Genomic DNA, 230,686 nt, shown 5'->3' with positions numbered 1-230,686 from the left:
TAAAACTACGCTAGTCGACAAAATCATTCATGCATCTAAGATTTTTAGAGAAAATCAAGAATTTGGAGATCTTATCCTAGATAACAACGACTTAGAAAGAGAGCGTGGAATTACCATTGTTTCCAAAAACGTATCTGTACGCTACAATGGCGTAAAAATCAACATCATTGACACTCCTGGTCACGCCGACTTTGGAGGAGAAGTGGAACGTGTATTACGTATGGCTGATGGTGTATTGTTATTGGTAGATGCTTTTGAAGGCCCAATGCCTCAAACACGTTTCGTTTTATCTAAAGCCATTGCTTTAGGTTTAAAACCTATTGTAGTTGTTAACAAAGTTGATAAAGAGAACTGTCGCCCAGACGAAGTACATGAGTCGGTATTTGACTTAATGTTTAACTTGAACGCTTCAGAAGAGCAATTGGATTTCCCTTGCTTATACGGTTCTTCTAAACAAGGCTGGATGAATACGGATTGGAAAACTCCAACAGACAACATCATCCCTTTGTTAGATGCCATCATCGAGCACATTCCTGCTTCTAAAGTACAGGAAGGTACTCCTCAAATGCAAATCACTTCTTTAGACTATTCTTCATTTGTAGGTCGTATTGCGATCGGACGTTTGGAGCGTGGAACATTGAAAGAAAATATGCCGATCGCGCTTTGTAAGTCAGATGGCTCAATTAAAAAAATGCGTATCAAAGAACTTCAGGTTTTTGAAGGCTTAGGTAAAGTACGTGTTGATACAGTAGAATGTGGAGAAATTTGTGCCGTAACAGGAATTGAAGATTTTGAAATCGGAGATACCTTAGCAGATCCAGAAAATCCAGAAGCATTAGAGCGTATCGCTATTGATGAACCTACGATGAACATGTTGTTTACTATCAACAACTCTCCATTCTTTGGTAGAGAAGGTAAAATGGTAACTTCTCGTCATATTCGTGAGCGTCTATTCAAAGAGACTGAGAAAAACTTGGCTTTGAGAGTTATGACTACTGAAAGCGAAGATAAATTCTTAGTATTTGGTCGTGGTATCCTTCACTTGTCTGTTTTAATTGAAACCATGCGTCGCGAAGGTTATGAATTACAAGTTGGTCAACCACAAGTAATTTATAAAGAAGGTGATAATGGGGAGAAGTTAGAACCCATTGAATCTTTAGTCGTTGACGTTCCTGAAGAAGTAGCTGGTAAAGTAATTGAATTAGCTACTCAAGGTAAAGGTGAGTTATTGATTATGGAACCTAAAGGTGACTTACAACACTTAGAATTCAACATTCCTTCAAGAGGTTTGATTGGATTACGTTCTAAAGTGTTAACAGCTACTTTTGGAGAGGCGATCATGGCACACCGTTTTATTGGATATGAGTCCTTTAAAGGATCAATTCCAGGTAGAATTAACGGTTCATTGATTTCCATGAACACAGGTGTTGCAACACCATATGCCATTGATAAATTACAAGACAGAGGGGTGTTCTTCATCGATCCAGGTGAAGAAATTTACTCAGGTATGGTTGTTGGTGAACACAATCGCCAAAACGATATCGAGGTTAACTTGCAAAATGCAAAACAATTAACCAACATGCGTGCTTCAGGTACTGATACCAATACCAAGATTGCACCTAAATTAAACTTCTCGCTGGAAGAGTGTATGGAATTTATCCAAAAAGATGAATATTTAGAAATCACTCCAAAATCTTTACGTATGCGTAAAATCTTCTTAGATCCAAACGAACGTAAACGTCAAGAGCAAAAAAATAAATAATTTAGAAAGGCTGTCCGAAACGACAGCCTTTTTTAATATACTAAAGCAGAAACAGTATCTAATGCGACTTGATGGCTTGATGATGGACTTAACCTTTCTAATTTTTTGAGATAATAAGCCGATATTGATTGTGTCCAAAGCCTATCTCCCACCTTACTAGAAATCAACCAATCGAAATTCTGCTTTTTTAATTTACTATCGATTATCAATACATCGATCGTTCCTGGAGAAACTACCTGAGATTGATGGGCTAGGTAAAATTTCTTTCCTTTCCACAGCCAAGAAACATTCTTTTCTGACTTCCATTCCAATTGTATGGTATCCTGAATAAAATGATGTGCCAATACGGGTGAAATATTCGATTGTATCCAAGCTGGATCCTGGTAAATCCTGCTGGATGCCAACAACTTAGCTTTCAAGCCTTGTAGTTCCAACCACACTGGCTCACCTCGATATTGGCCTAAATAGGCAATTTTCTGATTTCTCAGAGCTTGCCATTGCTCCAATTGAATATACGATATACTGACTACAAATAGTAAACCCAAAAATCCTAATGTGGCTCCCTGCCTGTTATCCCACCAAAATTTGACTAGTAGTAAAATCAAATAATACGGAATAAATAACCCATATTCCCAATGTAAAAAAGGAATCGTTGGTTGGAATGCATGATCTATCCAAAACATTACTTCATGCAGAAAAGTGAAACTTGCATCCAAAATTTCTCCCAGTATTACGTACAAATGACTAAAGCTCAATGCGTGTAAAAAGGGTGCTAACAGTAAAAATGCCAATCCTAAAATCAAAGAGACGGATGAGAGTAAAACTAAAAGGGGATTTGCCAATAACATGATCCCCACATGGGGGAACTGATGAAAATAATACAAGATCCAAGGGAAAGTCAAAACTTGCGCTGCAACAGCTACAGTAGTTAAAGCCCATGCTTGTTTAACGATATACTGTACTATTGGGTGCTTTATATTGGGCTCACAAATTGCACTCAAAGCAGACTGGTACATTAATATACCTAATACTGCTAAAAACGACAATTGAAAGCCTGCGTCGTACAATTGCATGGGATCCCAAACCAACATAACAAATCCAGTAAATGCTAATAGATTGATTGAATTCAAGGAAAATCGAAATGTTTGAGCAAAAAGCACAACGGAAAACATACAACTAGCGCGTAAAACAGGCGCAGAAAATCCAGTAATTCCGGCATAGGTCCAAATGATTATTAGCGTTAAAATAAAAACACCTATGGTAACTATTCGATTCCGCTGAGGAATGAATTTTAGAAAAAATTGAATACATAAAAATAGGATGCCCACATGCATCCCCGAAACGGATAAAATATGAATGGCTCCTAAAGCCGCATAGCTCTTTCTCGTTTCAAAGTCGATAGTTTCATGTCCTCCCAATAACATGGCGCCTCCTACCGCCCTATTCCTTTCCCCTGTAAGCGCCCGATGAATATGTTGAAGCAAATAATGTTGCACTCGTTCAAAAAATGACTTAAAAGCAAAGTTTCCACTATTGCACTGAAGTTTTTTTGTCCATTTTCCTGGCAAAAATGATGTCGCATAAATCCCCTTTCTACCATAATAGACTGGCCAGTTTTGACTAAATGGAAATGCCGCTGGTCGAATGGATTGTGGATGCGCCTTAGAAAGATAAGAATCTCCTAAATGAGGAGCATCTGCGGATTGCTCTAAATAAAATTGGCAACGAGTACGTATGGGGTTCCATGCTCCTTTTGAATTTAAATAAGCGGAAATTTCTCCCACAAATGCATAGGTTTTTGGCTTTTTAATAGGTGTACTTACCAGCTGAAATCGGAAAGCAATAACATCAGAAGGCAACTTTTGATATTGATTTTTCAAGTCCAAAGTACGCAAGTAGCCTGCAAAAAAAAAGATGATGGACACTAAATAAGCCTGAAAAAGGTATCTATTTTTTATCCAAATGATGAGGCAAAACAGCGCTCCCAAAAAGAGGCAAAAAAGAACTTGATTAAGCCATTCTGAGGAATTTTCAGGAACTAAAATAATTCCTATTGCCCACCAAAGGCAAAGACGTAAAAAAGGAAATGGACTGAAAAATGAAAACAATTTTTAAGCGCTAAGGCCTAAATGTAGAATTTTTTTAGAGCGATTAACTGCTCAACAGTATCAGGAACTAGATATTTGATCGACTGGTTTTTTTGAATGCACGCTCTGATGTAAGTAGCTGAAATATGTAAAACGGGGGCATTCACGATTTTAACCTTAGGGTGATTCCATAGGTCGCTTGTCGGCTCTTCCCCACGTGGGTATACGTAAAGGCCAAAATAATCAAGAATCTTATCGTAGTTTTTCCAGCTTTTAAATTGCTCCAAATTATCTCCCCCCAGAATCAATTCAAATTCATGCTGAGGAAATTTTTCAGACAAATGGATGAGGGTATCAATCGTATAGGAGCGTTTCTTCAAGCTAAACTCAATATCACAGCTTTTGAATTGAAAATTATCTGCGATGGCTCTTTCCACTAAATCTAACCGATCAAACTCATGCAACAGACTTTTACTTTTTTTATGGGGATTTTGAGGAGAAACCACAAACCAAATCTGTTGAACATCGGTTTGGTTCAATACCGCTTGAGCAATCATCAGGTGACCATGATGAATGGGGTTAAATGAACCAAAAAACAAAGCGATTTTCATGGTTTATTGGGTAAAGTCATCAAAAAGGCTTTGCGCCTCTTCGATTGCTTCCTCTAATTGATCATTCACCAAAATGACGTCGAATTGACCTTGAAAAGACCATTCAAATTTCATCTTAAAGATACGCTTGGATAAGGCCTCCTCACTTTCAGTACCTCTAGAACGCAATCTTTCTTCCAAAATTTCTAAGGTTGGTACCTTGACAAATATAGCTAAAGCGCGATCTCCATAATATTTCTTTAGCGCGAGCCCACCTTTCACATCTACATCAAAAATGACATGTTTGCCAGATGCCCAAATTCGCTCAATTTCGGACTTTAAAGTTCCATAATAGGCTCCAGGATATACCTCTTCCCATTCAACAAAGGCCTCTTCATTGATTTTTTGACGAAAATCTTCTGGAGTTAAAAAATAATAATCTTTACCATTCTCCTCTGATCTGCCCCGCTTATCTCTGGTACATGCTGAAATAGAAAATCCCAAATTGGAATTATTTTTGATGAGTTCTTTAACGATGGTCGTTTTACCTGAACCCGAAGGTGCTGAAAAAATAATTAATTTCCCTTCCAAAAAACTGTTGTTTGTTTAAGCTAACAAAATAAGGGAATTAAGATGGAAATAAGGATAATTAATAGAAAAAGTTTCTCTTTGATCCGGGCAAACAGTTCTTCTGGACATTTAGCCGTACATTTTTCCTTGATCGCCTTTTTTAAAGTTGTTTCCAATTCATATCCTTCTTGACAAGGAATACATTGTTCTTTATTGGCCAAAAAGGCAGCCTCCTCTTCTGGACTTGCTTCTTTATCCAAAATTCGTTGGATTAGCTTCATGCAATCTTTCTGATGTTCACAGCTCTTCTTCATGCTCATTAATTAATTCATTCTGTTTGGGCTAACGCAAGCCTTGGTGTAAAAGTTCAATCTAACTCTGACAAAGTGTCAGCTCCATATCCTTTTGATTTAGCATAAGTCGCTAAAGAGTCTTTCAACAAAGCTCTGGCACGGTGTAAACGTGAACGAACTGTTCCTATGGGAATATTTAAAATCTTAGCCATTTCCTCATAGCTAAACTCTTCCAAATCACATAAAATAATAATCATACGGAAGTCTACCGGCAAAGCTTGTATGGCTTTGGTGATTTCATCCCCCAGCATTTCATTCACCGTCTCTGCATGTAAATCTGCTTGATGTGAAGGTTCTGGATCATCATCTCCTGTAAAAGATTGCTCTACCCATTCAAATTCCACTTTGGAAGGACCACGAGATTTTTTACGGTAATCATTGATGAAATTATTCTTTAAAATGCGGAATAACCATGCTTTGGCATAAGTACCAGGTTCAAAGGAATTGATGAAGCGATATGCTTTTAGACAGGTATCTTGCACTAAATCTTGTGCATCGTCCTCATCATTCGTCAATCTCAAAGCAAAATTATACATCGCATCTAAATGCGGCATAAATTCTTTTTCAAAAATCTGTCTCGCATGTGGCGAGGGATCGATTTCATTTTCTACTTGGACGTCCATAGTCAATATATTAAGGCATTATCATTTTCTGATAACGTACATTCCCTTCCTACAATTTTATGCCCAAGAAAAAAGAAAGGAAAAATATGACAAAAAGGCTTATTTATTCAAATTAAAAAGCTCTAAAATACCAAATACCAAGAGTCCTAACAAGCAGCTGGATAAACCTCTTAAGAGACTGATTCCCAACAAGCTCAGGTCACTTGCTTCCAAGAGAAATAGTACACTGTGATGACAAAAAAGCATCAAAAATAGGTAAGAAAAAAACCACAAGGGTCTCATCTCTTGCAAACTAACACTCGAGCGCTCGTCGTAGCCATTGGCTGGGGTTAACAGTCGGAAAATAGGAGAACGTAAAGAGACCATTAAAACAGAAGCAAAGGCATGCATGCCATGGGTATTGTAAAATACATCCACCAACCAACCTAGCACAAAAGCACCCAGCATCAGATAGGCAGGAGGAGTGTCAATGGGGGCCTTAACTAATGGCCAAACATAAATAAAACAAAAGGCAAAATAAGCAATGGTCAAATCCCTTAAAAAAAGAACCTGTATTAATAGGGTAAAAAGAATCGTTAAAATCCAACGTATGGTGCTGCTTGTTCCCATCTTAGTCCAACTTAGGTTTAGATTGCTCCAATTTGGCTTGTTGCCATGCCAATCGATTTTTAATCACATAAACATATTGTAGGGCAGAAAAATGAGTCAATAACATGATTTTAATATCGTGAAAATTACCATCCTTCTTCAAACCTAGTTTGGCAACGATACCAATGGGGACATTGGGTGGAAAAACCGCATTGTAATCAGAAGTGACAACAGTATCACCTTTGACTACTTTTTTGTACTTCGAAACGTCCATCATTTCCGCAACCTCAGGCTGCCAGCCAGCCCACTTGACATAACCTAATTCTCCACTAGATTTCAATTTAGCAGAAACCGTATTATTAATGTGCAGAATGGAAATAACCATCGATAAATTTTCGGTACATGAAAGAATCTTCCCTACCACACCTGTGGAGGAAATAACAGCCATACCAGGGTGAAGTCCATCCTTGGTTCCTTTATCAATCGTTAAATAATTTTGAGATTGCTGTGTTGTCAGATCAATGACCTTACAAGCTACTGGCTGATATCGATTCAGTACAGCTTCACTAATATAATAGGGCAATGTTAAATCGGGAGCTTGCATAGCTTTTAATTGAAAGACTTCTTGCCGCAATTGCGCATTTTCAAAGGCCAATTCACGATTAATCTCCCTAAGTTGATAATAATTTTGAACTTCTTGTTTTTGCGCTAACAAGGATGCCACCCACTGGTTCGTCGTGTTAAAATAAAGCGTTCTTTGGTAATCGTTGTATTTAAATACTGACCATAAACTGATCAATTCCAATACGAAAAACAAAAGGAAGTTCCTTTGTCGTAAGAGGAATTGAAACAATTGATTCATACCAAAAATTTTTGGACTAGGTGATTAAAACAGGTCTGTATTTCTCTAGATTTTTCAAGATTTCTCCTGTTCCTCGTACCACAGCCTTCAATGGATCATCAGCAACATGGACTTTCAATTGCGTCTTCTTTTCAATACGCTTATCTAGACCATGCAACATTGCACCACCACCCGCTAGGTGAATACCGTTGTGGAAAATATCACCTGATAACTCTGCTGGAGCCCTTTGTAAAGTCTCCATGATGGCCACTTCTATTTTGGTAATAGAAGAATCCAGCGCATAAGCTATTTCAGAATAGTTGATTAAAATTTCTTTCGGAATTCCCGTCATTTGATCGCGACCACGAATTTCAAAATCAGCAGGAGGGTTTTCTAGTTCGGGTAAAGCAGCCCCAACTTGAATTTTAATTTGTTCTGCTGAACGTTCACCGATAATTAACTTATGTTCTCGTAACAAATAATCTTTGATATCACGAGTAAATTCATCACCTGCTACACGGATGGAATTCTCCACCACAATACCACTTAAAGAAATAATAGCTACTTCGGTGGTACCTCCTCCAATATCTACTACTAAAGAACCGTTTGGTTGTTCGATATCTATTCCAATTCCAATCGCCGCTGCAATCGGCTCATGAACCATGTATACTTCACGTGCACCGGCATGCTCTGCCGAATCTTTTACCGCTCTTTTTTCTACCTCCGTTATTCCGGAAGGAATGCAAATAACCATACGTAAAGCAGGCGAGAAAAATGAATTTCCTTTATCCATCATTTTGATCAAGCCCCGCATCATTAATTCGGCTGCAGTAAAGTCTGCAATAACCCCATCTTTCAATGGACGAATGGTTTTGATGTTATCGTTGGTCTTTTCATGCATCATCATGGCTTGTCTACCAACAGCTAACACTTTGTTGGTTGTTCGATCCAACGCAATGATGGATGGCTCATCTACCACCACTTGATTTTTGTGAATAATCAGGGTATTGGCCGTTCCTAAATCGATGGCAATATCCTTGGTTAGAAAATTAAAAATTCCCATAATTGATTGCTGAAAAATATTCCAGTCACGTGGCTGAACTAAAGCTAAAAAACAAATTTACCAATAAAAAACGAGCTAATTATTTAAATTAAACCAAAAAATGGAATATCCTCGAAATAATTATAAAAGTCAATATAAACTACGCATTAAATACATTCCTTCCCAAAAGCTACCAATTATAGGTTTATTACAATAATTTATTTGCCAATTTAAGGAAAAAATTGGATTAAATAATTTGGAATTATTATCTGTTTTATTAGTTTTGTCCAAGTTTAATCCTACAAATGTTCTGAATGTTTGTAAACGAGCAAAAAAATGGAAGATTATAACAAAATTATCGAATCCCTTGGTGTTAAATTCATTAAGGCTAGAAACATTAGAATATTACAACCAATCCGCATCAAAAATTATTATGATGTAGAAAACTCGCTCTTGATTTTGTACAAAGGGGAGGTTTCATTTGGGGAAGAAGACACTCCAGTAGAAGAGGGAGACATGCTCTTTATCCCAGGTGGGAAAATGGTGAGCGTGACTTACGGTAATTCAGAAAAACCGAAAGCGGTTAATAATGAAGAATTCATGACGCACCGCGAATTGTATTTTGATCAGAACATGGATCCTAATACCATCGGTAAATCAGACAATTCTTTTGGTATGGTGGCTTTCGAAGCTAAGGTATTTGACTCGGTCAACTTCTTTACTTCCTTAGATATTCCTCCATTTTTAATAAAGAAAGATGATAACTTGGCTCAATCCATCAAGGAAATCTTGTTGGAAGATATGTCAGAAGAGATTGGCAAAGGGCGCATCATCAAAATTAAGACGGAAGAAATCGTTATTGAAGTCATTCGTTACATCATCCGTAACCGTTTATTTGTCGAGCAATTAGCTACCAACAGTACCTATTTCAAGGACCCACGCTTAATAGACATTTTTGCTTATATCAAGGATAATTTGGGTGGCGATCTTTCGAATAAAGTATTAGCCAATGTGGCAAACGTTTCTGAGGACTATGTCGGTCAGTATTTCAAAATGCTGACAGGAATCAATCCTCAGGATTATATTGAATACCAACGCATGGAAGCTGCTGTAGGCTTGTTGAGAACTACGAAGAAGTCGATTCGTGCCATTGGTTCCGAAGTGGGCTACAAAGACACGGCTTATTTCTGCCGTCGTTTCAAAATGATGTTCGGAATACCAGCAGGAAAAATGAGAAGAAGAGAATCATTGATGAATATATAATGCATCACTAGTTTGGTTGAAATAATCACCAAGTAGTTTAGTAAAACAAAAGGCCCATTTTCGTGGGCCTTTTGTTTGTACCTACATTAAGTATTTCAACTTAACCAATTCCCTTTCGGACAAATATCTCCAATTTCCTCTAGGCAAATCTTTCTTATTCAATCCAGCGAATGTAGTTCGATCCAATTTGGTTACTTCATAACCTACGTGTTCGAAAATACGACGAACGATGCGGTTTTTACCTGAGTGGATTTTTACTCCTACAACGTATCCATCTGGTGTAACCTTAGCGATATCATCTACCTTGATTTCTCCATCCTCTAAAGTCAAACCTGCTTTGATCTTCTCCAAATCTTCATCTGTCAAAGGTTTATCCAATTCTGCTTGATAGATTTTCTCAATTTCATTGGATGGATGCGTTAATTTATCAGCTAACTCGCCATCATTGGTCAATAAAATCAAACCTGTTGTATTACGATCCAAACGACCTACTGGGTAAATGCGGGCATCACCTGCATTTTTCACCAATTCCATCACCGTTTTGCGATCATTGGGATCTTCCGTAGTTGTAAGGAAATCTTTGGGTTTATTTAAAAGCACATAAACGGGTTTTTCTCTGTTCAGTTTACGGTTACCATATTTGACAATATCCGTAGGCTGAACTTGATAGCCCATTTCTGTAATTACTTTATTGTTTACTTTGATCTCTCCTGCTTCAATCAACTTATCTGCATCACGACGAGAACAAATACCGGCGTTGGCAATGTAACGATTCAAACGAATGGAATCATTCTTGCGCTCTTCCTGAATGAATTTCTTTTGTATACGAGCTGGAGCTTTTTCTCTAAAACGATCTAACTTATATTGAGGTGTAAAAGCAGGTTTCTCTTCATAGCGATTTCTACTTTTAAACGTATCGCGCTTGGAGAACTTAGCATTTCTACCTTCAGAAAAGTCTCTGCTTTCTGGAGCATCTTCTCTTCTTGTGTCAGGACGAGTACGATCACTACTATAAGCTCTTGGCTTTACTTCATCATTTCCTTGTTCGCTACTTGGCTCAGAACGAAAATCTTCTTTGGGCACAAATGGCTTATCCTCCGAAAATTCACGGTTTGCATCATAGGGTCTTCTCTCTCTATCACCAAATGGGCGACGAGTATCTCCTGAATCTCTACGTGGGCCAGAGAATGAACGGCGTTCGCCACCTTCACGATTTCCTTCGTATGGTTTGCGGTCTGTATCACTTCTTGGTCCTGAATAAGGTCTTCTTTCTCCGTCACCAGATGGACGACGAGTCTCTCCTGAGTCTCTTCTTGGGCCAGAGAATGAACGACGTTCGCCACCTTCACGATTTCCTTCGTAGGGTTTGCGGTCTGAATCACTTCTTGGTCCTGAATAAGGTCTTCTTTCTCCGTCACCAGATGGGCGACGAGTATCTCCTGAGTCTCTTCTTGGGCCAGAGAATGAACGGCGTTCGCCACCTTCACGATTTCCTTCGTAGGGTTTGCGGTCTGAATCACTTCTTGGTCCTGAATAAGGTCTTCTTTCTCCGTCACCAGATGGGCGACGAGTATCTCCTGAGTCTCTTCTTGGGCCAGAGAATGAACGGCGTTCGCCACCTTCACGATTTCCTTCGTAGGGTTTGCGGTCTGAATCACTTCTTGGTCCTGAATAAGGTCTTCTTTCTCCGTCACCAAATGGGCGACGAGTATCTCCTGAGTCTCTTCTTGGGCCAGAGAATGAACGACGTTCGCCACCTTCACGATTTCCTTCGTAGGGTTTGCGGTCTGAATCACTTCTTGGTCCTGAATAAGGTCTTCTTTCTCCGTCACCAGATGGGCGACGAGAATCTCCTGAATCTCTTCTTGGGCCAGAAAAACTTCTTGGGCTATCTGAACGTGGTCCTGAATAGGGACGTCCTTCTGAATTGGAACGAGAACCTGCATAAGGTGCTCTTTCTCCGCCTCTACTTGAACGGCGGTCGTCCGAAGACTTGGGGGTTGAATCTGAACGACGGCCGTCGTTCTTATCAATTCTTTTTCTCATAATACTAAATTTGCAACATCACTGCTGTAAGAAGCAAGACGCTTTTGTCTTGTAATTATTTCGATTTTCGAAATTTATACAAAGGTACGTGAAATAAATGAGCTTAGCTTGTTACATTTGAATTTCTTTTACACTCCATGAAATACGCCAAACAGAAGTCAACATTACGCTTGATCATCAATTCCTTCTTAGGAATCAGTTTTGCGCTATGCCTTTTAGCATGCCAAGGAGATGAATTTAAGCTTAAAAAAGCACTTAATTCTTTCGATAAAGGGGAATATGAATTGGTCATTCAACAATTAAAGCCTTTAGCTGAGAAAGGATATCAATTAGACCAAACCAGTTATTTTATTGCGGAATCTTATCGCTTATCCAATCGGATTTCCTCCGCTTTACCCTATTATCAAACGGCTTTATCCAAAGGAAATACGGATAATACGATTCGATTCAATATGGCTTTTGCGGCAAAAGCGACAGGGAATTATACGCTTGCACAATCTGCGTTAAAGGATTTCCTTCAAAACAAACCGAGTAAATCCTTAAAACTTAAGGCAGAAATTGAATTAGAAAATCTTCCTCAAGTAAGTGAATTACAGAAAAAAACGAGTCCTGTTGGAGTTCAGGCTGTTCAAGGGAATACGCCCATGGCTGAATTCTCTGCCAGAAAACTGGGGGATGAATTAATTATCACAAGCTCAAGAAAACAAAGTATCTATAAGAACAATGGACTACCCTATCTGGGACTATATAAAGCATCATTGAAGAGTCCTGTAGAATTAGGGGCTTTGAACTTATTTAGCCCGATGATTGATAAGGAAAATGCCAATGAGGGTACGCCAGCCTTTTCCAAAGATGGTAATACGGTGGTCTTTGCTCGAGGAAATACAGGTAAAAACAAAGATTTATCCCCAGATGTAGACCTCTACATTAGTCGTAGAAATGGCAATGATTGGTCAGTACCAGAAAGACTAGCCATTTCCGATTCTATTGCTTGGGATGGCAGCCCAGCTTTTTCATCAGATGGCAAAACCTTATATTTTAGTTCCAATAGACGTGGTGGCAAAGGGGGACTGGATATTTACCGTTCACCTATGGATAACTCAGGTAGATTTGGTAGACCCATCAATTTAGGCTCTGCGATTAACACCCCAGGTGATGAAATTTTCCCTTTTGTGAGTGAAGATGGTAAATTATATTTTTCATCGGATGGACATCCTAGTTTAGGTGGACTAGATTTATTCGTTGCTTCACGGAATGAAAATGAGATTATCATTGAGCATTTAGGGGTACCGATGAATTCCATTTCTGATGATTTTGGCATTAGCTTGGTGGACTCCTTATCTGGATATTTTAGTTCCAATCGTGCTGGCGGGAAAGGAGATGATGACATTTATTATTTTAAATCCCCTGTTAGCAATCCTGAAAGATGGTGGACCAATGAGGCTCCGCCAGTAGTAGCTGCTACTGAAAATAAAATCGTTCAATACTTTTTGCAAACAGAAATCATAGATCCAAGCGGTAAGCCTATTGATTCCGTCAAAGTCAGTATACGCAGAAATGGACAAAGTATAGATCCAGGGTATAGCAACAAAAAAGGACGTTTGGAAATTATGGATTTGGGAGAAAATGACCAAATCGACTTTGTGTGTGAAAAAGAAGATTACCTTATTAAGCGATCGACATTCTCGATGGAAGGAAGAGAAATTCCAGCAAGGTTATTAAAAAAGGAAATTACTGATACGACATTTGTTTGGCAAATCGTCATGGACAAAGCAGAAGTGGGTAAAGAAATTACCCAATTGTATCAAATCAACCCCATTTACTATAATTTAGATCGGGCAGAAATCAGAAATGATGCTTCAGAAGAATTAGAAAAAATTGTTCAATTCTTACGTGATAATACCAACGTTTCAATTGAATTAGGCTCGCATACGGACTCACGAGGTAGTGTTCCTTATAACCAAAAGCTATCTCAACGAAGGGCTGAATCAGCTGTCCGATACATTGTTCTGCGAGGTATCGACCAAAAGAGGATCAAAGCGAAAGGTTATGGAGAAAGTCAGCTAGTTAATGAATGTGCTGATGGGGTAGAATGTAGTGAAGAAATGCACCAACAAAATAGAAGAACTGAATTTAAAATTACAGAAATTAAAGCGGAGTAATATGTCGAATTACCTATTAAAAAATGCTAAAATAGTCAATGAAGGTCAGATTATAGAAGGGGATATACGCATTTCTAATGGCCGAATTGACAAAATTGCTAGTACGATTAGTCCTCAAGGAAATGAACAAATCATGGATTTAACTGGGAAACATGTTTTTCCAGGAATGATTGATGATCAAGTGCATTTTAGAGAGCCTGGCCTAACCCACAAGGCACATATTGCTAGTGAAGCTAGAGCAGCAGTAGCAGGTGGCGTTACCAGTTTCATGGAAATGCCGAATACAGTCCCCAGTGCCCTTTCTCAAGAGATATTAGCCGATAAATATACCATTGCCCAACGTTCATCCTTGGCCAATTACTCCTTTTTTATGGGGGCGGGAAATGACAATTTGGAAGAAGTCTTGAAAACCAATAAACAGGATGTCTGCGGTATAAAAATTTTTATGGGTTCATCCACAGGCAATATGTTGGTGGATAATAGCCAAACGTTGGAAAATATTTTTTCCAAGAGTGAATTATTGATTGCCACACATTGTGAAGATGAAGCAACTGTAAAAGCGCGTACGAAGTTGTTTCGTGACAAGTACCCTGAAGACGCTCCAGCCTTGATACATCCTTTAATTAGAAACGAGGAAGCATGTTATTTATCTTCAACTATGGCCGTCGATTTAGCCAAAAAATGGAATACTCGCCTGCATATTCTCCATATAAGTACAGAGGAAGAATTGGCTTTATTTGAAACAGGGAAACCTTCCAAAAACAAGCGGATCACTTCCGAAGTTTGTGTACATCATCTTTGGTTTGATGCTTCAGATTATGAAAAGCTCGATAACCAAATTAAATGCAATCCTGCTATTAAAGACTCAAGGCATAAAAATGCACTTAGAAAAGCCCTACAAACGGGCAGTTTGGATATTATAGCTACGGATCATGCTCCACATACGTGGGAGGAAAAACAACAAGGTTATTGGAAGTCGCCTTCAGGTTTACCTTTGGTGCAGCATCCTTTATTGATGCTTTTTGACTTGGAAAAAGAAGGAGTGCTTTCACTGGTACAAATTGCAGAAAAAACAGCTCATACGGTGGCTGAAATTTTCCAAATACAAGATAGAGGATTTATCCGTGAAGGATATTGGGCTGATTTAGCTGTTGTTGATTTCAACACCCCACAAAAAGTAGAAAAATCAAACCTTCATTACCAATGCCAATGGTCCCCGATGGAAGGCCACACCTTTCATTCAAGCATTGCTCATACATTCGTGTCGGGGCATTTAGCTTATACGCAAGGAAAATTCAATGAAAGTCAATTAGGGAAACGTTTACTTTTTGACAGAGATTAAAACATATCGTCGAAAAAGACTCTAAAATAAAAGCCTAAGGACTGGTTATAGGTTTTAACGGATGAAGCCGTGATGTTGATAAAACCCGTTTGATAAGTAAAACCTGCGGCAACAAAACGTTTTGCAACGATTCCTATACCAAATTTTAATCCAGCGTCTATACGGCGAAAATCACTAGAAAAACTCTCACTAGAATTAGTGATTGTAATGAAACTATTGGGTTTATTGGGATTGATAATCTTATTTTCAACTAAGGTATTATCCCAAAGCCCTACTCCTAAATAAGGTCCACCCCATATAGAAATATTGTTCGAAAATTCAGAAACTTTCCCTAGGGTTAATTCAAAATTGGGATTTAAATCTAAGTAATTTAAGGTTATCGTTCTTTCTGAATATGTGGAATCGGAATACGTGATTTTCCCATGATGGCCACGTTGGGCTAAATTAATTTCAGGGTTAAAACTCCAATGTTTATTTATGGGAAATTGAAGCCCAAATCCAACTTCAATTGACGGTTTAAATAAATAAACCTCCCCGTTGGAAACATCTCCATTAAATCGGACAGATTTCATGGACAAATGAAATATTTTTTTTGGCTTGTCTCCTTGTGCCACAAGCATGTGGGTTAAAGTTAAAAACAAGATTGAAAAAAGATAAATTTTAGAGCGCATGAGATAGCTTAGAGAATTATTCATCAATTTTGCAGACATTAAGGCAATTGAAACGAACAAGATTTTAATTTAATACACAAATGTCGACACTTCTTCCCTATTTTTCAAATATAGGTTTAGAAGCCGGTCTCGATGAGGCCGGTAGAGGTTGTTTAGCGGGCCCAGTAGTTGCAGCTGCCGTTATTTTACCCTTAGATTTTCATCACCCTTATTTGAATGATTCCAAGCAACTGAGTGCAAGACAAAGGAATCAATTAAAAAAAGAGATAGAAGAAACAGCAATTGACTTTGCCATAGCAGAAGTAGATGCGCCAACCATTGATAAAATCAATATTTATAAGGCAAGCGTTTTGGCCATGCATCAAGCTGTAGATCAATTAAAACATCGTCCTGACCATCTTTTGGTCGACGGAAATCGGTTCATTAGCTACCCATTAATCCCTCATACTTGTATCGTTAAGGGGGATGCTAAGTTTTTTTCCATAGCAGCAGCATCCATATTAGCCAAAACCTATCGAGATGAATTAATGGAAAAAATGGCTTTAGAATATCCTGAATATGGTTGGGAGCGAAATGCTGGTTATCCTACCATGCAACATAGAAAAGCCATACTTACACATGGCCCTTGTTACTTACATCGGAAAACCTTTCGAGTGCAAATCAAATAATTTATAGTATTTTCGATATTCAAATCCGCTAACAATTTGAGGACGAAACTTTTATTGAAATTTTTTTCGGCGATTATTCTATTTTTTGTAACATCTCATTCAAATCTTGGGCAAGGTGAATTATACCCGATAGAAAGAAGAAAAGCCATTTTGAATTTTGCCAATCAATTTAGTTCTCAAAAGGACAGCTTATATCTCAAGGTTCAAAAACTAGCCGCAGAAAAGGGTATTGCCACTTCTGCAAAAATGGGAAAGAGATCCATCTACCTTCAGAGTATCAATCCCAATGGAAGACCTATTTACAAAGGGGTATATTCCAATAAAGTGGCTTCCATCGCAACAAAAACGAATCAATTTTATACTGGAGGATCATTAGGTCTACAATTAACAGGAAAATCCGACAGTTTATATGGCAAATTAGCCATATGGGATGAGCAAACTGTACGACTAAGCCATCAAGAATTAACGGGCAGAGTTTTAGCTCAAGAAAAGACCATCACGTATGGCGAACATTCGACCCACGTGGGTGGAACGATGATAGCCTCTGGTATTTTTAATCCAGAAGCTAGAGGTATGGCTTTTGAAGCGACGTTAAAGTCATGGGATTTTCAGAATGATGATGCCAAAATCAGTGCTGCATCCCCCAGCCTACTAATCAGTAATCATTCCTATGGTGCTGTAGCTGGATGGAGTTTTGATTCCGATGTCAATAAATACCGCTGGTTTGGTGATGACAAAATGAGTGTATCTGAGGATTATGTCTTTGGGTTTTATGACGATGATGCACAAGCGAAAGATAAAATTGCCTTTAATTCGCCCTATTATTTGATGGTAGGGGCCACAGGAAATAGCGCTGATGAAAATGGCCCTCCTGCGGGTCAATATTACCTGATTGGAAACACCAAAGACTCTTCTAATGTGGTCAGAGCCACAAATACGGGGTTTAATACGGTAGGAAGTCCAGCAACCGCTAAAAATATGCTATCCGTGGGTGCTGCCGAGCCTCTAGCCTCTCCACCTGTTAAACCTAGTGATGTTACCGTCGCCAGCTTTTCTAGTCGGGGTCCAACAGACGACGGGCGTATAAAACCTGAAATTATTGGAATTGGAAAAGATCTATTCTCCACAGGTTTTCTTAGCAATACTGATTATGAACGAATGAGTGGTACCTCCATGGCTACTCCCCAAGTTTCTGGATCTTTGTTTCTATTGCAGCAACTCTACCAACAGTTGAATAAAAAATTCATGTGGGCTTCTACCTTACGAGGTTTAGTCACTCATACGGCATTTGATGTAGGTCAAGCAGGTCCAGATTATACCAGTGGATGGGGATTATTGGATTTGGAAAAAGCTGGAAAAATGCTTCAAAACAAAGATAACTCCTATCTACTCTCAGAGGAAACCCTTATCAATGGAGCTACTAAAAAAATGAATTTGATAGCTTCTGGGAAAGGCCAGCTTCATGTAAGCATTGCTTGGACAGATCCTGCTTATGAAGGGAGTAATGGAAAAGTATTACCTATTATTCCTTCCAGCTTAAACTCCCGAATCCCCATGTTGGTGAATGATTTGGATATTCGTTTGCAGTCAGCAGATGGTCAATTATTGCCTTTTATATTAGATCCTGATAACCCGACCAAAGCAGCCACAGCAGGGGATAATATACGGGATAATATTGAGCAGATATTGGTTAATCAAGTCGTACCTGGTAAGTCCTACAGTTTGACAGTATCCCATAAAGGCATATTAAAAAATTCCAAGCAAGATTATGCATTATTAATTTCTGGAATGGGTGGCAAAGCTTATTGTGACATCACTGTTCAAAACAAAAGTAACGCTTTAGAAAAATTCACGTTGGGAACCTACAGCAATAGCGTTTCTACTAGCCAAGATTTTACACAAAATGCCATCCCCGTTGAAATAGGTTCAAAAATTCCCATAGAATTAACATATAGTACATCTCAATCCAAGCAAACTAAGGTTTTTGTGGATTGGAACCAAGATGGCGACTTTGAAGATACAGGAGAAATGATCTTGGATAGTGGCTTACTTTCAACAACATCCTTTTCAGGAAATGCCACAAATTTCCCGGCCACTGAAACGGGTCAATATTACCGCATGAGAGTGGTTACTGAATTAGGCAACAGCGCTACATTGGCTGCTTCTTGTGGAAACATCAGTAGTGGAGAAAGTGAAGAATATGTCATACTCACAGCCAATGCCTCCAATGACATTAGTGCCTTATCGATTTCTTCTCCAACAGGGAGTTTTTGTGCTTCTAGCACTAGCAGTAGCCTACAAATCATCGTAAAAAACCAAGGTTTAAAAGATCAAGTGAACGTTCCTTATGAATTAAAAATTTTACAAAATGGCATTCAAATTGGTAAATTTACAGGAACCCTAGTCGAAGTCAATTCTGGTAAAGAAGTAGAAGAAACCATTACAGGAAACTTCAATTTACAAGCAGGTCAAACGTATTCTTTTGAATTAAGTACCTTATTGCCTGCTGACCAAAATACCTCAAATAATACGTATACCTTAAACAAAACTGTTGAAAACCCAAGCGCTCCCATAGTCAGTGGAATTCAATGTGCTGGATTAAGCGAATTGACCTTATCTGCCACTTCTGGCACTCCTTTTTGGTATACAAGTGACAATACCTTGGTTGGTTCAGGATTAAACATCAAGGTGCCAGGAAATAAACAATATGTAGCTTCATATAATGATTTCAGTGGAGGCCTTGGACCAAAAACAAAATCAGAATTTGGAGGAGGAACCTATTACACCACATTTGGACCAACCGTTATCGTAGAAGCTAAGGTGCCCATTGTATTTGAAAGTGCCCGAATTTATGTAGGAACCCCAGGTAAAATTACTTTTGATGTCATTGATAAAGAAACAGGGAATGTGGTGTCTACAGTAACTAAAACGGTTAAAGCAACTAGAACATTACGTAGTGATGGAATTCCAGGACAGCTAGTGGACGATAAAAATGACCCAGGAATGGTCGTCGCTCTTAATCTTCAAATTCCAAGTGCTGGTACTTATTATTTAAGTCAAACCTGCCTCGATGGAGCTTCTATTTATCGCAGTAATCGAAGTAAAACCGATACGATAAATGCTCCTGAGAATATTGGATTCCCGTATACCATACCTAATATCCTTAATATACCTGGAGCTTTATTCAATAATGGTATCATTACTTCGGGATATTACTATTTCTATGACATGACATTTAAATCTTTGGGATGTCCTAGTCCTAGAGCGAACGTGCTGGTAAGTGTCAAAGATACTCCCTCAGCCTCCATCAGTCCATTTGGAGACTTGACCGTTTGTCAAGGAGCGAGTGTCACCATCCAAGGAAAAGCATCCGACAATACCCTCATACAATGGTTTTTAAACGGTAAGGCAATTGATGGAGCTACCAATCTACAATACAAAGCTTTGACCAAAGGAAAATATGAAATGGTGGCAAGTTATAATGGTTCATGCCCAGCCACAGCACCAGGTTTGACCATCAATATAGGAACAATCCCTACTCCAACCGTTTCTTATGCTACTGGTATTTTACAAGCTCCAGCCAATGCCAGCGTCTATCAATGGTATTATGGCATCACAGCCATCGCAGGAGCCAATCAAGCCAGTTATATTCCCATTCAATCAGGGGCTTACCAAGTAAAACTAACGGATGTAAATGGTTGTTTAGCCGTATCTGATTATATCAACGTCGTCATATTAGCCACAAAAAAAGAAAATCCTTACCCGCAATTAACTCTATTTCCTAATCCTACTAAAGAGTTTATTCAAATAGGGATGCCTGATCAATCCATGCGGGATGAATACCATATTGAAATTTGGGATTTACAAGGCAAAATGGTGCTTGAAAAAGTGGTGGTTTCTTCTGCTATTTCTGGCAATAGTCTAAGCCTTGATGTAAGAAGTTTGCCTTCGGGCACCTATGTTATGAGAATGGCTGATTTCCCTAGTCAAGCGCCCGTAAAATTCATTAAATACTAAGGTTTGATTTGAACGACCGTTCGACCAACGTGATTACCTGCTCGAATCTTGGCCAAATAAGCTGGGGCTTCTACTAATGTGATGGTACGAGAAATCGCATCCAAGGGAATATTCCATGCATTGGCTAATTTATCCCAAATTTCTTGTTTCTTCTCTAACGGAGAATCCGCCGAATAGATGCCCAGCAAATTGGCTCCCCGCAAAATAAATGGATAAATCTGCATGGGTAGCTCAACACTGGAAGCCATTCCACAGGCAGCTACTGCAGCCCCCAAATGTAAACTCTTGATAATCTTAGCCAACACATCTCCGCCAACCACATCAATGGCCCCTGCAAATTGCATGGGATATAGTGCTCGAGGTTTTTCGGATAAAAATTCTTCTCTATCCATGATTCGATCAACCCCCATTTGCTTCAAAAATTCATATTGGTCCATTTTTCCCGTTATTGCCACTACTTGAAATCCAAGATGTTTAAGTAACAATACAGAAATTAGCCCAACTCCGCCAGTAGCACCAGTAACCACTATTTCACCCTGGTTAGGCCGAACTCCATGATGCCAGAGAGCAGACAGAGCCATCCCGGCCGTTAAACCAGCCGTACCCCATTGCATGGCTTTGAGGGCCGACATTCCATGAGGTAAAGGGGTTATCCAATTGGCGGGTACTGCTATAAATTCCGCTAAGCCCCCATGAGTATTCATACCTAAATCAAAACCCGTAACGATGACTTTTTGTCCAATGGCAAATGACTGACTTGGATCAAGAACGATCTTCCCTACCGCGTCAATCCCGGGAATATGAGGAAAATCTCTCGTGATGCCTTTATGGCCATTGGAAGATAAGGCATCTTTGTAATTGAGGGACGAATAGCTGACTTGAACAAGTACTCTATCGGTAGCTAAAGTAGAAAAAGGAACAGACTGAAGCTTCGTTTCAAAATGCCCATCGGGCTTTTCAGTAGTCCATAATGCGTTAAAAAAATCCATGAAACCTATTTTTAACCCAGACAAAAATCATGCGGGTCGAGTTCTTTTCATCAAAAGAACCTAATTTATAATCTCCAAGCAAATCCACCAAATGAAAGCCGGATTGGGCAGCATAGGCAATAAAATCATTTTTTGAGATTAACTCCACTCGCTCTTCAAAATGAAAGACTTCTCCTTGATCTTCAAAATCGATGGATTTATATAAGTATCCTTCGGATTCCCAACGTCTAATCTGAAAATGTATGCCTTTTCTAACCAAGCTTTCTTCTTCAATCAAATGAGCCATCACATAGCTTGGATTGAAAAAATCCAAGACAAATACTCCTCCAGTTTTCAAGACATCACCAAGCACCTTGAATGCTTGTTGATTCTCTTCCCGAGAATCAAAATATCCAAAGCTGGTAAAGAAGTTAAATATGGCATCATACTGCCATTCCTCGGGTAAAGCATTTCTGACATCATGAACAAAAAATGAAAGTCTGTCAGTAGAAAATGCTTGTGCTAGTTCAATATTAGAAGGAGATAAATCAAATGCTTTAACATCCAATCCTAAATCATGAAGGGTAATGGCATGTCGGCCTTTTCCACAAGCGACATCTAAGACTTGCGCTCCTGCAGGAAGTTTTAGCTTTGTTTGTAAGGAACTAATAAATGCCGCTGCCTCCACCTCATCACGTTGTGCGTACAGAATATGATAATATGGGGAATCAAACCAGGTACTAAACCACTCCTTCACTTGCATCCTTCCTATTTCCTCGATTTAGGGTTTTGTAAAAAATCTTGATAAGCTAATTGAATACCATCAAGCAACTCGACTTCATGTTTCCATCCTAATTGATGCAATTTAGAAACATCCATCAGTTTTCTTGGAGTTCCATCAGGTCTGGACGTATCCCAGTGAATTGCTCCTTCAAAACCTATAATTTTTTTAACCATTTCAGCTAATTCCAAAATACTGACATCTTCACCTGTTCCTATATTGACAAATTCAGACTCATTGTAATTTTCCATGAGGTACAAACAGGCCTTGGCTAAATCGTCTGCATATAAAAATTCTCGTTTGGGTGAACCCGTACCCCAAAGGGTAATTGATTCATCTCCACGTAATTTTGCTTCGTGAAATTTTCGAATCATGGCGGGTAAAACATGTGAATTCTCTAAATCGTAATTGTCATTCATGCCATATAAATTGGTAGGCATGACGGAAATAAATTGACAGCCGTATTGAGCACGGTAGGCCTCACACATCTTAATGCCAGCTATTTTAGCTATGGCGTATGGTTCGTTGGTCGGCTCTAAAAAACCACTCAATAAATACGATTCTTTCAATGGTTGAGGGGCCATTTTGGGATAAATACAAGAAGAACCTAAAAACATGAGTTTCTTAACTTGATGAACAAAAGAAGCGTGAATAACGTGGTTTTGAATTGCTAGATTTTCATATAGAAAATCAGCCCGATAGGTGTTATTAGCCACAATCCCCCCAACTTTAGCGGCAGCTAAAAAAACATAATCAGGCTTTTCTTGAGCAAAAAAGGTATCTACGGCCGCTTGATTCCTCAAATCTAATTCGGCAGAAGTACGCAGAATTAAATTGGAATAACCTTGTGCGAGTAAGTGCCTAAGGATGGATGATCCCACCATTCCTCGATGCCCCGCAACGTATATTTTAGCTTCTTTTTCCAATGAATTCACTTTTTGTTTATTAAATGCAGCTTAAGAGTGTAAAAATACATAAAAGCAGGTTCTAATTATTTAAATTCTTAATTTGCGAAATAATTTTGCTGTGCTTTCGTTCCTCCTCACATGACTAAATCGTTCTTAACATTGGGCTTGAGTTTATTAGTGCTTGGATATTTTCCAAGTCAAGGGCAAAATAATGCCTTGCAGACTAGTAAAAAACCTACTATGGATAGCAGTCAAAAAAATAAAAGTTCCCTTCAGCGTATTTCCGAACTAGGAGGCAAAACCAAGGATGAAAGTGCTAATTGGAAAAAAGAAAGTAAGGCGATTTTATCTGAATTAGGAATAGAGAACATCGGTTCTAAACTAAAAAATAGCTCAAAAAAGAAGAAAGTTGAGATTAAAGATGAATACTTGGGCATCAAAACGGAACGACGAATAGGTACCTACGGAAGTGGTAATAGAACGACAGTAGAAGAACTCAATGTTGTAAAATACGTAGAAGACGAAGCGGTAAGCCCCTATAGCCAAGAAATTTGGTGGTATGATCCTGCACAATCGAGGGTGGTAAATTCCCCCATCAAAGACAGTAAAAATGCTCAAATTTGCCATGGTCCTTACCGCAAATTTGTACATGAAAATTTAGTTGAGGAAGGGCATTTTTTTATGGGAGTGAAAGATGGTCGTTGGGAAAATTATGGTCAAGAGTTTGAATTAGAGAATAAGCAATATTATAAAAAAGGCTTTCCTGCTGAATCCATCATTTCTTATTATGATAAAGAGCAAAAAAAGATAAAAGAAGTTATCCCCAAAACATATGGTAAAATTGCGGGACAGTTTTTATCTTTTTATCCCAATGGACTTCTCAAGGAAGAAGGAAAACTAGATGACAGTGTCAAGGTGGGTCGATGGAGAGAATATCATGAAAAGGGAAGTGGAGGAAGATTAAAAAAAGAATGGCGTTATGGAAAGGATAAATTTGATAACTTTACGCCAGTACTCGTGCAAGAGAGAGATAATCAAGCAAAAATTATCTTTCAGAGTACCCAGAAATTTGATTAATGAAACAGCTCGGTTTTACTTTATTGGCCTTTGCCTTCTTGATGGTAGCTACGGTGTACTCGCAGCTTAATTCCATCACGGCTGTGTCAACCATACCTGTTTCAAAAACCAGCCTTAAAACAGATAATTTAGAATCCAAAATGTTCATGGCCATGTGGGTTGAACTTTGTGAAGAGGAGGAAGAAGAGGAAGAAGAAGTTAGCAAAGCACAGCATGTTTTATCTCTTTTCCACACACAGGAAAATTCAAAATTCATATTTTTTTCGGAATCCATTCAAGATCCTCATGCTTTTCAGCCTTTTAGGCTAAGAAATCCGCATGTACAAAGCTTTTCCCCTCCTCCTGATATACGTGGATAATCTCTATTTGAATTTATTGTAGATTTCAATCAAACCACACGTATATGTCTTTCAAAAATTATCTCCAATCCTTTGCACAAGGGGATTGGAAGTCTGGAATTGCGGTATTTTTAGTCGCATTACCATTATGCCTAGGAATTGCTTTAGCGTCCGGCGCACCATTATTAGCCGGATTAATTGCTGGTATTATTGGGGGAATCATTGTTTCTTGGATTTCCGGATCCCAATTATCTGTCAGTGGACCTGCGGCAGGTTTAACGATTATCGTGGCAAATGCCATACTTGATTTAGGTTCTTTTGCTGGCTTTTTACTCGTTGTTATTTTAGCTGGTATTATCCAAGTTATTTTAGGATTAGCTAAAATGGGCAAACTGGGCAGCTTTTTCCCTTCATCTGTCATCCGAGGGATGCTCGTGGCCATCGGAATTGTCATCATTTTAAAACAAATCCCACATGCTATAGGAGATGATTTAGATTTTATTGGCGAATTTGAGTTTAACCAAAGTGCAGATGGCCAAAATACTTTTAGTGAACTCATTAGTTCCCTCTTATCCATCAACCCAGGTGCATTGATTATTGCACTTAGTGGCTTAGTTTTACTATTTTCTTGGACCCCTTTAAGTAAAAAATTACCCCTTCTTTCCCAACTTCCCGCTTCCTTATTTGTGGTGATTTTAGGTGTGCTTATCAATAACGCTTATGAAATTTGGATGCCTGAGTGGTTTTTAGGTAATTCCAAAGAGCATATGGTGGGATTACCCCTTTTTTCTAATTTCGCAGAAATCGGACAAGCTATGGTTTTCCCAGATTGGGAATTTCTAAGTAATCCCAAGATTTATACGCTGGCTGTTACCCTAGCGTTAGTTGCCAGCTTGGAATCCTTGTTATCTTTAGAAGCGACAGATTCCTTAGACCCAGCTAAAAGAATATCTTCCGCAGACCGTGAATTGGTAGCTCAAGGTGTTGGAAACATTTTTTCTGGATTCTTAGGAGGGCTACCCATTACTTCGGTAATTGTTCGATCCTCCACCAATGTTTATGCCGGAGGAAAGAGTAAAATGTCTGGATTCTTTCATGGAATTCTCTTATTGTTGGCCGTTTTATTATTGCCCCAATATTTAAATAAAATACCCTTGGCATGTTTGGCTAGTATTTTGCTTTACACAGGATATAAACTAGCTCATCCAAGCCAATTCCAAAAAGTCATTTCTGAAGGCTGGAAACAGTGGATACCATTTTTAATCACCATCATTGTCGTGGTTATGGTTGATTTATTATGGGGTATTTTTGTGGGGACTATCGTTGGCATTGGTTTTGTGATTGTAACCAACTATTCTTCCGTGTTTTCGGTATTTAGCAGTCAAAATGAAATTTTGATAAAATTCCAAAAAGACGTCACATTTTTACACAAAATGGCTTTGAAAGAAACTTTCCGTAAAATCCCTCCTGGCTCAGAAGTGTATATTGACACCACGAAAGTTCATTTTATGGACCATGATATTCAATTATTAATTCAAGAATTTATTAACACTGCTCACGAAAGAGGTATAGAAGCCGAAATCAAAAAGAAATAAACATGAAAGAATATAAAAAACTCTTATTAAGTAATAAAGCCTGGGCCTCTGAAAAATTAGCGATAGATGAACATTATTTTGATGATCTATCCAAAGACCAAAAACCTCTTTTTCTTTGGATAGGTTGTGCGGATAGCCGGGTGCCAGCTGAGGAAATCACTCATGCCAACCCTGGAGATATCTTTGTTCATAGGAATGTGGCCAATATGGTAGTTCATACCGACATGAATCTACTTTCTGTGCTACAATATGCCGTGGAGGTTTTACAAGTTAAACATGTGATTGTTTGTGGTCACTATAATTGTGGAGGTGTACGCGCCGCTATGACCAACAAAGATTATGGTCTAATCAATAAATGGCTTAGAAATATCAAGGAAGTTTATGAAAAGAATTTCAAAGAAATCCACGCACTTCCTAGTGAAAAAGAACAGTTTGATCGATTGGTAGAATTGAACGTAAAAGAACAAGTGCTAAACTTGGCCAAAACGACCATCATTCAGAAAGCTTGGAAGCAATTCGAATACCCATACCTACATGGCTGGGTATTCGATATGCATCACGGAGAGATTAAAGAGATCTTGAACATTGATCCAAATGAATGGCAAAGTTCGGTGTTCTCCTTCAATTTCGACGAAGAATTATAAATCCGTCTTAATTTTCAATTCCTTTAACTGTGCAGGGGCAAGGGGTGATGGTGAGTCAATCATCACATCCCTACCTGCATTGTTTTTAGGGAATGCGATGTAATCGCGGATTGATTCCGAACCTCCAAACAGAGAACAAAGTCGGTCAAAACCAAAGGCTAAACCACCATGTGGAGGTGCACCATACTCAAACGCATCCAATAAAAAGCCAAATTGCGCTTTTGCTTCATCTTCTGTAAAGCCTAAAACCTTGAACATGGTCGATTGAAGCTCTTTTTGGAAGATACGAATGGAGCCTCCACCAACTTCCACGCCATTCACCACTAAATCGTAGGCATTGGCTCTTACTTGACCCAAATCTCCCGCCATCATTAAAGGAATATCCTCTGGTTTAGGACTTGTAAATGGATGGTGCATGGCAAACCAGCGATTTTCTTCCTCGCTGTATTCCAACAATGGAAAATCAACTACCCAATGTACTTTATAATTGTTTGGATCACGCAATCCCATGCGAGTACCCATTTCTAATCTCAATTCATTCAATTGCTTACGCACCTTATCCCCTTCTCCGCTTAAAATCAACATCAAATCACCTGGCTCAGAATTAAATGCCGAAGACCATTTTTTCAAATCCTCTTCTCCGTAAAATTTATCTACAGAAGACTTCAATCCATCTGCTTGATGACGAACATAAATTAATCCTTTAGCTCCAATTTGTGGCCGACGAACAAAATCCGTTAACTCATCTACCTGCTTGCGCGTATATTCTGCAGCCCCTTTCACACAAATACCAATCACGTGCGAAGCCGAATCAAACACTTGGAAATCCTTACCTGTGGTCAAGTCTTGTTCTTCCCCTTTCAATTCCACAAAATGCATATCAAAACGAATATCTGGTTTATCAGAACCATAATATTTCATCGCATCAGCATAGGTCATTCGAGAAACTTCTCCAATATCCAATCCCTTCACTTGTAAAAACAAATGACGGATCAAACCTTCAAACATATTCAAAATATCTTCCTGTTCAACGAACGACATCTCACAGTCGATTTGTGTAAATTCAGGTTGTCTATCCGCTCTCAAATCCTCATCTCGGAAACATTTCACCAATTGATAATAACGATCAAATCCAGAAACCATCAGTAGTTGCTTGAAGGTTTGTGGAGATTGAGGTAAAGCATAAAATTCTCCTGGATTCATGCGAGAAGGCACCACGAAATCACGTGCTCCTTCTGGTGTAGATTTAATCAAAACGGGTGTTTCCACTTCAATAAAATCGGCATCATCTAAATAGCGTCTTACTTCTTTGGCTACGGTATGACGTAAACGTAAGCTTTCTCGAATAGGTGTACGACGTAAATCCAAGTAACGGTATTTCATACGTACATCCTCACCACCATCGGTCTCATCTTCAATCAAAAATGGAGGCAATTTGGCAGGATTTAATACGTTAATTTCACTTACTTTAATCTCGATATCTCCTGTAGCTAATTTATCGTTTTTAGCTAATCTTTCCACCACGACTCCTTTGGCTTCTACCACGAACTCTCTCCCTAAATTACGGGCCATAGTTAAGGCTTCTACACTGGATTTTCCCTCCTCTAACATCAACTGTGTGATACCATAGCGATCTCGTAAATCAACCCAAATCATCCCTCCTTTATCTCTTGTTCGCTGTATCCAACCACACAAGGTAACTTCTTGCCCTACATGATTCAATCGTAATTCGCCATTCGTATGAGTGCGTAGCATAGTTTATTCTCAGATTAAAAAAATTTGTGCAAAATTACGGAAAATATCCGTTTTAAACATTTTGTCCTTTTAATAAGTTAATCCCATTTGAGAAATATCATGACTATGAAACAAGTAGGGGTTGTTGGATCGGGAGTGGGTGGATTAGCTTTTGCTATACGTATGGCTTGTTTAGGACATCAGGTTCAGGTATTTGAAGCTAATTCATTTCCAGGTGGTAAATTATCGGAATTTCTAATACATGGATATCGGTTTGACGCTGGACCTTCCCTGTTTACCCTACCTCATTTGGTAGATGAACTATTCACGCTTGCCAATAAAAATCCGAGAGACTATTTTAATTATTCGCGATTACCTGAAGTTTGTCGATATTTTTGGGAAGACCATACCCGACTTTGTACCTTAGAAAACGCTGAGGATACAGCCCGTGAAATATCCAAAAACTTGGGAGAAAATGAGAAAAATGTCCATGAATTCATTCTCGGTTTACAAGAAAAATACCAAATCATTTCTGAACTTTTTCTAGAGAATTCCTTGCATCAACCAAGTACCTGGCTCAGTAAAAAAGCTTGGATTGGCTATCTAAATATCCCACGATTAGGCATGTTTTCCACCATGCATCAATTGCATAAAATCCGATTTAAAAACCCCAAAACGGTGCAATTATTTGACCGTTATGCCACTTATAATGGCTCAGATCCTTACCAAACACCTGCTACCCTATCCATTATTCCTCATTTGGAATACAATATTGGAGCCTTTTTCCCTAAGGGAGGCATGATTGCCATCACTCAATCTTTGTACCAACTCGCTACAGATTTAGGTGTGCAATTTCATTTTAATGAAAAGGTCGAGCGAATACTTTGTGAAAATAACCAAGCAATAGGTCTAGAAACCGCCCAAGGGAAATACCCATTCGACATATTGGCGAGCAATATGGATATTCGACCAACTTATCAAAAATTACTCCCTGATCAAATTCAACCTAAAAGGCTCCTGCAACAAGAAAAGTCGAGTTCTGGCATCATATTTTATTGGGGAATGAATAAACAGTGGGATGAATTGGGGGTACATAATATTTTCTTTTCCGAAAAATATCAAGAAGAATTCAAAGCCATATTCATGGACAAAAACTTGTCGGATGACCCCACTGTATACCTCCATATTTCTAGTAAAGTAGCCACAGAAGATGCCCCTGAAGGAGGAGAAAATTGGTTTATTTTAATCAATGCACCCGCCAACCAAGGTCAAAACTGGGATGAATTATTACAATTAACTCGGGAAAGAGTCATTCAAAAAATAAGTAGGGCATTGAGCGAAGATATCAGTTCCTACATTGTCGCAGAGGATTATTTAGATCCAAGAAGGATAGAAGAGCGTACTTCTTCTTCGGGTGGGGCCTTGTATGGAAATGCTTCCAATAATCGATTTGCGGCATTTTTACGTCATCCTAATTACCGCAGTGCCATAAAAAACCTATATTGGATAGGCGGAAGCGTGCATCCTGGAGGGGGAATTCCACTTTGCTTATCTTCTGCCAAAATTGCTTCCAAGCTTTTTCAAGAAAATGCGTAATTTCGCAGAAAATTGAAATATTATGATTCAAAGACCCCAATCTATTTTTTTACTCATCGTTGTTATTGCAGAGATCCTCGTGATAGCAGGCTGGCCATTATGGACCAAAACAGGCATGTCAGGTGAAACAGCCCAAGTATTTATATCGGAATGGACCTCTCAGATCCAAGGAAAAGCGCAGGTTGAAGCCAATTATATTCCACTCATTTTGACATTGATTTCAGTAGCCTTAACAGCCTACATTTTATTCCAATTCAAGAACAGAATGCGCCAAATGGCACTTGGATTAGTCAATTCCATGTTAATTGCAGCCACCATGGGCTATAGTTTTTATACCATCTACAAAAAAACAATCCCATTATTCAATCCAGAAATGCAAGGAGCCTATGACCTAGGTTTCTATGCCCTGATTGTAGCTCTTTTAGCCAATATGATTGCTAATCGTTTGATTCGTAAAGATGAAATGCTGGTCCAATCATCGAATCGAATGCGTTAATATTAAACGATTCCCTCACGTAAAAGGTCGTGGAGATGTATGAATCCCACGGCCTTTTCTTTTTCTAGAACGACCAATTGTGTGATATTTTTTTCTTGCATGATGGACAATGCCTCCGTAGCAAATGCATCAGATGAAATGGTTTTAGGATTGGGGTTCATCATGTGAACAATCTGAATATTCGCCCAGTCATGTTGTTTTTCCAACATTCGACGAACATCCCCGTCGGTAATAATTCCTAATAATTCCTCTTTCTCGTTCATCACGGTAGTGGCTCCTAAGCGCTTAGAGCTAATTTCATGAATAGCCTCTTGTATACTGGCTTGAGGTAAGATGTGAGGAAACTCATGCTGCGGGTAAATATCCGCCACTTTTAAATACAAACGTTTTCCCAAAGCCCCCCCTGGGTGATATTTGGCAAAATCTAAGGAAGTAAAACCTTTACATTCCAACAAGCATACGGCCAAGGCATCACCCAAAGCCAAGGCAACGGTGGTCGATGTAGTAGGAGCTAAATTCAATAAATCTGCCTCTGAATCCGCTTGAGCATGAAGAATAAAGTCGGACTGTTGCGCTAAATACGATTGTTTATTGGAAACCATCGCAATCAACGAAACCCCCAATCGCTTAATTAATGGCACTAAAACTTTGATTTCGGGTGTATCTCCTGACTTGGATATACAAATAACCGAATCTCCGCGTTGTATCATTCCCAAATCCCCGTGGATGGCATCTGCTGCATGCATAAACAAGGCAGGGCTTCCTGTGGAGTTCAGTGTAGCTACAATTTTTTGAGCAATTAAAGCGGATTTACCAATTCCGGTGAAGACAATCCTTCCTGGCTTAGCCAATAAATGTTCCACACAAGCTTCAAATTCAGAATTTATGGCAGCGCTAACTTGTAAAATAGCTTCTGCTTCTTGGGTTAAAACTTTTTTTGCTGTGGATTGAATATTTTTGTTTAATTTCAATTTTAGTAGAATTTGAGTACACAAAGTTAATTAACTAGTTACGAATAATTCTGCTACATTGTGAAACATACCAGTAGTTCCTAAAATTATGCCCATTCAAATTTCCAACGATACGTTAAAGGAGCATCTCAAGAAGACCTTTGGATTTAGCCAATTTCGTGGAGAACAGGAAGCTATCATCCAAAATACGCTTCAAGGGAATAATAGCTTTGTGCTCATGCCTACTGGAGCAGGTAAGTCACTTTGCTACCAACTTCCAGCTATCGTTATGCCTGGAACGGCCATTGTTATTTCTCCACTAATTGCATTAATGAAAAACCAAGTAGATCAAATGATCGCTTTTGGTATCAATGCTCAATTTTTAAACTCTTCTTTGACCCGCGCCGAAATGAATCGGGTTAAGAACGAAGTATTAAGTGGCGATGTGAAGTTATTGTATATTGCTCCTGAATCTTTGAATAAGCAGGAAAATCTCAACTTTTTACAACAAGCCAACATTTCATTTGTGGCCATTGATGAAGCACATTGTATTTCAGAATGGGGACATGATTTCAGGCCAGAATATAGAAAAATACGTGCCATCATTGAGTCAGTTGATGAAAAATTACCCATCATTGCATTGACAGCTACCGCTACTCCCAAAGTGCAATTGGATATTCAAAAGACATTGAACTTAGAAGATGCTCAGGTTTTTAAAACTTCATTTAATCGAAAAAACCTCTATTACGAAATACGATCCAAAAAGGACATTGACAAACAACTGATTCGCTACATCAAAAGTCATTCTGGCAAAGCAGGGATTATTTACTGTTTAAGTAGGAAACGAGTAGAAGAAATTGCGGATTTATTACATGTTAATGGCATCAAGGCGCTTCCCTACCATGCTGGCTTAGATCCTGCCATCCGCATGGCCAATCAAGAATCATTCTTGAATGAAGAAGTGGAAGTCATGGTAGCAACCATCGCCTTTGGTATGGGAATAGATAAACCCGATGTACGTTTTGTCATCCATTATGATGCTCCTAAATCTCTCGAAGGCTATTATCAAGAAACAGGCAGAGCGGGTAGAGATGGCTTGGACGGAACTTGTATCTTATTCTACACCTATGACGATATCTTAAAACTAGATAAGTTCAATAAGGATAAAGCGGTATCTGAAAAAGAGAACGCCAAATTATTATTGGCTGAAATGGTTTATTATGCCAATTTAGGTGTTTGCCGAAGAAAACAATTACTCAACTATTTTGGGGAATACATGGCAGAAAATTGTGGCTTTTGCGACAACTGCCTACATCCTACGCCAACCTTCAAGGCTGAACGAGAAGTGGTTTTAGTTTTACAGGCTGTCCAAGAAACAGAAGAGAAATTTGACGCCGAACACATTGCAGATGTGTTAGAAGGCAAAGTAAATCAATACGTTCAAAGTTACGATCAAGACAAACTACCAGTATTTGGTGCAGGAAAAACTGTTTCTTGGAATACTCCAGCTGTGGAGGACGATGACGATGATGATAATGAAGATGAGGATGAAGACAATCCAACTCCTAAGAAACCGAAACTAAAAAAGAAATCTCAAAAGGAACATCAGAAAGACGATGAGAAGTCGCCTTGGATTTCATTTATCAAACAAATCACCATACATGGTTATTTAGTTAAGGATATTGAAAATTATGGCGTTTTAAAATTAAGCGAAAAAGGGCTCAATTTCATTCAAGATTCATATCCGGTTACTTTCTCCAGAGATCATGATTATGAGAAAGAGGCTGAACCAGATGAAAATGATGAGTTGAATGCAGGAGTAGGAGCAAAAGCCTATGATGATGCTTTATTTGAATTATTAAAAAACCTTCGCAAGAAATTAGCCAAGGAAAAAAACCTTCCTCCTTACGTCATTTTCCAAGATCCTTCTTTGGAGGAAATGGCCACCACCTATCCAAGTACTCAAGAGGAAATGGCCCAAATTAATGGGGTAGGTATGGGGAAAGTGATCAAGTTTGGTAAGCCATTCTTGGATGTCATTAACCGCTATGTGGATGAAAATGAGATTGAAACGGCTCGAGAGGTGGTGGTTAAATCTACTGTCAATAAGTCAAAAATCAAGATTTACATCATCCAGCAAGTGGATCGTAAAATTGATTTAGATGACATTGCTTATCAAAAAGAGTTAAGCATGGCGGAATTAATTGAAGAAATAGAAGCCATTTGTTATTCAGGAACAAAATTGAATTTGGATTATTACATCAACCAAGTCATTGAACCAGATAAACAAGAAGAAATCTATGATTACTTCTTAAGTTCTGATACCGATAATATTACCGAAGCATTAGATAATTGCAACATAGACGATGTCAGTGAAGAAGAGTTGCGATTGATGCGCATTAAATTTTTAAGTGAACTAGCCAATTAACGAATATTATGAATGTATTACTTTTGGGATCCGGAGGAAGAGAACATGCATTTGCCTGGAAAATATCCCAAAGTCCATTATTAAGTCAATTATACATAGCCCCAGGAAACCCTGGTACGGCCCAATTGGGCATTAATTTACCCTTTGGTTTTTCTGATTTCACAGCGATAGTTGAGGCCATCAGAACCCATCAAATAGAATTGGTGATTGTTGGCCCAGAGGAGCCTTTAGTGAAAGGCGTTCGTGATTTTATTGAATCACAAGAAGATCTTCAACATGTGGGTATCGTGGGCCCAGGTGCCTTAGGAGCACAATTAGAAGGAAGTAAAGATTTTTCTAAAAACTTCATGCATGCACATGGTGTTCCCACTGCAGCCTCCAAAACTTTTACTAAGGATAATGGAGAAGAAGGCCTTGCCTATTTGGCGAACCAGTCGTTACCCATTGTTTTAAAAGCAGATGGATTGGCCGCAGGTAAAGGTGTGATCATTGCACAAAGCCATGCTGAAGCTGAAAAAGCATTCAAAGAAATGATTTATGATGCCAAATTTGGCGAAGCCAGTTCTAAGGTTGTTGTTGAACAGTTTCTACGAGGCATTGAGCTTTCCGTTTTTGTGTTGACAGATGGTGAAAACTATGTGGTTTTACCAGAGGCTAAAGATTATAAACGGATTGGCGAAAATGATGAAGGCTTGAATACAGGGGGTATGGGAGCTGTTTCTCCAGTTCCATTTGCTACTGAGCGATTCATGGAATTGGTTAAACAAAAAGTGATTGAACCAACCATCCAGGGTCTGAAAACCGACAACATTCCTTACCAAGGTTTTATCTTCATTGGCTTAATGAACCATGAGGGAGAACCTTATGTGATTGAATACAATGCCCGCATGGGAGATCCTGAAACAGAGGTAGTATTGCCAAGAATCGAATCAGATTTCTTATCTTTGCTTCTTGCGGCTGCTCAAGGGAAGTTGAATAACGAAAGTTTACAAATTTCTAATCAATATGCCGTTACGACCATGGTCGTAGCAGGTGGTTATCCTGAAGATTACCGAAAAGGGGATATCATGACGGGCATGGAGAAAATAGAAGAAGCCCTAGTATTTCATGCTGGGACCCGTGAGCAAGACGGACAAATTGTTACCTCGGGAGGCCGAGTAATGGCCCTAACAGGCACTTCAAATACCTTGGAAAGAGCCATTCAAAAGTCTCAAAAGGCGGCTCAAACCATACAATTTGAAGGAAAAAACTTTAGACGAGATATTGGTCTCGATGTATTACGATATAAGTCGTAATGAGGCCGATTGACACATATACTTATGGCATGTAAATCGTGTTCAACTGGATCATGTGGATCCAAGGCATCAACAGAAGGTGCAGTTTCAGGCTGCCAAAGCAATGGAAGTTGTGGTACAGGTGCTTGTAATAAAATGAACGTTTTTGATTGGTTATCCGACTTGGATGTACCACAATTTCAACGTTTCCATGTAGTTGAAGTAAAATTCAAAGCCGGGCGAAAAGAGTATTTTCGTAATCCAAATCAGCTAGCCTTACATACAGGAGATTCCGTTATGGTAGATTCTTCATCTGGCATACAGCTGGGCGTAGTTTCTCTTCAAGGGGAGCTGGTGCGTTTACAATTGTTAAAAAAAGGCATCAAAGACGACGATAATCTTAAAGATATCTTGCGCATAGCTACGGAAAAAGATGAAGAAAAACATCGTAATTCCTTAGAAAGAGATTTACCTACGCTTTATCGTACTCGCCAGATTATTGGGGATTTAAAGTTGAACATGAAGCTTTCCGATGTCGAGTTTCTTTCGGATGGGACAAAAGCCGTATTTTATTATTCTTCAGACGACCGTGTTGATTTTCGTGAGTTAATCAAATTGTTAGCTACCGAATTTAAAATCCGAGTGGAAATGAAGCAGATTTCGCTGCGTCAGGAAGCAGGTAGATTAGGTGGAATTGGGGTTTGTGGAAGAGAGTTGTGTTGTTCTACTTGGCTTACCGACTTCAAAAATGTGACAACCTCGGCAGCTAGGTATCAAAATCTTTCCTTGAATCCCGTTAAATTAAGTGGACAGTGTGGCCGTTTAAAATGTTGTCTCAATTACGAATTGGAGACCTACATGGATGCCTTGAAAGATATTCCGACTATTGAGGGCCGTATAAAAACCAAGCGAGGAGATGCTATTTTACAAAAAACGGACATCTTCAAACGTATGATGTGGTTTGGTTATGTTGGCGAAGAATCCATATGGATTCCTGTTACCTGTGACCGAGTGAAAGAAATTATTGATTTAAATAAAAAAGGTATCATTCCTGATTCCTTCGAAAATCTAAATCCAGATGTACCCGTACTTGAAAAACCGACTTTATCTGAGTTGAATTCAGATTTAGACAGGATGGACAAAAAATACGGTAAGGGAAAACCTAGTGGTCAACGCTCCGATAATCCAAGGAGAAATAATGGAGATCAAAAAGCACGTGGCAATTTTCAAAAAGGAAATAAGAGCCCAGGAAATAACCCAAATAGGCCCCAAAACAAGCCTGAAGGTAGCACGGATCGTCCTGAAAACAGAGTGAAGCTCCCTGTCAATACTACTCCAGAAGGGGCAGAGAATGCAGGAGATGCAACACCAAAACCATTTAAAAAGAAGTTCAAAAAGAAATTTAAACCCAGACCACCTAGAAATGGCCCTGAGACGCCCACTGCTTAAAAGCTTACTGTTATTTTTTTCCTTGGGCTTTTTAATCGCTTGTCAAGGGGATCAGGTATTTGACCAAACAAGCAAAATGGGAGAGCAAGGCTGGACACAAAAAAATCAGATTAGCTATCCTTTTGAAATTAATGATTTGGATAAATCGTATAGGTTGTTTGTAGCTTTACGACAGTCCAATGATTACCCATTCAATAATTTTTATTTTATTCCCAAAGTAATGGGAGCAGATGGGAAAATTATCAAACAGGCCTTAGCAGAAGCCATTTTGTATGACCCAAAATCAGGAAAAGCTAAAGGAGAAGGATTGGGAGATATTTATAGTCACAAGTTCTTGATTTTTAAAAATTTAAAATTTCCTAAAAAAGGAAAGTATAGTTTACAACTTTCGCATGACATGCGAACGGATACCTTAGCTGGAATTATTTCTATTGGAGCCTCTTTAGTCCCTAACCCCTGATTCCATGTCCAAGATTGATGATATTGATAAGCAAATCCTCGCATTTTTACATGAAGATGCCTACATGTCCAACAAGGACATGGCTCAACGCTTAGGCATGAGTCCAACTCCTATCCATGAACGGATCAAACGCATGGAAAAGGATGGGGTAATTACGGGATATAAGGCCACGATCAATCCCAATAAATTAGGAAAATCCCTAACGGTATTTTGCGATATCTCCTTGAAAGAACATGCGGCCGAATACCTCAAACAGTTTGAAGAAGATGTCATGAATTTATTGGAAGTGCAGGAATGTTATTGCGTTTCTGGCCACAGTGATTTCTTGCTTAAAATCGTGGTGGCTGATATGGATGAATATCGAGATTTTATCCTACATAAACTGGCGAGTATCAAGAATATTGGCAATGCACAAAGTCACTTTGTGATGAATCAAATAAGAAATGAAAGCATTTTACCTTGGTTAAATCAAGAAAAAACTAGATAAACCTATAAATTGGGTTAGATGCACGAATAAAATTACCTAACTTGAACTATTAACATCGTTTGAATTGACCTTATGAACAAGATTACAAAAACAATCGTCAGCCTATTAGTAATCACTTTAATATTAGGCATCGCCTTTTACCCTAAGGTAAAAAAGACTTTTTTTGCTCAAAAGAAAGAAGAAGGTAAAGAAAAAGGCAAAGGTGGGCCTGGAGGAGGAAAAGGCGGCAAAACTACTGTGGTAGTCACGGTGATTAAAACAACACGTCTAGATGACATGATCAATTCAACGGGAAGTATTTTACCTAATGAAGAGGTAGAAATTCGCTCTGAGATTGCTGGAAGAATTAATCAGTTAAATATCAAAGAGGGTGATGTAGTTCAAAAAGGAACTGTTTTATTACATATCAACGATGATGATTTGCAGGCTCGTTTGAAAAAATTAGGCTATAACAAAAAATTAGCGGAAGATAATGAAGCCCGTCAAAAGGTCTTACTTCAAAAAGAAGCCATCTCTCAAAGAGAATATGATATTGCGGTGAATTCAGTCAATACCATCTCTGCTGATATTGAAGACCTAAAAGCACAAATTTTAAAAACAACCATCCGTGCTCCATTCTCAGGTACCATTGGTTTCCGCTATGTCAGCATGGGTAGTTATATCTCGCCGACGACTAAAATTGCGACATTAACGAATACCAATCCAGCTAAAATAGAATTTTCTATACCAGCTAAATACGCTTCTCAAATTCGCAAAGGTAATACCATTGAATTTGAGACAGAAAATGAGACTAAAACCTATACCGGTAAGGTTTACGCCATTGATCCAAAGATTGACCCTTTAACTCGTACACTCCAAATAAGAGCATTATCCCCTAATCCGGGTGGTGTTTTAGTTCCTGGAGCATTCGCTAAGGTCAATTTGATTCTAAAAACAAAAGGATCCGCCATTTTGGTACCTACAGAAGCCGTTATTCCTGAATCCAAAGGAAGTAAAGTATTTATCGTAAAGAATGGAAAAGCTGTTTCTACCAAGGTAGAATTAGGAACTCGTGGAGAGAAAACCGTGGAGATTTTATCAGGGCTATCCATTGGTGACACCTTGATTACCAATGGAATCATCCAGGTTAAACCCGATGGAGAAGTGGACATAAAAGAGGTTGTTCAATAACAAATAAGATGCCTAGCATTTACCTAAGTTCAGCTCTTTGGCAATTTAAATTCCGCAAATTAGGTTATTTATTTGCAGGTTTAAATGCCTATATACAGCTATGTGCTTGGGCAATATTCCAACGAATCTTCCAGCCCTCTCGACCACTTGTAGGAGTATTATTGGCACAACATCTTGGCGATATTGTGGCCTCTGAGCCTATTATACCTGCCTTACATGTTAAATATCCTCAAGCTAAAATTGTGTGGATTATTAAAGGCCATTTTAGACCTCTTTTGGAACACCATGCTGGAATCTACCGCTTAGTAAGCGAAGAAAATATGCTATTTAGTTATTTCTTAACGAAGTGGAATCCCTTTCAGTATTTTTTCAACCTTCACCTAAATGAATTAAGAAAAGATCCTTATTTCCATATTCCTTTAGAAAACGAGAAAGCAAAAGAACTGAATATCAACATTCATAATTACTATGACCAGCACAATTTATTGGAGAATTTTTCTCAATTAGCTGGGTTAGGATTAATCGCGGGACAACCCACGCTTTATTTACCTACTAAAAATTTCCCACTTCCTTTTGAAGGTAATTATTGGCTTATTCATCGGATCTCCAACGACCCTTGCCGAGAATGGACTGACGAAAATTGGATCAAATTAATCCAAGCAGCTATCCAAGAATGGGATGTTAATGTGGTGGAAATTGGCACAAGTCAAGGACTCGAATTTGAACATCCAAATTTCCTTTCTTTGGTAGGAAAAACCAGCGTAGAAGACAGTTTATTCCTCATCAAATCCGCCAGTTTTTTTATTGGAATCGACTCAGGACCAACACATTGTGCTAACGCCTTTCAAATTCCAGCACTGATTATGTTGGGAGAGTTTGCGGACTTTAAAAAATACATGTCCTATTCTGGAGCATATCAATTGAATCAAATTGCTAGCTTGGTGCATCATGAAAATGGTCCAGCAAAAGAATTAAGCTTTGACATCGTTTGGACTAAACTCCAGACTGCAGTGGAAGTCAATCATATTATATCAGAAATACCAAATCATAAATAATACATATTATGGCCTCTCTATCAGAAACCAGCATTAAACGACCCGTATTATCCATCGTAATGTCCATCACCATCATCGTGTTCGGTATCATTGGATATACCTATCTGGGCGTTCGTGAGTTCCCTTCTGTGGATCCTCCTGTAGTAACTGTTCAAACTTCCTACACGGGAGCCAATGCCGACATTATTGAATCTCAAATCACTGAACCATTGGAAGAATCCATCAATGGTATCGCTGGGGTTAGAACCTTAGCCAGTTCCAGTAGAGATGGTCGCTCTAGCATCACCGTGGAATTTGATTTAGCTGTCAATATCGAAGATGCTGCCAATGACGTACGTGACCGTGTCTCTAGAGCCATGGCGTTATTGCCAAAAGATGTGGACCCACCAGTGGTCGCCAAAGCAGATGCGGACGCTAGTCCAATCTACAATATCAATATCTTCTCAAAAACGCGGGGTCTTTTGGAGTTAAATGAATTAGCTACCAGAAATGTCAAGGAAAAATTCCAAACTATTCCGGGAGTTAGTTCCGTACAAATGTGGGGAGAGAAGAAATATGCCATGCGTATGCACATTGACCCAGAGCGTTTAGCCTCTTTTCGCTTAACCGCACCAGATATTGTTTCGGCATTAAGTAAGCAAAATATTGAATTACCCTCAGGTAGTATTGAAGGTGCAAATACCGAATTAACGGTTCGTACCCAAGGTAGAATGACTACTGTGGAAGATTTTAACAACCTGATTATCAAAGAACAAGATGGTCGCTCGGTAAAGTTTTCTGATGTAGGTTATGCTGAATTATCTCCTGAAAATGATAAGACCTTCTTTAAGCGTGATTTGACTCCCATGATTTCGATTGCGGTAATTCCTCAACCAGGATCCAATCAAATTGAAATTGTGGATGCAATCAACAGAAAACTACCACAAATTCGTCAAACCTTACCGCCAGACGTGGAGTTAAAAGAAGGTTTTGATAATACAAAATACGTACGTAAATCCTTGGTAGAAGTAGAAGAAACCATCCTGACGGCTATCTTATTGGTAACTATCATCATCTTCTTATTCTTGCGTGATTGGAGATCAACCTTGATTCCGCTAACCGCTATTCCAGTCAGCTTAATTGGCGTATTTTTCTTTATGTACTTAGTGGGTTTCTCGGTCAATGTACTAACCTTATTGGGTATTGTACTTTCCATAGGACTTGTAGTGGATGATGCTATTGTGGTATTGGAAAATATTTATTCCAAAATTGAAGATGGAATGACTCCATGGAAAGCCGCCTTAGAAGGTTCTAAAGAAATTTATTTTGCTGTAATTTCAACAACAATCACCCTAGCTGCGGTATTCCTTCCTGTTATTTTCTTACAAGGGATTACAGGTCGTTTATTCCGCGAATTTGGTATCGTAGTAGCGGGATCCGTGATCATTTCGGCCTTTGTTTCCTTGACCTTAACTCCTATGTTAAGTTCCAAATTATTAAAAGGCGGACATCATAAACCTTGGTTTTACCGAGTTACTGAACCTTTCTTTGTTTGGTTAACTGCCGCATACCAAGGGTCTTTGGAATCATTCTTAAAAATCCGCTGGATGGCTTGGGTTATTATGGTTTCTTTGATTGGTATCATTTATACCTTATTTAAATATGATGCTATTCCATCTGAATTAGCACCATTAGAAGATCGTGGTGCCCTTCGTATTAGTTCTACTGCACCAGAAGGTGCCACATTTGATTATATGTTGAACTATACCGATAAAATGGCCAAGTTTTTGATGGAAACGATTCCCGCAAAAGAACGCTATGCCATTTATGCCATTACGTCCCCTCCTTTTGGAAACGGTGCTGCCAACACAGGTAGTTTCCGTATTTTACTTGGCGATCCAGAAAAGAGAAGAACCCAACAAGAAATTTCAGATGAACTATCTCCAAAAATCAAAAAATTTACTGGAGCTAGATCGAACTTGATTCAAGAACCTACACTTTCCACAGGTCAGCGTGGTGGTGGAGGTATGCCCATTGCCTTTGTGGTGCAAGCACCTAACTTTGAGAGTTTGAAAAAAATCATGCCTCAGTTCCTAGCCAAGGTACGAGATAATCCAAAATTCGAAACATCCGACGTCAATTTGAAGTTTACCAAACCTGAATTGCGCATTGAGATTGATCGAGCCAAAGCTCAAAACTTAGGAATTGCCATTCAAGATATTGCTCAAACCCTACAACTTGGACTATCAGGACGGCGATTTGGATATTTCATCATGGATGGAAAACAATATCAAGTCATTGGACAAATCGATCGACCGATGCGTAATGATGTAAGTGATTTGAAATCGTTGTATGTAAAAAATAACCGGGGTGATTTAATTCAGTTAGACAACTTGGTGAAGATTACGGAACAAAGTACGCCTCCACAGCTTTACCGATATAACCGTTATGTAGCCGCCACAGTTCAAGCTCAAATGGCCAAAGGGGTAACCTTAGGTGAAGCTCTAACTGAGATGGACAAAATTGCTAAAGAAACACTAGATGTTTCCTTCTCTACGGCTTATGATGGACAAAGTAAGGAATTTAAAGAATCAAGTTCTTCTTTATTATTTGCCTTTGCTTTAGCTATCTTATTGATTTATTTAATTCTTTCTGCCCAGTTTGAAAGCTTCATTGATCCATTAATTATCTTATTTACCGTGCCTCTAGCCGTGGCAGGTGCCTTATTAACGTTGTGGGATTTCAGTCAAACACTGAATATCTTCTCACAAATTGGAATCATTGTGCTCATCGGCTTAGTAACCAAAAATGGTATTTTGATTGTGGAATTTGCTAACCAGCGAAAAGAGGCCGGATCTAATAAAATGTTAGCGGTACAAGAGGCTGCTATAGCGCGTTTCCGCCCCATTTTAATGACTTCACTTTGTACCATTTTAGGTATTTTACCGATTGCCCTTGCCTTAGGTTCTGGTTCTCAAAGTAGAGTGTCGATGGGTATTGCGGTCGTTGGAGGTATGTTATTTTCTACTACCTTAACCTTGTACATCATCCCAGCTATTTATAGTTACATGTCCAGTAACCTGAAGCACCAAGGAGAAAAAGAAGAAAGTCCTTCTTTGGTTGGTCATGAATAAACAAGAGATTTGGATGCAGCGCGCCTTGGATTTATCCCTATTGGGATCGGGGCTCGTTGCACCTAATCCCTTAGTAGGTTGTGTCATTGTTAAAAATGATCAAATTCTTGGAGAGGGATGGCACCAAGCCTATGGCCAAGCGCATGCGGAAGTCATGGCCATCAGGTCTTTAGCTAATCCCGAAGACAGCATCGGTTCCTCCGTTTATGCCAGCTTAGAGCCATGTTCTCATACAGGAAAAACCCCACCCTGTGCCGATTTATTGATTAAATCTCAAGTCAAAGAAGTCTTCATTTGCAACCTAGACCCAAATCCACTGGTTGCTGGTCAGGGAATAGAGAAATTAAAAGCTGCAGGAATTCAGGTTTTCCAGGGAATTTTGGAAAATAAAGGTGCCGAAATCAATCGACAATTTTTCACTTTTCACACCAAGAAACGACCCTACATTACCTTAAAATGGGCCGCTTCTCAAGATGGTTTTATTGCTCAAGAGGACGGAAATCCTGTAATATTTTCTAATCCACAAAGCCAGGCTTTGGTACACCAAATGCGAACTCAACACCAAGGAATATTGGTCGGTGCCGAAACCATTATCCAGGATAATCCACGTTTAAATGCTCGATTATGGCCTGGGAATAGCCCCATACGGATTGTATTGGACCCTCATGATCGTATCCCTAAAAACAGTCAAGTAGTACAAGATGGTCAAACCACATGGATCATTACTAAAAATACCAAAGCTGAAAATGGCCCCTGTCAATGGTATGCCATAGGAGAAAATTACCTTTTAGAAGATATTCTACAATTAGCCTATGAAAAAGGTTTGATTTCCATCTTAGTGGAAGGTGGCGCAAAAACCTTGACGGCATTCCTTCAGAGCGGGCTGTTTGACGAAGTTTGGAAACAAGAGAAAGACATGATCTTAGGAAAAGGCATTGCTGAGCCTCGAAACTCAATTAATTGGAAAAAAGGAATACAAATAGGTGAAGATAATAGTTGGTATCAGGCTGATTTAGGCTAGACCAAATATCTGCAATAATAAATAGACATTCAGACTTAAAATCACTGCACTAATTATCCAGGAAAGGGTAGTTAACCAAACAGGATTTACGAATTTTCCCATCTTAGCCTTATCACTAGTAAACCAAACCAAAGGGATGACAGCAAAGCTTAATTGCATGGAAAGAATCACTTGTGAAAAAACCAATAATTCACCTATCTTACCATCTCCCCAAATCCAAGTTATAAAAAAGGCGGGTAATATGGCCAACATTCGGGTGATTAATCGGCGCAACCATGGAGCTAATTTTAAATCAATAAAACCTTCCATGACGATTTGTCCAGCCAATGTACCCGTTAATGTGGCATTTTGACCTGAAGCTAATAAGGCAATAGCAAACAAGGCGGAGGCCCACTTACTACCCAAAACAGGGTCCAACAATTGATAAGCATCACGAATATCTGCCACGTGCGGCATTCCATTGATATGAAATGCAGATGCCGCTAAAATCAAAATTCCTGCATTGATAAAAAAGGCTAATCCCAAGGAAAGCGTTGAATCTATCGTAGCAAACTTAATGGCTTTGGTTTTATCTGATTCTGTATGGGCAAATGCTCTTGTTTGAACAATACTCGAATGTAAATACAGGTTGTGAGGCATCACCGTAGCACCCAAAATACCAATGGCCACGTATAACTGACTCGAATCTTGAAAAATAGATGCTTGCGGAACAAGTCCCTTCATCACACTTCCAATATCAGGTTGAGAAAGCAATAATTCATAGCCGAAGCATAGTGAAATCACTGCCAATAATGACATGACAATAGATTCCAGCACCCTGAAACCACGGTGCTGGAAGTATAAAATTAAGAACACATCCAATATGGTAATCAAAATACCATACAGAATTGGAATGTCAAAAAGTAAATTCAAGGCAAGAGCAGATCCTATAACTTCAGCTAAATCACATGCCACAATCGCTAATTCACATAGTATCCATAAAAAAATGGCTACTGGTTTTGAAAAAGCCTCCCCACATGCCTGTGCTAAATCTCGACCAGTTGAAACTCCCAATTTTAATGCTAAATGCTGCAATACAATGGCAAAAAGACTAGAAATAAATATGACTGACAATAAGGTATATCCAAATTGGGAACCTCCTGCTAAATCTGTAGCCCAGTTTCCTGGATCCATATATCCCACAGCCACCATAAATCCAGGGCCAATAAATGCGCGTAGGTTTTTCCAGAAACCAGGTCCTGAGTGAATGGGGATACTTCCGTACACCTCACTTAAAGAACGAGTCTTACCTTCTGATCGCCAAGCATTTGACATGGAAAAAATGATTTTATTACAAACAAATATAACAAGAATTGCGATTAAACAAAAATATTTTTTAGTCGAGGCTAAAAATTTATTTTGTGTCTCATTTTGCTTACTTTTATACGAGCTTAATTTTAGAAAATGGCAACATCATTTGCGGAGGAAAATTATTTGAAGATTATATATCGTTTATCAGAATCGACTTTAGAGGATATTTCTACCAATGCAGTTGCCGAATTAACCCAAACTAAAGCCGCCTCTGTCACGGACATGCTACGAAAATTAGCAGAGAAAGGCTGGGTTAATTATCAAAAGTACCAAGGAGTACGACTAACCGAGGAAGGAGAAAAAATAGCTCTGTCGGTCGTTAGAAAACACCGTTTATGGGAAGTTTTTTTGGTAGAAAAAATGGGGTTCAACTGGGATGAAGTTCATGAAATTGCCGAACAATTAGAGCACATTGAATCCGAAGCGCTAATCAATAAATTAGATGAGTTCTTAGATTTCCCTAAAACAGATCCTCACGGGGATCCTATCCCCAATAAAGAAGGCATTCTTCCTGAGCTAAGCTATGTGCTTCTGTCCGATTTAAAAGAAAATAAAGCGTGTGTTTTGATGGGGGTTGCCAAGGACTCGGCTATTTTTCTTCAATTGCTCACACGACTAAATTTGAGCCTTGGAGCAAAACTCATGGTAAAAGAAATCAATCCATTTGACCGCTCTGTTTCCGTGTCCATTAATGACTCTGAACCTGTATTCATTAGCCATGAAGTTGCTAAAAATATTTTGATAAAATTAGGCTAGATTGATCTGGTTATCAGCTTAACTCAACAAATCCAAAACCTCATCTTCACTCAGGTTTCTTAAAATGCTTTCATCTGACGTGACCAAATCATTGGCAAGATCCAATTTCCTTTGTTGCAATGCTAAAATCTTCTCCTCCACCGTTTGTTTAGAAATAAACTTGTAGGTAAACACCGTCTTAACCTGTCCAATTCGATGCGCTCGGTCAATCGCCTGTGCCTCTGCTGCGGGATTCCACCAAGGATCTAATAAAAAGACATAATCTGCCGCAGTTAAATTCAATCCTACTCCTCCGGCTTTTAGGGAAATCAAAAATACCGACTGACCATCTGCTTTCTGGAAACTTTCCACCTGCCCTTTTCGGTCAGAGGTGCTTCCATCCAAATAAGCATAGGCGATGTTTCTTTCATCCAGCGCTTTTCTAATCAATGCCAAATGTTGGACAAACTGACTAAAAATCAACACTTTATGATGTTGCTCTAAAACGGTCTCTAACTTTTCTAATACCGCTTCCATCTTACCTGATTCCCCTACATATCCTTCTTCACACAAGGAAGGGTGATTGGCCAATTGACGTAACTTGGTTAAACCTTGTAAAACAGAGAATCGTGATTTCTGTAAACCTTCATCTTTGATTTGCTTTAACAATACATCACGGTAAAAGGATTTCGTTTTATCGTACAATCTCTCCTGCTCCTCCGACATCACGCAATACGTAACCGATTCCATTTTTGCTGGTAAGTCAGCCGCTACTTGTCGTTTTTCTCTGCGTAATAAATAAGGCTTAATCAAGAAATACAAACGCTTCTTTTTATCCGAATCGGCTTTCTTTTCGATAGGTACTTGAAATAAATCTTTGAAATACCGCTGTGAACCCAATAAACCTGGATTGACAAAATTCATTTGTGACCATAAATCCATGGTTGAATTTTCCAGTGGCGTACCTGTCATCACCAATCGGTATTTAGCCGTAAGCTTTTGAACTGCCTTGGTAATATTAGCCATTGGATTTTTAATGGCTTGGGATTCATCCAAAATCACATAACTGAAAGCCTGCTTTTCAAACCAATCAATGTCGGAACGTACCATTCCAAAAGAACAAAGTATTAAATCAACTTTGCCTAATTGGGCTTGTAATTTTTCCCTTTGAGGGCCACTATATACTAATACCCTTAACTGAGGAGTGAATTTTTTGGCTTCCATTTCCCAGTTATACAACAAGGAAGTGGGCATCACCAATAAACTAGGCAAGGTCTCTCCTTGCTCTTTTAAGCTTTGCAATAAACACAAAGTTTGAACGGTCTTTCCCAATCCCATATCATCTGCTAGGCAGGCTCCTAGGCCTGCTGCTTGCCTTGTCCGCATCCATCGGTAGCCTTCCATTTGATAAGGCCTCAAGGTTCCCTTGAATTGCTTGGGAACGGGGAATTCTTTGGTCTCTAAAGCCAAATCTTGCATGGTTTTACTACGCAAAGCGGTTTTGACCAAATCCTGATTTTCCCATTCTTGAACCAACTGAAAATGTTGACGCTTTAAATATACCCCATCTTCTCCTGGTCTAGTCTCTGAAAAATAGAATAGATCTTGGTAATCATGAAACCAATTTTCTGGAATGATGGCGATGGAACCATCTGGCAAATGAAACTCTTTCTTTTTCTGTAAAATCAATTGGCGGATTTTCAAAAAAGGTATTTGGAATTCCCCAAATGAAATAATCGCCTGAATATCAAACCAATCTAATTTTTCTCCGATTCGAATTTTAATTTCTGGCTTCCCGAGGAAATACCGAGGTGCTTGACCATCGCCTTTAAACTGCACACTGAATCCCGCTTGATCTAAAGCAGCCTTATGCACCGTCAACCATTGAACAGCTTCCCCTCTTGACAAGACGGCTTTCCCGTCAACTTCAATTTGTAATCCTAATGATTTTAATTGCTGATAGGCTCTTTTTTCTTTGGTCAAAGAGCGCATGATTTTTTGGAAAGCATAACTATCGCCTTTTTTCTCAAACAAGACATTGGCCTCAGAGCCTAATCCGTCCCAAGGAAAACGATTATTACCGTATTGAAACGATAACACAAAATTCCATCGGTCAGCCGCTTCTAATGCCGCTGATTTTTTACTTGGAACCTTTTCCTCTTCTAATTTATTGACGACAGGACCGTAAGAAAGTAAATATTGACAATTCTTTTCCGTATTAAATATCTCAAAGCCTTTGGCATGTACGGGGTACCTAGCCACCATCGCTTTCACAAACTTCCGGAAGTAATCCTCTTCCATGTTTTTAGGAATGACAACAAACTTCTTATTTAAGAATGGTCGCAATTTTTTACCTTCCAGCGCTGGCTTAAAATGATACAGCTTTTGGTTCAATAACATCCAAGCTGGTTCATCACACAAGACCATGGCATCTTTGTATTGAAACTCCAATTTATTTCCAGCGTATTTCAGCGTGGGGAAATAGTGAGTATTCTCCTCATTTCGCATAAAATGGAATAACACCTCCACTGGTTCGGGTTGTATCTGCACTTGCTGGCGCATTGGATTCCCGTCATTACCCATGATGAATAAGGTCTTATCGGGACAAATCAACTCAAAGACTTGACCACGCTTTTTTTCGACCACACTTAGAACCGCTTCTTGAATTTCTTTCTCTCCCTTTTCTGCATCAAAAGTTTTTAGATAAAACTCTTCCATCGTTTTACGCTTGGAAGTATTAAACTTTTCAAAAATGGCAGCAGGCTTCATGCCTTCGATAAACTTCACAGCTTGCTCATCACGCTCATCTAAGCCATGAGCAAACTCATGAAAATTTCGTGTCGTTAAAGTCTGATATTCCCAGGTTAATTGAGATTTTTCATTTAACTGTACCACAAAGACCTCGAACAAATAGCCGAGACATTCATGGGATAACAAAGAATACATTACCTGAAAAGGCTTACTGGGTGAGATCTTCATGTACTAGTAAAGCACTCGAATGCACGAGTTCTTAGAGTAAAACCTTCAAAAATAAGGTTTTTAAACGAAATACCGAAAAAATATAGGCTAATATTAGAAAACTACAAAATTAAAGCTTTCTCAAGTGTAAGCAGGTCCATCGATTCTTTTCCTTTTCTGAGATAAAAGAAAGACCAGCTTCTGAGGCTTCTTGTAACAATAGTGGAACATCTTCCTGATAGAAACCACTCAATAATAAATGCCCACCAACTTTAATCCGACGCGCATATTCCGACATTTCATCCAATAAAATATTACGGTTGATATTGGCTAATAACACATCATATTCCTCCATTGATTGATCGCGAATCGTCCCTAAATCAAATCGAATCGAACTTAAGTCGTTCAATCCTGCATTTTCTATAGAATTTTCGACAGACCATTCGTCCACATCAAAGCCATTCACTGGATTAGCTCCTAATTTTTTAGCCACAAAAGCCAAAATCCCCGTTCCCGTTCCTGCATCTAACACAGATTTTCCTTCTAAGTCCAAGGTAAATAATGTTTCGACCATTAAACTGGTCGTTTCATGATGACCCGTTCCAAAAGACATTTTGGGATTAATGACTAGCTCCATCTGATAGCCTGGCTCCGATTCATGAAAGCTGGCTCGAATAAATAATAAATTAGAAATTCGAATGGGATCATAATTACTTTCCCAAACTTGATTCCAATTCTGCTTTTCGATTCGTCCCATTTCTACTTCGATGGGTCCTATAGCTTGATAACGTATGATAATTTCTTGAAATGCCTCCTCATCAAATAAAGCTTCAGGACAATAGGCAAAAAAACCTTCCTCTGTATCTTCGAAGATATCAAAGCCTATTTCGCCAAGTTCCGCCAATAAAATATCCGACAATTCAGTAGAAGCTGAAATCCGTGCTTGAATCGTTGCCATGTTTAATTAATTACTAGGAGGTGTATCCTTCTTACCAAATACGGAAATATTCACGTATCGCTTAGGTTGCAAACGGAAGTCGATCAATAATTTATCTAAATCCATCAAAGTCTTATTCAATCCCACATACAAACTATCATTCTTCAAGAATTTACCTGCTGTACCTTGACCTTTTTCCAAACCAGAAACAATGCGCTGAATGGATGCCACAGCTAAATTAGCCTCATGCAATGTTCTACCCACTTGTAAAGCTTGTAGTGAATCAGCGACCGTATTAAATTTGACTAAAATGGGTTTCAATTGCTTTTCGGTTTCAATCAAACTTTGTGACAAAATTTTCATGTTGGCAGAAATCTGAGCAATGTTATTCCGATTTTCTTCCACCATACCATTCACAGAACCATTAATTCCATTGACCGTACTATTCGAACTTTTGATTAGTTCATTCAAATAGGTACCTGTATGTTCAAACTTTTTACTGATTTGACGAAAAGAAATTAAGAGAGAGTCCGCATTTTCAATAACAGGAATAGCTCTTTCTTTCAATAAGGAAGTAACCCCTTTTTCTAATGAACCAGGGATAAATGATTCTTCGGGCAGTATCCCTTTGCCGCCAAATTCTAAACGGATAATTTTACCTCCTAAGAGGGCGCCATCCATCAAAATAGCCTCGGTCTTATCTGGAATAACTAAGTCTTTCGCTAACCGAAGCGTTACTAAAATTTTATTTCCTTTTTCTGGTTGTAAGGTGACCGACTTCACTTTGCCAACTTCAATCCCGTTGACCATGACTTGATTGGAAACCATTAAACCATCCACATTGTCATATTCAACATAATAGATTCTAGAAGAAGAAAACACATCGTTTCCTTTTAGAAAATTAAAGCCAAAATAGAGGATTAAAAAGGCGATTAAGGCCAAAAACCCAACTTTTAATTCATTACTTTGAAACATGTCAGAATCTATTTTTCGATTTCTTCCTTATACTTTTTAAACGCTCCTACGATAGCATCAGCTACTTCCGATTGGCCTTTATCTGAATTTAAATAACCCTCTTCTTCAGGGTTAGTTAAAAAGCCCGTTTCAATTAAGACACTGGGCATGGCTGTCCGCCAAATAACTAAAAAACCCGCTTGCTTAACACCAAAACTTTTTCTGTTGTATACTTTAGCAAACTGCTCTTCTATTTTAGAAGCAAATTTCACCGAACTAGCCATAAAAGCACTTTGGTAATTTGCCATCATAATGTGGGCTAAAGGAGAACTAGGATCAAAGCCATTGTAAGTCGTTTGATAATCTTTCTCTTGTAAAATAACCGAGTTTTCTCGCTTGGCTACGTTTAAATTGCCATCCGTTTTATGCAAACCCATCGTGTAAGTTTCTGTTCCATAAGCCGCCTTATTGGGGGCTGCATTACAGTGTACAGAGATAAATAAGTCAGAACGATTGCGATTGGCAATGTTGGCCCGCTCATTTAATTCTACAAAATCATCCGTATCTCGTGTATAAATCACTTTCAAATCCGGAAATTCACTTTTCAATCGTTTACCCACTTCTAGGATAATTTTCAAAGTCACTTTCCCTTCTTGGGCACCCTTGGGGCCTAAACATCCTGGGTCCTTCCCCCCATGACCAGCATCCAAACAAATCGTTTTAACCAAGTTACGCTTAGCAGGACGAGTAGGCTCAGGAAGACTTGGTATGGCTGCGATTAACAAACATGTTAAGGCAAATCCAACAAAAGCTCTAAGAACTGTAAACATTATTTTAATGAATTAGACGTAGGTTAGTCGCAATGATGTAATTTTGTACGCTTATACAAAGACAAATATAATTTTTAAATTCCATCCTTCGTTCATTAACATGCGAATTTATCACCAATCCATTGATGATGTCCACATGATGAACGTTGAACCAGCGCTGATTTGATAAAGAATTGCATCTATTTTCTTTTCGTTGTTTTATTTGTAACCTGCATAGGCCTACCTAATGTCCATGCTCAACGAATTGTTCGCGCCGATACCATACAAAAAAGCATTCCTAAAGATACTGCCAGCAAAAGTCAAGATTTACAAACGACCGTTTTTTATTCTGCCGTAGACTCCACCGTATTAGATGCTGATCAACAAATCGTCAATTTATATGGTGGCGCTAAAGTAAAATATGGCAATATCAGTTTAGAGGCAGAATACATCCGCTTAGATTGGGCAAAAAACGAAGTCTATGCCAAAGGGACATTTGATACCACCAGCAAAAAGATGGTCGGCCTTCCTGTATTTACCCAAGGGAGCGACAAATATGATTCTGATGAAATCCGATATAATTTCAAATCGAAAAGAGCTATTATTAAAGGTATAGTAACTCAACAAGGCGAAGGTTTTGTCCAAGGAAAAAATGTCAAAAAAGATGAAGAGGAAAATCTCTACATCCGAAATGCTATTTATACCACCTGTAATTTAAGCCATCCCCATTTTAATATTCGGGCGAGTAAAATTAAAGTAGTAGGTAAGAAAGAAATCATCTCGGGACCTTTCCATTTTGAGCTAAATGATATTCCGCTCCCCATAGGTTTGCCATTCGGGTTTTTTCCTTATTCTCAACCTAAAGAAGCTGGGAAGTCCGGTATTCTAATCCCTACCTATGGAGAAGAACCTTCGGGCAGAGGGTTTTATTTACGTGATGGTGGCTACTATTGGGCGGCGAGTGAAAACATTGGCGTTCGATTCACCGGACAAATTTATTCCAAAGGTGGCTGGGGCTTAGGAGCTAATTCCCAATACAACAAGCGTTATCGATATACAGGCTCATTCAACTTGGCCCTAAATCGCAATAATTCAGGTTCAGAATTTAGCCCATCAACACGTACGGATTTTGCCTTACAATGGTCGCATAGCCCGAGAAGTTTGGGTAATTCCAGTTTCTCTGCTTCAGTTAATATTGCATCCAATTCTTACAATCAATTCAACACCTTCAATACACAACAATACCTTTCTAATACCATTGGTTCATCTGTTCAATATACCAAAGCCATCGGTCAAAATTTCAGAAGTGGTATCAGTTTGCGAATCAACCAAAATACGACTACCCGTGTTTTTGATGCAGGGACTGATTTCAATTTGGGGCTCAACCAGTTTCAGCCTTTTAAGAAAAAGAATGCCATTGCCGATCGCTTCATTGATCAATTTAGAATCGGAATGGACTTTTCTGGTACGGTCAGTTTGACGAACCAAATTTCTGATTTATATACACGATACGAATTTGATGTGTACCCTCGTGAATCCAATAGTCAACGAGGAATCATTCAAAAGCCATTTATTCCAAAAAATGCGGATGATTTACCTCCTGGTGTGATTCCATTGAATGGAAGCACACTCCCGATGTTATTGGAAAAAGCTCAAACTAAATTCAATTATAGCATTCCATTATCCTTACCCAATATTAAAATCAATCCATACATTAACTTGACTCCAGGAATTTCTTGGTCAGGAAATATGTATACTCGTTCCTACAAATACACCTACATGCCTACGGATTCTACTGTCAGAATAGATACGGTTGGAGGGCTACCTAAATTCAGTTCCCAGATTTCCTTTTCTGCCAGCATGAATACCCGTGTATATGGAACAATGCGTTTTAGCAAAGGAAGGCTACAAGCGATTCGACATACCATGGCTCCCAGTGTCAGCTTAAGCTATACTCCTGATTATTCAGACCCCACCTATGGGTATTACCAAGATGTCCGTATCAACAATAGAAAATTCATCAATACCAATGGCGAAGCACAAGTTGGTGATATACGTAGAATCAGCACCTTTGACCCCCGTCAATTAAGTTATGGAGGAGCTTCGGGAAGTATTAGCTTTGGTATACAAAACACCCTAGAAGCGAAATTGAAAACCAAGTCTGATACAGCGACAAAAGAATCAGAAAAGATTAACATCCTGGACAACTTTGGAATTAATGGGAGCTATAATTTATTAGCCAAAGAATTCAATTTGTCCAATTTATCCTTTAATGCCAATTCCAGAATCAAACAATTTGATATTAACATAGGAGGTAACTTAGATCCCTATTTATACGTTCCAGACCAGTCTTTTGCTGTGGTGGGTAGAAGAACTCCTGATTTAATGGTCACTAAAGGAGAAGGGTTGGCCCGTTTACAATCCTTTAATTTATCCATTGGTAAAAGATTTGCACCAGCCAAAGGCCAGGGAGAAAAGGTAAGTAAAAATGCCTCTGAGGCACAATTAAAGCAAATTAACAGGAATCGTGATGACTATGTGGACTGGAATATCCCTTGGTCTTTTTCATTCAGTTATCAATTTAGCATGAACCGAGCAGGTTTAGCTCCATCTCAAAATATTAGTGGTTTAACTTTTCAAGGAGATTTGAGCCTAAGTGAGAAATGGAAATTTTCTTTTAGCTCTGGATATGATTTCAAATATAGTGGACTGACCTATACCAATATTTCAGTACATCGAGATTTACACTGCTGGGAACTAAATTTCAATTGGACGCCAATAGCTAGCCCATTTTATGGAAGGGCCAGCAACTATTCTTTCGATTTACGCGTTAAATCAAGTTTATTACAAGAACTGAAAATTTCAAGAAGAAGAAGTTTTTATGATAAAGGAGGCTTCTAATTTAATTTGTCCTTGAAAGCTTTAAGGAATTTATCCATCTTAGGCTTAATCACAATTTTGCAATAAGGCTCTTCTCCGTTTTGATTGAAGTAATCTTGATGATAGTCTTCCGCAGGATAAAAAGTGCTTTCCGCTACAATTTCGGTGACAATGGGATTTGGAAAAACTCTTTTAGCATTCAAGTTTTGCTTCCACTGATCTGCCGCAGCTTTTTGCGCTGCTGTATGATAAAAAATTGCCGAACGATATTGTGTTCCTACATCAGCCCCTTGACGGTTCAAGGTAGTAGGGTCATGGGTCTGCCAAAATACTTCTAGTAAAGTTTCAAATGAGACCACCTTAGGGTCGTAGGTCAATTGGCAAACTTCAGCATGGCCTGTTAGCCCTGTACAAACATCACGGTAACTTGGGTTTTTCATTTTACCCCCCATGTATCCAGATACTACTTTTTGTACACCTTTAACCCGTTGATATACTGCCTCCACACACCAAAAGCATCCGGCACCAAAGGTTATCGTTTCCAGTTGTGCATGACTAGATTCTGTATTTGTCATTTTTGTATTTATTTTATCTTTTGTAGCGTTTCCACATGAAAAATGAGAAAAGCTTATTACTATTCCGAGAATTACCCAGGCATTTTTCATCAATTTCTCCATTATTTTAATTTTTAACGTAGTTTTGCGGACTTAAATTATAGATAGAACCAAAGATAAGCATGAAAAGTTATATTCAATCTGTTCGAACAAACTGGTCAAAGGCTTGGGAGGAAAGTGCTTTTCGATGGAAATTCGTGAGTGCCCTACTAGTTTTCATGCTTTTCCCATGGAAAGCCGACGATTATTTTCAGTGGATTCAAATGCGCGAAGGTATGTTAATCCAAGACATCATCTTAGCACATATTCCTGCTTTCAATGTCTCTTACCCCATATTTAGCATCATCTACTGTAGCGTCATTTACTTACTCATTCGACTAATTCCCCATCCAAATACCTTTTTATGGTTCGCTTGGGCATTCAATCTTGAAACCCTAATTCGACTTAGCTGCATTTATCTTATTCCATTGAATCCACCCCTCAATTTAGTGGATTTACATGATCCTCTGGCTGAAATTTTTATTTATGGGGAGAATTTAGCCATTACGAAAGATCTTTTCTTTTCGGGTCATACAGCTACTATGGTTTTTGTATGTTTCTTTCTTCCTAAAACTCAGGAGAAAAAATGGGCTTTTGCATTAACCTTGTTACTAATGGCACTATTACTTGTCCAACATGTGCATTATACAATGGACGTGATAGCGGCTCCGATAGTGACTATTGGAGCTATTTACCTAGTAAAAAGGTGGTTGAAAATCTAGCCTTTGGAACGGATTGAAACTTTATCTAACTGTTCGAAAACAGAATTATTGGATTTATATTCTGGAATAATATCCTTGATTTTTGAAACTAGTTGATTACTTGTTCCATGTTCCAATATATGTTCTAATTCATTGGATTGAATCTCCATATAAGAATAACTTGGTGTATTTACTTTGGCAATTAAAATCTTAGGATGATGTGTTGGCAAGGTGTTTTCATTGTTATTCAACAACTCTTCATATAATTTCTCTCCTGGGCGTAAACCTGAAAACTTAATTTCAATGTCTCGGTCTACTCGTAATCCACTCAGGGTTATCATCTTTTTAGCCAAGTCGATGATTTTTACCGAATCACCCATATCAAATACAAACACTTCACCCCCATTTCCCATGGTAGCTGCCTCCAAAACTAATTCACAAGCTTCTGGAATAGTCATGAAATATCGGGTGATATCTGGGTGAGTAACAGTGACTGGCCCTCCACGTTCGATTTGTTTTTTAAATAAAGGAATCACAGACCCACTAGATCCTAATACATTGCCAAATCGGGTGGCAATGTATTTGGTGGAGATACCCTCCAAATGATTCATGGATTGGGTGTACATTTCGGCTAATCGCTTTGTAGCACCCATAACGTTGGTTGGATTCACTGCTTTGTCAGTAGAAACCATCACGAAACGCTCGACATGATATTCGGCTGCTAACTCCGAAAGTATTTTAGTTCCCAAGACATTAATCCGAACAGCCTCGTAAGGATTACTTTCCATCAATGGAACATGCTTATAGGCAGCTGCATGAAAAATAAAGTTAGGCTTATGGGCTGAAATTATCCGAGACATACGTTTTTGGTCCGTTACATCGGCTACATATACGGACAGCTTCGTATTAATGGGAATACTTGATGAGATTTCAAATTCGAGGTCAAATAAGCCAGATTCAGCCTGATCAACTAAAATGAGGGATGCCGGCAAGTATGCAACTAATTGTCGCACTATTTCACTTCCAATAGACCCAGCCGCACCAGTAACTAAAATGGTTTTGCTGTATAATTGCTCTCCGACTTGCTTGTTATTCATTTGAATAACATCACGGCCTAGTAAATCTTCAATTTTTACATTATGAATTTGATTGACGGCAAACTCGCCTCCTACCCATTTTTCTACAGGAGGAAGGATTTTAACCACTACTCCCCGATCCAAAAAAGTATCAGTAATTCGCTTTTTCACCTTAAGCGAAATATTATTGATGGCCATAATAACTTCAAGCCCATCCGTTTTTTCCACAAACTTATCCATGGCTTCCGTCAAACTGTAAACCCGAATACCTTCAATGGTCTTTCCTATCTTGGATTCATTATCATCAATAAAACCTAATATGGTATAATTAATGCTTCGATCATTGTTTATCACATTTTTGGTTAACATTCCTGAGTACCCAGCCCCATAAATCAATATCCCGACAGATGGCCTAAATTCCCTAATAAAGGATTCATAGAATGATTTAACCCAAAATCTTAATGAAACCATTAAGAATAAACAGATAAAGAAATCAATAACTAAAATGGACAAAGGAACATAAAACAAGGTGTCCAGATTGAAGTAATAACGCACGACCAAAGAGAGAATGGTAGCGAAGAAAGTCCCAGTAAAAACAGCTTTTAAAATAATAACGGCATCCTCTATACTGGTATGACGAATTATTCCGGTGTAGGATTGGAAATACAAAAAAGACAGCGCCCTAAAAGTAAAAAGGAATAAGAAATGGTACTTAAAAACATCGAAATTAATGTCTGTTAAGCGAAAATTCATGCGAAGTAAGGTCGCCACAGAAAAGGAAAAAACCACAATCCCCAAATCAAAAGTAAACACTAACCACCTGGATAGGAAGGTATTGGAGTATTTTCTAAGGAATAAAGATTGTGACATAGAGCCCATTTACTTTCAAAGTTCCCTATTGAAGGGAATTATAACAAAGTTAATAATTCTACAATCAAATAATACCGAAATTTATCAAACGGATTTCCTTTACCTAAATTAAAGAATACGCAGAAAGCATTGTCACTATATCTTGTTTCGAATTCCACATCAATACATCTATCATGGATAATCCAGCGACAAAATCATGTTTATTCCCCTGAGAATAAGGAGGCAAGGATTGATTTAAAAAATTTAATTGAAATCCTTTGTCTGCGAAATACTCTTTTTGATATAATTCTTGACCATTCTTAGCATTGATATAGTGTTTATTACCTAATGTTTCTGTTATCGCCATCAGTCTTTCCGCTCGTTCTAGATCTGTAGAAACACCTAATTCTGAGCTAAAATGAAACCTTTTCTCTAAGTTCAAATACTGCCAAGTTGCCATGACGCTAGAAGCAGCTAAATCAGCTATGCTGGAGGGCTTTTTATTTAAAACAGACTCAATTAACTCCATCACCGGAACAAACTGTGGGGCTTTTTTATAGGCCGACTGCAATTGCTGTAACCATTTCGTAGGAAATTCGGGGCCCCAAGAAATGTTGGATTCTCGAATACTCTTGTTTTGACTTTGCTTTTCTAATGGTATGGTAAATAAAAATGGATTTTGCTGCATTAAAATTTGATTCCTATTAATCCAGCCTTTTTTGATGAACATGACATCATCATAAAAGACAAAATCATCCACAGATTGAACTAATTGAAAATAGCCCAAATAAGGAAAAAAATACGGCTGCATGATAGCTACTGACATATTATTGTGGGCCAAATCCAGGGGCTGTCAAAGCGACTACTTGTTCGGATTTCATCACCAAAACACGTTCATTTGGAATATCCGTCATGTAGCCTATGGCCGTAACATCGGTTATTTTACTTACTTTATCAAAATCAGTTTGTGCAATGGTGAACACCAATTCATAATCTTCGCCTCCATTCAAAGCGGCGGTCAATGGACTAATACTAAATTCCGTAGCCACTAAATAAGTCTCATCATCGATCGGTATATTTTTTTCGAAAATCCTCGCTCCAGTACCAGAGGCATTACATAAATGCAAAATCTCAGAAGCTAATCCATCCGAACAATCTATCATGGAGGTAGGCACCACCCCTAATTCCTTTAAATCATGAATGATATCAAAACGAGCCATGGGCTTAAGTTGTCGCATCACTACATAGTTCTTTTCATTCAATTCCGGCTGCATAGCAGGATTGGCTAGGTATACTTGTTTCTCTCTTTCCAATGATTGCAAACCCATCAAGGCTCCCCCTAAATCACCTGTTACGCAAATAACATCGTTGGGTTTTGCTCCACTTCGCTTCACGAGCTGATCTTCTGCGACCAAGCCCAAGGCACTCACTGAAATGATCAAACCTTGGGGAGATGACGTGGTGTCGCCACCGACTAAATCAATTTTGTATTCTTCACAGGCTAATTTTATTCCTTCATATAACTCCTCTACAGCTTCCACTGAAAAGCGATTACTGAGGCCTAGGCCCACAGAAAGCTGAGCAGGGATGGCATTCATCGCCGCAATATCTGAAAGAGCCATACTGGTTACCTTAAAACCCAAATGCTTCAAAGGCGTATATGACAAATCAAAATGTACTCCCTCTATGATTAATTCAGTCGTAGATACGACTTTAAAACCATTGGTTTCTAAACCCGCTGCATCATCCCCTATCCCAATGGATGTCCATGGTTGATGTGCTGTAAATCCTCCTGCCAAACGCTGAATGAGACCAAATTCTCCTAAAGACCCAATTTCTGTTCTTTTCTCCATAAACTAGAAAAGCCGCCCAATGAGGCGGCCTCATGATTAATTTGTGATTAAGGATTGACTAAGCTCAACCTAATCTTTTTATTACTTGCTTTTACGTATGCGGTGGTAGATTCAATCACCAAGCTACTGGCTGTAGGTACTCCTGAAATGGTAAAGGCTAATGTACCACCGGTACCCGTAGGCTCTGTACCATCGCTTGTTTTTAAGCTCGACAAAGTCAATGTTTTATTATCTGATGATAAGCTATATGTGCCTGTAAACTTATTTCCATCATATTCTGTCAAGGAAACAGATGAAGAACTCGTTAGATCCAATTTAAACTGGGCGTAGCCTGCTACTAAATTCGACGTGGCTGTTTTATCATATTGCACATTTCCATCCCATTGTATATTGGAGGCTGACCAAACCTTTTTAATTAGATCAGATACCAAAGGGGTTGGGGTTGGAGGAGTTGGGGTTGGATCATCCTTACTACAGGCGGCAAATAAGCTTACACATAAGATGGAAACAAATACGCGAAATGTATTTTTCATAAATCCGATAACATTAAATATCAAGTAAAATTAAAAATCTTTGCTTACAAAACGGCTTTTCGTGCTTTTTATTTAGTTTCGTACTAATTATCTACGCATTGGACTCAACACTTCCACATTATTCTAAGGCTCAGTTGGCCTTAAGGAATGGACAAGATCGCCCAGAAATCTGGGTGGCTTTCCAAGGTAAAATATATGATATGAGCCATTCCCGACTTTGGAAAAATGGTAAACATTATGAACATTGGGCTGGGCAAGATTTAAGCGACGAATTGAAAGATGCTCCCCACACTGATCAAGTTTTTGACAAATATCAAGCCATTGGCATACTAATTTAATCCCATGATTTTACTCATTGAAAGCGGTTCAAGTAAAACAGAATGGAGGTATATTTCATCTCCACAGGAAGCATATCAACGTTTTCATTCCTTGGGAATCAACCCCTATTATCAAACAGCAGAAGAAATACAAGCTTCTCAGAAGGATGTTCTATCTCAACTAAGTACACTTACGGTTGAGGAGATTTACTATTATGGCACTGGCATTACCGATGATTCCAAAAGAGAGATCATACGGAATTGGCTCAGCCCATATTTTTCAGGAGTAAAGACTATTCAAGTAGACAATGATTTAATAGCTGCTGCCAGATCGCTGTGCGGAGATGATTCGGGAATTGCTTGCATCTTGGGAACTGGGTCTAATTCAGGTTTTTTTGATGGGGAGAGTATTAAGGAGCAAATCCCCCCTTTGGGCTTTTGGTTGGGTGATGAAGGTAGTGGTGGGCACTTAGGAAAGCTGCTAATATTAGCCTATTTGCACCATGACCTGCCACAAGACCTTCGTGATTTATTTGTCAAACGATATGGAGAGTTGAATCGATTAGAGATTTTATCCAAAGCGTATCAAGGTGAATATCCTAATCGATGGTTTGCTGGATTTTCTAAATTTTTGTTTGATCACCGCAAGCACCCATTCTGTTATCAATTGATTGAACACGCATTTCAAGAGTTCATCCGTTTATATGTTTGCAAATATGCTGAAGTTGAAACTCAAAAAATTCACTTCACTGGCTCCATAGCCTTTTATTATTCGGATATTTTGAAACAAGTACTTAGAAAAAATCGTTATCTCTTGGGAAATATCAGCGAGACCCCGATGGCAGGCTTAACCTTATACCATAAATCAAAAAGATGGACTGAATAGGTTAGGATGTTTTCAAGAAAATCATGTAAATAGCAGGATAATTATATAACTTTGCTAAGTAGTAGCCTTCGTAATCAACAAACTCATTCGTCTATGACTGCCAAATTAAAATCCATAGGGACGAAACAAAAAGCCCTTCAGATCAATTTAGATCGCAGTATATATGGTTCATTTGCAGAAATTGGGGCAGGACAGGATGTCGCTGCTAACTTTTTTAAGGCAGGTGGAGCATCAGGTACCATAGCTAAAACCATTTCAGCTTATGACATGGCTTTTTCTGACGCCATTTATGGGGAAGAAGAATCCGGAAAATATGTTTGTGAGCCTCGTTTGATGAAAATGCTCAATCGTGAATTCAAATTATTGAAAGTTCGATTGACTGAATCAGCCGATGAGAAACGTTTCTTCTCCTTTGCGGATACCGTTTCTGCCTTAAACTACCAAAAAGATAATGATGCCCATGGTTGGGTGGGATTACGTTTTCAGTTAAGTCCAAATGGCCCAGTGAATGATGTCGTAATTCACATTAATATGTTGGATAATGATAATATTCTTCAACAGCAGGCATTGGGAATCATTGGGGTAAATTTAATTTATGGTTGCTACCATTATCATGCTGACCCAGAAAAAATACTAGTTTCTTTATTGGACGACCTTTCGCCTGACCGAATTGAGATTGACATGATTCGTTTTGAGGGTCCAGATTTTAAGGATGTTGACAACCGGCTGATGTCCTTGTACTTGGTGAAGCATGGATTCACGCAAGCGGCCTTATTTGGTCCTGATGGGAATGTCATGCAACCTTATGATGCCCTTTCGAAGAAACACATTGTAGCCATCCGTGGTCGTTTTAGGCCAGTGACAAACATCTTTTCTGACATGGTCAAAAAAGGGATTAAACAGTTTGAAAACGAAGCCGATATTGATGATGATAAAATTTGTGTCGTATCAGAATTAACGCTGAGGAATCTAGAAAATGAAGGTAATCACATCAATGAAAAGGACTTTTTAGACCGTGTGGATATTTTATGTTCGTTGGGTCAAACGGTATTGATTTCCAACTTCCACGAATACTTTAAACTAGTAGCATATTTAAGCAAGTTTAGTCGCTTAAAAATGGCTTTAATCATGGGTATGCCAAACTTGGATTACATCTTTGAAGAGAAGCATTACACGCAATATCCAGGAGGAATACTAACCGCTTTTGCTAGTTTATTTGGTTTGAAAATCAAGCTTTATTTATACCCTACCTTGGATGAAAATGGGCAATTAATTAACCTAAAAAGTTTCCAACCCGAGGCACATTTGACTGGTTTATTCCAATACTTATTGGACAATGAAAAATTAGCCGACATACATTCATATGATGAGAATTTGATGAAAATCCGTACAGATCGAGTGTTGGATTTAATTCAACAAGGTTCAGGAGAATGGGAAAATTTAGTTCCAAGCTCGGTGGTTAAGCTCATTAAGGAAAAAGCCTTATTTGGTTATCCAGAAAAAAGCCTGGCTTAAATTTCAAGCAATATAGAGTTAATAAAAAAGGCAACGTCACGGTTGCCTTTTTTATTTCTATCGCATAAGATCGATAAACTGATCAAACAAATATCGGGAATCATGTGGCCCTGGGCTAGCCTCTGGATGATGTTGCACCGAGAATGCTTTTTTACCTTTGACACGTAAACCTTCTACGGTCTGGTCATTTAAATTAATGTGCGTAAGGCTTGCTTGTGAACTTGTACTAAGCTCCTCCATACGGACAGCAAATCCATGATTTTGGGAAGTAATCTCCGATAATCCCGTTTCTAAATTCTTAACAGGATGGTTTAATCCACGATGTCCATTGTGCATTTTATAGGTGGATAAACCGCAAACTTGAGCTAAAATTTGGTGACCTAAACAAATCCCAAATACGGGTTTATCGCTAGCCAAAAATTGACTTACTGTTTCTACAGCATAGGGCATTACAGCAGGATCACCTGGGCCATTGGAAACAAAATAGCCGTCCGGCTGCCATGCAGTAATTTCCTCAAAAGAAGTCTTAGCTGGAAATACTTTCAAATAGCACCCACGATCAGTCAGATTACTCAATATACTTTTCTTAACCCCAAGATCAAGTACTGCTACCTTAAAATCTGCATTTTCACTTCCTAAGAAATAGGTTTCTTGAGTACACACTTGAGATGAAAGCTCTAGTCCTTCCATGTCAGGCACTTTAGCTAATTCTTTTTGTAGAGAATCGATATCAAAAATTTCAGACGAAATCAAGCAGTTCATCACTCCTTTGGTACGAATATGACGAACCAAAGCACGCGTATCGATCCCAGATATACCTACTATTCCTGCTTTTTCTAAATAATCTTGTAAAGATCCAGTAGCAGTAAATCGGGAGTTAACACTTGAAAACTCATTACAAACCATTCCAGCTATTTGCACTTGATTGGATTCCGCTTCCTGAGCATCCATCACACCATAATTACCAATATGAGCGGTAGTATTAATAATTACTTGTCCAGCATAAGATGGATCCGTATATATTTCCTGATAACCCGTCATACCCGTATTAAAACAAATCTCACCACCGTGTGTGCCTATTTTGCCTAATGCTTTCCCATGGAAGAGCGTACCATCTTGCAACAATAAAACCGCCGGAGTCGATTCTGTAATTTTCATAATGTATCTATGTTTGAATAATTTTTTATCTAAAAAAAGGGCTTCAACTAATTAAAGTTAAAGCCCTTCCAAATTATAAGAGAAATGAATTATGCATCTTCTCCTTTTTCTTCTTTAGGCTCTTCTGTTGATTCCTCAGCAGCAGGCTCTTCAGCCGCAGCTACTTCTTCAACTACTTCAGCTGCTGGAGCTTCTGCTACTTCTTCAGCTGCAGCTACTTCCTCAACAACCTCAGCCGATGGAGTTTCTGCTACTGGTGCAGTAGCTTCAAGACCTTCTTTCTTTGCTCCTGAACGACGACTTCTACGAGTTTTACCAGCCTTTTCAGCAGAAGCAGCTAGCATTGTTTCGTTGAAATCAACTAATTCGATGAAACAAATCTCAGCGTTGTCACCAAGACGATTTCCTAATTTGATAATACGAGTGTAACCACCTGGACGTGCAGCAACTTTTTCAGAAACGATTCCAAATAATTCTTTAACTGAATCTTTATTCTGAAGGTAAGAGAAAACAACACGACGATTGTTTGTGCTATCTGTCTTAGACTTTGTAATTAAAGGCTCAACATATTTACGCAATTCTTTTGCTTTCGCAACAGTAGTTTCGATACGTTTGTGTAAAATTAAAGAGGATGCCATATTCGATAATAAGGCTGCTCTGTGGGAAGCTGTTCTTCCTAAGTGATTGAATTTTTTTCCGTGTCTCATTGTGTTAATTCGTAAGTTAAAAGTCCTTTCGGACTGCGGTTAGTGGGTTTTACATGACCACCACCTATTACTTATTTAAAAATTGATTAATTAATCTTCGTCTAAACGATATTTCGCAACATCCATTCCGAAGGTTAAGCCTTTCTCTTCTACTAGTTGTTCTAGCTCAGTTAATGACTTTTTACCAAAGTTACGGAACTTCATCATATCTGAAATCTCTAATTTCACTAATTCACCTAAAGTACGAACATCTGCTGATTTAAGGCAGTTGTAAGCACGTACAGATAAATCTAGATCGGCTAAAGAAGTCTTCAATAATTTACGCATGTGTAACATCTCTTCGTCTACTACATTGTCTTCCTCCGCTTTTGGCGTTTCGAAAGTCATGGTTTGGTCAGAGAATAACATGAAGTGTTGGATTAAGATATAAGCTGCACCTTTCAATGCATCTTCAGGATGGATAGAACCATCTGTTTCGATATCTAACACTAATTTTTCGTAGTCAGTTTTTTGCTCTACACGTGTATTTTCAATGCTAAATTTAACATTTTTGATCGGTGTGTAGATGGCATCAATGGCGATGTGACCAAAAGCTAATTCATTCGCACGAGGCTCATCAGCTGGTACATATCCACGACCTTTTTCGATGATTAACTCAACCTCTAATTCTTTAGAAGAATCTAAGTTACAAATCACCAAATCAGGATTTAAAACGGTAAAATAAGGCGTAAATTTAGCAATATCACCAGCAGTAAAGGAAGTTTGACCTTTCACTTTGATATTTACTTTATTTTCCAAAATCTCTTGCGCCTTCTTAAGACGGATCTTCTTCAAGTTAAGGATCATTTCAGAAACATCTTCATGAACACCTTCTATTGCTGAAAACTCGTGTAAAACACCAGAAATCTTAACGCTTGTAATCGCATAACCTTCCAAAGAGGAAAGTAAAATTCTACGAAGTGCGTTACCAATGGTAACACCGTAGCCTTTTTCGAGTGGCTTGAACTCAAATGTCCCGTGGAAGTCATCGGCTTTCTCCATCACAACTTTCTCGGGCATTTGGAATGCTAATATTGACATATTTCGTAGCTTAAAATGATCTTGAAAAAACGTTATTGATACTCTTTAAAATTGTATTATTAACCAGATTATTACTTCGAATACAATTCGACAATAGCCTGCTCATTAAAGTTTTCAGGGATCTGATCTCTTTCAGGGAAAGCGGTAAATTTACCAACTAACTCCACTCCATCCCACTCTAACCAATTGAAACGCTTTGGTGAACGGCTCGCAAGCGAATCAGAAACAACCTCAAGAGATTTAGATTTTTCACGTACACCGATCAATTGGCCTGGGCGTAATGAGTAAGAGGGCACATTTACTACATCTCCATCCACAATGATATGTTTGTGGATAACCAATTGACGAGCAGCACGACGCGTAGGAGCAATTCCTAAACGATATACTGTGTTGTCCAATCTTGCCTCACACATTTTCAACAAGTTCTCACCTGTGATACCTTCTTTAACGGCGGCTTTGTGAAACAAATTTTCGAACTGACGTTCTAAAATACCATAGGTATATTTTACCTTTTGTTTTTCCTTTAATTGGATGGCATATTCGGAAACTTTTGAACGTTTCCCTTTACCATGCATACCAGGAGCATAATTTTTACGAGCTAATGCTTTACTCGGACCTAAGATTGCTTCGCCGAAACGACGTGCAATTTTGGATTTTGGACCAGTGTATCTTGCCATTTTTTTTAAAAGTCAATGCCCCTCTTGTGGACAATGAAGTAATTAATTAAGTGAATAAATGATGTTGGAGAAAATAATTACTAATTACCCAACATGAATAAAATTAAACGCGACGACGTTTTGGAGGACGACATCCATTGTGAGGCATTGGAGTGATATCCTTAATTAAGGAAACTTCGATACCTGAGTTTTGGATAGTACGGATAGCTGACTCACGTCCAGCTCCTGGTCCTTTTACAAAAACCTCTGCTTTTTTCATTCCCGCTTCAACAGCTACTGCTGCGCAGTTTGATGCTGCCATCTGAGCTGCGTAAGGAGTGTTTTTCTTAGACCCACGGAAACCCATCTTTCCTGCAGATGCCCAAGAAATTACCTGTCCTGCTGAATTGGTAATTGAAATAATGATGTTGTTAAAGGAAGCTTTGATGTGTACTTGGCCTACTGACTCAACTACCACCACTCTTTTCTTCGCTTTATCTTTTCTTTTTGCTTGTGCCATTGGATAAAATCAATAAAAATTGTGTAGGGGAATTATCCCCTGTTATTATTTAGTTACTTTCTTCTTGTTAGCAACTGTCTTTCTACGACCTTTTCTCGTACGAGAATTGTTCTTAGTTCTTTGGCCACGTACAGGAAGTCCTTTACGGTGACGCAAACCACGGTAGCATCCAATGTCCATCAAACGCTTGATGTTCAATTGAACCTCAGACTTAAGCTGTCCCTCCGTTTTGAATTCGGCTGCAATAATAGCACGAATGGCGCTAGCCTCCGTATCATTCCACTCACCAGCTTTCTTATCAAACGAAATTTCTGCTTTCGTCAAAATCTTTTGAGCAGTGCTACGACCAATACCGAAGATATAAGTCAACGCAATTTCTCCTCTTTTTTTGTCGGGAATATCAACCCCTGCAATACGAGCCATATAGGTAATTAATTGTTGTTATTAATCATTTAATACTTTCGAATTATCCTTGACGTTGCTTGAACTTAGGATTCTTCTTGTTGATGACATAAAGCTTTCCGTGACGACGAATGACTTTGCATTCTGCACTACGCTTTTTGATCGATGCTTTAACTTTCATATTTGTTTAATTTATGGGTCAAACCTTACTATTTATAACGATAAACTATTCTTGCCTTACTCAAATCATAAGGAGACATTTCTAACTTCACTTTATCACCAGGCAAAATCTTGATGTAATTCATTCGCATTTTACCTGAAATATGCGCAATCACTTGATGCGTATTTTCTAATTCCACCCGAAACATCGCGTTCGAAAGGGCTTCCAATATGATGCCATCTACTTCGATCGAGGATTGTTTGGCCATAATTTATATGTTAAATATTCAACAATACTGTTGATGTTTTTAATACTTCTTCAATGTAACTAAAGGTTGTCAGCTGCAAAGCTTCATTTTTACCTATTGCTACGGTATGTTCAAAATGAGCAGATGCTTTACGATCTACCGTCCGAATGGTCCAGCCATCCTTATCCACGGTGATTTGACGCTTTCCTAAATTAACCATCGGTTCAATGGCTATCACCATTCCCTCTTTTAATTTAGGACCATCTCCTCGGCGACCATAATTAGGAACTTCTGGACTTTCATGTAAATTTTTACCTACTCCATGTCCTACTAATTCCCGAACTACTCCGTAACCAAATCCCTCGGTATAAGTCTGCACTGCTGAACCTATATCACCGATACGTTTTCCTGCTACTGCTTGCTTAATTCCTTGGTACAAAGACTCTTTCGTCCTTGTTAATAAATTCTCAACATCCTCTCCCACTTGACCTATTGCATAGGTATAAGCGCTATCAGCGTGAAAACCATGTTTATAAACACCGGCATCGATGGAAATTATATCTCCTTCTTTCAGCTCCAAACTCCCTGGTAATCCATGAACTACCACGTCATTCACTGAGATGCAAAGCGAATAAGCATATTTCTTATCCCCTACTTGGTAATTTAAAAAGGAAGGATGTGCATCATGATCCTTAATAAACTGGTAGGCAATTTTATCTAAAGCTAAGGTACTTACACCAGGTTGAATGGCTTTAGCAACTTCAGCATGACACTTTCCTAAAATTTCACCATTCGCTTGAATGATCGCTAATTCTTGGGGCGTCTTTAAATAAATCATCTTATCGGCTAATCATTTCGGAACGTCCTTTCACACGTCCTGACTGCATCAGACCCTCATATTTACGCATCAACAAATAACTTTCTATTTGTTGTAATGTATCTAAAACCACACCAACCAAAATAAGCAAGGATGTACCTCCAAAGAAAGAAGCAAAACCTCTTGTCACTCCAAATAAATTGGCAACAGCTGGTAGAATAGCAATGATAGACAACATCAAAGCACCTGGCAATGTAATGCGGTCTAAAATACTAGCAATGAAATTAGATGTTTCTTCTCCTGGCTTAACACCTGGAACAAATCCTCCACCACGCTTCATATCATCCGAAATTTGTGTTGGATTAATGGAAATCGCAGTGTAGAAAAAGGTAAACACAACAATCAATAAAGCAAATAAAGCATTGTATTGCCAAGTAGTAAAATCTCCAAAAGATTGAGCTACCGATTGAGCAAATTCACTTTTCTCTGCAAAAGATTGAGCTACTAAACCTGGAATAAACATCAAAGCCTGAGCAAAAATGATGGGCATAACTCCAGAAGCATTTAGCTTTAAAGGAATATATTGACGCTCACCACCTACGGACAACTTACTTCCTACGACTTGCTTAGCATACTGAACAGGAATACGACGAACCGCTTGGGTTACCATGACAGCTCCCATCACGACAAAGAATAAAGCTATTATTTCAATGATGAATAATAAGGCTCCTGCCATACCACGTGATCCAGCCTCTTGTAATATAGAAGCAGGAAAACGAGAGACAATACCAATCATAATCAACATAGAAATACCATTTCCAATACCCTTGTCAGTAATCTTCTCCCCTAACCACATACATAACATGGTTCCACCAATCAAGATAGCTACTCCATAAAGACGGAAGAACCATGGATCAACCAAGATAGCTTCTGCGGGAATAGTAACTTGTAAATAGGTAAATCCTTGCGCTGCTGTGACGAAAATCGTTAAGATACGTGTGATTTGGTTTAATTTTTTACGACCTGATTCCCCATCCTTCTGCATCTTTTGGAAGTAAGGAAGAGCAATGGTCAACAACTGAATAGCGATAGATGCTGAAATATAAGGCATGATACCAAGAGCAAATACCGAAGCATTACTCAAAGCTCCACCGGAGAACATATTCAACAAACCAAAGAGTCCACCATCACCAGCCTGTGTTAATTTAGTCGCATCTACACCTGGTAGAACGATATAAGAACCAAGACGGAAGAAGGTGATAAAAAGTAACGTATTAAAAATACGACCTCTTAATTCCTCAATCGCGAAGATATGCTTAAACGTTGTTATTAGCTTGTTCATTCGTTTAGAATAGAGGATTAACCAACAATTGCTTGACCACCTGCTGCTTCGATAGCAGCTTTAGCAGCACCAGAGAAACCTTTAACGGTAACTTCTAAAGCGGAAGTAACACTTCCACGGCTTAAGATTTTCACTAAGTCAGACTTAGATACTAATCCGTGGCTGTAAAGTGTCTCAAAATTGATTTGCTTCAAACCAGTAGCATCAGCTAAAGCTTGTAAGGTATCTAAATTGATTGCTTTGTATTCTACACGATTGATGTTTTTGAAACCAAACTTAGGTACACGACGTTGGATTGGCATTTGACCTCCTTCAAATCCACGCTTACGTGAATAACCTGAACGAGACTGCGCTCCTTTGTGACCACGAGCGGAAGTTCCACCAAGACCTGAACCTTGACCACGACCTACTCTTTTTCTTGTTTTTACCGAGCCTTCTGCCGGCTTTAATGAAGATAATTTCATGTGTATTGGGCTTAACGCTACCCTAATGGGCAACTCGCAATTAAATTATATATTCTCTACTACAATTAAGTGATTGACTGCACGAATCATACCGGCAATAGCTGGGTTTAATTCAACTTCAACACTCTTACGGATCTTACCTAATCCTAGTGCTTGAATCGTACGTTTCTGAACTTCAGGACGCTTGATGGCACTTTTTACTTGGGTAATTTTAACTTTAGACATCGTATGTTCTATTTTAGAGGCACTAAGGCACTCGATTATCCATTAAATACTTTAGCTACAGAAATTCCTCTTTGGAAAGCTACTGTGTGTGGAGCTCTCATCTTTACTAAAGCATCAATTGTTGCTTTAACTACGTTGTGAGGATTAGAAGAACCTTTAGATTTCGCTAATACGTCGTGAACACCTGCTGATTCTAAGACAGCACGCATCGCACCACCGGCGATCAATCCTGTACCTGGAGCAGCTGGCTTGATTAATACGAAACCACCAGAGAACTTACCTAATTGCTCGTGAGGAACGGTGTTCTTCAACAAAGGAATTTGGAATAAATTTTTCTTAGCGTCTTCGATACCTTTTGTGATAGCATCTGTTACCTCGTTAGCTTTTCCTAATCCGAAACCTACGATTCCGTGACCATCACCTACTACAACGATAGCAGAAAAACTGAAACGACGACCTCCTTTTACCACTTTGGCAACACGGTTGATGGCTACTACTTTCTCCTTCAACTCACCCTCATTAACCTTAATTGGTTTTGCTTGTAAATGCGACATATCTTTTATTAAAATTGTAAGCCACCCTCGCGAGCGCCTTCAGCTAATGATTTAATTCTTCCGTGATACAAATAACCGTTACGATCAAAAACCACTTTAGTGATTCCAGCAGCTTTGGCCTTATCTGCGATAGCTGTTCCTACTAATTTGGCAGCCTCTACATTGTTGTTCACTTTACCTTTCTTATATGAGGTAGCAGACATCATCGTCTTTCCACTCAAATCATCCACCAACTGAGCGTACATCGCTGTGTTGGAACGGAAAACAGTTAAACGAGGACGTTCAGCTGTACCTTTTATTTTCGCACGTATCGCACGTTTGATGCGAAGTCTACGTAAATCTTTTGTTGTTGCCATATTGATTTAACTTGTTTGTGTGGATTTCCGGCCCACGCTTTCTATTTATTTCTTACCACCTGCTTTACCTGCCTTGCGACGAACTTGCTCACCCACAAAACGAACACCTTTACCTTTGTAAGGCTCCACTGGACGAAGTGATTTGATTTTAGCCGCCACTTGACCGATCAATTGCTTGTCGATTCCTTCTAAGTTAACCATTGGGTTTTTACCTTTCTCCATCGCCGTAGTGATTTTGATTTCCTCTGGTATAGCCATGAAAATAGCGTGAGAGTAACCTAAGCTTAACTCCAAGATATTACCCTGGTTTGCTGCTTTGTAACCCACACCAATGATTTCCAAATTCTTCACAAAACCCTCACTTACACCAACAACCATGTTGTTGATTAATGAACGGTAAAGACCGTGCATGGCTTTGTGACGTTTTTGCTCTGTAGGACGTTTTACCGTCAACACATTTTCTTCGATTTCGATAATGATATCTTGATCAATTTGTTGAGATAAAGTTCCTTTAGGGCCTTTTACTGTTACCAAATTACCTGCGTTAACATCGATGGTTACACCAGCAGGAATGTTGATAATTTTATTTCCTATTCTTGACATGAAAATGTAGTTTTTGCTTAGATTTCGAGCTTAGCTCCTTTCAGCGTTAAACAATTAATTATTAATATACGTAGCAAAGAACTTCACCGCCAACGTGTAGTGTACGTGCCTCTTTGTCTGTAATTACTCCTTTCGAAGTAGACAAAATTGCGATACCCAAACCGTTTAATACGCGTGGCAACTCTTCAGCTCCGTTGTACTTACGTAAACCTGGCTTAGAAATACGAGTCAAATTAATGATTGCAGGTTGCTTAGTTACTGCATTGTATTTCAAAGCAATCTTGATGGTTCCTTGAACTGTAGTATCATCAAATTTATAATTTGAAATATACCCCTTATCAAAAAGCACCTTCGTGATTTCCTTTTTAATGTTGGAAGCAGGAATTTCAACTACCCTATGGCGTGCCTTCAAGGCATTTCTCAATCGGGTTAAATAGTCTGCTATAGGATCTGTCATTGTTTTTAAATTTGCCGCAAGCCATTAAAAAGGCCTGCAAAATTACAAAAATGAATTTAATTAATCAAATTTTATATTACCAGCTTGATTTGGTCACTCCTGGAATCAAACCATTGGATGCCATTTCGCGGAAAGTAACACGGCTAATGCCGAATTTACGCATATAACCACGTGGACGACCGGTCAACTTACAACGGTTATGAAGACGTACTGGAGAAGCATTTTTAGGTAACTTATCCAATCCTAGGTAATCACCTGCTGCTTTCAATGCCGCTCTTTTCACTGCATATTTAGCAACAGCTGCTTCGCGTTTTCTTTCTCTAGCTTTTACTGACTCTTTAGCCATGATGTAAAAATTTTAAATGTGTTAGTAGCCCGTGGCTAATTATTTTTTAATATTGGAAAAAGGCATTCCTACGGCAGCCAATAAAGCGTAAGCTTCTTCATCCGTATTAGCTGTAGTCACAAACGTGATGTCCATACCGGAAATTTTAGCTACTTTATCGATGGAAATCTCAGGGAAGATGATTTGCTCTTTCACCCCTAATGTATAATTTCCACGACCATCAAATCCCTTTTCTGAGATTCCTTTAAAGTCACGTACACGAGCTAAAGAAACCGTAGTTAAACGATCTAAAAACTCATACATACGATCTCCACGCAAGGTTACTTTCACACCAATTGGCATGTTTTCACGCAATTTGAAGTTAGAGATTGCCTTTTTAGAAATTGTTGCCACTGCCTTTTGACCAGCAATTTGAGTGATTTCTTCTACAGCTACATCTACTAGCTTTTTGTCCGCTACAGCGGCTCCTACACCTTTATTGATTACGATTTTAGTAATCTTAGGTACTTGCATCACAGATTTGTACTGAAACTTTTCTTTTAAGCTTGGTACAACCTCTTCTACAAAACGTTTTTTTAATCTAGGTACTGCCATTTTTGTATATGTTGTGGATTTCCGACCCACGCGTTAAATTCTATTTATGCAATAAATTTTCCTGTTACTTTAGAATAGCGCTGTAACTTACCTTGCTCGTTTACTTTACGACCAGTACGTACAGGCTTTCCGTTTTCAACCACCATCAAATTAGAGATGTGGATTGAACCCTCACGCTTTTCAATACCTCCTTGAGGATTGCTTGCTGAAGGCTTAACGTGCTTCGTTTGCAAATTAGCTCCTTCTACAATTGCACGAGATTTCTCAATGATCACTTGCTTGATAACACCAGTTTTACCTTTGGCATTACCTGCAATCACCATCACAGTATCTCCTTTTTTTACGTGCAATTTTGTTTGCTTGCTTGTATTATTTTCCATGGTATGATTTTTTCTATTGGATAACCAATATATCTATCTATTTATAAAACTTCTGGGGCTAAAGAAACAATCTTCATAAAACCAGCCTCACGTAATTCACGTGCTACAGGTCCAAAAATACGTGTTCCTCTTGGCTCATCGTTGGCATTTAATAAAACGGCCGCATTATCTTCAAAACGAATATACGTACCATCTTTGCGACGAAATTCTTTTTTCGTACGAACAACTACTGCTCTTGAAACTGTTCCTTTCTTCATGCTTGAAGAGGAAAGAGCCGACTTAACTGAAACTACAATTTTATCGCCTACAGAAGCATATCTTTTTCCAGTACCTCCCAAAACGCGAATCACTAAAACTTCTTTCGCTCCAGAATTATCCGCTACACCCAATCTTGATTCTTGCTGTAACATTATCTTTGATCTTTAAATTTTAAATTTTGAATAACAAGAGATAGAATTATTTCGCTTTTGCGATTACTTCTACTAATCTCCAACGCTTATTTTTAGAAAGAGGACGGGTTTCCATCACTTTCACTGTATCACCAATTCCGCACTCATTATTCTCATCATGAGCCATCAATTTAGTGGTCTTCTGTACGAACTTTCCGTACAAGGGGTGCTTGACCTTACGGTCTACTGTAATAGTGATTGATTTATCCATCTTATCACTAACCACTTTCCCAATCCTTACTTTTCTTAGGTTTCTTTCTTCCATGGTTGTTGGACTTGTTAAACAATTGACCATTAGCAATGTCGAAATGGTCTATTAAAAATTAATAATTAATTAAGCTTTTGCTTGCGCCGATAAAGCTGTCTCTAAGCGGGCAATCAATTTACGAGTTTCACGAATACGCATTGGGTTCTCAATCGGTGAAATGGCATGAGCCAATTTCAAACGAGATAAGTTCTCCTGCTCCACAACGATTTGCTGTGTCAATTCCGCTACTCCTAATTTGTTTATTTCTGCGTTTTTCATAACGATGCTATTTAAATTTTAAACCTAGGGTTTAAAACTCTATTCTGAATAATCTCTACGTACTACAAATTTTGTACGCATCGGTAATTTCTGAGCGGCTAAACGCAAAGCTTCTTGCGCTAGGGCTAAAGGAACACCTGCTGATTCGAACAAAATAGTACCTGGACGAACGTTGGCTACCCAATACTCAGGAGCTCCCTTTCCTTTACCCATACGAACCTCTGCAGGCTTCTTAGTAATAGGTTTGTCAGGGAAAATACGAATCCAAACTTGACCTTCACGTTTCATGGCACGAGTAACCGAAATACGAGCTGCCTCAATTTGACGAGCTGTAATACGACCTGGCTCCAAAGATTTAATAGCGAATGATCCAAAATCAATTTCGTGGCCACGGGTAGCAACCCCTCTTACGCGACCTTTTTGCTGCTTACGAAATTTCGTTCTTTTTGGTTGTAACATCTTCTTATAAGTCTAATATCTAATACAAAATTATTATGGATGCTTAGCGCTTTCCTCCACGGCCACGGTTTGCACCACCAGCACCTGGTTTGTTGCGATCACCACCTTGATCTGCTCCTTCTGGACGACGAGAACGTCCTCCTCCGCGACGGTCATCGTCACGACCACGCGGGCCACGATCACCAGGACGAGAATCTGCCGAAGTAGATTGCAAGCCCATGTTTGCATTGGGAGATAAATCACGCTTTCCAAAAACCTCTCCACGGAATACCCATACTTTGATACCGATTTTTCCGTAAACAGTTAATGCTTCAGAAATGGCATAATCCACATCTGCACGCAATGTGTGCAATGGGATACGACCTTCCTTGTATCCTTCAGAACGTGCCATTTCAGCACCTCCCAAACGACCTGATAATTTCAATTTAATACCCTGAGCTCCTACACGCATGGCTGAAGCAATCGCTTGTTTCATCGCACGACGGAAAGAGATACGAGCTTGTAATTGTTGAGCAATTGCTTCTCCAATTAATTTAGCATCGATTTCTGGGCGTTTAATTTCAAAAATGTTGATTTGAACGTCTTTTCCAGTGATCTTTTTCAACTCCTCTTTTACCTTATCTACCTCGGCACCTTGCTTACCAATCACGACACCAGCACGAGCTGTATTGATCGTCAATGTGATCCGCTTTAAAGTACGTTCAATAATAACTTTAGAGATAGATCCCTTTGGAATACGAGCAGCCACATACTTTCTGATCTTCTCGTCCTCAACCAATTTATCCGCGAAAGTCTTACCACCGTACCAGTTAGAATCCCAACCTCTTACGATACCTAATCTTAATCCAACGGGGTTAATTTTTTGTCCCATTTCTTGTTATATCTAATAGTTAATTATTCAGCTGAATTTGTTTCCTCTAAAGCAGGTGCCGCCGAAGAAGCCACTACTAAAGTGATGTGATTGGATCTTTTCAAAATCCGGTGACCTCTTCCCTGAGGAGCAGGACGTAAACGCTTGATAGATGAACCTCCATCTACGAAGATAGTCTTGATGTATAAATCAGCTTCTTCGATTTTAGCGTCCTCATGTTTGTTCTGCCAGTTAGAGACTGCTGATAACAACAATTTTTCAATTGCTTTAGCACCCACTTTAGGCTCAAACTTTAAAATACCTAAAGCCTTAGATACTTTTTGTCCGCGTACCATATCCGCTACCAAACGCATCTTTTGAGGCGAGGTAGGAACATTTCTTAATTTAGCAATAGCTTCCATTTTTCAATTTCTGATTATAAGACCCGTAGGTCAATATCTTTACTTTTTACCCTTGTCTTTTTTCGCTATGTGACCACGGAAGTTACGGGTCGGCGAGAACTCACCTAATTTGTGACCTACCATGTTTTCAGTGACATAAACTGGGATAAACTTATTCCCGTTGTGTACCGCAAACGTGTGGCCTACGAAATCTGGAGAAATCATTGAACGTCTTGACCATGTTTTGATCACCGACTTTTTGCCGGATTCGTTCATCACCTGTACCTTGTTGTCAAGGCGGTAATCAATGTAAGGACCTTTTTTTAGTGAACGTGCCATCTACTATTTTTTTCTTCTACTGATGATAAGACGATTAGTGTGTTTCTTTGGATTACGAGTTTTCTTACCCTTAGCCAATAAACCGGTACGAGAACGTGGGTGACCTCCTGAAGCGCGGCCCTCACCACCACCCATCGGGTGATCTACTGGGTTCATCACCACACCACGAACACGTGGACGGCGACCTAACCAACGATGACGACCTGCTTTACCCAAGTTCACGTTCATGTGATCTGCATTCGATACAGTACCGATAGTTGCTAAGCAACGAGCCAATACCATACGCATTTCACCTGAAGGCAACTTAAGCGTGGCGTATTTACCATCACGTGCTAACAATTGAGCGTAAGTTCCTGCCGAACGAGCCATTTCAGCTCCACGACCTGGCTGCAATTCAATTGCGTGTACCAAAGTACCCAATGGGATGTTTGCCAAAGGCAATGTATTTCCAATCTCGGGAGCCACTGACTCACCAGAGATCACTGTTTGACCTACTTGAATTCCTTGCGGAGCTAAGATATAAGCCTTTTCTCCATCTGTATACTCTACTAGAGCAATACGTGAAGTACGGTTTGGATCGTATTCTACTGTCAAAACAGTAGCCGATACATCAAACTTAGAGCGAGTAAAATCAATCACACGGTAACGACGCTTGTGACCTCCTCCGATGTAACGCATCGAACGACGACCATCTGCATTTCTACCACCTGTACGCTTGATAGGCTCCAAAAGGGGCTTATACGGCTTGTCCGTAGTAATCTCCTCAAACGTTGGCGCAATGCGCTGACGTTGGCCTGGAGTTGTTGGTTTTAATTTTTTAATAGCTGCCATTTATTTTAGTTCAAATTATCGGGATGAACCCCCTTAATACATTCTAATTAAATTCCTTGGTAGAAGTCAATCACTTCTCCAGTTCCTACTGTAACGATTGCCTTCTTAATCGTAGAAGTACGTCCAGAAGTAATTTTAGTACGAGTACTTTTGGATTTTTTCTTTCCAATTTGACGCATGGTTTTTACATCCAATACCTCAACTCCGTACATTTTCTTAACCTCCTTGGCAATCTCAATCTTGTTTGCAGTTAATTCAACCACAAATACATACTTGCCTTTTTCTTGCATGGCTTGCGACTTTTCAGTCAAGGCCGGACGTTTAATAATGCCCATGGTATATTTCGTTTATAACAGAACTAGGTTCTGAAAATTATTTACTAAAAGATGATTCAATTTTTTGGATCGCTGCTTCTGTGATCAACAACTTAGTAGCATTTACTAAATCATATGTATTCACATCCGATGCTGTCGAAACTTTTGCCTTGGGAACGTTACGTCCTGACAATACGACATTCTTGTCTACTTCTGGAGTAATCAATAATGTTTTCGTATTATCTAAAGAGAAAGCTTTCAACATAGTCAAATACGCTTTTGTTTTTGGAGTGTCAAATGCCACTGAATCCAAAATTGCGATATCTCCACTCTGTGCTTTCGCAGCTAGAGCTGACTGGCGAGCCAATGACTTCACCTTTTTGTTTAATTTGAAATGGTAATCACGTGGACGTGGACCGAAGATACGACCACCACCTTTCATCAATGGAGATTTCATCGAACCGGCACGTGCACCACCTGTACCTTTTTGTTTTTTAATCTTACGCGTTGAACGTGAAACTTCTGCACGCTCTTTCGCCTTGTGTGTTCCTTGACGTTGATTCGCCAAATATTGCTTCACATCCAAGTAAACCACATGCTCGTTTGGAACAATGCCAAAGATCTCGTCAGAAAGGGTTACTTTCTTTCCGGTATCTTTACCTGCTATGTTATATACTGCTAATTCCATAATCAGAATGTCTATTGTTAAAGGCTCACGCCTTTATGGGTTTTAATTTTCAATAATTACGTATGAGTTCTTCGCTCCAGGAATTGATCCTGATACCACCAAAAGGTTTTTGTCTGGATAAATTCTCAAAACCTCTAAGTTTTGAACCTTAACACGATTTCCTCCTGTGCGTCCAGCCATACGTAAGCCTTTGAATACACGTGATGGGAATGAACAAGCTCCAATAGAACCTGGGTGACGACCGCGGTTATGCTGACCGTGAGTTTGACCACCCACACCACCAAATCCGTGACGCTTAACAACACCTTGAAAACCTTTACCCTTAGAAGTTCCTACCGCATCAATGAAGGTTCCAACTTCTAACATTTCTACTGTTAATACATCTCCTAAGTTCAATGGTTGCTCGAACGTGCGAAACTCTACCAATTTTTTCTTTGGAGTTGTGTTAGCTTTCTTAAAGTGACCCAACAAAGATTTTGTTGTGTGCTTCTCTTTCTTTTCACCGAAACCGATTTGAACAGCGTTGTAGCCTTCGTTCTCAACAGTTTTCACTTGCGTAACAACACAAGGGCCGGCCTCAATCAGCGTACATGCAACGGATCTACCGTCTTCCATGTATAGGCTGGTCATTCCGATTTTTTTACCAATAATTCCAGACATATAATATTTTGTTTAAAAAATTATGCTCACAAGGCTATCTAAGGCTTGTTGTGAGACTTTTATTCAAAAATCACTGCGAACAATGACGAAGAATCAATAAAAATGCAGATTGGCGTAAAGCGACAAGATGGCGGCGCTGTGGATAACAGCGAAAAACACCTTGTGTAGCTTAATATTCAATCAATGGGTTGGGCATTCAACATTCATTAATCAATACCAGTTCTAACACAAAAATCGAGCTTACCTCAATTTAAACCATTTCGACCCGCATTTTTGGTGTTTTAAATAAATTCGAGAAGTTCTGCCAACCTCTTTCTGAATAAAAAACTGCGTTTGTCGAACGGGAGTGCAAAGGTAGGAAAAATATTAACACATCCAATAGCTCTATTAAAAATATTTTTTAGCTAATCCACTGAGTCTGTGTATTATTCGGAATTAAGCCTTAGAATTTGTGCATTTTTACTAAATTTGTGCCCTACTCACCTGTTAATCAGGTAGTTTTTATTTATTTCCCAAGAAAAAAAATCATTATGTCAAGTTTAACCAACCAAAAAGGTGTTTTGTACGGAGATGCCGTACAGGAATTATTTGAAATTGCTAAAAAACACCAATTTGCATTACCTGCGGTAAATGTTACTGGTACTGACACTGTTAACGGCGTATTAGAAGCTGCAAAAGCAGTAAATTCCCCAGTTATCATTCAATTCTCGAATGGCGGTGCTCAATTTTATGCTGGAAAATCTCTTCCTAATGGAAACCAAGAAGCATCCATCGCTGGGGCTATCTCTGGAGCTTATCATGTACACCAATTAGCTAAAGTGTATGGCGTGCAAGTAATTCTTCATACCGACCACTGCGCGAAAAAATTACTTCCTTGGTTAGACGGACTTTTGGATGCAGGTGAAAAATTCTATGCTGAAACAGGACAACCTTTGTTCTCTTCTCATATGATAGATTTGTCGGAAGAGCCTTTAGAAGAAAACTTAGAAATCTGCGCTAAATACTTAACCCGTATGGCTAAGATTGGCATGACACTTGAAATTGAATTAGGTGTAACAGGCGGTGAAGAAGATGGTGTGGATAATTCAGATGTAGATTCTTCTAAATTATACACTCAACCGGAAGAAGTGGCTTATGCCTATGAGGTATTAAATGCTATTTCTCATCGTTTCACCATTGCTGCTGCTTTTGGTAACGTTCACGGTGTATACAAACCAGGAAATGTAAAATTACAACCTGTCATCTTGAAAAACTCTCAAGATTTCATCCGTCACAAATATGCATTAGCCGCTGAGAAACCGATCAACTTCGTGTTCCATGGTGGTTCAGGTTCTTCTCGTGAAGAAATTCGCGAAGCTATCTCCTATGGAGCTATCAAAATGAACATCGATACGGATTTGCAATGGGCTTTCTGGGAAGGTATTCTTAATTTTTACAAAGAGAAAGAAGCTTATCTACAAGGTCAAATTGGTAACCCTAGTGGTGACGATGCTCCAAACAAGAAATTTTATGACCCGCGTGTTTGGTTACGTAAAGGAGAAGACACATTTGTTGCCCGTTTAAAATCAGCTTTTGAAGATTTAAATGCCAACAATGCCAATCAGTACTTATAATTTGTACAGGATTAATCATAAAAAATAGGGCTCAGTCGAGCCCTATTTTTTTGACTAAAATTGATGTACTACTATAGAAACTAAGGTGAAATAAGTCTTGCTGGAATGAAGGTAAGGGTAAGAAGGTATGGGCAAGGGGTGTATGGGCAAGGGGTGTATGGGCAAGGGTAGATTTGACAACTTTTAAAAAGTTGTCAAATCTAAGTTGTCAAACCTTGTCAAATCATTGTCAAATGTCAACATAAATCCCTCCATTACTCGTCCGTCAATGAAAGAATATCAGTTTCTTTGATTTCCCTTGAGTGAAAATCAATAAACTGTTTTTTTCCGCCAAACCATTCCAACACAAATTCTTTTTCGACAAAACTCTTTTTGAATTGTATTACCTGGGAATAAGAACTCCATTCCCATTGCCTAAAATCTGATATTAATCCATGCTTCTGTGGATTAATATGGATATAACTTATCAAAGTAGTCAAATCCTCCGATTTCTCAACCAATACCCGCTTAAATGGTGTTTGAAACAGTGTCCCTACACGCCCATGTTGCTTATTAAAAGCCATGGTATAAGATTGGAAAAACTTTTTAAGTCTACTCGCAATTAGTTCGTGAACCGTCTTCCCTCCTAAATCACTGTCACTAAAATGTTTGACCTGTACTAAAAAATGAAAATGGTTGTCGTTTAGACTATAGGCTAATACATCTAAGTAGCCCTCAAGGTATTTTACCCACTGACGCAAAAAATAAAAATAATTTGATCGAGATTTGAATATTGATTTCCTATCTACCCCTCTGTTGTAAAGGTGATAAAATTCTCCAGATGTAAATTGAGTATAATAGTGTTCGACAAAGGCCATAAGCTAGATTAAAAACGAATCTAGAAATTATGAACTGCATTAACATTCGTCCGAGAAGAATATCAGTTTATTGATAAAATTTGGTGAAGATGAAGACTTATCAATTAGGATACTAACTTTGAAAAACGATTCCTTGTCAATAGATTTGTCTACTTGAGTTTAGATTTGACAACTTTTTAAAAGTTGTCAAATCTTTTAAAAATCAATAAAATCCATAAAATCAGCAATAAATCCCTTTTTCTCCTAAGAAATCCTCCCCTGATTATTTCTTGAAAATCAAACCCTTCGTTAACTCATTCAGCGCCTTTATCTTGGATTCAAAATCGCCCTTAAGGTCTTTACGCAAGGCCTCCAAGGAATCTAAAGAGGTTTGAATGTCATCAGGTATAACCTCTTCTAAAAAGGCCCGAATGCGTTTAGCTAAAGTAGGCGACTTGCCATTGGTAGAAATCGCAATTTTCAAATCCCCCTTTTGAACGATTGACCCTAAATAAAAATCACATAATGCCGGGGTATCAGCCACATTGCACAATAAATGTCTTTGCTGAGCTAATTCACGAATCTGGACATGCAATTCATATTGATCTGTTGTGCAAATCACCAAATCCCTTCCATCCAAATCCGCTGCTTCAAATGGTCTGTGCATCAATTGAACTTGTGGAAAATCCTTCAAATAATCCAATGTATCTTCTCTGAAAAATGGAGCCACCAAACTTATTCTAGAGTTAGGTGCATTCCTTAACATAGCTGATACCTTTTCTAAAGCAACATTTCCCCCTCCTACAACCAAAACATCTAATTGTTCCAATTTCAAAAAAACAGGAAATAGCCTATTCTGCGCTTCCATCCAATAAAATTATGCTGTTTTCTTTCCTGCTAATTGTCCACAAGCCGCATCAATATCCTTGCCTCTAGACCGTCGCACATTGACAATCATCTTCTTACTTTCTAAAAATGCGGTAAACTTCGCTAAAGCATCAGCTTCTGCGTTTACAAATGAGGCCTGTGCAATCGGGTTATATTCTATGATATTAATCTTACAAGGCAACTTTCTTGCAAATTCCCACAACTCTTTAGCATCTTCTACGGAGTCATTGAACTTATTGAACATGATATACTCTAACGTAATCTCATTTTCTGTTTTATCGTAAAAATACCTCAAAGCCTCTGCTAATGCCACCAAGGTGTTGGTTTCATTAATCGGCATAATCTGATTCCTTTTTGTATCATTGGCCGCATGAAGTGAAAGCGCCAAATTAAATTTAACTTGATCATCCCCCAACTTCTTAATCATTTTAGCAATGCCTGCCGTAGAAACCGTAATCCGCTTTGGCGACATCCCTAAGCCATCTGGTGAGGTAATTTCCTCAATCGATTTCAACACATTGGCATAATTCAATAAAGGTTCCCCCATCCCCATATAAACAATATTGGTCAGTGGTATGCCATATTTTTCTTGAGCTTGATCACGAATCAATACCACTTGGTCATAAATCTCATAAGACTCCAGATTTCGTTTCCGATCCATATAACCCGTAGCACAAAAACTACAAGTCAAAGAACAACCCACTTGCGATGATACACAAGCAGTCATTCTTTCTCTAGTAGGAATTAATACCCCCTCTACCAAATGCCCGTCATGCAACTTAAAACTCGACTTAATCGTCCGATCCGTGCTAATTTGCATATCGTCCGTCTGTACACATTGCAAAGAAAAATGTTGATTTAACCACTCACGTGTCGTTTTCGGAATATTACCCATCGCATCAAAACTGCGGGCTGATTTCTTCCAAATCCACTCATGAACTTGTTTAGCACGAAACGCAGGATCACCATGCTGAATCATAAGTTGCTTCAACTCGTCTAAACTGAGCTTTCTGATGGCTCCCAATTCCTCTTTCTTAGCTATTTCTGACACTTTATTTCTTTAAAAGTTCTCCTACTTTGGTTGAAATAGCTTTACCATCCGCCAATCCAGCTAATTGCTTACTTGCTACTCCCATTACTTTACCCATATCTGCCGGGCTCATAGCTCCTACTTGAACAATGATAGCCTGAATCTTTTCTGTCAATTCTGCCTCACTCAACTGCTTTGGTAAAAACTCTTCAATAATACTCAATTCTGCCTGTTCTTTTTCGGCTAAGTCTGGGCGGTTTTGAGCTACATACACTTCCAATGAATCTTTACGTTGCTTGGCAGCTTTCATCAAAATCTTCATTTCTGTATCAGCTGACAATTCACCCGCATGGGATCCAGAAGTTTCTTCTAATAAAATTTGTGACTTAATTGCACGTAATGCACGTAGTCTATCGGCATCTTTTGCACGCATCGCGTCTTTGATCCCGTTCTCAATGGTAAGTTTTAATGACATGTTTTTTATTCTTTAAAATGAGCTTTGACTCCCTCCAAAAACTCCCGATTATTACTCAATCGAGGAACTTTATGCTGGCCTCCTAACTTTCCTCTTTCCCGCATCCATGCGTAAAAAGTTCCCAATGGAGCCTGATGAACAATGGGTGGGCCTAATACTAAATCATAAGACCGCTTAGCGTCATAATCTGAATTAATCTCGCGGAGGGTTTGATCCAATACCTCCACAAAGGTACGCATTTCTTTTGGTGCTTTTGAAAATTCTATAATCCATTCGTGGCTACCACGTTGGCCACCATTCATATAATTCGGCGCTGCTGTATATTCTTTGATGACGGCATTCGTGGTTAAACAGGCTTTAGATATGGCTATTTCTGCATTTTCCATAATTACCTCTTCTCCGAAAGCATTGATAAAATGCTTCGTTCTCCCAGAAATTTTTATTCTAAAAGGGTCCAAAGAAGTAAAACGAACCGTATCTCCAATTTTATAGCGCCACAAACCCGCATTGGTGCTAATCACCAAAGCATAATTGACCCCCAATTCCACTTGACTTAAATCAACTATTGTATCTTGTTCCTCCCCTTCATCATTGATGGGAATAAACTCATAAAAGATCCCATAATCCAACATCAGTAATAATTCGTCGTTTAAAGTCAAATCATCCTGAATACCAAAGAACCCCTCGGAGGCATTATATATTTCCAGAAAACCCACTCCTTGATCCCGAAAAACTTGTTTTTGGAATAACTCCCGATAAGGTCCGAAAGCTACTGCTCCATGAATCATAAATTCAAAGTTTTCCCAAACTTCCAAAATGGACTTCTTTCCCGTAATTTCCAATATCTTTTCAATCAATACCAATGTCCATGTTGGAACCCCCAAAATACTCGTTACGTTCTCTTTGGATGTTTCCAATGCCATACGCTCAATCTTCTGATCCCAATCATCCATCAAGGCTACTTCCAAAGAAGGGGTACGAATCATTTGAGCCCAAACAGGCAAATTCTTCATAATAACGGCTGACACATCTCCTACAAGCACATTGGGATTGGTAGCACAATAAGACAAACTACCCCCAATAGACAAGCCCTTCCCCTCAAAAACCCTTGTTTCGGGTCGGTTATGTATCAATAAAGTAATCATGTCCTTTCCTCCCATCATGTGACAAGATTCTAATGATTCTTTAGAAACAGGAATAAACTTACTCCGTGCATTCGTAGTACCAGAAGATTTAGAGAACCATGTCACTGGACTATTCCAAAGGATTTGCTGCTCACCTTGCATCACTCGATCGATGTAAGGAAAAATTTCCTCATAGGTAGAAATGGGCACTTGTGCCTTAAATGCAGCATAATTATTGATTTGACCATAGCCAAATTGCTTGCCCCATTCGGTTTGCCTTCCTGATTGTACCAAATCTTTCAAACAAATTTCCTGCAAATCCAATGGACGAGTATAGATGGATTCAATCCGCGACATACGTCGTTTCATGAACCATAAAAGCGTTTCATTGAATAAAGAAATTCCGTTTGCCATCAATGCACAGGTTTTAAATATTGAGGTACACGGTTGGGATAATCGGTAATGACGGCATCAACACCCATCTCCGCCAAACGAAATATGGCATCTGCTTCATTAGCTGTCCATGGCACTACTTTCATTCCATTTTTATGGCAATAAACCACCAATTCTGGACTTAGAGATTGATAATTAGGGCTGTAAATAGCTGGGACGAATCCTAAATCTTTGATCGTATTTTCTGGACTTTTTCTCGAAACTAAAGCAGAGAGCATAATTTGTGCTGGAAATTTTCCTTCCTTCATGGCCTTATTCCAATATTTTAACACTTGGAAGTCAAAACTTTGTAACATGATGTACTCAGGTTTTACCTGCTTGGAAATAACAGTCCAAACTTTCTCTGAAAACTCTTCTACCGTTTTGGGTTGAGAAATACCATATTCTGCCTCCACAGATTTGATTTCAATATTGTAAAAAATATCCTGTTTGTGTTTTTTTCTAAAAGCTTCGCCCAGTGCTAAAACCTCGGACAACAATGGTTTGTGCGCTGCCATAGCTTTTTGCTCTGGGAAAGAGGCATTCCCCCTTTTTCCTGTGTCAAACTGTTTAATATCTTCATAAGTCATCAGAAACAGATTGAATTTCCTTTCTTCTTCCTTGGTTACAGCTTGTCCATCTGGCTTGGAACTATAGATTGAATTCATATAAGGTTCATGAGAAACAAGAACTTGCCCATCTGCAGAAATACATACATCCATCTCGAGTACTCGAACACCTGCTTTTAGTGCCTGTTCAAATGCCGGAATGGTGTTTTCTGGGTAAAGTCCTCTAAACCCTCGATGTCCTTGAATGAAAGGCAGCTGCGCCATAGCCATAAAGTTTAATAGCCATAAAATACATAATCCTACTAGTCTCATCGATGTGAAGTTTCAGGCTTTTTAAATCGTTTTTCCATGATTCGATTTACCTTATCATACAAGCGCAAAAAATCCTTTGGCTCTTGTACATAGCGATCAAAATTGCTCGCAAACTGCAAAGAATCCACTCCATACTTTTTAAAAATACGCTTTTCTTGATAATTGTACGCCAAGATCGATGAATCAATACTTCCAAAATGCAAATTGGAAACCTTGGATTCTTCGATGTGTATATCGACCAATATCTCAGCTAATTTATCCTCTTCAATGAGTTTGGATTCCGACGATTCCCCGCATGCTAAGAATCCCAAACATAGTAGGAAATAAATTTTTCTCATGGTTCAAATTTCCCCTTAATTTAGAAAGCTTTTGTGGCTTTTCATTCGACTTGCTCAAAAAATAGGTAATTTAGCACGATTCTAAGCCCTCATTCATTCCATGGATTCGGACATTCATTCCTTTCTTTCCCATGTTGTTCAATTGGAAATTCGCATCAGAAAAGCGATAAATACCCAAATGCACGGGAATTTTTCGTCCATTTTCAAAGGCTCGGGATTGGAATTTAGTGACCTGCGTCAATACCATTATGGAGACGATGTACGTCATATCGACTGGAATACCACCGCCAAAGGCCACGGTACTTTTGTCAAATTATTCAAAGAAGAAAAAGAACAAACCGTATTTTTTTTATTGGATGTAAGCGCCTCCCAACAGGTGGGCAGAAACTCCCAATCCAAACTTAAAACATTGAAAGAAGTAGCTGGCGTACTTTCCTTTTCAGCCATGCAAGAAGCTAGTCATTTAGGATTTTGTGGATTTTCCGACAAAAACGAGAAATTCATGCCTCCTGCCATGGGTAAAAAACATGCCTACCGCGTCATCACTGAGCTTTTTAAAATGGAACCAGAGAATACTGGAACCGACCTCAAAGCGGCTTTAGGATTTACCTTGCAGGTGTTAAAAAGGCGCAGCCTAATTTTTGTCATATCTGATTTTATCGATGAGAATTACCAAGATCTATTAAGGGCTATGTCTCAAATGCATGATTTAGTAGTCATCCAAATCGTAGATAAGCAAGAAATAAAACTTCCATCTTTGGGTATTATCCCCATTTTTGACCCAGAAAGAAAAAGAACGACCTGGGTAAATACCAGTTCAGCTTTTTTCAAAAACTTACAAAAGGAACAAGGTTCCCATAGAGCCGAAGAACTCAAAAAATTATGTAAACAATGGCAAGCTGATTACATCAGTATACGTGCAGGAGAAGATTTTGTCCCAACTCTTGTGAAAATGTTTACCGCTAGAAAATAATGCAACAAAAGCCCATTCAAATCAAAGGTCAATTTTTAGAAGATTCTGTCAAAATTGGACAGCAGATTCACTATAGCCTTTCGGTACGACATGGAAAAAATCAAGAAATATTTTTCCCCTCAGTAAACCAAACTTTTGGGGCGTTTCAAGCTGTAGAAAGAACATATTTTCCTACTAGGACAGATGAAAGTGGAAGTATTGATTCTGCCGTTTATACTTTTCAACTATTTCGGATTGAGAATCAACAAAGTTTAGCCATTCCTGTTTACCTCTTGCAAGAGGCAGATTGTACTAAAATCTACCCCATTAAAGATCATGTCTATTTAAAACGCCTCGTGCCTCATCCTGAGAAAATCAATTTGGATTCCCTCTACCAGCATGTAACAATTGCTCCATTGCAACCAAAAACAGACTTGAAAAATGTAGTCATTTGGGGATTAGGTCTATTAATTTTTACTGGACTAATCTACTGGTTTCTAGGAAATAGCTTGAAAAAATGGTTCAAGCTTTATGTATTGTGGCGAAAAAATGCTGAATTCCGCCGTTTCTATCAAAGGTATATTCGCAATATTGAGAATAACCAAATGGGATTACAAAATTTGGAACGTGCATTTTCTCTTTGGAAAAAATATTTAGAAAGCTTAACCTTAAAACCATTTACCACATTTACCACCAAAGAAATGGTAGATACCTTGGAAAATAAACAATTAGCGAAGGCATTACATGAATTAGATTCAACCATTTATGGAGGAAATTTTTCTGGTAAAACGACAGATTCGGTCAATATGCTTTTAGAAATTGCCAATTCCATATATCAGGAAGAAAGAACATTCATTTCTCAGGAAAATAAAAAGCCATGAAATTCCAGCTATTCTTTTCTTGGCAGCAATTTATTTCCCTATTTTCCTACCAGTGGGAACATGAGGTTTTTCTATTTCTCCTCCCCCTTCCCTTGCTTATATTTTTGATTCGATATTTATTAAATAGAAAAAATCAAGCTCGAATTACCCTTTCATTTACAAAACCATTAATCCAAAACCGATTAATCCGATTCATCAGCTTTATCCCAGATATCGTTCAAATGATGCTCCTTACCAGCATCATTTTAGCTTTAGCTGGCCCCTATAAAGTCAACCCAAAAAGAAAGATTCAACCGGATGGAATTGACATGGCTCTAGCTATCGACATATCGTCCTCTATGTTGAATCGAGACGTTAATCCTTCTAGATTAGTCATTGCCAAACAAGTAGCTACCTCTTTTGTCAAACAAAGAAAGAATGATTTCATCGCTGTAATCGCCTTTGCAGGTGCTCCCTATTTAGCCAGCCCCATCACCAACGATTCTAGTTATTTGCAACAAACCTTATTAGGGCTTGATTCGAAATTAATTAAAGAAGAAGGTACTGCTTTAGGCGATGCACTAGGCATGTGCATCAATCAGGTAAGAGATTCTCCTAATCCTAAGAAAATCAGCATTTTAATCAGTGATGGAAATAATACTGCAGGTAATTTGGACCCTCTGACTTCCACTGAATTAGCGAAAACCTTTGGCATCAAAGTATATACCATTGCTGTAGGTAGTGTAAAACCATCCATGGACCCCGTGGATGAAAGTACGCTTCGTATCATTGCCGAAAAAAGCAATGGAAAGTTTTACCGTGCTACCGATCAAAAGAGTTTAAATGCCATTTTTGATGAAATCAATCAATTGGAATCTACCAAAGTGAAAGAAATATATTGGGAAGAACATGTAGATCAGAGTAAATTTTTCTTTGATTTTGCGTTCATTCTTTTCTTTTTGGGACTATTCCTCAAACTCAGTCCGATCAGCAATATTTTAGAAGATTAATATGGTCCTTTTCCCCAATGCCAAAATCAATATCGGCCTACACATTCTTGCCAAAAGACCTGATGGTTTTCATGAATTGGAAACATGCTTCTTTCATGTTCCTTGGACAGATATTCTAGAAATTAGTCCAAGTCCACACCTAGAATTTTCTTCCTCAGGCCTGCCTATTTCAGGTGAAGTTCAAAATAATTTATGTCTTAGAGCCTACAACGCATTAGCTAAGGATTTTAATTTACCACCTGTACATCTACATGTACATAAAATCATACCCATGGGAGCAGGATTAGGTGGAGGATCTGCTGATGCCGCATTTACTTTAATGGGTTTACGAGATTTCTTTCAATTACCTCTAACGAACGAACAATTAGTCCCCTACGCCCAACAATTAGGCAGCGATTGTGCCTTTTTCCTTTTCCAACAGGCCCAATTAGGCAAAGGTAAAGGCGACGAATTAAGTCCTATTGCCTGTTCTTTACAAGGTCATCATGTCGTCCTGATATATCCTAATTTTGGCATTTCTACGCAGGAAGCATACTCTCAAGTCAAACCGCAGCCAGCAAAAATTGATTTGGCCCAAGCCATTCAAAAGCCTTTAGAAAGCTGGAAAGACCTTATTTCCAATGATTTTGAACAAAGCTTATTCCCGAAATACCCTATACTAGCTCAAATTAAGCAAGATTTATATGATCAAGGTGCCCTTTATGCCGCGATGAGTGGTTCGGGGTCTACCATCTTTGGGATATTCAACAAAGAAGTCGACCTAGCTGAGCGCTGGACCGACTTCACTTGTTTCCAAGGTATAATTTCTTAGTCCTTAGCAAAGATCGCCTCTAAGGCAGAGGCTCCTTTAATGACAACCTTTCCTGCTGGCATGGTCTTCGTAGGTTGCACCCCAACAAATTCCTCATTGGAACTAAGTACTTTTACAGGAACCTGTTCCATGATCCCTTGTGGGTTTTCTACATAAATAAATCCTCCCTTACCTACTCGAGCTAAACCAGCCTGAGGAATGGTTTTCATTTTTTGATTACCTACCAAAATCTTTGCATTGATAAATTGGCCAACAGTAAATCGTTGTTCATCAGATTCATTATTAAAATGACCATGAACCGAGGTGGTTCGAGTACTTAAATCGACCTGCTTGCCAATCAAAAACACTTTCCCTTTCCCTTGCATTCCTTCTGCTTCAAATTGGATTGTTTGACCTATCTTTAAACTACTTAAATCTCTCTCAAACACTTTCAACTCCACATGTTTGTGAGCTATACCAACCAGCTTCACCAATTCATCAGTGGGCTGAACATACTTTCCAATGGACATAAATACATCCACGATATAGCCATCTATGGGAGCTTTCAATTGCAAATAGGAAGAGATATTTCCCTTAGAGAGCGATTTCAAATCACACCCTAATATTTCCAATTTCAAGCCCAGCGATTTGACCTGCGCCTGTACATTTGAAAAATCAGCCTCCGCCAATTGGAGTTTCTTCTTAGACCCTACTTCTTCTGTATTCAAAACTTGTTGACGAGATTTCTCTGAAGTCAAATAGGTTTGCTGACTCAATGCCTGAATATATTCTTGTTGCATTTGAATATAATCCAAACTGGTAATCGTGGCTAAAACCTGTCCTTTGTGTACTAGCTTTCCTGGTAATATTTCAAAAGTCGATTTGACATAGCCCGCTATTGGCAGTGAAACAGAAGCCATTGAAATCGGCGGCACATCCACCAAACCCGTGCAAGACACTTCGGAGGACATTTCTTTTTCCTCTAGTTCTCCTAATTCAATTCCAGCATTTTGTTTCTGCTCGGCACTTAGCTTGATACTTGACACAGCTGTTTCAGCTTCTGCCGATTCTGTTTCTTTACTTCCACAGGCCAACAATCCGCCGATGAAAATTAGGGTAATCCATTGATATATGATGTGCTTATTCATTTCCTAAAATGGTTTCAATTTGAATGATGTTTTGATTATATGCCAAAACTTCCTGTAAATATTGTTCTCTAATCTGCCAAGCTTGTTGCGTATTTTGTAGCATTTCAACATACTCGATTTCCCCTTGTTGGTAGCTTTTCAAAGCCGTTTGAACCAACCATTCTGCTTGAGGCAAGGCTGTTTGTTGATAGTACTTCAATGAATTGCCAAATTTGCCCAAGGATATTTGAGCATTTTGTAAATCTGTACTTATTTGACTGAGTACCTGATCTTTTTGGCTTGCAATTACTTGTTCTTGCTTTTGAGCGGCAGAAATACGCGCCTTCTGTCCTTTGGCAAAGATGGGTAAGGCTAAACCCGCCTGAACAAAGTTCTGACCTCCATAATTTTCAATACTCTGCGTTGTGGCTCCTATCCGAATATCTGGTTTCATTTTATTCTTCTCCACCTCTGTTTGAAGTTTGGCATGAACAACCTGTTCTTCCAACAATTGAAGCGTAGGATTTTTAGCTAAATCAGCTGGAATTAGAGGCGCTTGCATCGTTAAAGCATTTGAATTTTGTATCACAAACGCTTCCTTACGATTCATCCAGTAAGCCAAAATCTGATAATTAGCCTGAATATCTGCTTGCAAGGAAAGCTGCTTCTGTTGAAATTCCCTCAAACGCGCTTCAGCAGCAACCACCTCTAATCGGTTCGTTTCTCCTTGTTTAAAACGGACACTAGCTGCCTTCAACATTTGGGAATAGATACTATCTTGTTGATGTAAATATTCTAGATGTTTTTGCTGAATTAACAGTTGATAGTAATACCATTTAACGCTTGACAGTACTAAGATTTGCGTAATCTTTTGCCTTTTCTCTACCAACATTTTTTGGGAAGTCAGTGCTTTTACTTGAGCTCTTAACAAGGTTGGCCACGGAATACTTTGGGAAGCAATAATGGTATAATCCTGACTAAAATATGTTTGCGTTTTACCATATTGAAAATCAATACTTCCTTTTGGCAAATCCTTTCCAGACTGAATCAATGCTTCTGCACTTTGAATTTCTAGGTTTCCAGTATTCAATAAAGCATTATGTTGTAATGCATCCTGCATGCAGTTAGACAAGGTCAAAACCGGTTTAGATCCCTGACCTAAGCTTGAAAAACTAAGCATTAAGCCGGCTAAAATCACCAAAACAATCATAGGCTGCGACTTCAACTTTTTTTCTCTTCTTGTCATCACCAAAGAATAAACCACAGGAATAACTACCAGCGTTAGAAAGGTAGCTGTGATTAAGCCTCCAATAACCACCGTGGCCAAGGGTCGCTGAACCTCCGCACCTGGTGATTGACTCAAAGCCATGGGTAAGAAGCCTAAAGAAGCCACAGAAGCAGTCATGATAACTGGACGGAAACGCAATTCGAGCCCTTTCTTTAGTCGCTCTGCTACCGAATACCCTTCCGTAGCTAATTGTTTGAAAAAAGAAAGTAGAACAATTCCATTCAATACCGCCACACCAAATAAAGCGATAAAACCAATTCCTGCGGAAACTGAAAAAGGCATCCCCCTTAAATATAAAGCCCAAATCCCCCCAATGGCGGAAAGTGGGATAGCCAAATAAATGATGGCCGCTTCTAACATGGAATTGAATGTAAAAAACAAAAGCGCAAAAATTAAGGCTAATGCCAATGGAACCACAATGGACAATCTGGATTTTGCCGCTTGAAGGTTTTCAAATGTACCACCGTACTTGACATAGTAACCAGCTGGCAAAGTGATTTTATTCTTCATCACCTTTTCAATGTCTGTTACAACACTTTGTACGTCTCTATTTCTCACATTAATACCAATGGTAATCCGTCGATTGGTATTATCACGAGATATTTCGACAGGTGCATTTTGATAATCTACCGTGGCCACTTCTTCCAGTGGAATTTGAGATCCATTCGGTAAATCTAAATAAAGCTCCTTCAAATTTTGAATATCGGCACGATGCGCTGAATCCAAACGAACAACTAAGTCAAAGCGCTTTTCTCCTTCCATCACCAAACCAGCCGTTTCTCCTGCAAATGTCATTTTCACTCGTCTGTTCACATCTTGAATACGTAAACCATACTGGGCCATTTTAGCGCGATTATAATGAACAACTAATTGCGGCACCCCGTCGATTTGCTGAACCTTGATATCACCCACTCCCTCGATATTTCGAATATAACGAGCTGCTTCAGTCGCTTTATCAAACAAGATTTCTAGATCTTCGCCAAATATTTTAATAGCCACATCGGATTTAACACCCGCAATCAACTCATTAAAACGCATTTGAATAGGCTGGGTGAATTCAAAGTTTACTTCAGGAAAAGCATCTAACTCTCGATCCATTTTTTCTTCCAATTCCTCCATGCTTTTGGCTTTCTTCCAAACACTAGGTTCATTCAATATAATGATTAAATCACAGGCATTGATTCCCATAGGATCCGTTGGGATCTCCGATGCTCCAATTCGTGACACGACTTGCTTAATTTCATCTGGGAATTTTTTAAGCAACAAGGCCTGCGCATTATTGTTGACCGCTATACTTTGAGATAGGGAGGCATTGGTTGGCAAGATTGTTTCTACTGCAAAATCGCCTTCATTCAGCTCGGGAATAAATTCCCCTCCCAAGGTGGTAAATAAACCTATACTTCCTGTTAATAGTACAAAGGACGCGATGACCACTTTCTTGCGATTGCTGAGTGCCCAGTTGACGATAGGACTGTATTTGCCATACATAAAGTTCATGATTCTATCAGCCCAGGTAATCTTATGACTCACCTTTTTACTTAGAAATAAGGAAGACATCATCGGTACATAGGTTAATGAAAGCAACAGAGCTCCAAAAATGGCAAACGAAACTGTTTGGGCCATAGGTCGGAACATTTTACCCTCAATCCCTCCTAATGCCATGATCGGTAAATACACAATTAGAATAATGATGACACCAAAGGCTGCCGATTTAAAAATGGCTTGAGCTGAGATATTTACTTCTTCATCCATTTCATGTTGACTTAGGACTTCTCCTTTCCTCCTAGAATGGAGTCGATGTATGATGGATTCCACAATGATCACCGCTCCATCTACAATCAAACCAAAATCGATGGCCCCTAATGACATTAAATTGGCCGAAACGCCAAAGATATGCATCATGGCAAAAGCAAATAGCAAACAAAGAGGAATCATGGATGCCACAATAAGCCCTGCTCGCCAATTCCCTAATAAGAGTACCAGGATAAACACGACGATTAATCCCCCTTCAATTAAGTTTTTCTCAACGGTATTAATTGCTTTACCAATTAAGATACTTCGATCTAAATAGGCATTGATGTGAATTCCTTGCGGTAGCGTTTTTTGAATCAATTCCATACGTTCTTTCACATCCTTCACTACGGTATTGGCATTCGCTCCCTTTAACAAAAGCATGACCGCACCCACTGCCTCTCCATTCCCATTTTTTGTCATGGCACCATAACGTACCGCTTTCCCAAATTGAACTTGGGCAACATCTCTGACGAAAACGGGCAATCCACCTGAACCACGCTGTTTAATTACCGTATTTTCGATATCGGCTAAGGACTGTATCATCCCTTCTGAACGAATGAAATAGGCATCGGTTCCCTTCTCTAAATAACTACCACCTGAATTGGAATTATTATTTTCTAGGGCAGTAAATAGCTCGTCGATACTGATGTCCATCGCACGAATTCGCTCAGGATTAATGGCTACTTCATATTGTTTGACATAGCCCCCAAAAGAACTGACTTCAACTACTCCTTTGATTCCCAGCAATTGACGTTTGACAATCCAATCTTGGTAGGTACGTAAATCCGCTAATGAATATTGATCCCTAAATTCAGGGTCCACGTCCAAGGTATATTGATAGAATTCCCCTAAACCCGTGGTGATCGGAGCCATTTCAGGAATACCTGCTCCACGTAGTAAATAAGGTTCCGCGGCTTTTAATTTTTCCGAAACCTGCTGTCGCGCTACCTCCATGGCTACCTCATCTTCAAAGACGACGGTAATAATGGATAATCCCATACGAGAAATGGAACGAATATCCTTCACATTGGGGATGGTTCTCAACGAAATCTCTAATGGATAAGTGACAAATTTTTCCACTTCAGACGCAGCTAAAGCGGGAGATTGTGTGATGACTTGTACCTGATTCGAAGTGATATCAGGCAATGCATCAATGGGCAAACGAGTGAGCGAATAGCCACCCCATGCCACAAGACCTAAGACGAATAAACCTACAATGAGTTTATTTCGAATACTAAAATATATTATCGAATGAATCATTTTTCAATGGAATTGGTGAACGTAAGGAAATGAATGTCAATTCCCTAGTACCGTGGAGGTGCAATTAGCACTCTCGCTAATGAAAAACGATATAGATTTTGCCAATTGATTAACTGGCGACGAGGCAACACAAAAAGTAGTGGTAAGATAAAGACTAAATAAATGGAAGGTAGGACATATCCACTTACGCCACTAAAATCAAAACTAGGTAAACTAGGATGACTGGTTGTTTTAGCGTGTTTGGAATCGGCAGCATAATGCATCCAAAGAAAATCCATGAAACTAAATCCTGCTGGTGCCTGACGCTTATGATCTTGAAAGTGTTTTAGCAATTCATTCGCCTTGAAACTTTGTTCCATACCCACCTTCGGAATCCAGGATCCCGCAAAGATAATCACAAAAAGGATGGAGGCTAGCCAAGTTTTCATAGCTCAAATGTAGGAAAAAATGGAAATTTTAATGGATATTTATAGTCTCAATGTACATTTTTTTGAGACAAAAGCCTAAAAACCAACGATTAATAAGCTTGTATAGCCCCTATTATGGATGAAATAAATATTTTGTGGCATCAGTTAACTGATTCTGAAACCATCATTCGCTCTGGCTTGCTTGTTATTACATTGATTGTTTTTGCTGAGAATGGTCTATTTTTTGCCTTTTTCCTCCCTGGCGATTATTTACTTTTTTTAACGGGCGTTTTTGGCGGCACAGGTGTCTTAAAAGAACCACTTTCGGGTTTATTAGCCAGCATATTTTTGGCGGCAGTAATCGGATCTCTCGTAGGTTATCTATCTGGGCGTTTCTTTGGCAAATCCCTAGAAAATAGACCTGACAGCCTCTTTTTTAAGAAAAAACATTTGGATTCAACCCGTGAATTTTTCGATAAATACGGCTTTATGGCCTTGGTTATCAGTCGATTTTTACCTGTAGTTAGAACCTTCACTCCCATCTTGGCAGGTATTAGTAGAATGCCTTGGTACAGTTATTTATTATTAAATGTCATTGGCGGAGGCCTTTGGGTAGGGATTTTGGTTACTTCCGGTTATTACCTTGGCCAGCATTTCCCATGGATTATTAATTATGTACACTACATTATATTGTTTTTCTTAGGGATAACTACCTTTACCGTCATTAAAGGTTATTTAAAAATGAGGCAGTAATGGAAGCTTTCGCATATGTTGCGGCCTTTTTGATCGCAGGAATTCTATTCTTAGCCATTATTTTAACCCTCGCCAAATGGATTAGGCCGAATCGCCCTAATGTTGAAAAACTGAGCACTTATGAGTCTGGAGAAGCACCTATGGGGAATGCCAACATTCGCTTCAACCCTCGTTTTTATTTGATTGCCTTGATGTTTGTCCTGTTTGAAATCGAACTTATATTCCTTTTTCCTTGGGCCTCCGTTTTCCATCATCCCGAATTAGAAGAGGCTAGCCCCATATGGTCTACTTATGCCTTAGTCGAGATGTTTATTTTTATTGGAATTTTAGCGCTTGGGCTTGCATTAGCCTGGGTTAAGGGATATTTAAATTGGGAAAAGCCAGTAGCACCGCAGCTTCCTAATGACAGCCCAATTCCCGATCAGGCTTACCAAAAAATTCGAGATAAATACGTTTCAGAATAATATCAATGCGGAGTTGGAACTCCTATCCTATTATTTATTGTGATTCCAAATACTATTTCATGTGAACCCATGGACTGATAGGCTAGTCCGTTGGCATTCAAGTCATACGAATAAGACATGTGCATATTATGCCGGAGTTGAACTCCAAACATGGCCGAATAGGATTCCTTATGTCGGTATCCAAAACCCATCCAAAACTGTTGATTGAAATCGGCTTTTACATTTGCTTCAATGGACATGGTTCCTGCTTTATAAAATTTCACTAAGGCAGCTGGTGAAACGGTGAAATACTTAGACGTTCTAAAATGATAGCCTATCATGGCAAATAAGTTGGGCTTCATGGTACCCGAATATAAGGCCCTTGTCATGACCTTATCATTATCAAAATCGGAATTGTTAGGCCAATAATACCTTCTACTAAGCGTATCTAAAGCTGAAGGGTCGGAGCGTTCATAGGTAAAGTTCTCGAAAATCAATTGATTCGCAGAAAGGCCTAAGAAAAATTCTCGATTGTAATAAAGTACCCCGACATTGGCCATTAATTGGCCTGCTGTGAGGGATCCATAAGGAGTAGGTGCCGATGTGATCGCCGTTCCGGCTGGTGGATCTAAATATAAAATCAAAGGGTCTCCCCCATCTTTTACATCAAAATTATTCATGTTTAAACCCCTGGAATAATATCCGCCTGTTGCTCCAACAGACAACTTATCTTCCCCACCCAAGGATACATGGTAAGCATACGAGCCTGCTACCGAAAAAGTCGACATAGGGCCAAATTGATCTGCTTGAACCTGTAATCCCAAACCTTGGTGAAATTCCCAGCGATAGTCTTTTTTTCTACGTTTAGTAGGATTAAAAGACCTACGAATGGTTTTAGACATGTAAGGCGTAGGCCCCGTGGAGGTCCTGTCCGACTTATCAATGGACCAATTGGCTGTAGCATTAAAGGTCTTCATTCCTTCTGATAAACCTACCCACTGCTGGCGATACCCCACTTTAATATCCGTATAATCCTCAAAACCTGCAAAAGCCGGGTTATACAGATAACGATTCATCATGAATTGAGTAACTTGAGGTGTTTGTTGTGCAAAGCCCACATGCGCAACTAGAAGTAAGAAAAGAACGGCGAAAAATCTCATTTGAAAAATTAGAACCTCAAAATTCTGTTAAATATATTTAATTTCGCTCGAACTTTCTGGAAAACAGTTGGGTTTTTATATATTAACGGCCCTTTCTAATCAACCATATGCCTATCCAAAGCTACCCGCTATCTCAACTTACTGCCTTCAGCTCATTATTGTTGGACTATTTAGACGAGAAACCTAATTTAAAAAACTTATATCAAAATAGCCCGAACATTGCTGGCTTTAAAAATCAATTAGCTGATAAAAGGTCATTCCCTATCAGCAATCGACAAACTTTAGTAGAAGTACTTCAAGATCAATATCAAGGTATCGAAAACAAACCTGCTATTGAAAAACTACTTGATTCAAATACGTTTACAGTAACCACGGGTCATCAGCTCAATCTCATGACCGGCCCCTTGTACGTCATCTACAAAATAGTATCTACCATCAATTTGGCTAAAAAATTAAAAGCGGAATATCCGACATTTAATTTTATTCCTGTTTATTGGATGGCAACCGAGGACCATGATTGGGATGAAATAAATCATGTGCACTTAAACCAAAAGACCTACTCTTGGAATACACAACAGCAAGGAGCGGTGGGGAGATTTAACCTAGAAGGGATACAAGATTTTCTACAATCATTGCCTTATTCATTGCCTATTTTTCAAAAAGCTTATACTCAAAATAATACCTTATCAGAAGCCGTTCGATGTTACATGCATGAACTTTTTGGTGCTGAAGGATTAGTTTGTTTAGACGCCGATGATTCCCGTTTAAAATCTCTATTTCTTCCTGTGATGGAAGCCGATTTGTTGGATCATGTCCATGAGACATTGGTAGAAAAACAAAATCAGCAATTGAATGATTTGGGGTATAAAACCCAAATCAATGCCCGAGGAATTAATTTGTTCTATTTAATAGATGGCGTCAGAGAACGCATTGAAAAGCAAGGTGAATGGTATAAGGTTTTGAACCAATCCATTCAGTTCAATACGGAAGAATTAAAACAAGAGCTTCAACTACACCCTGAAAGATTTAGCCCCAACGTCGTTTTAAGGCCAGTCTTTCAAGAATGTATTTTACCCAATCTTGCCTATTTAGGCGGTCCAGCGGAAGTGGCTTATTGGCTACAGCTGAAAGGAATATTTGATCATCACCAGATTCCTTATCCCATTGTTTTGCCAAGAAATTTTGCTTTACTCCTACCTCAAGTGGAACAAAAGAGAATAGAAAAACTAGGGATAAAAATCAGTGATTTGTTTCTACCTGAATCATCCTTAGTCCGAAAATATGTCCTTGAAAATTCAGTTTACAGCCTAGATTTCAATCAAGAAATAGAGTCTGTAAATCCGATTTTAGAACAAATGGTCCATAAAGCCAAACAAGTAGATCCGACCTTGGAAGGTAGTATTTTGGCGGAAAGACAACGTTGGGTAAATGGCTTGGAAAGGATGGCGAAAAAGTTAAAACGCGCAGAAGAAAGAAATCATGAAACGGCAATTCGTCAAATACAACAAGTGAAAGCCCATTTGTTTCCACATGGCAATTGGCAAGAGAGATACGATAACCTCCTAGATTTTTACTTGGATAAGCCTAGTCTAATTCAGGACTTATTAGATAGCTTTGATCCATTAAATTTTGAACTTTACGTGATTCCTTTACAGTCGCCCAATGCCTGATAAACTTAGCCCTTTGGATTTTCTTTCCGCTTCTTCTGAAGGGGTAATATTAGATGTTCGTTCTCCTGGTGAATATGAAAGAGCCCACATTCCGGGTGCCATTTCTTTTCCTATGTTCAACAATGAGGAAAGGGCTGCCGTCGGCACATGCTATAAAAAAGAGGGTAAGGATAAAGCCGTGGAATTGGGGCTATCCATCGTAGGACCCAAATTAGCCTCCTGGGTAAAATCTGCCAAAAAATTATCCAGAGGAAAACCTTTGTTAATCCATTGTTGGCGAGGAGGAATGCGTAGTGGAAGTATGGCCTGGCTTTTGGAAACTGCTGGTTTGTCCGTCAAATTGTTGATTGGAGGTTACAAAGCATACCGACATTTGGTATTAAAAAACCTAGCAAATCCCCTTCCTTTACATGTATTAGGAGGGAAGACAGGCAGTGGGAAAACGGAAATATTATTGGAAATGAAAAAGCGAGGATTTCAAGTCATCGATTTGGAAGGAATTGCTCATCACCGAGGTTCTGCTTTTGGTCATTTGGGATTAGCCCCGCAGCCAAGTAGTGAACATTTTGAAAATTTGTTATTTCAAGAATTAAGCCAATTGAATCATCAACAAACTATTTGGGTGGAAGATGAAAGTAGGCATATTGGCAAAGTATTCATGAATTTGGAATTTTATAACCAACTTCGGGATGCGCCAGTACTATTTTTGGACATTGATGCCCAATACCGATTGCCTTATTTAGTGGACGTATATGCTCAATATCCCAAAGAATTGTTGGCTGAAGCCATCGAAAAAATAAAAAAACGGTTGGGTGGGCAACACTATCAAAAAGCAATGGCTTGCTTGGAAATAGACGAGTTTGAAGAGGTGGCAGCGATTACCTTGCAATATTACGACAAAGCATATTTACATGGATTGGAGCAAAGAGATCCTGAAAAAATCAAACGATTAGAGGTCCATTCCTTAGATACGCAAAAGCAGGTGGATGCTATTCTTCCACATATTATGAATGCCTAAAAACGATAACCGAAGATGATGTTACCTTCAGAATTTTTAGATACTATACTGGCAAAACATGAGCAAACTCGTGATTTTCCAGCTACATCAGATATAAAAAAACTATTTACGAAGATTATTCTGACACTTTTTCCAGAGCAAACTCGTAAACATTTTTCTCAAAAAGAGGAATTGGTAGCTGTCTGGGAAAGCATCGAAAATGGATTAGAATCCATGCTACACTCGATGAAAAACGAATTGCCTACGGACCCACATAGCTTAACGCAGGCCTACATGGCACGTATTCCTAAGGTATATGAAACCTTACTGACTGATGTAGAAGCTATGGTCAATGGGGATCCGGCGGCCAATACTGATTTTGAAGTAATAAGAACATATCCTGGCTTTTATGCCTTGGCATTTTATCGTTTGGCCCATGAACTTTGTGCGTTGGGGGTTCCATTAATTCCTCGTATTCTAACGGAATTTGCTCATTCTAAAACAGGTATTGATATTCATCCTGGAGCTAAAATTGGGAAATACTTTTTCATGGATCATGGTACAGGAATCGTCATTGGGGAAACTTGTATTATAGGCGAACGTGTTAAAATTTACCAAGGTGTGACTTTAGGGGCGCTGTCGGTCGACAAAAGTATGGCTTCCACCAAAAGACATCCTAGCATAGAAGATGATGTAGTTATTTATTCAGGAGCTACTATTTTGGGTGGAGATACAACGGTGGGTAAAAATTCGGTTATTGGGGGTAATGTTTGGCTTACAAGAAGTGTAGCGCCCAATACCAAAATTTACCATCAAGAAAATACAAAAGTTATTTTAGAATAATATGAGCACATTATTAGACTTAGTAGGGAATACGCCTTTGGTCGAATTAAACAAATTGCACAACAATAAGAATGTGCGTATTTATGGAAAACTGGAAGGTAATAACCCTGGGGGATCGGTAAAGGATCGAGCTGCTAAAAACATGATTGAGTCGGCTTTAATGCGCGGAGATATTCAACCCGGTATGAAGCTCATTGAAGCCACTTCTGGCAACACAGGAATAGCCCTAGCCATGATTGCTTGTTTATATAATTTGGAAATCGAATTAGCTATGCCTGCAAATTCTACTCGTGAGCGAGTGTTGACCATGGAAGCATTTGGTGCCAAAGTTACCTTAAGCAAGAGTATCGAAGAAGCGAGAGATTATGCCGTGGACAAAGCCGCTACAGGGGAATATATCTTGTTGAATCAATTCGAAAATCCAGATAATTACCTCGCACATTATAAAAGTACGGGGCCGGAAATTTACCGAGATACTCAAGGGAAAATTACGCACTTTGTAAGTTCTATGGGTACTACGGGAACCATCATGGGAACCTCCATGTATTTGAAAGAACAAAATCCTAACATTCAAATTGTTGGCTGTCAACCTACTGAGGGCTCTTCTATACCAGGGATTCGTCGTTGGCCAGAAGCCTATCGCCCAAAAATTTACCAACCCGAGCGTGTGGACCGTATCATGGACATCTCTGAAGAGGAGGCAGTGGTTATGACAAGAAAACTCGCTAAAATAGAAGGAGTTTTTGGAGGAATGAGCAGTGGAGGAGCTGTAGCCGCTAGTATTCGTTTAGCTGAAGAACTTCAAGAAGGCGTGATTGTGTGTATTATTTGTGACCGCGGCGACCGCTATCTTTCCAGTAATCTATTTGGATAGTAAAACCCCTAAGAGCTTGTAATGCGTAGGTTTACCCCAGCGTAATTTTTGACTTCCCTCAATATAATACGTTTGTACATGGCCATCTGAAAATGTCATTTGCAAATTTTTGCTGGTTTCAAAAAGGAAGTTCTGTTGAGAAACTTCGATCTCAACGCGCGTAGGTCTATTAAGGCCATCAAGATGCACCATAAACTTCTTTACAGGTAAGGTTTCTCCCAATTTCAAAGAATACCAAATCAAATCTGGTTCGGATAGATTGTCATAGCTTTTTTCAAATGCTGGTTTATTCAAATCCGCTTCCAAAAACAAGGCCCACTCCTTGGCCCAATCAATATCAGAGACCACTTTTACTTCCTTAACTCCATCCAAAAATACTGTTTTATGCACTTTGGGTTTAGTTTCCTCAAACGATTTAATGTAAGAATGAAGTAAATCAGCCCAAGCAAAATACGTGTTTTTAGGACTCGTATTGACCGATTCACTACATGAAAAAAATAGTAATCCTGCCAATAAACAGAAAAAAGGCACAAATTGAGGGATATGTAGATTTGAATTTCTCAAAACAAGATCATTGTTTGATGCGGGCATAAAGGTACGGATAATCCCTAAATAAGAAATAGAAAAGCCGGCTTTTGAGAAACCGGCTTGATCTAGGTAGTATTCAACTGGCCATAACTTCTTCCAATGGAATTTTAAGCACTTTGGTCAACTGAAAAATCTTCGTCGCGTTAGGATAATGTTTACCAGATTCCCAATAATTATAAGCACTTTGGCTTACTCCTACAGCACTGGCTACTTGTTGTTGGGTGAGTTGCAAAGATTGCCTCGATTTAATCAAAGCAACGGAGAATAAATGTTTGGTTTTCATACTATTAATTGGTTAGGTGATATTAATTAATTCAAATGTTTCGAATTGAAGTATAAATTACAAATGCCACTAAAAAAAATATCTTATTTTATGATTATTTTGATATTGACCCTATATAATATGCAAAAAAATAGCCTGAAATGAGAATTTCAGGCTTGGTAGTAAAATCAAAAAAATGGCCTATGCCAAAAGAGCACAGGCCGATCACTATTTAATTTGATATTTATATTTATATCGTTCAAACAGCTGAGTATGTTTGTTTTGTAAATCGATAGCCCGACCTTGGATGAAGGCGTGCGTCAAGACACTAGACTTCATGTCCAATAAATCACCCTGACAAATCAAGATGTTGGCATCTTTTCCATTTTCAATCGTTCCCGTTCTCTTTTCTATGCCTAAAATCTTAGCGGGATTGGAAGTAATAACCTGCAATGCCTCCTCTTTACTCAAACCATAAGCTGCTAAAGTACCAGCCATGAAAGGCAAATTTCTTTGCTGTGTATAGCCATCCCCTGAATCTTGGCTAATACTTACCAAAACACCAGCTTTGTATAACATCGCTCCTGTTTTATACGGTTGATCCACTGCATCATCCTCAGTAGCAGGTAAACTATGTGGCTCTGAAAGGATCACGCTTACTTGATTTTCCTTCAAAATATCCGCAATCATCCAACTATCTGCTCCACCTGCAATGACCATTTTGAAGTTAAACTCTTTGTTCAATTCAATGGCCGCCAGCATTTCCTTCACTAAATCACAATGAATATACAGGGATTGACTACGATTAAACAATCCTTTCACTGCTTCAAATTTCAAATTGACTTCCGCATGTGACTTTTCATTTAAATAGGCTTTCGCTTCTCTGAAAAACCCCTTGGCTTGTTCTATTCTAGCTAAACCAGCCCTTACAGGATCTCCTGATGCCGTATTTCCTCGACGCATATTATTGGGACGATTGATCAAAGCTGGCATGGTCATATGTATTCCTTCGTCAACCAAATAAGCTGCATCTTCCCAGTTCCAAGCATCCAATTGGACAACACTCGAACTTCCTGAAATCAATCCTCCTTGTGGTACAATCTGTGCCAATAAAACACCATTGGTACGTAAGGTATTAATGACTTTACTGTCGGTATTGTATGCTACCAAGGAACGAACATTTGGATGTATATCACCCAATTCTAGGTAGTCTACCGTAGCTCGTGTTGAACTAACCTCCACCAATCCTAAATTGGTATTAGGCGCAATAATTCCCGGATAAATATGTTTGCCTGTAGCATCAATATGTTCTACATCTGACCCTAAACTAGGATTTGATGTTTCTATTTTCAATTTCCCCTTCTCTATGATCAAATTACCTTTATCAATCACTTGCCCATTTCCTACGTGAATGGTTGCTCCTGTAATGACAATTTTCTTTGTTTGTGCAGGTGAGGGATGCATGGTCTCCTGAGCTTGTAGCCCTATGGAAATCATACTTAGTATAGCTATGAATATTTTTTTCATGTGGATGTCGATTAATTTTCTGTCAATACCATGCGTGATTGGATACGCTCCCAAAGACTTTTGTCGTGTTGGTGATCTTCTTCGCAATTATTCATTTCTTTAAAAGTAGGTGCAGCTGGCCTTGTGCTAGCTCCTCCCTTTTTAGCATTGGCCATTTTCTGAACCAATCGTTGTTTCTCCGCTTTTAAATTAGCTTGTAAGGTCGCATCTAAATCACGATCAAATACAATCATGCCATCTACAATGGTCTTTTCGGATTTGGCATAAATACTTAATGGATGCGCAGACCAAAGTACTAAGTCGGCATCTTTGCCTGCTTTGATACTTCCCACACGATCCGCTACGTGCAACATGTTGGCTGGATTCAAGGTGACCATTTTCAAGGCATCTTCCTCGCTCATTCCTGCATATTTCACTGATTTAGCAGCTTCTTGATTCAATCGACGAGCCATTTCCGCATCATCTGAATTTATGGCTACATTAATTCCATTTTTTTGCATGATATAGGCGTTTTGAGGAATGGCATCCAAAACCTCCATTTTATAATTCCACCAATCACTGAAGGTCGAGGCATTGGCTCCATGCTGTTTCATTTTGTCGGCCACTTTATAACCTTCTAAAATGTGCGTAAATGTATTTACAGTAAAATTGAAACTTTCTGCCACCTTCATCATGGAATTAATTTCACTCTGAACATAGGAGTGGCAAGTTATAAATCGCTTCTTATTGAGAATTTCCAATAAAGTTTCTAATTCTAAATCAATGCGTTTGCCGGGTCCTAATTTTTCATATTCTCTGGCGCGTGTAAAGGCATCCATTAGGACTTGCTCCACGCCCATACGCGTATCGGGAAAACGATTATTAGCTGTATTATAAGACCGCTTCACATTTTCTCCTAAAGCAAATTTGATGAAGGGATCCCAATTAGCAAATTTCATTTGTTCGGCATTTTGCCCCCAACGGAACTTGATTAATTGAGTCTGACCGCCTATCGTATTACAGCTTCCATGCAAAATATGACTGCTTGTTACGCCTCCGCTTAATTGTCTGTAAATGTCCACATCTTCTGGATCAATTACATCCGCCACTCGCACCTCAGCCGTAACGGACTGGGAGCACTCGTTAATTCCACCGGTAGCTGCCACGTGTGAATGCTCATCAATAATTCCTGCTGTAACGTGCTTGTTGCTTCCATCAATCACTTTCGCAGAAGCATCTTTAAGGTTTTTACCCACCGAAACGATTTTCCCATTCTTCACCAAAACGTCTGTTTCTTTCAAAACACCTTGTTTTTCATTGGTCCAAACCGTCGCATTTTTAATCAAAATAGTCTCTTGTTTTGGTATACTTTTTTGACCAAAACCATTGAATGGATATACTAAAGACCCTAGGGCCTCCTCTTCTGATTTCTTTTCTTTTTTATCAGATTTACTTTCTTCCAAAGCACCTTCACGAGTTGCTTTCCAACTAACCCAGTCTCCAGAGGCTAATTGTCCTGTTCCTAACCAATTGGCTCCTTGTTGAGTACCCGTCAAACGAATACGTTTTCCTGAATCTCCTTTTTTAGTAAATACCAAATTGACCAATTGATCTTTTTGGATCAAATCAACCTGTATCGTATCAGCACCTTGTAAAGTAGCTTTTAAGTCGGTCTTTACTAGTAAAGTATATTTCTCAGCACCTAATTGGAAGGCATATTTTCCTGTTAAGTTGGACCAAGCATCTACTTGTACACCATAACCATTTCCTTGTACCCAGTTTTCTACAATTTGAGTTTTATCTTGAAAAACAAGTCCAGTTGTAATCAGGAAATTAGCCAATTTCCCTACATCCAAAGTTCCTACTTGATCTGCAATTCCTAAAAGCTGCGCTGGACTCGTGGTTAAAGCATCCATTGCTTTTTGCTCGGAAAGGCCCATCTGAATGGCCTTTTTCAAGTTTGTCAAAAAAGAAGAAGTTTCTCTCAATCCATGAGCTGTTAAGGCAAATGGGATACCTGCCTTTTCAAATGCCGCTGGATTCGTTGGAGCTAATTCCCAATGTTTTAATTCAGCTACATTGACAAAACGAGCATCAGTAGGATCCTCCAAATCCATGGCTTGTGGAAAAGCTAAGGGCAATATGAAGCTCGCTTTCGTGGCTTTAATATCTTCCATACGCTGGTATTCATCCCCAGCAGCTTTGATGATGTATTGAACACCAAATTCATCACCAATTTTATCTGCACGTAATGCCGACCATTTATCGCTCACTTCAAAAATCTGAGGTAAAGATAAATGCTCATTATATGAAGATAAACTCAGGTTTAGCCCTTCCTTACCTGGCTTCGATTTATACCATTGGGCATCTAAAAAATTCTGTCTTAATAAGGCTACGCTGCCCATTAGAGAGCTTGGATAATCTTGGGTAGATGATCCTTTGCTAAAAGAATAATGAGCAGATGCTTTCTCTTTTAAAATGACTAAATTCTCCTTCTGATTAGACAAACTTACAATGGTCCCTGCTCCTCTGGAAATTCCATCCATTTGGTGGGTCAAAACAAGGCCAAATCCTGATTGTCTTAATTCCTTGGCTTTAGCTTCATTTACTTGGAATATTTTCACGTGAGCCAACTCCGACTTCAAGGCTTGATTCCAAGAATAAGGGCCTTTGGTATTGGACAGCATTTGAGCTGGACTACGGAAGTTAGAAGTCCCACCTCCGATGGCCGGAGTTCCATAGTCGCTATACATATCAATGAAAGAAGGATAAATATACTTGCCTTGGCAATCCAATATGACAGCTTCTTTGGGAATGGGAATATTGCTTCCTATTTGTTCAATCTTTCCTTGACGGATAATCAATGTTGCATCCGAAAGAGTCGTTTTTGAATCTTTCACAATGGTCGCATGCGTAAAAGCATAATATCCTTGACGTGGATTTGCGACATCATTTACTGGGTAAGTTATTTGGGCCACCAAAGGAATACTGATAACCCATAAGAAGGCCGCTGCCCCCAAGGTAAAAAGGTGTTTCATAGTAAGTTTGTTAATGAGTTTTAAAGGTAATCATTGATTGGTTTTTCTTAACCTGATTTGCCATTTAATTGTTTTTTAGGCGAACTTGTTTCTTGCCATAATACTTGGCGATGCATTTACACCATAAATGACTGGAATCGGTAGATATTTCCTCGTTAAATAGAAAGGCAGATTTTGTTTGAATGGCTGGAATTTCCACCGAGTCAAGATTATTTTCTTGTAGTGAAGTAAATCTAGCTTTTTGTTCCTTCGCAAATTGAACTGCTGTACCCGAACTGATTTCTGTGGCCATTAAATGAGCACTTTTACTAAAATGCATATTGGGTAAGATCAATATCATGATGAGCAATTGAACAGGGAATTGGGCCTTAGCGGGTATAGACCTTTGTAACTTTTGATGTAAAATAAAACTCAAAAAAGCAGAGCCCATTAACAAATACATAAATAAGAGACTCAAGGTGCGGTTCGGGATTCCCGTTTCGTCTAAAGCTAAGGAAATGGGTAAAAAACTCAAGTAGTACCCTAAGGTCAGGATACCAAAAATACCAAAGAAAAGTGACCAAGATATAGGAGAATCTTGTTTTCTCCCTGTTCCAAATAAAAGAATCCAAAGATTCATAAGCCAGAATAGGGGCTCTTTCAAAAATAAATAAAACTGAAGTAAAGCATTTTTAGCGGCATCGAATAAACCATCCACCAAGGCGATGTGTTTAGTGGCACGAATCGCGTTTCCTGGTGCCAACATGACCATGGCCAAACCAATCAGCCAAACCAATCCTAAAATCCAAAGTTCTGGTTCAATTCTTCTATTTTTAATGACTCGATAAAGTTGTAAACAACCAAAAACGGCTGAAAAGAATATCATGGTAATTTCACTACTTCCAATGAGTAGAAATAAAACCAGAGGCAAAACGAAAAAGCGTATCCATCTTGCTTTTTCGAAATAATAGAGGTTAAAAAATAAGATGACTAGTTGAAAAGATAAAGGATAGAAAAGACCTGAAAACCAAAAATACCATTCGTATAATCCAGGTAGGGTATACCAACCAATCGCTTGAAAAACGAGAGCACTCCATAAGACGGTAGGGGTCCACCAGGGTTTTTGAAAAATATTTTTAGCTAGATACAGCGTATTGGCTAAACTTAAACCCATGATCATGAAAGTGGCCCAAGTAAAATACCCAAAATCAGGACTAAAGATTAGGGGATTTAGGTGCAATATGACATTACCAAAATAGCGACCACTCCAACCCAAGTAATATTGATATGCTCCTCCCAAGATTCCATATTCTTTACCTACCCAAGCAAAACAAAAATCATCCGTAATATTGGGTCCATTGGCAATTGCCATACTTCCCATCAGGTATGCCATCATAGCCCAAAAAACGAAACCTAACAATAGGAGAACAACAGAATTTACATCCGTTTTAGAAGACAAGGAATTTGGTGTCATTTTCAAGGTAAAACCCAAACAGGGCAAAGAAAGGTTAAAAATACATATAAAAACAATAATATTAAGCCGCCAGCACCTTGATTTGCGTTTTGACATTCCTCCTTACCAAGCAAATAGGTTAATAATATATTCGTTTATTGAAAGCTAGGGAATGAATTAATTTAAAAATATTGATACCTTGTACACTGATTCTTAAATATATTTGTCAGTAATTTTTAGCTAGGGAAAGAAAATACAACTCCATGATTCATCGAATTTTAATTTTATGTTGCCTAATTAGTTTATGTTTCCAAACAGAATTGAGTGCACAGAAAATTGGTGATTTTGTATTCAATAAATTACCCCAGAATTATCACTTTTATCCCAGAGATGATAAAAACAAAGCGGATATCGTCATTGCTGCTGATATTACGAATAAATCCATTAGCGCCGTTTCAGTTAAGGTATTACGTAATGGAAACCTATTTAAATATGCCAAAAATGCCATAAGCGCTTCTAGTACATTTAAAAGCAACTTGAGTATAAATTCAGAGCTTGCCGAATATGACCTAGAAATTTACCAGTTTATTGGGCTTGATTCTAGTCTTGTAGTCAAAAGGAAAAACATTGTAGCAGGTGATGCCTTTTTAGTTAGTGGTCAATCAAATGCATGGATTGGGCCTATTGATGACAAAGTGTTTCAAGGAGAGTACCTCCGATCCTTTGGGGCTGTTCAAGGTTCTGATAATTATGGTCCTTATAATTTAGCAGATACACTTTGGTCTTTGGCCACAGATAGAGCTCGTGTGGGACCCTGGGTTTCAGAAATAGCCAAATACTTAATCGAATCAGAAAAAATCCCCTTTTGCTTTATTAATTCTGCAGCGGGTGGTTCGGATATTGACTTCCATTTACAATTGGATGGAGATTTAAAAGCACCGAATGGTGGCAATATTATGCTATATAAGGCCATGAAAGCTGGCGTTTTAGATAAGGTTCAAGCCATAATATACCGCCAAGGTGAAGCGGAATCCACCTTACCTGTGGGAAGTCCATTTGATTGGTGGTGGAAATTTGATCAATTAAAAACCAAATACAAGAAGTACTTTCCAAGTGCCAAATATGTTTTTTGCCCACAAACCAACGTCTACGAGTTTCAATATTCTCCGGCGGCTTTAGTCCGTGAAAATCAACGTGCTCAATACACGAACGACCTTTATGTCAAGTCTTTTGCTACGGTAGGCACTAAACAGTTTGATGGTCTTCATTATGGCAATGATGGCTATCGTCAAAATGGATTTGAATTATTCCGAATCATTTCGTCGGAAATTTATAAACGTCCTTGGGATAAACAGGTTTACAGTCCCAACGTGGTTAAAGCTTATTTCAAATCGAAAACAGAAACTAGAAAGTTGTACTTAGAGTTTGAGCAAGGCCAAATCATGGTCGCTCCTACCGATACCACCTTTCTTGACCCCACAGGAAAAACTCAGAAACGTAACATGAAGGATAATTTCTTTTACGATGGGATTAATGCGGTGAGTGCTTCAAAATTCATCGATAATATCGAGGTAGAAGGAAATAAAGTTATACTTAATTTGAATCAAGAGTATCCGAGCGAAATCATTAGTTATTTACCCGACTACTTTAGGGAGTTTTTAGCCTTCAATAAAACGCCTTTCCCTGGGCCATTTATTAGAAATAAAGCTGGAATGCGGGCATTTGCCTTTTCGTCTATCCCCATTGTACGCTTAGACCAAAACTTTGAATTCAGTATTGGCCCCAACCCGGCAGTGGATAAAATCACCATTCGTTGGCAAAATATGTCGACAGGCACATTAAAAATTTATGACATGAAAGGAAATGTGGTCTTTGAGGACACCTACCTTGCCGTATTTTTTAAAGATGTCGACTTGTCCAAATTACCTGCCGCCAATTACTTCCTAAGTACAACAGGACTAGACGGTTCTGCCATCACCAAGCGTTTAGCGGTAGTTAAATAATGTTTATTGGATTTCTTGGACGTCATTAATGAAAAAGCAATAATCATGTTTTTGCATCCCAATTTTAGGATAATATTCTTGGGCTGCTGGAGCTGCTAAAAGAATTAATTTGGCTCGAGGATGCATGTTTTTAACTTTTTTCAACAATTGCTTCCCAATTCCGTGATGTTGGTATGCCTCATCTACCGCTAAATCGGCTAAGTAAGTAGTAAAGACAAAATCGGTCATACCTCTGGCTAAACCTACTAATTTCTCGCCATCATAAGCGCCCACATATACATTAGCGTTGTCTAACATGAGTTGCATCGCGGCCACATCTTGCATAGGTCTCCTTTGGCCCAAAGTAGATTTCTCTAAAATTTCCATAAAATCCTCCACGGATAAAGAAGGATTTTCTTTATAGCTAATTACCATTTTATCAACATTTAATTTCTCCAAATCTACTTTTCATTGCTCAATCCTAATTTACCAAATTATTAAAAAATGAATACTCGGTTCATTTATATAAAAATGCTTGTAAATTGAGCTATCAAAACCTTTCACTATGAAAATCCATTTCTCCAAAAGCCTGTGCTTAGGCTTAGCTTGCGTATTCTTATCGAGTCTCGACTCATTCGCTCAAAGCACGAGCAAATTACAACAAGATTTACAGAAAAAGAGAGTCCGACTTCCCAATGGTTGGAAATTATCTCCTCACGGAAAATCAGTAGCATTAGGTGATTTACCTTTAAACTTGGCTGTTTCCGCGAACAAACAATGGATGGTAGCCACGAACAATGGACAAAGCATTCAAAGTTTACAATTAATTGATCTTCAATCCAATGAGGTTGTTCATAGCATAGAAGTGGCAAAATCTTGGTATGGATTAGCCATAGGATCGGATAATAAAACAGTTTATGCTTCTGGGGGTAATGACAATAAGGTTCTGAAGTTTGAGATAAACAATAAACAACTCATCGCCAAAGGGTCTATTTCTCTAACTGAAAAGGCCAAGGACATCATCTCACCTACTGGAATGGCTTTGGACGATGAACGTGGTATTTTATATGTGGTATCTAAAGATAATAACAAGCTTTATTTAGTGGATGTTCGCCAGAATAAAGTGACAGATACTTTCCCCTTACCTGCCGAAGGATTTACTTGCTTACTAAGTCCAAAACGTGATAAATTATACATTTCGATTTGGGGTGGTGCACAAATTTTACCCTTCAATTGCCAAACAAAGAGCTTTGACAAAGGCATAGCTGTTGGAGATCATCCGAATGAAATCCTATTAACTAAAGATGGTAACACCTTATTTGTTGCCAATGCGAATGATAATTCTGTCTCCATTATCAACACTCGCTCAAACCAGGTAATCGAAGTATTGAATGCGGCACTTTTTCCTAATGCCTTAGAAGGTTCCTCCACAAACGGATTGGCACTTTCAGAAGATGAGGAGCGATTGTATATATCCAATGCTGACAATAACTGTTTAGCGGTTTTTGAAGTAGAAAACCCAGGAAAATCGAAGTCGCTGGGCTTTATTCCAGTAGGTTGGTACCCAACGGCCGTGAAAGTGATTGGTAAAACAGTCTATGTGGCCAATGGGAAAGGATTTTCTTCATTTGCCAATCCTAAAGGGCCAAATCCACTCGCTAAAATCCAAAAAGTAACTTATCAGCAAGCAGATAACGAGAAAAAAGCCAAAGTAGAATACATTGGTGGTTTAATGAAAGGAAACATGTCTTTATTTCAAGAGCCATCAAGTGCTGAATTAGCTATTTTATCCAAAGCGGTTTATACCAATACTCCCTATAATAAGCAGATTGAACTTCAAGCCAAAGGAGAAAAAGGAAATCCAATCCCGACCAAAGTGGGAGGAAAATCACCCATCAAGTATGTCTTTTATATACTGAAAGAGAACCGTACCTATGACCAAGTATTAGCGGATGTGAAGGGAGGAAATGGCGATGTATCATTGCTTTTATTTGGCGAAAAAGTGACGCCAAATCAGCATAAGCTAGTGAAGGACTTTGTGTTGTTAGATAATTTTTATGTAGATGGCGAAGTGAGTTCTGATGGCCATAATTGGTCTACTTCTGCCCATGCTACTGATTATTTGGAGAAGACTTGGCCTACTGGATATGGCGGAAGAGGGGGTAAATATGATGGAGAAGGGAATCGGACAATAGCTAATCCAAAAAATGGTTTCATTTGGGATTTTTGTAAAAGAGCAGGAGTCTCTTACCGTACATATGGGGAGTTTGCAGATGATTTCAAACCCAATATCCCTTCCATAGAAGGTCACTTCTGCACAGATTTCCCATCCTTTGATCAAAAAATCATGGATACCTTACGTTTCAATCGCTGGAAAAAAGATTTTGATGCTTTACTAGCGAAAAACCAAGTTCCTCAATTCAATTCTTTACGCTTTCCAAACGATCATACCGAGGGTCAAAAATTAGGATCATATACCCCTACAGCCTTTGTTGCGGAAAATGATTATGCCATCGGTTTGTTTGTTGAACACCTTTCCAAATCAAAAATTTGGAAGGAAACAGCCATTTTTATTGTGGAAGATGATGCTCAAAATGGTTCTGACCACGTAGATGCGCACCGTACTACTGCTTATGTGGCAGGTGGTTTTGTGAAACGTGGTTATGTCGACCATACGCCATATTCAACTTCCTCGATGCTTAGAACCATGGAATTGATTTTAGGAATCCCACCGATGAGTCAATATGACGCTGCGGCCACTCCTATGTACAAATGCTTTACTTCCAAAGCCGATGTAAGACCTTTCCAACACATTGCTCCACAAGTGAATATTTTTGAAAAGAATGTAGCCGATAATGCCAGTGCTCGTCTCAGTGAAAAACTTGATTTCTCGAAAGAAGATGCCATCCCTGATCTAGTATTGAACCAGATTATATGGAAGTCGGTAAGAGGAGAGCATTCTGAGATGCCTGCACCTCGCAGAGCCGCTATTCTAAATACGAAAGAAGAAGAGGAAGATGAGGATTAAGGTTTTATTATACATTGCATTTGTTTTAATCTGTCAAAACGTGTCGCTATTCGCCCAAAAAACGGCTAGCGACACGTTACAAAATATCGTAGTTAGTGCTAGCAGAAAAGCTCAAACTATGCTACAAAGTCCTTATTCTACTCAAGTTTGGACAGATTCTAGTATCCGTCAAAAAAGCGCAAGAACGAGTCCTGAGCTATTGATGAATATGCCAGGAATCTTTCTTCAAAAAACCAATCAGGGTGGTGGATCCTTGTTTGTAAGAGGACTAACAGGTAACCAAACCCTATTGATGCTGGATGGAATCCGATTCAATAATTCTACCTTTAGATATGGGCCAAATCAATATTTAAATACCATTGACCCTTTTATTTTAGAGCGTGTAGAAAGTGTCATGGGCTCAGGGGCTGTACAATATGGATCTGACGCTTTAACGGGCGTGGTGCATTTGTATAGTCAAAAACCTCAGTTTAGTACTAAGCCTTTATTACAGGTAGGGCTTCAAAAAAGATGGGCGAGTAGCGACATGGAAAATAGCTACCAAGGGAAAATCATGTATGGCCAAAAAAACTGGAGTTTATTGGTGTCAGGATCGAGCAAAAAGTTCGGCGATTTAATTCGAGGCAACCAATTAGGAGCTCAAATACCAAGTGGCTATCAAGAGGGCTCATCCATGTTTAAATTTAGGCATCAAGCTACTAAGTCGTTTGAATGGGAGATCGGTTACCAGCACATGGTTCAAAACAATGTCCCCGTTTACCATAAAATCGTATTAGAAAACTTTGCCATCAATGAGATGGAGAAACAAAAATATGAACGAGTTTATTGGAAAGGGACGGCCATTACAAAACATGCATGGGCGCAAAAAATAACGGGAATAGTGGCCTATCAATCTAGTCTTGAAAAAAGAAGAGCCCAGAAAAATGCAAGTCCCATGTTACGAGTAGAATCTGATCAAGTCGATACTCGAAGTCTCAGTATCGATGTTGAAAGTCAATGGACAAAGCATTGGTCCTCAAATTCTGGCTTTGAAATGTATCACGATGGAGTAGGCAGTTCACGTTTGGATATAAACCAATCCTCTCAAAAGACGATTCCGATGAGAGGACTCTATCCTGACCAATCCAAGTATGAACAAAGTTCTGTTTTTACGCTACACCATATCCGATTAAACCAATTTCAGGTTGAATTAGGCTTACGTTGGCATCAGGTAAAAGCTACTTTGCCAGATACCACATTAGGTTTAAGTATCGTTCAAAACCAAGCCTTGGTATATACTGCTGGGATAAGCCGATTGATAGGTACCAACTCATCGGTCTATCTTTCTAGCAGTTCTGGCTTTCGATCTCCCAATTTGGATGATTTAGGTAGCTTAGGGATCGTTGATTTTAGGTATGAAAAACCAGCGTATCAATTAAAGCCAGAATATTCTTTGAACCTGGAATTGGGTTATAAATTTGAAAACTATCGATTCCGTCAACAAGTTTCCGTATTTAGAACTAGCCTGAGTAATTTGATCACCCGTGTTAAAACGACTACGGTCATTCAAGGTTATCCTGTCTATGAAAAAAGGAATGTAGAAGAAAGTTATTTGGCTGGAGGAGAATGGTCAGGAATGTATAAAATCAATACAAGAAGTGCTTTGCAAGGGCAATTATCCTATGTTTTTGGTCAAAATCTGACTCAGAATGAACCCATGCGTCGTATTCCCCCATTACATGGTTCTATTCAATACCTGATTCAAACAGGACGATTTACTTCACAAATTGAGCATGTTTTTGCTTTTAGTCAAGAACGCTTGAGTGCAGGAGATAAATCCGATAATCGGATGAATCCTTTGGGAACAGCTGGCTGGGGCGTTGTAAATTTACAAACGACTTATGCACGCAAACATTGGCAGCTAAGCCTTCAACTTCAAAACCTAGGTGATGTAGATTACCGCATGCATGGTTCAGGCATTAATGGCGTAGGGAGAAGCATTTGGGGGCAATTTCTTATTTCAATGTAGAATGAAGAATGTCTTGTCCTGATATAGGTTGAATTGAGGTTCGTTGTAAATAAAATTTAGTAGTTTCAAAAACTCCAAAGGCTTTCATTTTATAAAAATTAAAGGCCATAGTAAATGGTGTGATTATTGTAATTTGAATCAGCCCATAAAAAACTTCACTTAAAATTCAATTTTACGGTATTTCTTTTTTTTGAAAAAAAAGAAACAAAAAAACTTCTTTTCTTGTCGGTCATCAAAGGCGAATTTCGCTTCGCGAAACCGTGATTCACTACGCTATCGCCTATATTTTTGACGCCGACACACATCGCCTTTGCTTAGGTCAAAAACTCGTCTACCGCTTCGTTCATCATCTTTCGCTCGTGCTGACCGAAGGGAATTATAAATGATGAATGCCTGAATGACGTTGACCGTTGTATCTATTTTTGGATTCTACGTTTTAACAGTCGAATGTGTAATGTACATCGGTTCCGCTTAGCGGAATTCGTCTTAGGATTAACCGTATTTCTTCCGTTTTTTTTGTTTCTTTTTTTATCAAAAAAAAGAAATACCAAAGAAAGTTAAGCTTAAGGTCATGTCGAACGACAGATAATAAGGATTTCTTATGTTAAAGTTGGCTTCGAGAACCTCAGCCAACATCGAGAGACTCAGCCTACATTATTCGCAAACAATTACATTGTACATTCTAAAAACGAATAACTAAACCCTAATATCTAAACGGTTAATCCCAACGAAAGATGGGAACGCAGCATGAGCGAAGCGGCAGGCGCATCTTTGACCTCGTGCGTAGGCTAAAGCTAAGCGTCAAAGATTAAAGCCGTATGCGGAGTGACAATCGGTTCCGCGCAGCGGAATTCGTCTTAGGATTAACCGTATTTCTTCCGTTTTTTTTGTTTCTTTTTTTATCAAAAAAAAGAAATACCAAAGAAAGTTAAGCTCAAGCTCATGTCGAACGACAGATAGTAAGGATTTGTATTCTCATATTAAAGTTGGCTTCGAGAACCTCAGCCAACATCGAGAGACTCAGCCAGGGTCAATAAACTCAGCCTACATTATTCGCAAACAATAGTATTCTACATTTCTTACAGGATTCTCACTTTCTTCCCCTTAGCAATTTGTATTTCTTTGGAGGTGCCATTGACAAATAACTTGGTTTTCCCGCCAGGAACGCCTTTGATGTATAGTCGAACGACTTTACCATTTTTCCAAGCCATATCAATCTCAAATCCACCTCTCGCTTTGAGCCCTTTTACTTCTCCTTCTACTTTCCAGTCATCTGAGATAGCAGGAAGCAAATAAATTTTACTCATATCAGATTGTACTAACATCTCAGCTACGGCAGCTGCACCACCAAAATTTCCATCAATTTGAAATGGCGGATGTGCATCAAATAAATTAGGATATGTCCCTCCTCCACGACGGTATTCAATCTTTACGCCATCGGGTTCGACATATTTCAATAATTCACGATACATTTTATAGGCATGATTTCCATCTTTTAATCTAGCCCATAAATTGATTCTCCAGCCTTTAGACCATCCCGTAGTTTCATCCCCTTTGATTTCCAAAGTTCTTTTGGCAGCATTCGTCAAGGCGGGTGTATTTTCCACAGTCAAATGAGTGCCAGGAAACAAACCAAATAAATGACTTTGATGGCGGTGTGTTGGTTCTACATCTTCCCAGTCAAAATACCATTCTTGTAAATTCCCCTTTTTACCCACTTGATACGGATACAGCTTTTTTAGGGCCTCTTGTAGCTGTTGGCTAAAGGAAGGATCCTGTTTTAGTATTTTATCGGCTTCAATGAGATCTTGAAATAGCTCCCGAATCATGGCCAAATCAGCTGCTCCACCATAAGCTGTTTCTCCTTGGTAGCCAGTAGGTGTGATGAATCTATTTTCGGGAGAGGTTGAAGGAGATGTGATCAAATTTCCATTTTTGTCGGGGATTAACATCGCCAAACAAAACTCCGCTGCGCCTTTCATTAATGGATAAGCCTTTTCCCTCAAGAATTTATCATCCTTAGTGAAACTATAATGTTCCCATAAATGGCTTGCAGCCCAAGCACCACCCATGTACCAGTTGGCCCAGCTTGGTGAACCATTTCCAAAGTCGCCCACAGGGTTCGTCATAGCCCAAATGTCCGAATTATGATGTACAGTCCAGCCTGGAGCATTATAAAAGGTCTTTGCTGTAATTTTTCCCGTTTTCTCTAAATTTTCAATGAAGCTTAAGAAAGGAGTATGCATTTCCGACAAGTTGGTATTCTCGGCTAGCCAATAGTTTTCTTCCGCATTGATGTTCATGGTGTAATTACTACTCCATGGTGGTCGAATATGTGGATTCCAAAGACCTTGTAAATTGGCAGGTACACCCAAAGTTCTCGAACTTGAAATCAACAAGTATCGACCAAATTGAAAATATAAAGTTTCTAAATAAGGGTCTTTTTCCCCTTTGGCATACCTTCTTAAACGATCATCCGTAGGTAATTCAGGAGCTTGCTCCCCTCCTAAACGAAGATTCACCCTGTTGAAATACTTCTGATAATCCTGTATATGTCTAGCCCGCATTTCAACGACTGTTTTGCGACTTGCTACTTGCAATTGTTCTTGGGCAATGGCATCATCATTTAGACCTTGGCTTTGAGGATTTTTATCAAATCCATTAAAACTTGTGGCCAATGAAACTAAAATAGTTGCCTCGGTGGCGTTGGAAAGACTTACCGTACTATCTGTTCTACCTACTTGACCATCCGTAGATTGTAATAATACATCTGCCGAGAAGCGAGTACCTTGATTATCTCTGAAAATAATCGGATTACCTTCTTTCCTAACGTAATTTGGATCTGCCCGTACGGGAGCTACGCCTTGAAAGTGTAGGTGATTGATGGTAGATTTTGATTTATACCTTAATTTAGAACCAAATCTGACACTAAAATTGAGGCCTTTAGCTTGAGAACTTTTCAGGTGAATGACTAAGATTTTGTCCGGATAAGAAACAAAATATTCTTTTGAAATGGTCTGATCACCCGCATCATATTTGACAGAGGCTATGGCCTTCTCCAAATCCAACTCTCGGTAATAATTTTTTACCTGACTGGCTTTAAAATCAATGTATAAGTCGCCCAGTGGCGCATAAGATTCAGAAAATTTACCTTGAAGTTTTTTGACCAAAGAATCTGCCAATTTATAATTTTCTTGTTTGAGGGCCTCACGAACTGCAGGTAAGTGCTTATAGGCTTGAGGATTCATGTATGGATCCATGGGCTCCCCTGACCAAAGCGTGATATCGTTCAAATGAATTTTATCCGTATCTGTACCGCCATAAACAGTGGCACCAATCCGACCATTTCCTAACACCAGTGCTTCTTCAAAGTATTGAGCAGGCTTATTATACCAAAGTTTTAACTTCCTGACTGAAGATTTAGTTGTTGGTTCTGCTGCTAAATGAACAAATGATATTCCACTAAATAGCGCTAACAGTAAACTGAATTTTTTCATGAATTAATTTATACTTTATATTGAGCATTTACTCGTTTAACCACAGCTTTCATCTTTTCTAAACCTGTTTTAGCTACGACCAAGGGGTCTTGAGCATACAATTGTTTATTGAATAATTCTAAGGAAAGTACGACAGGTTGGGCACTTGGTTTTAATGCATGTACGATTTTATCTATGGGAGCTTCTCCATCGCCAGCGTATATTCGATCCGCGTCTTTTATTTGTTCTGGTTTGAGGCTCGTCACATAATCGTTGATATGAAAAATTTCGATGGAATTCTCTCCTACCAAATGAAGACTTTCATGACTAGAACCACCTTTATAAATATGGAATACATCCAATAATAATCGAGCTTTGGCATGTCCACTTTCTGCTGCAACAAAAAGCACATCAGCTACTCGGTGCAAATTTTTTGAATGTCCCCACATCTCCAATTGAGGAATAACATTCATTTGTTCCCCTAATTCCAAAATCGTCCTATAACGCTCTGCAGCGGCTTTTAAATTCAATCCTGCCTCAGTTGTGGCACCCATAGGAGGAGCAGCAGTTCGCTTGCAGCCAAGTTCTGCCAATATACCCATTTCACGTTTTAGTTGCTCTAAGCCCTTGGTCCGCGTGGTATTGTCATCTACTATCCATTGTGCAAATCCGATGCAATTTTCAATGCTTAAACCTAAATCTGAAATGCGTTTTTTTGCATCTGAAATGCTCCCTCCAGAGGCTAAATATTTCTCCAAAGTGGGCATCCAAATTTCAACTGATCTAAAACCAGCCTGAGAAGCCACTTCCAATTCTTTACTAAAGCCTAAGTTTTGGCCCATGATGGTACTTAGGTTCAAACTTAATCGAAATGTGTTTTTAGATGGGGTATTTTGGACTGTTGAAAGCTGAGGAACAAGCGCCATTCCTGCAGTAGTGCCTGATGCTTTCAATAAATCCCGACGACTCATTTTCATAGGTTATATAAGCTAGGTTAAAATCAGTTTACTTATCATAATTGCTGTCAAATTTGGCAAACGACTCGTAGATTTGTCAACTTAGATTTGTCAACTTTTTAAAAGTTGACAAATCTAAATCCAAACCTGAACAGATTCATATGATTAACAAATCTAGCCTAATATTGGATAAAAAAAAAGACCCTAACTTTCGTCAGGGTCTTTCTAAAATTGAAGTGGTAGAGCCCGGACTCGAACCGGGGACACACGGATTTTCAGTCCGATGCTCTACCAACTGAGCTACTCCACCTCAATTGCCCGATTGCTTTCGGGATTGCAAAAGTAGGAATATTTTTTAAAAATGGCAATTCCCCAAATAAAAAAAATGGAAAAAGCTTGGAATAAGCTTTCTACTTGCTGACCCCAACTCTTTTCCCTATTTTTGAAATATGATCCTAAGAACAGAAAATCTGGTAAAAAAATATGGCCAACGATTGGTCAATGACCACATTAGCTATCAGGTTGCCCAAGGAGAAATTGTTGGACTTCTAGGACCTAATGGTGCAGGAAAAACAACCTCTTTTTACATCGCCACAGGCTTAGTCAAGCCTAATGAAGGAAAAGTTTGGTTAGATGATTTAGATGTGACCCACCTACCCATGTACAAGCGGGCTAGGTTAGGAATTGGATATTTGGCACAAGAAGCATCCGTATTCAGAACATTGACCGTCGAGGAAAATATTTTGGCTGTGCTGGAAATGACTACCTTGACCAAAGCAGAACAAAAAGAGAAAACAGAATTACTCTTGGAAGAGTTTTCATTAACACATGTTCGAAAAAGCCTAGGGCAAGTGCTTTCTGGCGGAGAACGTAGGCGAACAGAAATAGCAAGGGCCTTGGCTGTAGACCCTAAATTTATCCTTTTGGATGAACCCTTTGCCGGTGTAGACCCCATCGCCGTAGAAGAGATTCAAAGTATTGTAGCCAAATTAAAATACCGCAACATTGGTATCTTAATTACCGACCATAATGTAGATGAAACTCTTTCCATTACAGACCGTGCCTATTTATTATTTGAAGGGAGAATTCTAAAAGCGGGTACTCCTCAAGAATTAGCCGATGATGAACAAGTTCGTCGATTGTATCTAGGTAAGAATTTCGAACTTAGAAAGAAAAACTAATAAGTGATATTGAATGTAGAATGAAGAATGTAGAATGTAGAAGGAAAAATGTAGAATTTCAATATAAATGAAAAAAGAAACACTAGCCATACACAGTACGAATCTGATCGATGAAACAGCGGCATCCATTGCAGCTCCTATCTTTCTAAGTACCACTTTTGAGCGTTCAGAAGACGGGACATACCCCAAAGGGCACATGTATGCTAGAAATTCAAGTCCCAATAGAGATGTCCTAGAAAAAGCGCTAGCCGAATTGGAAGGTGGAGCCAAGGCATTTGCCTTTGGATCAGGTTTAGCGGCTGTCAATGCCGTATTCCAATGCCTACAATCGGGAGATCATGTACTTATGCCTTCTGTGGGTTATTATGCGAGCTATAAATTAGCCGAAGAAATCTTGGGTCCTTGGGGTTTGCAAGTCACCCAAGTGGACATGACAGATCTAGAAGCCGTTCAAATGGCTATCCAATCCAACACAAAACTGATTTGGGTGGAGTCGCCAGCCAATCCCATGCTAAGTATAAGTGATATAACAGGAATCTGCCAAATCGCCAGTAAATTAGGGATTAAAGTAGGAGTTGACAATACCTTAGCTAGCCCCATTTTACAGAACCCCATTGCCCTTGGAGCCGATATTGTGATGCATGCAAGCACCAAGTACATTGGCGGACATTCTGACATATTAGGTGGTGCCCTTATTCTCAAAAATGATGATGCATGGGCACATAGAATCCAGCGAGTTCAGATATTAATGGGCGCTACGCCCAATCCGATGGATTGTTACTTACTAGCACGTGGCTTAAAAACATTGCCTTTAAGGATGAAAGAACACAGTAAAAATGCCGCCATTTTGGCAGAAAAACTAGAAGGCCATCCTGCTATCGAAAAAGTTCACTACCCTGGACTTCCTAGTCATCCTCAGTACCACTTAGCCTTAACGCAAATGCCACTCGGACAAAGTGGCATGATAGCTATTCAACTAAAAGCTTCGGAAAATGCCACCCAAAAGTTCGCTTCGACCTTAACTTTGTTCCAACAGGCTACTAGTTTGGGGGGGGTGGAAAGTTTAATCGAGCATCGTAAGTCCATCGAGGGTCCACAAAGTAATACACCCGGGAATTTGTTGCGTCTTTCCATTGGTTTAGAGCATGTGGACGATTTATGGGATGATTTAAATGCTGCGCTAAATAAATTATAAAAAGAAGATGTTCATTTGTTCGGGCATATTAGTAAATTAACCGTATAGATTACTCATTCTCTATCTATATCAATCCGTTATATACATGCTTCTTTCTCTACTACTTAGTTCTTTTATTGGTCTTTCAAGTCCTACAATTGCCAAAGATACCCTACGACACACCTCGATGGATATTCTAGCCATTGGCTCCTCCAGTGGCACGAATCCTTTTTGGACAAGAAGCTTACAATATGGTACGGTTCCTGTGGAAAATTCAACGGGTATTATTCGCGTAAAAACAGGCAAATGGTACAATCCCAAAAAAGACCTTGATTGGACTTATCAGGTTGAAGGAACAGGATGGTTAGGTAAAGATTCCAAGTTTTTATTATCAGAAGCATACCTGGGACTTAAAAAAGGGGCTTTTGAATTATGGGGAGGTGCCAGAAGGGAATTAATTGGCTTAGGAGACACCACCATGACGGCAGGTTTTTTTATTGGGTCAGGCAATGCCCTTCCTTTACCTAAAGTTCATGTAGGCACGCGAAATTATGTCAATGTGCTCCATGATTGGGTGGGTATTAATTTCCAGTTAGCCCATGGTTGGTTCGATAATCAAGGTGCCATGGAGAATTCCTATTTACATCAAAAATCGCTTTATTTTCGCTTCGGCCAACCTAGTTCTACGTTCAATATATTCCTAGGCTATAACCATCAGGCACAATGGGGCGGAAGAAGACGCGATCCTAAAGGGGGCTTTTACGATACTTACCCATCCGATTTCAATGCCTTTACCCAAGTACTTTTAGGGACTGGAGAAGGCATCTTACCTGATGATGACGAGAACAATAAATACGGAAATCACTTGGGGAGTTTAGACATGGGTTTTCGTTTCCAAAACGACCAAGTAGCGCTACTGCTTTACCGACAAAACCCTTATGAATCAGACCGTATTTGGTCATTAAACACCATTAATGATGGATTGACTGGCCTTTCCTTGACAATAAAAGAGCCCAACATTATTGAAGGTATCAGTTTGGAATACCTATATACTGGCAACCAAGGCACTTATCAGAGTATTTTGGGGAGCTTATTGAATAAACAAGACCACGATTATCCCAATATCGTAAATTATTTGAATGTACGCGGGCGTGACGGATGGATTTACCAGGGAAGAGGAATAGGGACTCCATTGATTATCATGGACAAGGAAAGTCAACAAGGGGGAGGTCTATCCTTTGCTTATAATGCGCTGAGATCCATCTATGTAGGTGTTCGTGGAACACTGCCTCAGCAAATTCATTGGATGGTCAGGCTCTCATCTACATCCTATGATTATCCCGTAATCCCAGCTAACAATCCTGAAAGTTACTTAAAGCAATTTTCGGCCTCCCTGAATCTACAAAAACAACTGAATAAGAAACTAGGACTTTCTTTACAAATAGCGGTAGATCAAGGAGATCGTACCAAAAATACCGTAGGAGGAATGTTGGGAATGAAGTATCGTTTACAATAAATCCTACTGCCAGTTCTTTTCGTTGGCTTTGATGTAGTTGACTAGTCCTTGGGTATATACAACCGATCCTTGGTAGTTCAAGTGATTTTTATCCGCTAGGTATTTTGGGTGAGAAATCGCTTGAATAAATGATGAATCGTAATTCCATTTGTTGTTGATTGGAATAGCTTCAAAGATAGGAATTGAAAACTTCAATTCACTTTTTTCCAAGCTGGTCATTGGAAGCAAAAATATTACTTTACATTTACTATTAACCAGAACCGTCAATAATTCATGTATTTTCCCCATGGCTTCGGAGTCAATTGACCCATTTGCAAAATTTAACTTATCCTTTTGGGTGATAAAGGAATCTGTTTTTCTATAATTAGAAGCATTATTGGGATTAAAACCGATCACTTCGTACTTCACTTTCTTTTCTGGAAAGATAAGCTGTTTGATAGCATTTTGTTTTTTATTAAGCCATTCCCAAAAACTGAATTCCCAATTTTTTACTACACTAGCAACACTTGGATTAACATGAATATATTCATTGTAAGAATCTAGGTAATTACTAAACCCAAGAGCTTTGGTAGCAGTGGCATTCAGACGATTTTTCTTATACCTTGAAAGTTCAATAAATAGAACTTTATTTCCTGGTTTATTTTTTAAAAAATTAGCCAAATATAAATTTTGTGCTAGACTACTTCCCGGAACCCCAATATTTATTGATTTCCATTCAGTTAATGAATCATTCAATAAGTCTGTATTAATCCCCATCATTACGCGACTAGAACCTATATAAAATATTGTTTTCGATTTAAAATTTAATTTTTCAAATATGGATTTTTCTTTAAACTTTATTACTTCCCTTTCAGTTTTTAATCCTTTAAATGCAATTGCTCCAAGAGTACTAAAAAATAAAATCCAAAATACTAACTTGTGAACAATATTCATTTTAAAACCTTAAATAATAATTTTCTAAATGACCAGAAAAAACTCCAAATATTATAATAAAAAAACAAATACATATATATATTGACCTACGTTTCCAAGAAGGAAGTAATTCAAAATACATATCCATCCTAAGGTCTTTGGACCAGCGGTGATACTGATCCACGACTAAACCCATTACCAAAATAATGAGCAGATTACGTTTTTGATAGATTAATACTTCCGTAGATATGTAATTTGACTGGCTTATTCTTACAATTAACTCATCAAGTGACGGGGAAATGAAAACGAGGGCAAGAATTGAACAAAGCGACAAATGATATAAAATGCCTAAAAACTTAAAATAAGACATTCGACTGAATCTTTCCGGAATTTTCCACCATTTTTCCAATAAAATCCAACATGCATTCAAGAAGCCCCAAATAAAAAACTTCACTGTGATTCCATGCCATAGACCAATCAACAAATATGTCAACAACAAGAGTAAATAGGGCTTATCTCTCCAGAACTTGAACTTCATTTGCCAATAAAAAAAATAATCTCGAAACCATTCATTTAAGGTAATATGCCAACCCCTCCAGAACTCATGTCGATTCCTAGATAGATATACTCTCTTATGAAAATTGTCTTTTAAGCGAACATTGAAAATTTCAGAAACCCCTTGAAAAAAATCAACAAATGAGCTAAAGCTAAAATAGATATAAAAGAAAAACACAAATCCAATGATTAATGTCCACAATCCACCTGAATTACTTTTCCAAAGTTCTACATATAGATAATTTAATCGCTGAGCTATTACAAAATTCTTAAAGACTCCCCATAAAATCAACCTCATTCCATTACTGAATGACTTTTGTGTCACGTTAGCTTGATTCAACTGACTATCCACATATTTAAAACGATGTAAGGGTCCTGTGAATAAGGTTGGGAAGTAAAGTAAGTAAGTAGTTAGTTTCACAAATGATTCAGCTGGTTGTATAAACCCTCTTTTGATATCCATTAAATAACTAATCGCATTGAAAACAAAAAAACTCAGGCCCATTATTTGCCATACGCTCTCCTGCTCCCCAACAAACAGGTAAGGGTAATCATTCAAGACAAGCCATGATTCACGGAGTTTGTATAAAATCAAGGAAAGTAATAAAATACTGACTCCTCCACCTATCCAAGGTACAGAAGAATGACTTTTATTTCCCAAATAATACGTAATTCCACTCGCCAGCAAGAAGACCAATAATGTCAACGGCATGAATAAACCTAACGTCAGAACGGACCCTATTAAAAGAGCTTTCCACATTTGTCTTTGAAAAATAAGGCTAAAGCTGAGGGCTAAAACAAGGAAAACAACAGTAGAAAGCAGTCCAATTTGAGCCATCCTAATGAATTTTAACCATGGCCTTATCTAAGGTCCTCATAAATATTTGATTCCCCCATAGTAACGAATGAGAATTATCTATCTCAAATTTTTGAAGAAATTCAATCATCGGCTTTAGACCAAATTCCAATTCTTTCCGAGCAATCAAAGCTCCAAGGCAAGTATGTATCCCCGATCCAAAAGCTAAATGGGGATTGATTTGCCTATTTGAAACGATTTCATCAGCATCTTCAAAAATATCTTCATCCCGATTGGCACTAGCTATTCCCAAAACAAAACGAGTCCCAATAGGGTATACTTGCCCCATTAGAGTCACTTCTTTTTTATTAATCCTGACTGTGAATTGAAGAGGAGAATTGAAACGCATTAGCTCCTCCGTTATGATTTTAATTTCTTTAACTTCCGCCTTTAACACAAAGTCCCTTAATCTAGGTATTGATAAGATATTAAACAAAGAATAAGATAAATTGTCTTTGGAGGTTTCAAAAAAAGCCATTAAAGTAACTGCTAAAATAGAATAATAATCTTCCTCCTCAAATTCGAATCCTTCTAGTTCTTTAACCAATTTGGCTTTAAAACCATCTTCTGCAAATAGCCCTTGACCCCATAAAAGACAATCATTGATTTTCAGGTACATTTGTTTGGAAACAAATATATCTTGACTTCTTGCTGCCATATTGGAATATTCAACGACCTTTTCCAAGCTTGCAAAATCCTTTAATCCAATGAATTTTTTCAGAATATGGTAGATGTAGTATTTAGAAAAATCGACTAAATCTAATTCTTTATGAAACTGAAAATGGATGATAGTCTCTTGGGCAGCCTCTTGAATTAAACGATCAAAATCATAGCTGAATAATACTTTACCCAAGGCAATTCTCAACTTTCGATGAATATCACTATTTAAATACATCAGCCATTTACTGGTAGTCTTGGCTAAAAAGGGGCAAGCTGAACTATTCTTAAAAATGTAACTTTCTTTACTTTCGAAAAAGGTGGACAAACTACTCACCTCAAAGTCTGGAGAATCCAATATTGGAGCTACATCTCGGTATTTAAATAAAATTATATTTCCGAATTGATCCTTTTGGATAGGATTTGATTGCCTACTTAAAGTATAAATAGGATAAGGATCATTAAAGTAATCAGGTGCAAATGGATTCCATTTTATTGTTGATTCTCCAACCATACACAGAGCTTATTGATAGTATTATACTCCGAAAATAAGGAAGGATCGACATTTTCCAACTGAAATTGGCTTTCCATTTCAAAAGAAATGGATACAATCGCTAAGGAATCCAAATTAAATTGATCAAATGTCACATCACAATCAACCTCCTCCACTGCTATAGACGCCTCTGAGGCTATTTGAGTTATCAACCAATTTTTATATTCCATAAAGACTATTTATTCGTACAAAACTAGGCATAAATCTTTAAAATATGCTTTATCGGAGCATATATGAGATGAATTATGGTATGACTAGCTCCATTTCCTTCCCCACTATCACCCATCTTTGGTGGGCAACAGCATATCCACTTATTTCTATTTTAAGAAATAAATAACCTTAGTCAGGAAGTCTTTACTATTTTACATAAACCTTACATTAGAAAGTAATGAAGGCTTTTGAGTGAAGAATTCACTCGATGAAAGCAAAGCGCTAACAGGTAGTCTAAGCTATTTTGATGATTGTAAAAAAGAGGAGAGCGTTTTTAAAATACCCTCGCGAGAGCTTAATGGTAATTTTTTTCCCATAGCTTGTGTTATTTTTTCATTACTGACAACGTAGCTCTCGGTTAATTTGGTTAATCTTTCTGAATTTAATGGTAAATGTATCCAATCGCCCAATCGAGCTATTCCTTTAATCCATAATTGGGGTAAATTCCAAATAGCGGCCTTCTTCCCAACTGATTGGGCCATTAACTGAATTAACTCATTGGTTGAAAGCGCCTCATCATCAGCTAATTGATATATACCCGATGGAATTTCCTGCCTTGAAATTAATTCTCGGATGACAAATACCAAATTATCTATACTACAAAAAGAACGATGGTTACTAAATGCTCCCAAAGGCCAAGGTATTCCTCTTCGAACTACCTCATAAAGCAAATTTAAATTGCCTTTGTTACCCGGACCATGAATCATGCAGGGTCGAAGTATATACACCCTTTTACCCTCAGGGATGGATTGGCTAAGTATATATTCTTCTGCTAAAAGCTTACTTTTACCATAATGCGTTTGTGGATTTGGATCTACGTGTTCCGTTAAAGTCCCTTCTACTGCATCTGTAGAGGCCTTAACAGAGCTCATGAAAATAAAAGAAGACGCTGTTGATTTCAAAAATGCATCAAAAACCTGCTTGGTCAATTCCGTATTGACAGCATAATATTCGTTTGGTTCGCTAACGCGTTTAAGATCATGTGCTTTACCCGCCAAATGAATCAGTACATCCGATTCTACAGGTAGATTGATAGAATGCAAATCCTTTCTAGATAGATTTTGTACTAGATAGCCACTTGCTAACAGACTTACTGACAAATTTTTCCCCACAAATCCACTAATACCAGAAATCAATATTGACTTATGCATTTTGTAAAATTTGTTCAAGCTTGGTTAATAGAAGTTCTCTTTCAAATTCAGACTCAAAATAGCGTCGTCCATTTCTCCCCAATTCATCCTTTTCTTCGGCAGATAAATGATAAAGTTTTAATATAGCATCTGCTAAGCCTTCAGGGTCTTCCGCTCCTGCAGAAAATCCTGAATTTGATGCTTGAATGATCTCATGACCAATTCCATCCAATGAACCTATCAAAGGCCTGCCACAAGCTAAATAGGATTGAATTTTACTTGGAATTGTCATAGAAAAAATATCACTTTTTTTCAAACTCACGACCAATGCATCTGCTTTAGAAAAGTAAAATGGCATTTTATTTGCGCTAAAGGAACCCAACAGTAAAAATGAATCTTCCAAGGACAACTCGGCAATTTTTGACTTCACATATTCCTTTTGTCTTCCATCTCCTAAGATCAACCAGGTAATGGGTATCCCTTTATTTTTCAATATATGCGCAGCTTGAATTAGCGTATCAAAACTCTGTGCTTCTCCAATATTACCCGCAAAAACCAATTTAAACCCTTCTGGAATATCTATAGAATGATCTATTTCAATATTCGTCTGAGAATAAAATCCTTCCGCATAAAATGGATAATAGGTGATTTTATGTTCCGGCACCTGCTGCCCCAACAAATAATCCTTGAACCTGGGTGATTGAATTAACAGTTTGGACGTATGTTGGTAAATCCACTTGGTCATGAATTCCATCACTCCCAAAATAAATTTGTTTTCAATTCCTCCTGCAATTCGAATGCTTTCTGGCCACAAATCTTGAACCCATAAAAAATTAGGCGCTTTAAATCTATATTTAGCCACTATACCTGGGATACCGACAGTAATAGGAGAAGGGGCAAATATAAATATTTGATCAAATGGACCTCTCAAGGACAATACTTTGAAAGAGGCGAAGAAGGCAAAAGAAAAGTAGTTTAGGAATAATCTAAGACCACCCCCATGGCTCCTTAAAAACAAATTAGATCGATGAATGGGAATACCTTCCCACATTTCTTCTGATTTTGTATTCCAAGAATATCCCTCAAAATAATTTCCGTGGGGGTAATTAGGCTTTCCAGTCAGGACGGTAACGTCATGCCCCCGCTCTTTTAAGCCAATACATACATCATTGATGCGGAAATTCTCTGGCCAAAAATACTGGGAGATAACTAAGACTTTCACCTTATAACATTATACAATTGATGCATAAGTTTTAACCATTAGACAAAGCATATTAATAGCTACTTTAAAGACTTAAAAACTATTAATATCTATATAAACTTGAATGTTGATTAATCCAAATCTTCAAATCTGAAATCATTTTATCGTATGAATTAATTTCAATTTTAAAATCCTTACGTGTATTCAATAATGATTTGTCAACAGCGTGTTTTCTATCCTCAAGAATAATAAAATCCTTGTTTTTAAAATATTGCTTAAACAAAGTTATCAGATCATACTTATTAATTTTTTTTGCGCTTGTCACATGCACAATACCACTTAATTCACCAATATCCATTAAGTCAACAAGAATTCTAGCTAGTTCAAGAGTGGTAACTCCACTCCAAAAAGCTTTAGTAAAACCATATATAGAAGAGCCAGATTGCTTCATAAACCAATTAAATAGTCCAATTCCGCTTTCATGCAATTCAGGCCCAATTATTGAAGTTCTAATAGTAAGATCTTTATTATTTTCTATCTCCCCCAATGACTTTGACAAGGCATATACACCTATCCCATCTTTAAAATCTCCCTCTTTATAATCTCCTGATTTACCTGAAAAGACACAATCAGTACTCAAATGAATCACTTTAGTACTTGTATTTTGAGTTATTTTTTCTAAAAAATGTGGAAGATATGAATTAATTAAAATAGCCTGATCAAAGTCTGAGTCTGCTTTTTTATTTAATATTCCCGTACAATTAATTATAAAATCAAATTTAGAAATATGAATTAATTCTGAAAGTTTCATGAAGTTTGTCACATCCAGTAAAGTATCGATTGGCACTTTACTGTGTTTTTTAGCAATTGATGTAACAATAAATTTATCTGGCATATCTCTCAATACTAAATTGATTACATGGCCAGCCATACCATTTGCTCCTAATATTAAAATTTTCTTCACCTTATTTATCCCAAATTACTTTATTAACCACATTTGTATAACCTTGAATTATTCGAACAATTTTAGTTGATACATTCTTAATTTTATATTCATTTGGAATCTCCATTTGAACTTGATTAGTTTGAATAATCACATTAATAGCATTTTCAATTTCATTCCTTGTAATTCCTCCTAATACAATTGATCCAGCTTCAATTGCTTCGGGCCTTTCAGTACTTGTACGAATACTTACCGCAGGAAAACCAACCATAGCAGATTCCTCACTAATTGTTCCACTATCGGAAAGAACGCAAAATGAATTCTTCTGAAGGTTCACATAATCAAAAAATCCAAATGGATTATGCAATTTGATGTTAGGATGAAATTGTAATCCTCGCTTTTCTATAATATTTTTTGTTCTTGGATGAGTTGAAAAAATAATTGGTTTTTCAAACGTCTTAGCAACATGATTAATTGCATCTACTAGATTAATAAAATTTGATTCAATATCGATATTTTCTTCTCGATGAGCGCTAACAACAAAATAACTTCCTTTTTTCAAGTTTAAATCCTGTATTAAACTACTTTGATTTATTTCTTTGTCAAATTTAAGTAATACTTCATATAAAGGGGAGCCTGTTACAAATACATGATCTTTTCTAAATCCTTCACTTAATAAATATCTCCTCGAATTTTCTGTATAAGTTAAGTTGATGTCACTAATATGATCTGATATTTTTCGATTTGTCTCTTCCGGAACATTTTGGTCAAAACACCTATTTCCTGATTCCATATGAAATATTGGAATTTTAAGTCTTTTAGCCGAAATGGTACATAATACACTATTTGTGTCCCCTAAAACCAACAAAGCATCAGGCTTTAATAACTTAAATAATTTATATGTTTTAGATATAATATTCCCAATAGTTTCACCTAAATCATCCCCTACTACACCCAAAAAATGATCTGGTTCACGTAACCCTAAATCATTAAAAAACACTTCATTTAAATTATAATCATAATTCTGACCTGTATGAACTAAAGTATGCTCAAACACTTGATCTGCTAATTTTATAATTTCAGCCAATCGAATTATTTCTGGCCTGGTTCCCAAAACTGTTACTAATTTTAACTTCGACATTTTTTAATAATTTACTTTATATAGCCTATTTTATTTAATAAAGCAATTAACTGTACCTCTGTCAACCTATTTGTATTATGAGAATTATAATCTTCTACTTCGGCAATACTCTTGGACCCTTCAGTAAAGTATTTATTGTAATTTAAATCCCTGTTATCTGCGGCAACTCTAAAATATTCCCCTAAATCTTCAGCACATAATACCTCCTCTCTTGCTAGCAAAGTTTCATACAATTTTTCAGAATGTCTTGTACCAATTACTTTAATTTCTATGCTAGAATTATATATTTTCTTCATGGCAAATGCTAATTCACCAATTGTTGATGCGGGTGATTTTTGAACAAAAATATCTCCAGAATTTCCATGTTCAAAAGCATACAAAACTAGTTCTACGGCATCATCCAATGTCATCATAAAACGAGTCATTTCAGGATCAGTCACTGTGATTGGATTCCCATTTTGAATTTGTTCCAAAAATAAGGGAATAACGGATCCTCTTGATGCCATAACATTTCCATATCTAGTTCCAATTAATTTCGTATTATTAGAGGTCCTTGATTTAGCTACCATTACCTTTTCCATCATAGCCTTAGAAATTCCCATTGCATTAATAGGATAAACAGCCTTGTCCGTACTTAAACAAATAACCTTTTTAACTTGTTGAAAAATTGCAGCATTTAGAACATTTTCAGTCCCTAAAACATTGGTTTTATATGCTTCAATTGGATAAAATTCACATGAAGGAACCTGCTTTAATGCTGCTGCATGAAAAATGTAATCAACTCCCTCTATGGCTGATTGAAGACTATGGTAGTCCCTAACATCACCTATATAAAATTTAATTTTGGGATTATTTAATTCCATTCTCATATCATGCTGCTTTTTCTCATCACGACTAAATATTCGAATCTCTTTAATATTAGTATTTAAAAATCGGTTTAATACCGCATTGCCAAATGAACCCGTTCCACCTGTAATTAAGAGTACTTTATCTTTAAACATACCTATTTACTTTATAAATAATTTTTGATTTTCAATTTTAATACCCTCAAAATCACTATTTTGACGAATATATTCTATACAAATATTTCTGCGAATTTTCCGTTCATCTAGATTTAATCCATGAAAGTACTCTATTTTTTCGAGCCATTTAAAAGGTTGGAGTATTTCCAAATTATATCCCAATAAATTTTCCTCTAAATTTTCCCATGGCGTACTTCCTTTACTAAGCAGAATTGGGCATCCACAAGCTAAACTTTCATAAATTACATGACCATAATTCTCCCCAAGTGTCGGAAAAATAAATAAATCATAATTTGAAAAAATAAATTTTGATTCTTTAAATAAAAGTTCTCCTTTATATTCCCAATTGATATTTTCAGGTAAGGTATTTAGTAAATTTTGAATTTTTTCAAAATATTTCTTATCCACTATCTGCCCCCAAATATCAAAATCTACTTTTAGATTTGTTTGAGACAATAGATTTATAACAAATTCTAAATTTTTCTTTGGCACTAAAGAGGAACAAAAAATAACTTTAAAGCATTTATCAGAAGTGGAAGAACCTAATCGGTCTGAAATCGACATAACCTGTGATGGGATATCTCTAGCCAATTTAATTTTAGCTTCTGGAAAAAGCTTAGCAATAGTAGTAATTTCCTGAGTTGAAGTTGCATGAAATACCTGCATAAAGTTAATTCGTCTAAAGACTATTAAAAAAAATCTTTTCTTTAACGATTTAGACTTTAATGCTCCTTCATAAAACTCTCCTTTAGGAGACAAAATTTTTACTTTTGACTTAAAGAAAAAAAATTGAAAGAAAATACAAATTGGAGAAAAAAAACTATTGAAATAAATAAAATCAAATCTTTTCTCTTTAATAATTTTAATGATTTTGAAAAAGTTGCTAAAGTTTAAATAATATATTTTTAAACTTTTATAGATTTGAAAATCTACATTTGAAATATTTTTTTTTAGTTTAACATCATATAAATTACACAACACTTCAACCTCATGATTTTCCACAAGTGAAAATGCCAAATTTTCAATAGAAACTTGTCCCCCTCCACCTGAATTAGAAGGATAAAAATATGGAGTAATAATCAGTATTTTATTCACTAATTAACTTAACTATTTTTGCCGGATTTCCCGCTACCAAATTTCCTTTCTCTACATCTTTAGTAACAACAGACCCCGCAGCGATAACGGCATTTGAACCAATCGTAACTCCTGATGCAATAAAAACATTGCCTCCTATCCAAACGTTATTTTCGATTATTATTGGCTTAGAAATATAACCTTGTTTATTAAATGATTTTCCAGAGTCATCAAATTTATGATTATGATCATATGCCAGAAAGTTAGGCCCAATCATCACATCATTTCCAATCTTAATTAGTAATCTACTTACAATACAAAATCCTTTGTTAATTGAAATATTATTTCCTAATTCTATTTTACCTCCATCATAGACTTCTAGATTACCAAAACGATAGAAATAATTAATTTCTCCCAAAATAATTTGGGAATTTTTGTGCGAATCTATAATTAATTGAGTATTTGATTCAATTCCTACTTTCAAAGAATTCAATTTGAATTTTCTTTTATAATGGAGCTTGTAATAAAGCAACCTAATTAACATGAAGAGATATTTAAATCTTAGATATTTCAATTATTGACGGTATTTTTATTCCAGTAGTTAAACAAAGCGTGGCCAAAGGTGAATTGAAAAAAGAATGTTCTTATATATTCCCTTAAATATGAATTAATTAAAAACAACATTGCGTCTAATTTTGTAAATGAAGTACATATTAAAATTGCTCGATATGTTTCATTAATTACTCGATTAACATGTTTCCTACTTGATCCTCCATTAAACATCCTTACAATTGTTTTATTAAGAAATCTAGCTTTTATGTTAGGTCCAATTCTAAGCAAAAATTCAAAATCCCCGGCTATTTTATAATTAATATCAAATTTTTCATTTTGAAACAATGATGCATGATGCAAGGCTCCACAATGAACTATTCCTAATCCTCTTTTTAAACTTAAATAATCCCAAGATTTGCCAATTTCAGCAACATCTTCACCTAAGTCATTAACAAGCATAACTCTGGCAGATATTAGATTAATTCCATCTTCATCTATCAGTTTTAACATCTCAATAATTCCGTTACAAATAATCACATCGTCCGCTCCAATAAAACAAATCCAATCTCCAGTAACCTGATTTAATGCTTTATTCCAAGCATCGTAAATTCCAAAATCAGGCTCAGATAAAAAATAATCGATTTTCTGTGCAAATCTTTCTAAAATATGAAGTGTTGAATCTGTAGAACCTCCGTCAATGACAATGATTTCAATATTTTTATGATCTTGCTTAATTATTGATTCTAGACAACTTTCAATTGTCTTTTCTGCATTTAAAACAGAAATTATAATTGATACTTTTATATCTTCAAGGTTCATATTTAAATTTTAGTCAAACTAAATTTTGTTTTCAAAAAACCACTTGCGAAAAAGGCTACTATGAAGATAAAAACTGCCGCATTGAAATAACTGCTATTCCTAATAAACAAAGGAATTAAAAAACTCAAATAAGTTGTACTTATAAAGATCCGTATTATATCTCTACCTTTTCTGTACTTTGAAATTCGCTTTGCAGAAATAAGTATTTGCTTCAATATAATAATAACTAAAATTAACGCAATCCATCCTACTTCCACAAAAAATTTTGAAAACAAAAATGATCCATCATTTTGATTTAAAGGATAACCCATATATTCCAAAATATCTTGGGACGCTGACTCAATCCGAATTTCCCCCAATTGTTGAAAACCAATTCCAAGGCCATTAAAACTTTTTATTGAAGCAAAAACATAATCCCACCCTTGCAAATATACTAAAGATGAAATATTGGAGCCATCTCCTCCTTCTAATACTCCTAGATATCTTTGAGAGATATATTCAATAAAACTTGGTCCAAATATGGGTAATAGGATTATTGCAAATACTACAAGCGCAGTAAAGATTTTTCTATCTAATATAAATATAGCTATCGCAATTGGAAGAATTAAAGTGAAATTTTCAATTAATGAAGCACATATCAAAAGTGAAACTGCAAATAAAATTGATTTAAATTTATGTGAAGAAATAATATAATAAATAAAAAAGGGAGAAGCAACTACCGAATAATGAGATGGTTCTGTAAAAAACAACATTTCCTTACCAAGTGGAGGCCTAAATTTCCAAATAATTAATACTAAAGGAGCAAGCAACAATAGACATAGTCCGATATTCTTTAAAAAATTATTTAAAACTTTAGGTGTCATTTGTAAAAACCTAACAGCAAATAAAAATGCAGTAAATACCTCAACATTTACTAATAATACTGATAAAAAAAACCGAGTAAAATTAAAATTCGAATTTATAAAAATGGCTACCACAAAATTCAAAAATGAAATACAAAAAAGTCCTAAATAAAATTTTACAAAATTTTTACTTAATGAGATTTTTGAGCCTTTTCCTGGATAAATTAATATTATTGAACATATACATGCTATAAAAAAACCTGTACTTGTTGACGTGGTCCCCAAATTAACTACTAAACCTTCTGGAAGAAATAAAATTAATAATAAAGCTAAATACATTCTAAAATTAGCTTTATATGGATTTTCAAACATTCTCTAAATTTCTATTATTTACATAAGAGTTTAACTACTTCCTTCAACCTATTTTTTGCTTCCCATCCTAAAATTCTTTTCGCTTTTTCAGGATTTGATTTACTAACTAAATGCTCAATTGGCCTAAAATATTTTGGATCCTGAATAACATGATCTTCCCAATCTAAGCCAAAATTTTGAAAAACTAATGAAACAAAGTCTTCTAGCGTAGAAGAATGGCCTGTTGCAATAACAAAATCATCTGGTTCTGCATGTTGAAGCATTAACCACATGGCTTCTACATATTCCGGTGCCCACCCCCAATCTCTAGTAATATTTAAATTCCCTAATACTAATTTTTCATTTGATCCTTGGGCAATATCCCTAGCTGCTTGAACTATTTTTTTTGTTACAAATCTAGTCGGCCTAAAGGGCGACTCGTGATTAAATAATATTCCGGTACATGCAAAAATTCCATACGCTTTTCTATAATTAGAAACCAACCAAAATGAGGCCGATTTTCCAATTGCATAAGGGCTCTGAGGATTGAAGTTTGTTGTCTCATCAGCCCTGCCTTCATTAGTATCTCCAAAGCACTCACTTGAGCCTGCATTATATAATTTAACACCAGGAAATAAGCGACAAGCTTCCAACATATTTAATGTCCCTAGAACTATGCTCTGCATTGTATCAACAGGTTGATCAAAAGATAATGCTACAGAAGATTGCCCTGCTAAAAAATAAACCTCATCAGGCTTACTTTTATAGAAAGCATCTAAAACACTTTTAAAATCTATTGGACTTAATGACAATAGTTCCACTTTTTCATAGATCCCCAATTCTTTTAAAGCTGACCAATTGCCCAACTCTACATCACGAGAGGTGCCATATACTCGATACCCTTTTAATAATAGTAATTGCGCTAAATAAGCACCATCTTGACCCGATATTCCACATATTAGTGCTGATTTCATAATATTGATTGATAAGCATCTAAAGTTTCAGAAGCACACTTTTTCCAAGTAAAATATTTAATTCTATGCATTCCCTTGGCTATTAATTCTTGCCTTTTAACAATTGAATTTAATATTTCAAGCATGGCCAATTTTATTTCCTCAGTATACAATGGATTAAATAAAATAGCGGCATCACCAACTACTTCAGGCAAACTACTCGTATTGCTACAACACACTGGAGTCCCGCACGACATCGCTTCCAATGGAGGAATTCCAAAGCCTTCATATAAACTTGGGTAAACAAAAACAAAGGCTTTTTCGTAACAAATTTTTAATAAATTATCATCCCCATCAATTTGAATTACCTTGCCTTCTATTTCAAATTTTCGAATCATGACATTTTCTTCTTCAGTAAATTGACCTCCCCCAAAACAAACTAATTGAAATTTTTGATTAAGTTCAGATGAATAAGCATACGCTTTGGCAAGGCCTTCAAAATTCTTATATCCTTGACGCTGTCCGACAAATAGAATGTAACTATTAGGTAAAATGGAAGGAATTGAAGGGTCGATATTGTTAGAATGGTCAAACTCTTTAAAACCCAAATAAATAACTCTAATTTTGTTCTCCTCTATTCCAAAAATTTGAATCAAATCTTTCTTTGTATTCTCAGAAATACAAATCACTAAATCTGCCGCTTTGACACATTCTTTTTTGATTTGACTAGCCTTTTCCGAAAATTGTTCTGGATACAATTCATGAATCATATCATAAACTGAAATTACAATTTTTGTTCTTCGATTATGGAATGGTATTCTATCGTAATATGTAATATGATAAATATCTGGGGGAAATAACGTTAAATAAACTATTTCCCAAATCTGATTAAATAATTTAGCGAGATTAAATACGATAAAATCACCTTGCTTTAATTTACTTAAATATACGTTATTCAAAAAATCACGACTGTTCTCCTCTAAATATTTATTCAAATGGAATAAACAAATTACATTTGAAAGTATATTTTTTTCATTTTTAAAAGAGTAAAAAAGTGAAACATAATAACGACTTATTCCTCCAAATTTTTGGTGAAGAAATATGCGAAAATCAAAACTAATCTTCATACACCGATTCAATTACTTCTTGAAAAAATATCATCAATTGTTTTAAATAAACAGTTGAATTATGTCTTAACAAAATTTCCCTGTGAGCATTTTGACCAATTTTTTGACCTAATTTGGGATATTCATTTATAAATTCAATTAACCTATTTTTAAGGTGATCAAAATCACTAAATTCAATTGAATTATTATTATTTAAAACTTCTTTACTCCCGCCTCTACCACTTGAAAAAACCGGTACCCCAATTGCCATTAATTCTATCTGAGCTATTCCAAATGGCTCTTCCCAGACTGAAGGGAAAAACCCTACATCATAATTTTTCAGTTTACTAAAAATCTCTTCCTGTGGTAATCCTTTGAAAATAGTAACAAAATCAAAATTACTTTTAATGAAATTATCTAAACCTGATAAAGATGCACCATAAATATCAAGTTGAATTTTATTCTGCCCATATAATGAATTTATCTCCTTCAAAGTTGTACAAAGTTCTTTTATTCCTTTGTGATTTTCAATTTGCCCTAAATATACTCCGTACAAGGAGTCATTCAAGCTATATTCCTTTTTAATATAAATAGAGGGCAGCTCTTTCAAAAAGGGATAAATTACAGTCTGATTTCTAATTTGGTATTTTGAAAATTTATTCGAGACAAAATTGGAAATAAAAATCGCATTTTTTAAATGTCTAGCCAACTTCGTTGTTTTATTTCTATTTGATAAAATGGAAGACTTTAACCACTTTACAAATGAGAATTCATATATGAATAGAGATAAATCCATGATATGAAAAATCGTCCTATTTATGTTGATTTTTGATAGAAAGCGAGTGCCTACTCCATATATATTCCAACAATATATTATATCAGGTTTGTATAATTTTACAAAATCAGATATTTTTTTTTCATTATACCGATCAACGAAATCGTAATCTAAAATATTTTTAGGGCTCTTAAAATCTGAATGAAGTTTAAGTATCCTTAAAACATCTTTTTCTGATTCAATTAATTTATTAATAAATGAATCTTTATTGTAATAGTCAGATGTTAAAACTTTAGATTCAATATTATTGTCTAATAAAAGTTGGTGCGTATCTCTACAAGCTATTTCATATCCACCGATAAAGTGAGGAGGGAAAAAATTTGAAATTATTAAAACTTTCATTATTGTTTTTTTGCAACAAAAAAGAACGCAAATGGTGCCACCTGTGAAATCTCACTCCGCTTTCTAATTGCTTTTAACAAGACTAATATGATTTTTAGAATTAGTTTTCTAAAAAATGGTAAAATTTCAACTTGATGTTCCAATAATATCGTTTCAGCCGAAAATATAACAGAGCCAATATTTTTTAATGTAATTAGTTGAAATTTTGATTCTTCAAGAACGTATTTCAAACCACTTGGCGTATACCGCCTAAAGTCATAAGGTATCTCATGATACCTATACATAAATGGAATACTTGCAACAAGTATTCCATCATTTGTCAATATTCTATTACATTCTGATAAAAAGAATAAGTCATTTTTAATGTGTTCTAAAACATCAAAAACTAAAATCACATCAAAACTGCTATTCTCAAATGGCAGAATAGAGTCAGGAATAATTATATGGTCAATAGTATTTGTTGAATTGTTTTGAATATCACAAGTGGTAACATCTAAGTCCTTATAATAATCTTGAAATGGAATTTCTCCAGCACCAATATCTATGATTTTTTTCCCTTCTAATAATGGTTTTATTTCTAATAGATACTCTGATAATGTAGTATTTAAATCAAAATAATTAGTTCCTTTTAAAGGGAAAAACCTTGTTTTTTGCCTTTCTATTTCCATTTTCTATAAAAATTAATTGCCCAATCTGGAATATTTTTTTTAACTATATTCCTTAAAGAATTTTTATTTTCTGATTTATACAAGTATTCTGAAAATCTATAATCAGAATCGAAATCTGGAACTATTAATTCTGGATAATCAATAATTGAAATAGAACTATTTGGCACTTTTGAAAAAATACTGTTTTCATCTGTTGCATGTGTTGCCCCAATGCCAAAACCTATATTTGAAACCAAATTGACTTTAGGGGTAATACAATAGGCCTTATGACTTAGTAATGTAAATAGCCAAATAAATCCCCAAGTTGATGTATTTCTCCCTTGATATACATCCTTTATTTTGCCTAACCAGTATTCTTGGTTTCGTTTACCTTTTATAAGTTCCCTAATTTTACCTTCAGACTCAAATTCAGGAAATTTGGTAAGACTAATATCAAATTTATTCCATGCCCTTCTCCAGGTCGCCCATCCCCAAATTTTTGATAAAAAAGAGTACGAATAAGAATCTCTTAAACCGATTTGATTTAATTCATTTAATGACAAAAAATCAAAGTTATTACCTGATATTGAAAATACATTTTCAATATCTCGATAACGCTCTAATAGTACTTCACAAAAATTAAAAAATGTTATATCAGGCAAACAATCATATTCCAGAATTATTCCTTGTTCTACATTTTCGAAAAACCAAGTAATAGCAGTAGAAACACCGATCTTACATCCTAAATTGGTATTTGAATACCTTCTATACACCTTACAATCCCAGTCAATAAACTCCGTCACTTTTCTCGTCTCTTCAATCTCTAATAAATCCTCTTGGTTGGATGACTTAGAACCATCAGCGCTGATATATAAAAAAGCGGGTTTTATTTCTCTTATTCGTTCAAAAACAACTTTTGTTACTTCTGGATTCTTATATATGATAAATAAAATGGGTGTCTGAAACATCTTATTCTGCCTTTTTCAAATACAAGATTAAATCTTTCTTTAACTCCATAATAGTTTGTGCCTCCATAAGCGACAAATTATATTCAAAAAAGGCCATTCGATCGACCATCTTGGAAAGCTTACAATATTTCTCAAAGTAAATATACTCTTCTCTTCCTAGGTAATCATCTATCATGACTGTTACTTTGAATTTATTAGCTGCCCTTAACAAAATATTCATAGCACAAGCTACTCTGTATCTGCCATCTATTAAAACAACATCTGGTTGATATTCTTCCCCTAAGATACGCCAGGGAGTATTAACATATTTCCAACCTTTATTTCCATTATTTGCGAATAAAATCGGGTATCCCCAATAACCTGTAATCCCTGTCTCTGAATCAATTACTTTAGCTTTTGAATTACTTGAAACAGATTCTCTTACTGCTTTTGCATAAAATGAATCACTCTCAATTGAAACAATATTTAAATTATTGTAAGTTGAAAAATATAGTGTTGAGGAACCAGATCCATACTCTAAATAACTTTTATATTTCTTAATTTCACGCATCAAATATTCATTTACTGGCTTTGAAAATGTTAATTGATTAGAAATTTCGGGTGATCTAAAAAATTTAGCAATAATAAAATTTAACTCTCTTAGAGATCTCATAAAATTTAAATTAATATTTTTCAAATAAAATTACATGTAGTTTTGGAAGGAAAAATTAACATTTGAAACTATAAATCTGTCAATTTCATGTTCCAAATCACAAGAAAGCCTGTCTGCACAACTTAGATATTTATTAAATATGTCGTACTCTTTGGTCTCTTCATTACAATAATAATCTAGTTCAAAATTAAATGGGAATAATATTTTTTTATACCCATAATAAAATTCAAAAATTTCACTTCTATTAAAGTGAATTTTCAAATCTTTTAAATTTGATAACACATTATCATACTCAAAAAATGACTTTGGATTTAAATTAAATCTATAACCAATATGAGGATTTACACCAGCATTAATCACTTTAAACCCTAATAAAGGCAACTCATGCCCTACTGTTCCAAAACAAGTTAAAACTATATTAACCCCTTCGTCTTTTAATTGATGAAATGAATAGTCCTGATTTAAAAGTATAATATTAGCAAAGTAACTAGTGAATTTTTTCAATTCATTTATCTCTTCAATAGGAGAGTCCCTATGAGCCTTTAAGTATAGATTCCATCCACATTCATTTGACTTCTTCCCTAAATACATTAGCCAATCGTAAAAATCATTAAACAACAAATTACCATAACCATGAGGATTATCATAGAATTCATGAGTAGCAACTACAACATCTAAATTGCCATTATTAAGTATTTGTGATTCACATATGTTTAATTCAAATGCACTTTTTAATTGATAAGACATATCAACTCCTACTACTCCACCAAGTCTTAGATTGAGTTGAGATTCAGCCCAGGAAATACCTTCTTTCCTTGTTTCTTTCGGAAGTGAATTAAATAATTCGGGTAAAAGTGCCCATCTAATATTCAAATGATTAAACCTTTCAAGTTTGTAAAATCCAAAAGCATTAAATAGATAGACAGGAATTCCATATTTATAGCCAATTTTTGCAGGCAAACCCATATAAATATAATTATCATGACTAAGAACAAAAGCCTTTATTAAATCTCTTTTACACAAATCTTCAAAATAAATCATATAAAGAAGTCCCAAATAAATATATTCCCATGTCAATTTACTATTGATATCAACAGTCGGCAAACCCGTTCGAAGAATAGACTCATAGATATCAACACCGATTTTTATTCCGTTAATTTCTAATTCTAACAAATCCTTTTTAGATTTAAGTGTTTCTCTTAAGCTTAAGTATAGTTTTTTATGCTCATTAGTCAGAATGGAGGTACATAGTGAAACTTTAAAGTGTTTATCAACATTAAAAGAATTAAACAACTTACTTTCAATATGATTTCTTGATTTATGAGAAAATGTAGTAGCAGAACAATTAAAATAAGTTGTCAATTTGTTAACAGCAAATGAATTTATAAATAGCCAGGATGGTACAGAAAATAAATCAACAAAAACATAACTATCAATATTAATTTCTTTCTTTTTAAAATAATTTTCATTCCACTTTATGTAATTCCTTAAACTATCTTGATTTTCAATATCATGTCCTTTGATAAAATAAAAAATATCTCTTAGAATATTTCTTATTACTAATTTAACTTTAAAATAATTGTATAAAAAATCCATATAGTACTATATTCTAACTTGAAAGTAACTTTTTAAAATTGTATTGTAGTATGATTTAGTCAATGATCTATTTGGTGAATTCATTCCACACAAATCAACATATTTTATTCCCTTAGCTATACATATTTTTATCATTTCTAAAATGATAAAATTACTACTAAACAAATGACGACATTCTGGCATATTCCCACCAATTAAAAAATAGGCAGTATCATTAAAAAAAATGGTGAGTTGAGATGAAATTATAACTCCATCAGCATTTTTGACACAATAAATCACACCATAATTATTTAAAATTGCCGAGTGGGCTATAGATTCAATTTGTGCAAGTAACTTTTCTGAAATTGTAATCCCTTGTCTTTTATGAGTATTTAAATAAAGAATTTGCAAATCTTTTATTGAAGAACTTGATTCAAATGTTAATCCAAGTTTTGTACTTTTATAATATTCTCTATATTTAGACTTAGAAATTTGTCGCAAATAACTCTCAAAATCTAAGTCAGCAATTTCCACAATACCACTATAATAAGGCATAAATTTAAACACTTGACTGCCTCCATAATTAAACCAAGATATTGGTCTAATGTCAATAAAATTATGATGTAAATCAAAAACTAAATGTCTATGTCTAAATGTTAATTGACTTAAAAAGTATCCAAAATATTCAAAATATTTTTCTGAAAATATCCCCTTTTTATTGTTTTTCTCTCTATAAATGATACCTGCGTACATTGAAAAAGATGGCAAAATACTATTCCTTTGATTATCAAAGAATATAACTATACCTAATTCAATTATACCATTTATTTTAAGTACCAAAATTTCAAAGTCAACTATTAAAGACTTCAAAAAACTACTGGTACAAAATATACTGGCAACTGGACTATTATTAATAAATGAATCCCATTCTTCGAAATTTGTACATTCAACAAATTTCATTTGATTTTCAGAAATTTGTTCCATAATGTTGATTATAATTTTCTAATCCTGTAATCGAAGCTTTTGGAGCAAATTTATGAACTACAATTTCATGAAAAGTTACATCTAGAGAAAATCGCCTTTTATCAGATGTATTCTTTGCCCCACTATGAATTAATCCCGAATAGAAAATTAACATACCTATTTATTCCAAAATACCCTCCAATTGGCCCCATTTCAAATCCTGATTATTGAAAAAGGATTTAACTATGAAATATCCTTATAATCTTAAAAGTTCTAAATCTCGATTAGTTAAATCAATCAAAATTTTATTTTATTAAATTCAAATTTTGCCAAACCTTATGAAATGCTTCAATCATTAAATCAACATCATTATCCGATAATTCATGTGTGCACAATCCATATGAAACGAAAGAATGATCGTGAAGTTCTTCTGCTACAGGGCAAATTCCTTTGGAGTAATCGACATTACCATGATAAATATCTGATGACCATGGAAACCCTTTAGAACCGAAGGCAATTTTTTGTTGGTACATAGGTAATAAATGTACATTTTGATATCCCTCGGCAAAAGAAAGCCCTTCTGCATTTAAAGCTTCTACAATTCTAGCTCTTGAAACGGGTAATTTCTGCAAATCCAGTACCAATGGATATACATAATAAGCATGGGTATTACCTGAAGCTATATATGGAGTTTTAATTCCATTTAAATCTTTCAACCCATTGGTCAATCTTTCTGCAATTTCTTGTCGTCTTTTTACTAGGTAGTCGAGTTTTTTTAATTGCTCAATACCAATTGCACATTCCATTTCCCCAAGCCTAAAGTTATGTCCCACAATATTAACAATATTTTGAACACCTTTATCTCCAACCACAGCTTCTCCATGATTCCTAATAAGTTGAAGTCGCTCAAAGATCTCATCATCATTAGTCACTAAAATACCACCTTCACCCGTATGAATATGCTTATGATAATTTAAACTAAAGCCCCCAACATGGGCTAATGTTCCGGTCTGTTTCCCATTTATTTCTGCACCTGGTGATTGAGCCGTATCTGTAATGACTTTTAAATGATGTTTTTCAGCAATTTTCATCAATGAATCAATATCACAAGATTGCCCAAAAATATCGACAGCCATAATAGCCTTGGTATAAGGAGTTATTCTTGCTTCCACAGATTTAGGATCAATATTAAATGTATCAGGATCAATATCTGCAAAAACTGGAATAGCGTTCCAATGTAATATGGCCGTAGCGCTGGCACACATAGTCCAAGGAGACACAATTACTTCATCACCAGGCTCAATCCCTATTGCTCCTACGGCAGCTACTAAACCTGAAGTCCAAGAATTAACAGTTACAGCATGCTTTACTCCAAAATATTTTTCACAATTTCTTTCAAATTCTTGAACTTTAGGCCCTCCAAAAAAATCTGCTCCCCAGCCTCCAATAAATTGAGATAATACACCCGATTCAATAACTTCTTTTACTGCATCAACCTCTTCTTTTCCAATTGGATTATATTTTTCAAAAGGTGTTTTTATTACTTTTTCACCACCCAAAAGTGCTAATTTCTCGCTTTCCATATTATAAATTTAACATTTTCTTACAATCACTCAAAGTCTCATACGCTTCTCCAGCACTGCATAATGCATAGAAAGCATTCCCATTTAACAAATGAGCTATATTATCAAATACTTGCCATTGATATCGATGCATCGAATTTTCAATGATGTATACATTATCAGAATTTCTTCTATCTCTCCATTCAATCAATTCTCCTCCGTTCAAGTAAGACAATTTACTAGATTTAGAAACTAATTCAATGGCATGATAGGGATTCAATTGATCCCAAGTTGACATAAATACCACATCTCCTTTTTCAAAAGAAACATACAGGTCTGGTTCTGCATCAAACTGATTTAATTGTTTTCCATTGCTAAGCTCTTTAAACTGTTTTACATCACCTAACCAATATTTTAATACATTCAAGAAATGTGAGCCATTGTGCAAAAAGCCTTTTGAATAATAACAAATCCCTTTGATTGGACTTTGTATTTCTTCTACATCTATTTTTCTCTTGATCTCAATAGCCCCAAGGTCTGATCTTCTGATGTAATTTACTAGTAATTGAACTCCCTTTGATTCACACATTTGAATCATTTCTTTGGCCTCATCCAATTGGTAAGACAGCGGTTTTTCACATAGGATTACTTGTGGCTTATCCTTTTCAAGGATACTTTTCAAGACTGAAAAGTGTAAGTTAGTTGGGCAAGCTAACACATATATATCAGCACTTAGTTGATCTAAGGCCGTGTTCACTTGGCCAAATACCGGTTTTTTATATTTCTTACTAAACAATTTTTGTAAACTTATATCTGGCTCAACTGCCCCCATTAATTCAAACATAGGGTGCAATTCAATTGCTCGGCAATGGGTTTGAATAATGTCAAGGTTCCCTTCATCTATATCATATCCCATGCCTATGTTTCCAAGACCGATTACAATACATGATAATTTATTGATTTTTTTCAAATTAAAGTTGTTTTAACGTTTTGAAAAAATCTAGACATTGATTATTTAGAAATTGAGGATTTTGTCCATTTATATCATTTATCCTTTCCTCATTTATTGAATTATTTAATCCTTCACTTATTAATTCACGAGTGTACAACGACGGAATTATGTCAGACAAGTCTCCTAAATAAAGTTTTTCGTTTGGATTTGGGATAATACTCAAAACAGGTTTACCTAAATAATAAGCCTCCACTAATAGCGAGCTCGTAATACCAACGACAACATCAGAAGAATTAACAATTTCTAATGGATTTTCTTCCTGGCTTATTAAATCAAAAAATGAAATATATTCTTCCAAATCCGATTTAAATTGTTTAGGATGTAATCTTAAAACTAAATAAGGACGAGGAGAAAGTTGATTTATCCCTAGTAAAAATTCATCTAATACTATTTCGGTCCTTCCTTCATGTTCAGATTTACCTAATAGCGAATAATCCTCTGATCGTTTGTATAAACTTGAATTTAACCCATCTGAAATTTCTGAAAGAAATAAGATTACTTTCCTATTTCCCGCTTTAGGCATCAGTGAATCTCTTTGTTGTTGACGATTATTTATTGTCCAATTCTTTGCAATAGACTTAATCCACTCATAGTGTGGATGAACTAAGATTTTAATTTTTTCAACAGGGAAACCAAGTTGGACATAAAGCTTTTGGGTGGTTAAATCTGGGACAATTAGCCAATCAGGTGCCCAAAATAAAGGAGAATCTGTTTGGCCTTTAAATCTTTCATTATGACTTCCTGCTCCATCTACCAAACCAATAGTAGAAATTTTTAAATCTCTCGCAGTTTGCATTAAAGAAAATGCTGGACTAGATTTATTTTCAGATGTTCCAGTTAAAAATACCTTTATTTCATTCAATTTAAAGAAATCAAATCTTAAATGGTATTCCTGGAATGGGAGGTATGAAATTTTTTTAGCATCCAATATTTTCTTAGCAAGTCCATCGGCAATTAAAATGATGTTAATGCCAATTGTTGAAAACTTTTCTAACAGAAGATAAGAGAAGGTAACAGCACCTGGATCTTCCAAAAAAAATAGCCAATTTTCTATTCTATTATTTTGCTCAATTTGCATTCTTAGTAAAATTGTTAATCTACCTTACAGGTTTTTCTTCGCAATGTCTATTTATTTCTTCCAATGTAGGATCTGTATTTAATTCTTCTATTATTGCCTCAATTCCAAACGAATAACCTAATCTAGGTTCTATTCTTTGAAATAAAGCTTTAATCAAATCAAGATCTTCTTTATAATCTAATTGTAACCTTAGATTAGGTCTTTCCCATTGTGGGGGAGCCATTAAATTACACACACTATATATTAATGGGTTTTCATAAAAGTATAATGATACATGTTCACGAACTGCTGGGTCAAAAATAGTCTTTTCAACTTGTTCTAAAATTTCTAAACTATATACCTGGACGTCAAGTCCTTGAGCATAAGATGGAATCCGTGCATTGGTTACTACATCAAACTTATTAGCTAAATAAGTATTAATTCCCAAATCAATTATATTGGGATCTAACAATATACAATCTCCTGTAATTTCTACAACAATATCAGAATTCATCGACCTCTGCGCTTCAACAACTCTGTTTAACACATCATCCTCGCTTCCTCTGTAGATAGCTATATTATTATTAATTGCCCATTCCGCCAATGGGTCGTCGCCTGGCTTATCTGTAGTTGCTAGAATAATTGAATCAATATTTTTACAAAGTTGTAATCTACTTATAAGCCTTTCTATTGAGGGCTTCCCATAAATATCATATAATACCTTCCCTGGTAATCTTGATGATCCCATTCTTGCTTCAATACTTGCTACTACTCTTGGCTTTGACATAAATTATAGTTCAACATCATTTAAATTTAATCGATCTCCTTTGTAAAGATTAGTTTTAACCTGTTTACCTAATAGCTCAGAATAATACTTGGGGTGTAAACCAAATCCTGGCCGAATAGACTTTATATTCTTCTCTGATATTTCTTCACCTGCTTTTACATCTTCAACCACATACAAGGAACGACTAAAATCTTTGCCCTTGGCTTGCTTTTCAGTTAACTGATAATCTACTTGACCAATGGCTTTCTCGGCTTCCCGCACAGCTTTCACCATCTGCGTAAATTCTGCTTCGTTCATGGAAAATGAAGCATCGGGCCCTCCAATGGAACGATCCAAGATAAAGTGTTTTTCAATGATCTTAGCTCCAAAAACCGTAGCAACCACTGGTGCAGTACTTCCTAAGGTATGATCAGATAATCCTCCAATGACGTTAAATCTCTTAGCTAAATCTTGTACCATAATTAAATTAGCTTCTTCAATGGGGGCTGGATAACTTGAAGTACATTTAAGTAAGGCAATATCTCTATTTCCCATTCGATAACAAGCATCCAGAGCCAATGTAATATCCTCTTCAGTGGCAATTCCCGTAGAAATAATGACTGGTTTTTGTTTGGATGCAACATATTCAATCAAAGGGATATCTGTAATTTCAAAGGAGGCTATTTTGTAGGCAGGTGTCTGTAAATTTTCTAAAAAATCTACGGCCGTTTTATCAAATGGGGATGAAAAACAAATTAAACCTTCCTGTTCAGCTGCTTTAAATAATGCTTCATGCCACTCCCATGGAGTAAAGGCTTCTTGATACAAATCATATAATTTTCTTCCCTCCCAAATTGTATCATTTATAACAAAATCATCTTTATCCGAATCAATGGTAATAGTATCTGCTGTATAAGTCTGAAGTTTAATACAATCAGCACCAGCTCTTTTCGCTGCCCGAATTGTTTCAATAGCTACATCTAAACTTCCATTATGATTAGCCGATAATTCAGCAATAATAAAAACTCTATTGTTCTCGTCAATATTAAATTTATCTATCTGCATATTTGATATAATGATAACTTTTAAAGTTTTGATATACCACTAATTCTTTGAAATCAAATCCCGCTTTTTCAAACATAGTTTTAGACGCCAAATTCTCTTGCTTGATATATGCATTGATCAATATATTAGGATAACTATTTAAAAAATCAAACGTGGCTAGCTGTAAAATGTTTAATCCGCATCCCATTCCTCTGTAAAATGCATCTACAGAGACTCCAATAACTGCATTAGACAGGTCAATTGTTTGAATCCTAACCTGTCCCACATATTCGTTTTCTAAATTTTCAAATAAATAAAAATGCCAATCAGCATGATTAATTTTCTCAAAAAACCAAGCTTGATGTTCGTCCCAACTGACTGTGTTAGAATTATAAGATTGTTCCCTTACTAATGGATCATTCACCCATTTAAAATATAGCTCTGAATCAGATTTTAATGCTTTTCTAAATCTTAAATGATTCATTGAATTTTGAATGAATGATTACATCTACAAATTGATTTTCAAATTTGGCATGTTGTTTTAATCTTGCCTCTTTAACTAACATGTTCTTCTCTAATGCCTCAAATAAATGTGGCCTTATATCAAAAGCATATGTATATATTTTATGCAATTGTAATTCTTTAAATGCCACTTCTTCAATCAAACTCAAATAGATAGACCAATGCTTTTGAAAATTATCCTTTTCTAATTTTGTATCCATGATGAAGGAAATCTCTGCGTTTCTATCCACCCAATTAATATGTACTAGCCCGCCGTACCCAATACATGTTCCATTTTCTAAATATGAAAATAAAATTTGATTCGGCTTTTCTTGATTAAATAGATTGGAGATTGTGCTTGCAAAATAATGACTCTGATCCTGTTCCGTGAGGGGTTTATTTTGTCTCAAATGATAAATTTGCTCATTCCTCCACTTCATAATATCCAATTGATCTATTTTTCGAATAGGTACTATTTGAAATTGATCTTTGGTAAAGATTTGTTTATTCAGCACTTTATACTCTCGGTCCATCATCAATCAATATTTTTCAATTTTGCATTCGAATCACAACTCCAGCATTGGATATTTGAGAGCGTGTTTGAATGAGATTCTGATCACGATGAGCAAAAAATGACCCCGCACTTACCGCTTCTACATTGGCTTGTAGGAATGCATCAGAAAAATGCTTGGCTAAGCCACATCCACCTCCGCATATTAAAGGGATATTCACTTGTTGAACAATGCTAGTAGGAACTTCAAGTTCAAGGCCATTTCTCATTCCATCATGGTCAATGCAGGTCAAAAGTAATTCTCCAGCACCCAACATTTCTGCTTTAATGGCCCATTGAATTGGATCTAATCCTGTAGCGAGAGCCCCTCCTTGTGAGTATACTTGAAAACATCCATCAGCCTCTTTTTTGTAATCTATACTGACTACCACACATTGAGCACCATATTTATTCGACATTTCTGTAATAAATTCTGGGCTTTCAACTGCTTTGGTATTAATAGAAATTTTATCTGCACCATGAGACAATAACAAACGAAAATCATCGTCACTGGCTACACCTCCACCTACGGTCATCGGCATAAAAATCTCTTCTGAAACCTTAGCAATTACTTCACTAAGTGTTTTGATATTATTGGTATTACTCTCGATATTCAAAAAAATTAATTCATCAGCTGATTGATCTTGAAATATTTTTGATTGAGATACGGGATCACCTATTTCTATTTTATCGCCAAATTGCTTAGTTATGACTACCACTAATTTATTGGGATTATTTCTGCTGGTTGCTAATTGCAATTTGGGTATCAATCTTTTCTTAGACATCAGGGTTTCCAGTTTATAAAATTTTCTAACACTGTTAATCCCAAATCTTGACTCTTTTCTGGATGAAACTGAGTAGCGAAAATATTATCCTTCATAATGGCAGCAGTAACAGTTTCCCCATGTTGATAGGTGGCAACTCTTTCCGCTTCATGACGAACCTTCACTTGGTAGGAGTGAACTAAATAGAAATCCGAATTTTCAGGTAATCCTTTAAACAAAGGTATTTGCTTGTCAAACTGAATGGTATTCCAGCCTATATTAGGCACTTTTAGGATCGAATTTCCGGGATTTAAACGAACAACATCTGCATCAAACCAGCCTAAGCATGTATGTGTACCACCTTCAAAACTCTGCTTTGCCATCACTTGCATTCCCAAACAAATACCAAGAGTTGGTTTCGCTAGTTTGATAACTTGCTCATGTAGAGCTTCCGAAAAACCATTCTCATTTAATCGGAAAATACACTGACTGATCGCTCCAACTCCAGGCAACACAATTCGATCTACCTGACTTAAATCTTCTGGTTTACTACAAATTTTGACACTTACCCCCAGATATTCAAAAGCATTGAATACTGATAATAAGTTCCCCATTCCATAATCAACAATTCCAATCATCTATTGAGACTTTCTCCAATTTTCAATTTGCACATCCGCTTCTGATCTATCCATTTTACCACTTCTTGTCCATTGATTAAAGTCTGGCAGCTTAGCTCCTGCTTCTTGTTCAAAAACATTTAGCTTCCAAGGCGAAACTGTATGACTCTGGGCAATTTCAAAAAATTCTGCTTCTGTAAGCCCCACCATTTCTAAAAATATTTCCAAGCTAGCCGGTTTCTTGCCTTCAAATTCATCTATCATTTTCTCTCCATCTTCCCTATCTAATCTTCCATGACGAATATCGATGGATGCCAAGGCTGTTGGTCGAGTATATCCTCGCTTAATGTATTTAATATAATCCCTTACCCCCTGCATGTGGCATTCAATCTTCTCGTAATTGTATTGAGGAGGTACATTTTCAACCAAATCTCCTTTCCAACCCAATTCATCCATGATGATTTCAGATTGGGTCTTTACATCCCAAGGAATGTATGACCCTAAACAAACACTTTTATAATTGAGGGCTCTCAGTTCTTTCAGCGGAGGATAAGTATAAGGTTTGAAATCTCTCTCATCTAAATCGCCACCTAATCTTACAGCCATATCCAATGCCGTAATCCCCAAATTCACAAAACGATTAAATCGCTTTTCATCCACTTCCTCTGGTTGATCATAGCTGTAATAGGAAGTATATTCAGCAGATGGCTCGCCCCAAAAAATAAGTGGAACTTTATATTTAATGGCAATGTGCATAGGGTATGAAAAAATCCCTGTATGGCAATGCCAACAAAAATCTCCCTTTTCTAAAAAGCTTTGCAACATTAATTTTTGTACCACTTTCCAATTGGGAGTAAATGAAATAAAATCAGCTCCCAGACCTCTTAGGACATTGATGGTATTTTCATTTAAGTTCGGTCTTAGAAAACCATGATCAAAACGAACTACCAGTGGCTTAACTTTAAACTCTTTCATTAAATAATATAATGTCCAAACACTATCTTTTCCACCACTAAATGGAACGATACAATCGTAATCGTATTTGCCTCTGTGCATTTCAATAAGTTCAGACAAGTCTTTTTTCCTTGATTCCCAATCGATTTTTCCCTCTTTAAATTCGACTTGTCTGCAAATACTACAAACTCCCATTTCATCAAAAGAAATTGATTCATGAGTTTCTGGGAGTAAACATTTGGTGCACCTTTTCATTAGAATATTTTTTAAATATGAAATTTAATTTAGTCGTTTAAATCCTGCATGACAAACAGCGCCCTCTAATAATTCATCGATGTTTTTTTGGCCCTTTTCACATTCAGAAATTACACAATATACTTGATCCAGAGCATTAAAATAAGAAGTAAAATGTTCTTCTTCATGTGCCACTGAAGCATAAAAATTGGTACTTGCTAGAAAACCCATTTTCAGCATTTCCTGTGTTAGATAGGTTTTATATTTTAATGTATTTTCTCCAGCAAATGAGTAAGTAGATAGTGAAGGAATACCTGAGATTGAAATATTCAGTTGATAACTATCTGCTAATTTTTTCCATCCTCTCTGCATCGTCAAACCATTTTCGGTAATGATTTCCCAAGACTTTATTCGCCTCATTACTTCCAAGGTTTTCAAGGCAGCTGTTGGACCAATTCTCTCTGTCCAAAATGTACTACTTATAAACGTTTTTTGAGCTGCTTCCATGACCTCTCTCTTGCCTACTACAGCCGTCAAGGCATAGCCGTTCCCAATTGTTTTGCCAAACATAGCTACATCTGGTTCGACGCCATATTTTTTATATATCCCTCCATAAGTCTCTCTAAATCCGGATGTACATTCATCAAAAATCAAAACTATTTGATGTTTTGTGGCCAAATCTCGGACTTTTTGAAGAAAATTATCCTCAGGGCCGAAATTTCTGACAACTTCCATTTTAATCACTCCGATATCTTGATTCTTAATCAAGTTTTCCAACTCTTCTATGTTATTATAGTGAAAAGGGAAAACGGTGTCCTTCAGTTTTTTGGGAACGCCAGAAGGATCTAACCCTGGCAAAAGGTGGCATGATAATCCATCGCCTTGGTTATGATTGGTAGATAAATACCAATCATGCCAACCATGATATCCGCATATTGCCACCTTATCTTTTCCAGAAGCAGCACGAGCAATACGAATGGCTATTGCGTTAGCTTCGCCTCCACTTCTAGCAAATCGAACCATATGAGCCCAAGGGTTCATTTGAATTAACTCTTCAGCTAGCCAAACCTCTTCAGGGCAATTGAGCGTACTCATGTTGCCATTTTGTACGGTTTGAATGACAGCTGCATCTACTTCGTCATTGCCATATCCCAAGGTATTAGTACCAATACCCATAATACACATGTCGAGGTATTCCTTGCCATCTAAATCCCATACCTTACAACCTTTTGCCTTACTGTAATAAGATGGCCAGTTGTCCGGTAAGAACATCTCTGGTCTTTTAGACAACAACATGGTACCACCTGGAATGAGCGTTTTTGCTTTTTTATATAATTCTTGACCCTTACCCATCATTTATCATCTTTTTCTAAGGATTTCATATATCCTTCGTTTCGAACAATTTTTTGGTTTTCAAATAATTCAGGATTCTCAACAATATAATCGGTATATGTCTTCCAACTTTCATCCATTCCTAATTTAGAAATCAACATAGTGATGGTCTCCAAATCGGAAGGTAAATCCACTGTCATTCTAACTTGATTATAATTGGCATTTGCTGAATAATTCATCGCCTTAAATAAGATTCCGCCATTGAAATCTGCATTTTTTCTAATGTATGGGGTAACATGCTCTCGTTCAGATGGCAGTTTCGCCTCAAGCCAAGCTTTTTCAAGGGCGGACCATTTGATTACTTCAATGTCTTGTCCATCTGGAAATTCTTCTACCAAAATATTGGAGCCATAATCAAGGTCATTTTGAATGGTCATTTCTATAACCTGATCAATCAATTGATGATCAATTAATGGGCAGTCTGATGTTACTCGAACAACAAAGTCTGGCTTCTCATTTTTGGCGGCTTGATAAAAGCGATCAAGAACATTATCTGTAGAGCCTTTAATTGATTCTACATTTTCATGCAATGCAATATCTACGATTTTGTCTGAATCTTCTTCAAACGTAGTTGCTACTATTATTTTTGAGGCTTTTATTGACTTTTTCAGTCTCTTCAGATGAATTGAAAGCAAACTCTCGTCCCCAATTTTTTTTAGTACTTTATGTGGAAATCTCGTACTTCCTATTCTCGCTTGTGTTAAAATGATGACTTTTTCATTTACCATAAGGAAGGATTTAATAAATCAACATTCAATATTTTGATTGCATCTATTTGTTGAATTGTTTCCGAGGAAAGAACCTTTGATGAACTATAAATATTTTGTTTCATTTGCTCTAAACTATCAACCCCAAACAATACTCCGTCGATGTATTTTTTCGAAAGGACATAGGCTATGGCCAAATCATTTAACGAAATATGATTCCTCTTTGCAAGGGCATGAAGTAATTGAATAGATGGAATTAAAGGTTTTAGCTTTTCAGGAAACATGTTTATTTCCTTAAAAAAAAGACCTTGAAGAAAAACCGATCTTGTATGTAGTTCTTTACTTGCTTCTTTAATTTTCAAAAATAAGTCCCCGCGTAAATTTTCATTATCTAGTAAATTAAAAGGTGCTTGAATTAAATCAATTTCTGAATCTTCAATGACAGCTTTCAATTGATCATTGGTATAGATTGAAACTCCTAGTTTTTTAAATAATCTACCTTTAAAGTTTCTATTTAATGGCTGAATTTGACTTTTACTATTTTGGTAATCTGAATAAGAATGAAACATCAAGGAATTGATAGAATCGACTTGAAGTTTATCAATACTTGATTTCAACGATTCTTCACAAGTTCTATTTGCCAAATTTAATTTGGTAATGATTTCAAATTTATTGGTCGGGTACTTCTTGAAATATTTACCTAATAAATATTCTGCATTTCCGTAGTTCGCCGCTGTATCTAATCGATTAATTCCATGTTGATAGGCAAAATCCAAAATTTGGAAAGCTTCATCTTCCGTAGTTTGTCCATTAACGTTATTTATACCATAATTTAGGCCAAACTGAACAGTCCCCAAGACTAATTTCATTTTATTCTTTTGGGATTAAAAATTGCCATTCTTATACAACTACAGTAATCGCCTTTATAAAGAAAATGCTCCTTATAAATTCCTTCAATAATAAACCCAAGTTTCTTATAAAGGTTAACCGCAGCTATATTTTCACTAATTACCCCCAAACAAATTTTTCTTAGTTTTAATTCCTCAAAACAATATTTGATTACCAAATTAGAGGCTTCAAATGCATAGCCCTTGCCCCATTCATTAATATCTCCCATCATAATACCATACTCCGCAAACCCATGCTTATAGTTAATCGGATCAATCTTAATATTACCGATATGTTTATTGTTAGCCTTTAAAATTATAGCATAAAAAAAAATACTTTTCTCTTCTACAGTCTTTAAATACAATTCTAACAATTCCAATGTATAATTTCCCCCACTTTCTAAGTATTCATTTACAATTGAGTTATTCATCCAACAGACATATTCCTCTGATAATTGCTTTAAAGAAAGTGGAATTAGCTTTAATCTTTCTGATTCAATTTTCGTTGGAAATACCATTCGGGGATATTTTGATTTCTCGAATTAAAATATAGTCTGAAAATTAATAGGTGTCTTTAATTTTTCGACTATATATTCTATTTCTTCATCCTTCAATCCAAAATAAATTGGCAAACTGATGGCCTGAGAATAATACATTTCAGATTCTGGAAAGTCTTTCGGATTATAACCTTTTACTTGATAATAAGGATGATGATATATAGGAATATAATGAAGATTAACCATTATTCCATTTGAACGTAGTCTTTCAACTAATTCCTTATGACTGTTTCTTTTATCTTGATTTGTTCGAACCACATATAAATGAAAGCTTGAATAAGTCTCTTTGTTTTGAAATGGTATCACTAAATCTAAATCGAACAAAAGTTCATTGTATTTTTTTGCAATTTCTTGCCTTCTTTTAACAAATTCATCCAAACGTTTCAATTGACTTAAACCTAAGGCCGCTTGAATATCTGTCATTCGATAATTAAAGCCCAATTCAATTTGTTGATAATACCATGGACCGTCAGGACTATGACTCATTTCACGTGGATCACGAGTGATTCCATGACTTCTTAACCTTTGCATATGAGCACAATATTCAACATTATTTGTCAATGCAATTCCACCTTCCCCCGAAGTGATAATCTTTACAGGATGGAAGCTAAATATGGTAATATCGCTATATTGACAATTTCCAATAGGTAAATTTTTGTATTTACCTCCAATAGCATGAGAGGCATCTTCAATAACTTTAAACCCATATTCATGACTTAATCTAGCAATGCCTTCCATATCACAAGATTGTCCACATAAATGAACAGGTATAACAACTTTAGGTAATTTACCTGTGGTTTTTGCCAATAAAAGCTTTTCTTCAAGCTTTTCCACACTTATGGTGTAAGTTAACGGATCTATGTCAACAAAATCTACTGAAGCCCCACAATAAATCGCACAATTTGCGGAAGCGACAAAAGTAATAGGTGTCGTCCATACCCAATCCCCTTCTTTTACTCCTAGTGCTAAACAAGCAATATGTAGGGCGCTGGTAGCACTGTTCACTGCAACAGAATATTTAGCTCCACAGTATTGTGCTACTGCATCCTCAAATTGACCCACTAATGGTCCTTGAGTTAAAAAATCAGATTTTAAAACTTTAACGACTGCTTCGATATCTTCTTCTGAAATATCTTGTCGTCCATAAGGTAATGGCTTGAACATATAAATCCCCAAATGGGTAGTTAATTCTTTAATCTTTCGAATTAATTTAACATCGTTGAAGGAGTACCTTCCTCTACTATTTTACCATTTTCCAATTTGTAAATTTTATCACAATTGGTTAATGTAGAAATTCGATGTGCAACTATCAAAATCGTCTTCTCTTTTTTCAATGCAGTTATTGACTTCATTACTTCAATTTCAGTCAAAGAATCAAGAGCACTTGTAGCTTCATCCAGTAATAAAATTTGCGGGTTATAATACAATGCTCTAGCAATTCCAATTCTTTGTCTTTGGCCTCCAGAAAGCCTAACACCTCTTTCTCCAACTTGAGATAAAACACCTTCAGGCAAGGAATCAATATAATCTTTTAATTGTGCTGCATCAATAGATTTTTGTAAAGCTATTTCATCAATTTCATCTTCAGGTATTCCAAAGGCAATATTATTCTTAATCGAATCATCTGTTAAATATATCGTCTGCGGTACATATCCAATCTGGTTTTGCCAATATCGGACATTTTTAAAAATATCTTGTTTATCAAAACTAATTGTACCATTATCTGGAACAATTAGACCCAAAATAACATCAACTAAAGTACTTTTACCTGATCCACTTGGACCAATAAATCCAATAGTTTCTCCTCTTTTAATAGTAAGATTAATTTCATGCAACGCATTTCTATTACTTTTAAAATACTTAAAATTAACATGATTCAATTTCAATTCATTTTCAAAGGCTAGCTCCTCCAAATTATCATTTAGAGAATCCCATTTTTCTACCGCATTAATTTCTTTAAACTCATTATACAACAACTCTACAACAGGTTGTGCATATCGAATACCTTGCATCGATGTCATGATCCTATTTGCGGAGGGAATCATCCTAAATGCAGCTGCAGCAAAAACCCCGATAGTTGGTATAAGCAACTCCACTGGTCTATTTTGGAATACCATAATAATAATCAAGCCTGCTAAACCAACAACAGATAACAACTCCAAATAAGACCGAGGTACCAATCCTAAAGTAGCCACCTTTGCTAATGTCTTGGCATTTTGCTCATTATGATAATCAAACTGATTTAGGAAAAATATTTCTTTCCCCAAAAATTTAACATCTTTAATTCCTCCAATACCTTGCAAAACATGTTTATTAGATAAGCCAGAATGAAGCTGCCTTAAGTTTCCCCAATTTAAAAGTTTATTTTTCGTAATTCGATGAAAAACTATAATTGAAATCCCCAAAAATACCATAATGATAAAGGCCCCCAAAGGCTCTAACAATACTATGGTAAACACGACTCCAGCGATTACAGAAATTTCAACCGACAAACTAATAACTGATTGTGAGATAAATGTAAATTGACCAACTTCACCTTGAATATTCCTTAATAATTCAGCAGAATTTCTTTGAAGGTGAAAAGTATATGGCATTTTCATATAACCATCAAACAACTTTCTACCAATATCAGCAGATAGGTCGGCAGAAAACTTACTTTGCTTCCAACTTATATAAATTAGAAATATTGCCTTTATAAAATAGATAAAAATCAAAATCGACATTCCAAAAAATAATAATTGGAATTGAGTTGGATTCCCCAATAGATCAATTAACGGTTTTATTACTGGAAACTCATTCCCAACTTTTGGATTTAAAATAATCGCAAAAGCTGGAATTAAAATACCTAAACCTAGCATTTCAAAAAAAACACCAATCAACAATAATATACCTAAAATTATTAATTGTTTTTTCTGTTTGCCTGAAAGCAAATAGCTAATTTTTTTAAATAATGAGAATTTAAATGTTTTGATACGAATAATAATTTAATAAAATTAATTCTTGATAGATCAGATAAAAATAAGATACTATCTCAGGCCACTATTTATTATAAATAATTCTTTCTTAAATAATTTAAGATCACTTGAAACCATCTCTTTAACTAAAGCTGGCAAATCATATTTAGGCTTCCATCCTAATTTTGTCATAGCTTTAGTAGGGTCTCCAATTAATAGGTCTACTTCGGTTGGTCGATAATATTTAGGATCAACTTTCACAACTACTTTTCCTTTTTCTAATTGATATTCACTATTATTCTTCAAGATAAAACCTTCTTCAGCTTCTTTTTCCCCTCTAAATCCTAACTCAATTCCCAATTCAGCAAAACTCATAATCACAAAATCTCGAATTGTTGTAGTAATACCCGTTGCCAATACAAAATCTTCCGCTTTCTCTTGTTGCAAAATTAAATACATGCCTTCAATATAATCTTTAGCATGTCCCCAATCTCTTTTTGCGTCTAGATTTCCTAAATATAAACAATCCTCTATCCCTAAAGCTATCTTAGCTGTGGCTCTTGTGATTTTTCTTGTGACAAAAGTTTCACCACGTTGAGGAGATTCATGATTAAATAAAATACCATTGCAGGCAAACATATTATACGCTTCTCTATAATTAATCGTGATCCAATAAGCATACAATTTAGCTACAGCATATGGCGACCTAGGATAAAAAGGGGTCGACTCTGATTGAGGAACTTCTTGAACTAAGCCATAAAGCTCAGAAGTTGAAGCTTGATATATTTTAGTTTTCTGTGTTAAACCTAATAATCTAATTGCCTCTAAAATTCGTAAAGTTCCTATTCCATCGGCATTTGCAGTATATTCTGGTTCCTCAAAACTGACATGAACATGGCTCATTGCAGCCAAGTTGTAAATTTCATCTGGTTGAACTTCTTGAATAATGCGAATCAGGTTTGTACTATCTGTTAAATCTCCATAATGTAAATGAAAATTACTTTCGGAAACATGCGGGTCTTGATAAATATGGTCAATTCTTTGTGTATTAATTGACGAAGCTCTTCTTTTTATTCCATGAACTTCATAACCTTTTTGAAGTAAAAATTCAGCAAGATATGCTCCATCTTGACCTGTGATTCCTGTAACAATTGCTTTTTTCAAAATTTTAAATTTATCTTCCTATACTATAATATAAAATATTAGAATTTATAAAATCACTTTTGGAATAAAGATTCCTCCCATCAAAAATTACTTTGCTTTTCAATAAGCCTTGTATTTGATCAAAATCAGGTGTTCTGAACTCAGACCACTCCGTTGCTATAATTAGCGCGTCAGCATCTTTTAATGCTTCATAAGGATTTCTTGCATATTGTATAGAATCACCCAATTGATTTTTAACATTATTCATTGCTTCTGGATCATAAGCACTAATCGTAGCACCTGATTGAAGTAAAGATTGTATGATATATAAGGCAGGAGCTTCACGAATATCATCCGTATTGGGTTTGAAAGCTAACCCCCAAAGTGCAAAATGTTTTCCGTTCAAGTCGTCATTAAAATGATTTCTAATTTTTGGAATTAGATGTGTTTTTTGAAAATCATTTACTCTTTCAACTGATTTTAAAATTTGAAAATCATACAAAACCTCTTCTGAAGACTTAATAAGAGCCTGCACATCCTTTGGAAAGCAACTCCCTCCATATCCTATGCCTGGAAACAAAAACCGTTTACCTATTCGTTCATCACTTCCAATACCCTTCCTAACCATATCCACATCTGCCCCCAACCTTTCACAAAGTTGCGCAATTTCATTCATAAACGAGATTTTAGTTGCCAAGAAAGAGTTTGCAGCGTATTTAGTTAGTTCAGCACTTTTTTCATCCATAAAAATGACTGGATTCCCTTGACGAACAAAAGGTGCATAAAGATCTCCCATAACTTTCTTTGCACGTTCAGAGCTTGCTCCAATTACAACACGATCAGGTTTCATAAAATCCTCTACAGCAACGCCTTCACGCAAAAATTCTGGATTACTTACCACATCAAATTCAACTTTCGAATGTTTTTCAATGGCTTTCTTAACTTTATCTGCAGTCCCTACAGGTACAGTACTTTTATCTACTATTACTTTATAGTTTTCTAGTAATTGTCCTAATTGATTAGCTACACCCAAGACATATTTCAAATCTGCACTTCCATCTTCTGTCGGAGGGGTAGGTAATGCTAAAAATACAATCTGAGCATCGTGAATTCCTTCTTTTAAATCTGTGGTAAACTTTAAGCGACCGTCTTTAAGGTTCTTTAAAAACATCTTCTCAAGACCAGGCTCATATATAGTAATTTCTCCTTGAACTAATCTATTAATTTTAGCTTGGTCTATATCTACACAGGTTACTTTATTTCCGGTTTCTGCAAAACAAGTCCCCGAAACTAAACCCACATAACCTGTCCCTATAACTGCAATATTCATAATAAAAGTAAATTAGACTCCAATCTGTGTACCTTAAACTTTAATTTAAATAATGAATTGATAATTCAACTTTGGACTTACATTTTAAGGAATTTCTATTCTTCAAATGACAAAAGATTGATTTTTCATTTACTGTACTTTTAGAAGCCAAGAGGAGGATTGGATTTTATTCCCTAAGCCTTCTAAAAGCACAATACCCAATTCAGTACATATAGGTCTTTCTGGAATTGTATCATTATTTTGATCTCCACCATTTGCGAATGCCAAATCAAAATCATTGGCATATTGACTATAAATCCATTTCAAAGTTTCTCTGACAGTCCTATCTTGGTCAATGGATAAAAAACATTGATTAACCATTTTTAAATTTTCAACTATAAATATCCTCTCTTTCTCATCTTGAAACTCTTTAGATCCCTTTAATGCTCTTTGGAAATCATTATTCACGATAACAAATAATAAATCTCCCTTCTCTTTCGCATGCTGAAAATATTCAATATGTCCTTTATGAATAGGATTAAAATAACCGCTAACTATAACTACTTTTTTCTTCATTTAAACAACAAACTTTGATTTAATACTTTCTCAAGCTAATTAATTGCCAGTTTCAAGTCAAAATCGGCAAAATAAAACTCCATTCAATTCAATAAATGAAAATACGGTCCATTAAAATTGTCCAAGAAAGCATGTTGCTCTTGGCTAGCATACACCGCTACACGTATTTTTTTCTGAGGAATAAGTCCCTCGGCCTTCTGTATTAATTGATACAAATAGTCTTTGTCCACATCTCCAATCAACACTAAGTCGACAAAAGGAGAATCTTTCCCCTCCGCTAAATCACCCGTCAGATATACCTTTTCGACATTCCCCAATTTATCGATTACCTGTTCGATGATTTGATCCAAACCCACAAATTGCATGATGATTCCCCGCAAAGAACTGAACATAGGATGCGTTGTATTTACCGTGTAATGTTTCACCTTGGAATTGTCTGGATCTACCTGAACTTTAATCAAGTGCATTTCATTCAACTTATTCAATTCCAAACGTACGGTATTACTACTCACGCCCAACTCCCTTTCTAAACCACGTAAGTAAACCTTACTTGCTGGGTTAAGCAGGAGTTTGGTCAATAGCTTGACACGAATTTTACCTGAAAAAATGGAGTCTAATTGCAAAGGAAAAGGAATGGCTTGCTACGGCTTCGCCCACCTGACTCACATATTAAGTGAGCAGACTGATACAAAATTGAGTAACAAAAATATACATTTTAGATTAAATAGGGAAATAAAATTTATTTTGTGGCAATAAATTCAACAAAAGCCCTTGCAGGCTTCAAATTCCTTATATTTGTGGCTTACAATGACCCATGAAGCGATTATTTGATTTACTTTTAGCCCTCATTTTGTGCCTAATTTTGGCAATTCCTGCTATCATCATTGCTTTGTTGGTCCGATTCACCTCTTCTGGCCCCATCATTTATTGGTCCACTCGCATGGGTAAAAACAATGTCACTTTCCCCATGCCTAAGTTTAGAACCATGCTGACCCATACTCCCGTGGTGGCCACCCATTTATTAACCAATCCTGATCAATTTCTAACGCCAATAGGTTCATTTCTCAGAAAATCGAGTTTAGATGAAATACCCCAGTTGTGGTGCATCCTACATGGCGACATGTCTTTTGTAGGTCCTCGTCCATCACTACCTAGCCAGACCGACCTGAACACTGCTAGAACCGAAGCATCCGTACATACGCTAGTTCCAGGATTAACGGGCTGGGCCCAAGTGAATGGTCGTGATGAAATTCCGAATGAACAAAAAGTGGCTTTCGATGCCGAATACCTTCAAAAACAATCCTTTTTCTTTGACCTAAAAATCATGTGCCTTACTGCTTGGAAAGTGGTGAAGCGGGATGGGGTGGCACATTAAATAATGTAGAATGAAGAATTAAGAATGTAGAATGAAGAATTAAGAATGTAGAATTAAGAATGTAGAATTAAGAGTATAGTATTTTGCATTTAAATCAAGTAATTGATAATCAATTATTTAATTATTTATTCTGGGGATATTTATGGAGATTTATTAATAGAAAATACAATGAATGAATAACTCATAAAATACCTCCAATTCTTTCATTCTTAACCAAAATAAAAAACACTAATACCCTTTTTATACCTCTATACGCCGACTCTCTATGTTGCCTAAAAAAAAATGGACGCTGTTGCCTCCTCCAGAAAAAGAAGCATTACAACAGCTTTCGGAAGAATTAAGTACCGTTAAAAACCCTTTTTTTTTGCAGTTACTTTTATCTAGAGGTATACAAAGCTTTGACCAAGCCAAAGCTTTCATGCGGCCAGAATTAACTTCCATTCATGATCCTTTCCTCATGAAAGACATGGTCAAGGCAGTAGAACGCTTAGGCCTAGCTTTGGAAACAGGTGAGAAAATCTTGATTTATGGAGATTACGATGTAGATGGGACCACTTCTGTGGCTTTGGTTTACGGATATTTAAGTGAAATTCTTGGGGCGGATTGTGACTACTACATTCCCGACCGTTATAACGAAGGCTATGGTGTTTCACAGGCTGGAGTTCAATATGCCAAAGACAATAATTACAGCTTAATTATTTCTCTAGACTGCGGCATCAAAGCCCACGAGAAAGTCGATTGGTGTCATGAACAAGGTATTGATTTCATTGTGTGTGACCACCATTTGCCAGAAGGGACGCTGCCCAATGCTTTGGCCGTTTTAGATCCTAAAAGAAAAGATTGTGCCTATCCTTTCAAGGAATTGACGGGTTGTGGAGTTGGCTTCAAACTCTTGCAAGCCTTTATTGAAGCCAATTATTTAGAAACAGAACCACTCTGGGACAGAATTGATTTATTGGCTTGCAGTATAGCGGCCGACATGGTTCCCATAACAGACGAAAATCGAATTTTTACTTATTTTGGCTTGGAGAAGCTAAGTAGCAACCCTTCTCCTGGATTGGCCTATTTACTCCAAAATGCAGGGAGAACTGCTCCCATCCAAGTAACGGATATTGTCTTTTCCATCTCCCCAGTCATCAATGCTGCAGGTAGAATGGACCATGCACATGGTGCCGTCAAATTATTATTAGCATCCGACACCATGGAAGCTAGCCAGCTAGCCGAAGCCGTTTTGAAACAAAATCAAAGTCGGAAGGAAGTAGAAAAAGAAATTGTTCAACAGGCCTTGGAAATCTTTCAGCAAGATGCATTCTTACCTACGGCATTTTCAACAGTACTATTTCATCCATCTTGGCACAAAGGTGTCGTGGGCATTGTAGCTAGTAAAATGCAAGAACACTATTATCGTCCTACCATCATTCTTACCGAATCGAATGGTCATTTAGTAGGTTCAGCACGCTCAGTCAAAGGTTTTGATATTCATGCTGCCCTAGAATCTTGCGCAGATTTATTGGTTCAGTTTGGTGGCCATACCCATGCAGCAGGATTACATCTTAAACCAGCAGATTTACCTGCTTTCATTCAGCGATTCGACGGATTAGTTAAGATTGGTTTAACAGAAAATCCCCCTCAGGCTGAATTATTGATTGATATGGAAGTTCCTCTTTCTGCCCTCAATCTAGCTTTTCATGATAAATTATTAATTCGATTATCTCCATTTGGTCCAGGAAATATGATTCCGCTTTTTCAAAGTAATCAGCTTTTTCAAAGTGCTCCTCCCACTATAATGAAAGAGGCACATCTGAAATTATTTGTTCAAGATCGTCCTGAAAATCCTGTGATGGAAGTCATTGCTTTTAATCTAAAAGCTGATTTTTATGAAGGATTGATGGAGGCCTATTTGAATCAAAAGCCCATTTCATTGGTCTATCACTTGGAAGTGAATGAGTTTAGGGGCAATCGAAAATTGCAGTTAAGGGCTTTGGATATGGCTTAATATGTTGGCTTCGAGAACATAAGTAAAAGTGGCTTCGAGAGCCTCTGTTCTGGTGGCTTCGAGAGCCTCAGCCACATGAGAACTACAACTATTCTATTCTGCTGTTCGACATCTGTGATGTCGAACAACTACTTGCTACATACACGAAATTGGATCATATTAACAGCTTCATTTTCCATTCGACATCGCTGAAGTTGAATAGAGGATTTACGGATTAAACACACTAGCTGGCTGAGGATCTCGAAGCCAGCATACTATTTCCAATATTCGACATTACAAATGTCGAATAGCAGATTTAGGATTATATGAGGGCAAGCAATCTGGTGGCTTCGAGTGCCTCAGCCACCAGAGAACCTTCTGCTGTTCGACATCTGTGATGTCGAACAACTACTTGCTACATACACGAAATTGGATCATATTAACAGCTTCATTTTCCATTCGACATCGCTGAAGTTGAATAGCGGATTAACGAACTATACAACCTTGCTGGCTGAGGCACTCGGGTGGCTGAGGCTCTCGAAGCCACCTTATTAATCTGCTGTTCGACATCTGTGATGTCGAACAGCTAGTTTTCACTACATATAATTCCTAGATTGAAAAATTTCAACTGCTATATTTTTCATTCGACATCGCTGAAGTTGAATAGAGGATTTACGGATTATACACCCTTGCTGGCCGAGGAGCTATGGTGGCTGAGGCTCTCGAAGCCACCTTATTAATCTGCTGTTCGACATCACAGATGTCGAACAGCAGATTTAGGATTATATGAGGGCAAGCAATATGGTGGCTTCGAGAGCCTCAGCCACCTTATCTATATTATTATTTCCACACGATGATTCCAGATAGCTGAAGCTCAGTGGTGGCTGAGGCCCTCGAAGCCCCCCTAGCTGATAATGGTCATATTTAATTCTATTTGCATCACTTAGTTTTGAAACAAAGGCTTTGCGATATGGAAAATAAGACAATCAATTGGTTCGGCAGAATCTCCCTATTTACGATTTACTTTTGGTTTGGAGCATTAAAGGTGGCCGGGATTTCACCTGCTGAAAAGTTGGTAGAGCATCTATACGAAGCTACCTTACATCAGACATTAAGACTTGATACGTTCTCCTTCTATTTTGGATTTATTGAATGTGCTTTAGGCCTGATTTGGCTGTTTCCAGCATTCACTAAATGGGCATTCTATGCCTTGATATTGCACCTTATCACGACTTTTCTTCCTACTGTCTTTCTCCCAAATGATACTTGGCAATTCATTTTTACCCCAACTTTGATAGGACAATACATCATTAAAAACCTTGCACTTTTATCTACAGCATGGTTTATACGTGAGGCACATACGGTGGCTTCGAGAACCTCAGCCTCCGTATAGGAGCTTTTTATTTACAAAAACCTCGGCATTTTGGGTTCAATGTTTTATAATCCAAAGTTGGCTCAGGCTCTCGGGTGGCTGAGGTTCCGCGCTGGCTGAGGCACTCGAAGCCACCGCCAGAGAGCTGATGATAATCATTTTTAATTCTTTCCCCTTCACTTAGTTTTGAAGCAAAGGATTTAGTTTATGGAAAGAAAAACAATTATTTGGTTTAGTAGATTTTCCTTATTTATCATCTACTTCTGGTTCGGAGCACTAAAAGTAATAGGAATTTCACCTGCAGAAAAATTAGTCGAACATCTGTATGAAGCTACCTTGCATCAGACATTAAGACTTGATACGTTCTCCTTCTATTTTGGATTTATTGAATGTGCTTTAGGCCTGATTTGGCTGTTTCCAGCATTCACTAAATGGGCATTCTATGCCTTGATATTGCACCTTATCACGACTTTTCTTCCTACTGTCTTTCTCCCAAATGATACTTGGCAATTCATTTTTACCCCAACTTTGATAGGACAATACATCATTAAAAACCTTGCACTTTTATCTACAGCATGGTTTATACGTGAGGCACATACGCTGGCTTCGAGAACCTCAGCCACCGTATAGGAGCTTTTTATTTACAAAAACCTCGGCATTTTGGGTTCAATGTTTTATAATCCAAAGTTGGCTCAGGCTCTCGGGTGGCTGAGGCTCTATGCTGGCTGAGGCACTCGAAGCCAGCATACTTTATCCAATATTCGACATTACAAATGTCGAATAGCAAAATTGACATAAGCTCTTTGGTCACTGAGGTTCCGCGCTGGCTGAGGCTCTCGAAGCCAGCATACTTTACCAATATTCGACATTACAAATGTCGAATAGCAAAATTGACATAAGCTCTTTGGTCACTGAGGTTCCGCGCTGGCTGAGGCTCTCGAAGCCAGCCTACTTTATCCAATATTCGACATTACAAATGTCGAATAGCAAAAATCTGCTGTTCGACATCTGTGATGTCGAACTACCGATATATTACCAACGTTTACTTTCTCGATTGGGTAATTCCAATGATTTATTTTCCATTCGACATTACAAATGTCGAATAGCAATTTTCGATCCCTAGCTCAGGCTCTCGGGTGGCTGAGGCACTCGAAGCCACCCAATAATTACTCCTTTTTCTTAACAGGAAAAATAAAAGCTGCTCTCTTTGGTCCAGGAAATGGGACATTTCCTTTCAATCCATGCCATAACACTCGATTAAACGCTACATCGTTATTAGCATCTTCCTTTTCAAAATTGAAAAGTTCCGATTGCCTTTGCCATTCATTTCGGACTACATTTTTCTCCAATAAGTTAATTTGAGGAACGATGGCTTTAAAGTCGAAGGGCTTAGCCACTGAATCAAAGCTTCTCCACATAGGCATAGCTGCAGCATCATACTGCGTCATAGGGGGTAATCCTAAAATAAGCTCCATCGTTCGTAACATAGAACTCGTGGTGTACATGGTATGATCAACAAAATTCCTTTTCACAAAACCCCCTGCTACATAGGCTGTACTCCGATGTGCATCCACATGATCAGCCCCGTTTTGGGCATCATCTTCTAAAATAAATACAGCTGTTTCATTCCAAATAGGACTTTTTGCTAATGTTTCAATTAATTGCCCTACCGCTAAATCATTGTCGGCCACATGTGCATAAGGTGTTGGCCTTCCAATCCGCAAACCTTCCGTATGGTCATTTCCCATACGTAAAGAATTAAATCTTGGCACTCGATTCTCTTTGACCATTTGCTCAAATTCCTTCTTCCAAATGGCTAAGCGAGTCGTGTCTTGAATAGCTAAATTGTAACTTGGGAAAGTAGGATGAAAACGATTATTCAATACCGGGATATTGGCCTTTCCATTGGTTACAAACTCCCCATATGTCCTAAAAGTCACACCATATCGGTTACATTGATCCCAGATATATCCATTTTTATTTTGAGATACACTACGCTCTGCTTCCCCATATATTCCACCACCTCGGCCACCATAACTAGTAGGCCAACTTTTCTCCATGTAATCAGTAGCATAAGCTCCCATGGTCCAATGGTGGCCATCTGCACTCACTTCAGCATCTACATAAAAGTTATCCAGCAATACAAATGACTCAGCTATGGCATGTTGATTAGGCGTATATTTTCTTCCAAAAAGCAATAAAGTAGTATCCCCATTTCCTCCTTTAACATCTGCTAAAACTTGATCATAAGTTCTATTTTCTTTAATGACATAAAACACGTATTTGATAGGGGAAACTTGCCCAGCTTTCATAGGTATAGGAAAACCTGGAGCTAGCTTATCTGCCATCTCTGACTTTCCAGGCTGATATGCCGAGTTTTCATAAGCAGCTCGCGTATAAACAGGCAATTCTTGAGGTTTTGGTCTAGGAATGACACTCATCGTTCCTTTAAACATAGAACCAATGTACTGCACCTCCTTGGGAGCATTTGAATCACCAGCATGTAAATTTACTTCTTCTCCTCTTCGAATAGGTCTCGGTCCATATGGATTGGCCATGGAAGTATTTCCTTTTCCATTAATAACCCAAATTTGATTGTTGATTACTTTGACATTACTAGGATACCAACCTACCGGAATAAATCCTTTAGCCTGACTTTTTCCAGGTACATTGACATCAAAAACAGCCAAACAATTATTATCTGCATTGGCGATGTACAAGTAGTTATTTTTTGAATCTATTGCTAAACCATTGGTAGTAGATCCTGCTGGAGAATTTGGATATAAGGCCACATCCAAGGTCTCAATAACTTTTTGGGATGCTAAATCAATCATAGAAACGCTGTTGTCATTGGCATTACAAACCATCAAGGTTTTACCATTTGGATGCAGCACCATTTCATTGGGATTATCTCCCACTTCAATAGACTTTTTCCAAAGGTTCGATTTTAAATCAAAAACCAGTACTTGGTTGCATCCCCAACATGAAATATACAGTTCATTTTTGGAAGGACTCAACAAGCACATGTAGGCTTCTCCATCCAATCCAAATTGTTTCAACACTTGATTACTTTTGGCGTCAATGATGTATAGACTTCGGTTATCCCGCGTTACAACATACAACCGCTGACGAGCATCATCAAAAGCTAATCCTGATGGAGCAATTCGATTAGGCCAAGCATCTCCTAATTTGATATCCCCTAATAAACTCAGTTTTCCTCCTGATACTCCCAGTCGAAGTATTTTATTATCATGCCCTCCTGAAACGAATAATTGGGAATCATCTGAATTAAAGGCTAATCCATACCAAGCTTTGGCCACTATCAGAGAATCCACCACTTGTTGCTTAGCCAAATCGATCAGGTAAACACTATGCTTACTTTGACCGTTATTGGTCACAGCAGCCCATTTTTTGGAATGACTAATGGCCATATTAAGCGGCAAGTCGCCCAATGGAAACGATTTACCAGCTGGGCTCAATTTCCATCCGTTGGGTAAAGAAACGGTAGCACCTATATGCTGTGAATATGATAGAAAAGAAAAGCAGCAAATGCCTAGTAATAAACAGAGCTTTTTCATGGTTCAAAGGAGGTTTAGATTGGCAAGTTAAGGGAAGTCCTTAGCAATACCAATAAGCATACATAAACTGTTTGTTAAATATGCCTATACTCCTCTAAATCAAGCTATAAGCTTATACGAACAAAGGCTCCAGTATTCAATTTTTCGGCTTTGAACGGTCCATAATAGTCGAAATTCATACCAATACCATACGTGAACTTTTGGCGACTAATCCCTGCACGTAACGTATAACCGCTTCTGGCATGAATTCCTCCATCCAACACTTGATTATATAAAATTTGGGCTCTGGTATAAAGCCTCGTTTTAGGACTCAAGGAAGGCTTGTATTCCACCAAGCTTACCACTTCCATATTAGTGCTTGGTAAAAGACAGATATTAGGAGACACCAAAAGTAACCAGGTAGGATTAGCTTTAAAGTATTGGACACCCAATATGGGTACTAGTCCTAATTTAAAATGCCACTGTGCTCCTGCACCAGCCTTAAAATTATTCCCCAAATCGTAGTTTATGGAATTCACTACCACAATCTCCGTTTCTTCATTTTTATTATGATAATCTACCGCACCATTCGTCACATTGAAAAAAGAGAATTTTCCTTTGGCATCGATGGGTTTATTGAGAATCAATTGAAAATTCATTCGATTATTTCCAAACATCACTTCAACCGGAATAGGTGCTGGTGGAGGGCCAGGTTGCTGAGCAAATAAAGATGAAACACTAAAAAGAAGCGTACATCCAAAAATTAAAAGGCTATTTTTCATGGCGACAAAGATAAAAGGGATTTTTTGACAACAAACAATATTTTGTTCAGAGTCAAGCTTAAAGCGACAAAAGCCCTAAATCTTCAGGATGAAAATAGTTCCCCTAATTAAAAAACATCTCGTCGACCAAAAACAAGGCGCGCTTATCTTTAGCGGGATGCCATCCAGGGATCTTCTCCAATGGCTTAACGACGATTTTGATGTATTTAACGGTAGATGCTTTAAATTTTGTCCCAATCAATGGAAGCGTATGTGGAAAATTTTCCTTGGGAATAACTGGCTTAAACTTGGATAATAACTTCCATTGGTTTTCAACACTTGCACCCCAAACCTCCACTAATTCAGGAGGAAATATTCCTGTTTGCGTTTCTACCATGATTCTTAATTCAACAGAAGATAATGGAATGGCTTGTTTAAACATAGACACTAAGACCAAATCATTGTTTCTAACACCAGCCCAGTTATTTGCCCAAGCAGGGCTATTGGCATTAAATGAGCCTAGCCTCCCATCAAAAAATGTTTTTGCGCCTGCCGCCTGATGCACCCGATTAAGTGGTGTTAGTAAAACAGAACTATCTGGTCTAAAATGTCCTCGATAAAAATCAAAGCTTGCTTCATCGCTTCCTATCCAACCTGGCTTAAAAGCCCTAGCTCGTATGGAAGTATTCTGATTCAAACGTAAATTTCCTGCAAATACGGGTGATTTGGCGCTATCAGGTATACTGCCATCCGTGGTATAACGGATTTCAACTCCTTTAATGGGGTGCCCTAATTGAGCTACAATATACTCATCAAAAATGGTCGATGGGTTTTTCACCTGAGGGGGATTCAATTTTAAAGGATTACTACCATCATCCTGAAACCCTCCTACTACTTGAATTCCTCGTAATTGCTTTTGAAGATATGAGATATCTTCTCGACTCAATCCAGCGTCCCAAACATATGCCTTTTTTAAGTTCGGTATTGCTTTTAAAGCCGATGTTAATCCTGCCGCTTTTAATTTCGTTCCAGAAAGCGATAAAACCATCAACTCTTTCATTCCTGCCAATTCCTTTAGGCCCACCTCCGTCACATCCGTAAAATTCAAATTCAAGGTATGCAAGTGTTCAAATACTTTAACAAATGCCAGATCAGCATTTTGAACAGGCATTTTTGCTAAACTTAATGTAACTATTTGTTCCTTAATCTCCTTTAATTTCTCCAGTTTAGGGGCTTTGTATTGAGCCTTATTAAAGAAGTTCACCGATAAAGCTGGAGAGTCTTTGGCAAAAAGCATGATGGTTCTATACTCATTGGAAAGCTTTTGAATCGTTTTTTCATCCGCTTCTTGGAAATCATATTCTTCCAACTGTGGTCCTGATGCCGAAGCCAACAATTTAGTAGAAAGAATGCGTAAGGAATCATCAGAAGCTAAATCCACTACCTTTTTAGTAAAAGAAGCTTTCTCTTTCACCCACCAGCTTAATAATTGTAATTCATCATCACTCAATTGAGGCTTGCCAATAGGGGGCATGTGCTTTTTGTCGTCAATGGATAAATGCGCGCGCTGAATCAACAAACTTAATTCTGGTTTACCTGCCACAAACAATGGCCCTGTTTTTCCTCCTTTGGCAATGGATTTAGCATCGGTCAATAAAAGCTCCCCTTTAATTTTATCGGGATTATGGCAAGCCACGCATTTTTTTTCTAATATAGGCTGGACTAAATTCTGAAAAACGACAGCCTCTTCCAATGGTACGGCTTGACTTTTCATCAATGGCTCCAACACAAAATTACCCCCATGCGTTAAATTACCGCCAAAGTGACCCACAAGGATCAACAAAAGCGACATAGAAATTGAGGTGATTTTGGCCATCGTTGATTGATACCATTCTTTGCTACGGATCCAATACAGCAAAGAGGCAAAAATATACGTAGCTACCCCTAACCAACGATGCCAATTTAAATCCCCTCCTCCATATCCCGGTTCCTTGGCTAAAAAAATACCCATAATCACCGTTAATCCAGAGCTCAATGCTCCTGCCAAAATGAGCCATTGGGTAAATTGTAAGTAAGTGTTGTTCTTATGGAAGGAATCATGAAAACGGAAAAATTCCATGAACATGGCCAACAAAAGCAAAACGATGGGAAAGTGTAATAAAAGCGTATGCAGTCGACCGATAGGCTGCAAAAACAAAGGAATTTGCAAATCTCCTTCAAATACCAACAAAAAGCCCACAAAGAAAAAAGAGGCTAATAAAATCTGTTCTAAAATACCCCTAAGCTTACTATTCATAAATTAAACTGCTTAGCTAATGATATCTCGAACCACTTTCCCCGATACGTCAGTCAACCTGAACCTTCTACCCATATGTTTATACACTAATTTTTCGTGATCAAGACCCAACTGATTTAAAACTGTAGCTTGGAAATCATGCACATGAACTGGATTTTTCTGAACATTGTATCCTAATTCATCCGTTTCTCCATAAACCATACCTGGCTTAATTCCACCGCCAGCCATCCAAATACTAAAGCAGCGTGGATGGTGGTCTCGACCATAATTATCAATGGTCAATTTCCCCTGACTGTAACAAGTACGACCAAACTCCCCTCCCCAAATCACTAAGGTCTCATCCAATAAACCGCGTTGTTTTAAGTCAGTAATCAAAGCCGCAGAAGCTTGATCGGTATCTTTAGCTTGACTTTGTATCTCAAAAGGTAGATTGCCATGCTGATCCCATCCTTGATGATACAATTGCACAAATCGAACACCATTTTCAGAAAGCTTCCTCGCTAATAAGCAATTGGCAGCAAAAGTCCCTGGCACTAAACAATCCGGACCATACAACTTAATGATATCATCTGATTCCTTCGATAAATCCATAACCTCAGGAACGGCAGTTTGCATACGGTAGGCCATTTCATACTGCTTCACCTTGGCCGAAATCTCAGGATCTCCAAACTCTTGATACGACAAATCATTGAGTTCTGCCAAATGATCTAGCATCTCCCTTCTTTCCTTGCGGTCCATGCCTTCGGGATCTCTTAAATATAAAACGGGGTCTTCTCCTTTGCTAAATTGAACACCTTGATGGATGGAATCCAAAAAGCCATTCGACCATAATTTGGAATACACACCCTGACCATTTCCGATTCCACGAGAAAGCAAAACGGTAAAATCAGGTAAGTTTTTATTCTCATTCCCCAAACCATAACTTAGCCAAGAACCCATACTCGGGCGATTACCCTGCTGAGATCCTGTTTGGAAAAATGTCAAGGCTGGATCATGGTTAATAGCCTCGGTATACATAGATCGAATGATACAAATATCATCCACGATCTTAGAAGTATAAGGCATGATGTCACTGATCCATGCCCCTGATTGTCCATATTGCTTAAAATTAGTAAAAGAAGGTGCCAGCGGAAATGTAGCTTGGTTGGCTGTCATCCCCGTCAGACGCTGCGAACCACGCACAGAAGCTGGAAGATCCAGCCCCATCATATCACAGAGTTTAGGCTTGTAATCAAAAGTCTCTAATTGAGAGGGAGCGCCATTTTGAAAGAGGTAAATCACGCGTTTCGCCTTCGGCGCAAAATGAGGAATCCCTGGTGTAAAATCCGCCCCATCTTGATCACCACCATTCAATAAACTAGGAACTAATAAAGACCCTAAGGCCACACTCCCTAGCCCTAAACTCATGGTCGACAAAAATCTCCTCCGATTAAAACTTAGCCCGTGCTCTAATATTTCTTTTTCTAACATCAGCTTAGGTTCTAGTAATGGTTTCCTCTAAATTATAAATGGTATTGACTACCCGCATTAATACTGCCAAAAGCTGTTTATCTACCTGATTCGGGATTGGATACTCCCCCACGGCCAACAATTTATTAGCTTGTTTTAAATTGATTTTCTTTAACTCTTTTTGATAATACGTTGTCAAAATACCCATTTCTTTCTCGGTAGGTTTTCTACACACAATCATCCGAAAGGCCTTATTGATTTTATCAGAAACCTGATTATTTTCTTGCAATAATTTGGCTGCTAATACACGTGAAGCTTCCAATACAGTAGGGTCATTCATCATGACCAAAGCCTGCAATGGGGTATTTGTTTTCAACCTTCTCACCTCACAAACATCGCGATTACTGGCATCAAATATGCTCATAGTCGGCGGAGGAACCGTTCTTTTGATTAAGGTATACATTCCTCTTCGGTACAAACTTGCCCCGTGATCTTGTACATACATCGACAATAAGCCACGGCCAGAAGTGGCGCCTTCCCAAAGCCCTGGTGGCTGATAAGGTTTCACACTGGGTCCTCCTACCATAGGCACTAATAAGCCACTGCTCGACAAGACCACATCACGAACAAATTCAGCATTGATTCGAGAACGAGAAGAACGAGATAAATAGGTGTTTTCAGGGTCTTTGGCCAATTTTTCTGGGCTCATTTTGGCAGATTGGCGGTAAGTAGCCGACATCACCATTTGCTTGACTAGACGTTTGATGTTCCAGCCATGTTCCATGAAGTCAACCGCCAGCCAATCCAATAGCGGTGGATTAGTGGGTAATTCTCCTTGCATACCGAAATCACCTGCCGTTTTCACGATTCCCTTTCCAAAAAATTCTTGCCACATTTGATTGACAAACACGCGGGAAGTCAATGGATTTTTTTGATCAAAAAGCCATTTAGTAAGACCCAATCTATTTTTTGGAAGATTTTTCGCAAATGGTAAAATAACACTCGGCATGGCGGCTTGAACCACATCTCCCGGCGCATCATAATTCCCACGTTTCAAGATGGTGCTCACACGTGCCGTATCTAAATCACTCATGACAGAAACAATGAGTCGAGATGTATCTTGTTTATTGATAAACTTCAAGATTCCCTTCACATCATCATTACTGATTTCCATCAACGGTTTTTTAGCATAGGTTTCAGGACCTCCAATGACTGATTCTATTCCTACCTCTTTGACGTTATTAAAAAAGGCGAAAGTTTGGTAATAATCCTTTTGGGTAATGGGGTCATACTTATGGTCGTGACAACGGGCGCATTCCATCGTGACGCCTAAAAATGCCTTCCCAAATAAATCACTCCGGTCGGCCACATAGCTGACCCGGTATTCTTCCTGAATAACGCCTCCTTCTTCGGTAATTTTATGATTACGGTTGAAACCAGTAGCCAATAATTGTTCCTTCGCTTGAGCTGGGTTAGACGTAGGCACTAAATCCCCTGCTAATTGCCAAGTGACGAACTGACTATATGGCATGTTTTTATTCAGTGCATGAATGACCCAATCTCGCCAAGGCCATTGCGTCCTATAACCATCATCTTGATAACCATGGGAGTCGGCATAACGGGCCAGATCTAACCAGTAAACAGCCATTTTCTCGCCATAACTCGGGTTCCTTAGTAGCTCATCGACCATTTTTTCGTATGCTTTTGGCGATTTATCTGCCAAAAAACGATCCATTTGGCTTAAACTCGGAGGTAAGCCATTCAAATCTAAAGCCACACGTTTTAATAACCTTTCTTTATCAGCCTCCTCATTCGGGCTTAAATCTTTCTGCTCCATTTTATGAAGCACAAAATAGTCTATCTCATTTTTCACCCAATCTTTCTGATCCACTTCAGGAAGGGCTGGTTTCTTAGGTGCCACAAAAGCCCAATGCTTTTCGTATTTGGCTCCTTGCTTAATCCACTTTTCAATGAGGTCTATTTCTCGAGCAGATAACTTTAAATGAGAAGCTTTAGGTGGCATCATTTTGGTCGTATCATCGGTACTGATACGCAGAAAAACTTCCGATAACTCGGGCTTTCCTGGTACTAAAGCATAGGCATTAGGATGTTCTTTTAATGCCTTGAAAACACTCACCGAATCATCTAATCGTAAACCAGCCTCTCGTTTATTGGCATCTGGTCCATGACATGCGGAGCATTTGTCCGATAAAATAGGCCGAATATCAAAATTATAACTAACTAATTCAGGTATTGGTTCTTCCTGAATTTGGGAAGCATTACTCGATGAACATGAATCCAAGCCCATGGCCAAACCCATGATCAAACTATAGGATAAAAGAACGAGGATTCCTTTCATTAGGCTTTAATCAATAAATCTTTAACTACCTGACCTTTGCCATCGGGTGTAGTATAGAAAGGTCTTTTCTCTATTTCATATTGGGTATCGGGTTTGATACCTAAAGCATGATACATGGTTTGATGAATACCTGCAATTTTTACTGGATTTTCAATGGTTTTGCATGGTCTTTCATCGGCCGTTTTGCCATAAACATGTCCCCGCTTAATGCCTCCTCCAAACATAAGAATAGAGCATCCATCTGTAAAGTGGCGATGCATGCCATAAAACTTCATGTCATTCAGAATCTCTGGTTGGTTGACTTGTTCTTTTACTGTTTGGTCAGGGCGACCTTCGACCATCATATCACGACTAAACTCAGATGCTACGATGACCAAGGTTCTATCCAAATGACCTGTTTTATCCAAATCCTTAATCAACTGAGACACTGGGCCATCAATTTGCTTTTTCATGCCCACCATACGAGTATGGCCATTTTCATGGGTATCAAAACCAAAGAAAGGCTCATATTCGGTAGTTACAGAAATAAAGCGGGCTCCTTGCTCGGTCAATCGGCGAGCCAATAGACAGCCTAGTCCAAAGCGACCCGTATTGTAAATATCATAACTTTCTTTTGGCTCAGAACTTAGATTAAAGGCTTTTGACTCGGGCGAGTTCAATAAGATATAGGCCTGCTCCATGGAACGACGTAGGGATTCTTTTTGATAATCACTACCAAAATCACCAAAGGGACTCTTACTGATTAAATCATTGTATAACTTATTTCTGCCTTCAAATCGCTTCATGTTCATCCCAACGGGTGGACGCACACTATCCAATCCTTGACTTGGATCTGGTATAAAAAATGGACCAAATTCATTGCCTAAAAAACCCGCTGAGTGAAAAGCTTTCAACTCTTCTCCTTCGCCCACAGTAAAACGCTGACCAATATCAATGAATGCAGGAATCACTGGATTTTTAGGACCTAACTCCTTCGCTATCCACGCTCCCATGTGTGGAGCAGCCACGGTTTGTGGAGGTTCATAACAGGTATGCCAATTGTATTGATGGCGAGTATGCAAAATATGTCCCAAGTCGGCCGCCACATAAGAACGAATTAACGTTCCTTTATCCATCACACTTCCAATACCTTCCAATCCTTCTGAAAAATGAATTCCATCCAATTTTGTAGGCACAGACTTGAAAGTACTTAGCACGCGATTCCCCTCCATTCCCTTTTCATAAGGAGTATAACGTTTCGGGTCAAAGGTCTCCGTATGTGCCATACCACCTGCCATCCATAGCAAGATCACCGTATCCGCCGTAGCAGCCCTTTGGGCAATCGGATTATTGGCACCTGCGAGCAAACTAGCCATAGGCGAGTTCATCCCCATGGCAGCCAAAGTGGCCATGCTCGTATTCTGTAAAAATTCCCTTCTGTTGTATTGCGTCTTCATATACAAAAATACACGATATTCTATTGCTAAACTTAGATAATTAATTGAAATTCAGGAAGTAAGGTAATAGCCCAAACAAAATCTTGAACTCCTTCAATACTCGGTTTTTTACCCAAGTATCGAATGGCCAATTCCATTTCGCGTGAGCTTGGGTTTCGTCCCAAAGCCTGGCGATAAAGTGCATTGACCAAGGCATCACTCGAGCTGTATTTGGCTACCCAAATCTTAGCTCCCGTATTCAAGGTATAATTGAATTTAACTCCATTCGTCAATTCCAATGCCTGTAATAAATTGGCTTGAGAGGTTCTGCTAGTTGAAACCGTTTCACGATTAGGTCTCCCCAAAGCCGTCAAAAACGGATCATTTTTAACCAAAGCAGCTCGCGCAAAAGGAATATCTTTTTTGATATCAGCAGGCAACATTTTGACCGCCAAAGCAGAATCCGAATACAATGGGAAGAATGATTGACTCACGGCATCGGCAAATTGTTCGGCAGTTAAACGACGTTTTGTCATTCCTTTAAAGACATAATTAGATGCCGTCAACATAGATACTTCTTTAAAGCCAACCGTTGGCAATTGGTAGGTTTTAGAAGTTAAAATTTGAAACATCAAACGCTTCATATCCGAACCATTATTGGCAAAATCATAGGCCAAATAATCCAACAAATCCTGACTCCAAGGTTCATTGTCCATCACATCCACCGGCTCCACAATACCACGTCCCATCAACTGCGCCCATACTCGATTGACCAAGGTACGGTAAAGTCGACCGTTTTTCTTTTGAACCAATATATCAGCCAACTGAACTAAGCGATCGGCTGTAATAGGTGTTTCTTTAATTTTACCTAGTGAATTGTATAGGACACCGCGGCCAGCCATACGGCCCGTTGGTAGGTCACATTTGTGAATCTCTAAGGTTTGATCCGCAAAAACATTGGCGAATGCATAAGCATCATCCAATTTCCAATCACTAATAAAGCTATCGTGACAAGAAGCACATTTTAAATTTAAGCCTAAGAATACTTGAGCCACATTTTGTGCTGCTTGCATCTCGGTGCTTTGACTCGAATTAATCGTCCCTCTCCACTTAATTCCTTTGATAAAACCTTCCGACTCTTTGTTTGGACTGATTAATTCTTTAACAAATTGATCATAGGACTTATTATTTTTCAAAGAACCATACAGCCATTTTGATATACCAAAGCGACCACCCGTGATATAACCTGTTCCTGTATAATCATTTCTCAATGCATCATTCCAAAAACTAAACCAATGCTGGGCATAAGCTGAATTATCGCTCAACAAGGATTGAACTAAAAGCTCCCTTTTATTGGCTCTTTTATCCGAAATAAAGTTTTGTATGGCTTGTGGGTTAGGTAGTAAACCTTGCACATCTAAATAAACTCGACGAATGTAGGTGGCGTCATCGACGGGTTTTTTCCAAGCAATCTTATTTTTCTTAAAATATTGATCAACAAATAAATCAATAGGCTTTTCGGCTTGAGCATTGGCCGATGGAAGATTCGGCAAACGAGGCTCCAAAGCAGCCACTCGGTACAAGCTTTTCTCTGGACCTGTTGGCCATGGCGCACCTTGCTTAATCCAAAACTCGAGCAAAGCAATATCTTCTTTGGTCAAACGCTTGCCTTTAGTCGGCATGGCATCATCATGCCCTTCTGGTAATTTAACTCGACGAATGATATCACTCTTTTCTGGATATCCTGCTACTAAAATAGGCCCGTTTTCGCCTCCTTTAAATAGAAGCTCTTTTTTATCTAGTCGAAGTTTGCCTTTGGTTTTGGTGGCATTATGGCAACTGTAACAATTATGGGCTAAGATGGTGCGAACTTTTACGTTCAATTCATCTACTTGATTCGTATTTAAAATTTGTACTGCTGGACTTGCCACGGCATTTTCTCCTTCTTGGAAGGCAGCCGGAACGGGTCCAGTAGGTAGGTCATTAGACTCAGCCAAATCCTTTTCTTTTTCTTCAGGTAAGGCTAAGGGTTGAGTGGTATTAGGTGAATTAGGCCAAGGAGCTCCTTGCTTAATCCATGTATCCAACACCTCAATTTGCGCTTTGGTTAAACGCTTGCCTTTGGTAGGCATGGCGTCATCATGACTGGCTGGCAATTTGATACGATGAATGATATCACTCTTTTCAGGATGACCAATGATCAAAGCTTTCCCGTTTTCTCCTCCTTTTAAAACGTATTTCAATTCGTCTAAACGAAGTTTCCCTTTTACTTTTTTGGTACCATGGCAGCTGGTACAATGTTTGGTCAAAATACTTCTAGCTTCTATGGCCAAAGCTTCTTTTTGATCAACATTGATATCTCCCTGTAATTTTTTAACATCTATTTTAGGTTCAAGGGATGTGGAATCTTTGGCGATTTCGGGATTCCAAGCAGAACTCAAATAATCATCACCGTGCGTCAGCATCGCTCCATAATGACCCGCAAAAGTGACTCCAAAAACAGCAAGTAGTAATAAGGCACGGTAGGACTTTATTTCATCCGCTTTAAAAGCTAATAAAGCCAAAGCAGCTAAGACCAAAGTGGCTATGCCAGACCATTGATGCCAGACTACCGTATTTCCAGCATACTCATCTTGATTTGCTAATAGTAGGCCAAAAGCAACTGCCAATAAGGCAGAAATACTAACTACCCACAGCATCAAATGAATAGCCGGTTTAAATTGTTGGGAAGACTGCCTCCAGGAAATAAGTTCCAGCAGGAATACTACCCATAATAAGCTTAGGGGAAAGTGGACAATTAAAGGGTGTAATCGACCTAAAAAGGTTATAAGTTCAGTACTAGTTTGCACAGAAAAAGTTGTTATAATAGGTTTATCTCTTTGTATTACCGAGGCACGGAGAGCAAGTCCGAGCACTCGGTAATTTTACAAAGATTAATCTAAATAAAAAATCCCTTAGTTATACCCTGGGTTCTGGGTTAATTTACTATTAATCAAAATCTGCGGTGCAGGTATCGGTAAATAATATTCAAAATCAGAATATACATAATCCAAGGCATTGAAGGCAATACCTCCACGCGATACGGTTGGATTCGACTTTTCTCTAGCACCATGGGCGTTCATAAAAGTGGTCAATTCCGATGGAGTCATGGTTCTTTGTAAATCAAACCAACGGTGATTTTCAAAGGCCAATTCCACACGACGTTCTTGCATGATTGCGGCACGTAAACCTTCTTTGGATAAACCTGCCAATTCTGCTAAGCCTGCTCTTTTACGGACAGCATTCACATAGCCTAAAGCTTCAGCGGTAGGGCCTGAAGTTTCATTGATGGATTCAGCTAACATCAACAAAGCATCTGAATAGCGCAATACGGGCCAGTTATTATCCGAACGACCCGAAATGGTGTGAGGATATTGGTATTTAGCCACGTATGGAATTCCCACAAAATTTCCATTTAAAGTATATCCAGATTTCAACGAAATATCCTTACGTAAATCTCCTGCCTCATAGGCATTGATCATATCACGTGTTGGAATATTTCTTCCACTTGGCGTAGTATTGGCATAACCTGTTACTGCTCCTTGCGATAAACGTGGCGCAAAAACATAGACAAAGTTACTTTGCTCCCCTAAGTCGTTTCCTCCTTGGTATTGTACCTCAAAAATCGATTCAGGTCCATTTTTTCTGGCTGGATCAAAGTTGTCTTTGTAGTTTGCATTCAAAGAATAACCTAGACTTAAAATATCCTTTAACGTTGTAGCTGCGGCAGCATAATTCTTTCTAGTTAAATATACTTTACCTAATAAAGCTACGGCTGCACCTTTAGTTACTTTACCTCTTCCAGAAGCTGGATAAGAACTAGGTAATAACTTAACGGCATCAGCTAAATCCGTCTCGATTTGCTTGTAAACCTCCGCTTGAGGTGAACGAACTAACGCAAAAGATTCATTCGGATTAGACAAGGTCTTAGTGGCTAAAACCACATCTCCGAAATAACGAGTCAAATTGAAATAATGGTATGCTCGAATGAATTTCAATTGTCCTTCTATGGCCGCCTTAGCTGTGGCATCAATGGTTGATGCAGCTAATTTTTCCAAGGCATAATTGATGTTGTACATCGTGGCATAATGGTTATTCCAAAGCGCATTTATTTCGCCATTTCCTTGATTTACCGTAGAGAATTCAAATGCCTCCCAACCCGCTGCACCTCCACGATCCAATGGATTGAAGTCTAAGGTGGTATTGTCTGACATAAATTCCTGTTGAATATAGGCAGAGTTCGTAATAGTCTGCAACTGGCCATATATTCCATTCAAAGCTTGATTGAATTGAGTTTCATTTTGATAAAACAAATCTCGACCAATCCTCGTAGGGTCTGTTGTCTTCAAAAAGTCTTCTTGACAAGAGAACTGAATGAAGCAAAAAGATAATAATATTGAAGCTGTTATTTTTTTCATTTTGGTAGAATTAGAAGTTTAATTTAACACCAAGAGCCACTGTTCTTGGAACTGGATATGACTCATCGTCATTGTTCAATTCCGTACCGCCTCTAACACCTGAATCTGGGTTATTTCCTGGGTAATTGGTGAATAAGAATAAATTATTCGCAGTTAAGAATACTCTAGACTCGCTGAATATATTACTCATTTTAGGAAGTTTATATCCTAATGTCACGGCCTTTAACCAAACATAACTTCCGTCATATACATAACGCTCACTACTCTCACGTGACCATTTAAAATAACTCGTTCCACCTTGAGAGTTTTTACCATTTGGATTAGTTCCTTGGTTAGTCGCTGATCTCCAACGATCCTTCGCTTTATCCAATACGTTAAATACACCGTCCATGTTCATGGTAGAAGCTTCAATATTACGGTAGATGTCAAAATCTTGTGCCCCTACAAATAATACGTTCAAATCCCACTGGCGATAATCTGCCGCCATAGTCCAAGCCCAAGTAAAGGCAGGATTTGGATTACCAATTTCTGTCATGTCTTGTGTATCATAAGAAATAACACCATCTCCATTCATGTCTTTGAACTTCATTCCTCCAGGAATAACTCCGTCTTGCTTAGCCCAAGCATCAATTTCCGCCTGCGTATTGAAAATTCCTTCTTTTCTATAGCCATAAATCATACCAATAGGGCGACCTACTTTCATGACATTATATCCACCATAAAAACCTCCATACCAAAGCATATCATTAGCTCCTTTGATAGCCAAAATTTTACTTTGATTCATGGTAACGTTCATGTTGGTTCTGAAATTCACTGGACCAAAACTGGTGCGATAATCCGCACTAATTTCCACCCCTGTATTTTGAACCTGACCGATGTTATCCAAACTGGTGGTAAAACCAGAAACCGCTGGAATAGAAACAGGCAATAACATATCGTTGGTTACCTTTTTATAATATTCAAAGGTGAATGTCAATTTGTTATTGAATGTGGCTAAATCCAAACCAATATCTAATTGATCTGACTTCTCCCATTTCAATGAGGAGTTGGCGAAATTACTGATCACCTTACCTGGAGCAAAGCTATTTCCTAAGATGTAGTTATTAGCCCCCACAAAAGCTAAGCTTGGATAGTTACCAATGTTATTGTTACCTGTAACACCCCAGCTAGCACGAATTTTCATGTCATTGATAAAGCTGATGTCCTTCATGAAAGGTTCTTCAGAAATTCTCCAACCCACCGAAGCCGCCGGGAAATCTCCAAATTTATTGTTTTCTCCAAATCGAGAACTACCCTCTCTACGGAAAGATGCTGAGAACAAATACTTATCTTTCAAGGCATAGTTGACACGAGCAAAATACGCCATTAATGACCAACTGTATTCATAAGAGTTGGATGAACGAATCGAACCCGCTCCTAAATAAGGTACTAAATCATCTGGAAAGGTATTAGCTGATCCATCGATTCCATACACCTGCTCTTTCTGTGAAGTAAAACCAAGCATCGCATCCAATTTATGCTCTTCACCTAATTTAGGTGTGTAAGTCAGCAACTCATCAAAGGAAACGTTTTGCAATTGCTCTGAAATATCACGAGCTGTAGCAATTCTTGGTGGCGCTCCTGCCGTTCCTGAAGCAACAGATGCTCCAATGGTCGAAGGCACAAACTCTTTAAAGCGGTTGAAATTCATTTTACCATTGATGGAAGTTCTAAATTTCAAACCCTCCATAATCGTAAACTCTGCAAAGGCATTGGCTAACACATCCGAAATATTTCTTTTGCGAATAACATTTTGCAATAAAAATACGGGGTTAGGAAAACCAAAGGCTCCATCTACACCACCAATATAAGGTCGCATACTTCCATCAGGATTGTATATCGGCTCACGTGGATCCATTAATAAAGCTCCACCAACTAAGGCACTACGTCCGTCGGTATTGGCTACATTTTGACGAGTCAAACTTCCGTTGACATTTAAACCCACCGTTAAAAACTTATTCACTTGTCCTCCGTTGTTAGAACGAATCGAGATACGGTCATAATCCGTATTCATGATGGCACCATCTTCTTTATAATAACCAACAGAAAACATCGATTTGATTGGACCTTTACCTGAACTAATCGTCAAGTTAGCATCTTGATAGGCCGAATTCTTATTAAGAATAGCTCCAAACCAATCTGTTGAATATTTTGTCTGCTCAGGAAAACGATATCCAATAGGTACCTCCTCTAAAGAAGGCTCTCTTTTTTGTAAGATCCGAATGGCATCCATGAAAATATCTTTCTTGAACTGAGCAAACTCAGGACCATTTAACATTTTCACTCGACGAGAATCAGGAATACTGTTTACTCCATAATCCACAGAGAAATTTACGTTTACTTTCCCCTCTTGGGCATTTTTGGTGGTGATTAAAACCACACCATTGGAACCTCTCGCTCCATAAATGGCAGTAGATGCCGCATCCTTCAAGACCGAAATACTTTCAATATCATTCGGGTTAAAGTTGGCACCAACAGTAGTTCCTACCGGAAATCCATCAATTACATACAGTGGATCACTACCCGCTCCCAAGGAGCCTATACCACGAACACGTACTTCAAAAGCTCCACCAGGAGTTCCTGCTTTTTGCTTCACCACTACCCCTGAGGCACGGCCTTGCAACAATTGGTTCATGTTACTAGCAGGTTGCTCCCCAATGTCCTTCATACCAATCACTGATACAGCTGAAGTGATATCTTGTTTTCTTTGGGAACCATAACCTACCACAACCACTTCGGTTAATTCTTTTTGGTTTTCTTCCAATTGGACATCAATTACGGTACGGCCTTGTACCGCTTCCGACTTAGGTAATAATCCAACGGATGAAAAATTTAGAACCGCATTTTTGGAGGCTACTCGAATGGTATATTCTCCGTTTACGTTGGTTACTGCACCGTTATTCGTTCCTTTTTCTAACACCGAAGTGCCGGGAACTCCTACTCCTCCGGTAGTGCTAACCTTTCCTCGGACTTGCACACTTTGAGCAAGTCCTTGGTAAACCAGGAGCATACAAAAAATTAGTAATGATAGTTTTTTCATAATAAGAGGTTTGAGTTTGGATGTAAAAGGTTTGTACAAAATTTGCTTTTCAAATAGTACTATTTATAGAAACAATACAATTATTAAGTCCAACTAACTCATTTGAGTAAAGTCAACCATCCTTAACTATCCTTATTAAATTAATTTATAAACTATTGTATCTTTTTGATAATCAGGTTAAAGCGATAAAACGATGATTTTGTGGCGAAAGCTCGATTGAATACCAAAAAGAAATAATGCAATTTTTTCAAAAAAAAATCAAACAGTTACTTTTGTGGATGAAAAAAGGTTGATAATGTGACCCTACGCATAAGGATGAAAATAGTATCTATTCAAGATTGAAATCTTAGTTCTACAAAATATTTCTACCTTTGAACATAAATTTTTAATCATGATTTACCATTCTGTATTTCTTCAATTCAAATCAGAGCTTAGCCAAGAACAGCGAGATACATTCTTTGCAGCAGCTAAAAAATTAGCTCATATTCCAGGAGTTCAATCCTTTCAATGTCTTCAAGAAATAAGTCCTAAAAATTCATTTGAATATGGATTAATCATGCAGTTCGAAACAGATGCTGTATATCAAGCCTATACCCAACACCCTGATCATGTACGTTTTGTCGAACAAGTTTGGATACCAGCAGTCGCGAGTTTTCAGGAAATCGACTATACCCAGATTCCTTAATACTCATGTCAGAAAACCCAGTCATACTCAACATCAAAAAACACATCCACTTGAGTGAGGCTGATTGCGCATTGATTGAACAAACCTGGAGAAGGGTCAAACTCACTAAAAAAGAATACCTATTTGAACGAGGAGAAATTACCAAAGATGCAGCTCTCGTGGTTTCAGGCTGCCTAAGATCCTTTTCTCTTGATGAGAATGGATTTGAACATATCATGCAATTTGCCCCATCCAATTGGTGGATTACAGATATGTACAGTTTTATATCCCAAAAACCAGGTGACCTCAGCGTTCAGGCCATCATGGATTCCGAAGTAGTATTGCTCAGTAGAAAAGACCAATTAGTGCTTTTTGATCAAATCCCAGCACTGGAACGGTATTTTCGGATTTTGACAGAAAATTCTTTGGTCGCGTATCGACAACGACTTATCGACAATCTCAGTTTAAGTGCCAAGCAGCGCTATGCTAATTTTTGTCAAACTTTTCCTACACTAATCAATGATATTCCTCAAAAATTGATCGCTGCCTACATTGGAGTTACTCCGGAGTTTCTTAGCAAAATGCGCAGCGAATATCTGCGTGCACGCTAATTAAAATCGAATATACCCTCGTTCATTACTAGCTCGGTTAGGATTATACTTTCTTAATCTAGATTATGATTTCTGGAACATCTAGTGCTGACCTTTGTATTGTTAATTCAAAACAATATGACAAAGAGCATCTTACACAAAGCAGACTCGAGGGGCAAAGCCAATCATGGATGGTTAATCAGCTCACACACATTTAGTTTCGCCAATTATTACGATCCTTCCAGAATCCATTTTGGTGCACTAAGAGTACTCAATGATGATATGGTCAAAGGTGGAATGGGCTTTGGCCAGCATCCACATGACAACATGGAAATCATTAGTATTCCTTTGGAAGGAGATCTAGAGCACAAAGACAGCATGGGTAATGTGGCGGTAATTCGTCAAGGAGATATTCAGGTAATGAGTGCCGGAACAGGTATTTACCACAGTGAATACAATTATCACAAAGACGAAGCCGTTAAGTTTTTACAAATTTGGGTGTTCCCAAACAAGAAAAACGTAACGCCTCGCTATGACCAAATCACTTTACAAAACAGCGATAGTGTCAATCAATTGCAGCAAATCCTTTCACCCAATCCAGAAGATGAGGGGGTTTGGATACACCAAGATGCCTGGTTCCATTTAGGGAATTTTGAAGAAGGGAAAAGCAGCCACTATCAAATTAAACAATCAGGGAATGGCGTCTATGCCTTTGTTCTAGAAGGTCAATTCAGCATCGAAGGATACGATTTGGACCGTCGGGATGGTCTTGGACTTTGGGACCTTGAAGGCTTTGACCTAAAAGCAAAATCCGAAAATGCCAAAATACTTCTCATGGAAGTTCCCATGCACATTTAACAACAAATTCATTCACATAGTAAACAACCAACAAACATGGCAAATTTAACTTGGGCATTAGACCCAACTCACTCCGAAATTCAATTTAAAGTTAAACACTTAATGATCACGAACGTGACGGGTGGATTTACCGATTTCAATGTAAATGCAGAAAGTTCGGATGAAACTTTTGCTGACGCAAAAATCAATTTTACGGCGAAAGCTTCTAGTATCAGCACAGGAAATGAACAACGTGATGCTCACTTAGCTAGTGCCGATTTTTTTGAAGCTGACAAATTTGAAAACATTAGCTTTAGCTCTACGGGCATTGAAAAATCAAGCAATGATGAGTTTAATCTTTTGGGCAATTTGACCATCAAGGATGTAACTAAACCTGTAAAAATTCATGTGGAATTTGGCGGTGTAGCTAAGGATCCTTGGGGAAATTTAAAGGCAGGTTTTACCATCAATACTAAAATCAACCGTACAGATTTCGGATTAAACTGGAATGCAGCATTAGAAACTGGTGGTGTATTAGTTAGCGAGGAAATTAAAATCGCTGGAGAAATCCAATTAGTAAAAGCCTAAGCACTTTTGATCCTATACTCCAGATGAAAATTCATCATATTTTAGTGGTAGGAAAAAACGAAGCAATCGTCGCCTTGCTGATTAAACTAGTCAATAAGTACCCCGAGCTTTTTGCTCTGGGTACTTGTGAGCTAGAAGAAGTTCCCTCCATTTGCCAAAAAAGCCCCATAGACATTGTGCTATTCAGCAGTGGCTTAAGTTTACAACAAGAAAAAGAGATGGTACAAATCGTCTCCCAAATTCATCCAAATGTAAAAACCATCGAACATTTTGGAGGAGGCAGCGGATTACTACGCACGGAATTAAATCAAGTTCTTGGACTAGAGCTACTCAGTTTTTAACCTAACATTACTCACAAATTTCTATGGACAGTCCCTTCTTGGGTACTGGGCTATAAGCTTTACATTGTGCACACATTTTATCCTCTGGTAAAGCAGGAATGCTAAAATAAAATTCATCTCCCTCCTTTATACTTTCTGGAAAGGAACAAATACTCCTTAAAGCAAATGCCCGAGTATACGTTTTACCCGTCATGGGATGCTTCCATAACATTTCTACCTGGCTACTATCTACTTGCCCTTCGATCACCTCAATCACGTAATTCATACAGATCCCCTTCACCGCTAATCGTCCTTTTAGACAAGTGGTCTTCGGTAATTCCTCTCTTTTACAAGCAGAAAGTAGCAATAAGCAACATAAAAAACTTAAAAAATACACCTTACTTTTCATGGCTCTGAGTTGAATTTTCCATTTTAGCAATCGCTTTGATACAAGCTTCTCGACCACAAGAAATCAATTCCTCTGCTCGATCAAATTCAAATATAGAAGAAATCGATTTAGGTATCTCAATTAAAATATCCGGTTGGTATTTATCAAGCATCATTTCCGTGACTTTATCTTGTGTCATTTCATAGGAGTAAAACAAGATATCGCTTAGGGATTTCGTACTCGCCAAGGTTGATAAATCAGTAGGGGCAGGACTAATCCAATATTTACCTAGCCATTCTTTAATTCCTTGTAAAAGCGCTGAATCATCTGATTCAATCTTTTCTGGCAGAACAAAAAATGGAGCATCTCCATTTAAATCAACCGCTATGACCATTTCGCCCTCTTGTTTTTTCACGACATTCAATGGCAATGGATTAAGAACTCCGCCATCCACTAATACATGCTCTCCATCAATAACGGGAGTAAAAATGCCCGGAATGGCAATAGAAGCTCGCAAAGCACGGTACAAATCCCCCGACTGAAACCAAACCTCCTTTTTAGTATGCATATCAGCTGCCACAGCAGTAAATGGAATGCGAAACTCTTCGATCAAAGGCACATTGATGAATTGAGATAGTACCTCAAAAATTCGCTCTCCTTTCACAAAACCGTGCCTTCCTAAGGTGAAATCCAATAAGCTGAACACTTTGGATTTCGTTAATCCCAAAGCCCAGTTTTTATAGGCCTCATGGAAACCTGCCGCATAAATCCCACCAACTACAGCCCCCATGGAGCATCCAGTCACACTGATTATCTCAAAATTTTGCTCTTCCAACACATCAATGACCCCCATGTGCGCAAAGCCTCTAGCACCGCCACTTCCCAACACCAGATGTACTTTTTTCTTTAATTTCATAGAAAAAAATCTTTCATTCAAAAACGTACCTGCAGGTTCAAACTAAGAATAAGTGAAAACAATTTTCATGATCATACAATAATTTCCTTGCCTGAATCGTATTGTCACTAGCTATATTAACGATGAAAAAGTACGGAATATTACTCGTAAACCTCTTCTTGCTGCAGTGTAAAAGTGCTGAAAAAATCAGCCCAAGCTGTTACCAAGGAAAATTAGTGCTTCAAGGTATTTGCATGAATGATGTGATTGAAGCAGTCAACAAGGACATCGATACATCGCAAGTAGCAGTTAATTGGAAAAATCCCACAACAGGAAAAAGCTACCAACATGTTTTTGCCTTGGCTAGCACCTGTACTTTTCCACCTAACATCAAGGAAGGCGACAGCTTTACCTTTAAAATCGTCAATCCGCCTAAAGAAAATACCTGCGCCCAATGCTTGGCATATAGCCCAACACCCTCTAAAAAGCTCTACATCGAAATCTGTCCATAGCGAAGGAAAAGGCCAATACTAAGCCATATTCCTTTCCAAACTAGGTATGATTAAAGCCTCAATGCGACTTTCCATTTGCTTCAAATCAGGCAACATATCGTTCCAATTGGGAAATGGTAAGGCTTTGTAATACTCGACACCTGCCAACAAGTTTTGTTTGAATGTCTTCAAATACCGCTCCTGTTTGACATTCATGTTTTCCATACTTTCTGCTACTTCATTTTTGAGATAATCTACATACAAGCCCAGCTCCTTGACAAATAAATTGGGTCGATTTTGGGTATTCAAAATATTGATACGACCATAAATATGATCAACCATTTGTTTTAAAGAATATACTCCTGAGAAATAAGCCAAATTCGGGCCTGGACAAATAGCAATGGAGTGCAAATGATGCTTGGGTTTGATCCCATGATTTTTCAAGACAGAAGTCCCAAGTCCAGTACATAAACAGGCTTTTTCAGTAATCTTATCAAAGAGCTTTTGAAACTCATTTTTAGGTAAATTCTGGGCTTCCAACTCCTTAATTTTAGCATGCTGGTACTGACGTGAAGCCGTGCAAATCGGCTTTTCGGTGAACTCCGTATTGGTGGATAAATATTCCAAGTTACAAGGACTGCCTGGCCTTCCTTTTTCGATTCTTTCCAAGCGCTGCTTTTCGGAACTGCTCTTTCTGAAATTATTAAAAGGAACACCCAGTGGCGAAGCATGGCTCATGTAATAATCAGATTCCTCTGCCATAGCCAAGGCGGTTAACGTGGCCTCATCAACATTGGTCGCCTCAGGCACCAACAAAAATGGACTTCCCCATCCCGTTCCTTGGGTTTGATAATGCTCCAATAAAAATTCATTTTCTTCACTCGTGCCTATTCCTCCCTGAACCGTTATCCGCATTTCAGGCAATTCCGCATAGTTTATTCCTCCCTTTTCGGTCATTACTTTTTGACACATCTCAAAAAGCTCTTGCTTCATTTCCTCCCGACTACGCTTAAACTCTTCCAAAATAGGTCCTAACAATAATCCATCGGTAGCAAAGGCATGACCTCCGCAGTTCAGTCCTGATTCGATTCGGAATTCAGAAATCCAAAGTCCCTTTTTAGCCAATAGTTTCCCCTGCGTCAAAGCACTTCTAAAATCACTTACTTTCAAGATAATTTGCTTCTTTAATTCCCCTTGTTGATTAGGGAAAAAATCGTCAAACTGCTCGATATAACTATATAGCAAAGGATTATATCCTGCTGAAAATATAACCGATGATTTTAAATTGCTCATCGCATATCCTCGAAGTGCTGACAAAGCATCGGCATACTCCTTTTCCAAAGCTTCCCCCTCTTGGTTATAATTGGTTTTATTCACTTTGGACATGATATTCACATCGATGGAACCCGGAATGATACTTTCTCTCAGGTAATTTTCGAGCGACTCCTCTTTCGTTAAAAGCCAAGATAGGTATGCTTGTTTCAATGGAGAGGATTCTGGTAATAAGTCGAAATAGCGAGATAAATCACTTCCCTCTTCCCAAGATTGCTGGCGCATGGCCTCAATCTTTTCATTCACTATTTCATTCACCAAATTCAAATAGGCTTGAATACGTTTGGCCCGATAATCTGCTTCTGTTTTTAAAATAGGAATAAACTCCTTTGCATGGGCTTTGGCATGTACTTCTCTCATTTCCTCTACGAGGTGATCATCCATGATGGATATAACCGAGGAAATTCCTAAATGAGCTACTTTGACCGGCGTATCAATGGTAAAGCCTAATCCCATGACCGGGATATGAAATGAATGTGCGAGCTTTTTAGACATAATCTACTATTGTTTGCTACAAAGTTCAGCTCTAAGTCCCCAAATAAATATGACCTTCGTCAGGTATACCAACTAATTAAATGCCACTATTTAAAGCATTTAACCACAAAATTACATGCTCCAGCTGTTTAGGCTCTCTTCTTGAAAATCTTTTTCTCCCCCAAAATCCACAAAGGCCTATTTGGATTTTCCCGAGGTTGTATACGTTTTTCAGATTTTGTTTGAATGTGATTAATGGCCATCTGGATGTCATCCGTAAATAAGATATAATCAAAGTCGCCTGGGCTTACAGTTTCTTCTTTGATTAATGATTCAAAATAAGCCATCAGTTTTTCATGGTATTCCAAACCCATGACAACTACCGGAAAATGATTGATTTTACCAGTTTGAATTAAGGTAATAACTTCGAAAAACTCATCCAATGTGCCTAATCCTCCGGGCATCACCACAAAGCCAGACGAATATTTACGCAGTAATTCCTTTCTAACAGAGAAATACCGAATGGTCACAAATTTATCTAAATAGGGATTAGCGTGTTGTTCAAAAGGCAATTCAATATTACATCCTAAAGACACTCCTCCTGCTTGCATGGCTCCTTTATTCGCCGCTTCCATAATGCCCGGTCCTCCGCCAGTCATGATCGCAAATCCCAATTGTGAAAGTTCTCCAGCTAACTTCTCCGTGGTTTGATAATAAGAATGCGCTGAATCAAAGCGGGCTGAGCCAAAAATAGTGATACAAGGTCCGATAAAGTGGAGATTTCGAAATCCCTTAATGTATTGAAACAATACTTCCATCGAAAAAATCAACTCTTTCCAGCGTGCTCGTGGTCCTTTTAAAAAATCAAACTCATTTGTCCATTTCATAGTACATACTTTGCATTCATTAGAAACGAATTTACAGGATTAATTAGTAGAGCCAAACCTTTTATCTTTTTCATGACCAAATTCAGTTTCTTCGATCATCCCCGCCAAATACCTCCTTTAAACCTAAAAATACCCAGCTAAGGATACGTTTTGAGTATAGAATCTCTATCTTTTGATTGTTTAATAGACATTGCCCCTTACCTACTCATGAAAAAAGCCTTGTTGGTCATCATATTGACTGTCGCCAACCTATCCATCGTTGTTAGCCAAGGAAACACAATTTCAGGTAAATTAATCGACCAACAAAGTCGGCAAAAAATTGAATTTGCGAATGTCAGCTTGTGGAAAAAAGACTCCACTGTGTGGAAAGGAACATTGAGTGATACCCTCGGAAAATTTGTTTTCAGTGATGTCCCCGTGAACATCGCATACCTGAAAGTTCAAGCATTGTCCTACAAAACTAGAACCTTTTCTGTAGTCGAGTTCAAACAATTTTCTAGCCATGAAATTGCTTTAGTTCCTGACAATCAAACCCTCCATGAAGTAATCGTTACCGGAGAAAAATCGGTAGCGGCATTGCAAATGGATAAGCAAACTTTCCAGACGAAACAATTTCAAAATGCCGCCAACGGCACAGGTATGGATTTGATGCAACGCTTACCTGCAGTTACCGTCAATACCGAAGGTGAAATTGCATTAAGAGGAAGTACAGGATTTGTTTTATTGGTCGACGGCAAACCTTCTACCAGAACTCCCGCCGATATTTTAGCTCAATTACCCGCCAATATCATTGAAAGCATCGAGCTCATTACCAGCCCTTCCGCCAAATACGATGCCGATGGTAAAGCTGGAATGATCAATATCATCACAAAAAAGAATACGCGGATTGGTACATCTTGGTCCGGAAATATCATGAATGGAGGGATTTTACCTTTACGATTTGGTAGCGATTTGCAATGGACCTTTACCGACAAAAAATGGAGTGTTTTTGCTGCGGTAGATTACCGACGATTTGACATCGATGGCTTTCGGGTAGGAGAAATTCGCACCAAATTTCAAGATACCTTAATCTATATGCCTTCCCAAGGAGTTAGAAACTACATGGATTTCCAATATTCGTTTCGGGCTGGAGGTACATTCCAAGCCAGCTCGGTGGATCAATGGAATTGGTCGGCATACATAGGCGAAAAACAAACCGACCGTACGGCCAATTTGCATTATCAGGATTTTATACGGACGCCTGCAGGAACTGATTTATTCTCTTCCTTCAATGCTTCTCAAAGCCCTTACAAGCAATTTTTTAACCAAAACTTATTTGTTCGTTCAGGTAAATTTCAAACATACAACATCGACTATTCCCATACATATCCCAATCAAGCTAAACTGAGTCTCCTAGGCCTGTATGAATTCTCTAAACTAGGTGGCCCATTAAATAATTACGATACCTATGAAGGAAGCAATAAACTGTTGCTTTGGGAAAGATCTACAGAAACAAGTCCGTTGAGTGCTTGGAGATTTCAACTAGATTATAGCCTACCGCTTCGCAATAAAAATAAGCTGGAGGTGGGTTATCATATAAGGCATGTCAACCACCAAGGTGATTTTCTGTTTGAGCGCTATGCAGCTGGTACCAGCACTTGGGTTTCCGATCCAAACTACACAGACAAGATGGTGTTAGTCCAACGTATACATGCCCCTTATGTGCAATTAAACGGTGCGAAAAAGCAATTTTCTTATGCCATCGGATTACGCTCAGAATGGATGGATCGTACGCTTACTCATGACGGAGAACCAGGTAAAATATATGCCCTCAATCAAATTTATTTATTCCCTTCCTTACAAGGGATTTGGAAATTGGAAGGAGAAAAGACGTTACGAATCGGCTATAGCCGAAGAATTGAACGACCAACCAGCAAGTTGATGTCGCCTTTTAAAAACCATCGCCATGCTGAAACCATAGAAACTGGCGACCCCAATTTATTGCCAGAAATAGCCAATGTGTTGGAAATAGGTTTAAGTAAAGGCTTTGAAAATATCTCATTTACCGCTACAGCCTATGTCAACTTCCTTCAAGATAAAGTTTTCCGAGTAAACGAAATTTATAGTAGGACCATTTTAGGACGAACGTATACCAATGCCGGAAATTCACAATCAACCGGTATGGAATTTTTGACAGAAATTAGACCTAGTAAAATTTGGAAAATATACCTTTCGGGTAACCTCTATCAGTTTGATGTACAAGGAAATTTCCGAGGAATAGAAACTCGACAAAGTAGTTTTAATTATAATCTAAACGGAAATACCAGCCTAGATATCAGTCCAACATTGCGCTTCGTTTGGGATTTTACCTATTTATCAAAATCCGTGACTACACAAGGCTATGACTCTAATTTATTACTTTCCAATGTCAGTTTGAAATATAGCCTTTGGGGAAATAAAGCGAATGTAAACCTACAATGTCTGAATGTCTTTAATTCCAATATCCAAACCATTGTTACACAAACACCAAGCTTTTACAGTAGTACAGATTACCGTAAATGGGACAGAGTCATCCAGCTAAGTGTAGGTTTCCGAATCAATGATCGGGGACAAAAAACAAAATCCACCAAAACAGAATACGGAGAAAAAGATTTCTAAAAAAAGAGCCCCGAAATTCGAGGCTCTTCTCATTATAAAGATTTCAAGTATTGAACACTTAAGGGTACATTGACCATTTCATTGTCGCTTTCGTCCTCTATAAAACAATGCTCCACTCCTGCTTTTTTACCCAATTGAATGATTTTTTTCCAGTTACCTTGACCTGTTCCTACAGGAACATCATTGATGGCAGGCGTATGCCCCGTTAAATCACCAACAACACCTTTGCGCAAATCTTTGACGTGCATCAATTTCCAGCGACCAGGATATTTCTTCAACAATTTGACCGGCATTTTTTCTCCGCCACCGTGTAAAGTCCACAAGACATCCATTTCAAAAGAAACATAGGCTGGATCCGTCTTTTGAATGATGTAATCCAATAAAGTTCCTTTCTCAAAGGGATGAAACTCATATCCATGGTCATGGTAGCATAGCGTTATTCCATTTTCTTTCAAAACCTTACCCGCTTTATTAAATACATTCACTGCCTTTTGAGCATCTTCTAAGGTAAAGTCATTCCCTTTATGAGGAATCCAAGCACACATGACAAATTTAGCCCCTAAGACTTTTGCCTTTTGAACTACCGCCATAGGATCCTTCTCTAATTCCCCAAAATCGGCTCCAGTAGATGGAATAGAAATACCTCTTGCGTCGCATTGTTGTTTAAACTCTTGCAATGTCATTCCCTTAGCGCCACCACCTTCTAATTCGGTAAAGCCCATACCTTTGATAACATCCAATGTTTTTAGTGGGTCCTGAGGAAATTGCTTTCTAAATGTGTAGGCTTGTACTCCCAAGGGATAGGTATAAATTTTCTGAGCATAAGCTCCCAAACTAAGTCCAATTCCCAAAAGGACAAGCATCAATCGATTCGTTTTCATATGTATTTTGTTTTATAAGTTCTTTTTCTTCAATTCATCCACCGCATGATTCGCCGCACGAGCTGCTAATGCCATGAATGTTAAGGTGGGATTTTGTGTCCCTGTTGATGTCATGCAGGCACCATCGGTGACAAATACATTTTTGCAGGTATGTAACTGATTCCATTCATTCAATAATGAATGGTTAGGATTCTTCCCCATGCGTACGCCGCCCATTTCATGGATATCAGCGCCAGGTGCCGATTTGGAATCGGCTGTTCTGATATGCTGAAAACCTGCTTTTTCGAACATTTCTTGCATTTGCTCTCTAAAATCCTTGACCATTTTGACATCATTTTCCGTCCAGTCACAAGAGAATACAATCTGTGGTATACCGTATTTATCTGTCAAATCGGAGTGCAGACGGATGTGGTTTTGCTCCGTAGGAACTGTTTCTCCCATCATCCAAGCTGATATATTCCAATTGCCCCATTGTCGACTCAATAAGTTATCTCGTAAGGTATCACCTATGCCCGTTTGCTTGGAATATTCTCCTCTACCTCCACCAACACCCACCGCATAGCCCCGTAAGAAATCCGTTTCCTGACGTTTTACATTTCTAAATCTAGGAATATAGGCATTACTTGGGTTGCCTCCTTCGGTCTTTTTGTCTTTAAAGCCATCATAACTCGCATTGGCCGAACCACGGTAATTATGCCAAGCAATGAATTTTCCTAGTAAACCAGAATCATTCCCCAATCCAGTTGGAAAACGATTCGACTTAGAATTAAGAAGAATGGCATTGGTATTGATGGTAGAGCCATTAACAAAAATCACTTTGGCAAAAAAAGGAATCATCTCATGACTAGTGGCATCTATCACATTGACCCCTATGGCTTTATTTTTTTTATCATCGTAAATAATGGAATGCACAACCGAATGTGGACGCAATGTTAGATTTCCTGTTTTTGCAGCCCATGGCAAAGTGGAAGCATTACTACTAAAATATCCACCAAAATTACATCCTCGATTACATTGACGCTGGCTCAAACAACGGCCTCGTCCCTGCTGTAAATGGATTTCTTGAGGATCGGTTAAGTGAGCGCAGCGACCAGAAATAACCCAACGATTACCATAAGCTTTCGTTAACGTTTCTTTAAGATGTTGTTCCAAACAATTTAATTCAAATCCCGGCTGAACGATGCTATTGGGAAGTTCCGCCAAGTTATCATTAAAACCCGCTATACCAGCAAACTTCTCTACATGATCATACCACCGTTCTATGTCTTTATACCGAATCGGCCAATCTGTTGCAAATCCATCACGAATAGGTCCCTCAAAATCAAAATCCGACCAGCGTTGGGTTTGCCTAGCCCATAATAAAGACTTTCCTCCCACATGATATCCCCTAGTCCATCGAAACGGTTTTTCATACACAACAGGTTGCTCATCATCTGGCAATGCCCAATGCTTGGTTTCTTCTCGCATAAACCCACTGGCAGAAAAACCTTGCTTGTCGGCCAAGCTTACCGTACCACGATGCTCAAATTCCCAAGGTGCTTTAGAAGCCGTGGGATAATCTTCTACATGCTTTACCTGCCTGCCCCGTTCCAAAACCAAGGTCTTTAAACCCCGATCGCAAAACTCTTTAGCAGCCCAGCCTCCACTGGCACCTGATCCTATGACGATGACATCATAGGTATTTTTCTTAGCTATACTTAGATTCAAATTGGCCATAAATTATACGTTTACACAGCCATGGTAAAAACCTGGGGCCATGACATAATGGTAATGTTCCGTCAATACATACTCAGAAGTTGTATAGCCCCGTATCGTTTCTGACCTTAAGATGGTATAAGCCCATAGGTGCTCGGCCGACTTCTCTAAATCCAGTAATAGTCCTTCTCGCTGCGCAGCACTGCATGCCCCAAATGCCAAATGGTGATTTAAATCCGCTTGTAAGGATAAAGCTTTGATGGCTGCTTTAAGCTTATTTTGGTCCTCCATCGTATAGCAATCACTAAATAGTTTATCAAGAAAAAGTTCCACTCCAACCCCGTTCGCTCCTTTGGATGTTCCTTCCGGAATGAAGGTTCCCGCTATTAGTCGGAGCATCTCCTTTTCTTCTAGCTGAAATACTTGATTCGTAACTATTTGTTCTCGACTCCAGCCTTGTGCCCAGCTGGGTAAAACTACCAGAGCTCCTGCTGAAAGGGCTATGGATTGCAAAAGCTTTCTTCGTTTCATTGGTTCATCTTACTTGTGTAATTTGGATGTATTTGCGTAAAAAATTACCATTGACTACCCTGATTTCATTCAGGCCTTGGCTACAATTTCAAAAATCCTAACAACTAAAATTGTTTATTTAAGTGATGGTATTCTACTTTCGACATGTATGGATAATAGGGTAATGCCTCTATGAGCTCCTTTGTCTTAGCTTCATCAATTGATTGAAATATTAACACAGCATCTTTTTTTGAAACTGAAATAAAAAAGCTTTCCAAAATCTGATTTTCTTTCCATTGATTGACAAACTCCATTTCCCTCTTGGGCAAATCGGGTGTGCTTTTTATCGTTTCTATTCCACTATCTGAAAGACTAATTTGTACGAGTATTCTTTCCATATTGTGTTCTATTGTTATACGTTGATAAATTGTCCTAAAGGAATGATATTTGCCCCAAACAAAGCTATAAAAATTTCGATAACAGCTTAGAGGCTTAGTTTAATTGCCTGATTTGTTCTCGGTAATATTGTACCGACCGAATAACCGAAGGTAGGTTACTTGGTTTCTCTTGGGTATCCCGTTCTATATTAATATTCCCTTGAAAACCTTGTCGCTTTAACTCCGCAAAAACCTCCGTAAAATTCACAACGCCTGTTCCAATAGGTACATCCTTCAATTTTGGATTATTATATTCAGCTATATCTTTTAAATGAATCGCTATAATACGCCCTTGTAATTTTTTTAATGCATCCACAGGATTGATGCCACTTTTAGGATAATGACCTAAATCCGGACAAGCATAAAAATTGGGATGATTTTTCATCGCAATAAGTAGGGAATCAGGAGTCCAATAAACACTCGTTCCTTTCCAATGGTTGTGAATAGCCACTTTGATTTTATAAATCCCTGCCAGACTATCTACTCCATCCCATAAATGAACAGGAGGCTCAGCGGTAACATAGTTGACTCCTAATTCTTTAGCTATGTCAAACTCCTTCTTCCAACGATCAATGGTCTTTCCTCCCACCAAATAAATAGATTCCATTTTGAGACCCTTCACTTGAATCATTTGTTTCAGTTGTCGAACGCCCGACTTCGACAAGTTCATCACCGCTGAATCCTTCAAGGCGGCACCTGCTTTACCAAAAGTATATCCTTCAATAAAATGTAAACCTGCACTGTCAGCCTTAGCCAATTGATCTGGAAAGGAAAATCCATTAAATGTGTAAAGTGCGACTCCAAGCTTCCAATCTTTAGGAGCCTTTTTTACTATATTTAATTTTTTATTCACATATTTATCTGGCAGTTTGGCCAAGCCGCCTAAAGAAAGACTGATACATAAGCTGAAAAAGCCATAGGTAAATAATTTTTTCATTTACATGTGTTTTTAAGATAAAAATGACCCTATTTGTTGATAGGTATACCAAATTAAACGAAAAAAATCAGTATTTTTTCCACATAAACCTGTAAAATAACAAGACAAAGCTCCCGTCTAGTAACCATTAAATAAAAATTCACGGCAAGCATTGAAACAAATCGTATGAAAAAATCTCTTATTCTACTCCTGATTAGCTTTTATAGTTTGGGTCAGGCAAAACAAAAACCCAACATCATTTTCATTATTTCGGATGATCATACTTCCCAAGCCATTAGTGCCTATGGAAGTAAATTGGCTAAGACCCCCAACATTGATCGCATTGCTAGAGAGGGAGCCATCCTGTATAATAACGTAGTGACTAATTCTATTTGTGGACCAAGTAGGGCTACCTTATTGACTGGCAAATTCAGTCATAAAAATGGCTATAAGTTCAACGAAAAGAAATTCGACATAGAACAAGCCGTTTTCCCTGAAGAATTACAAAAAAACGGATATCAGACCGCTTGGGTAGGAAAAATGCACTTAGGGACTTTACCTCATGGATTTGATTATTTGAACATTCTTCCAGGACATGGTAGTTACTACAATTCTGATTTTGTAGATAGTCAAAATAAAACTACCCGACGTGAAGGTTATGTCACCAATGTCATTACTCAATTATCAAAAGAATGGTTAAACCAACGAGATCCCAATAAACCATTTTTCATGGTGGTTGGCCATAAAGCGACCCACCGTTCTTGGTTACCCGACATTCCTGATTTAGGAGCGTATGATGACGTGACTTTCCCTATTCCAGACACATTTTACGATAATTATGCTGGAAGGTTGGCAGCAGAAGATCAGGACATGACGATTGACAAAACCATGATTCTAAGTCAGGATTTAAAAATCCATGGTAAATATGAAGGCCCTGGAGATGGAGGCAATTATAATCGCTTTACCCCTCAGCAAAGACCTCCTTTTTATGACTATTATGAAAATAAAATCAGTAAAGAGTTTGATGAGAAAAAACTCAGTGGCAAAGCACTAGCAGAATGGAAATACCAGCGCTACATGAAAGACTATCTTTCTACGGCAAACTCGCTCGATCGAAATATCGGTGAATTATTGGAATACTTAGATAAAACGGGATTAGCCAAAAATACGGTCGTGGTCTATACTTCCGATCAGGGCTTCTACTTAGGAGAGCATGGCTGGTTCGATAAACGCTTTATATATGAGGAATCTTTAAAAACTCCCTTTGTGATTCGTTATCCTGGTGCCATCAAACCCGGCACTAAAGTAAGTCAAGTCGTATCTAACGTGGATTGGGCTCCTACTTTACTGGACATTGCTCAAACAAAGGTACCTGCGGAAATTCAAGGTAAATCTTTTCTACCTGTGTTAAAAGGCCAAGGTAAAAACTGGAAGAATGAATCGTATTATCATTACTATGAATACCCACAACCCCACCATGTCTATCCACACTTTGGATTAAGAACGGCTCAATATACCTTAGTTCGTTTCTATGGACCTAAAGATTTCTGGGAATTGTATGATATCAAAAAAGACCCGAAAAATTTGAACAATATCTATGATAAAAAAGAAAATGCGCAAATTATTGCCGATTTGAAAAAGCAATTAGTACAAAAGATACATCAATATGATGATAAAGAAGCCTTAGAAATATTTCAAAAAGGACTATAATCGAAAAACTAAAGAATAAAAAAGCCCATCGCTAATAACGGTGGGCTTTTTGCATTCCTGTGTTCTATAATTGTATACTGTCTTAATTCTAAACAGGCTGCTTATTAAACTCAATGATTGAATCTTATAAACATTAGTTTTTGAAAATTTGAAATTTTAGCTTCTAATTTTTAAAACAATAGGCTAAATTTAGGCGAAAACTTGTTAAAAATTCAAAATAAAGCCAATAATTAGTATAATTTAATAATTCGATACTAATTAAATTACTCCATTCGTGTCGTATTCGGCTAAAATACTGAGTTATCGGTTCGGATTATTTTTGTAATCGCTAGTAAATAATCGAGGGGCTAGGTATTTTTATCAATAAGTGGTCAATTTTAAAAAATATATCTTTGGGGACCCTGAAGCTTGTGGATAAATTAAGTATAGATTTTGAATTTTAGGACAAAGGATTATGTGAATCCAAACAAGCTCTAAAGATGCATGCCTAACTTAAACCGATTAAAATAACGATACCGTTCTAAATATATAAAGACATTTACTACTAGCCAATATTTGTATGACTTTCATCATGTTGATTAACAAATTCTACGTTAATCGGTTCATGAAATAGGAGCCTACCTAAAAGGATCCAATTGAAAGCACATAGAATATCTAGTACAGTAATGTACCGCATCAATGTTCCTAACCTTACCATTTTTGTCTTTACTCTTTTCTATTATTATTGCTTATTTTAATATTAAGAAGAATAAAGGCGTTATTTTCCTGTCTGTTTTTTACTTTTTAATTGGATTAATTAGCTTAAACTACTATTTATTCACTTACGATAGCCAATTACCTTGGCTCTTAGCCATACTATATGGTCATTTTTCAGCCCTGTTTTTTCTGATTGGACCAGCTTCATATATATATGTACGTAACACCCTGAGCGATCAGGAAGGACTTCGTCGAAAAGATTTTTGGCACTTTATTCCCAGCTTATATATGTTGGTGGGTTTGATTCCCTATTTTTTAAAACCATACCCAGAGAAACTTGCTTTAGTTACGAAAATTCTTAACCAACCTGGTGAGCTTTACACCAACCAAATCCACATTTTTGCGTCTAACTTAGTAAACGATTTTATCCGAAATTTTTTATACGTGTACTACGCTTGGATGATGATCATGCTGTTAATCAAATCAAGTGAAACGAATGAAACAGAGTCTATAGGTTCTAGTGGAATGCAAAGACGTGTCACAATTCAATGGCTTACTATATTTGTAGCATTCAATACCTTCATCGCTAGCATTCTTCTTTCATCCAATTTCATTGTTCTATTTAGTCCAGAAAATGACTTCAGCAACCTGAATGAATATCTGCCATATTACCGTATACTAATCATGTTGGCGTTTGTCATGCCACTATTGATTCTACTATTCCCTAGAGTACTATATGGAATACCACAATTAACGGTAGAAGAACTTGAACTCATCCAAACTAAAAAGAAAAAAATAAGTGTAGAAAAATCAGAATTGGAAGTAGATGATTCGTTTTACGAAATTGCTCAGATCATTTTAAACTACATTGAAACAGAAAAGCCATACTTGAACCCTCGCTTTTCCATTCGTGATATCGTAGTGACATTAAATATTCCCCAACATCATGTTTCCTATTGTTTCAACAAAATACTCAATACTCCCTTCCCAACAATCAAGAACAAATACCGCATCGAATATGTGAAAGAACTCATCTTAAAGGACAAAGGAAAACGTTATTCCTTAGAAGGATTAATGAAAGAGGCTGGATTTACCTCAAAAAATAGCTTTTTCCAAGCTTTTAAAGAAATTGAAGGATGTACTCCAAAGGTCTGGTCAGAACAACAAAAAGCGATTTAATTACATCTTTATCTCTTTTCAAAAAGTGTAGAACTCAAGGTTTTTAATATCTTAGGTCTTTTAAATCTATATCCTAACATGAAAAACCTATTTTTTGCAGCTGTCCTAGCTATGCAACTATTCTCTGTAGATGCTCAAAACTGGAAACCAGCAGGAAACAAAATTAAGAGCCCTTGGGCAGAAAAAGTAGATCCTAACAACCCACTCCCCGAATATCCAAGACCACAAATGGTCCGAGATCAATGGCAAAACTTAAATGGTCTTTGGGATTATGCCATTATCAATAAAGGAAGTAATATCCCGAGTCAATTTGATGGAAAAATTTTAGTCCCTTTTGCGGTAGAATCTAGTCTATCAGGGGTTCAAAAAACGGTAGGTGATCAAAAAGAATTGTGGTACCACCGTACATTTAGCATTCCTGCTACCTGGAAAAATAAAAACATCATCTTACATTTTGGTGCCGTAGATTGGAAAGCAGATGTATGGATCAATGATATCAAAGTAGGAAGCCACCAAGGTGGATATGCTCCCTTTAGCTTTGATATCACCGCCTTTCTACAAAAAGATAAAGCTCAAAAAGTAGTAGTCAAAGTATGGGACCCCAGTGATCTTGGCTTTCAGCCGCGGGGCAAGCAAGTAAACAACCCAAGAAGCATTTGGTATACTCCCGTAACAGGTATTTGGCAAACGGTTTGGATAGAACCCGTAGAATCTACCTTCATTAGCCAATTAAAAACCGTACCCAACATCGATGGAGGAAATATCAGTGTTCAATCCAAAACCGAAGGTAGCATGCCTTCAGATATCATTGAAGTAAAGGTTTTGGAGAACGGAAGCGTGATTTCATCTGGCAAAGCTGCCGCAGGTCAGGATGTCTTAGTTGCCATACCCAACGCTAAATTATGGAGCCCAGAATCTCCTTTCCTATATGACGTAGAAATTTCCATTCTTCGTAATGGCCTAGTAAAAGATAAATTGAAAAGCTATGTAGGAATGCGTAAAATATCTACTAAAATAGATGCCAATGGAATTCATCGCCTTCAGTTGAACAATAAAAATGTCTTTCAATTGGGCCCATTGGACCAAGGCTGGTGGCCAGATGGCCTATATACAGCACCAAGCGATGAGGCCTTACTTTTCGACATCAAAAAAACCAAAGACTTTGGCTATAATATGATTCGTAAACACGTGAAAGTAGAACCGGCCAGGTGGTATACCCATTGCGATCGTGAGGGGATTTTGGTTTGGCAAGATATGCCCAGTGGAGATAAAGACCCGAAATGGGTAACCAGAAACTACTTCAATGACAAGGAATTAATCCGCTCCAAAGCCTCTGAAGAAAACTTCATGAAAGAATGGAAAGAGATTATGGATTTAACCTTTTCTAATCCCAGCGTGGTGGTTTGGGTGCCTTTCAATGAAGCTTGGGGCCAATTTAAAACACCGGAGGTGGTAGAATGGACTAAAAACTATGACCCTTCACGCTTGGTCAATCCTGCCAGTGGTGGTAACCATTATGATGTAGGCGATATGTTGGATATGCACAATTACCCAGATCCTAAAATGGGACTATTTGATTCCAAGCGTGTCAACGTGCTTGGTGAATATGGAGGCATCGGTTTAGCCTTGGACCAACACCTTTGGGAAGCCAATCGAAATTGGGGATATGTGCAATACAAAACAAGTGAAGAAGCGACTAAGGCCTACGTGGACTTAGCTGAAAAGCTTAAAAAGCTTATTCCTTTTGGTTATTCAGCCGCGGTATATACCCAAACCACTGATGTGGAAATTGAAGTAAATGGATTGATGACCTATGACCGAAAGGTGATGAAGTTGTTGGAGGATAAAATCCGACAAGCCAACATCGAGATTCGGGAGACTTTAAAATAAAACCTTGAAAAGAAGAGTCCATGTATGTCAAACTTACATGGACTCTTTCAATATCCTATTCCCATGAAACTACATCAAAAATGGATTGTCAGTTTTGCTCTATTGCTAGGCTTTTCTTACCTCATGCAATGGCAGGGTGCGGCGCTAAAAAACAGCTTTACTCCGATGGGAATTGTGCACTTAGAATTTGCCCAAACGGAAGAATTATTTCAAAAAATCGTCGCTAGCTGGGATGTCCAAACGCTCCGCTGGAATATAGCCATCGACTTTTTGTATATTCCCATTTACACCTATTTCTTCCAACTTACGCTTTCCATTTTCGCACACAGGCACCGCAGTAAACTGGTCCAACAAATGGGTATTTTACTTAAAAATGCAATCCTACTGGCTTTCTTTTGTGACCTAGCAGAAAATACAGGAATGATTATTTCCCTAATGGGCTTTCATGCCTCCATTATTTATATCCTGACATTTGGGTTGGCTGGTTTAAAATTTGCCATTCTAGGATTCAGCCTGATTTATATCCTAGTGTCGATTCCCACCTTATTTTTCCGTACTAAACAAAATTAGTTAGATCGAATCATCCTATCCCCGCCTCCTTCTTCATGGCAGTGGCTGTTTTATGCAGACCCGTATGACTCCAACCTGGTGGCATGAAAATGTATAAGAACTTATTCACAAGCCCTGGTGCATGATAAACATCTTTAGCTAAGGCTAGCAATTCCCCAAAATAGGCATCCAAAAAATGATTGGGTTTCATCTCTCGTGTTATTCCATATTCCACTTTCACATCATCTAATTCAGGTTGGTATGTTTTAAATACTCGATCCCAGATATTCAATAAATTACAAAAATTGGTATCCATATACTGCACATTTCGAGCATGATGTACTCGATGGTGTGCTGGACTCAACATAAAATTCCCCAATTTCCCCATGCGTGCATCTTTGACTAAATGATCCCCAATATGAATGAATGCTCCCCAAGTTCCATCAATAAACATGATGGCAAAAAGCATTGCTGGGGGAAGTCCCGCCAAAATACAAATGCTGGCTCGAATGATATCCGCATAAGGGCCCTCCAAGAAAAAGTGGGCATAGGAAACGGCTAAATTCATGTTTTCAGGAGCATGGTGTGTGGAATGCAAACACCAAAACAATCGAACTTTATGAGCTAAATAATGGTAAATAAAATGGGCAAACTCCCAAACAATGTATCCATATATAAACCAATACCAAGTAAACGAAATATGAAAAAGAGCTTTGGGTTCAAAAAATCCAATGCATATCGCCGTCATCCCCAAAGATAAATACCTGCCAATAAAGGCATTCAGTACATAACTGAAAAATGGAATTTTATAATTCCCCAGACCAAAACTTTTGAATAATAAGCCCCGAGCCATTTCCAGCACCAATGTGATGGGAAATAAAGGTCTAATCAAAACCTTGATTCCATCATAGGTCAAAAAATCAGCAAAGGTTTTGTTCTCAAGAAATTCCATGAGATCGTCAAATCCAAAAAATCCAACGATCCATTCTCCTATGGCTTGTAAAATTTCCATGGTGCTAGTAAATTAAATAGGTTGATTCTCCCCAAAGGGAGAATTATTATTTTTATTCGATGTTAAATGGCCTCCTGATCAACATAACACTCAACGTTAGGATGCGTCCACAAAAAAGTAGCCGGACAGCTCGTTGTAATTTTCCTCTCCATGATGGTCTTATACGCATCCTGTTTCCCTTTTCCTGTAATCAGAAAAATGATTTTTTTAGCTTGTAAAATCCCTTCCATGCCCACACATAAACCAAATGCAGGCTCTGCTCCTTGTGATAAAGCTGGATCATGTTGAATGGTTGATTCTGCCAAAATGGCCTTATGAAATGGAGCCTGCAAGTATTCTCCTGGCTCATTAAAAGCAATATGCCCATTTTTTCCCAATCCTAAAATACAAATATCCATAGGACCCTCTTGTTCAATATAGCTTTGCACTCGATCACACTCAGCCTGAAAATCTTTCACCTGGGTATCAAAACTAACATATCGGCCTTCTGTTATTTCCAAAGGTCCCAATAGATGTTTTTTCAAATAACTTTCACAGGAATCTGGATGCTCAGAAGGGATTATACCCCATTCATCCATTTTAATGGTGCGCATGGCAGAAAATAAGGATGGATCCGCAACATGAGCTTGATGCATCTGTGCATACATACCCGTTGGGGAACCTCCCGTAGCAGCACAAAATAACAAATCTGGTTTTTCTTTCACTGATTGAATGATACTCGCACTGGCTTTTTCACTCAACTCTGCATAATTCTTAACGGGAATAATTTTCATGTATGGTTTTCTTCAGGTTTATTTCAATTGGGAAGTATCAACTCGACTAGGGGTATCCTTACCCGAAATGATGGTTTGGGCACTTAGAGCAATGGACTTAATGATGGCTGTCATATTTTCCAAATCCAAGGTCTCTATCTGGTCACTGGGCTTATGGTAATTAGGCTCACTATCCATCTTAGAAGTAGAAATAGTATGTGCAGGAACACCTAATCTAGCTAAGGTGGCATTGTCTGATCGATAAAACAAATTTTGATCTGTATAAGGATCTGGATGAAAAGTAAAACCTGATCCCTCTAGATTTTTTTGCAAAATAGCTCCCATATCTGTTTTTTCAAATCCAGTAATATAAGCACTATTCTTGCCCCATTTACTTTCTGTACCGATCATCTCCAAATTGAACATCGCTTTCACATCAGCTGGGTCAAACTGTTCCGAAAAATAAGTAGCTCCAAAGCCTCCACTTTCTTCTGCCGTGAATGCCGCAAAAATCAATGTTCTCTCATTTTTATTCCATTTCTTAAAATACTTGGCCAACATCATCATTCCCGTAGTTCCAGCCGCATCGTCATTGGCCCCATTATAAATGGAATCTCCTTTAACGGCTCGGTTCGGCATCACCCCCAAATGGTCATAATGACCCGAGAAAATGACATACTCATTTGCCAAGGACTTACCTGGAATAATTCCCACCACATTGCTTAATGGCATAGGTGTAATCTCATTCTCCACTTCAATTTTATACTGGCTCGCCGCTTTATTGGACAAAATAAAGGCTACGTTCACTTGATTCTCTCGTAACATATTGCGATTACTCAAACGAGCAAATAAAGCCGCAAAATCCTCGTCCACCCATACCACCGTAGGTGTTTTACCCGATATAAAACGGTAGGCCGATTGAAAGAAATTTTCCCCTTTGGCTATCCTCGCTTGAGCGTAAGATGTATTTTCTTGGATGATGGTTTTGGTTTCCTTTCCTATCACCACCACTTTTTTGCTATCGATAACCTCTCCGTCTAAACTAGCTTGTATCGATTTCAATGTTGGCTTATACATCTGAAACGTTTGCAAATATGTGTTTGAATTCCCCCACTTCTTTAATTTTGATTTGGCAAATTCCTCCGAGATAAATTGCGCAGCCTTCTCAATACCGGGGGTAAATGGCTTTCTTCCCGCCAATTCGTCGGAAGCTAAATAGCGCTCAATCCGCTCCACTTCTTTGATGTTGATGATTTTATCAATCGACTGGCCTATGACAGATATAGAAAACAATAGGCCGACAAACACTAAATAAATTTTTCTCATGTTGATGGAGGGTTTACACGAAGTTATGTGATTTTTCAAGCTTTAAAAGTATTAAATTAATATGAATCATTTTGTGCATTTATAGCGATTTTCCGACAAATGGATTTTCTTTGTCAAACGCTACTCCTTTAAAAAATGCTCAAATTCCTGTTTTGCTTATTAATTAGTCCAATCGCTTTTGCCCAATCTTCTCTATTCTCTACCCAAGGCATTCAACCCGATTTTTGTGTAGGAAATTCAGGCAAAATCGAGTTGGTATTTGGTCAAAAAAATAAGCTCTTTTATTCCTATTCCACAGATCAAGGGGCACATTTTTCAGAGCCTAGCTTAGTTGACTCTTTAGTTGGACTACATGTAGGGGCATCTCGTGGGCCTAGAATTGCCAGCTCTGAATCCGAAACCATCATAACGGCGATTGATAAATCAGGAAATGTCTACGCCTTTAGAAAAACTCAAACAGGCACTTGGATGAAAAATCGGGTAAATGATATTCCAGACATCGCCAAAGAAGGATTTAATGCTATTGCAGCAAATAATAAACATCAATTCACCGTCATTTGGCTGGATTTAAGAAACAATCAAAAAAATAAATTAATGTCGAGCACCTCCTTGGATGGCGGTAAAACTTGGCAGAAAAATCAATTGGTCTATGCCTCTCCTGAATCAAGCATCTGCGAATGCTGCCAGCCTAATATCAGCATGAAAGATGAGCATATCGCCATCATGTTTCGAAATTGGCTACAAGGCGCGAGGGATATGTATGTAATTCAGTCCAACAATGGAGGTAAATCCTATGGACAGGCTCAAAAATTAGGAATGGGCACTTGGCTTTTAAATGCCTGCCCCATGGATGGAGGTAGTCTGGATATGACTTCCGATGGAGAGGTTGTGAGTGTATGGCGAAGAGCAGAAAACCTGTATACTTCGGGAATACAGGGAGAAGAGAAATTGCTAGGACCAGGGAAAAATGCCTCCACGGTCATACTAGCCTCCGGCCAGTGGATAGCTTGGAGCCACATGGGTCAAATATTCCTGAAGTCTAATAAAACAGGAATCACTCAAGCCTTGGGACAGGGTCGATTCCCCATCGTAAAGGCTATGAACAACCAACAAGCCTTGGTCATTTGGGAAAACCAAGGTCAAATTTTTGGCCACAGCATGTAGCTCTTAGCTTAGGCTTGTAATGATTTCAATGGGATTACTAAGTACTTTGTGAATAGGACATAAATTAGCAATAGCCAAAAGTCTTTCTCTTTGAGCATCATCCAAATTTCCAGATATATGTATTTCCCGACGAATCGTGGTTTTGCTGAGATCCTTATCCCAAACAAAATCCAATTCCAAATTTACCCCTTGTAAATCCCAACCTTTACGGTCTGCATACATGCGCAAGGTGGCAGAAGTACAAGCGGCCAATGCCGCTCTCAGCAGCTCATCTGGGGAAAATCCAGTATTCCCTCCTCCTAGTTCCTGTGGTTCATCAGCGATCAATTGATTCCCAGAATCACTTTGAATCTCTACTTGATAAAGTGTATTTCTTATTTGCGACTTTATTATTCCCATGACTTATCTATTGGTTAATCTTGGATAAGGAACAAACTCATTTTCCTCTCCCGCTATTTTATCAAATCGTTGATTCATCCAATCATCTTTGGCTTTTTCAATCAATGATTTATCACTTGAAACAAAATTCCAATGAATAAAACGCTCTTCAGGAAAAGGCTCTCCTCCAAAAATGTAAATGGTGGTATTTGCCTCCATCGTAAAAGTGCATAAACTATGGTTCTGGGCAACCAGCAATTGCTTTGGCCCAAAGCTATTTCCTTCTTCTTCAATGCCCCCTTCCAAAATATAAATGCCCGATTCTCCAAAAAGTTGATCCCCTAAAGACAACGTGGTTTTCCCCTTACTCTTGACCTCCATCATGTACAAAGGACTATACACGGGAACTGCCGATGCTCGACCAAAGGCTTTCCCGGCAATTAAGGTAAATTGAGTTTCTCCTTCATTCCAAGTTGGTAATTCCTCTTTTCCTACATGCACAAACGAAGGCTCCATTTGCTCCAACTCTTTGGGCAATGCTACCCAAATCTGTAAACCATGCAATACCTTATCCGAATGACGTAAATATTCAGGAGTCTTTTCCGAATGCACGATCCCCTTCCCCGCTGTCATCCAATTTACCTCACCTGGTTTTATTTCCAAGGCTGATCCAAGGGAATCACGATGCATCATACTTCCTTCAAACAAATATGTTAAGGTAGACAAACCGATGTGGGGGTGGGCCAATACATCTAAATTTTCCCTTTCACTTAACTTAACAGGCCCCATGTGATCGATAAATGAAAATGGCCCAATCATCCTTTTTTGACGAAAAGGCAACAATCGGCCAACCATAAAATTGCCAATATTGGCTGCCCGCTCTTCGATAATCAGTTGAATATTTGACATGATATATATGATTTAATGAAACGAATTTACAGGCTTTAGTTGCTAATAAAACTTAATCTTCATGAATAAAAATCCAATAATCAAAAGATTGCATCAAAATAGAAATTTCATCATTACTTAATAAGCTACTTCTCATGAGTTTAAACCAAGGTGACACTTTTGTGTAAAATTCCCTTATTTATATGCCTAAAAATAAATTTATCCAAATCAATCTTTGTTTTTTGCTATTATTATGTAATTTGGTTTCTATATCGATTAATTACACCAACTATAAAAACCAATCTTCCTTTCCCATTCTCCTTTCTGGAGAATCTGGAAACATCCAATCAACCTAATATCTATACTCTATGAAAAAAAATCAGCCCATGAGACAACACGTCTCGTACCTGAGAATGTGCATTCTCTTTTTTGCCCTGCTATGTGGTGTAGTTCACGCCACCTGGGCAAGCGCCGCCAGTTCCATATTTGACAAACCTGTCACAGGAAAGGTTACGGAAGAAAATGGTGCTCCTATTCCCGGAGTATCCGTTACTCAAAAAGGTAGTACTCGTGGAACTACCACCGATATCAATGGTAATTTCAAAATCAATGTCGACAATGAAAAATCCATTTTAGCCTTCTCTTTTGTGGGCTACATTCCCCAAGAAATCGAAGTAGGGAGCCAAAGCAATTTGACGGTGAAATTAAAAGTAGATACCAAATTATTAACGGAAGTGGTTGTGGTTGGTTATGGAAGCCAAAAAAAGGCAAACCTGACCGGAGCTGTAGACCAAGTCAGCAGTGAGGTATTCGATAACCGCCCGCTAACCAATTTAAATCAAGGTCTTCAAGGTGTTATGCCCAATTTAAATATTAAGATGGGTGATGGAAAGCCAAATCAAGCGCCTAGTTTCAATATTCGTGGTACTACCTCCATTGGTCAAGGAGGAAATGCTTTGGTTCTAATTGATAACGTCGAGGGAGACCCCAGTTTATTAAATCCCAATGACATCGCTTCCATAACCTTGTTGAAGGATGCCGCTTCGGCTTCCATTTATGGAGCAAGAGGGGTATTTGGTGTGGTGTTAATCACGACAAAAAATCCAACCAAAGGAAAGACTTCGGTGACCTATTCCTCTAATTATTCCTTGAAAAACCCCATTGCTGTCCCTGACTTAGTTACCGATGGATACACCTTTGCTTCCATGTTTGCGGAGTCATTTGTCAACTTTCAAGGAAGTTTTCCTCAGAATGTCAACAAAACCATGAAATTCTCTCAGGCCTACCTGAATGAATTCAAACGAAGAAAAGAAGTAGGAGGACTACCCGATTATGAGATTGATCCTGTAACTGGTGAATATGTTTATTATGGCAGCACAGATTACTATGGTCATTTATATAAAAAGTCTACAGCGTCTAAAGAACATAACCTGAGTATCTCAGGAAGTAGTGATAAAGCAAGTTACTTATTAACCGGTCGCTATTTCGGTCAGGATGGTTTATTCAGGTACAATTCTGACGACTATCAAATGCTTAATTTCTCGGGAAAAGGAAGTGTTCAACTGTATCCTTGGTTAAAAGTGACCAACTTCACTCAATTCTCCAACATGAAATACCACAATCCACTTAACGTAGGTGAAGGTGGTGGTGTGTGGAGAAACATAGCTGATGAAGGGCATCCTATGTCTCCCATGTTAAATCCAGATGGTACTATATCATTTTCTGCTGCTTATAGCATCGGTGATTTTTATTATGGTAAAAATGGTATTGACAATGATAAGCGAGTATTTAGAAACACAACGGGCTTTGCCGCTGATTTCTTCAAAAACAAATTACGCGTTAAAGGTGATGTCACCATTCAAAACACAGACAACAATGACAGAACCAAGGCTGTGCCTGTACCATACAGTGTAAAACCTGGGGTTATTTCTTATGTGGGAACGACCACTAATTTTATCAATGACGTATATAGGGAGACGAACTACATGACAACCAACCTGTATACGGAATATGAAAATACCTTTCATGAAGATCACTACCTAAAAGTGATGGCAGGTTACAACTACGAAGAATCTAGATTCAAAAGATTATCTGCCCAAAGAAATGGATTGATTTTTGAGGGAGCTAATGACATAAACTTAGCTTTAGGTCAATCCATCGTAACAAGTGGAGGCTGGGAAGTTTGGAAAATCATGGGAGGTTTCTCTCGCCTAAACTACTCGTTCAAAGACCGATATTTATTGGAAGTGAATGCCCGTTATGATGGCTCATCTAAATTCCCCATTAACCAACGCTTTGCTTTCTTCCCATCATATTCCTTAGGATGGAGACTTTCGAAAGAAGCATTTTGGAATGTGCCTGAAAAATTAATTACTGACTTAAAGCTTCGCGCTTCTTATGGATCTTTGGGTAATGGAAATATCAATTCCTATGCCTATTTGGAACAATTTAATATTGCTCAATCCGGTTTAGTTTTGAACGGACAAAGACCACAGTTTACCACGAATCCCACAGTGATTCCAGAAGGCTTAACTTGGGAAACAGCTACGACAAAAAACATTGGAATAGACTTATCTATGTTAAATAACCGCTTACATTTTAATGCAGATGCCTATATTAGAACGACTACCGATATGTTTACCGTAGGTTTAACTTTACCTGCTGTATTTGGAGCAACAGCCCCGAAAGGAAACTATGCCGACTTAGAAACCAAAGGCTGGGAAATGTTACTATCCTATAATGACCAAGTCAATGTGGGTTCAAGTCCACTAAAGTTCAATGTTCGCTTAACCCTTTCTGATTATACAGCTACTATTAAAAAATACAATAATCCTCAAAAGTTATTGAGTGATTATTATGAAGGTCAAGTATTAGGTGAAATTTGGGGCTATACCACTGCTGGATATTTTACTTCGGCAGATGATGTTGCCAAAAGTGCTAAACAAGATTTGTTCCGTAGCGCCAACAGTGGTTTATGGTTCCCTGGTGATATTAAATTTGTTGACTCCAATGGAGATGGAAGAATTACTCCAGGTACTAGCCGTGTTAGCAATCCTGGGGACAGATCCATCATTGGAAATTCTACGCCACGTTATACCTATGGTATTATGTTAGGTGCGGATTGGAAAGACTTCTTTTTCTCGGCTTTTTTCCAAGGTGTAGGACAGCAAAATTGGTATCCAAGTAGAGAGGCTAATTTATTCTGGGGTCAATACAATAGACCATATGGAGACATTCCAAAGAGTCAGTTAGGCAATATTTGGAAAGAAGATAATGTCAATGCTTACTTCCCGAGATATGTTTCTCGTATCGCTAGTAATGCGAACGGAACATTATCTGCTCCTCAAACCAAATACATGCAGGATGTGCGCTATATCCGATTGAAAAACATCCAAATCGGTTATAATTTACCGAGTCAGGTCGCTTCTAAAATTGGTTCTTCTGCCGCTCGTGTATATGTTTCAGCCGAAAACATTTGGACAGCTTCCCCGCTATTTAATATTACTCGTGATATAGATGTTGAAAATGCCGTAGCATCTGATCAAGTGTTCTCTCCTGGAGGAAACTCCGGCGATGGTTATAACTATCCTTTGATGAAAAGTGTAACACTTGGTTTATCTATTACATTTTAATGTGCTGAGAATCAAAAATCAAGAAAATCTTAGCAGGTAAAACAATCTTAAAATTTTAACAAAAGATCATGAAACTTAACTATATCTTCTGCCTACTTTTCACATCCAGTTTATTTTTTGGATGTAGTTTGGAAGAAATTCCAGAGGCAACCACCACCAAAGGCCCCATCTTCAGTAGCGAAAGCGGCCTTATCTTATATACCAATTCATTTTATAATATGATGAATGGTAAAAACTTACATCGCGCCGATGCTATGTCGGACTACCTAGCTAGAAAGGATACTCCTCCCTTCATCACACCCGGTAACTTTTCTGCGGAAGTGAGTTCAGGTTGGACCTGGTCCGATTTAAGAAATATCAATTATTTCATCAAAAACTGCAATGACCCCAAGGTCCCTTTAGCTGTAAGAAATAATTACATCGGTATCGCTCGGTTCTTTCGTGCTTGGTTTTATTATGAAAAAGTAAAACGCTTTGGCGATGTTCCATGGATCAACAAACCCTTGGATGTATCAGATACAGAACTATTGACCAAAGGAAGAGATTCCCGTGTGATGGTCATGGACTCTGTCATTGCCGATTTGAATTTTGCTTGTGCCAATATCACGGCTAAAACAGAAGGTAGCCGAAGTTTGGTAACAAAATATGCTGCTTTCGCATATAAATCACGCGTGTGTTTATATGAAGGAACCTTGAGAAAATACCATACCAACCTAAATTTAGCTTCAAGCTCGGCAAACCTCTTAACGCAAGCAGCAGCGGCAGCCAAAGTTGTTATGGACGAAGCTGGTTATAAATTATACGATGGTGCTGGAGTAGATAAATCATACCGTCAGGTGTTCATCAACCCTGCCCCAGTAGCGACTGAAGTGATCCTTTCTGCAGTTTGTGACTTGGCATTGAACAACCTAAATGATGGAAACTGGTATTGGACTTCGGGAACCTATGGTGATAAGGCCAACTTCATTCGATCGTTCATCAATACATATTTGAACATCGATGGTACTCCATACACGAATAATCCTGCCTATAAAACCATGTTATTCAAAGATGAAGTGAAAGGACGTGATAAGCGTTTACAACAAACCATTCGTTCAGGTGATTACAAACGCTTAAACAATGGAGCTTTAGAAGCGGCTCCTCCTTTATTCTCCTATACATTTACTGGTTATCAACCTATTAAATGGGCATTGGATGACATGTATTATGATACGAGAGATTTAAACATCAACTCTGTGTCCATTATCCGATATGCTGAGGTATTACTGAATTACGCAGAGGCAAAAGCGGAATTAGGTTCCTTAACAGATGCAGATTGGGCTGCGAGCATTGGCTTATTGAGAAAAAGAGCTGGTATCACAGGTGGTACAAATGCCTTGCCTAAGGTAATTGACACCTACCTTCAAAGTACTTATTTCCCAGCCATTACTGACCCAATTATTCTAGAAGTTCGTAGAGAAAGAGGGATCGAATTATGCCTAGAAGGTTTCCGTTTTGACGATATCGTACGTTGGAGAAGAGGAGAACTCATGCAAATGGAATGGAATGGTATGTATGTTCCAAGCTTGGATACTCCTTTGGACCTAAATGAGGATGGCAAATTGGATGTGGCGTTCTACCAAAAACTACCGACCAAAGTATCGGGTGTGACTTATGTAGAAGTGTCTCCATTAATCAGTGGAAAAGCTAATCCACAATTACTTTCAAACGGTACTTCCGGAGAATTAACTTGGTTCAATAACATCCCAAGGAAATGGGAAAACAAGCACTATTTATATCCAATTCCAGCAGGGGATATCATTACTAACCCCAAGCTAGCACAAAATCCTGGATGGTAAAATGAAGGCCTACTTTGAAAGTAGGCCTTTATTATTGACCGTTTATCATAAGAATTGAATAAAACTTGTCGTTTGCATTAATCTGTGAGCGATTTTAACAATTTTTATAAAAAATTATCGTTCGGACCTCGATGTTCTCCGAATAACTATTGTGTATTAAAAAGAATCTATCTAATTTGAGTGTATCAATTTTAAGAATTTAGTTTGTTGATGAAGTGTAATGCAAAAAAGTCACCTGATATTCAAGTGACTTTTTTTGATTTATCATACAATGGAAGCATTGTCCATTCAACCTATAAACCTCCCCATGCTATGAAACTTACTATGCTAAAAGTAGGCTATTTTATTTTCCTTTTCATTCCATTCAATGCGTTATGCCAATCCATCTTTCCCGATGCTTTGGTAAAGTTTAAGCCTATGGTCGAAGAGGCCATTTTCTCAGGAACTGGAACCCAAACTTGGGATGAGCAAATTCGTGAACGAGGTTACATCTTAAAAGAGAAAGATGGCTACCACATGTGGTATACAGGATATACTAAAAATGATCCGATCAAGCGCCTGGGTTATGCCACTTCATCAGATGGATTAAATTGGAACAGGCATCCAGCTAACCCCATTAATCCCAAACAATGGATTGAAGATGTATTTGTCATCAAAAAAGGGGCTGTATATTATATGTTTGCCGAAGGAAAAGGAGACACCACTCACCTACTTGTTTCAACGAATAAAACCGCTTGGAAGGAATTGGGAAATCTTAAAATTAAAAAGACCAATGGCCAGCCGATTGATAAAGGAGCATTTGGAACACCCTGTGTCATGGAGCTAAAAGGCATCTACTACTTATTTTATGAACGAGATGATTTGGGAATTTGGCTGGCTAAATCCAATAATCTGATCGACTGGGTCAATGTACAAGATCAACCTGTACTAGAAATGGGTCCAGAGCCTTATGATTTGTACGGTGTAGCCATGAACCAAGTCATCTATCACCAAGGATACTATTATGGCTATTATCATGCTACAGCCTATAAAGACTGGCGAGAATGGTCAAGCAATGTTGCGGTATCTAAAGACCTTATTCATTGGACTAAATACCCGCATAACCCCATTATAGGAAATAATCAATCAAGTAATATCCTTGTTCCAGAAGCAAGAGGGTTCCGTTTATATACCATGCATTCCAAGGTGCACGTATATCAGTCCAAATAAATTCACCATCAGGATAAAAACAAAAAAGCCTAGACTCTAATCAAGTCTAGGCTTTAAAAACCCGTGTTCTACATATTTCTCTAATAATTAATCAAATTTCTTGAAAGACCGGAATAAAAATTCAATCTAACAATCATTCAAATTGATTACAATCTATTTTTCAACCAAATTGATTTCTAATGCAATTAAATTGAGTTACAAAATTAAATAAACACAGTAAATAAAACTTTAAATTGGAGTACTAAATCAGGAACATTTGTTACTAAAAAGTAAAATTATGTTACTTTTAGAGAAATTTGTGATTCATTCATAGCAATGCAACTAAAAGAATTAGCCCTTGTCGAAACAATTTGTCAAAGACTGTGTTTCAGCCTCTTCGGACTATTCATCAGTGTATTTAGCTTTGCCCAAGATACCGTTTTTGTAAAAACATACTCATTACCCGAGAAAATAGTCAATATAGATGGGGATGGACGCAATCTGATCGTCAGAACGGATAATCACTTATACAAATTCTATGCAGGTCGATTTGATGAATTAAAATTCACTCCTAAAGAGAATGACCGCTTTACATGGATTAGTAAAAACGATAATCCTGAAGTCTTTGGCACCTATAGTACCTTGCAATTTCCAGAAAGCCATCAAGTGAAACATCGGTCATTAGACAATTTTGTGCCTGGCTATGATCAATACAATATGACGGAGGCATCTTTGGGTAATTTATATTACTTGTCCTACAATGGTATCCTTTTGGAATATCGAATACATCATTTCTATTCCATCAAACACCGAGGTAAATCCATTCGACATATTTACCATGATGACAATTTTCGCGTAATAGCCACCTATGCTGGAATATTCATTGATTCTACCAAGGCTGTGTATACCAACAAACCCATTCCTGGAGCCAATTTTGCCAGTGGAGAAACGAATAAAATTGATGGTCAATATTATTTGAATTCAGACCCGATTTATCGATTAAAAAATAATCAGTGGGAAAGGCTTCCATTGAATACCGACATCAAACATTTTAAAAAACTGCTGAAAATTGGTAAGCAAACCTATTTTCAGTCCACCGAGGCTATTGGTTGGATCAACTTAAACAAGTTAACACTCAAAAAAATCATCACGCATACTTCCCAGTTTCATGATATGGAAAACTTAGGGAACTTGCTTTTATTAGGCAATGCCAATGGGAAATTATACCTCTATGACGTTGTCCAACGAAAATTAGAAACAGTGCACATTGGATCTTCTATTTATGATATTACCATAAAAGGACAACAAATCATTCTTTCTTGCAATGACGGACTATATGAATTCGATTTAAAAACGAAAAAAAGCCAACTACTTTTCCGACACAAGCACATCATTCAATCCATTTTTATAGGCAACAATATCTTATCCACCAGCTTTGAAGGCCTATTTCTTTATACTAACAACCAAGAGGTTTTTAAAATCATTGATAATGTAGAATTCAACAAAAGAGCTTTAAACAGTTGGAATGAACTAATTTATGCCGGCTCTACTGAAGGCCTTTATGTCATCAATCTTCCTCAATTAATCAATGAGATTTTACCCAGCTTGGATCCTGAAATATTGAATGAAAGTAAATTGGATACCTCCTTACTCATTGCTTTAGGATTTACGCTGGTTGTCATTATCGGAAGTGCCGTATTCATCCGATATAGAAACCAAGGAAAACCTGATCATTACAAAACTCCGAAAGTGGAAATAACCCCCGAAAGAATACGGGAAGACATGTTAAAAAACGAACATCTAATCAGTGTGGAAAGTATTGCGGACTATTACCAAATTTCACGTGTTCACTTAAATCGAGTCTTGAAAAAGCACAATAAAAACACCTTGGAATTAATCAAACAGATTAAGCAGGAAATTGTGTTAGACCTTAAAAGCAAACAAATACCCATTGAAAAAATTAGTCAACGCGTTGGATATACAAGCAAGTACATCAAGCAACATTTTCTAAAAAAATAGTTTTCTGCTTTCAATAAGACAGCCTTTCTAATGGCTGAACCATGGAATGCGAATTGGTACAAGTGGATTGAACTTCCTTACCAATCAACCAATCCCAAATTTTTACTGATTCCCCTTCTCCACAACGCATTCGGATTTTAATTATAATGGCGGAGAAACTAGTCAAGAGTCCAATAAAAACAATGGCTGTTATTATCCCAAAATAATCTGCGATGATACCCGTCATTAAGGCACCAATGGCATATCCCAAATCTCTCCATAAGCGAAAGATTCCCATACTTTTAGCGCGATCTAAGGGATGGGTATTCTCTGCTAAAGTAGCCAAAAAAGTAGGGTAAACCATCGCCGTTCCCCAGCCTAACAAGGCCGAAATTCCCATATATTGACCCATGGTTTCAGCCCAAATCAACAGTATTAATGCGATCCCTTGCAATAACATCCCAACAAATAACATATCCTTTTTACAGAATTTATCTGACATTTTACCTGTCAATAACTGCCCTAAACCCCAAACTGCCGGATATATCGCCGTGATGATTCCTATTTCTTGAAGTTCAAATTCTTTACTCGCTAATAGAATGGGAAATATACCCCATACCATGCCGTCATTTAAATTGTTGATCAATCCAGCTTGAGTAACCGATCCCAAGTTGCGGTTTTTCCAGGTTGTTTCTAAGAAAATATCTTTCAATCGTGGGATTCGACTAGTCTGTTCTTCTTGTATCACATGCTGCCGTGTGTCATGTATGAAAAAATAACTTCCCAATAAACCCAAAAAGACCAGCACGATACCGAGATAAAATGGATAAGGTCGCAATCCATACTGATTGGCGATATATCCAGATAAAAAAGCAAAAAGTGCCACCGCCAAATAGCCGGCAGATTCATTAATCCCCATGGCTAATCCACGCTGCTTTTCGCCTACTAAATCAATTTTCATCACGACCGTGGAACTCCAAGCCAAGCCTTGATTTATACCCAGAAAAACATTGGCTACTATTACCCAATTCCAATTAGGAGCAAACATGAGTAAAAATGGAATGGGAATGGCCATGATCCAACCAAAAACTAAGAGGTTTTTGCGGCCAAAACGATTGGCTAAACTACCCGCAAAATAATTAGAAAAGGCTTTGACAACGCCAAAAACAATAATAAATGAGAGGATGGCTGTTTTGGCCGCTAAAGCAAATTCTTTCTCCGCAATTTGTGGTAAAATGCTGCGCTCTAAACCCACCATTCCGCCAACAAAAGCATTGATAATCACTAATAAACTAAACTGTTTCCAATTTTCTCTTAAACCCAGTTTAACCTTCCCCATGGTATTGATATTTACTTGTGTCCGTATTTAAGTACGATGGCTAATTGCCCTGCATGATAAGCCGTATGCGAAACAATTCTCCCAAAGGCCTCCGATTTTGTTTTCGTTCCAAATTCCTTAGTGCTTATGATTTGCTCCCAATCCTCGTCAGTTTGCTGAGAAACAATGGAATACAATTTTTTAAACGAATCCTGTACATACCCATTTAGCTCTTCCAAATTTGTCCATTCCCCAGTATCGAGTTGATCTATGACCGTTTTAGCCACCACTTTTACCGAAGGGTCACCAAACACATTCTTAGCAAAAAGCAATTCTACATCTCCTATGTGACGAATCAAAAAACCTGCTGAATTGGGTGAATCACCTAATTTTTTGCCCAAATCTGCCTCTGTGATCCCATCTAATAATTTGGTAAATCGAGTCCTAGACTCGACCCACAATTCCAATAATAATTCCGTTTTAGAATGCATGATTGATCAAATTAGCAACATCCTGAACCTGGCTTGCAGGCATTCTCTTCCAGCGGCTTTTGTGCAAACACCGAAATCGAAAATATCCCTGTTTTACCTGATTTAAATTCCTCTATTTCTTGAGCACTTAAATAATGACTCAAAATATCATTGGGTATAATAATAGGCTTTTCTTTTTGAATTTGCACATTGACAAATCCACTTGCCTGTATTAATTGCATATAATCTTCTTTTTGAATAGCTCCAGCTACACAGCCTGCGTACATTTCCGCATCCTTTTGCAATCCTGAAGGCAATTCACCAACAAGTACTACATCGGATATACTAAAATACCCTCCTGGCTTTAATACGCGGTATATATCTTGAAAAACCCCTGCCTTATTAGGCACCAAATTTAATACACAATTACTCACTATCACATCTGCCACATTGGCTGAAATAGGCATATTTTCTATATCCCCTTGGCGAAACTCCACATTATTAAAACCACGAATCTCTGCATTGATACGTGCTCTTTCTATCATTTGCGGGGTAAAATCTACACCGATCACCTTACCTGTTTCTCCTACTTCATGACGGGCTATGAAACAATCATTTCCTGCTCCACTTCCTAAATCCACGACAACATCTCCCACTTTCATCTTAGCAAATTGCGTGGGTAATCCACAGCCTAAACCTAAATCTGCCTCCGCATGATATCCCTCTAAGGTGGTATAGTCCTCCGACATAATATTGTACACCTCCGTGGAGCAGCCTCCAGCTCCACAGCATGAAGCCATGTTTTCTTCTTTTCCTTGCATGGCAATCTCGCCATATTTTTGCTTGACAATTTCCTTTAATTCCTGTTCTGTTTTCATGATATGTTGATTTTATTAATCGTAATTTTACGATGGATTTAAACAAAAAAATTTAACAACAACTATTTGTTTTTACGTGTCTTTTTTCAAAAAAATGACCTAACAACTCGGTTAATTTGGACCACTCAGGTTCATTAATACAATAACAAATCGAAACTCCGTCAATTTGACCTCGAATCAAACCCGCCTCTTTCAGTTCTTTCAAATGCTGAGATACCGTCGATTGAGAAATGGGCAACTCGTCTACAATGTCGCCACAAATGCAAGAATGTTTCGATAACAACAATTGCATGATGGCCATGCGTGCAGGATGCGACAAGGCCTTAGCGTATTTTGCTACTAAAATCTGCTCTTCGGTATAATCAATAATCTTACTTGCTCCCATATCAATCGTAATATTACGATAAATGATTTAATTAGAAAAATTCGGGGATCAATTTCTTTCATATGATGGAAAAAACTTGACCTTCTGCGTGTTACATCGCACAAAATCCATATAAATAGTTGGAATTATACCAGTTTGTACTAGTTTTGCAAATTCATGAAAAGACTAGCTTCCATATTGTTAATGTTTATTCTCCTCTACCAAGCGGGGGGTTTTGCATTACGTTATGTAGCTAATTCAAATACTGACCTAGCCATTAGTGACTCGGAAAATGATTCTTATGTAGTTAAAATCCCTATTTCTTTGCCCTATCCAAGCAATCGGGAAATTCCTCAAGAAGTCTCAGGGGCAATACAGCAAGGAGATGAGTTCTATCAAATGCTAGATCAAAAGATTGAAAATGATACTTTGTATACCCGAGTAGTAAATGATAAAAATGCCCGAGATCAATTTTTGGATTTGGCAGATTTAGTAAATGAACATTTAGGTGATCAGCCTGAAAAAACCCCAGCAAAAAGTAAATTAATTCAAACGCTGGTTAAAGAGTATTGTCAATCTGGTACTGCCTGGGTATTCTATATCTTAGAATGGCCAAGTGAATCGACGATACCTAATCATGCTCCATTACAGACATCCTCATTCCAGGATGCCTTATTTTCCCCTCCCCGGCAAGCTTAATTATTTCTGGAAAAATAGCTTGAAAGAAGACCATTCTCTCAAGATTGTTGTATTTCAATTTAATTAAGCAAAATGAAACATACGTTACTGTGTGTATTCATCTCTATGTTGAGTATGAATACGATCATGGCACAAATGCCACATGATCAAATCTACATGAATAAAAATATTGCCTGTGGGGCCCTGATGTATGGGAATTCCTCCTGGACGAATTATTGGGAAAACTCCTTAAAAAGAGATAATCCCAATATAGGAAAACTAAGCACAGAGTCTTTATCTGCTATGATTGCCTATGGAATTACCAAAAAAATAAATGCTTTGGTCATGGTTCCATATGTTAAAACACAAGCTAGCCAAGGAAATTTGATGGGCCAACAAGGATTTCAAGATGTCAGCCTTTGGTTAAAAGCACAAGTATTTAATTACAAACAATTGCATGGACATGCCACGCTAGGACTAAGTACTCCTATGAGTAATTATGTGACCGAGTTTATGCCCATGTCCATTGGTCTTGGAGCAAAAACATTCAGCGCCAGAGCCATTCTACACTATGACTTACCATCCAACTTATTCATCAGTGCCACGAGTTCCTATATCGTAAGAAGCCAAGTTATGGTCGATCGCGACTCCTATTTGAACGGAGAAAAGCTAGTAAACTCGGGTTCCGTAGTGGTGCCCAATGCCTTTGACGCCATGTTTCGACTAGGTTACATCAAAAAAGAAAACCAGTTGGAAGTTTTCGCCGAGCATTTTTCTTGTGCTGGAGGAGACAATATTCGTCGTAATTCGATGCCATTTCTTACCAATGACATGACGATGACCGCCGTAGGAGCCTATGCCAAATACCAGCCAAAATCGCTGGGTGTAAGCGCTAAAGTATCCTATGTGGTAGAAGGACAAAATGCTGGACAAAGTACCAACGTAACCCTAGGCGTATTGTACCTATTTAAGGTTAAATAATCATAAGAACATCATGAAAAAATACATATACTATTTTATAACTATCCTGTGCTTTAGTTTTTTACTTTCCTGTGAAAACAATTTATCTGAAGCTATAATGTCTCCTTATGTTCCTGCTAATGTGGATGAAAATGCGGGTTCTTGGAAAACCTTTGTGCTTAGTTCCCCAACGGAGGTAAGCATTTCCGCTCCAGTTGGAACCAATGACCCAGCATACTTAAAAGAAATTGATTCCCTTAAAAACATCGTTGCTCCCAATTTAAGCAATGAACAAAGACAAATTGTTGCCTATTGGGGAGCAGGCGCAGTGTACCGATGGAATGAATTAGCCAGAGAATTATCTGCTCGTTATAACTCAGCACCAGCCGCCAATGCGGAAGGGAAATACCCGGTACCGGATGCAGCCAATCCATTAGCTGATCCTAAATTCCCATTTGCCAATCCACCTTATGTGTCAAGAGCTTTAGCCTATTTAAGTGTGGCTCAATATGATGCTTTAGTGAGCGCATGGAAATATAAATACCAATACAATCGACAAGCACCCAGTGTAGTGGATAAAGCCATTAAACCCTTGTTGCCGGTGAGTTCTTTGCCCTCATATCCTTCAGAGGATGCCGTGGTAGCACAAGCCAGTTATGTTATTTTATTAGCTATGTTTCCAGGGGAAGGGCCTTTTTTAAAATCCAAATTGGAAGAATGCAAAAACGCGCGACTTTGGGCTGGGATGAACGTAAGCTCAGATTTAAATGCCGGAGTAAGTCTGGGTGGAGCTGTTGCGGCAAAAGTTATGGTAAAAGCCAGAGCTGATGGCATGGGAGCTGCCAACAATCAAGCGGCTACGCCTGATATGATAGCCCGCTCTAAAGCATTAGGCTTCAAAGCTGTATGGACAAGCCAAGAAATCCCGGCCAGGCCTCCCATGCTTCCAACTTTTGGAAATGTCAAAACTTGGAATTTCGATCGTTCCACCTTGGAGGCAATTCGTCCGGCAATCCCTTATATTGAGGGTTCAGCTGAGTTTAAGAAAGATTACGAAGAGCTTCAAGCGATCGATAAAAACCAAACTCGTGAACAAGCTGCCATTGCCAATTTCTGGGCAGATGGCCCAGGAACTTACACTCCTCCAGGACACTGGCACCGCTACGGAGCCAATGCTGGTTTTGAAGCTAAATACAGCGAAGTCCGCATGGCCAGAATGCTTGCCTATTTAGGTACAGCCGAAATGGATGCTGGGATTGGGTGCTGGGATACCAAATTTTACTATTACAGTCCCCGCCCACAACAATATGGCCTTAAAACCTCTGTGGGTTTGCCTAACTTTCCCAGTTATACCTCTGGACACTCCACGTTTTCAGCTGCGGGCGCAGAAGTTTTATCCGCCTTCTTTCCACAAAAAGCCAGCACATTTAATTCCTATGCCCAGCAAGCTTCTGATTCTAGAATTTATGGATTAATCCATTGGAGATTAGATTGTTCCATGGGCTTAAAACATGGAAAAGTCATCGGCGAATATGCTGTCAAAAGAGCACGTCAAGACGGTGCTCTTTAATTAACTAGTTATTCAATCCGCCTATAAAATATAATTAAGGGGTAATTTTTAATAGTCGACTGACATGTATCAGTCGGCTATTTTTGTTTTAAACACCTTTCAATCAAATTTGTTTCCCCCTTCTAAATAAGGTATCCTTACTGAAAATCTTGTGTAATTCCGTTAACATTAAAGCAGGAGACTTCCATTCTAACGATAAAGCCAATATTCCTACCGAATGATCCTTTTTTACCCATTCATTTCTAAACACACTTACATAAACAGCAAATAATAACCGATTATCCCTTGCTAGGTTTACCTACTGGTGACATGCGTGGCGAGATAAAATGGATGAGTAACCAAGCCAATAAATAAGCCGATCCACAAATCAAGAAAATCAAATTATATCCTCCCGACAAATTGTCATTGGCCTTA

The 230,686-nt window shown here is 37.9% G+C and carries 210 protein-coding genes and 1 tRNA gene (2 of these 211 running past the window's edge); 67 read left to right on the top strand and 144 right to left on the bottom strand.

Annotation, left to right across the window (positions count from 1 at the left end; all coding sequences use genetic code 11):
* Positions 1-1,762, top strand: partial view of a translational GTPase TypA gene (gene typA / locus G9H65_RS02965; protein ID WP_166229672.1) — the 3' portion only. It extends 47 nt beyond the left edge of the window; only the last 1,762 of its 1,809 coding nucleotides appear in the window; its start codon lies beyond the left edge, outside the window; it ends in the stop codon at positions 1,760-1,762.
* A 32-nt stretch (positions 1,763-1,794) separates the two neighbouring features.
* Here typA and G9H65_RS02960 read toward each other — a convergent pair whose 3' ends face one another.
* The 8 genes from G9H65_RS02960 to G9H65_RS02925 form a co-directional block, all read right to left on the bottom strand.
* Complete coding sequence (locus tag G9H65_RS02960; RefSeq protein WP_166373836.1) at positions 1,795-3,870, bottom strand: ComEC/Rec2 family competence protein; 2,076 nt, start codon at positions 3,868-3,870, stop codon at positions 1,795-1,797.
* Positions 3,871-3,887: 17 nt separating this feature from the next.
* Positions 3,888-4,460 (bottom strand): nicotinate (nicotinamide) nucleotide adenylyltransferase, encoded by a 573-nt coding sequence (gene nadD, locus G9H65_RS02955; RefSeq protein ID WP_166373835.1) that lies wholly within the window; start codon positions 4,458-4,460, stop codon positions 3,888-3,890.
* A 3-nt stretch (positions 4,461-4,463) separates the two neighbouring features.
* A complete protein-coding gene (gene gmk / locus G9H65_RS02950) occupies positions 4,464-5,030 on the bottom strand; it encodes a guanylate kinase (RefSeq protein WP_166373834.1) in 567 nt (188 codons plus the stop codon).
* A gap of 20 nt (positions 5,031-5,050) precedes the next feature.
* Complete coding sequence (locus G9H65_RS02945; protein WP_166373833.1) at positions 5,051-5,323, bottom strand: hypothetical protein; 273 nt, start codon at positions 5,321-5,323, stop codon at positions 5,051-5,053.
* Positions 5,324-5,376: 53 nt separating this feature from the next.
* Complete coding sequence (locus G9H65_RS02940) at positions 5,377-5,985, bottom strand: sigma-70 family RNA polymerase sigma factor (protein ID WP_166373832.1); 609 nt, start codon at positions 5,983-5,985, stop codon at positions 5,377-5,379.
* Between the two features lie 99 nt (positions 5,986-6,084).
* The gene (locus tag G9H65_RS02935; RefSeq protein WP_166373831.1) at positions 6,085-6,594 is read right to left on the bottom strand and encodes a hypothetical protein; all 510 of its coding nucleotides are present in this window, start codon (positions 6,592-6,594) and stop codon (positions 6,085-6,087) included.
* 1 nt (position 6,595) lies between these two features.
* Complete coding sequence (mreC, locus tag G9H65_RS02930; protein WP_166373830.1) at positions 6,596-7,435, bottom strand: rod shape-determining protein MreC; 840 nt, start codon at positions 7,433-7,435, stop codon at positions 6,596-6,598.
* 16 nt (positions 7,436-7,451) lie between these two features.
* Entirely contained in the window at positions 7,452-8,477 is a 1,026-nt protein-coding gene (locus tag G9H65_RS02925; protein WP_166373829.1) for a rod shape-determining protein, read from the bottom strand.
* A gap of 315 nt (positions 8,478-8,792) precedes the next feature.
* On the opposite strand from G9H65_RS02925, the gene G9H65_RS02920 reads away from it, so the two are divergent.
* The gene (locus G9H65_RS02920) at positions 8,793-9,719 is read left to right on the top strand and encodes an AraC family transcriptional regulator (protein WP_166373828.1); all 927 of its coding nucleotides are present in this window, start codon (positions 8,793-8,795) and stop codon (positions 9,717-9,719) included.
* An 81-nt stretch (positions 9,720-9,800) separates the two neighbouring features.
* Here G9H65_RS02920 and G9H65_RS02915 read toward each other — a convergent pair whose 3' ends face one another.
* Positions 9,801-11,765 carry a pseudouridine synthase gene (locus tag G9H65_RS02915; RefSeq protein WP_166373827.1) on the bottom strand — a complete coding sequence of 655 codons (1,965 nt, stop codon included), beginning with the start codon at positions 11,763-11,765 and terminating at the stop codon, positions 9,801-9,803.
* A 137-nt stretch (positions 11,766-11,902) separates the two neighbouring features.
* Between G9H65_RS02915 and G9H65_RS02910 the strand changes: the two genes are divergently transcribed.
* Positions 11,903-13,927, top strand: a complete 2,025-nt coding sequence (locus tag G9H65_RS02910; RefSeq protein WP_166373826.1) for an OmpA family protein — start codon at positions 11,903-11,905, stop codon at positions 13,925-13,927.
* Between the two features lies 1 nt (position 13,928).
* Positions 13,929-15,269, top strand: a complete 1,341-nt coding sequence (locus G9H65_RS02905) for a dihydroorotase (RefSeq protein WP_166373825.1) — start codon at positions 13,929-13,931, stop codon at positions 15,267-15,269.
* Here the strand turns inward: G9H65_RS02905 and G9H65_RS02900 are convergent.
* Positions 15,266-15,889: a porin family protein gene (locus G9H65_RS02900; protein ID WP_166373824.1), complete on the bottom strand. Its 624-nt coding sequence runs from the start codon at positions 15,887-15,889 to the stop codon at positions 15,266-15,268. The two genes, G9H65_RS02905 and G9H65_RS02900, sit on opposite strands and share 4 nt — an antisense overlap.
* A gap of 131 nt (positions 15,890-16,020) precedes the next feature.
* Between G9H65_RS02900 and G9H65_RS02895 the strand changes: the two genes are divergently transcribed.
* Both G9H65_RS02895 and G9H65_RS02890 read left to right on the top strand, forming a co-directional pair.
* On the top strand, positions 16,021-16,608 hold the full coding sequence (locus G9H65_RS02895; RefSeq protein WP_166373823.1) for a ribonuclease HII: 588 nt from the start codon (positions 16,021-16,023) through the stop codon (positions 16,606-16,608).
* A gap of 36 nt (positions 16,609-16,644) precedes the next feature.
* Complete coding sequence (locus tag G9H65_RS02890) at positions 16,645-20,625, top strand: S8 family serine peptidase (protein ID WP_166373822.1); 3,981 nt, start codon at positions 16,645-16,647, stop codon at positions 20,623-20,625.
* On the opposite strand, the gene G9H65_RS02885 is transcribed toward G9H65_RS02890, so the two are convergent.
* Genes G9H65_RS02885 through fcl form a run of 3 tightly spaced genes read right to left on the bottom strand, consistent with a single transcriptional unit; the run spans position 20,622 to position 23,300 of the window.
* The gene (locus G9H65_RS02885; RefSeq protein WP_166373821.1) at positions 20,622-21,614 is read right to left on the bottom strand and encodes a YhdH/YhfP family quinone oxidoreductase; all 993 of its coding nucleotides are present in this window, start codon (positions 21,612-21,614) and stop codon (positions 20,622-20,624) included. The two genes, G9H65_RS02890 and G9H65_RS02885, sit on opposite strands and share 4 nt — an antisense overlap.
* Positions 21,601-22,356, bottom strand: a complete 756-nt coding sequence (locus G9H65_RS02880) for a class I SAM-dependent methyltransferase (protein ID WP_166373820.1) — start codon at positions 22,354-22,356, stop codon at positions 21,601-21,603. Before G9H65_RS02880 ends, G9H65_RS02885 begins: the two co-directional genes overlap by 14 nt.
* Positions 22,357-22,361: 5 nt before the next feature.
* A complete protein-coding gene (fcl, locus tag G9H65_RS02875; protein WP_166373932.1) occupies positions 22,362-23,300 on the bottom strand; it encodes a GDP-L-fucose synthase in 939 nt (312 codons plus the stop codon).
* A gap of 120 nt (positions 23,301-23,420) precedes the next feature.
* Between fcl and G9H65_RS02870 the strand changes: the two genes are divergently transcribed.
* From G9H65_RS02870 to G9H65_RS02855, 4 genes are read left to right on the top strand one after another with little or no spacing between them, the layout of a single operon-like run.
* Positions 23,421-24,359 carry a toxin-antitoxin system YwqK family antitoxin gene (locus tag G9H65_RS02870; protein WP_166373819.1) on the top strand — a complete coding sequence of 313 codons (939 nt, stop codon included), beginning with the start codon at positions 23,421-23,423 and terminating at the stop codon, positions 24,357-24,359.
* Positions 24,359-24,718, top strand: coding sequence for a hypothetical protein (locus G9H65_RS02865; RefSeq protein ID WP_166373818.1), 360 nt, complete (start codon positions 24,359-24,361; stop codon positions 24,716-24,718). Before G9H65_RS02870 ends, G9H65_RS02865 begins: the two co-directional genes overlap by 1 nt.
* A gap of 44 nt (positions 24,719-24,762) precedes the next feature.
* Positions 24,763-26,292, top strand: a complete 1,530-nt coding sequence (locus G9H65_RS02860) for a SulP family inorganic anion transporter (RefSeq protein WP_166373817.1) — start codon at positions 24,763-24,765, stop codon at positions 26,290-26,292.
* Positions 26,293-26,294: 2 nt separating this feature from the next.
* Entirely contained in the window at positions 26,295-26,936 is a 642-nt protein-coding gene (locus tag G9H65_RS02855) for a carbonic anhydrase (RefSeq protein WP_166373816.1), read from the top strand.
* On the opposite strand, the gene aspS is transcribed toward G9H65_RS02855, so the two are convergent.
* Positions 26,931-28,691 carry an aspartate--tRNA ligase gene (gene aspS / locus G9H65_RS02850; RefSeq protein WP_166373815.1) on the bottom strand — a complete coding sequence of 587 codons (1,761 nt, stop codon included), beginning with the start codon at positions 28,689-28,691 and terminating at the stop codon, positions 26,931-26,933. The genes G9H65_RS02855 and aspS overlap by 6 nt on opposite strands.
* A gap of 105 nt (positions 28,692-28,796) precedes the next feature.
* Between aspS and crtD the strand changes: the two genes are divergently transcribed.
* Together crtD and G9H65_RS02840 are read left to right on the top strand one after the other, a co-directional pair.
* Positions 28,797-30,266, top strand: a complete 1,470-nt coding sequence (gene crtD, locus G9H65_RS02845) for a 1-hydroxycarotenoid 3,4-desaturase CrtD (RefSeq protein WP_166373814.1) — start codon at positions 28,797-28,799, stop codon at positions 30,264-30,266.
* Positions 30,267-30,288: 22 nt separating this feature from the next.
* Entirely contained in the window at positions 30,289-30,762 is a 474-nt protein-coding gene (locus G9H65_RS02840; RefSeq protein WP_166373813.1) for a DUF4293 domain-containing protein, read from the top strand.
* A gap of 2 nt (positions 30,763-30,764) precedes the next feature.
* Here G9H65_RS02840 and G9H65_RS02835 read toward each other — a convergent pair whose 3' ends face one another.
* On the bottom strand, positions 30,765-31,733 hold the full coding sequence (locus G9H65_RS02835) for a KpsF/GutQ family sugar-phosphate isomerase (protein WP_166373812.1): 969 nt from the start codon (positions 31,731-31,733) through the stop codon (positions 30,765-30,767).
* Between the two features lie 88 nt (positions 31,734-31,821).
* Here G9H65_RS02835 and G9H65_RS02830 point away from each other — a divergent pair, with 88 nt between their 5' ends.
* The 9 genes from G9H65_RS02830 (at position 31,822) to ribD (ending at position 44,169) form a co-directional block, all read left to right on the top strand.
* The gene (locus G9H65_RS02830) at positions 31,822-34,140 is read left to right on the top strand and encodes a RecQ family ATP-dependent DNA helicase (RefSeq protein WP_166373811.1); all 2,319 of its coding nucleotides are present in this window, start codon (positions 31,822-31,824) and stop codon (positions 34,138-34,140) included.
* An 8-nt stretch (positions 34,141-34,148) separates the two neighbouring features.
* The gene (gene purD / locus G9H65_RS02825; protein ID WP_166373810.1) at positions 34,149-35,435 is read left to right on the top strand and encodes a phosphoribosylamine--glycine ligase; all 1,287 of its coding nucleotides are present in this window, start codon (positions 34,149-34,151) and stop codon (positions 35,433-35,435) included.
* Between the two features lie 24 nt (positions 35,436-35,459).
* A complete protein-coding gene (locus tag G9H65_RS02820; RefSeq protein WP_166373809.1) occupies positions 35,460-36,863 on the top strand; it encodes a PSP1 domain-containing protein in 1,404 nt (467 codons plus the stop codon).
* Positions 36,838-37,323 carry a gliding motility lipoprotein GldH gene (locus G9H65_RS02815; protein ID WP_166373808.1) on the top strand — a complete coding sequence of 162 codons (486 nt, stop codon included), beginning with the start codon at positions 36,838-36,840 and terminating at the stop codon, positions 37,321-37,323. The genes G9H65_RS02820 and G9H65_RS02815 overlap by 26 nt, the downstream gene beginning before the upstream one ends.
* A 4-nt stretch (positions 37,324-37,327) precedes the next feature.
* Entirely contained in the window at positions 37,328-37,810 is a 483-nt protein-coding gene (locus G9H65_RS02810) for an Lrp/AsnC family transcriptional regulator (protein ID WP_166373807.1), read from the top strand.
* Positions 37,811-37,882: 72 nt separating this feature from the next.
* The gene (locus G9H65_RS02805) at positions 37,883-38,980 is read left to right on the top strand and encodes an efflux RND transporter periplasmic adaptor subunit (RefSeq protein WP_166373806.1); all 1,098 of its coding nucleotides are present in this window, start codon (positions 37,883-37,885) and stop codon (positions 38,978-38,980) included.
* A gap of 8 nt (positions 38,981-38,988) precedes the next feature.
* Complete coding sequence (locus tag G9H65_RS02800; RefSeq protein ID WP_166373805.1) at positions 38,989-40,035, top strand: glycosyltransferase family 9 protein; 1,047 nt, start codon at positions 38,989-38,991, stop codon at positions 40,033-40,035.
* Between the two features lie 8 nt (positions 40,036-40,043).
* Positions 40,044-43,148 (top strand): efflux RND transporter permease subunit, encoded by a 3,105-nt coding sequence (locus G9H65_RS02795; RefSeq protein WP_166373804.1) that lies wholly within the window; start codon positions 40,044-40,046, stop codon positions 43,146-43,148.
* The gene (gene ribD, locus G9H65_RS02790; protein WP_166373803.1) at positions 43,141-44,169 is read left to right on the top strand and encodes a bifunctional diaminohydroxyphosphoribosylaminopyrimidine deaminase/5-amino-6-(5-phosphoribosylamino)uracil reductase RibD; all 1,029 of its coding nucleotides are present in this window, start codon (positions 43,141-43,143) and stop codon (positions 44,167-44,169) included. Before G9H65_RS02795 ends, ribD begins: the two co-directional genes overlap by 8 nt.
* Here ribD and G9H65_RS02785 read toward each other — a convergent pair.
* Positions 44,161-45,483, bottom strand: a complete 1,323-nt coding sequence (locus G9H65_RS02785) for an Nramp family divalent metal transporter (protein ID WP_166373802.1) — start codon at positions 45,481-45,483, stop codon at positions 44,161-44,163. The two genes, ribD and G9H65_RS02785, sit on opposite strands and share 9 nt — an antisense overlap.
* Positions 45,484-45,612: 129 nt before the next feature.
* Between G9H65_RS02785 and G9H65_RS02780 the strand changes: the two genes are divergently transcribed.
* Complete coding sequence (locus tag G9H65_RS02780) at positions 45,613-46,275, top strand: metal-dependent transcriptional regulator (protein ID WP_166373801.1); 663 nt, start codon at positions 45,613-45,615, stop codon at positions 46,273-46,275.
* Positions 46,276-46,293: 18 nt separating this feature from the next.
* On the opposite strand, the gene G9H65_RS02775 is transcribed toward G9H65_RS02780, so the two are convergent.
* From G9H65_RS02775 to G9H65_RS02760, 4 genes are all read right to left on the bottom strand, one after another.
* Positions 46,294-49,233 (bottom strand): DEAD/DEAH box helicase, encoded by a 2,940-nt coding sequence (locus tag G9H65_RS02775; protein ID WP_166373800.1) that lies wholly within the window; start codon positions 49,231-49,233, stop codon positions 46,294-46,296.
* Positions 49,234-49,342: 109 nt separating this feature from the next.
* Positions 49,343-50,170, bottom strand: a complete 828-nt coding sequence (prmA, locus tag G9H65_RS02770) for a 50S ribosomal protein L11 methyltransferase (RefSeq protein WP_166373799.1) — start codon at positions 50,168-50,170, stop codon at positions 49,343-49,345.
* A 6-nt stretch (positions 50,171-50,176) separates the two neighbouring features.
* The gene (locus G9H65_RS02765; protein WP_166373798.1) at positions 50,177-51,124 is read right to left on the bottom strand and encodes an MlaD family protein; all 948 of its coding nucleotides are present in this window, start codon (positions 51,122-51,124) and stop codon (positions 50,177-50,179) included.
* Positions 51,125-51,132: 8 nt separating this feature from the next.
* The gene (locus G9H65_RS02760) at positions 51,133-51,933 is read right to left on the bottom strand and encodes an N-acetylmuramoyl-L-alanine amidase family protein (RefSeq protein ID WP_166373797.1); all 801 of its coding nucleotides are present in this window, start codon (positions 51,931-51,933) and stop codon (positions 51,133-51,135) included.
* Between the two features lie 162 nt (positions 51,934-52,095).
* On the opposite strand from G9H65_RS02760, the gene G9H65_RS02755 reads away from it, so the two are divergent.
* On the top strand, positions 52,096-54,813 hold the full coding sequence (locus G9H65_RS02755; protein WP_166373796.1) for a putative LPS assembly protein LptD: 2,718 nt from the start codon (positions 52,096-52,098) through the stop codon (positions 54,811-54,813).
* Here the strand turns inward: G9H65_RS02755 and msrA are convergent.
* Positions 54,810-55,367, bottom strand: coding sequence for a peptide-methionine (S)-S-oxide reductase MsrA (msrA, locus tag G9H65_RS02750; RefSeq protein WP_235927446.1), 558 nt, complete (start codon positions 55,365-55,367; stop codon positions 54,810-54,812). The two genes, G9H65_RS02755 and msrA, sit on opposite strands and share 4 nt — an antisense overlap.
* A 161-nt stretch (positions 55,368-55,528) precedes the next feature.
* Between msrA and G9H65_RS02745 the strand changes: the two genes are divergently transcribed.
* Positions 55,529-56,167: a phosphatase PAP2-related protein gene (locus G9H65_RS02745; protein WP_166373795.1), complete on the top strand. Its 639-nt coding sequence runs from the start codon at positions 55,529-55,531 to the stop codon at positions 56,165-56,167.
* On the opposite strand, the gene G9H65_RS02740 is transcribed toward G9H65_RS02745, so the two are convergent.
* The 4 genes from G9H65_RS02740 to G9H65_RS02725 all read right to left on the bottom strand — a co-directional run bounded on the left by G9H65_RS02740 (position 56,164) and on the right by G9H65_RS02725 (position 60,457).
* The gene (locus tag G9H65_RS02740; protein ID WP_166373794.1) at positions 56,164-58,092 is read right to left on the bottom strand and encodes a polysaccharide biosynthesis protein; all 1,929 of its coding nucleotides are present in this window, start codon (positions 58,090-58,092) and stop codon (positions 56,164-56,166) included. The genes G9H65_RS02745 and G9H65_RS02740 overlap by 4 nt on opposite strands.
* A gap of 103 nt (positions 58,093-58,195) precedes the next feature.
* Positions 58,196-58,897, bottom strand: a complete 702-nt coding sequence (locus tag G9H65_RS02735) for a WbqC family protein (protein ID WP_166373793.1) — start codon at positions 58,895-58,897, stop codon at positions 58,196-58,198.
* Between the two features lies 1 nt (position 58,898).
* Positions 58,899-59,924 carry a thiamine-phosphate kinase gene (gene thiL, locus G9H65_RS02730; RefSeq protein WP_166373792.1) on the bottom strand — a complete coding sequence of 342 codons (1,026 nt, stop codon included), beginning with the start codon at positions 59,922-59,924 and terminating at the stop codon, positions 58,899-58,901.
* Between the two features lie 47 nt (positions 59,925-59,971).
* Complete coding sequence (locus G9H65_RS02725; RefSeq protein WP_205753222.1) at positions 59,972-60,457, bottom strand: hypothetical protein; 486 nt, start codon at positions 60,455-60,457, stop codon at positions 59,972-59,974.
* Positions 60,458-60,555: 98 nt separating this feature from the next.
* On the opposite strand from G9H65_RS02725, the gene G9H65_RS02720 reads away from it, so the two are divergent.
* The 3 genes from G9H65_RS02720 to G9H65_RS02710 all read left to right on the top strand — a co-directional run bounded on the left by G9H65_RS02720 (position 60,556) and on the right by G9H65_RS02710 (position 63,175).
* Positions 60,556-60,795: a cytochrome b5 domain-containing protein gene (locus tag G9H65_RS02720; protein WP_166373791.1), complete on the top strand. Its 240-nt coding sequence runs from the start codon at positions 60,556-60,558 to the stop codon at positions 60,793-60,795.
* 4 nt (positions 60,796-60,799) lie between these two features.
* Positions 60,800-61,660, top strand: coding sequence for an N-acetylglucosamine kinase (locus G9H65_RS02715; RefSeq protein WP_166373790.1), 861 nt, complete (start codon positions 60,800-60,802; stop codon positions 61,658-61,660).
* 93 nt (positions 61,661-61,753) lie between these two features.
* Complete coding sequence (locus G9H65_RS02710) at positions 61,754-63,175, top strand: TonB-dependent receptor (protein WP_166373789.1); 1,422 nt, start codon at positions 61,754-61,756, stop codon at positions 63,173-63,175.
* A 57-nt stretch (positions 63,176-63,232) separates the two neighbouring features.
* Here G9H65_RS02710 and carA read toward each other — a convergent pair whose 3' ends face one another.
* From carA to rplC, 30 genes are all read right to left on the bottom strand, one after another.
* Positions 63,233-64,333, bottom strand: coding sequence for a glutamine-hydrolyzing carbamoyl-phosphate synthase small subunit (gene carA, locus G9H65_RS02705; protein WP_166373788.1), 1,101 nt, complete (start codon positions 64,331-64,333; stop codon positions 63,233-63,235).
* A gap of 89 nt (positions 64,334-64,422) precedes the next feature.
* Positions 64,423-65,040 carry a 50S ribosomal protein L17 gene (gene rplQ / locus G9H65_RS02700; RefSeq protein WP_166373787.1) on the bottom strand — a complete coding sequence of 206 codons (618 nt, stop codon included), beginning with the start codon at positions 65,038-65,040 and terminating at the stop codon, positions 64,423-64,425.
* A 90-nt stretch (positions 65,041-65,130) separates the two neighbouring features.
* Positions 65,131-66,120, bottom strand: coding sequence for a DNA-directed RNA polymerase subunit alpha (locus tag G9H65_RS02695; protein ID WP_166373786.1), 990 nt, complete (start codon positions 66,118-66,120; stop codon positions 65,131-65,133).
* A 71-nt stretch (positions 66,121-66,191) separates the two neighbouring features.
* Positions 66,192-66,797 (bottom strand): 30S ribosomal protein S4, encoded by a 606-nt coding sequence (rpsD, locus tag G9H65_RS02690; protein ID WP_166373785.1) that lies wholly within the window; start codon positions 66,795-66,797, stop codon positions 66,192-66,194.
* 103 nt (positions 66,798-66,900) lie between these two features.
* Positions 66,901-67,296, bottom strand: a complete 396-nt coding sequence (rpsK, locus tag G9H65_RS02685) for a 30S ribosomal protein S11 (protein ID WP_109324397.1) — start codon at positions 67,294-67,296, stop codon at positions 66,901-66,903.
* A gap of 45 nt (positions 67,297-67,341) precedes the next feature.
* Positions 67,342-67,719 carry a 30S ribosomal protein S13 gene (gene rpsM / locus G9H65_RS02680; RefSeq protein WP_109324398.1) on the bottom strand — a complete coding sequence of 126 codons (378 nt, stop codon included), beginning with the start codon at positions 67,717-67,719 and terminating at the stop codon, positions 67,342-67,344.
* Positions 67,720-67,762: 43 nt separating this feature from the next.
* A complete protein-coding gene (gene rpmJ / locus G9H65_RS02675) occupies positions 67,763-67,879 on the bottom strand; it encodes a 50S ribosomal protein L36 (RefSeq protein WP_109324399.1) in 117 nt (38 codons plus the stop codon).
* Between the two features lie 28 nt (positions 67,880-67,907).
* Positions 67,908-68,126 (bottom strand): translation initiation factor IF-1, encoded by a 219-nt coding sequence (gene infA, locus G9H65_RS02670; RefSeq protein ID WP_092013982.1) that lies wholly within the window; start codon positions 68,124-68,126, stop codon positions 67,908-67,910.
* Between the two features lie 10 nt (positions 68,127-68,136).
* Positions 68,137-68,943: a type I methionyl aminopeptidase gene (map, locus tag G9H65_RS02665; protein WP_166373784.1), complete on the bottom strand. Its 807-nt coding sequence runs from the start codon at positions 68,941-68,943 to the stop codon at positions 68,137-68,139.
* Position 68,944: 1 nt separating this feature from the next.
* Entirely contained in the window at positions 68,945-70,264 is a 1,320-nt protein-coding gene (secY, locus tag G9H65_RS02660) for a preprotein translocase subunit SecY (RefSeq protein WP_166373783.1), read from the bottom strand.
* Between the two features lie 17 nt (positions 70,265-70,281).
* Positions 70,282-70,728: a 50S ribosomal protein L15 gene (rplO, locus tag G9H65_RS02655; protein WP_109324402.1), complete on the bottom strand. Its 447-nt coding sequence runs from the start codon at positions 70,726-70,728 to the stop codon at positions 70,282-70,284.
* A gap of 45 nt (positions 70,729-70,773) precedes the next feature.
* Positions 70,774-70,953, bottom strand: coding sequence for a 50S ribosomal protein L30 (rpmD, locus tag G9H65_RS02650; RefSeq protein WP_205753085.1), 180 nt, complete (start codon positions 70,951-70,953; stop codon positions 70,774-70,776).
* 35 nt (positions 70,954-70,988) lie between these two features.
* Entirely contained in the window at positions 70,989-71,507 is a 519-nt protein-coding gene (gene rpsE / locus G9H65_RS02645; protein WP_166229560.1) for a 30S ribosomal protein S5, read from the bottom strand.
* 8 nt (positions 71,508-71,515) lie between these two features.
* Positions 71,516-71,863, bottom strand: a complete 348-nt coding sequence (rplR, locus tag G9H65_RS02640; RefSeq protein ID WP_166373782.1) for a 50S ribosomal protein L18 — start codon at positions 71,861-71,863, stop codon at positions 71,516-71,518.
* Between the two features lie 45 nt (positions 71,864-71,908).
* On the bottom strand, positions 71,909-72,466 hold the full coding sequence (gene rplF, locus G9H65_RS02635) for a 50S ribosomal protein L6 (RefSeq protein WP_166373781.1): 558 nt from the start codon (positions 72,464-72,466) through the stop codon (positions 71,909-71,911).
* Positions 72,467-72,527: 61 nt separating this feature from the next.
* Positions 72,528-72,923, bottom strand: coding sequence for a 30S ribosomal protein S8 (gene rpsH / locus G9H65_RS02630; RefSeq protein ID WP_109324407.1), 396 nt, complete (start codon positions 72,921-72,923; stop codon positions 72,528-72,530).
* 76 nt (positions 72,924-72,999) lie between these two features.
* Positions 73,000-73,269, bottom strand: coding sequence for a 30S ribosomal protein S14 (gene rpsN / locus G9H65_RS02625; protein WP_109324408.1), 270 nt, complete (start codon positions 73,267-73,269; stop codon positions 73,000-73,002).
* A 39-nt stretch (positions 73,270-73,308) separates the two neighbouring features.
* The gene (rplE, locus tag G9H65_RS02620; protein ID WP_166229555.1) at positions 73,309-73,863 is read right to left on the bottom strand and encodes a 50S ribosomal protein L5; all 555 of its coding nucleotides are present in this window, start codon (positions 73,861-73,863) and stop codon (positions 73,309-73,311) included.
* Between the two features lie 44 nt (positions 73,864-73,907).
* Positions 73,908-74,243, bottom strand: a complete 336-nt coding sequence (rplX, locus tag G9H65_RS02615) for a 50S ribosomal protein L24 (protein ID WP_166373780.1) — start codon at positions 74,241-74,243, stop codon at positions 73,908-73,910.
* A gap of 41 nt (positions 74,244-74,284) precedes the next feature.
* Positions 74,285-74,653, bottom strand: coding sequence for a 50S ribosomal protein L14 (gene rplN / locus G9H65_RS02610; RefSeq protein WP_166373779.1), 369 nt, complete (start codon positions 74,651-74,653; stop codon positions 74,285-74,287).
* Positions 74,654-74,699: 46 nt separating this feature from the next.
* Positions 74,700-74,957 (bottom strand): 30S ribosomal protein S17, encoded by a 258-nt coding sequence (gene rpsQ, locus G9H65_RS02605; RefSeq protein ID WP_109325446.1) that lies wholly within the window; start codon positions 74,955-74,957, stop codon positions 74,700-74,702.
* A gap of 69 nt (positions 74,958-75,026) precedes the next feature.
* Positions 75,027-75,218 (bottom strand): 50S ribosomal protein L29, encoded by a 192-nt coding sequence (rpmC, locus tag G9H65_RS02600; protein WP_109324412.1) that lies wholly within the window; start codon positions 75,216-75,218, stop codon positions 75,027-75,029.
* 39 nt (positions 75,219-75,257) lie between these two features.
* A complete protein-coding gene (rplP, locus tag G9H65_RS02595) occupies positions 75,258-75,677 on the bottom strand; it encodes a 50S ribosomal protein L16 (protein WP_109324413.1) in 420 nt (139 codons plus the stop codon).
* Between the two features lie 43 nt (positions 75,678-75,720).
* A complete protein-coding gene (gene rpsC / locus G9H65_RS02590) occupies positions 75,721-76,548 on the bottom strand; it encodes a 30S ribosomal protein S3 (RefSeq protein WP_109324414.1) in 828 nt (275 codons plus the stop codon).
* Positions 76,549-76,571: 23 nt separating this feature from the next.
* Positions 76,572-76,949, bottom strand: coding sequence for a 50S ribosomal protein L22 (gene rplV, locus G9H65_RS02585; protein WP_109324427.1), 378 nt, complete (start codon positions 76,947-76,949; stop codon positions 76,572-76,574).
* Between the two features lie 39 nt (positions 76,950-76,988).
* The gene (gene rpsS / locus G9H65_RS02580; protein WP_109324428.1) at positions 76,989-77,267 is read right to left on the bottom strand and encodes a 30S ribosomal protein S19; all 279 of its coding nucleotides are present in this window, start codon (positions 77,265-77,267) and stop codon (positions 76,989-76,991) included.
* A gap of 3 nt (positions 77,268-77,270) precedes the next feature.
* On the bottom strand, positions 77,271-78,098 hold the full coding sequence (gene rplB, locus G9H65_RS02575; protein ID WP_109324429.1) for a 50S ribosomal protein L2: 828 nt from the start codon (positions 78,096-78,098) through the stop codon (positions 77,271-77,273).
* A gap of 47 nt (positions 78,099-78,145) precedes the next feature.
* Positions 78,146-78,433 (bottom strand): 50S ribosomal protein L23, encoded by a 288-nt coding sequence (gene rplW / locus G9H65_RS02570; protein ID WP_109324430.1) that lies wholly within the window; start codon positions 78,431-78,433, stop codon positions 78,146-78,148.
* A gap of 37 nt (positions 78,434-78,470) precedes the next feature.
* Complete coding sequence (rplD, locus tag G9H65_RS02565) at positions 78,471-79,100, bottom strand: 50S ribosomal protein L4 (protein ID WP_109324431.1); 630 nt, start codon at positions 79,098-79,100, stop codon at positions 78,471-78,473.
* Between the two features lie 42 nt (positions 79,101-79,142).
* Positions 79,143-79,760, bottom strand: a complete 618-nt coding sequence (gene rplC, locus G9H65_RS02560) for a 50S ribosomal protein L3 (RefSeq protein WP_109324432.1) — start codon at positions 79,758-79,760, stop codon at positions 79,143-79,145.
* Between the two features lie 530 nt (positions 79,761-80,290).
* Between rplC and fbaA the strand changes: the two genes are divergently transcribed.
* Positions 80,291-81,373 (top strand): class II fructose-bisphosphate aldolase, encoded by a 1,083-nt coding sequence (fbaA, locus tag G9H65_RS02555; protein ID WP_166373778.1) that lies wholly within the window; start codon positions 80,291-80,293, stop codon positions 81,371-81,373.
* A gap of 254 nt (positions 81,374-81,627) precedes the next feature.
* On the opposite strand, the gene G9H65_RS02550 is transcribed toward fbaA, so the two are convergent.
* From G9H65_RS02550 to G9H65_RS02520, 7 genes are all read right to left on the bottom strand, one after another.
* A complete protein-coding gene (locus tag G9H65_RS02550; RefSeq protein WP_166373777.1) occupies positions 81,628-82,113 on the bottom strand; it encodes a hypothetical protein in 486 nt (161 codons plus the stop codon).
* 379 nt (positions 82,114-82,492) lie between these two features.
* On the bottom strand, positions 82,493-83,077 hold the full coding sequence (locus tag G9H65_RS02545; RefSeq protein WP_166373776.1) for a precorrin-2 dehydrogenase/sirohydrochlorin ferrochelatase family protein: 585 nt from the start codon (positions 83,075-83,077) through the stop codon (positions 82,493-82,495).
* Between the two features lie 9 nt (positions 83,078-83,086).
* Entirely contained in the window at positions 83,087-84,148 is a 1,062-nt protein-coding gene (gene rlmN / locus G9H65_RS02540) for a 23S rRNA (adenine(2503)-C(2))-methyltransferase RlmN (RefSeq protein WP_166373775.1), read from the bottom strand.
* A gap of 1 nt (position 84,149) precedes the next feature.
* Entirely contained in the window at positions 84,150-84,602 is a 453-nt protein-coding gene (locus G9H65_RS02535) for a GatB/YqeY domain-containing protein (protein WP_166373774.1), read from the bottom strand.
* A 5-nt stretch (positions 84,603-84,607) separates the two neighbouring features.
* A complete protein-coding gene (locus G9H65_RS02530; protein WP_235927445.1) occupies positions 84,608-86,140 on the bottom strand; it encodes a GH3 auxin-responsive promoter family protein in 1,533 nt (510 codons plus the stop codon).
* Positions 86,140-86,991 (bottom strand): glycerophosphodiester phosphodiesterase family protein, encoded by an 852-nt coding sequence (locus tag G9H65_RS02525; RefSeq protein ID WP_235927444.1) that lies wholly within the window; start codon positions 86,989-86,991, stop codon positions 86,140-86,142. The genes G9H65_RS02530 and G9H65_RS02525 overlap by 1 nt, the downstream gene beginning before the upstream one ends.
* Before the next feature lie 44 nt (positions 86,992-87,035).
* Positions 87,036-87,377 (bottom strand): DUF4296 domain-containing protein, encoded by a 342-nt coding sequence (locus tag G9H65_RS02520; protein WP_166373773.1) that lies wholly within the window; start codon positions 87,375-87,377, stop codon positions 87,036-87,038.
* Between the two features lie 100 nt (positions 87,378-87,477).
* Between G9H65_RS02520 and G9H65_RS02515 the strand changes: the two genes are divergently transcribed.
* Genes G9H65_RS02515 through ispE form a run of 4 tightly spaced genes read left to right on the top strand, consistent with a single transcriptional unit; the run spans position 87,478 to position 91,010 of the window.
* Positions 87,478-88,350 carry a DUF58 domain-containing protein gene (locus tag G9H65_RS02515; protein ID WP_205753220.1) on the top strand — a complete coding sequence of 291 codons (873 nt, stop codon included), beginning with the start codon at positions 87,478-87,480 and terminating at the stop codon, positions 88,348-88,350.
* The gene (locus tag G9H65_RS02510) at positions 88,350-89,210 is read left to right on the top strand and encodes a hypothetical protein (RefSeq protein WP_166373772.1); all 861 of its coding nucleotides are present in this window, start codon (positions 88,350-88,352) and stop codon (positions 89,208-89,210) included. The genes G9H65_RS02515 and G9H65_RS02510 overlap by 1 nt, the downstream gene beginning before the upstream one ends.
* Positions 89,207-90,199 (top strand): VWA domain-containing protein, encoded by a 993-nt coding sequence (locus G9H65_RS02505; RefSeq protein WP_166373771.1) that lies wholly within the window; start codon positions 89,207-89,209, stop codon positions 90,197-90,199. Before G9H65_RS02510 ends, G9H65_RS02505 begins: the two co-directional genes overlap by 4 nt.
* Before the next feature lies 1 nt (position 90,200).
* Entirely contained in the window at positions 90,201-91,010 is an 810-nt protein-coding gene (gene ispE, locus G9H65_RS02500; protein WP_166373770.1) for a 4-(cytidine 5'-diphospho)-2-C-methyl-D-erythritol kinase, read from the top strand.
* Here ispE and G9H65_RS02495 read toward each other — a convergent pair.
* Genes G9H65_RS02495 through G9H65_RS02485 form a run of 3 tightly spaced genes read right to left on the bottom strand, consistent with a single transcriptional unit; the run spans position 91,007 to position 96,886 of the window.
* Positions 91,007-92,137, bottom strand: a complete 1,131-nt coding sequence (locus G9H65_RS02495; RefSeq protein ID WP_166373769.1) for an efflux RND transporter periplasmic adaptor subunit — start codon at positions 92,135-92,137, stop codon at positions 91,007-91,009. The genes ispE and G9H65_RS02495 overlap by 4 nt on opposite strands.
* The gene (locus G9H65_RS02490; protein WP_166373768.1) at positions 92,130-96,458 is read right to left on the bottom strand and encodes a CusA/CzcA family heavy metal efflux RND transporter; all 4,329 of its coding nucleotides are present in this window, start codon (positions 96,456-96,458) and stop codon (positions 92,130-92,132) included. The genes G9H65_RS02495 and G9H65_RS02490 overlap by 8 nt, the downstream gene beginning before the upstream one ends.
* Positions 96,459-96,502: 44 nt before the next feature.
* Positions 96,503-96,886, bottom strand: coding sequence for a hypothetical protein (locus tag G9H65_RS02485; protein ID WP_166373767.1), 384 nt, complete (start codon positions 96,884-96,886; stop codon positions 96,503-96,505).
* Between the two features lie 114 nt (positions 96,887-97,000).
* Here G9H65_RS02485 and G9H65_RS02480 point away from each other — a divergent pair, with 114 nt between their 5' ends.
* Together G9H65_RS02480 and G9H65_RS02475 are read left to right on the top strand one after the other, a co-directional pair.
* The gene (locus tag G9H65_RS02480) at positions 97,001-97,618 is read left to right on the top strand and encodes a DedA family protein (protein ID WP_166373766.1); all 618 of its coding nucleotides are present in this window, start codon (positions 97,001-97,003) and stop codon (positions 97,616-97,618) included.
* Complete coding sequence (locus G9H65_RS02475; protein WP_166373765.1) at positions 97,618-98,082, top strand: NADH-quinone oxidoreductase subunit A; 465 nt, start codon at positions 97,618-97,620, stop codon at positions 98,080-98,082. Before G9H65_RS02480 ends, G9H65_RS02475 begins: the two co-directional genes overlap by 1 nt.
* Before the next feature lie 2 nt (positions 98,083-98,084).
* On the opposite strand, the gene G9H65_RS02470 is transcribed toward G9H65_RS02475, so the two are convergent.
* Positions 98,085-99,221 carry a PorP/SprF family type IX secretion system membrane protein gene (locus G9H65_RS02470; protein WP_166373764.1) on the bottom strand — a complete coding sequence of 379 codons (1,137 nt, stop codon included), beginning with the start codon at positions 99,219-99,221 and terminating at the stop codon, positions 98,085-98,087.
* Between the two features lie 107 nt (positions 99,222-99,328).
* Here G9H65_RS02470 and bshC point away from each other — a divergent pair, with 107 nt between their 5' ends.
* The 4 genes from bshC to cysM are packed head-to-tail and all read left to right on the top strand — an operon-like array spanning position 99,329 to position 103,605.
* On the top strand, positions 99,329-100,891 hold the full coding sequence (gene bshC, locus G9H65_RS02465; RefSeq protein WP_166373763.1) for a bacillithiol biosynthesis cysteine-adding enzyme BshC: 1,563 nt from the start codon (positions 99,329-99,331) through the stop codon (positions 100,889-100,891).
* A complete protein-coding gene (mnmH, locus tag G9H65_RS02460; RefSeq protein WP_166373762.1) occupies positions 100,884-101,909 on the top strand; it encodes a tRNA 2-selenouridine(34) synthase MnmH in 1,026 nt (341 codons plus the stop codon). Before bshC ends, mnmH begins: the two co-directional genes overlap by 8 nt.
* A 15-nt stretch (positions 101,910-101,924) precedes the next feature.
* On the top strand, positions 101,925-102,731 hold the full coding sequence (locus G9H65_RS02455; RefSeq protein ID WP_166373761.1) for a serine O-acetyltransferase: 807 nt from the start codon (positions 101,925-101,927) through the stop codon (positions 102,729-102,731).
* A 1-nt stretch (position 102,732) separates the two neighbouring features.
* Positions 102,733-103,605 carry a cysteine synthase CysM gene (gene cysM, locus G9H65_RS02450; protein ID WP_166373760.1) on the top strand — a complete coding sequence of 291 codons (873 nt, stop codon included), beginning with the start codon at positions 102,733-102,735 and terminating at the stop codon, positions 103,603-103,605.
* Here the strand turns inward: cysM and G9H65_RS02445 are convergent.
* The 5 genes from G9H65_RS02445 to G9H65_RS02425 all read right to left on the bottom strand — a co-directional run bounded on the left by G9H65_RS02445 (position 103,594) and on the right by G9H65_RS02425 (position 110,374).
* Complete coding sequence (locus tag G9H65_RS02445) at positions 103,594-104,196, bottom strand: hypothetical protein (RefSeq protein WP_166373759.1); 603 nt, start codon at positions 104,194-104,196, stop codon at positions 103,594-103,596. The genes cysM and G9H65_RS02445 overlap by 12 nt on opposite strands.
* Before the next feature lie 73 nt (positions 104,197-104,269).
* A complete protein-coding gene (locus G9H65_RS02440; RefSeq protein WP_109324460.1) occupies positions 104,270-104,476 on the bottom strand; it encodes a helix-turn-helix transcriptional regulator in 207 nt (68 codons plus the stop codon).
* A gap of 207 nt (positions 104,477-104,683) precedes the next feature.
* Positions 104,684-105,982, bottom strand: a complete 1,299-nt coding sequence (locus tag G9H65_RS02435; RefSeq protein ID WP_166373758.1) for an amidohydrolase family protein — start codon at positions 105,980-105,982, stop codon at positions 104,684-104,686.
* 11 nt (positions 105,983-105,993) lie between these two features.
* A complete protein-coding gene (locus G9H65_RS02430; RefSeq protein WP_166373757.1) occupies positions 105,994-108,999 on the bottom strand; it encodes an amidohydrolase family protein in 3,006 nt (1,001 codons plus the stop codon).
* A 64-nt stretch (positions 109,000-109,063) separates the two neighbouring features.
* Positions 109,064-110,374 (bottom strand): DUF6056 family protein, encoded by a 1,311-nt coding sequence (locus tag G9H65_RS02425; RefSeq protein ID WP_166373756.1) that lies wholly within the window; start codon positions 110,372-110,374, stop codon positions 109,064-109,066.
* Positions 110,375-110,694: 320 nt separating this feature from the next.
* Between G9H65_RS02425 and G9H65_RS02420 the strand changes: the two genes are divergently transcribed.
* Positions 110,695-112,434, top strand: coding sequence for a T9SS type A sorting domain-containing protein (locus G9H65_RS02420; protein ID WP_166373755.1), 1,740 nt, complete (start codon positions 110,695-110,697; stop codon positions 112,432-112,434).
* A gap of 3 nt (positions 112,435-112,437) precedes the next feature.
* On the opposite strand, the gene G9H65_RS02415 is transcribed toward G9H65_RS02420, so the two are convergent.
* Positions 112,438-112,848, bottom strand: a complete 411-nt coding sequence (locus G9H65_RS02415; RefSeq protein WP_166373754.1) for a GNAT family N-acetyltransferase — start codon at positions 112,846-112,848, stop codon at positions 112,438-112,440.
* A gap of 130 nt (positions 112,849-112,978) precedes the next feature.
* Here G9H65_RS02415 and G9H65_RS02410 point away from each other — a divergent pair, with 130 nt between their 5' ends.
* Complete coding sequence (locus tag G9H65_RS02410) at positions 112,979-115,441, top strand: bifunctional YncE family protein/alkaline phosphatase family protein (RefSeq protein WP_166373753.1); 2,463 nt, start codon at positions 112,979-112,981, stop codon at positions 115,439-115,441.
* A 40-nt stretch (positions 115,442-115,481) separates the two neighbouring features.
* Positions 115,482-117,449 (top strand): TonB-dependent receptor domain-containing protein, encoded by a 1,968-nt coding sequence (locus G9H65_RS02405; RefSeq protein WP_166373752.1) that lies wholly within the window; start codon positions 115,482-115,484, stop codon positions 117,447-117,449.
* A gap of 1,079 nt (positions 117,450-118,528) precedes the next feature.
* Here G9H65_RS02405 and G9H65_RS02400 read toward each other — a convergent pair.
* From G9H65_RS02400 to G9H65_RS02390, 3 genes are all read right to left on the bottom strand, one after another.
* The gene (locus G9H65_RS02400; protein WP_166373751.1) at positions 118,529-120,946 is read right to left on the bottom strand and encodes a glycoside hydrolase family 95 protein; all 2,418 of its coding nucleotides are present in this window, start codon (positions 120,944-120,946) and stop codon (positions 118,529-118,531) included.
* Between the two features lie 8 nt (positions 120,947-120,954).
* Positions 120,955-121,902: a sugar phosphate isomerase/epimerase family protein gene (locus G9H65_RS02395; RefSeq protein ID WP_235927443.1), complete on the bottom strand. Its 948-nt coding sequence runs from the start codon at positions 121,900-121,902 to the stop codon at positions 120,955-120,957.
* A gap of 216 nt (positions 121,903-122,118) precedes the next feature.
* A tRNA-Phe gene (locus tag G9H65_RS02390) sits at positions 122,119-122,191 on the bottom strand.
* Positions 122,192-122,330: 139 nt separating this feature from the next.
* On the opposite strand from G9H65_RS02390, the gene lptB reads away from it, so the two are divergent.
* From lptB to G9H65_RS02375, 3 genes are all read left to right on the top strand, one after another.
* On the top strand, positions 122,331-123,062 hold the full coding sequence (gene lptB / locus G9H65_RS02385) for an LPS export ABC transporter ATP-binding protein (RefSeq protein ID WP_166373750.1): 732 nt from the start codon (positions 122,331-122,333) through the stop codon (positions 123,060-123,062).
* A gap of 67 nt (positions 123,063-123,129) precedes the next feature.
* Positions 123,130-124,257 (top strand): trans-sulfuration enzyme family protein, encoded by a 1,128-nt coding sequence (locus G9H65_RS02380; protein WP_166373749.1) that lies wholly within the window; start codon positions 123,130-123,132, stop codon positions 124,255-124,257.
* A gap of 85 nt (positions 124,258-124,342) precedes the next feature.
* Entirely contained in the window at positions 124,343-125,752 is a 1,410-nt protein-coding gene (locus G9H65_RS02375) for a capsule assembly Wzi family protein (RefSeq protein WP_166373748.1), read from the top strand.
* Between the two features lie 3 nt (positions 125,753-125,755).
* Here the strand turns inward: G9H65_RS02375 and G9H65_RS02370 are convergent, their stop codons facing one another.
* The 41 genes from G9H65_RS02370 to G9H65_RS02175 all read right to left on the bottom strand — a co-directional run bounded on the left by G9H65_RS02370 (position 125,756) and on the right by G9H65_RS02175 (position 165,820).
* On the bottom strand, positions 125,756-126,685 hold the full coding sequence (locus tag G9H65_RS02370) for a hypothetical protein (protein WP_166373747.1): 930 nt from the start codon (positions 126,683-126,685) through the stop codon (positions 125,756-125,758).
* Position 126,686: 1 nt separating this feature from the next.
* Positions 126,687-127,979, bottom strand: coding sequence for an MBOAT family O-acyltransferase (locus G9H65_RS02365; protein WP_166373746.1), 1,293 nt, complete (start codon positions 127,977-127,979; stop codon positions 126,687-126,689).
* Between the two features lie 79 nt (positions 127,980-128,058).
* Positions 128,059-129,246, bottom strand: a complete 1,188-nt coding sequence (locus G9H65_RS02360; protein ID WP_166373745.1) for a cytochrome P450 — start codon at positions 129,244-129,246, stop codon at positions 128,059-128,061.
* A complete protein-coding gene (locus G9H65_RS02355; RefSeq protein WP_166373744.1) occupies positions 129,225-129,455 on the bottom strand; it encodes a phosphopantetheine-binding protein in 231 nt (76 codons plus the stop codon). The genes G9H65_RS02360 and G9H65_RS02355 overlap by 22 nt, the downstream gene beginning before the upstream one ends.
* Positions 129,456-129,734: 279 nt before the next feature.
* The gene (locus G9H65_RS02350; RefSeq protein ID WP_166373743.1) at positions 129,735-130,646 is read right to left on the bottom strand and encodes an NAD-dependent epimerase/dehydratase family protein; all 912 of its coding nucleotides are present in this window, start codon (positions 130,644-130,646) and stop codon (positions 129,735-129,737) included.
* Positions 130,639-131,847: a glycosyltransferase family 4 protein gene (locus G9H65_RS13495; protein ID WP_166373742.1), complete on the bottom strand. Its 1,209-nt coding sequence runs from the start codon at positions 131,845-131,847 to the stop codon at positions 130,639-130,641. Before G9H65_RS13495 ends, G9H65_RS02350 begins: the two co-directional genes overlap by 8 nt.
* An 82-nt stretch (positions 131,848-131,929) precedes the next feature.
* Positions 131,930-132,790, bottom strand: a complete 861-nt coding sequence (locus tag G9H65_RS02340) for a dTDP-4-dehydrorhamnose reductase family protein (protein WP_166373741.1) — start codon at positions 132,788-132,790, stop codon at positions 131,930-131,932.
* A 1-nt stretch (position 132,791) separates the two neighbouring features.
* On the bottom strand, positions 132,792-133,910 hold the full coding sequence (wecB, locus tag G9H65_RS02335) for a non-hydrolyzing UDP-N-acetylglucosamine 2-epimerase (RefSeq protein WP_166373740.1): 1,119 nt from the start codon (positions 133,908-133,910) through the stop codon (positions 132,792-132,794).
* Positions 133,911-133,921: 11 nt separating this feature from the next.
* Positions 133,922-134,911, bottom strand: a complete 990-nt coding sequence (locus tag G9H65_RS02330) for a polysaccharide biosynthesis protein (RefSeq protein ID WP_166373739.1) — start codon at positions 134,909-134,911, stop codon at positions 133,922-133,924.
* Positions 134,912-134,917: 6 nt separating this feature from the next.
* Positions 134,918-136,027 carry a glycosyltransferase family 4 protein gene (locus G9H65_RS02325; protein ID WP_166373738.1) on the bottom strand — a complete coding sequence of 370 codons (1,110 nt, stop codon included), beginning with the start codon at positions 136,025-136,027 and terminating at the stop codon, positions 134,918-134,920.
* On the bottom strand, positions 136,020-136,490 hold the full coding sequence (locus G9H65_RS02320; RefSeq protein ID WP_205753219.1) for an acyltransferase: 471 nt from the start codon (positions 136,488-136,490) through the stop codon (positions 136,020-136,022). Before G9H65_RS02320 ends, G9H65_RS02325 begins: the two co-directional genes overlap by 8 nt.
* Positions 136,491-136,576: 86 nt before the next feature.
* Positions 136,577-137,377, bottom strand: a complete 801-nt coding sequence (locus G9H65_RS02315) for a glycosyltransferase family 2 protein (protein ID WP_166373736.1) — start codon at positions 137,375-137,377, stop codon at positions 136,577-136,579.
* 2 nt (positions 137,378-137,379) lie between these two features.
* On the bottom strand, positions 137,380-138,591 hold the full coding sequence (locus G9H65_RS02310) for a hypothetical protein (protein ID WP_166373735.1): 1,212 nt from the start codon (positions 138,589-138,591) through the stop codon (positions 137,380-137,382).
* Positions 138,592-138,605: 14 nt separating this feature from the next.
* Positions 138,606-139,544 (bottom strand): GDP-mannose 4,6-dehydratase, encoded by a 939-nt coding sequence (locus G9H65_RS02305; RefSeq protein ID WP_166373734.1) that lies wholly within the window; start codon positions 139,542-139,544, stop codon positions 138,606-138,608.
* Positions 139,541-140,650 carry a glycosyltransferase family 4 protein gene (locus tag G9H65_RS02300; protein ID WP_166373733.1) on the bottom strand — a complete coding sequence of 370 codons (1,110 nt, stop codon included), beginning with the start codon at positions 140,648-140,650 and terminating at the stop codon, positions 139,541-139,543. Before G9H65_RS02300 ends, G9H65_RS02305 begins: the two co-directional genes overlap by 4 nt.
* Positions 140,640-141,806, bottom strand: coding sequence for a glycosyltransferase (locus G9H65_RS02295; RefSeq protein WP_166373732.1), 1,167 nt, complete (start codon positions 141,804-141,806; stop codon positions 140,640-140,642). Before G9H65_RS02295 ends, G9H65_RS02300 begins: the two co-directional genes overlap by 11 nt.
* Positions 141,806-142,474 carry a class I SAM-dependent methyltransferase gene (locus G9H65_RS02290; RefSeq protein ID WP_166373731.1) on the bottom strand — a complete coding sequence of 223 codons (669 nt, stop codon included), beginning with the start codon at positions 142,472-142,474 and terminating at the stop codon, positions 141,806-141,808. The genes G9H65_RS02295 and G9H65_RS02290 overlap by 1 nt, the downstream gene beginning before the upstream one ends.
* Complete coding sequence (locus G9H65_RS02285; protein WP_166373730.1) at positions 142,465-143,421, bottom strand: nucleotide-diphospho-sugar transferase; 957 nt, start codon at positions 143,419-143,421, stop codon at positions 142,465-142,467. The genes G9H65_RS02290 and G9H65_RS02285 overlap by 10 nt, the downstream gene beginning before the upstream one ends.
* A gap of 1 nt (position 143,422) precedes the next feature.
* Positions 143,423-144,073, bottom strand: a complete 651-nt coding sequence (locus G9H65_RS02280; protein ID WP_166373729.1) for a hypothetical protein — start codon at positions 144,071-144,073, stop codon at positions 143,423-143,425.
* A 30-nt stretch (positions 144,074-144,103) separates the two neighbouring features.
* Positions 144,104-145,669: a hypothetical protein gene (locus tag G9H65_RS02275; RefSeq protein WP_166373728.1), complete on the bottom strand. Its 1,566-nt coding sequence runs from the start codon at positions 145,667-145,669 to the stop codon at positions 144,104-144,106.
* Between the two features lie 6 nt (positions 145,670-145,675).
* Entirely contained in the window at positions 145,676-146,632 is a 957-nt protein-coding gene (locus G9H65_RS02270) for a GNAT family N-acetyltransferase (protein WP_166373727.1), read from the bottom strand.
* A gap of 284 nt (positions 146,633-146,916) precedes the next feature.
* A complete protein-coding gene (locus tag G9H65_RS02265; RefSeq protein ID WP_166373726.1) occupies positions 146,917-148,194 on the bottom strand; it encodes a DegT/DnrJ/EryC1/StrS family aminotransferase in 1,278 nt (425 codons plus the stop codon).
* A 1-nt stretch (position 148,195) separates the two neighbouring features.
* Positions 148,196-149,089: a Gfo/Idh/MocA family protein gene (locus G9H65_RS02260; RefSeq protein ID WP_166373725.1), complete on the bottom strand. Its 894-nt coding sequence runs from the start codon at positions 149,087-149,089 to the stop codon at positions 148,196-148,198.
* 55 nt (positions 149,090-149,144) lie between these two features.
* Positions 149,145-150,263, bottom strand: coding sequence for a glycosyltransferase family protein (locus tag G9H65_RS02255; RefSeq protein WP_166373724.1), 1,119 nt, complete (start codon positions 150,261-150,263; stop codon positions 149,145-149,147).
* A gap of 19 nt (positions 150,264-150,282) precedes the next feature.
* Positions 150,283-151,029, bottom strand: a complete 747-nt coding sequence (locus G9H65_RS02250; protein ID WP_166373723.1) for a cytidylyltransferase domain-containing protein — start codon at positions 151,027-151,029, stop codon at positions 150,283-150,285.
* Positions 151,030-151,032: 3 nt separating this feature from the next.
* A complete protein-coding gene (pseI, locus tag G9H65_RS02245; protein ID WP_166373722.1) occupies positions 151,033-152,073 on the bottom strand; it encodes a pseudaminic acid synthase in 1,041 nt (346 codons plus the stop codon).
* Positions 152,060-152,536 (bottom strand): GNAT family N-acetyltransferase, encoded by a 477-nt coding sequence (locus tag G9H65_RS02240; RefSeq protein ID WP_166373721.1) that lies wholly within the window; start codon positions 152,534-152,536, stop codon positions 152,060-152,062. The genes pseI and G9H65_RS02240 overlap by 14 nt, the downstream gene beginning before the upstream one ends.
* The gene (locus G9H65_RS02235; RefSeq protein WP_235927442.1) at positions 152,517-153,089 is read right to left on the bottom strand and encodes a GNAT family N-acetyltransferase; all 573 of its coding nucleotides are present in this window, start codon (positions 153,087-153,089) and stop codon (positions 152,517-152,519) included. The genes G9H65_RS02240 and G9H65_RS02235 overlap by 20 nt, the downstream gene beginning before the upstream one ends.
* Before the next feature lie 13 nt (positions 153,090-153,102).
* Positions 153,103-153,888 carry an imidazole glycerol phosphate synthase subunit HisF gene (hisF, locus tag G9H65_RS02230; RefSeq protein ID WP_166373720.1) on the bottom strand — a complete coding sequence of 262 codons (786 nt, stop codon included), beginning with the start codon at positions 153,886-153,888 and terminating at the stop codon, positions 153,103-153,105.
* A complete protein-coding gene (gene hisH / locus G9H65_RS02225; RefSeq protein WP_166373719.1) occupies positions 153,888-154,505 on the bottom strand; it encodes an imidazole glycerol phosphate synthase subunit HisH in 618 nt (205 codons plus the stop codon). Before hisH ends, hisF begins: the two co-directional genes overlap by 1 nt.
* Positions 154,506-155,693, bottom strand: a complete 1,188-nt coding sequence (locus G9H65_RS02220; protein WP_166373718.1) for an N-acetyl sugar amidotransferase — start codon at positions 155,691-155,693, stop codon at positions 154,506-154,508.
* Positions 155,694-155,717: 24 nt separating this feature from the next.
* Positions 155,718-157,028, bottom strand: coding sequence for an aminotransferase class III-fold pyridoxal phosphate-dependent enzyme (locus G9H65_RS13380; RefSeq protein ID WP_205753218.1), 1,311 nt, complete (start codon positions 157,026-157,028; stop codon positions 155,718-155,720).
* A complete protein-coding gene (locus G9H65_RS13375) occupies positions 157,025-157,792 on the bottom strand; it encodes a cytidylyltransferase domain-containing protein (RefSeq protein ID WP_205753217.1) in 768 nt (255 codons plus the stop codon). The genes G9H65_RS13380 and G9H65_RS13375 overlap by 4 nt, the downstream gene beginning before the upstream one ends.
* A complete protein-coding gene (locus G9H65_RS02210; protein ID WP_166373717.1) occupies positions 157,786-158,640 on the bottom strand; it encodes an aldo/keto reductase in 855 nt (284 codons plus the stop codon). Before G9H65_RS02210 ends, G9H65_RS13375 begins: the two co-directional genes overlap by 7 nt.
* Complete coding sequence (locus G9H65_RS02205) at positions 158,637-159,176, bottom strand: GNAT family N-acetyltransferase (protein WP_166373716.1); 540 nt, start codon at positions 159,174-159,176, stop codon at positions 158,637-158,639. The genes G9H65_RS02210 and G9H65_RS02205 overlap by 4 nt, the downstream gene beginning before the upstream one ends.
* Positions 159,177-159,200: 24 nt before the next feature.
* Positions 159,201-160,379 carry a UDP-4-amino-4,6-dideoxy-N-acetyl-beta-L-altrosamine transaminase gene (pseC, locus tag G9H65_RS02200; RefSeq protein WP_166373715.1) on the bottom strand — a complete coding sequence of 393 codons (1,179 nt, stop codon included), beginning with the start codon at positions 160,377-160,379 and terminating at the stop codon, positions 159,201-159,203.
* Between the two features lie 41 nt (positions 160,380-160,420).
* Positions 160,421-162,145 carry an ABC transporter ATP-binding protein gene (locus tag G9H65_RS02195; protein ID WP_166373714.1) on the bottom strand — a complete coding sequence of 575 codons (1,725 nt, stop codon included), beginning with the start codon at positions 162,143-162,145 and terminating at the stop codon, positions 160,421-160,423.
* Between the two features lie 96 nt (positions 162,146-162,241).
* The gene (gene gmd / locus G9H65_RS02190) at positions 162,242-163,333 is read right to left on the bottom strand and encodes a GDP-mannose 4,6-dehydratase (RefSeq protein WP_205753216.1); all 1,092 of its coding nucleotides are present in this window, start codon (positions 163,331-163,333) and stop codon (positions 162,242-162,244) included.
* A 10-nt stretch (positions 163,334-163,343) separates the two neighbouring features.
* Positions 163,344-164,642 carry a UDP-glucose dehydrogenase family protein gene (locus tag G9H65_RS02185; RefSeq protein ID WP_166373713.1) on the bottom strand — a complete coding sequence of 433 codons (1,299 nt, stop codon included), beginning with the start codon at positions 164,640-164,642 and terminating at the stop codon, positions 163,344-163,346.
* 129 nt (positions 164,643-164,771) lie between these two features.
* Complete coding sequence (locus tag G9H65_RS02180) at positions 164,772-165,197, bottom strand: adenylyltransferase/cytidyltransferase family protein (protein WP_166373712.1); 426 nt, start codon at positions 165,195-165,197, stop codon at positions 164,772-164,774.
* Between the two features lie 83 nt (positions 165,198-165,280).
* Positions 165,281-165,820 carry an ArsR family transcriptional regulator gene (locus tag G9H65_RS02175; protein ID WP_166373711.1) on the bottom strand — a complete coding sequence of 180 codons (540 nt, stop codon included), beginning with the start codon at positions 165,818-165,820 and terminating at the stop codon, positions 165,281-165,283.
* A 191-nt stretch (positions 165,821-166,011) separates the two neighbouring features.
* Here G9H65_RS02175 and G9H65_RS02170 point away from each other — a divergent pair, with 191 nt between their 5' ends.
* The 4 genes from G9H65_RS02170 (at position 166,012) to G9H65_RS02155 (ending at position 170,549) form a co-directional block, all read left to right on the top strand.
* A complete protein-coding gene (locus G9H65_RS02170; RefSeq protein ID WP_166373710.1) occupies positions 166,012-166,572 on the top strand; it encodes a sugar transferase in 561 nt (186 codons plus the stop codon).
* A 265-nt stretch (positions 166,573-166,837) separates the two neighbouring features.
* Complete coding sequence (gene recJ / locus G9H65_RS02165; protein WP_166373709.1) at positions 166,838-168,568, top strand: single-stranded-DNA-specific exonuclease RecJ; 1,731 nt, start codon at positions 166,838-166,840, stop codon at positions 168,566-168,568.
* 949 nt (positions 168,569-169,517) lie between these two features.
* Positions 169,518-169,940 (top strand): hypothetical protein, encoded by a 423-nt coding sequence (locus G9H65_RS02160; protein WP_166373708.1) that lies wholly within the window; start codon positions 169,518-169,520, stop codon positions 169,938-169,940.
* Between the two features lie 186 nt (positions 169,941-170,126).
* The gene (locus G9H65_RS02155; RefSeq protein ID WP_166373707.1) at positions 170,127-170,549 is read left to right on the top strand and encodes a hypothetical protein; all 423 of its coding nucleotides are present in this window, start codon (positions 170,127-170,129) and stop codon (positions 170,547-170,549) included.
* 536 nt (positions 170,550-171,085) lie between these two features.
* On the opposite strand, the gene G9H65_RS02150 is transcribed toward G9H65_RS02155, so the two are convergent.
* The 9 genes from G9H65_RS02150 to G9H65_RS02110 form a co-directional block, all read right to left on the bottom strand.
* Positions 171,086-173,497 carry a bifunctional YncE family protein/alkaline phosphatase family protein gene (locus G9H65_RS02150; protein WP_166373706.1) on the bottom strand — a complete coding sequence of 804 codons (2,412 nt, stop codon included), beginning with the start codon at positions 173,495-173,497 and terminating at the stop codon, positions 171,086-171,088.
* A gap of 104 nt (positions 173,498-173,601) precedes the next feature.
* Positions 173,602-174,258 (bottom strand): hypothetical protein, encoded by a 657-nt coding sequence (locus tag G9H65_RS02145; RefSeq protein WP_166373705.1) that lies wholly within the window; start codon positions 174,256-174,258, stop codon positions 173,602-173,604.
* A gap of 103 nt (positions 174,259-174,361) precedes the next feature.
* On the bottom strand, positions 174,362-176,533 hold the full coding sequence (locus G9H65_RS02140) for a c-type cytochrome domain-containing protein (protein ID WP_166373704.1): 2,172 nt from the start codon (positions 176,531-176,533) through the stop codon (positions 174,362-174,364).
* A gap of 12 nt (positions 176,534-176,545) precedes the next feature.
* Entirely contained in the window at positions 176,546-178,003 is a 1,458-nt protein-coding gene (locus tag G9H65_RS02135) for a DUF1501 domain-containing protein (protein ID WP_166373703.1), read from the bottom strand.
* Between the two features lie 4 nt (positions 178,004-178,007).
* Positions 178,008-180,341 carry a PSD1 and planctomycete cytochrome C domain-containing protein gene (locus tag G9H65_RS02130; protein ID WP_166373702.1) on the bottom strand — a complete coding sequence of 778 codons (2,334 nt, stop codon included), beginning with the start codon at positions 180,339-180,341 and terminating at the stop codon, positions 178,008-178,010.
* A complete protein-coding gene (locus G9H65_RS02125; RefSeq protein ID WP_166373701.1) occupies positions 180,341-181,777 on the bottom strand; it encodes a DUF1501 domain-containing protein in 1,437 nt (478 codons plus the stop codon). Before G9H65_RS02125 ends, G9H65_RS02130 begins: the two co-directional genes overlap by 1 nt.
* Positions 181,778-181,809: 32 nt before the next feature.
* Positions 181,810-184,605 carry a DUF1549 domain-containing protein gene (locus G9H65_RS02120; protein WP_166373700.1) on the bottom strand — a complete coding sequence of 932 codons (2,796 nt, stop codon included), beginning with the start codon at positions 184,603-184,605 and terminating at the stop codon, positions 181,810-181,812.
* A 105-nt stretch (positions 184,606-184,710) separates the two neighbouring features.
* Positions 184,711-186,213 carry a RagB/SusD family nutrient uptake outer membrane protein gene (locus tag G9H65_RS02115; RefSeq protein ID WP_166373699.1) on the bottom strand — a complete coding sequence of 501 codons (1,503 nt, stop codon included), beginning with the start codon at positions 186,211-186,213 and terminating at the stop codon, positions 184,711-184,713.
* A 10-nt stretch (positions 186,214-186,223) separates the two neighbouring features.
* Positions 186,224-189,292, bottom strand: a complete 3,069-nt coding sequence (locus G9H65_RS02110; protein ID WP_166373698.1) for a SusC/RagA family TonB-linked outer membrane protein — start codon at positions 189,290-189,292, stop codon at positions 186,224-186,226.
* Positions 189,293-189,683: 391 nt separating this feature from the next.
* Between G9H65_RS02110 and G9H65_RS02105 the strand changes: the two genes are divergently transcribed.
* The 5 genes from G9H65_RS02105 to G9H65_RS02085 all read left to right on the top strand — a co-directional run bounded on the left by G9H65_RS02105 (position 189,684) and on the right by G9H65_RS02085 (position 192,312).
* A complete protein-coding gene (locus tag G9H65_RS02105) occupies positions 189,684-189,977 on the top strand; it encodes a Dabb family protein (RefSeq protein ID WP_166373697.1) in 294 nt (97 codons plus the stop codon).
* A gap of 5 nt (positions 189,978-189,982) precedes the next feature.
* Entirely contained in the window at positions 189,983-190,567 is a 585-nt protein-coding gene (locus G9H65_RS02100; RefSeq protein WP_166373696.1) for a Crp/Fnr family transcriptional regulator, read from the top strand.
* A gap of 117 nt (positions 190,568-190,684) precedes the next feature.
* Positions 190,685-191,404: a pirin family protein gene (locus G9H65_RS02095; protein ID WP_166373695.1), complete on the top strand. Its 720-nt coding sequence runs from the start codon at positions 190,685-190,687 to the stop codon at positions 191,402-191,404.
* Positions 191,405-191,440: 36 nt separating this feature from the next.
* On the top strand, positions 191,441-191,971 hold the full coding sequence (locus tag G9H65_RS02090) for a YceI family protein (protein ID WP_166373694.1): 531 nt from the start codon (positions 191,441-191,443) through the stop codon (positions 191,969-191,971).
* Positions 191,972-191,994: 23 nt separating this feature from the next.
* Positions 191,995-192,312 carry a hypothetical protein gene (locus G9H65_RS02085; RefSeq protein ID WP_166373693.1) on the top strand — a complete coding sequence of 106 codons (318 nt, stop codon included), beginning with the start codon at positions 191,995-191,997 and terminating at the stop codon, positions 192,310-192,312.
* A gap of 7 nt (positions 192,313-192,319) precedes the next feature.
* Here the strand turns inward: G9H65_RS02085 and G9H65_RS02080 are convergent, their stop codons facing one another.
* Both G9H65_RS02080 and G9H65_RS02075 read right to left on the bottom strand, forming a co-directional pair.
* The gene (locus tag G9H65_RS02080) at positions 192,320-192,700 is read right to left on the bottom strand and encodes a hypothetical protein (RefSeq protein WP_166373692.1); all 381 of its coding nucleotides are present in this window, start codon (positions 192,698-192,700) and stop codon (positions 192,320-192,322) included.
* Positions 192,690-193,595 carry a patatin-like phospholipase family protein gene (locus G9H65_RS02075; protein ID WP_166373691.1) on the bottom strand — a complete coding sequence of 302 codons (906 nt, stop codon included), beginning with the start codon at positions 193,593-193,595 and terminating at the stop codon, positions 192,690-192,692. Before G9H65_RS02075 ends, G9H65_RS02080 begins: the two co-directional genes overlap by 11 nt.
* A gap of 122 nt (positions 193,596-193,717) precedes the next feature.
* On the opposite strand from G9H65_RS02075, the gene G9H65_RS02070 reads away from it, so the two are divergent.
* Positions 193,718-194,086 carry a hypothetical protein gene (locus G9H65_RS02070; RefSeq protein ID WP_166373690.1) on the top strand — a complete coding sequence of 123 codons (369 nt, stop codon included), beginning with the start codon at positions 193,718-193,720 and terminating at the stop codon, positions 194,084-194,086.
* Between the two features lie 18 nt (positions 194,087-194,104).
* On the opposite strand, the gene G9H65_RS02065 is transcribed toward G9H65_RS02070, so the two are convergent.
* Positions 194,105-195,892 (bottom strand): hypothetical protein, encoded by a 1,788-nt coding sequence (locus tag G9H65_RS02065; RefSeq protein WP_166373689.1) that lies wholly within the window; start codon positions 195,890-195,892, stop codon positions 194,105-194,107.
* Between the two features lie 128 nt (positions 195,893-196,020).
* Positions 196,021-196,758 carry an LOG family protein gene (locus G9H65_RS02060; protein ID WP_166373688.1) on the bottom strand — a complete coding sequence of 246 codons (738 nt, stop codon included), beginning with the start codon at positions 196,756-196,758 and terminating at the stop codon, positions 196,021-196,023.
* Between the two features lie 207 nt (positions 196,759-196,965).
* On the opposite strand from G9H65_RS02060, the gene G9H65_RS02055 reads away from it, so the two are divergent.
* Positions 196,966-199,395 (top strand): outer membrane beta-barrel family protein, encoded by a 2,430-nt coding sequence (locus tag G9H65_RS02055; protein ID WP_166373687.1) that lies wholly within the window; start codon positions 196,966-196,968, stop codon positions 199,393-199,395.
* A gap of 32 nt (positions 199,396-199,427) precedes the next feature.
* Here the strand turns inward: G9H65_RS02055 and G9H65_RS02050 are convergent, their stop codons facing one another.
* The 5 genes from G9H65_RS02050 to G9H65_RS02030 all read right to left on the bottom strand — a co-directional run bounded on the left by G9H65_RS02050 (position 199,428) and on the right by G9H65_RS02030 (position 203,855).
* Positions 199,428-200,276 carry a sugar phosphate isomerase/epimerase family protein gene (locus G9H65_RS02050; protein WP_166373686.1) on the bottom strand — a complete coding sequence of 283 codons (849 nt, stop codon included), beginning with the start codon at positions 200,274-200,276 and terminating at the stop codon, positions 199,428-199,430.
* 12 nt (positions 200,277-200,288) lie between these two features.
* Positions 200,289-201,992, bottom strand: coding sequence for a GMC oxidoreductase (locus G9H65_RS02045; protein ID WP_166373685.1), 1,704 nt, complete (start codon positions 201,990-201,992; stop codon positions 200,289-200,291).
* A gap of 3 nt (positions 201,993-201,995) precedes the next feature.
* A complete protein-coding gene (locus G9H65_RS02040; RefSeq protein ID WP_166373684.1) occupies positions 201,996-202,502 on the bottom strand; it encodes a gluconate 2-dehydrogenase subunit 3 family protein in 507 nt (168 codons plus the stop codon).
* A gap of 104 nt (positions 202,503-202,606) precedes the next feature.
* On the bottom strand, positions 202,607-202,879 hold the full coding sequence (locus tag G9H65_RS02035; protein WP_166373683.1) for a hypothetical protein: 273 nt from the start codon (positions 202,877-202,879) through the stop codon (positions 202,607-202,609).
* Positions 202,880-202,973: 94 nt separating this feature from the next.
* Positions 202,974-203,855: a sugar phosphate isomerase/epimerase family protein gene (locus tag G9H65_RS02030; protein ID WP_166373682.1), complete on the bottom strand. Its 882-nt coding sequence runs from the start codon at positions 203,853-203,855 to the stop codon at positions 202,974-202,976.
* 165 nt (positions 203,856-204,020) lie between these two features.
* Here G9H65_RS02030 and G9H65_RS02025 point away from each other — a divergent pair, with 165 nt between their 5' ends.
* The 4 genes from G9H65_RS02025 (at position 204,021) to G9H65_RS02010 (ending at position 209,879) form a co-directional block, all read left to right on the top strand.
* Positions 204,021-205,544, top strand: a complete 1,524-nt coding sequence (locus G9H65_RS02025) for a sulfatase family protein (protein WP_166373681.1) — start codon at positions 204,021-204,023, stop codon at positions 205,542-205,544.
* 699 nt (positions 205,545-206,243) lie between these two features.
* Positions 206,244-207,419 (top strand): AraC family transcriptional regulator, encoded by a 1,176-nt coding sequence (locus G9H65_RS02020; RefSeq protein ID WP_166373680.1) that lies wholly within the window; start codon positions 206,244-206,246, stop codon positions 207,417-207,419.
* A gap of 78 nt (positions 207,420-207,497) precedes the next feature.
* Positions 207,498-209,309, top strand: a complete 1,812-nt coding sequence (locus tag G9H65_RS02015) for a glycoside hydrolase family 2 protein (protein ID WP_166373679.1) — start codon at positions 207,498-207,500, stop codon at positions 209,307-209,309.
* A 24-nt stretch (positions 209,310-209,333) separates the two neighbouring features.
* Positions 209,334-209,879 carry a hypothetical protein gene (locus tag G9H65_RS02010; protein WP_166373678.1) on the top strand — a complete coding sequence of 182 codons (546 nt, stop codon included), beginning with the start codon at positions 209,334-209,336 and terminating at the stop codon, positions 209,877-209,879.
* A gap of 10 nt (positions 209,880-209,889) precedes the next feature.
* Here G9H65_RS02010 and G9H65_RS02005 read toward each other — a convergent pair whose 3' ends face one another.
* The 3 genes from G9H65_RS02005 to G9H65_RS01995 all read right to left on the bottom strand — a co-directional run bounded on the left by G9H65_RS02005 (position 209,890) and on the right by G9H65_RS01995 (position 212,948).
* Entirely contained in the window at positions 209,890-210,870 is a 981-nt protein-coding gene (locus G9H65_RS02005) for a sterol desaturase family protein (protein WP_166373677.1), read from the bottom strand.
* Between the two features lie 62 nt (positions 210,871-210,932).
* Positions 210,933-211,643 (bottom strand): 6-phosphogluconolactonase, encoded by a 711-nt coding sequence (locus G9H65_RS02000; protein ID WP_166373676.1) that lies wholly within the window; start codon positions 211,641-211,643, stop codon positions 210,933-210,935.
* A gap of 18 nt (positions 211,644-211,661) precedes the next feature.
* A complete protein-coding gene (locus G9H65_RS01995) occupies positions 211,662-212,948 on the bottom strand; it encodes a M28 family peptidase (RefSeq protein ID WP_166373675.1) in 1,287 nt (428 codons plus the stop codon).
* 135 nt (positions 212,949-213,083) lie between these two features.
* On the opposite strand from G9H65_RS01995, the gene G9H65_RS01990 reads away from it, so the two are divergent.
* A complete protein-coding gene (locus G9H65_RS01990; protein ID WP_166373674.1) occupies positions 213,084-214,112 on the top strand; it encodes a sialidase family protein in 1,029 nt (342 codons plus the stop codon).
* A gap of 3 nt (positions 214,113-214,115) precedes the next feature.
* Here the strand turns inward: G9H65_RS01990 and G9H65_RS01985 are convergent, their stop codons facing one another.
* Positions 214,116-214,511: an OsmC family protein gene (locus G9H65_RS01985; RefSeq protein ID WP_166373673.1), complete on the bottom strand. Its 396-nt coding sequence runs from the start codon at positions 214,509-214,511 to the stop codon at positions 214,116-214,118.
* Positions 214,512-214,514: 3 nt separating this feature from the next.
* Positions 214,515-215,399 carry a pirin family protein gene (locus G9H65_RS01980; protein ID WP_166373672.1) on the bottom strand — a complete coding sequence of 295 codons (885 nt, stop codon included), beginning with the start codon at positions 215,397-215,399 and terminating at the stop codon, positions 214,515-214,517.
* A gap of 392 nt (positions 215,400-215,791) precedes the next feature.
* On the opposite strand from G9H65_RS01980, the gene G9H65_RS01975 reads away from it, so the two are divergent.
* The 4 genes from G9H65_RS01975 to G9H65_RS01960 all read left to right on the top strand — a co-directional run bounded on the left by G9H65_RS01975 (position 215,792) and on the right by G9H65_RS01960 (position 224,055).
* Positions 215,792-219,010, top strand: coding sequence for a SusC/RagA family TonB-linked outer membrane protein (locus tag G9H65_RS01975; RefSeq protein ID WP_235927441.1), 3,219 nt, complete (start codon positions 215,792-215,794; stop codon positions 219,008-219,010).
* Between the two features lie 68 nt (positions 219,011-219,078).
* A complete protein-coding gene (locus tag G9H65_RS01970; protein ID WP_166373670.1) occupies positions 219,079-220,848 on the top strand; it encodes a RagB/SusD family nutrient uptake outer membrane protein in 1,770 nt (589 codons plus the stop codon).
* Between the two features lie 312 nt (positions 220,849-221,160).
* Complete coding sequence (locus G9H65_RS01965; RefSeq protein WP_166373669.1) at positions 221,161-222,057, top strand: glycoside hydrolase family 130 protein; 897 nt, start codon at positions 221,161-221,163, stop codon at positions 222,055-222,057.
* 315 nt (positions 222,058-222,372) lie between these two features.
* On the top strand, positions 222,373-224,055 hold the full coding sequence (locus tag G9H65_RS01960) for a helix-turn-helix transcriptional regulator (RefSeq protein WP_166373668.1): 1,683 nt from the start codon (positions 222,373-222,375) through the stop codon (positions 224,053-224,055).
* A 10-nt stretch (positions 224,056-224,065) separates the two neighbouring features.
* Here the strand turns inward: G9H65_RS01960 and G9H65_RS01955 are convergent, their stop codons facing one another.
* From G9H65_RS01955 to G9H65_RS01940, 4 genes are read right to left on the bottom strand one after another with little or no spacing between them, the layout of a single operon-like run.
* Positions 224,066-225,373: an MFS transporter gene (locus tag G9H65_RS01955; protein WP_166373667.1), complete on the bottom strand. Its 1,308-nt coding sequence runs from the start codon at positions 225,371-225,373 to the stop codon at positions 224,066-224,068.
* An 11-nt stretch (positions 225,374-225,384) separates the two neighbouring features.
* Complete coding sequence (locus G9H65_RS01950; RefSeq protein WP_166373666.1) at positions 225,385-225,843, bottom strand: DinB family protein; 459 nt, start codon at positions 225,841-225,843, stop codon at positions 225,385-225,387.
* An 11-nt stretch (positions 225,844-225,854) separates the two neighbouring features.
* A complete protein-coding gene (locus G9H65_RS01945; RefSeq protein WP_166373665.1) occupies positions 225,855-226,700 on the bottom strand; it encodes an arsenite methyltransferase in 846 nt (281 codons plus the stop codon).
* Between the two features lie 52 nt (positions 226,701-226,752).
* Entirely contained in the window at positions 226,753-227,085 is a 333-nt protein-coding gene (locus G9H65_RS01940; RefSeq protein WP_166373664.1) for an ArsR/SmtB family transcription factor, read from the bottom strand.
* Between the two features lie 156 nt (positions 227,086-227,241).
* On the opposite strand from G9H65_RS01940, the gene G9H65_RS01935 reads away from it, so the two are divergent.
* From G9H65_RS01935 to G9H65_RS01925, 3 genes are all read left to right on the top strand, one after another.
* The gene (locus G9H65_RS01935) at positions 227,242-227,763 is read left to right on the top strand and encodes a hypothetical protein (protein ID WP_166373663.1); all 522 of its coding nucleotides are present in this window, start codon (positions 227,242-227,244) and stop codon (positions 227,761-227,763) included.
* 72 nt (positions 227,764-227,835) lie between these two features.
* Positions 227,836-228,723 (top strand): hypothetical protein, encoded by an 888-nt coding sequence (locus G9H65_RS01930; protein WP_166373662.1) that lies wholly within the window; start codon positions 227,836-227,838, stop codon positions 228,721-228,723.
* A gap of 13 nt (positions 228,724-228,736) precedes the next feature.
* On the top strand, positions 228,737-230,272 hold the full coding sequence (locus G9H65_RS01925) for a phosphatase PAP2 family protein (protein WP_166373661.1): 1,536 nt from the start codon (positions 228,737-228,739) through the stop codon (positions 230,270-230,272).
* 278 nt (positions 230,273-230,550) lie between these two features.
* Here G9H65_RS01925 and G9H65_RS01920 read toward each other — a convergent pair whose 3' ends face one another.
* Positions 230,551-230,686: the final stretch of an MFS transporter gene (locus G9H65_RS01920; RefSeq protein ID WP_166373660.1), read on the bottom strand. It continues 1,148 nt past the right edge of the window; 136 of the gene's 1,284 nt are visible here — the last part of the coding sequence; its start codon lies beyond the right edge, outside the window — the gene reads right to left on this strand; the stop codon is at positions 230,551-230,553.

The organism is Aquirufa ecclesiirivi, assembly GCF_011250515.1.
Lineage (GTDB): Bacteria > Bacteroidota > Bacteroidia > Cytophagales > Spirosomataceae > Aquirufa > Aquirufa ecclesiirivi.
Note: the sequence above shows the minus strand (reverse complement) of the source record. Positions and strands in the feature narration are given on the sequence as shown.

Coding starts and splice junctions, on each gene's coding strand:
- nadD (WP_166373835.1), bottom strand. CDS start 4,460: ATGAAAATCGCTTTGTTTTTTGGTTCATTTAACCCCATTCATCATGGT.
- G9H65_RS02945 (WP_166373833.1), bottom strand. CDS start 5,323: ATGAAGAAGAGCTGTGAACATCAGAAAGATTGCATGAAGCTAATCCAA.
- G9H65_RS02940 (WP_166373832.1), bottom strand. CDS start 5,985: ATGGACGTCCAAGTAGAAAATGAAATCGATCCCTCGCCACATGCGAGA.
- G9H65_RS02935 (WP_166373831.1), bottom strand. CDS start 6,594: ATGGGAACAAGCAGCACCATACGTTGGATTTTAACGATTCTTTTTACC.
- mreC (WP_166373830.1), bottom strand. CDS start 7,435: ATGAATCAATTGTTTCAATTCCTCTTACGACAAAGGAACTTCCTTTTG.
- G9H65_RS02925 (WP_166373829.1), bottom strand. CDS start 8,477: ATGGGAATTTTTAATTTTCTAACCAAGGATATTGCCATCGATTTAGGA.
- G9H65_RS02920 (WP_166373828.1), top strand. CDS start 8,793: ATGGAAGATTATAACAAAATTATCGAATCCCTTGGTGTTAAATTCATT.
- G9H65_RS02915 (WP_166373827.1), bottom strand. CDS start 11,765: ATGAGAAAAAGAATTGATAAGAACGACGGCCGTCGTTCAGATTCAACC.
- G9H65_RS02910 (WP_166373826.1), top strand. CDS start 11,903: ATGAAATACGCCAAACAGAAGTCAACATTACGCTTGATCATCAATTCC.
- G9H65_RS02905 (WP_166373825.1), top strand. CDS start 13,929: ATGTCGAATTACCTATTAAAAAATGCTAAAATAGTCAATGAAGGTCAG.
- G9H65_RS02900 (WP_166373824.1), bottom strand. CDS start 15,889: ATGCTTGTGGCACAAGGAGACAAGCCAAAAAAAATATTTCATTTGTCC.
- G9H65_RS02895 (WP_166373823.1), top strand. CDS start 16,021: ATGTCGACACTTCTTCCCTATTTTTCAAATATAGGTTTAGAAGCCGGT.
- G9H65_RS02885 (WP_166373821.1), bottom strand. CDS start 21,614: ATGGATTTTTTTAACGCATTATGGACTACTGAAAAGCCCGATGGGCAT.
- G9H65_RS02880 (WP_166373820.1), bottom strand. CDS start 22,356: ATGCAAGTGAAGGAGTGGTTTAGTACCTGGTTTGATTCCCCATATTAT.
- G9H65_RS02870 (WP_166373819.1), top strand. CDS start 23,421: ATGACTAAATCGTTCTTAACATTGGGCTTGAGTTTATTAGTGCTTGGA.
- G9H65_RS02865 (WP_166373818.1), top strand. CDS start 24,359: ATGAAACAGCTCGGTTTTACTTTATTGGCCTTTGCCTTCTTGATGGTA.
- G9H65_RS02860 (WP_166373817.1), top strand. CDS start 24,763: ATGTCTTTCAAAAATTATCTCCAATCCTTTGCACAAGGGGATTGGAAG.
- G9H65_RS02855 (WP_166373816.1), top strand. CDS start 26,295: ATGAAAGAATATAAAAAACTCTTATTAAGTAATAAAGCCTGGGCCTCT.
- aspS (WP_166373815.1), bottom strand. CDS start 28,691: ATGCTACGCACTCATACGAATGGCGAATTACGATTGAATCATGTAGGG.
- crtD (WP_166373814.1), top strand. CDS start 28,797: ATGAAACAAGTAGGGGTTGTTGGATCGGGAGTGGGTGGATTAGCTTTT.
- G9H65_RS02840 (WP_166373813.1), top strand. CDS start 30,289: ATGATTCAAAGACCCCAATCTATTTTTTTACTCATCGTTGTTATTGCA.
- G9H65_RS02830 (WP_166373811.1), top strand. CDS start 31,822: ATGCCCATTCAAATTTCCAACGATACGTTAAAGGAGCATCTCAAGAAG.
- purD (WP_166373810.1), top strand. CDS start 34,149: ATGAATGTATTACTTTTGGGATCCGGAGGAAGAGAACATGCATTTGCC.
- G9H65_RS02820 (WP_166373809.1), top strand. CDS start 35,460: ATGGCATGTAAATCGTGTTCAACTGGATCATGTGGATCCAAGGCATCA.
- G9H65_RS02815 (WP_166373808.1), top strand. CDS start 36,838: ATGGCCCTGAGACGCCCACTGCTTAAAAGCTTACTGTTATTTTTTTCC.
- G9H65_RS02810 (WP_166373807.1), top strand. CDS start 37,328: ATGTCCAAGATTGATGATATTGATAAGCAAATCCTCGCATTTTTACAT.
- G9H65_RS02805 (WP_166373806.1), top strand. CDS start 37,883: ATGAACAAGATTACAAAAACAATCGTCAGCCTATTAGTAATCACTTTA.
- G9H65_RS02800 (WP_166373805.1), top strand. CDS start 38,989: ATGCCTAGCATTTACCTAAGTTCAGCTCTTTGGCAATTTAAATTCCGC.
- G9H65_RS02795 (WP_166373804.1), top strand. CDS start 40,044: ATGGCCTCTCTATCAGAAACCAGCATTAAACGACCCGTATTATCCATC.
- ribD (WP_166373803.1), top strand. CDS start 43,141: ATGAATAAACAAGAGATTTGGATGCAGCGCGCCTTGGATTTATCCCTA.
- G9H65_RS02785 (WP_166373802.1), bottom strand. CDS start 45,483: ATGTCAAATGCTTGGCGATCAGAAGGTAAGACTCGTTCTTTAAGTGAG.
- G9H65_RS02780 (WP_166373801.1), top strand. CDS start 45,613: ATGGCAACATCATTTGCGGAGGAAAATTATTTGAAGATTATATATCGT.
- G9H65_RS02775 (WP_166373800.1), bottom strand. CDS start 49,233: ATGAAGATCTCACCCAGTAAGCCTTTTCAGGTAATGTATTCTTTGTTA.
- prmA (WP_166373799.1), bottom strand. CDS start 50,170: ATGGCAACGATTCAAGCACGGATTTCAGCTTCTACTGAATTGTCGGAT.
- G9H65_RS02765 (WP_166373798.1), bottom strand. CDS start 51,124: ATGTTTCAAAGTAATGAATTAAAAGTTGGGTTTTTGGCCTTAATCGCC.
- G9H65_RS02760 (WP_166373797.1), bottom strand. CDS start 51,933: ATGTTTACAGTTCTTAGAGCTTTTGTTGGATTTGCCTTAACATGTTTG.
- msrA (WP_235927446.1), bottom strand. CDS start 55,367: ATGACAAATACAGAATCTAGTCATGCACAACTGGAAACGATAACCTTT.
- G9H65_RS02745 (WP_166373795.1), top strand. CDS start 55,529: ATGAAAAGTTATATTCAATCTGTTCGAACAAACTGGTCAAAGGCTTGG.
- G9H65_RS02740 (WP_166373794.1), bottom strand. CDS start 58,092: ATGTCACAATCTTTATTCCTTAGAAAATACTCCAATACCTTCCTATCC.
- G9H65_RS02735 (WP_166373793.1), bottom strand. CDS start 58,897: ATGTCAGTAGCTATCATGCAGCCGTATTTTTTTCCTTATTTGGGCTAT.
- thiL (WP_166373792.1), bottom strand. CDS start 59,924: ATGGAGAAAAGAACAGAAATTGGGTCTTTAGGAGAATTTGGTCTCATT.
- G9H65_RS02725 (WP_205753222.1), bottom strand. CDS start 60,457: ATGAAAAATACATTTCGCGTATTTGTTTCCATCTTATGTGTAAGCTTA.
- G9H65_RS02715 (WP_166373790.1), top strand. CDS start 60,800: ATGATTTTACTCATTGAAAGCGGTTCAAGTAAAACAGAATGGAGGTAT.
- G9H65_RS02710 (WP_166373789.1), top strand. CDS start 61,754: ATGACTGCCAAATTAAAATCCATAGGGACGAAACAAAAAGCCCTTCAG.
- carA (WP_166373788.1), bottom strand. CDS start 64,333: ATGAAAATTACAGAATCGACTCCGGCGGTTTTATTGTTGCAAGATGGT.
- rplQ (WP_166373787.1), bottom strand. CDS start 65,040: ATGAGACACGGAAAAAAATTCAATCACTTAGGAAGAACAGCTTCCCAC.
- G9H65_RS02695 (WP_166373786.1), bottom strand. CDS start 66,120: ATGTCAATATTAGCATTCCAAATGCCCGAGAAAGTTGTGATGGAGAAA.
- rpsD (WP_166373785.1), bottom strand. CDS start 66,797: ATGGCAAGATACACTGGTCCAAAATCCAAAATTGCACGTCGTTTCGGC.
- rpsK (WP_109324397.1), bottom strand. CDS start 67,296: ATGGCACAAGCAAAAAGAAAAGATAAAGCGAAGAAAAGAGTGGTGGTA.
- rpsM (WP_109324398.1), bottom strand. CDS start 67,719: ATGGCTCGTATTGCAGGGGTTGATATTCCCGACAAAAAAAGAGGAGAA.
- rpmJ (WP_109324399.1), bottom strand. CDS start 67,879: ATGAAAGTTAAAGCATCGATCAAAAAGCGTAGTGCAGAATGCAAAGTC.
- infA (WP_092013982.1), bottom strand. CDS start 68,126: ATGGCCAAACAATCCTCGATCGAAGTAGATGGCATCATATTGGAAGCC.
- map (WP_166373784.1), bottom strand. CDS start 68,943: ATGATTTATTTAAAGACGCCCCAAGAATTAGCGATCATTCAAGCGAAT.
- secY (WP_166373783.1), bottom strand. CDS start 70,264: ATGAACAAGCTAATAACAACGTTTAAGCATATCTTCGCGATTGAGGAA.
- rplO (WP_109324402.1), bottom strand. CDS start 70,728: ATGAAATTATCTTCATTAAAGCCGGCAGAAGGCTCGGTAAAAACAAGA.
- rpmD (WP_205753085.1), bottom strand. CDS start 70,953: ATGTCTAAAGTTAAAATTACCCAAGTAAAAAGTGCCATCAAGCGTCCT.
- rpsE (WP_166229560.1), bottom strand. CDS start 71,507: ATGTCGCATTTACAAGCAAAACCAATTAAGGTTAATGAGGGTGAGTTG.
- rplR (WP_166373782.1), bottom strand. CDS start 71,863: ATGGCAACAACAAAAGATTTACGTAGACTTCGCATCAAACGTGCGATA.
- rplF (WP_166373781.1), bottom strand. CDS start 72,466: ATGTCAAGAATAGGAAATAAAATTATCAACATTCCTGCTGGTGTAACC.
- rpsH (WP_109324407.1), bottom strand. CDS start 72,923: ATGACAGATCCTATAGCAGACTATTTAACCCGATTGAGAAATGCCTTG.
- rpsN (WP_109324408.1), bottom strand. CDS start 73,269: ATGGCTAAAGAGTCAGTAAAAGCTAGAGAAAGAAAACGCGAAGCAGCT.
- rplE (WP_166229555.1), bottom strand. CDS start 73,863: ATGGCAGTACCTAGATTAAAAAAACGTTTTGTAGAAGAGGTTGTACCA.
- rplX (WP_166373780.1), bottom strand. CDS start 74,243: ATGGAAAATAATACAAGCAAGCAAACAAAATTGCACGTAAAAAAAGGA.
- rplN (WP_166373779.1), bottom strand. CDS start 74,653: ATGTTACAGCAAGAATCAAGATTGGGTGTAGCGGATAATTCTGGAGCG.
- rpsQ (WP_109325446.1), bottom strand. CDS start 74,957: ATGGAAGAAAGAAACCTAAGAAAAGTAAGGATTGGGAAAGTGGTTAGT.
- rpmC (WP_109324412.1), bottom strand. CDS start 75,218: ATGAAAAACGCAGAAATAAACAAATTAGGAGTAGCGGAATTGACACAG.
- rplP (WP_109324413.1), bottom strand. CDS start 75,677: ATGTTACAACCAAAAAGAACGAAATTTCGTAAGCAGCAAAAAGGTCGC.
- rpsC (WP_109324414.1), bottom strand. CDS start 76,548: ATGGGACAAAAAATTAACCCCGTTGGATTAAGATTAGGTATCGTAAGA.
- rplV (WP_109324427.1), bottom strand. CDS start 76,949: ATGGAAGCTATTGCTAAATTAAGAAATGTTCCTACCTCGCCTCAAAAG.
- rpsS (WP_109324428.1), bottom strand. CDS start 77,267: ATGGCACGTTCACTAAAAAAAGGTCCTTACATTGATTACCGCCTTGAC.
- rplB (WP_109324429.1), bottom strand. CDS start 78,098: ATGGCAGCTATTAAAAAATTAAAACCAACAACTCCAGGCCAACGTCAG.
- rplW (WP_109324430.1), bottom strand. CDS start 78,433: ATGGGCATTATTAAACGTCCGGCCTTGACTGAAAAGTCGCAAGCCATG.
- rplD (WP_109324431.1), bottom strand. CDS start 79,100: ATGGAATTAGCAGTATATAACATAGCAGGTAAAGATACCGGAAAGAAA.
- rplC (WP_109324432.1), bottom strand. CDS start 79,760: ATGTCTGGAATTATTGGTAAAAAAATCGGAATGACCAGCCTATACATG.
- fbaA (WP_166373778.1), top strand. CDS start 80,291: ATGTCAAGTTTAACCAACCAAAAAGGTGTTTTGTACGGAGATGCCGTA.
- G9H65_RS02545 (WP_166373776.1), bottom strand. CDS start 83,077: ATGGAAGCGCAGAATAGGCTATTTCCTGTTTTTTTGAAATTGGAACAA.
- G9H65_RS02535 (WP_166373774.1), bottom strand. CDS start 84,602: ATGTCATTAAAACTTACCATTGAGAACGGGATCAAAGACGCGATGCGT.
- G9H65_RS02530 (WP_235927445.1), bottom strand. CDS start 86,140: ATGGCAAACGGAATTTCTTTATTCAATGAAACGCTTTTATGGTTCATG.
- G9H65_RS02525 (WP_235927444.1), bottom strand. CDS start 86,991: ATGGCGCAGCTGCCTTTCATTCAAGGACATCGAGGGTTTAGAGGACTT.
- G9H65_RS02520 (WP_166373773.1), bottom strand. CDS start 87,377: ATGAGAAAAATTTATTTCCTACTATGTTTGGGATTCTTAGCATGCGGG.
- G9H65_RS02515 (WP_205753220.1), top strand. CDS start 87,478: ATGGATTCGGACATTCATTCCTTTCTTTCCCATGTTGTTCAATTGGAA.
- G9H65_RS02510 (WP_166373772.1), top strand. CDS start 88,350: ATGCAACAAAAGCCCATTCAAATCAAAGGTCAATTTTTAGAAGATTCT.
- G9H65_RS02505 (WP_166373771.1), top strand. CDS start 89,207: ATGAAATTCCAGCTATTCTTTTCTTGGCAGCAATTTATTTCCCTATTT.
- ispE (WP_166373770.1), top strand. CDS start 90,201: ATGGTCCTTTTCCCCAATGCCAAAATCAATATCGGCCTACACATTCTT.
- G9H65_RS02495 (WP_166373769.1), bottom strand. CDS start 92,137: ATGAATAAGCACATCATATATCAATGGATTACCCTAATTTTCATCGGC.
- G9H65_RS02490 (WP_166373768.1), bottom strand. CDS start 96,458: ATGATTCATTCGATAATATATTTTAGTATTCGAAATAAACTCATTGTA.
- G9H65_RS02485 (WP_166373767.1), bottom strand. CDS start 96,886: ATGAAAACTTGGCTAGCCTCCATCCTTTTTGTGATTATCTTTGCGGGA.
- G9H65_RS02480 (WP_166373766.1), top strand. CDS start 97,001: ATGGATGAAATAAATATTTTGTGGCATCAGTTAACTGATTCTGAAACC.
- G9H65_RS02475 (WP_166373765.1), top strand. CDS start 97,618: ATGGAAGCTTTCGCATATGTTGCGGCCTTTTTGATCGCAGGAATTCTA.
- G9H65_RS02470 (WP_166373764.1), bottom strand. CDS start 99,221: ATGAGATTTTTCGCCGTTCTTTTCTTACTTCTAGTTGCGCATGTGGGC.
- bshC (WP_166373763.1), top strand. CDS start 99,329: ATGCCTATCCAAAGCTACCCGCTATCTCAACTTACTGCCTTCAGCTCA.
- mnmH (WP_166373762.1), top strand. CDS start 100,884: ATGCCTGATAAACTTAGCCCTTTGGATTTTCTTTCCGCTTCTTCTGAA.
- G9H65_RS02455 (WP_166373761.1), top strand. CDS start 101,925: ATGATGTTACCTTCAGAATTTTTAGATACTATACTGGCAAAACATGAG.
- cysM (WP_166373760.1), top strand. CDS start 102,733: ATGAGCACATTATTAGACTTAGTAGGGAATACGCCTTTGGTCGAATTA.
- G9H65_RS02445 (WP_166373759.1), bottom strand. CDS start 104,196: ATGCCCGCATCAAACAATGATCTTGTTTTGAGAAATTCAAATCTACAT.
- G9H65_RS02440 (WP_109324460.1), bottom strand. CDS start 104,476: ATGAAAACCAAACATTTATTCTCCGTTGCTTTGATTAAATCGAGGCAA.
- G9H65_RS02435 (WP_166373758.1), bottom strand. CDS start 105,982: ATGAAAAAAATATTCATAGCTATACTAAGTATGATTTCCATAGGGCTA.
- G9H65_RS02430 (WP_166373757.1), bottom strand. CDS start 108,999: ATGAAACACCTTTTTACCTTGGGGGCAGCGGCCTTCTTATGGGTTATC.
- G9H65_RS02425 (WP_166373756.1), bottom strand. CDS start 110,374: ATGATGGCATACCTGATGGGAAGTATGGCAATTGCCAATGGACCCAAT.
- G9H65_RS02420 (WP_166373755.1), top strand. CDS start 110,695: ATGATTCATCGAATTTTAATTTTATGTTGCCTAATTAGTTTATGTTTC.
- G9H65_RS02415 (WP_166373754.1), bottom strand. CDS start 112,848: ATGGTAATTAGCTATAAAGAAAATCCTTCTTTATCCGTGGAGGATTTT.
- G9H65_RS02410 (WP_166373753.1), top strand. CDS start 112,979: ATGAAAATCCATTTCTCCAAAAGCCTGTGCTTAGGCTTAGCTTGCGTA.
- G9H65_RS02400 (WP_166373751.1), bottom strand. CDS start 120,946: ATGAAAAAATTCAGTTTACTGTTAGCGCTATTTAGTGGAATATCATTT.
- G9H65_RS02395 (WP_235927443.1), bottom strand. CDS start 121,902: ATGAAAATGAGTCGTCGGGATTTATTGAAAGCATCAGGCACTACTGCA.
- lptB (WP_166373750.1), top strand. CDS start 122,331: ATGATCCTAAGAACAGAAAATCTGGTAAAAAAATATGGCCAACGATTG.
- G9H65_RS02380 (WP_166373749.1), top strand. CDS start 123,130: ATGAAAAAAGAAACACTAGCCATACACAGTACGAATCTGATCGATGAA.
- G9H65_RS02375 (WP_166373748.1), top strand. CDS start 124,343: ATGCTTCTTTCTCTACTACTTAGTTCTTTTATTGGTCTTTCAAGTCCT.
- G9H65_RS02370 (WP_166373747.1), bottom strand. CDS start 126,685: ATGAATATTGTTCACAAGTTAGTATTTTGGATTTTATTTTTTAGTACT.
- G9H65_RS02365 (WP_166373746.1), bottom strand. CDS start 127,979: ATGTGGAAAGCTCTTTTAATAGGGTCCGTTCTGACGTTAGGTTTATTC.
- G9H65_RS02360 (WP_166373745.1), bottom strand. CDS start 129,246: ATGGTTGGAGAATCAACAATAAAATGGAATCCATTTGCACCTGATTAC.
- G9H65_RS02355 (WP_166373744.1), bottom strand. CDS start 129,455: ATGGAATATAAAAATTGGTTGATAACTCAAATAGCCTCAGAGGCGTCT.
- G9H65_RS02350 (WP_166373743.1), bottom strand. CDS start 130,646: ATGCATAAGTCAATATTGATTTCTGGTATTAGTGGATTTGTGGGGAAA.
- wecB (WP_166373740.1), bottom strand. CDS start 133,910: ATGTCGAAGTTAAAATTAGTAACAGTTTTGGGAACCAGGCCAGAAATA.
- G9H65_RS02330 (WP_166373739.1), bottom strand. CDS start 134,911: ATGTTTAAAGATAAAGTACTCTTAATTACAGGTGGAACGGGTTCATTT.
- G9H65_RS02315 (WP_166373736.1), bottom strand. CDS start 137,377: ATGAACCTTGAAGATATAAAAGTATCAATTATAATTTCTGTTTTAAAT.
- G9H65_RS02310 (WP_166373735.1), bottom strand. CDS start 138,591: ATGTTTGAAAATCCATATAAAGCTAATTTTAGAATGTATTTAGCTTTA.
- G9H65_RS02305 (WP_166373734.1), bottom strand. CDS start 139,544: ATGAAATCAGCACTAATATGTGGAATATCGGGTCAAGATGGTGCTTAT.
- G9H65_RS02300 (WP_166373733.1), bottom strand. CDS start 140,650: ATGAAGATTAGTTTTGATTTTCGCATATTTCTTCACCAAAAATTTGGA.
- G9H65_RS02295 (WP_166373732.1), bottom strand. CDS start 141,806: ATGAAAGTTTTAATAATTTCAAATTTTTTCCCTCCTCACTTTATCGGT.
- G9H65_RS02290 (WP_166373731.1), bottom strand. CDS start 142,474: ATGGAAATAGAAAGGCAAAAAACAAGGTTTTTCCCTTTAAAAGGAACT.
- G9H65_RS02285 (WP_166373730.1), bottom strand. CDS start 143,421: ATGTTTCAGACACCCATTTTATTTATCATATATAAGAATCCAGAAGTA.
- G9H65_RS02280 (WP_166373729.1), bottom strand. CDS start 144,073: ATGAGATCTCTAAGAGAGTTAAATTTTATTATTGCTAAATTTTTTAGA.
- G9H65_RS02275 (WP_166373728.1), bottom strand. CDS start 145,669: ATGGATTTTTTATACAATTATTTTAAAGTTAAATTAGTAATAAGAAAT.
- G9H65_RS02270 (WP_166373727.1), bottom strand. CDS start 146,632: ATGGAACAAATTTCTGAAAATCAAATGAAATTTGTTGAATGTACAAAT.
- G9H65_RS02265 (WP_166373726.1), bottom strand. CDS start 148,194: ATGGAAAGCGAGAAATTAGCACTTTTGGGTGGTGAAAAAGTAATAAAA.
- G9H65_RS02260 (WP_166373725.1), bottom strand. CDS start 149,089: ATGGGATATGATATAGATGAAGGGAACCTTGACATTATTCAAACCCAT.
- G9H65_RS02255 (WP_166373724.1), bottom strand. CDS start 150,263: ATGCAAATTGAGCAAAATAATAGAATAGAAAATTGGCTATTTTTTTTG.
- G9H65_RS02250 (WP_166373723.1), bottom strand. CDS start 151,029: ATGTCAAAGCCAAGAGTAGTAGCAAGTATTGAAGCAAGAATGGGATCA.
- pseI (WP_166373722.1), bottom strand. CDS start 152,073: ATGCAGATAGATAAATTTAATATTGACGAGAACAATAGAGTTTTTATT.
- G9H65_RS02240 (WP_166373721.1), bottom strand. CDS start 152,536: ATGAATCATTTAAGATTTAGAAAAGCATTAAAATCTGATTCAGAGCTA.
- G9H65_RS02235 (WP_235927442.1), bottom strand. CDS start 153,089: ATGATGGACCGAGAGTATAAAGTGCTGAATAAACAAATCTTTACCAAA.
- hisF (WP_166373720.1), bottom strand. CDS start 153,888: ATGTCTAAGAAAAGATTGATACCCAAATTGCAATTAGCAACCAGCAGA.
- hisH (WP_166373719.1), bottom strand. CDS start 154,505: ATGATTGGAATTGTTGATTATGGAATGGGGAACTTATTATCAGTATTC.
- G9H65_RS02220 (WP_166373718.1), bottom strand. CDS start 155,693: ATGAAAAGGTGCACCAAATGTTTACTCCCAGAAACTCATGAATCAATT.
- G9H65_RS13380 (WP_205753218.1), bottom strand. CDS start 157,028: ATGATGGGTAAGGGTCAAGAATTATATAAAAAAGCAAAAACGCTCATT.
- G9H65_RS13375 (WP_205753217.1), bottom strand. CDS start 157,792: ATGGTAAATGAAAAAGTCATCATTTTAACACAAGCGAGAATAGGAAGT.
- G9H65_RS02210 (WP_166373717.1), bottom strand. CDS start 158,640: ATGAAATTAGTCTTGGGGACTGTTCAGTTTGGCCTAAATTATGGTATA.
- G9H65_RS02205 (WP_166373716.1), bottom strand. CDS start 159,176: ATGGTATTTCCAACGAAAATTGAATCAGAAAGATTAAAGCTAATTCCA.
- pseC (WP_166373715.1), bottom strand. CDS start 160,379: ATGTTCAAGCCATTACCTTATGGACGACAAGATATTTCAGAAGAAGAT.
- G9H65_RS02185 (WP_166373713.1), bottom strand. CDS start 164,642: ATGAATATTGCAGTTATAGGGACAGGTTATGTGGGTTTAGTTTCGGGG.
- G9H65_RS02180 (WP_166373712.1), bottom strand. CDS start 165,197: ATGAAGAAAAAAGTAGTTATAGTTAGCGGTTATTTTAATCCTATTCAT.
- G9H65_RS02170 (WP_166373710.1), top strand. CDS start 166,012: ATGAAGCGATTATTTGATTTACTTTTAGCCCTCATTTTGTGCCTAATT.
- recJ (WP_166373709.1), top strand. CDS start 166,838: ATGTTGCCTAAAAAAAAATGGACGCTGTTGCCTCCTCCAGAAAAAGAA.
- G9H65_RS02160 (WP_166373708.1), top strand. CDS start 169,518: ATGGAAAATAAGACAATCAATTGGTTCGGCAGAATCTCCCTATTTACG.
- G9H65_RS02155 (WP_166373707.1), top strand. CDS start 170,127: ATGGAAAGAAAAACAATTATTTGGTTTAGTAGATTTTCCTTATTTATC.
- G9H65_RS02150 (WP_166373706.1), bottom strand. CDS start 173,497: ATGAAAAAGCTCTGTTTATTACTAGGCATTTGCTGCTTTTCTTTTCTA.
- G9H65_RS02145 (WP_166373705.1), bottom strand. CDS start 174,258: ATGAAAAATAGCCTTTTAATTTTTGGATGTACGCTTCTTTTTAGTGTT.
- G9H65_RS02140 (WP_166373704.1), bottom strand. CDS start 176,533: ATGAATAGTAAGCTTAGGGGTATTTTAGAACAGATTTTATTAGCCTCT.
- G9H65_RS02135 (WP_166373703.1), bottom strand. CDS start 178,003: ATGTTAGAAAAAGAAATATTAGAGCACGGGCTAAGTTTTAATCGGAGG.
- G9H65_RS02130 (WP_166373702.1), bottom strand. CDS start 180,341: ATGAAAGGAATCCTCGTTCTTTTATCCTATAGTTTGATCATGGGTTTG.
- G9H65_RS02125 (WP_166373701.1), bottom strand. CDS start 181,777: ATGAAGACGCAATACAACAGAAGGGAATTTTTACAGAATACGAGCATG.
- G9H65_RS02115 (WP_166373699.1), bottom strand. CDS start 186,213: ATGAAAAAAATAACAGCTTCAATATTATTATCTTTTTGCTTCATTCAG.
- G9H65_RS02110 (WP_166373698.1), bottom strand. CDS start 189,292: ATGAAAAAACTATCATTACTAATTTTTTGTATGCTCCTGGTTTACCAA.
- G9H65_RS02105 (WP_166373697.1), top strand. CDS start 189,684: ATGATTTACCATTCTGTATTTCTTCAATTCAAATCAGAGCTTAGCCAA.
- G9H65_RS02100 (WP_166373696.1), top strand. CDS start 189,983: ATGTCAGAAAACCCAGTCATACTCAACATCAAAAAACACATCCACTTG.
- G9H65_RS02095 (WP_166373695.1), top strand. CDS start 190,685: ATGACAAAGAGCATCTTACACAAAGCAGACTCGAGGGGCAAAGCCAAT.
- G9H65_RS02090 (WP_166373694.1), top strand. CDS start 191,441: ATGGCAAATTTAACTTGGGCATTAGACCCAACTCACTCCGAAATTCAA.
- G9H65_RS02085 (WP_166373693.1), top strand. CDS start 191,995: ATGAAAATTCATCATATTTTAGTGGTAGGAAAAAACGAAGCAATCGTC.
- G9H65_RS02080 (WP_166373692.1), bottom strand. CDS start 192,700: ATGAAAAGTAAGGTGTATTTTTTAAGTTTTTTATGTTGCTTATTGCTA.
- G9H65_RS02075 (WP_166373691.1), bottom strand. CDS start 193,595: ATGAAATTAAAGAAAAAAGTACATCTGGTGTTGGGAAGTGGCGGTGCT.
- G9H65_RS02070 (WP_166373690.1), top strand. CDS start 193,718: ATGAAAAAGTACGGAATATTACTCGTAAACCTCTTCTTGCTGCAGTGT.
- G9H65_RS02065 (WP_166373689.1), bottom strand. CDS start 195,892: ATGTCTAAAAAGCTCGCACATTCATTTCATATCCCGGTCATGGGATTA.
- G9H65_RS02060 (WP_166373688.1), bottom strand. CDS start 196,758: ATGAAATGGACAAATGAGTTTGATTTTTTAAAAGGACCACGAGCACGC.
- G9H65_RS02055 (WP_166373687.1), top strand. CDS start 196,966: ATGAAAAAAGCCTTGTTGGTCATCATATTGACTGTCGCCAACCTATCC.
- G9H65_RS02050 (WP_166373686.1), bottom strand. CDS start 200,276: ATGAAAACGAATCGATTGATGCTTGTCCTTTTGGGAATTGGACTTAGT.
- G9H65_RS02045 (WP_166373685.1), bottom strand. CDS start 201,992: ATGGCCAATTTGAATCTAAGTATAGCTAAGAAAAATACCTATGATGTC.
- G9H65_RS02040 (WP_166373684.1), bottom strand. CDS start 202,502: ATGAAACGAAGAAAGCTTTTGCAATCCATAGCCCTTTCAGCAGGAGCT.
- G9H65_RS02035 (WP_166373683.1), bottom strand. CDS start 202,879: ATGGAAAGAATACTCGTACAAATTAGTCTTTCAGATAGTGGAATAGAA.
- G9H65_RS02030 (WP_166373682.1), bottom strand. CDS start 203,855: ATGAAAAAATTATTTACCTATGGCTTTTTCAGCTTATGTATCAGTCTT.
- G9H65_RS02025 (WP_166373681.1), top strand. CDS start 204,021: ATGAAAAAATCTCTTATTCTACTCCTGATTAGCTTTTATAGTTTGGGT.
- G9H65_RS02015 (WP_166373679.1), top strand. CDS start 207,498: ATGAAAAACCTATTTTTTGCAGCTGTCCTAGCTATGCAACTATTCTCT.
- G9H65_RS02010 (WP_166373678.1), top strand. CDS start 209,334: ATGTCAAACTTACATGGACTCTTTCAATATCCTATTCCCATGAAACTA.
- G9H65_RS02005 (WP_166373677.1), bottom strand. CDS start 210,870: ATGGAAATTTTACAAGCCATAGGAGAATGGATCGTTGGATTTTTTGGA.
- G9H65_RS02000 (WP_166373676.1), bottom strand. CDS start 211,643: ATGAAAATTATTCCCGTTAAGAATTATGCAGAGTTGAGTGAAAAAGCC.
- G9H65_RS01995 (WP_166373675.1), bottom strand. CDS start 212,948: ATGAGAAAAATTTATTTAGTGTTTGTCGGCCTATTGTTTTCTATATCT.
- G9H65_RS01990 (WP_166373674.1), top strand. CDS start 213,084: ATGCTCAAATTCCTGTTTTGCTTATTAATTAGTCCAATCGCTTTTGCC.
- G9H65_RS01985 (WP_166373673.1), bottom strand. CDS start 214,511: ATGGGAATAATAAAGTCGCAAATAAGAAATACACTTTATCAAGTAGAG.
- G9H65_RS01980 (WP_166373672.1), bottom strand. CDS start 215,399: ATGTCAAATATTCAACTGATTATCGAAGAGCGGGCAGCCAATATTGGC.
- G9H65_RS01975 (WP_235927441.1), top strand. CDS start 215,792: ATGTGCATTCTCTTTTTTGCCCTGCTATGTGGTGTAGTTCACGCCACC.
- G9H65_RS01970 (WP_166373670.1), top strand. CDS start 219,079: ATGAAACTTAACTATATCTTCTGCCTACTTTTCACATCCAGTTTATTT.
- G9H65_RS01965 (WP_166373669.1), top strand. CDS start 221,161: ATGAAACTTACTATGCTAAAAGTAGGCTATTTTATTTTCCTTTTCATT.
- G9H65_RS01960 (WP_166373668.1), top strand. CDS start 222,373: ATGCAACTAAAAGAATTAGCCCTTGTCGAAACAATTTGTCAAAGACTG.
- G9H65_RS01955 (WP_166373667.1), bottom strand. CDS start 225,373: ATGGGGAAGGTTAAACTGGGTTTAAGAGAAAATTGGAAACAGTTTAGT.
- G9H65_RS01950 (WP_166373666.1), bottom strand. CDS start 225,843: ATGCATTCTAAAACGGAATTATTATTGGAATTGTGGGTCGAGTCTAGG.
- G9H65_RS01945 (WP_166373665.1), bottom strand. CDS start 226,700: ATGAAAACAGAACAGGAATTAAAGGAAATTGTCAAGCAAAAATATGGC.
- G9H65_RS01940 (WP_166373664.1), bottom strand. CDS start 227,085: ATGGGAGCAAGTAAGATTATTGATTATACCGAAGAGCAGATTTTAGTA.
- G9H65_RS01935 (WP_166373663.1), top strand. CDS start 227,242: ATGAAAAGACTAGCTTCCATATTGTTAATGTTTATTCTCCTCTACCAA.
- G9H65_RS01930 (WP_166373662.1), top strand. CDS start 227,836: ATGAAACATACGTTACTGTGTGTATTCATCTCTATGTTGAGTATGAAT.
- G9H65_RS01925 (WP_166373661.1), top strand. CDS start 228,737: ATGAAAAAATACATATACTATTTTATAACTATCCTGTGCTTTAGTTTT.